The sequence below is a fragment of the Pandoraea communis genome, from assembly GCF_902459745.1.
GTDB classification, from domain to species: domain Bacteria; phylum Pseudomonadota; class Gammaproteobacteria; order Burkholderiales; family Burkholderiaceae; genus Pandoraea; species Pandoraea communis.
In genome coordinates this window covers 57672-288357 of the sequence record NZ_CABPSJ010000007.1, presented here as the reverse complement: position 1 = coordinate 288357, position 230686 = coordinate 57672, and the positions used below count along the sequence as shown (strand labels likewise).

The window sequence follows — 230686 nt, the reverse complement described above, 5'->3', positions numbered from 1 at the left end:
GCGTACGTGCGGCGGCTGGGCGCCGTCATTGACAGTCGATTCACGGGAGGTTTGCCATGTTACGAACCCTGGACGAACTGGAGGGCTGCACCATCCGCGCGACTGACGGTGACGTCGGTCTGGTGAAAGATCTGTACTTCGACGACAAGGCGTGGGTTGTCAGGTACCTCGTCGTGGAAACCGGGACGTGGCTTGCGAACCGGCAGGTATTGATCTCGCCCATTTCGATTGGTCAGAGCGACTGGCTCGACGACATCATTCCGGTCACGATCACCAAAGATCAGGTGAGGCACAGCCCGGACATCGACACGCACAAGCCGGTTTCCCGTCGGCATGAAGCCGACTATCTGGCGTATTACGGGTATCCGGACTACTGGGGCGGCATGGACGCATGGGGAGAAGGGGCATTCCCGGGCGGCCTCGCAAGCGGCAGCCGGTCCGAGCAGGATGCCTTTCGCGCGGCACGAGAAGCGACGCATTCCAATGACGAAATGGTGAACCGGCCGCGACACGATCCGCATCTGCGCAGTGCGGACGCGGTGACCAACTATCACATCCATGCCAGCAATGGGGACATTGGGCACGTCGAAGGCTTGCTCGTGGACGTGCACACATGGGCGCTGCGCTACATCATCGTCAACACCAGCAACTGGTGGATGGGCCATCTGGTGGCCATCCCCGTAAAGGTGATCGAACATATGAACTGGCTGGACGCGACCGTGTCGCTGGCGCTGACGCGCGAAGCGGTGAAAGGCGGGCCGCCCTACGATGCCAAGGCCCGACTCGATCGGCGCCAGGAGATCAGCATCCATCACCATTACGGTCGCGCGGGCTACTGGGACGATCCTCCGGCGCACAAGCGAGACGATATCTAGGGCCGTGGCTCCAAGCTCCCGCATTCAGGTCATCTCGGTACGCCAGCGGACCGAAATCCGCCTTCGCCGACGTTAGATTGAGTGCCAAGGTGACGGCGTCGCCGCCACAAGGAGAGCGTTGGTCATGTCAATTAATGTGTTGCTGATGCCCCTTCTGGCCATCGTGCTGGCGGGGCCGTTTTATCTTGCGTGCAGACAATGCACGTGTCTGAATGTACAGGAGCCCTCGCCATGAATTCCATCACTTCATTTCTGGTACTGGTGCTTCTTCTCGCGGGCGCGGTGGCTGGCGTCTACGTCAGTCCTTACCTGGCGCCGTGCTTTCTCGTCGCTGCCATACTGCTGGGCTCGACGCTGAAGATGGCGAACGCATGGCAGAAGTTCGTGATCCTGCGCGCCGGCAAACTGCAAAGCGTGAAGGGCCCGGGACTGTTCATGATTCTGCCGGTCATCGATAGCGTCACGGCCGTGATCGACGAACGTATTCAAACCACGGCATTCAACGCCGAGCAGGCGCTGACAAAAGACACGGTGCCAGTCAACGTCGACGCGATCATCTTCTGGCACGTCAACGATGCCGAGAAGGCCGCCTTGGCGATCACGGATTACCGGCAAGCGATCGACCGTGTGTCTCAGACATCCTTGCGCGAGATGATCGGCGCGTCGATGTTATCGACCCTGCTTTCTGATCGGAAGGCGTCGGACGAACAACTGCGCGCGGAAATCGGCGCCAAGACCGCTGCATGGGGTATTGCGGTGATGTCGGTGGAGGTGCGCGATGTCGCCATTCCGGTCGCGCTCCAGGACGCCATGTCGAGGCAGGCTCAGGCCGAGCGGGAAAAGCAGGCACGCATGATTCTCGGATCTGCGGAGGCTATCGTTGCGGCGAAATTTGTGGAGGCTGCGGCAATTTACGAAGGGCACCCGCAGGCATTGCAACTGCGCGCCATGAATATCATCTACGAGACAACCAAGGAACGAGGCGCCACCATTCTGATGCCATCGTCGATGGTCGACAGCATGAATCCGGTAGCGATATCGTTTGCCGTGGCCGGCGCCGACCCGGTCAATTCGATGCCAGGCCTGAAGACGGCCGCGTAGTCATCGATTTACCGCATGTGGCGGGGCTCGTCGGCGATCTAGTCGCCCAGGAGTTCCGCCACAGGCTGGAAATGCTCCACATGCTGGGATACGACCTTTACGATGACGATGATCGGGATACTCAGCAGCATGCCGGCGATTCCCCAGAGCCAGCCCCAGAACAGCAGCGAGACGAAGATGGCGGCCGGATTCATTTTGGCGATCTTCCCGGTAATCCACGTGGAGACAAAGGTTCCGACGAGAGCGGCAATCGCGAGAGACGTCCCCGAGACCAGCAGGGCCATCGAGAACGAATGAAATTGCATATACGCGGCCATACCGGTCGCCGCAGCGCTCACCCCCGGCCCGAGGTAGGGCACCACATGTAACAATCCCGCCGCCAGAGCCCATGCCCCCGCGTTATCCAGTCCAATCACGCGAAACGCGACCCAGGTGAGCCCGCCGACCAGCATATTGGTCACGAGCAACATCAGCATGTATTTCTGTATGGAGTCGTTGATGTCGTCGAGAATGCGCACGGTGATTTTCTTCGACGATAGCGACGGCCCCGCCAACCGCACGAGCTTTTGCTTGAATGTGCCTCCGCTGACCAACAGAAAAAATGCCAGCAGGATCACCGTCAGGGCTTGGGCTATCAGTCCCAGAGCGCCCATCGAGCCCATCCACAGAAAGGCGCTCAGCTTGAAAGCGGGCTGATCCAGCACCACATGCGTGACCGGTTGCCTCGGCGGCGAGGACAGGTCCGTGGCCTGGTTGGCCGCTTTCTCGATCGCGCCTGCGGCCGCCTTCATTTTCTGAAGGCTGCCGAATGTGCCGCTGTGCAGGTTATCCAGGACGGTCGAGAATGTCTGTGTGGCGGCAGGCAATTGCCCAATCACTCTATCGATCTGATCGCGCAAGGGATAGCTGCCGGACACGAACACGCCGACGACAGCGAGCATGACGATGATGGCGCCAGCGGAACGTCCGACTCTTAGTTTCCCCAACCCGACGACCAGTGGGTTGAGGGTGTAAGCAAGAAGGACGCCGAGCAGCACCGGGACGACAAATCGTTGCGCCCACTCCAGGGCGAATAGGACGGCGAGCGTCGCCAGAATACCCAATGCCAGGCCGCGCGCGTCCACCGGCATGCGCGGTGCCGACTCGACCGTGGATGCGTCCCTATCGGCGGCGTTCACGCCGCTCGACGGTACGGCCAGAGTGGCGTCCGGTCGTTGCGCGATGGGGGCGCGATGCCTTCCTTTAGGGCCGAAAAGACGGGCCGCGCCCCGGTTGACCCATGTGAATGACCACACAGCGGGCCTCCTGATTCGTAAGAAAATGTGAGCGAGTCCATGGGTTCGATCATTGAAGGAACATGTGGCACGATACGCATTTGCAAGCGTCATTTGCCGTTATGAGCAGAGCAGAATGAAGCCCATCGTGACAAACAGAAGCACTGCATAACTCATGACAATCACCTCGCTTTCTCAGTGAGGCTCACTGATCTCTTCATGCTGTTATCGACGTTGTGCAAACTTTCGCGGGCCAACGGTCAATCTCGAGCTATACGGTTACAGCGGTGCAGCAGGACGGTAGTAGTCGTCAATCTCATCGACCCACGCCTGATCTGCCATGTCGGGCCAATGGTCCGGGTCGAATCCCGGCGCAGCTTCCAGGCGGTGTTTGTCGACATCCAGAACAAAACACTTGTTCTCCGTATCGAGCTTCAATGCCTGCCACGGCACCGCGAACAGCTTTTTCCCCATGCCCAGAAAGCCGCCAAACGACAGTACGGCGTAACTGATCCTGCCGGCCCGAACGTCCAGCATGATTTCCTTGATATCGCCCAGCGCTTCGCCGTGCTCGTTGCACACGCTGTTACCGACGAGCGTATCTGCACCCATCAGGGTGGGGCCGGGCCCGAGCGCGGTACCCGGGCCGGGACGCACCGTTTCTCGCGTCTTGTACATTCCGTACGTATCACGATCTTCGTAGTTCATATGCCTTCTCCACTCAGAGCACCACACCTTTCGGCGTGGCGATTTACTCGTCGGAAAGCTGCACCAGCGCTGCTGTATCGCCCGGTGTAGCCACATTGACAAGCTTGTTTCTCGCACCGCAGCCGGGGCAATCAAAGTAAAAACCGAGGTCGTTGACTTCCGGCGTCATTTCCGGAAAGTCGCTCAACTCGCCGCAGGTTCTGCATGTGAACATCCGTATCTCCCTATCGTCTTGACGACGGTGCTTTACCAGCCGCTCGGGGGCTGACGAACGCGCCCACCACTCAAGGGCCGAGACTGCCGCTCGAACCAATATCGCCGGCATGATGCAAAGGCTAAGGGAGGAAGTCCGCAACGTCTGTCCGATAGCGAACAGTCGTTGATTCGGGGAAAACGTGGAGGAGGGTCCGCCAGCGAACAGACGCGACCTCGGTGCGGAGAGATAAGGGATGTGGTCATCGCCTGCGATTGCTGCTCATCACGGGCTGACCGCGCAAATTGTCGCTGACCCATTCTTGAGAAACGCCATGAAAATCTCCCGCTTTCCCACGCAACTTCACGTCGGGCGCGTTCTTGAAGTCCTGATCGTTGCCGGCCTCGCCGTCATCTGCACGCCCTCGGGCGCCGCCCCTGCCACGGGCAGCCACATGGGTACCCATGACAGGAATATGGCGTCGCGCCCGCCCGTCGAAGCCCGCATTAGCGATCTGCATACGCGGCTGCAAATCACTTCGGCGCAAGAGTCGCTGTGGCAACCCGTCGCGCAGATCATGCGAGACAACGCGACCAGGACACAGTCGTTGCTTAAAGCACGCGCCGATGGCGCAAGCCATATGAGCGCCGTTGACGATTTGCGGTCATACGGTCAAATTGCCGAGGCCCATGCCGACGGTATCAAGACACTGACGCCCGCCTTCGAGGCGCTTTACAACAGCATGTCCGACGTGCAAAAGCGCAATGCCGACCTGATATTCCGCAACGAAGGTCATCACATGGGCCGCAAGGGCTGAGAACGCAGGAGCCAATGATGAAATCCTTACTCACACGAATACAAAGCACGAGCCCCATCCGGAAGATCGGTCTTGCTTTGGTGATGCTGGGCGTGTTTGCACCGTCGGTGCCTCAGGCCCAGCCAGGCTATCGCGATCAGGGGGCGCATCACGATATGCGACAGGGAGACAGGCACGACCGACAACGGGCACCTTACGACCACCGTTACGACAGGCCGCGTCATTACAACGGGTATGGTGACGGCGGGTATGGGACGTATGGCGGGTACGGCGGGTACGCTTACGGCCCGCCGCCCGTGGTATACGCGCCCCCGGTATCGCCGGGCGTCACGCTATTTTTTCCACTCGAGTTTCGATAGCGTGGGAGTGCCCCGGCGGGTCGAGGCCGACCGATCGTGAGGTGCCTGCTTCAGGCGGGCTTTTGGGGGTGGCCCGCTATGATGGCGGCGAGGTTGCGTCGCCCAGCGTCTCATCGACGATGGCTTGCGCCTCGCGCAACAGTTGCAGCAGGTGGCGCTCGCCCTGAAAGCTCTCGCCATAGATCTTATAGGTCGCTTCAGTGCCAGACGGGCGGGCAGCGAACCAGCCATGATCGGTCACCACTTTCAAGCCGCCGATTGGCGCGTCGTTGCCGGGCGCGTGGGTCAGAATCGCATTGATCGGCTCTCCGGCGAGCCGCTTCGATCGCACATTGTCCGTCGACAGGGCCGCGAGCGCAGCCTTCTGTGCAGGTGTCGCACTCGCTTCGCGCCGGGCTTCCACGGGGGAACCCAATGCGTAGGTCAGTGTCTGGTACAGCGCGCCGGGGTCCCGTCCGGTGCGCGCCAACATCTCACCCGCCAGTAGCGCAGGGATCAGACCGTCCTTGTCGGTTGTCCAGACGGTGCCGTCGCGCCGCAAGAAGCCCGTGCCCGCGCTTTCCTCTCCGGCGACCGCCAGTGAACCATCGAGCAGTCCGGCAGCAAACCATTTGAACCCGACGGGAACCTCATACAGACGGCGACCGAGCTTCGACGCCAGACGATCGATCAACTGGCTGCCGACAACGGTCTTGCCAATGCCAGCATCGAGGGGCCAATCGGGACGGTGCTCAAACAAGTACTCGACCGCCACGGCGAAGTAGTGATTGGGGGCAAGCAAGCCCGCGCCTGGCGTCACGATGCCGTGCCGATCATGATCGGTGTCGCAGGCGAAGGCGACGTCGAACGCGTCTTTCTGCGCAATCAAACCCCGCATGGCGTAGGACGACGACGGGTCCATTCGGATTCGGCCGTCCCAATCGGCGGTCATGAAACCGAACGTCGGGTCCACGGTCGTGCGGGTTACCGTCAGATTGAGCCGATACCGATCGGCAATGGCCGGCCAATAGTGAACACCGGCGCCTCCCAGTGGATCGACGCCCATCTGAATGCCGGACGCCCGCAACACGTCCATGTCGATAACGTTGGGCAGGTCTTCGACGTAGGTGTTCAGGAAGTCATAGGGGTGCGTCGTGGAGGCTCGCATGGCCTGCTCGACGCTGATCCTTGGCATCGTCCGCAATCCGCTGCGCATTAGCTCATTGGCTTGCGTCTCGATCCAGGTGGTCACCGCAGACTCCGCCGGCCCGCCGTGCGGCGGGTTGTACTTGATGCCGCCGTTATCGGGAGGATTGTGCGACGGTGTGATGACCACACCGTCGGCGAGCCCCGCCGTACGTCTGCGGTTGTAGGTGACGATGGCATGCGACACGGCGGGGGTTGGCGTGTATTCGCCGCCCGCCGAAATCATCACGTCGAGGCCGTTGCCTGCGAACACTTTCATGACGGTCGCGAAGGCCGGCTCGGACAAGGCGTGCGTGTCGATGCCAACGAACATCGGTCCATCAATGCCCTGCCATTTGCGGTAGCGGCAGATGGCCTGACTGATGGCCAGGATATGCGCTTCGTTGAATGTCGTCAGGAACGACGAGCCGCGATGGCCGGAGGTTCCAAACGATACGCGCTGCGCTGGGATGTCCGGGTCGGGGGTGTTGCAGTAGTAGGCCGTCACCAGCCGCGAGACATTCACCAGCTTGTCCGGCGAGAGCTGCTGTCCGGCGTAGGGGCTAATCGGAGCGATCCCTGCGGCGAGCGTTCTGGATTCGTTCATAACGATTCCCTATGCGGTTTCGCACCGTGACGCATGAGTTGCGCCTTGGCGGCAGTGACGATATGCGCCACGTCGAAACCAAAATGACGCGCCAGCGCCTCACGGGGGGCAGATTTGCCAAAAGTGTGCAACCCGAGAATGGCGCCTTCATGCCCGGCATAGCGCTCCCATCCAAAGGTGGATGCCTCCTCTACGGAAACTCGCGCGATGACCGAGGGTGGCAGAATGTGGTCGCGATAAGCCAGCGACTGGCTCTCGAATATTTCCCATGACGGCATGCTGATCACCCGAGCGAAAATGCCTTCGCGCTTCAGTTCGTCGTACGCCGCAGCGCATAACGCAACTTCGCTGCCCGTGGCCAGCAGCAGCACGTCCGGGACGCCATCTTCGACGTCCAGTTCCTCGCAGGCATCAATCAGGATATAGGCGCCGCGGGCAACCCCGGCAGCACTTGCGTAACGGTCTCGATCAAGAACTGGCACGGCCTGGCGTGTGAGTACGAGGCAGATCGGCCCGCGCTTGCGTTCCATGATGACGCGCCACGCCTCGACCACTTCCCCGGCGTCGGCCGGACGCAGTACGGTCATGCCGGGCATGGCCCTCAGCGAGGCAAGTTGTTCGATTGGCTGGTGCGTCGGCCCGTCTTCCCCCAGGCTGATGGAGTCATGCGTCCAGACCGTGACGAGTGGCAATTCCATCATTGCGCCCAGCCGGAGTGCCGCCCGGCAATAATCGCTGAAGACGAGGAAGCTGGCGACAAACGGCCGTAGCGACGACAGACTCATGCCATTGGCGATCGCACACATGGCATGTTCGCGAACACCAAAATGAAAGTTTCGACCCCGATAGCTGCCGCCGGCCTGCGCGTCGGTACTCTGAAAGTCGCCCACGAGATCGAACGTAAGGCGAGTGAGCGTCGATGGCGACAGATCGGCAGCGCCCCCTAGTAACCAGGGAACACGCTCGGCAATGGCGTTGAGCACTTGCCCCGATGCCGTGCGGGTCGAAAGGCCGGCCGTCGTCGGGCCAAAAGCGGGCAGGGGGGCGTCCCACTCAGGGGGAAGCTCCCGCGCCTGCATCCGCTCCAGCGCATCGGCCAAGTCGGGATATTGGGCTCGGTAGTCCGCAAAGCGTTCGAGCCAACGGGTGTGGGCGTCGCGGCCCCGGCGGCCGAGGCCATCGTGCCAATGTGACGTGACGCCATCGGGCACGTCGAACTGCTTGTCGGGATCACTGCCGAAGTATTCCTTGGCCAGACGTACCTCAGCCGCGCCAAGCGGCTCCCCATGCGCCTCACGCGTGTCTTGCCGATGGGGCGCGCCATAGCCGATATGGCTTTGCACGATGATGAGGGTTGGGGCGTCGTCAGTATCGAGAAAGCCCTGGTACGCCCGCGACAACTGCGTCAGGTCGTTGGCATCGCTCACGCGCTCGACATGCCAGCCATACGAGGCAAAGCGCGCGCCTACGTCTTCGGTGAACGCGAGGCGGGTGGACCCCTCGATGGTGATGTGGTTGTCGTCGTATATCCAGCACAGATTGGCCAGCTTCAGATGACCGGCCAGCGAAGCGGCTTCCGCACCGAGCCCCTCCATCATGTCGCCGTCGCTGCAAAGCACGTAGATGTTGTAGCGGAATAGCGGAAACCCCGGACGGTCGTAGGTCGCGCTCAGCCATTGCCTCGCGATCGCCATGCCCACGCTCGTGGCAATACCTTGCCCAAGCGGACCGGTCGTGGTCTCAACCCCCGTCGTCCACCCATACTCGGGGTGTCCGGTGCAGCGGCTTCCCGGTTGGCGGAACGACTTGAGGTCGTCGATCGTCACGGCCAGTTCGTCGGCTGCATCGTCGCTCTTCACACCGCAAACGTGCAGCAAGCTGTACAGCAGCGCACAGGCATGCCCGTTCGACAAGACAAAGCGATCCCGGCCGGCCCAGTGCGGATGTTCCGGGTCGTATCGCAGGAACCGTTGCCACAAACAATAAACCGTCGGGGCGGCGTCCATCGGCGTGCCTGGATGCCCGGATTGCGCCTTTTGTACCGCGTCTATCGACAAAGTGCGCAGGGTGTTGATGCACAACCGATCAAGATCATCTGACTGCATCTCTGATAACTCCATCGATGTGAGCGACGGTTCGCCGCTGCGCCGGTTGACTCACGAACGCGGTATGACGCCGCAACGCTCACGCCTCGCGAGTCGTCGCCGGCGCTGCAAGGTCCAGGTGGCCGCCAAACGCATGGCGCATGGCCGACAAAAGCTGATCCGCGAAGACGGATTGTCCTCGGGAGTTGAAACGCGCATAGAGTGCCGCGCTCAGCACTGGCGCAGGTACGGCTTCGTCGATCGCTGCCTCGATTGACCAGCGACCTTCTCCGGAGTCTGAAACGTGACCGGCGAACTGTGCCAGCTCAGGATCGGTGCGCAATACCTCCGCCACTTTGCCAAGGAGCCACGAATCGATCACGCTCCCATGTCGCCAGACTTCGGCGATATCGGCCAGATTGAACGTGTACTGGTAATACTCGGGATGAGGTAACGGAGTGACTTCGGCGTCGGCCGCGTGTTGCTGTGCGCCAATATTCGCGCATTTGAGAATATTCATGCCTTCCGAATAGGCGGCCATCATGCCGTACTCGATGCCGTTGTGGATCATCTTCACGAAATGGCCAGCCCCGGAAAGTCCGCAATAGAGATACCCGGACTCTGCCGTGGGGGCGTCGAGATCCATGGTACGGCCGATACCGTCGGGTTTTGGCTTTGCTGCACCGTCTGTCGTGGAAGCCAGCGCGGTAAAGAGCGGTGTGAGGTACACCACGACATCCTCTTCGCCGCCGATCATCAGACAGTAGCCGTGCGCCAGACCGGCGATCCCACCGCTGGTGCCGACGTCGATGAAATGAACGCCTCTGGCGCCCAGTTCGACACTGCGTCGCATATCATCCCGATAGTAGGAGTTGCCGCCATCGATGACGATATCGCCGGGTGCCAGCCGAGGCCAGAGGCCGGCGAGTGCCGCTTCGACTGCGGCTGCGGGCACCATGAGCCACAGGATTCTGGGGGGGTTCAGAAACGACATCATCTGATCGAGCGAGGCGGCCCCCGCTGCGCCTTCCTGCTGCAGTGCAGCGATCGCCGATGGCTGAATATCGTGGACGACACACGAGTGACCGTGGTGCATCAGGCGACGCACCAGATCGGCCCCCATGCGTCCCAATCCAATCATGCCGAGTTGCATGGTCTGCTCCATAGGGGTTGTGAGTGAGGGTGATGCGGAACGCCGCACATCGCCCCTCGACACTAGGGGCGTTTGCCGGGTAGTTCTGTCCACTACCGAACAAAGATCTGTTGCGTCGACATGCGGTTGCGGTGCAAGTCCTGTGCTTTTGACACCGAATGACGCTTGTTCACCGTCCACGTACGGCACCGAACCGACATGCCCTCGTCTGCCGGCTAACGTCCGAATGAGGGGGGAGAAGTCTCCCCCTTACCGATGCGGGGAGCAAATCATGTCTCTAGGAATTGTGGTGATGATTGTCTTGGCGCTTCTGCTGGTAGGAGCGTTTCCAGCCTGGTCGTATAACTCGGGTTGGGGATATGCGCCGAGCGGCGCGGTGGGACTGGTGCTCGCCGTTCTGATTGTTCTGCTCTTGATGGGGCGGCTATGAGACGCGCGACCCAAGGCATGCTCGACGCCGTCAATCGGCGCGCAGGGCAGGTCGCCACGAAGGTGCGCGACACGCGAGCCCCGGTCAAGGGACTCAATTTTTCATCCACTGAGAACGTCAAACACCATGAACAAAGATCAAGTGAAAGGCCGGGTCAAGGAAGCCGCCGGCAAAATCAAAGAGGTCACCGGTAAGGTGGTCGGTAACAAGCGGATGGAGGTCGACGGCAAGATTGAGAAGACCGTCGGCAAAGTCCAGTCAGTCGTGGGTGACGCGCGCCGCGATCTGAAGAAGCAAATATAGCGGATGACCCGCCCCCGTCACAGGGGGCTCACCCGCCGCGCCCGCATTCAGGGCGCGCTTCCTTCTGCCGGAGTCAGGTGCCGGTCGGGCATGCGTTTTCCGGCGATAACCTGCATGAGTTCGGCCCAGGTCTGACGAAACGCCTCGACACCCTCACGCTGCAGGCGTGCGGCGAGTGCGGTAACGTCGATGCCGGCATGCGCAAAATCGGCAAGCACCGGGTCGGCGTTACCCCCGTCCTCGCGCATGACACTGATCAACTCACCCCCCGTGGCAAACGCCAGCAACGTCGCCTCAGGCACGGTGTTTATGGTGTCTGGTGCGGCAAGGGCTTCCACGTAATAGCAGGGCGAGATTTCCCGGCTCTTTGCGCCCGTACTGGCCCACAACAGACGTTGGGGGCTCGCACCGGCGTCGGCCAATTCCCGCCACATCGGATGCGACATGCGATCACGGTAGGCACCGTACGTTTGTTTGGCGACGGCAACCCCAAGACGATTACGCAACCCGAATGGCACCTCGCCAGTGACGGCAGTGTCCCAACGGCTGACGACGAGCGACGCTACAGAGGCAACGCGCAAGTCAAGCCCGGCGTCACGCCGGCGCGCCAGGCCTCGCCAGTACGCGTTTGCAGCCTCGACGTATTGCTCGCGAGAGAAGAGGAGCGTGACGTTGACCGGCACACCGGCAAAGATCGCTTCCTCGACCGCGATCACGCCGGTTGCCGTTCCGGGAATCTTGATGAAGAGATTGGGACAGTGCGCGCTTGCATGAAGGCTCTTGGCCGCCGCCACTGTCCCGACAGCATCCTCTGTAAGCCACGGCGACACTTCGAGCGAGACCCACCCATCGACGCCCTGGGTGCGCTGATGCACCGGCAGGAACAGTTCGGCAGCCTGGGTCAGATCCTCGATCGCCAGCGAGAAGAATAGTGCTTCGTCTGTGAGAGGCGGATCGGCGGACTTGGCAATATCGATATCGTATTCCGGCGTATCGCGGATCGCCTTGAGATAACTACCTGGATTCGACGTCAAACCCGTGATGTCGTATTCGTCCCGATAGCGGGCCAATGTCCCGTCACCAAGCAAGCCTCGTGTGATGCTGTCGAGCCAGAGACTCTGACCGAGTGCCTGTAATTTCAGAGTCGCCTTCATAACACCTCGCCGAATGAGTTTTCGGAGATGGCTATCGATCTCCCAAGGGGCCGATTACGCACTCGGTGCTGTGCTCTGCGCCCGATTCGCCATCGCATGTCGACTCGACGTGCTTTTCGCCACCGATCTCACATTACATGGAGCACCAACGCCAATGCGGTACGTCAGCGTACCAATCCCGCCGGCACGTTCAGGCCTGGACGGCCCGCCATGTCGCGGAAGCAGAACGGTCCTGTCGTCGCCGCAATGCGCGCAATTTCTTCGCCGGCCTGTGCGATACCGGACGGACGCACCGTCTCGCCGGCGAGCAGAGTATTGATGACGTTGGGCCGAGCAAGGGGCATGCACGCCCACTTGAGTTTACGGAGAGGCATATGACACCCGGTCAGGTCAGAGAGCGAATCAGAGCGTTGGAACAGAAATTCTCGCGCATCGAGGACGAGTTCCATCAAGTCGCGAATGCGCGCAATGCGCGTGCATCAACGGCCCCGCCGCCAACGTCGGATATGGAGGAAGGAAATCATGAAAGTTGTTCGAAAGTTGATGTTGATGCTTATGGTCGCTTCGCTAGGCGGCTGCTGGTGGGGGCCTGACCCCGGTTACGATCATGGAGGGTATGGTCATGACCGTTACGATCACGGGGGTTCCGGCCATGACCGTTACGATCGCGATGGCGGCCCGGGTCCGGGGCGAGATCGATAAGTGAAGGGCAAACGCCACTCACCTGAGTGGTCATGAGCAAGGAGGCAAACATGCGACATCTACTGATTGCAGCGACCGTGCTGCTTTGCCCGGTGATATCGGCTCAGGCACAGGTTCAGGTCGGCGTGAGCATCACGTCGCCCGGTGTCAGTATCGGCATCGATTTGCCCGCCTATCCGACGCTGGTACAAGTGCCCGACTATCCGGTCTATTACGCGCCACAACTGGATTCCAACTACTTCTTCTACGAGGGCCAGTACTGGGTGTATCAAGGCGATAACTGGTACACCAGTGCCTGGTACAACGGGCCATGGCAGGTGGTGTTGCCCACGGCCGTGCCCGTGTTTATCCTGCGCATTCCGGTACGCTACTACCGGCGTCCTCCCGACTATTTCAATGGCTGGGCAAGCGATGCGCCGCCCCGCTGGGGACAGCGTTGGGGGCCGCAATGGGAGACACAGCGCCGTGGGTGGGATCAATGGAATCGCCGTGATGCGCCGCGCCCGGCGCCGTTGCCGATGTATCAGCAACAGTACTCGGGCGCCCGATATCCGCACTCGGTTGCGCAACAGAATGCGCTGCGCGCACAACACAATGGTGACCCGTCGCACACGGGCCAGAGTCCCGGTCCCGGTGGACCCCACAACGGCCGCACCGCACCTCAGGCACCGCGTGAGCCGAGAGCGAACGGGCAACCATCAGAGCATATGCAATGGGACCAACAGGACCAACAGGGGCATCAACGGATGCAGCAACCCGAGCCGCCGCGACAATCTCAGATGGGCTTGCAGGCACCGCGCGGCGCCCCGCCACAAGGGCAGCGCGGCCAATCGGCACCGGACCAGCGCGGTCGGGAGGACCGGGGAGGACAGCAAGGGGGGGCGGAGGAGGGAAGAGACGTTGGGCGAGGCGATTCGCGACGTTAAATCCGCCGCTGCGGATGGTTGCCATTCCAGCGGGCCCCGCACAAATGAAATGTCTTTCGACACATTTGTGCGAGGCCCGTATTACCGTTGCCCCGGTTGGCATGCAGACGTCAAATGGCCTGGATATCGGGAAGCAATCGATCGAACTCCCGCTTCACCACCCCATAGCATTCACAAACGCGACTTTCCAGGCCAGCCCTGTCCAGCACTTCGATATGTCCGTGGCTGTAACGTATGAGCCCGGCGGTTTGAAGCTTCAACGCGGCTTCCGTGACGCCCGATCTGCGAACGCCCAACATGTTGGCAATGAGTTCCTGAGTCATCCGCAACTCGTTGGACGGCAAACGATCAAGGCTCAGCAGCAGCCATCGGCATAACTGCTGGTCTATCGAGTGGTGACGATTACACACTGCGGTTTGCGCCATTTGCGTGATCAACGCTTGTGTATAGCGCAAAAGCAATCGCTGCGTCGGACCAGCGCGGTTGAACTCTTCTTTGAGCAACCGGGCGCTCAACCGATAGGCGTACCCGGCGCTTTGCACGATCGCTCGACTCGGCGTGGTTTCGCCGCCCATGAACAGCGCAATGCCGATGACCCCTTCCTTGCCTACGATGGCAATCTCGGCAGAGGACCCATCCTCCATTACGTACAGCAGCGAGACGATGGCGGTAGTGGGGAAATATACGTGATCGAGTCGGTCGCCGGACTCATAGATGACTTTGCCAAGCGGCATCTCGATCAAGGTCAACTCCGGTGCGATTCGTCCCCACTCGGCATCCGGCAGGACGGACAGCAGATCGTTGGCGCTTTTGTTCGGTTGCGCAAGCATGCGTTTTCCCTTTCATGCCCTGAAACCGGACACGTGCGCGTCTGAATCGCTGCGCAATGAATACACTGAGTGAATCGATGGCGCGACCATGATTGAATGAGACTGTGCCGCGTGGCAGGGCTTCCCGACGGTTGCTCCAAGCCGTTGACGTGCATCGGCTTTCGTTTGGATTTTTGGTCGCCACCGTGGAAATGTCAACCATGCGTCGCCCGATGATAATCGGCAACGGGTTCACACGGGGGAAGTATCGCGAGATTCATGGCGCTTGGCCGTCGAGACGATCATCTGCCTGCCTCTTCCCAAACGCGAACTGCCGCTTGTATACACCGCGCTATCCCGCTCGCACGGCCCCGATCCGTTTGCGATTCAGCAGCAGCGGAATGACACCGATGACAATGCCGCCCATACCGACGATATTGGTGACCCGATCGAAGGTCGGGACGCTGTATAGCGCAATGAAGAAAAGGAAAATGCCGCTTGCCGCCGGCCATATGACATGCGTCACGGCAAGCCACGGCCCCTGCGTCAGTACCTTTCGGTAATACCAGCCGCAGGCGAGGCCGGTCAGTCCGAGGTAGAAGCAGATCTGGAAGCCGATGGCGGTAATCGAATCCTGCAGGATGACGTTGATGGTCGGCAGATAGGACGACATCAACAGCAGCGCGAGTCCGGCGATCCAGATGAAAAGGATGGCGATGTGCGGCGTTCGCCATTGTGGATGCAGGCGTGCATAGCGTTCGTGGAGGGCGCCGTCGCGGCTCTTGGCAAAAAGCGTTCTCGTGAACTGCAACATCTGCGTCTCGACCGTCCCCACCGTGCTCAGCAACACCGCAATGATCGCCACGTACCCCCAGGTCGGCCCGAACAGCTTCTCTGCAATGGCGAAGATGATGTTCGTGTTGTAGTGTTGGATCTCGGCATCCGACAGCCCAAGCAGCGTAATGACAATGAAGACAAGGAAAAACGCCATCAGGAATACCATCGACCAGAATGCAGCCTGACCGGGGATGCGGTTGGCGTCCCGCGTTTCCTCGCTGAGGTTCAGCGTCACATCCCAGCCGTAAAAGAAGAAGATCGCCACCAACGCCCCATTGGCGAACAGCTTCGGCGTGAACGCAAAGGGCCAGAACCAGGCCCACGAGAACGGGTGTTGCGGCGCATGCGGGAAGACGAAGAAACTCGCAACGACGATCACGAGCAGGATAACGCCTTCAATGATCGTCATCAGCACCTGGGCGTAGCTGGTGAGTTTGATCCCTTTGACAACCACTGCACTGACAACCGTGAGCCACGCTGCCGCGATCAGTGTCACGTAGTGCACGTTATTCATCATGGGGCGATTAAAGATGAGCAACGTGGCATTCGCCGCCGGAATCATGGCCGACACCATGAATACACAGCACAGCACCAAAAGTGCCCAGCCGGCAAAGAAGCCCAGCGAGCGCCCGAATACCATGCTCACCCACGAATAAGAGGTACCGGCACTCGCCAGCGCACGATTCATGTTAATGAACGCGTAAGCGATGCCAAACATGATGAGCCCGCAAACGAGGATGCTCGCCGGCGACAACGTGCCGGCCGTTCCGATAATGGTGGACGTCGTGATCTCGACGCTATAGGCGGGTGCCGTGCCGGCGATGCCCATGACGACCGACTCGACGATGCCCAGCGAATCGGCATTGAGCTTGGCGGGTTGGTCCATGGGCGCGACTCGTGGTTGACGATCGATGGATCGACTTTTACTCCGTCATGGCGCGGGATTCAAGAACTAGTCGTCCCGACACGGCGGATACTCCATTCCCCAACGGAAATGGCCGCTGCGCAGTAAAACCGGCGCCCCCTGGCAAAGCGCCAGATACCGTCCGGTCATCTTCTCGATCGGTGCCCGATTCGCTCTGAAAGCTGCCATCAGATCATCCGCGTTGCACGATTTCGCACCAAAATGGTCTTCCAGCGCTTCCGCGGAGATGGCACAGACAATCCGCTTCTGATCGCAATCCGCTGTGAACTCGATCGTCATGTCGTCGCCGTTATAGACCGGTGCGATGTGTGGAAACTCGATCTTCATGTTACGGCTCCACGAATGTGTTACCTCGACGCGAGCCGCCGCGTGCTTCTTCAGACGCAGCCGGACGCCTGCCTTCCCGACCCGCCTCGGTATCCAGGCGAGCTTCCTCCATAAACTCCACGACGTGACACGGCCACCCGAGCCGCTCGGCGATGCGCCTGCGCAAACTGTCGGCAGCGGCAGGCTCGCCATGATTGAGGAAGACGTGGCGAACCGGTTTCTGGAACCTTGATAGCCACGCCAGCGTTTCCTCGTAATCGGCATGTGCCGACAACGTGTCGAGTTGAACGACTTCGGCATTGATATGGACATATTCGCCGAAGATTTTCACTTCGCAGCCGCCATTGACCATGGTCGATCCGCGGGTGCCCGGGGCCTGAAAACCGGTAAACAGCACCGTGTTGCGCCAATTGCCGGCCAACGCTTTGAGATGATGCAGGACACGGCCGCCCGTGGCCATGCCGCTACCGGCAATCACGATGAAAGGCATCGAGCGCGTGTCCAGCCATTTGGATTCGTCAACACTCGTGACGAACGTGGCTGCGCCGCACATCTCAGCGCATTCGGCACGGTTCAGACGGTGATCTTTGAGGTGCCCCAAATAGGCGTTCGTGACGTTGATCGCCATGGGACTGTCCAGATACACCGGCACGTCCGGAATGTCTCCTGCCGACTTCAGGCGTGCAATCCAGTAAAGGAGGCTTTGCACACGCCCCACGGCAAACGCCGGGACGATGACGGCACCGCCGCGCTTGAACGTGCGATTCAGAATCTCCGCCAACTGAGCGCCGGGGTCCGTCCTGTCATGCAGACGATCCCCATATGTCGACTCCAGCACCAGGAAATCGGGCGTTTCGGGTATCGCGGGTGGCAACATGATCGGATCGTCCCGGCGCCCGAGGTCGCCGGAGAACAGAATTTTCACGTCGCCAACCACGATCTGCGCCATGGCGGCGCCGAGAATATGACCCGCGTGCAAGAACGTCACCTTTAGCTCGGGCGCGATGGCGAACGGGGTGTCGAAAGGCTGCGGCTTCAGTAAGGCAATGGCGCGATGCGCATCTTCCGTCGTGAATAACGGAAGCGCGGGTCGATGCTTCGACTTTCCGTGGCGATTGAGAAAATCCGCCTGTTCTTCTTCCAGCCGGGCACTGTCGAGCAGCAGGATTTCGCAGAGATCGCGGGTTGCCGACGTGCAATAGACGGGCCCTTTGAATCCGTAGCGTGCCAGCACGGGCAAGTAGCCGCTGTGATCGATATGGGCGTGCGTGAGAACAACGGCATCGAGCCGACTAACGTCGAAGGCCGGTGGCGCCCAGTTTCGCGCCCGAAGGTTCTTGATCCCTTGATAGGCACCGCAATCGATCATTACCTGCTTGCCGCCTGCCGATAGCAAGGTCTTGGAGCCGGTTACCGTGCCGGCCGCCCCCAGAAAGCTCAATTGCATGGACGTACCTCGCGCGAATGTCGGGCGGCGATATGACGCCCGGTATTGCCAGCATAGCTATCTCTACCGGTATCGCGCACCGATGGGATTCGGGACGTTGATGTGTGTCAAGGACCTTGCTCGTGCCATCCCACGCCCGGCCGGGCTGGATATACCGTTGAGTTGCAGCGACAACCATCGGTTGAGCGTCGCGCGTCACGCGTCGGGAAGCCGCCTGGCCGATACGCCGTCATCCGATTCGCAAACTACATTGAGGACGACAAAAATGCCACATCGAATCCTTCTTGCCATGGACGGTAGTGAAACGTCATGGCAAGCACTGCGCGAAGCCATCCGCTTCGCCATGCCCGACGACATTGTCCGAGCGATAAGCGTTATCGATGACCCGTTCGCCCACTACCAGTCCGCGTTTGCGTCGCACATCGATCTCGAGGCGGTCAGGGAAGGCCTGATTGCCGAGACGCAGCTCACATTGGCCGATGCCTACAAGAAGCTTCATGAAGAGGGTCTGCAGGCCGACACTCGCTCCATCGATTTGCGCGCCTGGGGCGGGACGATTGCGGATGCCATCGTCAGGGAGGCGGAACGATGGCATGCCGATCTGCTGATTCTCGGCACGCATGGGCGCCGGGGCATCCGGCGTCTGATGATCGGTAGCGTCGCAGAGCAGGTACTTCGGCAGGCACACCGCCCGGTCATGCTGGTAACCTGCTCGTCGGCCGCATCGTCACAAAGCGCCTCCGCGATGTCTGCGGAGAGCACAAAGGGGTGAAATCATGTTCGAGCGTATATTGGTCGCGATTGACGGTAGTCCCACGGCAGACGAGGCATTCGACTATGCGTTGGCACTTGCCGTCGCCCGCAAAGCCCGGCTGCATGTCTTGTTCGTCGTCGATATTCCCGTCGCCTACGTGGCCGATGCCGATCCATTCCCCTTTATCGAAGCGATGCGGCTGCAAGGAGAAAATATTCGAAAGCTGACCGGCGAGCGCCTCAAAGGGGCCGGCGTCGAGGGCGACGTGGAGATTCGGGAACTCTTGCCGCTTGGGGGAGACGTTCCGCATCAGATCAACCTTGCTGCTGAAGAATGGCATGCCGACGTTATCGTGATCGGCACACATGGGCGGCGAGGTGTAAGACGTCTGGCGCTGGGCAGCGTGGCGGAAAACTGTGTCAGACAGGCAACGCGCCCCGTGATTCTCATTCCGGGCACAAAGACGCAAGCGAATGACGAAGTGCTTTAGGGGGGCAGCGCCGAGGTCCGGCGCAAGCCGATGATGGCATATCGTGCGCTCGTGCGTGTAGAATCGTCGGCGCGATTGTGTGACTTCATGCAAACGCGCATTTCAGGAATGCAATACTTCGGAATAACGGTACGATTCAGGGGCAAAGGCGGGCGCATGACTCGCATCATCGTTGCGGACGATCACACGCTGGTTCGCGCTGGTTTGCAGCGTATTCTCGCCAGCAGTGACGATCTCGAAATCGTTGGAGAGGCCTCGAATGGGGCCGAAGCCATTGCGCTGCTTCAGTCGGCGCCTTGCGACGTGCTGCTGCTTGATTTGTCCATGCCGGGACGCAGCGGCATCGACCTCATTGTTCAGATCAAGGTGCTGTTCCCTCGCTTGGCCATTCTCGTACTCACCATGCACGGCGAAGAGCAGTATGCCGTGAGAGCACTGAAGGCCGGCGCGGCAGGGTACCTGACCAAGGAGAGTGCACCGGCGGAACTGGTGAGCGCAGTCAGGAAGGTCGACAACGGTGGCGTCTACCTGAGCCCGACCATGGCCGAGAGGATTGCGAAAGACCTCGCGACAGCCGTGGCAGACGGCCCAAGTTTTCGGCAACTCTCCGACCGTGAATTCGACGTATTCATGATGCTCGCCCGAGGACTGACGCTAAACGATATCGCGAGCGATTTATGCGTGAGCGTCAAGACTGTCAGCACCTATAAGGCTCGCGTTCTCCAGAAGCTCCAGCTCAAAACCCAGACCGAACTGGTGCATTACGCGATTCGGCACGACTTGTTGCGCGACAGCCTCTAGCCCGTGGATTTGTAGGCCGCGGCCTACACGCCGTGATATCGGCTGACAAGATATCGCGCAAGTCACTGATTTTCTTTCCGGCGCTCATCTTCGATACTGGAGACGTCCAATCTAGACGTTGATCCGCCGGAGGTCACCATGTACATCCCGCTTCGCGAATATCAAGCTGGCCCTGTGTCGAATGCGCATGCCATTCACGTGCATCGGGCTTTCGACGAACCCGCAGGCGCAATCCCGCGATGCAGCACCTGCCTGCTGCGCCAGTTCTGTCTGGCCGAGGGACTGTCCGACGAATCGGCGCGCCGCCTGGATGGCGTCACCCGCGTGCGCCGGACCATCCGCCGGGGGGAGGTGCTGTTTCGTCCTGGTGATGCGCTGGAGCATATATACGCTGTGCGTGCGGGCTCGTTCAAAACGGTCATTACGCATCCGGACGGCAAGGAGCAGGTCACCGGATACCTGTTGGGCGGCGAGATTCTGGGGCTGAGCGCGATTGCGAACGGCAAGTACGTTTCGGAAGCGGTCGCGCTCGAAGATAGCCAGGTTTGCGCAATCAGGTTCTCCGAACTGGAAAGCGTTGCCGCACAGTTCCCTGTCGTGCTGCACCAGTTGCACCGCCTGATTGCCGCGGGCATCGTGCGGGAGCAGAACCAGTTGATGCGATTGGGCATCGCACGCGGCGAAGCAAGGCTGGCCGGCTTCCTGCTCGACGTGTCGGCGCGTCTGGCGGCACGAGGGTATTCTCCAAACGCGTTCCTGCTGCGCATGACGCGGGAAGAAATCGGCAGTTTTCTGGGCCTGCAATTGGAAACCGTCAGCCGAATGCTCTCTCGTATGCAGGCGCAGAATACGCTGCGCGTCAAGCAACGCGAGATCACCCTGATCGACACCAAGCGCCTGAACGATTTGGCGAGCGCGGCCCAATAGACGCAACCGTTCCAGCAGAGGTCCTACATGCGGGCAATGCAGTTTTCACGCGCTGACGGCAGACTCCGGCTCGTGGACATCCCCATGCCCACCCCAGGTCCGACGCAAGTCCTCATACGGGTGAATGTCTGCGGCGTATGCCGTACCGACCTGCATGTCGTCGACGGCGACCTTCCCGACGTTCCCGACGGCATCATCCCGGGCCATGAGATTGTCGGGACGGTCGAGGCCCTGGGAGCGGATGTCCGCGAACTCGCGCTCGGCGATAGGGTCGGGGTGCCGTGGCTCGGCGCCACCTGCGGCTGCTGCCGGTTCTGTCTGAGCGAGCGCGAGAATCTGTGCGCAGCCGCGAAATTTACCGGCTATACCCTCAACGGAGGCTATGCCGAATATGTGGTGGCGCAAGCGCACTTCACTTTCCGGCTGCCCGAGAACTATGACGATGCAACCGCAGCGCCGCTCTTATGCGCGGGTCTGATTGGGTATCGTTCGCTGAGCATGGCGGGCGATGCTCGCCGGCTTGGGATCTATGGCTTCGGCGCGGCAGCCCATCTTATTGCGCAGATCGCCCAGGCCCAAATGCGCGAGGTTTATGCCTTCACTCGACCCGGCGACGAAAAGGGCATGGCGTTTGCGTTATCGCATGGCGCCTGCTGGGCAGGTCCGAGCGATGCGCCTGCACCGCAACAACTCGACGCTGCGATCATTTTTGCGCCGGTCGGCGACCTCGTGCCGCAAGCGCTCGCCGCTGTCGATCGCGGCGGTGTCGTCGTATGCGCGGGTATTCATATGAGCGATATTCCGGCGTTCCCCTACCGATTGATCTGGGGCGAGCGTCAGGTCAGGTCCGTCGCCAACCTCACGAGAGAAGACGGCCTGGCATTTCTATCGCTGGCCGAGCGCGTTCCGCTGCGCGTGGAGACCCACGCGTATCCTCTCGAGCAAGCCAATGCAGCGCTCGACGACTTGCGCCGGGGTGCGTTCTCGGGGGCCGCCGTGCTGCGGATCAGAGCGTCCTAGCCAACAGCTAATCCGACGACGCCTCGGCGGGCGCCGACGTCGGCAACGGAATCACCGTGGTGACGATGGTTCCGCCGTCGGCCGGACTTCGAATATCCAGCGCTCCGCCGAACAGGCGGGCCCGTTCGCGCATGCTGATGAGGCCCAGCGAATCGGGCTTCGGACGTGTTGGCGGCAACCCGCGGCCATTATCGGAAATACGCAGCCGAAAATCCCGATCGCAAGACAGTTCGATCGTCACGGACGTCGCTCTCGCATGTTTCGCCACGTTGTTCAACGCTTCCTGAACGATTCGGAATAACGTCGTCGCCAGCGCCGTAGGGATGGGCGGCAGGCTGTGAGCCCCCGTAACGTCGATAGCCACGCCATAACGGCGCGCAAAGTCCTGGGCAAACCATTCGATAGCGGGACCAAGGCCCAGATCATCGAGCATCGTCGGACGCAGGTCTGCCGCCATCTGGCGAACTGCCGTAATCATGCCGTCGATCGATTGCTCGATTCTGACGATGTCGGCGCTCGCGGGCGTTTTTCCACCCAATGTGATTTTGAGCATGGCAGCGTCCATCTTCAGCGCGGTCAGCCGCTGGCCGATGTCGTCATGCAGCTCTCTTGCGATCCGAAGCTTCTCGTCTTCCCGAACGTCCTGGAGACGAGCCGTCAGTTTTTCAAGCTCATTGCGGGAGGTTTGCAGGGCGTTGGCAATTTTCCGTTGCTCGGTGACGTCACGCAATATGACCGTGTAAAACTTGCCTTCGGCATCGGCACTCTGAGAAATCGAGGCTTCCATCGGAAATTCCTCGCCGTCCGCGCGCAACCCCCACAGCGGCCTGCCGCGTCCCATCAGGCGCTCGGAGACACCCGTCAATCCGAAGCGGGCGATGTGCTGATGGTGCGCATCTCGAAACCGTTCCGGAATGAACCGTGAAAGCGGCTCGCCAATCACTTCCATGGCACTGCACCGGAAGATGCTCTCCGCAGTGGGATTGAAGATCTGAATGCGCTGATGCTCGTCGACAGTGATGATCGCCTCGCGCACGGACTCGATCACGCTGACCAGCCGGCTGTGCGATCGGCGCTTGTCAAGCGCCTCTCGCTCGCCAAGCGCTCGTGCGCGGCGGCGAACGATCAGGGCGAGCGCCCAGGCGAGTAGCGTCCCTACGCTCATGAGAGCGCCGAACGCGAGTACCCAATCTGCGACGCCCGCACCGCGCAATGCCGCAAACTCGCGGGAAGCCGTATACGTGAGGGATAGCGTGGGCTTGCCCGCATACGGCACGCTAGCCTGTGTTTGGTAGTCAACTGGCGGTCGCGGTTCGGCGGGCGCGCTTGGGGAAAGGCTGTCGAAGACGGGGACTGGTTGCCCGGCACCATCGAGAAATGCAATGGTCAGCGTGAGGTCATGGATCAGAGGGCCGATGGCCGCATGAACGAACCGATCGACATTGGCAATGGCGTAGGCGCAGACCGCCGGTTGACGAGTGTCGGACAGGAAAACCAGATAGGAGCGCCCGGTCGACGGATCGGTGTGCGGGAAGACGCGATCCGACGTTTGGAGGTTGCCGGACAACATGATTGAATCGTCCGGCCCGAGCGTGACCTCGTCTCCTATCGAATAGGCGACGGTTTTCTTGATCCTGTTGCCCACACGCTCGCAGCCGGCGAGTGTCGTCAAGCCGGGCAGCCGTTCGGCCAGCCTCATGCTCTGTACGTATGCGCCCCATGTCTGTGCATCCATTGGGGATGTCGTCGCGAGACGATCCGACGCGATGTGTACCGCGTCGCGATACGCCGCCATCGCGGTCGCCAGCTTGTCCGTTGCCGCACGGGCACGCAGGTCGAACCGCGCGTCGACATTGTTCTGCACCGTTGTGCGCACTGCCAGCCAGTTAATCACAGCAAGGGCAACCATGGCCGCGAATAGCGCCGCGAAAATGGCGCCATCGGTTCGCTTCGAGAGGGATCGGAATAGGCCGGGTAGGGTCATTTTGGTCATTAGGTCGCCCGATACAGGTCGGCACGCCGCCGACGACGCCGTCGTTGTATCACCACCAACGCCGACATCCTATCAGAGGCAATCCTTAGGCTCCCCCGGCGTCAACGTGAAGCCGGGCGGACGGCCAATGTTGCGTGCGGTCCGATAAGAGCTTGATCCGTATCAACCGGTGCGGCGGGCACGAGAACTACAGTGCAAGGAGATCGTTTCTCTGGAGAGCCGCCATGACCTACCGGACTTTGCTCGTACACGTGGATAACAGTCGGCAATGCCGAGCACGCCTTGAACTTGCGGTGGACTTCGCTCGCCGGTTACCCGCTCACCTCACGGGTATTTACCTGCCGTTTCGCCCACCGGCGTTTCCCGATGTTACCCGTAGCGCAGGGGCCGGACTACCTCCGCCCCCCGAGCCGGAGAGCGACACCAAACGCCTGGCGCAGGCAGAACAGATGTTTAGAGACATTTGTCAGCGCCAAGGGGTGAGTCCGGAATGGCTGACACCCCAGTACGAGGAGAACAGTGAGATACGAACCCACGCACGCTATGCGGATCTTGTCATCGTCGGCCAGCAAGACCGAAACGATCCCGAGACATCGCCTGCGGTGGGATTCGTCGAGTCAGCCGTCTTGGGGGGTGGACGTCCCGTCCTGATTCTGCCGTACGCCGGAAAATTGCCCAAGGCGTTCAATAACATCTTGCTCGCCTGGGACGGCGGACGAGAAGCCGCGCGTGCAGCGGCGGACGCGATGCCGTTGCTGATGGCCGCGAAAACCGTGCATGTCATGCATGTCGGTCGCGGCGACCGGCCCGATGATCTGGGCCCCATCCCGGGACTCGACATCGGCATGTTCTTCGCGCGTCACGGCGTTAACGTGGAAGTCACGCCAGAGCGCGGCACCACCGACATCAGCATCGCCGAGACGCTGCTCTCTCGCGCGGCGGACATGAGCATCGACCTCATCGTAACGGGCGGCTATGGGCACTCGCGCATGCAGGAATGGGTGCTTGGGGGTGTCACCCGCACGCTACTCGAAACCATGACGGTGCCCGTGCTGATGTCGCACTGACACTACCAAACACGGAGTCACACCATGAAAGCCCTTGTGTTTCACGGTCCGCAGCAAATCGCGCTGGAAGACCGGCCCATCCCGCAGTTGCTGGCGCCAACCGACGCCATCGTCCGCGTTCGCAAGACCACCATATGCGGTACCGATCTGCACATCCTGAAGGGCGACGTGCCGACGGTAGAGCCGGGGCGAATTCTGGGCCACGAGGGCGTCGGGGAGGTTGTCCAGGCCGGAGACGCCGTCACGGCGTTCAAACCCGGTGACCGCGTTCTGATCTCCTGCATTTCGTCTTGCGGGAAATGCGACGCTTGCCGGCGGGGAATGTATTCCCACTGCGCGGCAGGGGGCTGGATTCTTGGCAACCGGATCGACGGCACGCAAGCGGAATATGTCCGCACGCCGCATGCCGATACCAGCCTGTACCACGCGCCTGTCGGCGTTGACGAGGATGCCCTGGTGATGCTGAGCGATATCCTGCCCACCGGGTTCGAATGCGGCGTGCTGAACGGCAAAGTGCAACCCGGCAGCAGCGTGGCCATTGTGGGCGCCGGTCCGATCGGGCTTGCGGCACTGCTGACCGCGCAGTTCTTCACCCCGGCCCAAGTGATCGTCGTCGACCCCGACGTCGCACGTCTGGAGGTAGCGGCGCGACTCGGCGCCACGACCGTGGTGTCGCCCGCCAAGGAAGATGCCGTGGAGGTCATCCGGCGATTGACTGGCGGCCAGGGCGTCGATACGGCCATCGAAGCGGTGGGCGTGCCGGCGACATTCGAGCTTTGCGAGTCGATCGTTGCTGCGGGAGGCGTCATCGCCAACGTCGGCGTGCATGGCCGCAAGGTGGATTTGCACCTCGAATCGTTGTGGGATCGGAACATCAGCATCACGACCCGGCTGGTCGACACCGCCGCCACGCCCATGCTGCTGAAGACCGTGGCATCGGGGCGCCTCACTCCCAGTGTGTTGATTACCCACCATTTCTCGCTTGCCAACATTCTCGACGCGTACCAGACGTTTGGCGACGCGTCCAACACGCATGCGCTGAAAGTCATCATCTCGCCCTGAGGTGGCAAACAAGCGGGAAGGCGATTGTCCGATACGCCTTCCCGCAGCCCTCAGAGAGACTCCGGCAGGCTCTCCAGCAGATCGCGAACCGCGTCGGCCAAGGCCGGCGTGACGTCGATGGCGTTCGAGGCGTGCGGCACGGTATTGCAGGTCAGCACCCGGCTGGCTCCGGCAGAGACGAGGTCATCGACGCTCACACCTTCGAACAGGCCATGCACGGCAATGCATACCGGATTGCCAAACCCGTGGTGAACGAGCGCGCCAATGGTGCCGAGCATGGTTTGCCCGCTCGACAGAATGTCGTCGACGATGACGGCAGTGCGTTTTGCATAAGCAGGGGGGACATGCAATTTGACGCTGACGCGCCGATCCGCCTCGCGGGTCTTATGCGCCACGACGCACGGCGCACCGATGCGTTCGGCGATCTGGGTGACCCACGCTTTGCTTTCATCGTCCGGCCCCACGATCAGGGGATCTCGGACATTCGCAGAAATCCACTCGGCCGTGGCGGCTACGCCATGAGGGGCGCGCACGGGAACGGAATACACGGCCGAGAGCGAGGGCAGGCGATGCAAGTGCGGCTCCATCGTCACCAGACCGTCGATATGGGCGCTGAGCAATCGGCCGAAACAATAGGCCGACACCGATTCGCCAGGGCGGAATCGCGCGTCCTGGCGCAAATAGCACAGGTAGGGCGCGACGAGTATCACGTTGCTCGCCCCAAGGTCGCGGGCAGTGTCCGCCGCAAAAACAAGCGGCAGAATCTTGGCGTCCGGCCGATGCAGCGAACAGACGAGGACGACCGACTTTGCGCTGAGCGGCCCTTCGAGCGAGACGAGTTGTTCGCCGTCCGGGAAGTGGTGCACGCTGAGCCGTTGCAAAGGACTATCGATCGCATCGGCCAGCGATCGCGCCAAGAGTTCGTTTCCCGGTAACGGGTAGACGGCAACATCGTTCATGATTCCCCCACGGCGACGATTGCGGGAAAACGACAGGCGTACTCGTACGCGTAGTCGAGTTCTCCCTGACTTTCGGCGTAAATGGTGAATAGGGGTTGGCCGGAAACCACAGGCTTTCCGATCGATACCTCATAGACGACACCGGCCCGCGCTGCGGCCGGCGCGCCTGCCAGCTTGGCAACCCGAGCCAGGTGCCGGTTGTCCACGGCCATGACGATGCCGCCGTGGTGGGCGGTCACCGGCTTGCTATGCCGGCCGACCAGCGGCTCGCGCATCCCGCCCTGTGCTTCGCAGATTCGCTGAAACTGCTGCCAGGCGAGTCCGCTGGACACAACGGCGCGCGCACAAGCTTCCCCGTCGCCCGGGGGCACTTTCCCTCCCATCTCCAGTAATCTTCCGGCAATTTCCACGCTCTTGTTCAACAGGTCGGCAGGTGCGTAGCTACGACTTTGCAGGACTGACAGGACATCGCGGGCTTCAAGACTGGGGCCAATGCCTCGCCCGACGGGCTGGTCGCCCTGACAGATATAGGTGGAAATATCGAGTCCGAGTGCATGACCAATCGTTTGCAGGCGTTTGGAGAACAGTGCGCTGGCATCTCGGGAGCGAATCTTGGCCGTCAGGCCGACCGGGACATCGATCAGCACGTGCGTCGAGCCTGCGGCCAGCTTCTTCGACAGAATGGAGGCCATCATCTGGGCCTCGCTGTCCAGATCGAGCGGGCGCTCGACCTGAATCAACGTGTCGTCGGCAGGGCTCAGGCCCGCCGCGCCGCCGAACACGACGCAACCGCCGACGGCATTCACAACCCTGCGCATGTCCTCCAGGCCGAGATCGACCGGCGCCATGGTTTCCATGGTATCGGCGGTGCCCGCCGGCGATGTGATCGCCCGTGACGATGTTTTCGGCATCACCAACCCTTGCGACGTCACGATGGCGACGACGATTGGCGTGGTTCGATTTCCCGGCAGCCCGCCAACGCTGTGCTTATCGACAATGCACTCTGCCTGCCAGCGAAGCGTCTTGCCGGTGGCGACCATCGCACGCGTGAGTGAAATGATCTCGTCATCGGAAAGCCGGTTGCCCGTGCAGGTGGTCAAAAACGCGGAAATCTGGATGGGTGAATATCGGCCTGCCGCGATATCGGCCACTACCTCGTCTAGCGCGGCAGGGGTAAAGGCTTCGCCGAACATGCGTCCCCGCACATGACGAAATGACTCGACCGGTGGCATGTGGCGCACCCGCACCCATTCCCCCTCCGCCACATCAAGGGCGAGCAGGGCCGCTTCGCTCAATCCGATCTCGTCGAGTTCCAGCCAATCCCCGGTCACCGTCTGAAGCGTTGCGACGACCACCACGTCGCCGTACTCGAGTTGAAGGCGCGTCTGCGCCGCGAACCCTTCGGAACGGCAGATCTGGCTATCGCGCCGAAGATAGGCGACCGCTTCGCGCAGCGTGTCGACTTGCACGCTGTGCGCGCGCAATCGCCGCCCCGTTAGCGGAGCAGTCGCGCTTTCCCCTGCCGCTTGACCTGCGCGGTGCGGCGCTGGCGAGTTCGCTGGACCGAAAGTCGCCACCTGGGGTGTTTTTTCGATGTCATCCGACACTGTGCATCTCCTTTCGGGGGCGAGGAGGGCGCCTCTTGCGCGTGAGCACCGAGGAAAATTCGAATATGCCCCCGCTTTAGAGCGTAATGCCGCTTCTTTCGCCGCGCGACGAGTGCTCCATGTGAGGTTGACGTGCATCAAACCGCACCTGTCGGCATGCCTTTTCGGTTGCGGCACATTTTCCCAGGTTGAGGAATGTCAAGCCTGATTCCGCCGTAGCGCGCTATTGTCTAGACATTGTCGGCACTCACCTGCCGACGCTACGATTACCCGATGTTGCGCTTGTTTTGGCACTTGCGTCCGGAAACGGCCCCGTGAAGGACGTAAGCAAGTTGGGTTTTTTGCCCGCTTTTGCGGGCTTTCTTTTTTATGCTGCCCCCGGACGACAGCCGTGCGTGGCGATCTTGACGTGGGACAAACGGGGCGAGGTGGGTGTGGCTATGCTGGATTTTGCAGCGCCTCGATGTTGCTCTCGTGGCGTTTCCGACTCTCGGCCGGACTTGGCGCTCACGATCCGGTAACCGCCCGCCATTCTGGAGACGCGATCATGTCCAAAGACCCCAATCCCCCACTTGCCCTGTGGAAGGCGCAGTGGTTTGCGGTACTCGATGCCCACAGAAACTGGATGGAGAGTCTGCAATGCCTGCGCGAAATGCAATTGAAGACCGACGAAGGCCTGCTCCATGCCGACAAGGAATTCGCCAGCGCGATTGAGAGTGCATCGGATTTCAGCGAGATGCTCAATAGTCAACTCGCCTTTATCAACCGTCAGTTGGGGATGCAGAACCTCATATGGCAAGGACTGGTGCAGATGAGTGCACGCATGCCGACGGCGTGGGCCGAACAGTACTACTCGGCAGAAAAGGCGTGGCAACGCGTTTTCTCCGACAGCGCGGCGACGACGAGCGATACGGAATGCCCCGCCAATGGATGGGCAGCTTGGGCCGATATCGCGAGATTGGCCATGCAATCGTTCAACGCAATGTCGACTGAGGACGGTCAAAGCGCGACGCGGCGACTCACCCGTATTGCGGGAGCCAAGGGGTAACGCCTCGCGCGACGTGCCTGCGGCATTGGCAAACGAGGTGGGCCGACGACCAAGAGCTTCGGCGAGGGGGCTGCGCGTACGACAGCAGTCAATTCGGTCGAGCTGGTCAAGATGATTCTCTTTACGGCCACCTTGACGGCGCTCACGGGCTATGGCATCGGGTCGGTCTGGTCACCCTGGTCATCATGGCGGCCAAGCACACGCTGCCCAACTATGCGGCAATCACCACGTTCTGGAATCTCGCCTTCTCTTTTACGATGGTGTTGCTTATCGCGGGGTTTTCCAGCTACGTCGGGATTCGCAAAGTCCTGAAAATCGAGCCCTTCGATATCTTTCGCGGGTAAACTCCGGCAATGACCGGCGCTCGCGCCCTGATGACCCGAGGCATTGACGTTCGTCAATGCGCACCGGCACGGTTGGCCCAAACTGGATAAAGTGCTCGCCGAGTCTCCCGTTTTACGTGATGCTGCACCGCAAAAAACATCAGCCTCATCCGTTGGCCGAAGGAGGTCATCGTGTCCCGATCCAATGAAACCCGGCTTCAGGCTTGGGCAGTCGACGAACACGCGTTCGCCAGGACAGCGACTGCCATAGAAAAACTCAGATTCTGCCTGCAGTACGCGATACTCGCGCCGTCGACGCACAACACGCAGCCGTGGCGCTTCGTCATAAGCGACGACATGCTCCTGCTGTGTGCCGACCGATCGCGGGCGCTACCGGTGAGCGACACTTATGATCGCGAATTGACGATTAGCTGCGGCGCGGCGTTATTTAATCTGCGCGTGGCCCTAAGTCACTTTGGCTGCCCGTATTTGATCCGCGTCATGCCCACTGTTGCCGAGCCTGACGTGCTCGCGAGTCTGCAGATTTCGGACGAGGGATTCGTCGACGCGGACATCGCGACGCTTTTCCCATCCATGGCAAAGCGCGTGACGAACCGCCGCATATTCGACGCGGCGCCGGTTCCCCAGTCCGCCATTGCGTTGCTGCGCGAGGCGGCCGAGGGGGAGGGGGCTCAGTTCGCCGCCATCGCCGACGAGGCGGAGCGTTCGCGCGTGGCAGACCTCATTGACCAGGCGGATCGGGGGCAATTGGGTGACCCTCGCTTTCGCCGGGAGCTTGCGTCGTGGGTCAGTGCGACGCGTCGCGACGACGGCATGGCCAGCTACTCGGCGAGTGCCGGAGGATTGCTCGACTTTGCTTCGCCGATCATCAGTTCCGTCGTTCGCACGTTCGACATCGGCGGGGGCGTGGCGGCCAGTCATCGCCGGCTCGTCGAAGGCTCGCCTTTATTGATATGCCTTGCCACGGCGACCGACGACGCCGAGAGTTGGCTGTTGGTGGGCCAGGCAATGCAGCGCGTGCTGCTGACCCTCACTGCCAACGGGTTGCATGCGTCTTTTCTCAATCAACCCATCGAAGTCGAGTCATTGCGCTGCGCAGTGGGCTCCATGACAGGCACCGGTGACTTTCCTCAATTGCTGCTGCGCGTGGGCCATGGTCCGGAGCAGCCCCATACGCCACGGCGCCCTGTCGAGTCGGTGACAACGTGATACTTCGATATTGCCTTGAGATGCATCGGTGTGCAGACGCACACGAAATCCAATTTGAGTTGCGAGGCCGGAATGGGGGTTGAGCTGCGCGACGAACGCTCATTGACCGTACTCCAGGCACTGCGCAAGCGGCTGCGCGAACACCCGCTTGCGCGGGTGGGACCAGGGCTCATTACAGGCGTTGCCGACGACGATCCGAGCGGCGTCGTGACGTACGCTCAAGCGGGCGCACAGTACGGCTTCAACATGCTCTGGACGATGCCGCTCGCGTTCCCGCTGATGGGTGCCATGCAATTGGTCTGTGCGCGTATCGGCCGAGTGACGGGCAAAGGACTTGCCGAGAACATCGGAACGGCATTTCCCCCCGTGGTTCTGCGGGCCGTGATCGTATTGCTGCTCGTCGCAAACACACTCAACATTGCGGCCGATCTGGCGGCCATGGGGGAAGTCGCCGAGCTGGTCAGTGGCGCGGATCGTCATTGGATGACCATCGCGTTTGCCCTCGGCACATTACTCTTGCAGGTATTTGTGCCGTACCACCGGTATGTCGTATTCCTGAAGTGGCTGACGGTATCCCTGCTGGCGTACGCTGCCGTTCTGATTACGGTGCAGGTGCCGTGGCGTCTGGTCGCGCTGCGCACCGTGTGGCCCGAATTCAGTATCGACGCCTCCAGCGCTGCGGTGGTGGTCGGCGTGTTTGGCACGACCATCAGCCCGTACCTCTTTTTCTGGCAGACATCGGAAGAGGTGGAGGAGATGGAAAGAACCCCCGGCGCGGTGCCGTTGATCAACGACCAGAGCGCCGCACGGGTTGAACTCAGACGAATTGGCTGGGACACCTGGACGGGCATGTTCTATTCGGACATCACGGCTTACTTTGTCATGCTCTCGACGGCCGTCACCCTCCATGCGGCAGGGATTCACAGTATCGAGACGGCAGCCCAGGCCGCCGATACGTTGCGGCCGCTGGCGGGCGATCTGGCGTATGTGCTCTTCAGCGTCGGCATCGTGAGCGTCGGGTTGATTGGCGTGCCCGTGCTGGCGGGCTCCGGCGCGTATGCGCTCTCGGAGGCAATGCACTGGAACGAGGGGCTCGAGCGCACGCCCCGCAGCGCGCTTGGCTTTTACGGAATCATTACGCTCAGCATGCTGGCGGCCACCGCCATTCAGTATTCCCCCATCAACCCGATGAAAGCCCTGTTCTGGAGTGCCGTCATCAATGGGGTGGTGGCGGTTCCGCTGATGGCCGTGGTGCTGCTTCTGGCAACCCGCAAGTCGGTGATGGGAAGGTTTACTGCGAGTTGGCCGATTCTTGCGCTGGGGTGGATCGCCACCGGCGTCATGTGCGCGGCAGCCGTCGTCATGCTGTTTGCGCGCTAAGGGAACACCGCAGCCCCCGAAGCGGCTGCAGTGCGAATCCATCGGACCGGGTCAGTGAGAGAGCAGTACGGGGGTGGTCATGTGCTTGAGCACCGTCCGGGTTGCGCCGCCGAAGACGCGTTCACGCGACGGCCCGTGTCCATAGGCGCCCATGACAAGCAAGTCGGCCTCGTGCTCCTCTGACACCGCGAGCAACTGAACGCCGTCACTTGCTTCGGTATCTTGTCTCACCGATACGGCCTTTGCGCGCAACCCATGGCTCTCCATCAGCCGCACGACGTCGGCGAGCGAAGGGTCGTCGCCGGCCGGCGCGCGGTTGATGCCCACGACGAAAATGTCCTGGGCACGCCCCAGCAGTTGCCAGGCATCGCCAATGGCGCGACGTGCCTCACGCGAGCCGTTCCACGCGACCACGATGCGTCGAATTTCACGCGGCAAGGTGACATTGTGGGGGAGTCCCAGTAGCGGAACGCCCGCCGACACAATGATGTCTCCGATGCCGTCGACACCCAGCGCGGCAACGCCGCCCGGTGCATCGGGCTGGCCGACAACGCAAAGGTCGGTGGCTTTGGCGAAGTTCGACAGAATGGTTGTCGGGGCGCCGAACGGCGCGTGCCAGTCTCCGGTGACATCGTGTTCGGCACAGACTTCCCTGAAAAGATGTTCGGCCGCGTGCAAGGCCGCCTGAGAGCGCCCCTCCGTCTGATAGCGAGTCCCGGACGATTCGGGTTGTCCGGCATGCACGGCGCCAGGCCGATGCGGCAGATAGATGCCGGCGAGGCTGGCATCGTGCTGACGAGCGAGCAGCCCGCTGAAGCGCAACCGCGCGGCACTCGTCGCAGTGTCATCCACATGGACGCAAATTCTCCGTAGGCTCATTTTGTTCCTCCTTGCGTAGGGCACGTAGCCGTTCGCCCTTGACAGCGCAGATTCCCGCACGGGCGTGTTTTTGTTATACGTCTGTAATCACGTCACAGCGGGTGCACTCACGACATCTCGTTGATGCGAATCAATGTCCGGAGAGTCGATGACCGGCGACAGCTCTCTGAAGGGCGTTGTTCGCTGTCGTCGGGACTACGAATGCCGCATTGCGCGACAGGCGCTTCGCCGGGGCGAATTGACGCTGGTCAAGCGACGGCAGGAGAACCCGGCAATACACCGCGCACAGGGCTAAGGTGAAGGCGTATATCGCGGTACGGGCGTCGCCGACGTGTCATATCGCGTGAATCGGCACCACGGCTCGGAGAAACCCCATGAAGACGGATTCCCAATTGCAGCGCGATGTGATGGACGAACTCGCGCGCGACACCAGCATTCATGCCAATGAGATTGGCGTGGAAGTTCAGGACGGCATCGTCACGCTATCAGGCAATGTGGCGAGTTTTCTTGAAAAGTGCGAGGCGGAGCGCGTCGCCGCACGCGTCGCCGGCGCACGCGCGATCGTTGTGTCGTTGGAGGTCTTGCCAACGTCGAAGGACCGGCACACGGACGCCGATATCGCGAAAGCGGCGCTCGCCGTCCTGAAGTGGCACGCCGGGCTGCCGGTGGACAGCATGCACGTCAAGGTGGAGAGCGGCTGGGTCACGATCGAGGGAAGCGTCGAATCCTATACGCAGCGCGTACTCGCTGAAAATGCCGTTCGCACGTTGCGAGGCGTGAGGGGCGTCATCAACGACATCAAGGTGCAGGACAGTCCCCGCCGTTCGGAAGTCGTCGGCCATATTGCCGCGGCGCTGGCTCGACAGGCGCTGCGCGAGGCCCACCACATCGAAATCTCCCTGTTGGGTAACGGCGAAGTGCTCCTGACGGGCAAAGTTCATTCTCTGGCCGAGAAAGAGGCAATCCGAGGCGCAGCCATGACGACGCATGGCGTATGCGCGGTCGTGGACCGGATGACTGTCGAGTGAGCGAGCGGGGCGCTGGCGGCGCCATCGCTGTGAGCCGGAGCGACACATAGGAGGCCCCTGATGAACGCAATACTGGAAGCCGTCATGCTGGACATTCTCGACGGTTGCAGAGAGTTATCGCTCGCCACGCTGATGGCAGACGGGAATACTCAGTCGGACGTCGTGTGTTTCGTTCATCATGGACTCGACATCTACTTCGCCACCGGACGCGACAGCCGCAAGATAGCGAATATCGAGCGCAATGCGCAGGTGTCCTTCTGCCTCTACAAACCCTACACGAAATGGCCCGAAATCAAAGGGCTGTCTGGCCACGCGTTTGCAGAAATTCTGTCGGACGAATCCGCCGAGCGCTCACTCGCAATCCGGCTACTCGACGCACGCTTTCCGGACGCATGGACACGAGTGCCGGAACATGGATCGAGCAGAACAACGGTTGTAAAGCTGGAGTCGTGGGCCATCAAGGTGCTGGATTACAGCCGTGGGTTCGGTCATATCGACATCGTCACGATCCCGTCAAAACGCCACAGAGAATAGCGGCTTCGTCATTGGCCGGCTTACCTCGTAGCGAAGCGCGTGGAGGCAATATGTATCACAACATTATGGTGGCCTTTGATGGCAGCGAGCCATCGAAGACGGCTCTGGTTCATGCGGCAAAGCTCGCCCGGGCGCTGGGGGCGAGCCTGCGCGTTGCCTATGTCGAAGTGGACCCTGCGCTTTACTTCCCGTTGATGGCTGCGGCGCTGCCGTCGGTTGCCGAAGTTCGGAACGTGCAGAGTGCCGAGACGCTGGCCGTGCGGGAAGCGGCGTTGAACCTATTGGCCCGTGAGGGAGTTGCCGCCGGCTTCCTGGCGCTTCCGCTTGTGGACAGCCACATGCATATCGCGGATCGGTTGCTTTCCGAAGCGAAGCGTGTCGGGGCGGATCTCGTGGTTACCGGAACGCATGGCCGCCGGGGGCTCGCTCGCCTCACGCTCGGGAGTGAGGCCAATCGCGTGCTTCAACATGCGGATCTGCCGGTGCTCGTTGTCAAGTCGGCCTGCCCGTAGCGGGCCTGGCAACACCCGACACCCGGTCAGCCCGCCCCATTGACGACCAGCAACGGGCGATCGATCACCCGGGCGACGCGTTCGTTCTCATGTCCGTTGAACCACGAGGACAACCCTTCGCGATCCTGTGCGCCAATGACAACGAGATCGGCCTCCCATTCGCGCGTCTCCCGAACAATCGCTGCCGCCACATCCTCGGTCATGCCTGTGTGCGATAACCGACGCTCAATCGTCGCGTTCGGGGCTTGCGCCGACATGAGTGCCGTGGCTGAATCCAGTGCGCGCTCGCCTCTGGACATGCCGGACGATGGCGATCGCGAAGACTCCTTCAGATCAGACAAGTCCACGCCCCGGCCTTCCACATAGACGGCCAGCAACTGCGCGTGCGCGGGGGCGAACCGCATACCGGTGCGCACCGCATTCATTGAGGCGTCGCTGCCGTCCACTGCGAACAATATCCGGCAAGGCAGATGCAATGACGATTCGATCGCGCGCTCGGGAATCACGAGAATTGCGCGATGTGTGTGTTCTGCGAGAACGCCAGAGACCCGGGTGGTCAACGTGGCAAAGCGCCCATCGGCCGGCTCCGCGCCCACGACGACGAGGTCGGCATTCCATTCATTGGAGACCCTGCCGATACCCGCAGATATGTCCCGATTCCCCAGCGCGCGGCCAAGAAGGCGGTGATGGACCGACGCGCCACTGCGTTGCAATGCCACTTTCGCGCGCTCCAGGGCGAGAAGCTCGTCTTCCTGCAGTTCATTGAACGCCTGGCGCATATCCGCCGGCGTTCGCGAGTGCGGCGTGAGGAAGGCTGCGGGATCCTCGAAAAACCCCAAAACCAGCACCTGAGTTTCGTGCGTGCAAAGGCGCGTCGTGTAGGCAACCGCATTCTGCGACGCGCCGGCGGGATCGACGGCCACAAGGATTCGCCGGAAAGGCTCGCGAATACCATGCGGCGACAACAATTGTGAGACAGGTTCCATGATTGATGCCGCATCTCGGATGCGCCCCTTGGCCACGAACAATTGACAGCATAAGCCCTCGTGGCGCGAGCCCCTTGCGTTCGGTCAATATCCGGCCGCACCTAGGTTCGGCATCCGACCTCTGTCGCCTATGCTAGCCCTTATCCCCACTGGTAATGGACAGGCATACCATGACCGAACCCGTGCTCGACCTCCTGCCTTATGCAACCGCATTGGCTGCCGGCTTGCTGATTGGCGCTGAACGGGAACGGCGCAAAGGCACCACGCGCGAACGCGCCGCTGCGGGCATCCGGACGTTTGCACTGACCTCGGTTCTCGGGGCGGTGGCCATGTCTTCCGGGGGCGTCTGGCTGCTGATCGCCGTCGTTCTCGCGCTTTGCGCACTGTTGACGGCTGCGTATATGCGCCCTCATGACGATCCCGGGATTACCACGGAGATCGGGTTGATCCTGACGCTGCTCCTCGGCGCGACGGCACAGCGCAACCCCGCATTGAGCATTGCGATCGCCGTGGCGGTTGCATGCGTGATGCAGGTGCGTTTTCACTTGCATCACCTCGTCACCCGCATGGTGACGGAAGCGGAACTGCAAGACATGCTCGTGCTTGCAGTGGCAGCGCTTGTGATTCTGCCGATACTTCCCGACCGGGCGATCGACACCTTTTACTCGCTCAATCCTTACACGATCTGGCGATTCACGGTCGTGATGCTGTCGATAGCCGTCATCGGACATTTTGCACAACGAGCGCTCGGGCCCAGCGCCGGGCTTCCAGTCACGGGGTTTGTCTCGGGGTTTGCCTCGAGCATCGCAACGATCAGCGCGATGGGTTCGCACGTCAAGCGTAATCCCGAACTGCTACTCGCTGCCGCAGCGGGCGCCGTGCTCTCCACCATTGCCACGATGATTCAGCTCGGCATCGTGATCGGAACCATCTTCCCGAGCGTTCTGATCGATCTGGCGCTGCCTCTTGGCGCGGGCGCAAGCATGGCGCTAGCGTACGCACTGTGGGCGCTATGGCGGGCGAGCCGGCAGGCAACACCACAAACCGTTCACGTGGGCGGCGGCATCGACATGAGGTCGGCGTTGGTGCTGACGGCGAGCGTGTCGCTCGTCATGCTCGCGTCGGGAGTGCTTTCCCGTTGGTTCGGCAATGCCGGTTTGCTGGCCGTGGCGATGGCGGGCGGCCTCGCGGATGCCCACTCCGTCGCGGCGAGCGTCACCTCGCTGGCGGAGCAGGGGCGGTTAAGCGCTGCCGGCGCAGCGCTGCCAATACTTGCGGGTGCCTCGACGAACGCCTTCTCCAAGGGGGTTGTGGCGCTGCTCTCCGGCGGGCCCCGCTTCGCGAAGATCGTGGTCCCGGGGCTTGTCCTCGTGATGGGCGCGGTCTGGCTAGGTTATGTCTTTTCGCCCGCATACCGATGACCGGGAACGAAGTCCTCTCTTGATGTCAGTCAATCCGCCGATTCGGCCCGCTTATAGATTAGATAACGTGCGAACCGGATCGGAACGAAAACGACCTCTCGTCAGGCGCTGTTCCTTGAGCCTGGACCGCACTTAGGCATTCAACCTTCGGAGTCAGTCATGGCAAACATTACCCGATTCGATCCATTGAGTTTCGATGAGCCCTTTGAGAATCTCATTCGCAATGCGTTTTGGCGTCCCTTGGCGCTGGAAAGCTCCAAGCGCATGCAAATCAAGCTGGACGTCGAAGAAGACGACAAGCAATTTACGGTGCGCGCCGATATGCCTGGTGTCAGCAAGGAAAACATCAAGGTTGCCGTAGACGGAAATCAGGTTTCCATCAGCGCTCATGTGAGCACGGCGACGGAAAAGAAAGATAACGGGAACTTCGTGCACCGCGAGCGCTATGAAGGCGATATGTATCGCAGCTTTACGCTATCGCAAACCGTCGACAAGGACAAAGCCCAAGCGAATTATCGCGATGGCGTTCTCGAACTTGTGCTCCCAAAGCGGACTGACAGCGGTCAACGGGAGTTGACCATTCAGTAAGTCCTTTTTGTTGGGGAAAAGTGTTTGGGGGAGGGGGGCTTTCCCCCCTCACGCGTTCCAATGCCGCTCCGCGCCAGCGATTGTCGACTTTCATTCGACAATGATCGCCTTCCTCCGAAATCGCTTCAGATCGCCTGATTATGCATGCAGTGGCCGAAATATTATTTAAATCGGATCGCGCCACGCCATGCAATAGATCCGCCGATTGGAAGGTTCTCTCTCATCTTTTCGGTTGATTTACGCATCAATACCAGACACGTTACATGGTTAAGGACGTACAGTGAGAGCACGGCGTCGCTGTGGCGCTCGGCGAACGTGTTGGCACAGTATTAGTGCGTGGCTTGCGCTTGACGACTGCCGATCTATAGTTGGCGTATGGGCAGGTGCCCCCGATACGGATTGGTCACGTCATTTCTCTACCGAGTCAAAAACCTCACCACACCGCTTCAATTGCAATTGCTGTTGCAGTTGGCGATCGAGTTGGAGACAAGAAATGACACGCGTCATGATCGCTGACGATCACGCCGTTGTTCGCGACGGCATCAAGCACATCCTGGAAGGGGCCGGCACGTTTGACGTCGTCGGTGAGGCGGCGGACGGCGCTCAAATTCCTTCGTTAGTTCGAGATTGTTCCCCAAACGTGCTGCTACTCGATTTGTCGATGCCGGGCAGGAACGGATTGGAATTGATCCGGATACTGCGGGACGCGCATCCGGGTTTGCGCGTATTGGTATTGACTATGCACTCCGAGGAGCAATACATCGTTCGGGCTTTCCAAGCGGGGGCGGCAGGATATCTGACCAAGGAGAGCGCGGCCGAAGAACTCGTAACAGCACTCGAGCATGTGGCACGCGGCGGCACGTATGTCAGCCATTCGATTGCGGGAAAGTTGGCGTCGAGCTTTCGCACCGATTGCGGCGACGCGCCTCACCGGCGCCTCTCCAGCCGCGAACTGGAGGTCTATCATCGCCTGGTCCGCGGAGAAACGCTCACCGTCATTGCCGATGCTCTGTGTGTGAGTCCCAAAACGATTAGCACCTACAAGATGCGCATCATGGAGAAAATGCAGATATCCGGTGATGTGCAACTTGTGCACTATGCACTTCGCAACCAGATCTTCGAAGAAGGCAAAAGTCCGTGACAATGCGCCGGCACGATCAAGTTTTCAGCGCACACTTGATCGGCTTCCTCGCTGGGCGTGTGCAACGCTTCCCATGACAAGCCATTCTGGCGTGCTGCAATCTACGCGGCCTGACGGCAACGCGCGAACGTGAACGCAATTTGTTCCATGTCATGTCGCGTCTACGTCGTATGTCTATATTGAACTTGATGCCCGCGCCCAGACAGGGCGCGAGCTTGAGTCCACTGTTGGCGTCGACCGGAGCGAAAAATGAATGACATCCCTACGGAACGTATGAATCACCGGCAGACACTGATCCACGATGCGGACGCGCTGTTGGCGGACGTGAAGGCGCTACTGAAAGACCTCGCAGATGAAGCCAATCTCGAGGTCGGCGAAGCCACTCCCGCGCTGAACACTCGGCTTCAGCAACTTACCGCGCGTCTGGACACACTGCGAAAGGCCGGTACGAAAAGCGTTTCGGAGTTGGCGCAGAGCACCGATCACTACGTGCATGACCACCCTTGGCGGAGTGTTCTCGCAGCGGCATCCGTCGCCGCTGCTGCGGCAACGGCGGGCGCCATTGTGGCGCCCATGATTGCCCGGCGCCGGCGTCAGGCCGAAGATACTGAATTGCGCTTGTGAGGGGGAGGGAGAGGATGGCCTCCGTCACAGCGCCGCGATCGACAACACTGATGGCGCCGCACGACGAGAAGGCGCAGCGCGTGCGGACGTTGATGCCTGCTGTAGATTCGCCCCTCGATCAGTTCGCACAGCGGCGTGCGGCGTACCGGTATCGTCACGAGCCGTTGTTCCTGACGGGAAGTGAAAAGTGAGTTTTCGCCGGTGCGATAAGGGCCGGCGGGCACTCACCGTGCTTGTCATCACGCTGATACTGTTGGTGCAACCGGCCGACGTGTACGCGCAATCGTCTTCGCATGACGTCTTGATCCTCGTCTATCATCGCTTTTCGGCGCGCGAGACGGATTCCACTACGGTGCGCCCGCAAACTTTCCTCGCGCAGATCAGTTTCTTCGAGGAGAACGGCTTTCGGATCGTGCCATTGTCCGATGTGCTCGCATGGCATGCTGGCGTGCAGGACAATCTGCCGCCACGCGCGCTCGCCCTGACGGTGGACGACGGCCATCGATCGGTGTATGAGGTGCTGTGGCCGATGCTGAAGGCTCACCCCGTGCCCATCACGCTGTTTATCTACCCGTCTGCCACTTCCAATGCTTCGTACGCGATGAAATGGGACGAATTGCGCACACTGGCGGGGACCGGGTTCTTCGACGTTCAGTCTCACACTTACTGGCACCCGAATTTCAAGACAGAGCGAAAGCGTCTGACGCCAGAGGCATATTCTCGCTTCGCTCACGACCAATTGCACCCGTCCCGTCAGCGGCTCGAGTCGGAATTGAAACACCCCGTCCGCTTGTTGGCATGGCCGTTCGGCATCTACGATCGGCAACTGGAGGATATCGCTCGCGACGAGGGGTACACCAACGGCTTCTCGCTCGATGCGCGGCCAGTCACCCCAAGGGAGAATCCGATGGCGCTGCCTCGGTATCTCATGACGCAGCGCTGCGCCACCGCGTGCCTGCGTGGCATGCTGCGCGACGCACAAAACCATCATGATTAAACGATTGATATTCTGGGGGCCATTGCTGCTGTGGTTTCCCCTGTTGACTTCGGCCTCAGCCGGCAACATTAGCGCGACCGTCATTGACTCATCGACCGGACAGCCGATCGCGGGCGCGACCATCGTCAGTGCAGATCATGTGTGGGTCAGCGCCCGCGACGGATCGTTTCCACAGCCGGAAGCAGAGGGAGATGGTGCCACGGCAATCTCGGTGAAAGCGCCGGGATATGCGAGGGTGGAAGCGTCGATCGTCAGAGGCAAGCCGGTAACGGTCGCCATGCCCCCCAGCTGCCCCAAAGCGGTCTACCTTTCCGCCTACGGCATCGCCAGCCGCACGTTGCGCGACGCTGCGGTTGCCCTCTCCGGGCACACCGCAATCAACGCACTCGTCATCGACATCAAAGGCGATCGCGGCATAGCCCCCTATCGAAGCGCTGCACGCGAGCGCATTGGCGCCCAAGCCCATGTCAGCGCGCACCCCCCCAGGGTGGAAAACCTCCCGGCCTTGCTTAAATCGCTTCATGATCGCGGCCTATATCTCATTGCCCGAATCGTGGTGTTCAAGGACGACCCTTTGGCAGCGGCGCATCCCGAGTGGGCGGTGCGCGACAGCGATGGCAGTGTCTGGCGCGACCGGGAACACCTCAGGTGGATCGATCCGACGATTTCCGCTGCATGGTCGACCCATCTTGATGTGGCAGAGGAAGCCGCGCGCATGGGTTTCGACGAGATTCAATTCGACTATCTCCGATTCCCCGACGCGCCGGGGCTGCAATTTCACGAGGCAAATACGGCCGAACACCGGATCGGCGCCATCACCGGATTCCTTGCCGCTGCCCGCGAGCGGCTTGTCCGATACAACGTCTACGTCTCTGCCGACATCTTTGGCTATGTCTGCTGGAATCTGAACGACACGGACATTGGCCAGCAGTTGGAAACCCTCGGCGACCTCGTCGACTACATTTCCCCGATGTTGTACCCGTCGGGATTTAGCCGGGGACTTCCAGGGTGCGGACGGCCGACGGAACATCCAGGGGAAATCGTGTCTCGCTCATTGGAAGAGGCCATCCGGCGGTCCGGGTTGCCCGGTGTGCGATTCCGGCCCTGGTTACAAGGGTTTCGCGACTACGCTTTCGATCGCCGGGCCTTCGGCGCCACTGAGATTCGAGCACAAATCGAGGCCGCAGAGTCAGCGCAGACCGATGGCTGGATGCTGTGGAATCCGCGGAATCAGTACGATCCGGCCACGCTGCCCCGTTAGTGCCTGATGGCGTGCTCAGGGGCGGCACGATGTCGAATGCGGCACAATTTGATCTACGCCAAATCGCGTTGGTCATCATCGTCTACTGTTGAACATGTAGCGAGTCAGTCTGATGAGCAACAGCATTGTTGCCGTGCGTGCCCCTCGCTCACATGCCGTGTATTCGACGCAAGCCTGCACCAGCATATCCAGGAGTTACACCATGAAAGTCAGAGCCCGGTCAGCCATGGTTCGGCCCGCGAGGTGGGACCACCTTCCCGATGCGCACGTTCCGGACAGCTACAAGCAACCTCATGCGGCGCCCGCATTGGCGACGTGTCCCGTCTGCCATGCGGTTTTCCTGCGCGGGCACTGGCAATGGCGTGTGGCACCACCCGACGCGGCCTCGCTCACATGTTCCGCGTGCCACCGCAGTGCCGATGGTGTACCAGCCGCCCGCATCGCTTTGGAAGGGGAGTTCGAGGCAGCGCATCGCGCGGAGATTCTGGGGCTGGTGCGCAATCGGGCGCAGCGGTTGCATCGGGAGCACCCCATGGAGCGCGTGATGGCCATCACGTCCGATGAGACGGGCACCGCCATCACGACGACCGGCATGCACATCGCGCGGGACATCGGCACCGCGATTCATCATGCCTATGGGGGTAAGATCGACTTCAATTACGGGCACGCAGAAGCAGAACTGCGCGTGCGCTGGCATCGGCCCTGACCCGTGAATGCCCTGCGCCGGATTCGGCGCGCTCCAGCGAGGATTCAGACAATGAACGAAGCTCACCATCCCCCGTACGACATCATACCGGGCACGCCAACGGCGCCTGCCGCGATCGGATCGCCGGCCATCATCGATCTTCCGCCTCCGGACCTCAAGGGGAGCACCCCGTTGATGATTGCACTCGCACGGCGCCAAAGCCTGCGGGAATTCGCGCAGACGTCGCTGTCGCGCCAGCAACTCAGCGACATTCTATGGGCTGCGGACGGCATCAATCGCGCGGACACCGGGGGGCGCACCGCACCGTCTGCGCACGGCGTGAACGAAATCGACGTTTACGCCGCGCTGCCCGAGGGGGTGTACCGGTACGAGCCCGTGTCGCACAAGTTGCGTCTCAAACATGCTGTCGACGCAAGAAATCTCACGGGCTATCAGGACTTTGTCGGCAAAGCGCCGCTCGATCTGGTGTATGTCGTGAATCATGCGCGCGCAGACCAACTCCCGCAGTCACAGCGCGACTCGTTCGCAGGCGTGGCTATCGGCGCCATTGCGCAAAACGTCTCGCTCTATTGCGCGGCGGCCGGACTGGCATGTGTCGTGCGCGGCTGGTTGAATCATCGGTTGCTTGCCAACGCCATGTCGCTGAACGAGGACGAAATCCCGGTGCTTGCCCAAACGATCGGGCACTCGGTCATCTCGCCTTGAATGGCGGCGCGTCAGGCCTTCAGACCTGATTAGGTCACGCCACCCGACTCGCACAGCCGCCGGCCAGCGTCCAGGACATCGTGGCCGTAGGCTGTCTCACCACTCGGCTCGCTGCTCAGGCTTGTGGCGCCGCCAATACAGCATGAGCATGGCGCTCCCCAGCATTCCCCCCAGGTGGGCGAAATGCGCCACACCGTTAAGCGATCCGGAAACGCCCATCGCCAGCTCGGCAACACCATAGAGCGTGGCGAACAGCCAGGCCGGTATGGGGATTGGCGGGATGAGGAGAACGACCGTTCGCCGTGGGAACAGCGCCGCAAACCCGAGCAGCAATCCGAATACCCCGCCTGATGCGCCCACCGTCGGGTATGGCGAGGGAAATATGAACGACGTGACGATCAGTTGCGTGAGCCCCGCGCTAACGACGCTGCCGACATACAGCATCAACAAGCGTGCGGAGCCGAGTTCGCTTTCGATGTCCCGCCCGAAGAGATAGAGGCCCCACATGTTGAATGCGAGATGAACCCATCCAGAGTGAAGCAGGCTATAGGTCAACAATTGCCATACGTGGAATTGCGAGGGCGCGTAGGGCGAAAGGGAGGCGGCTGCCGCAGCCGGTGAAATAGGAGCTAGTGGCCAAAGCGCCAACGCGTTCACGGACGCATCTCCTACAGCGAGTTGGAGCAGGAATGCGACAACATTCACGAGAACGATGAGCTGCGTCATGGCGGTTCTGCCCGACGGTTAATGGAGGGTTTGGGGACAAGCAACGAGTCCCGTGGCCGCGAAGCCACCGTTGAATTCGGGAAGTGTCATCCCGTCGATGACGCGGCGCGCATAGCTGATGGCGCACCGTAATGCGCGGTGCGGGTCTGAATCCAGTCGATCGCTCAATGTGATCTGTATCACAACGGCGTCCTGCGACGGCGTTTCGCGAAAGCCGTCGTTACCCTTCACGCTGATGCTACGCAGGACGGCGACGGGTATGTATCGCCGCTCTCCGCTTGGCACCGTATACCCGCCCAGTCCTGCGAGCTTTGCCTGGGCCTCGATAATGAATTCCTTGTAGTGTTGCCGCAACGAAGACATGGAAACTCCCGTATCAGCTTGAGATATTGAGCGCAGGTCCGACGCAACGACTCGCACGCGCGATGTCTCACATTTATAGACCCATAGGCGGCTTACGCCATGACCCAAGTCAACTCGCACTGCCTCGGACAAGAGTGAGGCAGTACAAATCCCGCTCTCAGGCTTCTTTCCAGCCCGTTGGCGACCTGCATTCGCGCATGAATCGCCCCGTCGCGCTGGATGTCGCATGTAACGGGGCGTTGACTTGCGACAACACAACTTTGCGAATGAATGCCAAGCTTGAACTGTCGATCAGACGGGCGATGCCGTGATTTCCGGATGACGCCGGCCAACACTGAATTCAGGAGAAACGGAATGAAGATCGAAGACATCTATTCGCGTCAGCCGGTACATATTCCATGCTCATGCACATTGCAGGACGCGGCGGTTCAGATGCGCGACAAGCATGTCGGCGCGTTGATCGTCACCGAAGCCACCCCGGTCGGCGCGCGCGCAATCGGCATGTTGACGGATCGCGATATCGCTGTAGACGCGACCGCCTCCGGCCATGATCCCTGCGAAACGGCCGTGGCCGACGTGATGACGCCGGGCCTGATCTCGATTGGCACTCAAGATAGCGTGAGCGACGCGATGCAATCCATGCTCTCACATGGGGTCCGGCGTCTGGCCGTGCTCGATGGCGGCACCTTGGTGGGCGTTGTTTCGCTCGACGACATCCTGGGGGCACTGGCAGAAGACTGGAATATGCTCGCGACACTGATTCGCAACGAACAAGCACGCGAGCGTGCGGGCCATGTGCAGCCTGGGTTGATCGTCTGAGCCTATGCCGAAAGTGCCGCACTGTGTCTGCTAACGTCATCGGTTTGCATCATGCCGTGGGACGCCGATCGCTTTCCGGACTCGATGAAACATCTTTCGCCTCTCGGGCGTCGGAAGGGCATCGAGATCGCCAACGGTTAAACACAGCAAGCCGAGGAGAAGGTCAATGCGTCAATTCTTCGATCGGGCGGACGCCGGGCGTCAGCTAGCCAGGGCGCTGAGTCATTACGCCGGAAAGTTCCCATTGATCCTTGGGGTTCCGCGCGGCGGCGTGCCCATCGCGGCCGTCGTTGCAGATGTGTTGGGCGGTGATCTGGACGTTGTTCTGGTTCGAAAACTGAGAGCGCCGGGAAATCCAGAGCTCGCCATTGGCGCCGTGGACGAAAGCGGACGGACCTTTCTGACGCCATATGCCCGGATGGGAAACGTGGAGAGCGCCTATATCCAGCATGAGCGGGCAGCGCAGCTCGAAACGCTACGGTGGAGACGGGCTTGTCTCACGCCGGGGCGCAGAAGCATTGACGCCCGTGGCCGGGTGGTCATTGTCGTCGATGACGGGGTCGCCACCGGGGCATCCATGATCGCGGCGTTGCAGGCCGTGCGACAGTGTGAGCCGGCGCGTCTGGTGTGCGCCGTGCCCGTCGCCCCCCAAGACGCCGTACATGAGCTTGCCTCGTACGCGGACGAAGTGGTGTGCCTGAACAGCCCCGCCGAATTTGGCGCGGTGGGCGAATTTTATCGGAGCTTTGCCCAGGTTAGCGATGACGAGGTGCTCGCATGCCTGCATGTCGGCTGACTCGATGCGCCGTCAGGTAGCGAGGTTCGGATACAGGCGCGCGCCGACGATCAGCAACACGGCGAACACGGCGATCATGACCCCGAAGCTGGTGGTCAGCGGGTAGTGGCTTACGCCGCCGACGATCATGCCGCTTCGCAGTGTGTCGACCAGGTAGGTCAGCGGATTCATCGCCGCAAGCACCTTCAGCCACGGGGGCATCAGATCCAGTGGATAAATGGCGTTCGAGGCAAAAAACAGCGGCATCGTGAGGACTTGCCCGATTCCCATGAAGCGCTCGCGCGTCTTCACCAGACAGGCGATCACCAAGGAAAACGTGGAAAAAATGCACGCCCCGATACATACGCTGCAAATCACCATGACGATCGCCAATGGCTCAAGCCGAACCGCGACGTGCAACGCGGCGGCAATGAGGTAGACGACCAGTGCCTGAACCAGTGCACGCAGCGTGGCGGCGAGCGCTTTGCCGAATACCAACGCGGTGCGATGCGCGGGCGTGACAAGTAGCTTGTGCACGATGCCGAGATCGCGCTCCCAGATGACGGCGATGCCGTAGAAAATCGAAGAAAAGAGGATGCTCTGCGCTAGAATTCCCGGCGCCATGTAGTCCAGATACCGCAGCTGCCCCGTTGGAATGCCGCGCACGGTACTGAATACCTGACCGAATACCACTAGCCACAACACAGGCTGAATCGCTCGCGAGAGCAGTTCGGTGGGATCACGCCGCAGTTTTCTCACTTCAGCGTCTGCCACGGCAAGACTTTCATATAGCGCGCTGAACATTGGTTACCCCAGTCGTTGAATGGTGCCGCGACTTTCGCGGATGTTTCGATAGCTCCCGCCGTGTTCGATGACCACACCGCTGAAGTGGGCGAAGACGTCGTTCAGATCGGCGTTGGGCCCGAGCGCAGCCTTGAGTTCGCTGGGACGTCCAACCGCCGCCATGCGCCCCTCGTGGAGAATCGCCAGGCGGTCGCAAAGGACGTCGGCTTCTTCCATGTCGTGCGTTGTCATCAGAACGGTGACCTGGTGGTCGGCGCGGAGCTGCTCGAGGCGCTCCCAGACGGTTTTACGTGCGACGGGGTCCAGACCGATCGTCGGCTCATCGAGGAACAGAACTTCCGGGTGATGCAGCGTGGCCTGCGCAATCTCAAGGCGTCGAATCATGCCGCCGGAGTACGTCCGTACGAGGTGATCGGCCGAATTGAGCAAGCCGGCAAACGCAAGTGCCTCATGCACCCGATCGACACGCAACTGCCCGAAAATGCCGTGCAAGCGAGCCGACAGCGTCAGGTTCTCCCGGGCCGTGAGCGCACCGTCGGCGGACAGCAACTGCGGCACATAGCCGATCCGGCGACGCACCTCGACGGGGGACGTCGTCACATCGAAGCCCGCGACTTCGGCGCCTCCAGAGCTTGCACGGAGCAGCGTCGTGAGGATCTTGATCGTTGTGCTTTTGCCTGCACCATTCGGGCCGAGCAAACCGAATATCTGACCTTTGGCCACCGTAAGGGACAGGTCGTCAAGCGCAACGAGATCGCCGAATCGCCTGCAAAGCCGGCGCGTGACGATCGCCGGCGGCTCAGATTGAGGATGCGGGTCGTGAAGGTCATTCATGCAATATCGTCCCTAAACGGAGCCAACTTCAGTAGCAGTCACGGGAGCGCAGGTGCCCAATTATCGTCGGGATCCTAGGTGTGCATAGACGTCGCGCACAGGGGCCTGCCTTTGGGGAAACGCCGTCACGTTCAGGGACGAGGTTTCCGGCAGCCCTTGCAGAGTTTCATGACGCCCGGATAGTCGGGGGCATCCCAGGAAAAGTTCAGGTTCACACCGCCACGTGCGGGCACTTGAACCTTCCGGTATTCCGACATTCGGGGTGTTTGTGCCGAAACCCGGTAGAAACCGGCAGGAAGCCGTACGAAGAGGAACGGCCCCTCGGTCCGAACGGCAAGGACCGTCCGCCCACCGGCATCGGCGATCATGACATCCACGTCCGAAAGATAGTTTCCCGCCTTCGACGCGAACGTCATGCGAAGGTTGTATTTCGAGGCCGCTGCGCGAAACTCTTTGACCTCATCTTCACCTATGCCTCCCGTGATGTACGAGATGCCGGGTTGCTTTTCCGGCTGAGATGCCGGTGCGGCTGACGCTCCACCGGCCATCCATAAGCTGGCGAGCAGGGGCAACATCAAGGAAAAGCGGGCGCACTTGAACATGACTATCCTCCACAGGAGGCCGCCCCCTCGCTAGGGAGCGCGGCCGGAATTGGCGTGGCGGCGAACTGCGGAGTCGTTGCACAGGAAGTGCATACCAATCACTCGGCCGCGCGGTTCGTCCTCACCTCCAGCATGGTCTCTTGGAGGCGGTTGGACGTTGACCGATGTCAAGGGCTTGCGCAGGGGCCGACGGATCAGATATCCGCCGGTTCCACCATGCTGAAGATGCGGCGGGCCGGACCGTCGGGGGAGGCCGCCAATTCCCGTGCTACTCGCCAGAACGTTTCCAGAAACGCCAGCGCCGGGCCTTGCAGCGGCTCATAGCGGCGGGTAATCAGGCATGTCGTGCTTTCGTCGGTAATCGCATCGAAATCGAGTGCGACGAAGCGGTCGCGCATGTCCGGTGTCTCGATCAACGGCCAGGGTACGGCAGTGAGCATGTCGGTCGAGCGCACGATGGCCAGCGCTGCGTTGACGGACCGTGCGAAGTGGCACCGCTGCACGGCCTCGTCGCGCTGGTTTTCCACCAACGCCCGAATGGCCTGCGCCGTGCGCTCCATCGACCGGCTAAGCAGCCAGTCGTAGCCGGCCAGGTCGGCAATCGTGCGGGCGTTCGCCGCAGGATGCCCTGGGCGACAGACCACCGCGAACGAATACGTATAGATCGGCCGGATTTCCAACGCGCGTTCCTGCCCCACGTCAGGGCTCGGGCCGAACGCGAAATCCAACTGGCCGTTGCGTACGGCCGGATAGTCGCCACCGAGGTGTTCGGCGATGTCGAGTTGGACGTCCGGACGTTGTTCCCGGAACGCGCGCACGACGGCCGGAATTACCCCATGCATCAACCAGGGGGTGACAGACATGCGAATCGTGCCCCCGCGTTTGGCGGCCCCTCGCACCACATCTTCGCTCGCTCGGCTCAGTTGTCCGAGGATCAACCGGGCGTGCGAGAGCAGGGAGGTGCCGGAAGGCGTGAGCGCCACACCATCCGCGCGCCGCTCCATCAGCACCACGTCCATCGATTGCTCCAGTTCCCGCAATGCCTTGCTGACAGCGGTCGGTGACCGTCCGAGCCGACTCGCGGCCGTACGCACGCTGCCGTGATCGGCCACGGCCACGAGACATTCGAGTTGATGCAGTTTCAGATCGGAGGACATGATTCGCGCATAGGGGGCAAGGGCATCCAAGGGGCCGGGACCGGGTCGGACGAGTCCGAGCCGTGACATTGAATCATCGACTGGCATGGCATGGGCGTCAACCTGCGGTTGACACGAAAATTTGGCGTTGCCTATCCGATGCAAATCGACGTGGCTACCATGCGTCGAAATTTCATGAGCCGGACATAAACGTTTTACAAACAAGGCCGCCGTCGACGGCCAATAAGGCATACGCATAGGAGCCCAATGAGCCAAACCCCCATCCACGCCATCGCACGCGGCTCGCATCGCCGCACCGCCGGTACCGCTCTGACTGGTGTTGCCGCCGGTACGCTGCTGGCCATCGTCAGCACCGCCGCGCAGGCTGACGTGCAGTTGTATGGCGCCGTCGACAACTACGTCAGCTACGACTCGGGCGGCAAGGGCAGCTCAACGCAGGTCGGCAGCGGCGCGGGCTCGACCTCGCGTTTCGGTTTCACGGGCACGGAAGATCTGGGCGGAGGTCTCGCGTCGGGCTTCCGGCTGGAATCGGGCTTTAACGCCAACAATGGCACGCTGCAATCGACCAATACCCTCTTCAACCGGGAAGCCAACGTGTGGCTGATCTCGCGCCAGTACGGCATGCTCAAGCTCGGCCGTCAGTTCCCGACGATCTTCCCGCTATCGTCGCAGGTCGATCCGTATGCCCTGACCAAGTTGTCGCTGATGGCCAACCTGGCCTATGGCACGTCGGATCTGGGCGGTAACGCGACGGCCATCGATTCGCGCGTGGCCAATGCCGTGAGCTACACCACGCCGGACATGAACGGCTTCTCCGGGCAGGCGCTGTACGGCTTCAGTACGGCCACCGCGAGCGGCGCGCCAGCGCACTACACCGGTTACCTCGCGCAGTACGAAGGCCAGCGCCTATATGCCGGCCTGTCATACAACGTGGTGCGCAACGAACTGTCGCAAGCCACGGACCACTATGGCGCGGGCCTGTCGTACAAGATTGGCGGCACCACGCTGTCGCTGGCCTACAACCGCATCGTGCCGAGCGTCGCATCGGGTCGCATCGCCACCACGTATCTGGTGGGCGCCACCGTGCCCGTCGGCCCGCACGTGTTCAAGCTGTCGGTGCTGGAGCGCTTGATTGCCGGGGGCGGCAACCATGCGTTCGGCGCCCTGGGCGGCTACGACTATCAGTTGTCCAAGCGTACGGCCCTGTACGCGCGCATGGCCTGGATCGACAACGGCGGCGCGTCGGCGCTCACGCTCGATAACGCGCAGACCAGCGCCGGGCGAGACGTGTTCGTGACCGCGCTGGGCGTGACGCACCGCTTCTGATGTTCCGTTGTTCAAGGCGAACGCACCGCGCGTTCGCCTTCTTGTCATTTTTGAATTGGAGACACGATGCCCCACGACACCTCTGAGTACGCCTTTCCGGCGGTGATCGAGGCCGACATCCCGGCCGACATTCTCGAACACGACGCCAGCATGCGTGCGCTGCGTCATCAGATTCACGCGCATCCGGAACTCGCTTACGAAGAGTTTCAGACGAGCGATCTGGTGGCAGACAAGCTCACGGAATGGGGCTATACCGTCTCGCGCGGCATCGGGGGCACCGGTCTGGTCGGCACCCTCAAGGTGGGCGATAGCCCGCGCACCTTGGGCATTCGTGCAGACATGGACGCGCTGCCGATCCTGGAAGCGACCGGCAAGGCTTACGCCAGCCGGCATACCGGCAAAATGCACGCCTGCGGCCACGACGGTCACACGGCAACGCTGCTGGCGGCGGCCCGCCATCTGGCGAAGACGCGCGATTTCGACGGCACGCTGCATCTGATTTTTCAGCCGGCGGAAGAGGGGCTGGCCGGTGCGAAGAAGATGATCGAAGACGGTTTGTTCAAGCGCTTCCCGTGCGACGCCGTGTTCGCGTATCACAATATGCCGGGCTTCCCGGTCGGCAAGATCGGTTTTCGCGCCGGGCCGGCGATGGCGTCCTCGGATACGGTCATCATTCGGGTGCACGGTCGCGGCGGTCACGGTTCGATGCCGAATGCCAGCGTCGATGCGGTGCTGGTGGCATCGCACATCGTGGTGGCGCTCCAATCGATCGTGTCGCGCAACGTCGATCCGCGTCGCATGGCGGTGGTGACAGTCGGCGCGATTCACGGCGGCGACGCGCCCAACGTGATTCCAGACACCGTCGAGCTGCGCCTGTCCGTGCGTGCGCACACGCCGCAGGTGCGAGAGCAGTTGCGCGAGCGCATCGTCGAGTTGGTGAATGCGCAGGCTGCCGTGTTCGGCGCGCGTGCCGAGATCGACTACCGCTGGCGCTATCCGGCGCTGATCAACGACGCCGGGATGACCGAGTTCGCGCGTCAGGTGGCGCTGGACTGGCTGGGCCCGCAGGGCCTGATGGAAGACTTCGAACCGCTCACCGGCAGTGAAGACTTTTCATTCATGTTGGAGAAGTGCGCGGGTAGCTACCTCATCATCGGTAATGGAGAAGGCGAGGGCGGCTGCATGGTGCACAACCCGCATTACGATTTCAACGATGCGCTGCTGCCGATCGGCGCAACGTACTGGACGCGTCTGGTCGAGCGTTTCCTGAGTCTGGAGAACAAGGCATGACGACGCGTCTCGATACTACTGCGGCACAGACCGCGCCGGTCAAGGCGAGCGTGCGTCCGGCGTCGCTCACGAAGAAGATCGTTGCCATTACGGTTGGCAACGGCCTGGAGTTCTTCGATTTCGCCATATACACGTACTTTGCGACCGTGCTTGGCAAGTTGTTTTTCCCCGCAGCCACGCCGTTCACGCAGTTGCTGCTGTCGCTGGCGACGTTCGGTGTGGGCTTCGTGGTGCGTCCGCTGGGCGGCATCGTGATCGGCAGCTATGCCGATCGTCATGGCCGCAAGGCTGCCATGACGCTGACGCTGTGGCTGATGGCTGCAGGCTCGGCGGTTTTCGTGGTGGTGCCGACATATGCGCAGATAGGCATGGCGGCACCGATGTTGCTGATCGCCGGCCGTCTGGTGCAGGGGTTTGCCGTGGGTGGGGAAGTGGGCGCATCCACGTCGATGCTGCTCGAATACGCGAACGCCAACAATCGTGGCCTGTTCGCAAGCTGGCAGTTGTTCAGCCAGGCGTTCTCCACACTGCTTGGTTCGCTGGTGGGGCTGGTGCTGAGCGCGTCGCTGTCGCACGAGCAGTTGCTCGCATGGGGTTGGCGCGTGCCGTTTCTGATCGGTTTGGCGCTGATACCGCTAGGCACCTATATCCGCAAGCATCTGGACGAGACGCATGAAGTCGAGCCAGCCAAACGCGGTGCGCGCAGCCCGGCGGCACAGGTGCTGGGCGAGCATCGCCGTGCGCTGGTACTGGGCATTCTGATGACGGCCGGTGCGACCTCGTCGAACTATATCTCTCTGCACTACTTGACCAACTATGGCGTGGGCGTGCTCAAGCTGTCGTTGTCGAGCGGGCTGTGGGCATCGTTCGTGGCAGGCGGTTTGCAGATGGCTCTGGCTGCGGCCGCCGGTATTGCCAGCGACCGTTGGGGGCGCAAGCGCGTGGTGACGATTGCTCGTGTGGTTCTGCTGGCATCGATCGTGCCGGCATTCGTCTGGCTGACGGCGGCGCCCGATACAGCGCGTCTGCTGGTCGTGGCGGCGGTGCTAACAATTCCGACCGTGTTCATCTCGGTGACGACGGTGACGATGATTACCGAGGTATTCCCGCGTCATATTCGTGCGACGGGTCTGGCGATCGTCTACGGCGTGGGCGTTTCGGTGTTCGGCGGGTTTGCGCAGTTCATCGCGACGTGGCTGATTGCCGCGACCGGCTCCAAGCTGGCCCCGGCGGGCTACGTGATCGTCATCAGCCTGATTTCGCTGGTGGCGGCGCTCAAGAGCCGCGAGATGTCGCGCGTGGCGCTCGACTGATGCGCTCGACCGTTCGACGGCAAGCACTGTAGGTCAAACGGTAACGCCGGCCTTTCCGGGCCGGCGTTGTGCTATCTACTGCAGGAAGCCGGAGGAGGGCGGATCGGACCGAGACCGGCGGCGGCACGCTCGACGATCGCTCATCTCAAGAATGTTAGGTTAGGTCGCGCTCAAACTACCTGTTACACTGTGTGAGTTCGCGAGTCGCCGCAGTCCGGGACATCACCACAACTTGTGTTGTGCGACACACGGTCAGTATCTCCAGCGAAGGCATTTCCACGAAGCGGTGACGAGCAAAACGGTCACCGGCCTGGCGTCTGAATTCGCTTCCCAACTCACCCCCCTTAGGGAACACGCCTTGAAACGCCTCAGCCTTGCGCTCATCGTGGCGTTGCTACGCGTATTTTCCGTACTTCCGTATTCATTTGTCGCCAGACTCGGGATGGTCGTCGGCACGGTCTTGTATGCGCTTCCGAGCCGCCGCAAGCATATCGTCCTCGTGAACCTGCGCCTTTGCTTTCCCGACAAGACCAGCCTCGAGCATCAGAAGCTTGCAAGAACCCACTTCCGACACGTTGTCCGCAGCTATCTCGAGCGGGGCATCCAGTGGTTTGGCAGCGCGCAGTCGATTCAGAATATCGTTCAGCTCGACAGCAAGATCGATCTCGACGACCCGGCCGCTCCGCCCACCATCTTCATGGGTTTTCACTTTGTAGGCATTGAGGTCGGGTGCATGCTCTATTCGACGCACCTTCCCGTTGCGTCGCTTTACACACGTATGTCCAGCGCGGGCCTATGCGATCTGGCGAAGCGGCAACGCGGCCGATTCGGCGCAGAAATGATCGAGCGCGCGACCAGTGCCAAGAAGATCGTGGGATTGCTGCGTTCCGGCAAACCGGTCATGATCGCGGCGGATATGGACCAGGGCGTCGACAACTCCGTTTTTGTCCCGTTCTTCGGGGTCCCCGCCTGCACACTCACGGCCGTTTCGCGTCTGGCCAGACTGGGCCGCGCACGGGTTGTGCCGTTCGTGACGGAGGTGCTCCCGAATTATCAAGGGTACAAGCTGACGATTTTCGATCCGCTCGCACACTTCCCGTCAGGAAACGACGAGGTCGACGCGCGACGCATGAATGCGTTCCTCGAGGAACAGATCGTCAAATTTCCCGAGCAGTACTACTGGGTGCACCGGCGCTTCAAGCACCGGCCATCGGGCGTGGCATCGGTGTATTGACCGCTTCGCCTGATCGATACCAACGAACGTGGCGCATTAATATTTATTAGAAAAATGCTACCGCGCGCTGGATATCGCCATCTTCTCCGCCAACGCTCAATCTGATGTTGGCAAAACACCACAGTCGCTGAGAAGTTACTTAGGAGTATTTACAGCTCGTTCGAAGCTGCCTACACTCCATTCAATTAATGAGAATTAATCTCATTATCAATAAAACCGAATCGTAGCCGAGTGCATGAGGCACTTGAGCCGCTGCATCTTTGCCGGAACACACGTATGTCTACCGCTTTCCAGGCGCGCCAGCGTCTGCGCGTCATTGCCTGCGCCCTGATGGCCACCGGCAGCATGCACCTTGCCCATCCGCCGTTCGCCTGAACTCGACCAGACGGCAGCCCCTGCCTTTAGCTCTTCTTCCTTGCCGGACTGTGCGTCGCCAACACGAGCTGCGCTGTCCGGCAGACAACTATTCTTCTACCAGTAGCGCGTGCCATGTCAGTACAAACGAAGCACTATGATGCAAAACGGCGAAATCACTTCCATGGAGGCGTTAAGGCACCCAAGCCTCACGTCCTTGCCATGGTCCTGGCCACCGCGTTTTCTTCAGGGGTGCTCGCGCAAGCTCCATTGGCGGCCGGTGCCGCACCGGCGGCTGATGGCTCGCCCAGTGACAGTCGACTGGCTGCGACGACGGTAAGTGCATCCGCGTTGAGCGATACGGCGCCAGCATCGGGCGGGCAGATCGCCAGGGGAGGGCGCGTGGGGATACTGGGCGACAAGAGCGCCATGGAGACGCCATTTTCGGTGACCAGCTACACGTCTGAGCGTATCGAAAATCAGCAAGCCGTCACCCTTGCAGAGGTCTTGAACTCGGACCCGTCAGTGCGATTCACCGGCCAAATCGGCGGCGTTACCGACTCCTTCTTTATTCGCGGCTTCCCGATCAACGAGGGGAATTTGTCAGAGGTCGCGTTCGACGGTGTGTATGGGGTGTCGCCGAACTATCACCTCTTTACCGAGTACATCGATCGCGTGGAAATACTGCGCGGCCCTGCCGCCTTGCTGTATGGCATGTCGCCTAACGGTGGCGTGGGAGGGGTGGTCAACATCGTGCCCAAACGAGCGTTGGCGAGGGATCTGACGCGGGTCACCGTGGACTACGCCACCAAGAGTCAAGCCGGCATTGCGGTCGACGTCAGCCGCCGGTTCGGTGACGAACGTCAGTGGGGCATTCGCTTTAATGACTTGCACCGCCAAGGCAGCACCGCACTGGACAATCAGTCCTCGCGTGCCGAAGTCGGCGCGCTGTCACTGGACTATCGCGGCACACGTCTGCGCGCCTCGCTTGACGTGATCGAGCAGTACCAATGGGTCGATGCGCCCACCCGGCCATTTCTCGTCGCCGCCGGGATTCAGGTACCGTCTGCGCCGAGCGGTGCGCGAAACGTGACGCAAAAATGGGGCTGGTGGAAGTCCAACGATATCTCGACACTGGCGCACGTTGAATACGACCTGTCGGATAACGTGACGGTGTTCGCCGATGCGGGCACTGCAAAATCCGACGTGGCGCGCCTTTCGGAACCCACACCGACCATTCTGGACACGTTCGGCAACACTTCGGCGACTCCGCAGAACTGGAAGTTTCAGGTCAACCGCACGACGCTGGATACCGGTGTGCGGGGAACCTTCCATACCGGCGACATCTCGCACGCCGTGACCGTGCAAGCGAACTATTACACCGACCGGGTCGCATCGGGTGCCAACGCCGGCACGGCCTTGCTATCGAATATCTACGCCCCGGTGGATAGGCCGGAGCAGTTCATCCGTGCCCCCACGCGCGTGCCGTTGGGGTCGACCTCTACGCTGTCGGGCGTTGCCCTGGCCGACACGATCGGGCTGTTCGCCGACAGATTGCAATTGACGCTTGGCGTGCGCGGCCAAGAGGTCCGCTCGAACAACTACAACGCTGTCTCCGGCGCCGTTTCGACGGCCTACGACAAGCGTGCCATCACGCCGCTGGCGGGCATTTTGTTCAAGGTAACGGAAGATGTTTCACTTTACGCCAACTATATTGAGGGTTTGAGTAAAGGCGATGTGGCCCCCACCACGGCGAGCAACGCGGGCGAGGTGTTTGCCCCGTACAAGACCAAGCAAAAGGAAGTGGGCGTCAAGGTCGCAATGGGCGGCGTGATTGCAACGCTCGCGGCATTCGAGATCACCAAACCGAGCGGTTCGCTCAGCAACTCCGTGTTTAGCGTCAACAGCGAGCAACGCAATCGCGGTCTGGAACTCACGATGGCGGGCGAGCCATACGCGGGGCTGCGCCTGATCGGTGGCCTCACCTGGCTGAACGCACAGTTGACCAAGACGCCGAATGCAGCAACACAAGGCAAACGCCCCGTCGGCGTGCCCCAGCTCATGGCGAATGCGGGTGTGGAGTGGGACGTGAAGTGGGTACCCGGCATGACACTGACCGGCGCACTGACGTACACCGCCGACGAGTATGTCAACCAGACCAACACCCAATCGGTGCCTTCCTGGACAACCGTCGACTTAGGGGTGCGATATAAGACGAAGCTTGTCGGCAAAAGCACGACGTTCCGCGTTGGTGTGAACAACGTGTTCGATCGTCATTACTGGTCCGGTGTGGCGTCATACGGAACCCTGTCTCTGGGAGCGCCGCGCACACTCTACGCCTCGGCTGCCGTGGACTTCTGATCCGGCTCGTGACGCTGAGTGCTGCCGAAGTCCGATGTCTCTGTCAGGAACCACTACGGCGCGGCCTTGAGCGACTGAGTTGGTACTGGTCGCTGCCGTACCCCGCTGGCCAGGCGGTCAATGACGATGATCGGGATGCTCCGCAGCATGCCGGCAATTCCCCAGAGCCCCCCCCAAAAAATCTTCTTGGCTAGCGATGGTCCCGCCAAATGCACGAGCTTTTGCTTGAACGTGCCGCCACTAACCAGGAGAAAGAACGCCAGCGTCGGGGACAGGTCCGAGGCTTGATTTGCCGCTGTCTCTATCGCGCCCGCTGCCGCTTTCCCACCGCAACTCGGGCGGCTGTCCTTACCGATGCATTCGGGGACACCGGTGATTATTACCCGTGAGCGCTGATTATCGAGACCAGAGAAACGTTTGATGAGCATGGGCGCGACTTGAGACGTTGACGGCATGCTTTTTCATGACGCCCTCGTAACTCGCCGTAACCGTGTAGCGCCCATCCGGAAGCGACGCCAGCATGAACGGTCCATCGGACTGCGTCGTCAGAATCATGTTTCCACGATTATCTGAAATCGTTACGGGGATATCCGAGAGATATTCATTGCCGTTGTTTGCCGTCCTGCCGACAAAGGTCAGAACGAGCGGGTAATTGTGCATGGCATCCTTGATCGCCAGGGATTGCTCCAGTCCGATCCCCCCCGACAGGTACGTCACCGCGCCGGACTGCTGTGTTGGCGGCAAGACTTCCGCCGCCATTGCCACGCCCACGCTCAATGTCAGCCCGAAGGCTGTGCAAAGCCGCAAGATGTATTGATGTTTCATATCGATCTCCCAAGGGGGGCGATTACGACGCATTCGCCGCTATCGGCGACGCCCGATTCTCATTTGCAGGCCGAGCCCTGCACTCGCCATATGGGCGCGTAATTTCTCCGTCGCCATGTGCGATGAGCGATACCGGACGGACGCCTCGTGACGCCGACAGGCAAAACGTTTGAGCCTCGGGAATGAGCGCGCGCTGGAGTCTACGGAGAGGGTTCTGACACCCAGAACGAAAAACTCATGCCCCGTAGTCGTAGGGACGATCGTCCGCCTTCCTCCTCCCACACGCGAACTGCCGCCTGATACAGATCTCGCTCCTGTCTGATCAAAGACAGTCGCGTCTCTCGGATTGCCAGATGCAGCGCAATCATTCGCTTGCTCAAGTGTTTGTGGTCTCTCATGATCATTGTCCGTGCCCGTGATTTTCAGGCCTTGATATGAATGAATTCACGTCCTGAGTTTCCATCACGCTTTTCACGATAGGCAAAACGGCGACGATGGTCGGTACGTGAGCGTACGAAGAGAGAGACTTGCAGGGCACCGGCATCGTGTCTGATATCGAACAGACGCCGAAACCGGCGTTCACAGAGCATGGCAATCACGTCGCGCTCTTCGGCGTGCAACTCCCAGTGGACACCGGTCTCATGGCAGAGCGCAGCGTCATCGACAGCTATCGTGCGATTGTCGAGTATCCGGGGGAGCAAGATCCGACGACGCGTCTCTTGAGAGAGCGTACTTCCAGACTCGCCGCCGTCTCACCGTCCCCATGTGGCGAACATGATGACGACGGCGCTGGCCATTGTGCCCGTGGCCAACCACCCCAGCGCCTTGAGACGCAGGCTTATCGTGAATTTCCCCATGACGTCTGGCCTTGCCGCGATCAACATCACGATCACCATGATCGGGACGGCAATCACACCGTTGATCACGGCGCTCCAGAAAAGCGCTTTGATGGGGTCGATGGGGGTGAAATTCAGGGCGACGCCGAGCAGGATCGCGAGCGTTAATATGGCGTAGAAGCCCCGTGCCTGCATGACTTCGCGCCCTAGGCCAATGCGCCACTGGAAGGCCTCGGCCACCGCGTAGGCAGACGCCCCGGCCAACACAGGCACTGCCAACAAACCGCATCCGATAATGCCAGCGGAAAACAGCAGAAAGGCAAATTCCCCGGCCAGGGGGCGAAGGGCGGCGGCCGCCTGTGTCGAGGTCTGGATATCTCTGACCCCATGCTGATATAGCGTGACTGCCGCCGTCAGTATGATGAAAAAGGCGATCACGTTCGAGAGCGCCATACCGATATAGGTGTCGAGCCTGATGCGTCGCAAAGTTCGCCAAGCCTGCGATGGCGCCTCGATAAGCGGCTCCTGCCCCTGCGTCGCGCGTTGAACTTCGACCTCCTGAGAGGCTTGCCAGAAGAACATGTAAGGGCTGATGGTCGTGCCGAATACCGCGACTATTGCCACGATGTAGCCGATATGGAATGACACGTCAGGCACCACTGTCCGATACAGCACGGCCCCCCACGAAACTTTGACGCTGAAAGCCGTAGCGACATAAGCGAGCAGCGCCAGCGTCAGCGCCTTGAGAATCGGGGCGTAACGCGGAAACGGTATGAAGACCTGCAACGTGAGCGAAACCACGCCGAACGCGACCGCGTACCAGACCGCCGGACCACCGATCAGCAGCTTCAATGCCGCGCCCATCGCACCGACATCCGCTGCGATATTGATCGTATTGGCCACGAGTAAGAGTCCGACGAGGACATACAGGATCCAGGCGGGGTAGTGCTTGCGAACGTTTGCAGCGATACCGTCACCGGTAACGCGTCCGATTTGGGCGCTAACGATCTGAATCCCGATCATGAACGGATACGTGAGCAAAGCCGTCCACAACAAGCCATACCCGAATGCAGCGCCCACCTGCGAGTAGGTGGCAACGCCGCTCGGGTCATCGTCTGCCGCGCCTGTAATCAGGCCGGGACCCAGCTTCTCCCAAAGCGATTGATTCTTATGGAGTGCTATGCGATCTAGAGGCACGATACCCGCCGAGAGAGACTGACCCGTTGTCTGTGTCACGTTAAATAAGTTTGACGATCTCGTCGGTACGCTATCGGACAAGGGCAAAGACGGTCTTTGCCCGGTTTCGGGGGAGGCGGGCGCTACTGGCGCTCGAATAATCGAACTCACTCGCGTTTCGTACGGCAACGAACTAGCTTTGACCCAGTCAAGCAAGCGCGCAGCACGTACTACTACCGTAGCGTCCGATCGCTAAGTCCACCGGCGCGGCTACCGGTCTTCCACTCCCGATCGAGTCGGTAGCGGGTGCTCTTGCTGCGCGACAAATACCCGTCGCGCAGCCTGGACCTCGTCTCGATGCTGCTCCGCCCAATGCAACAACGCGCGTAACTGAGGTTCGAGCGAACGCCCAAGACGTGAAATCTCGTAAGAGACTGCAACGGGGGCGGTGCTCACGACGGTGCGATTGATAAAGCCGTTGTATTCAAGTCGACGTAGGCACTGCGTCAGTGCTTTTTGCGTAACGCCGGGGTTTGCCCGACGTATGGCATTAAACCTCATCGGTCCACCGCAGAGAGAATCGAGAACGAGCAACGTCCACTTCGTGGTGATCTCTTCAAGCACCAAACGATTCAGTTCGAGTTCTTCATGGGATGACGCAGCCATCGGTTGGGATACTCCAGGAAACTTGGTAGCTTTGCGGTGCGTAATTGCATTCAGGTATCAAATGTATACCATAAAGACTCCTTGAAAATGAAGATGTTGAGGGAGTTCTATGGATCGAACAGTGAAGCCGACGGCCCCGAATACCCGGCCCAACAGACCGACAGTGCTCGTATTTGGCGCGACCGGTCAGCAAGGTGGGGCAGTCGCATCGGCCCTTAGTGCCGATGGGTGGTGCGTGAGGGCACTGGTACGCAACAAGGATGGCGACAAGGCCCAGTCGCTGGTCTCGATGGGGGTCGAAATCGTGCAGGGCGACATGGCGGATCGCAATTCGATCAGGCACGCAATGGAGGGCGCGTACGGTGTTTTCAGTGTTCAGCCAAGTTCTGGGCAGGGGGCTGCCTACGGCGTGTCCGACGATCAGGAAGTTGCCTATGGGAAGGCAATCGCCGACGAAGCCATGCGAGCGAAGGTGCAGCATCTTGTCTACAACTCGGTCAACGCGGCCGGGCCCGTGGCAACGGGCATGGGCCACTTCGACAGCAAGTCGGAAATTGAGGCGCACATTCGACAGTTGCCGATACGGAGCACTATTGTGCGTCCCTCGACCTTTATGGAGTTGCTGATGCTGCCGGGGATGGGCCTCGAGGAGGATCAGTTCACGTTCTTTCTTCGCATGAACCAGCCCGGTCAAGTCATTGCGGTCAGCGATATCGGAAAGATCGTTGCGAAAATCTTCGCAGCCCCGGAACGGAATGCGGCGCGAACCATTGAAATCGCTGGCGACACGCTCACGGGGGTAAGTCTGCAGAACAGCTTGAGCCGTGCTGCCGAAGCCCGGATCACCTATCACCGGTTTTCGGACAGCTTGCTCGCGCAGAGTCCCTTCCTTGGGCGCCTTGCCGCACTGTTTGACGATGGACGACTGGCGGGGCGGGCGAACGTTGCCGCTTTGAACCAAGAGTTCGGTACGCTGCTGACTTTCGATGCATGGCTGGCGACACAAGGAAGACCGCTATTCGAAAGCGCGCGAAACGCCAAGAATTCGTCGATAGCCCTGAGATAGCTCCCTTGGCGGCAGTGCGTCTTGATCTCGATATAGCGGATAAATAGCGAGGCCACCCGCAGGGGCTTCAATTCCGCGCAGATCAAGGCGGCGAGTGCGCCGGTCGCAGGTTTCGTCAGCGGCTGTGTCGATACCGGATGGTTGCGGGCGACACCCCCGCCGAGACGAAAATCGGTCGTCCAGTAACAATTCGAAACCTTGATCTTGCGATCGTGACTCGAATTCCCTTGGCCCCTGTGGAACGAAGTTCATATAGTTTCGATAGCGACAACCGGCGTCCGGCCGGGGATGTCGCGTCCGCCCCACGCGGGGCATTCGATCATTCCCTTTGCATAAAGGTGTTACATGGACGTTCAGCAACTGGTTTCCGAGTTTCTCGCCTCCGAGCATGGCAACCAGGCAACGCAGGCCTTGGCGGCCCAAGGAATCAGCGGCGACGACGCACAACAAATGTTGAGTCAGGCGGCCGAAGCTGCTCACAGCAGCGCCGACGAACAAAGCGGCGGCGGTTTGATGGGCGAACACTCGGGGAAGAGTTTCCTGGCAGGGTTTGCGGCGGGTCTGGTGCGCGGCGACGGCTTCTTCAAGTCACTGGAGGACGGCGGGGCAGGGATGCTGACCGGCCGGGTCGCCGAAGCGTTGGCGAGCCGGATGGGCATTGACCCGTCGACGGCTTCGAGCGTCGCAGCCGCTGCTACACCCTATATCTTGGCGTTCATGAAGGAGAAATTCGCTTAAACCCAGCACTGGATCGCGCCGCGAAACCGGAGCGTTCTTTTCTTGCAAGCGGGTTGTTCACAGGGCTGTCTCCGACAGCCCTGTTCCGTTTGAGGTCATCACACGGCTTACCCTTGCAGCATTGCCCGGGTCATCTTCCGGTCCAGCATCGGTGGAATGGCATCGATGTACCGGCGTCCCGCTGCTTCCACCGGCAGGACATCGACTCATCCGCGACCGTCCATAAGAAAAACATCAAAGTGGCTATACAGGATATTTTGGAAAAAAAATAATATTAAGTCCTCTTTGAGTGTGTGAATACGCGGAGCGGACATGCAGTTGAAAGTCAATGGAGATCGTCCTTGGGAGCGCTTGATGCGCCTCGGAGACATCGGCGAGACGGAAAAGGGGGGATCACGCCGACTGGCGTTGTCCGATGTGCTTCGGAATGCGCTCGTGACGGCGACGGGAGGTGCAGCATGACCCATGTCGAATCCCGACTGTCCGAAATGCTGAAGGACCCACTTTGTGCTGCCGTCGACGCCGGGTTCGATGCGCAGGTGGCCTTGTTGGCGGATCTGGTAAAGATCCCCTCCCAGCGCGGCGAGGAATCACAGGCTCAAGCCTTCATGGCAGATGTCTATCGACACCGTGGCTATGACGTCGACTCCTGGAAGATCGATGTTGACGAGATCCGTGCGTTGCCCGGCTTCTCACCGGTCGCGGTCTCCTATGACAATGCGATCAATGTCGTGGGCACGCATCGGAGCCATAGTGGCACAGGGCGCTCACTGATCATGAACGGTCACATCGACGTCGTGCCCGTAGGGCCGACGAATCGCTGGACAAGGGACCCTTACGGCGCCGAGATCGTGAACGGCTGGATGTACGGGCGCGGCGCCGGCGACATGAAGGCCGGATTGCTGGCCTGTGTCGCCGCCATGGATGCGTTGGGTCGCATCGGCTTTCAGCCGGCGGCCGATGTTTTCCTGCAGTCTGTGGTGGAGGAAGAGTGCACCGGCAATGGTGCATTGGCGTGTCTCGCCCGCGGATATCGGGCCGACGCTGCCCTCATTCCGGAACCGCTCGAACCCAAACTGCTGCGTGCACAAGTCGGTCCGATCTGGTTTCAGGTTCAGGTCGAGGGCGATCCGCAGCACGCCTCGGCTGCATTCTCCGGTGGTGGTGCCAACGCGATCGAGAAGGCGATGTACCTCATCGAGTGTCTCAAAACGCTGGAGACCCGATGGAATGACCGCAAGGTGCACCACAAGCACTTCTGTGACCATCCGCACCCCATCCGTTTCAATCTGGGCAAGATCGCCGGTGGTGACTGGCCGTCAAGTGTGCCTGCCTGGTGCAATTTCGACATGCGCGTGGCCGTCTATCCGGGGCAGCGTCTGGCCGACACGCGCGCCGAAATCGAAGCATTCATCGCAGAAGCTGCCGCTGGCGACGACTTCCTTCGCGATCACCCGCCACGCGTCATCTATCACGGCTTTATGGCGGATGGGTACGCATTGGAGAACGCCGAAGACGTGGAGTCGGTGCTTCGCCTGGCACATGAATCGGTGTTCCGTGAGCCGTTGCTCGAACACGCGACGTCCGCAGCGACCGATGCACGGTTCTTCGGTCTGTATGCGGACACGCCGGCCATCGTCTACGGCCCCCGGTGCCGTATGCCTCACGGCTATGACGAAGCCGTCGATCTGGCGTCGCTCAAACAGGTAACCAAGACGCTCGCGCTCTTCATCGCAGGTTGGTGTGGTCTCGAGGAAAAGCGGCAATGAAGCACGAAAATCTCGAATTCATGGCAGATGAAGTACTTAATACGCGAGTAGAAAAATGGAGCCTTGCACAGGTCCGGGAGGTCGCCCGCGACGTATTCGACGTTGACGGCGAGATCACCGCGCTGACTGGCGAGCGCGACCAGAACTTCCAGGTGAAGACGAGCACTGGCGTCGACTACCTGCTCAAGGTGACCCATCCGGCAGAAGCGCGCGAGGTCACGATGTTTCAGACGAAGGTGCAGGGGCGGCTGATGGCGGCCACCAACGCGTTACCGGTGCCGCACATCGTCCGGGCCAAGGATGGACAACTGATCCACTGGCATACGGATCGGACCGGCGCCAGTCACGCCGTGAGACTCATGACGTTCCTGCCGGGCGTGCCGCTCTACAAGGTGGAGCGCAGCACCGCCCAACGTATTGCACTTGGCCGGGCGTTGGCACAGCTCGACATGGCACTGACGGGCTTCGACATCGAACAGCCGTATCAGACGTTCCTGTGGGACACACAACGGGCTGATCAGCTCCGTGGGCTGCTGCCGTTCATCGAGGACGGGGAGCGCCGCAAGCTCGCGCAACGTCTCATGGACCGTTTTGCGCATGAGGTTCGACCGCAATTGGTGCACCTGCGGCGTCAGGTGATTCACAACGACCTGAATGCATACAACGTCATGGTCGACGCGGTGTGCCACGACAAGGTGACCGGCATCCTCGACTTCGGCGATATCGTCATCGGTCCGCTGGTGTTCGACGTGGGCGTCGCTGCAGCCTATCAACTGGCCCCGACCGGCAATCCGCTGATCAGCGCCGGTGAGTTCATTGCCGGGTACCACGCGACCCACCCGCTGACCGACGAGGAAATCGATCTGTTGCCGGACCTGATTGCCACGCGACTGCTGACGACCGTGGCAATTACCGGATGGCGTGCAACGCTGCATCCCGAGAACCGCGAATACATCCTGCGCAACAACCCGCTGTCATGGGATGGTCTGCTGCGCATTTCGACAATGTCGAGAAATGAAACTGCCGGCACGATTCGTCGTGCCATTGAAACGTTTGAGGAGTGCAAGCATGTCAATGGATGAAGCGATGCTCAATGCGTTCGACCCCAGCCAGGTCGAAGGGCTGGACGCCAATGAAAAGAAGATGATCGAGCGTCGCCGCAAACTACTTGGCCCGTCGTACCGCCTGTTCTACGAGCGTCCCGTGCAGTTCGTCAGCGGGAAGGGCGTGCGCCTTTACGACAAGGCCGGCAACGAGTATCTGGATGCATATAACAACGTCGCGTCGGTCGGGCATGCTCACCCCCGTGTGGTTGCCGCGATCGCCGAGCAAGCTGCAACGCTGAACACGCATACCCGTTATCTGCACGACGGCATTCTCAACTATGCAGATCGGCTGCTGGCAACGTTTCCGGCCGAGCTGTCGCAGGTGATGTTCACGTGTACCGGCAGTGAGGCGAATGACTTGGCGTTGCGCGTGGCACGCCGTCACACAGGCGGTTCGGGGATCATCGTCACGAAGCTGGCATATCACGGCGTGACGGCATCTGTTGCGGCAGTCTCGCCCTCGCTCGGCGCTGCTGTTCCGCTGGGGATCGACGTCCGTACCGTGCTGGCACCCGATGCTTATCGCGAACCGAATGGGGACCTGGCGACGGCGCTGGCCGAGCGCGTCCGGGCGGCAGTGGACGATCTGAAGCGTCACGGCATCAGGCCGGCCGCGCTGCTGGTCGACACGATCTTCTCCAGCGATGGCGTGTTCAGCCACCCGATGGGTGTGCTTTCGAAGGCAGTCGATGTGATTCGCAAGGCCGGTGGCGTATTCATCGCGGACGAGGTGCAGGCAGGCTTCGGCCGCACCGGATCTGCCATGTGGGGCTTCCAGCGTCACTCGGTGGTGCCGGATATCGTCACGATGGGCAAGCCCATGGGCAACGGTCACCCGATCGCGGCGATGGTCGTCAAACCTGAAGTGATCAAGGTGTTTGGCGAGGAAGCTCGATACTTCAATACCTTTGGCGGCAATCCGGTATCTTGCGCGGCCGCGATGGCTACGCTCGATGTCCTTCAGTCCGAGGGGCTGCAAGAGAATGCCGCCAAAGCAGGCGAGCGTCTGCGTGCCGGGTTCCGTGCCCTGGCGAAGCAGCACGAAATCATTGGCGACGTCCGCGGTGATGGGCTGTTCATCGGGGTCGAGTTGGTGAAGGATCGCGCCACGAAAGCACCTGCACGCGAAGAAACGAACTGGTTCGTCAATGCCATGCGCGACGAACGCGTTCTGCTCAGCGCGACCGGCCTGCATGGCAACGTATTGAAGATCCGCCCACCGCTGGCTTTTACCCCGGCCGATGCCGACATCTTGCTCGATGCGGCAGCCCGGGTGCTGGCACGCCGCTGACCCGTGGGAGGCCGCCTGCCTATCGGTGGGACGGCTTCGAAGCCATCTCGATGGCCTGGGCAAGCCTCTTCACACCCGGACCGATCGCCTCCATCGACACGCCGCCGAAGCCGAGCACGATCGCGTTTCGGTTCGGCGACGGTGCGTCCGAGACGAGGCGCGGCTTTCCGAGAATCAGCCCCAGACGCGTGGCTTCATCTCGCAAGCGTTGAATCTGGACCTCCTTGCCGAGGCGCCCGAACACGTGCAAGCCCGATTTCGCACTGGAAAGCGTCAGTGCGTCACCGATTTCCTGCTCGATAACGTCACGCATCAACTGCTGCCGGGCAGCGTACTCCACCCGCATGCGCCGGATGTGCTGCGACAGGTGGCCTTCGGAAATGAGGTCTGCAAGTGCGGCTTGCGTGTGGAGTTGGCCAGGGCGATAAATCTCGACACACGCCGCAGAGAAGCTACGGGCCAGATGCTGCGGCACAACCATATAGCTCATGCGCATGCCTGGGAATGTCGCCTTACTGAACGTTCCCATGTAGATGACGTGCCCGTCCGTATCCAACCCCTGAAGGGAAGGCAAGGGCGCGCCGTCATACCGAAACTCGCTGTCGTAGTCATCCTCCAGAATCCAGAGTCCCAGCTTGCGCGCACGCTCCAGAAGCGCCAGACGCCGGCTGAGTGGCATTACGACACCCGTCGGGTATTGATGAGATGGGCTGACTGCTGCTAACCGGGTACGTTTGGACAACTTGCTCGCTCGCAGGTTGGCACCTTGGTCGTCGAGAACGAGCGGATCGACATGCAGCCCTGCGGCGGCAAGCACTGACGGAAATGCCCAGTGACAGGGGTTCTCGACCAGCACGCGATCTCCGACGTCAGTCAACAGGCGCGCGCACAGGTCGATCGACTGGTGCGTTCCCGACGTAATGACGACCTGACTGGGGTCGCAGACGACCGAGCGAGAAATGCCAAGATAGTTGGCAATGGCCTCACGTAACGGCAGATAGCCAGCCCCCTCCATCGCATACCCGGACAACGGCAGATTGGCACGGGCGATGTGTCGCGTTAGCAGCCGCTTCCAGATATGAAAGGGAAACATCGTCGCGTCGGCGACGCCAGGTACGAACGCCCCCGCGTGGTACGGAATGCCGCCAGGGCCTTTGGCCAGCTGCTCTCCGCGCCGGGAAAGCGAGGTCCATGGTTTCGCCGGGGCCGTCTGATCGGGAGCGGTGCGAGGCATCGCCCCTGTCTGCGCCACAAATGTGCCGCTACCGCTCATCGCCGTGAGATACGACTCAGTCACAAGTCGATCGTACGCGAGCGATACGGTGATTCGCGAGATGCCCAACTCCAGCGCCAGCTGGCGAGACGAGGGAATCTTCTGGCCCGGAACGAGTGTGTGATCGAGCACGGCTCGGCGCACGACTTCGTAGATTTGACGCTGCAACGAGTGGACCGAATCGCGCGAAAGGGCGCTCGACAGCAGGTCGGAGAGCAACACTTCTTTCATGGGGAAGTGGACTTAGAACCGGTATTTTGGTGGCTATATAAGTTATAGCCATCGACTGCTATCGTCAACGATAGAAATTCACATTGCCTACGCTTGTGAACCTTTCAAGAGTGCTGGCAACCGGCAGCCCAGCGGCAAACCAACTGATCTGACTGAATAGAAATCAGGGGACGTTAATGAACAAGACAGCAGAGCATCAACCTTTCCGGGCGGCACTTGCCGCATTCTTCGGAACGATGATCGAGTGGTACGACTTTTACTGTTACGGAACCGCCGCAGCCCTTGTGTTTGGCGACGTGTTCTTTGCGACCGGCGATCCATTGATGGGGACGCTTGCGTCCTTGGGGACGTTTGCCGTGGGGTTTGTCGCGCGCCCCTTCGGCGCGCTGATCTTCGGTCACCTGGGCGACAAGATCGGGCGCAAGCGAAGTCTGATCATCACGCTCGTACTGATGGGTGCCGCTACGACGCTCATCGGTTTGATTCCGAGCTACCACTCCATAGGCATCAGTGCCGCCGTCATTCTGGTACTGCTGCGTTTGCTGCAAGGTATTGCCGTTGGCGGCGAGTGGGGCGGGGCGGTGCTGATCGCCAGTGAGCACGCTCCGGAGAAATGGCGAACCATCATTGCTTCGGCTCCCCAGTACGGCAGTCCGGTCGGCCTGATTCTCGCAACACTCATTTTCCGAGTGGTGTCGGGCCTGCCGCAATCCGATTACCTGTCCTGGGGTTGGCGCATTCCGTTCCTGATCAGCGGCATTCTGGTCGTGGTTGCGTTCATCATTCGCCGGAACGTCAACGAGAGTCCCGAGCTTGAACGCCGCAAGGCTGAAGGCAAGATCAGCGACGTCTCCCCGGTGCGCCTGGTGTTCCGCACCCACAAGAAAGCACTGTTCCTCGGCATCGCCTTGTGCATGCTGGGCATCTCGGGCTTTTATTTCATCACGACGCTGATGATCACGTTCACGACGACGTATCTGAAGGTCTCCAAGCCGGATATTCTGGACATCATTGCATGGACCGGGGTGGTTGAACTCTTGAGCTTCCCGATAGGCTCGTACATCGCTCATCGGATCGGCGAGCGCAAGTTCCTGATGTTCATCACGGGTGCCGCGATGCTGTGGGCATTGCCGATGATGCAACTTGTGAGTTCCGGCAACATCGGCAATATCTCGGTCGCAATTCTGGTGGCGACGACGTTCATCGGCGGGTACTACGCGGTGCTGTCTGCCTACCTGCCGCGGGCATTCCCGGTCGAGATGCGCTACACGGGTATTTCGCTGAGCTTCCAGCTCTGCGGTGCGATCTTCGGCGGAACGACGCCACTGATCGGCCTATGGGTGGCCAAGACGTTCGGCGCGCAATGGCTGCCGCTGGGCATCATGTTCCTCGTCATCACCGGTGCAACGTTCCTGGGCGCGGCTTTCCTGCCCAATAAGGAAAGCGTACGTTCGGACGAGATGGGGGCAGGGACTCTGCATTCAGCGTAAATCAGGAAACAGAGGTCTTTGGAGAGCCATCGCTTTCGGCGTGTCGTTAGCGTAGGAGACGCCTTCTAACGGCGGGCGTGGGGTTGCAAACATTCCCCGCGGCGTCTCCTCCCATTAGCGCGTTCTCTGCTTGAGTGTTACCGCTGGGCCAATAGCCACCGACGCGAGATGGAGAATCACCTCCTTCGAGCAGCAATTAGCTGTCCCTGCTGTGAAAATGGCCTTCCCCACGACGTGCCTACCATCGGTCGTGGGCAATTCTTCCACCCCTCCCGGTCTGCCCCCTCTGCATCAAACTACTCCCGGATCCGCGCCGGAAGAAGGGCTGCCGTCCGCTGCCAAATGTTCTAATTTCGAGAACACTAATAAAAAAAAACGGCACATTTCCGTTTTTTTTTGCGTGCTACCTTGGTCATACCCACTGACCTTGAGCCACATCAATGTTCAACTCGAAATTTTCTAAACTCCGGAAGTTTGCTTTTGCCACGGCGTGTGTCGCTGTGCTGATGCACGCGGCATCTGCGGCGCCGCTCAAAAAGGTCTCCATTGCCGTCGGCTCTCAAGTTCTAAACGTCACTTATCCGTGGCTGTTGATGCCAAAGGTCTTGGGCTACTGGCAATCCATGGGGTATGACGTTGACATTGTTGGGCTTTCGGGCTCGACACAGGCTCTGCAACAAATGGCGGCCGGTGGCGTTCAGTTTGCGCAACTGAACTCGACCGACCTAATTCGAGCTAACTCTGACCGAAAGCTGTCTGTCCGAGCCGTCATGAATACAGGGGTGATTGACTGGGGACTCGCCGTCCTTGCGAACGGCCCGATCAAAAGCGTTGCTCAATTGAAGGGCAAGCGCATTGGGATAGTCAGCTTGGCGACGGGCGGACTCCCCCTGATGCAGTCACTGCTGGCTGAGAACGGGCTTGACCCGCAGCATGACGTCGAAGTAATTGCCACGGGAGCCGGAGCGCCCGCGTTGGATGCCCTCAAGAGCGGCCGAGTTCAAGCGCTAATGTTCTGGCAAACCGCAATAACGGGTTTCGAGAATTCAGGGGCCTCACTTCACGTGTTCCGAGACCCGTCGTGGCAAAAATTGCCCGACTTCACGCTCACCACAATGGCGACCACTGTGAAGACGGCCCCCGAAACAGTCATCGCGATAGCCAAAGGCGCGGCGATGGCAATCGAGTTCACAAATGCGAATCCAGAGTGCGTTCGCAAGCTTCAATGGAAGCACTTCCCTAGCACCAAGCCGACCGGCGTCGACGAAGCAACTGCCGCCAGGTGGGACGATGCCCTACTGAAAAGCCAACTCGCAAGCATGAACTCCGCCTTCGTCATGAACGGAGCCAAATATATTGGCGCAACCGATCCGGCGGGGATAGATCGCATGCAGCAATTCATGGTTCGCCAAAAGCTTGTCGGATCAGTTGTAACGCCGACGGACATGGTTGTTGACATCCCGAATTTCGTGGCGCGCGTCAACGATTTTGATCACGAGGCAATTAAGGCCGCAGCCCGCAAGTGCGCATTTTAGGCGAAGGCCTTTGGGGGAGGTGGAAAACACCGTGATTATTACGATTCCGTTGAAGTACTTCGCAACGGTTGCGAGAGTTGGATCATTCCGTGGCGCAGCGGAACAACTGTTCGTTGCTGCGTCTGCGGTGAGTCGGCAAGTCGCGCTGTTGGAAGAAGAGTTGGACACGACTTTGTTCGAGCGTAGTCGCGGGCGCAAAACGCTAAAGCTCACTCCTGCGGGCGAGTCGCTGATGAACTACGTCATAGCGCTGGAAAACGAAAGTCGCCGACTGCGATCGAGCATTCAGTCTCTCAAGGGACTCCAGCGAGGAGAGGTTAAGTTAGGAGCGGTTGAGTCATTTTCGCGCACGTTTCTACCTGGTTTTCTCGCCAGCTTCAACGAGAAATACCCAGGAGTGACATATGCCGTGTCAATTCACGCGACTCGCGATCTGGTGTCCCAGGTTATGGACGACACGCTGGATGCGGCGCTTTGTTTCAACCCGGCGCCAACCGTTGGACTAGAGCATCTCGTCGAGGTTGAGTTGAAGGCCGTATTGCTCGTACCGAAAGGACATCCCCTGTTCGAACGAGACTCGGTTCGCATCACGGACTGCGCGGAGTACGGGTTAGTCTGGCCAGATCAATCCATAACCATCAATCAATTTTTGAGCGATACGTTTGCCAAAGCCAATGTCCGCCCTAGGGTGGTTCTGCGGAGCAACTCTTTTGAATTATTAAAAAATTCAGCCGTCAAGGGGCTTGCCTTGGCGGTGGTGAACGAACCGCTGACTATGAGCACAACGGAGATTGATGATTATCGTTATGTGCCGTTTCTGGAGCGGCAAGTGGCAAACCAAAAGATGACATTAAGTGTACGGCGAGGAAGGAATTTGCCGGGGGCATCGATGGCCTTTATCGATATTTTAAAAACTGCGCTCACCAATAGAGAGGAATTGTGAAATCAGGCGATGGTTTTGGTGGCATTGGTAAGGTTCGCACGGCCTTTGCATTTCACGAAATTAAAAAGACTTTTAAAAGCAAAGATGGTAGTGAAATTGTTGCCTTGAAAGACGTCAATTATCACGCCGAACCAGGTCAACTCGTGTCGGTGGTCGGTCCGAGCGGTTGCGGCAAGAGCACTCTGCTGCGAATTTTGGCCGGCATTGAGCGGGCGACGAGTGGACAAGTGCAAATTGCCGGCCGAGAGAGTGTCGGCCCTTCTAAATTCACCGGCATTGTGTTTCAGGCAGCGGTTCTGCTGCCATGGCGGACGGTTTTGGAGAACGTTCTACTGCCGAGCGAAATTCAGAAAAGGGACCTTGGCGCTGCTCGTCGCTTGGCGCTGGAATACCTGGACCTTGTTGGACTGCGGGGCTTTGCGTCGAAGTATCCCAATGAGCTGTCGGGGGGGATGCAACAGCGGGTTGGAATCGCGCGAGCACTCGTGCATAGCCCAACGCTACTTCTAATGGATGAGCCATTCGGGGCCCTCGATGCAATGACCCGAGAGACAATGAACCTCGAACTTCTACGCATTCGTGAACAAACCGGCGCAGCAATCATGCTAGTGACGCATAGCGTTCCCGAGGCGGTATTTCTTGGTGACAGAGTTGTTGTGATGTCACCTCGGCCAGGCCGAATTACGAAAACCATCGACATTGACCTTCCTCGCCAGAGAGATCTGAAAATGATTAATTCGGAACCCTTTGGCACCTATGTTTCCGACATTAGAGAGCACCTAAATGCCACAGGAGGGATTGATTGATGAATCAAGAAAAGCTCGCCAACAAAAACAATCGCCGGTTGCTATGCTTGATTTTTTTCTTGGCTGTGATCGGAGCGTGGCATTTGGCCGTTCGAGTGGCGGCTCCATCATCGTTGATTTTTCCCGGGCCCGGTGATGTTGTTATGCAATTGTTTTCCCAGATTAACTCCGGAGAGCTAAGCAAGCATCTCGGCGTGACGATGTATGAAATTGTGGCCGGATTCATAATCGGATCGGTTCTTGGCTTCCTCCTCGGGGTGGTAGTCGAAGAAATCGAAATCCTTGAGCTTCTAGTGTACCCATATATCGTTGCATTCCAGACGATGCCCAAGGTTGCGATAGCACCGCTTTTTATCGTTTGGTTTGGCTACGGCGCCACATCAAAGGTTGTTATCACGGCCACTATTGCGTTCTTCCCAGTTCTGGCGAATACGATCGTCGGCCTTAGGTCAATTCCTAAGGATCAGGTGGATTTGATGGTCGCCTACACAGCAAGTCGATGGCAAGTGTTTAAGCTGGCCCGCTTGCCCAATGCACTTCCATATGTCTTCACCGGTTTGGATGTCGGTATTGTGTTGGCTGTTATTGGCGCAATTGTTGGGGAGTTCGTAGGGGCGCAGAGTGGTTTGGGTTATTTAATTCTTCAGAAAAACTTCTCGATGGATACAGCTGGAGTTTTTGCCATTCTTATAGTGCTCTCCATCATTGGTTTGGTACTGCATTGGATAGTGAGAGTAGTGGCAAAGAAAGCGCTCTTCTGGGTAAATATGTCTAGCAATACCACGGGGGCCTAATCGAAGGATAGTTCGTCTGTCATTCTTTCGAGGCTAGGCGCCGGCAACTCCGGCACCTGAGAAACTTCTGGCAAATTAAATGGTGAAGTCAGTGAATTTAAAATCAAAATATTTAGTATTCCAAAATATCGGATCGGCAATTTTTGCGATCGCGTCATTTTTTGGCGTCCAAGGTGCCGCGATGGCGCAGAGCAGCGTTAGTATTTACGGCCTTATTTCGGCAGGGGTAGGGTACACCTCAAATTCCGGCGGACGAAATCTCGTTTCCGTCATTAATGGGCCGGAACAGTTGCCGAGATTTGGCTTCAAGGGGCGGGAAGATCTGGGCGGAGGAACATCTGCAATATTTACGCTCGAGAACGGCTTCTCAATAACGAATGGAACGCTTGGACAGGGAAATCGAATGTTTGGCCGTCAAGCGTGGGTCGGGTTGGCGAACCAGCGATGGGGGACCTTCACCGTTGGTCGTCAGTATGACGACATGAGTCAGACGTTGTATTGGAGTGAATCGGCCGTTCTGTTTTCTGCTTTTGGCACCCGCATCGGCGATACGGATAACATCTTCAACACTCTGCGCTTTAACAACTCCGTCAAGTACAAGTCAGCTGACTACAACGGTCTGTCGCTGTCAGGTACGTACGCATTTTCTAACGCGACCGAGTTTTCTAACAACAGCGGTTTCAGTTTTGGTGTGAGCTATGTTCATGGCCCTCTGAAAGTGGGCTTGGCCATGGCTCAGTACAACCGGCCAGCATCGGCTAGCAATGCTTCTGCGGCGGTCGATAGTTCGTCATACGGATATTCATCGCCGTTCACGACGAGTCTGAACGGAAGTTCCGTTCAGGTGCAGCGAAGCATCGCTTTGGGGGCGACCTACGACTTCGGGTTTTTGGCAGCGACGTTGGGCTATAGCAACGTGTTGTTCGACTACATCGACTCGACGGGCTTGCGTGTGCAGAACGCGGAGTTGACGCTTACGCATCAGATCACTCCGGCATGGCTCGTCGGAGCGGCATATATCTATACCGTCGGAGACTACTCTTCCAACCCCCAGGTCCATTACAACCAGTTGAACATCGGTACGGTTTATTCACTTAGCAAACGAACAGACCTTTTCTTGGTGGGAATCGGACAATGGGCAGGTGGAGCTGCAAAGTATGCCCAAATTTACTCCACGACAGCATCTGCCACGCGCAATCAATTTGCCGTAACCAGCGGAATTCGGGTCAAATTCTGAAAAATCTAAATCTTAGAATTTCGCAGATCAAAAACGATAGTTTTTTGATGTTTCTCTGCCTGTTAGACTTGATTAATAAATAGCAATAATTAGATTGTTCGCACAAGGATGTGACAATCTTTGTTTTTTGAACATTCTGTGAGTTTTACAATATTGTTCGGACTGAATATGACTATCACATCAAAAGAGTCGGCTGGCATACCGGTTCTCGATCTTTCGAATTGGCTGGCTGGCGGAGATCCCCGAAATTTAGTTCGTGAACTCTTTAATGCCTGCACAGGAATTGGCTTCTTTTATGTTGCGGGGCACGGAATTTCTCGAGATGTAGTCGACGGAGTATTCAGCAAAACAAAAGAGTACTTTGATCTTCCGGAAGATCTTCGCATGCAGGATAGGGTTGACGAGCGCTTTCGGCGTGGTTATGTGCCGTATGGCATGAATCGACATCAAGGCTTCGACCCTGACTTGAAGGAGAGTTTTGATTTTGCACTTGATCTGCCGCTAACCGACCCTGACGTCGCCGCTGGGCGCCCGTTGCATGGGCCGAACCGATGGCCGGTGCACTTGCCCACACTTCAACCGGCGGCTGAACGTTTTTATGCGGAAGTCTCGGAGCTAGGTTGCCGTCTGCTTCGTCTGTTTGCGCTCAGTCTCGGTGCTGAGGAAGATTTTTTCCTTCAGTGGTTTAAGAAGCCGATGGTCCAAACACGCCTGTTCCACTATCCGCCGCAAATGATGGACGAGTCGAAGGCGCTGGGTGTCGCGCCGCACACTGACTATGGGATGTTGACGCTCCTTGTGCAGGACCCTATCGGCGGCCTTGAGCTTCAAACTCGAGATGGAGAATGGCTTGCCGCACCGTTTATCGAAGACACCTTCGTGGTGAACATCGGCGACATGTTCAAAGTCTGGTCCAACGACTTATTCGTATCTAATATGCATAGAGTCGTGAACCGTACCGGCAAGGAGCGCTATTCTATTCCCACATTCTTTAACCCTGATTTCGACACTCCGGTTGCGTGTCTGCCTCAGTGCCGAAGCGACGAGAATCCAGCCAAATACCCGCCGATTGCAGCCGGTGAATATCTGGTTAAGCGATTTCGAGAAGTCCAGGGGTACAAGGGGTAGGGCTACGAAAGCGATGCTGGAGAATCCGATGAGATATATCGAAGCGAAGGATTACCGTTCCGTAGCCCCCAGAAAAGTGGCATTTATTGGATTGGGGGTGATGGGGGGGGCAATGGCCGCCCACCTTGTTGCAGCGGGGCACCACGTAGTCGTATACAACCGAACTACGTCGAAAGCCATGGATTGGGTTAAGGCGCACGCTACGTCTGGACGTGCGCGGTTGGAGTTCAGTCCGGCATCGGTCGCACGAGGCGCGGATATTGTTATTGCCTGTGTTGGAAACGACAACGATCTGCGTGAAGTTGCTATTGGCTCTGACGGGGCCTTCGATGCAATGCCCGCAGGGGCTGTGTTCGTGGATCATTCGACAGTTTCGGCAACTGTTTCTCGAGAGCTAGCTCAAGTCGCGCAATCGAGGAATTTCGGTTACGTGGATGCGCCGGTGTCGGGGGGAGAGGTGGGGGCGGTAAAAGGCAAGCTGACCATTATGTGTGGAGGCGAAATCGAGCAGGTCTCGTCAATAGAACCCGTCTTGCGAGCTTATGGTGCGATGGTCACCCGCCTTGGGCCCTGCGGGAGTGGCCAAATTGCGAAGATGGTGAACCAAGTCTGCATCGCGGGGTTGGTCCAGGCGCTAAGCGAGGGCATAGCGCTTGGCGAAAAATCCGGGCTTGACATGCCAGCGGTTCTCGCCGTCCTTGCGGGAGGGGCGGCGCATAGCTGGCAAATGGGAAATCGCGGTGAGACGATGATTGCCAGGAAGTTCGATTTCGGATTTGCGGTCGACCACATGCGGAAAGATCTCATGCTAGCCGGGGAGCACGCGAAAACCGTCGGCGCAAGTCTGCCAGTAGCGAGCCTTGTCGACCAATTTTACGCGGATGTTCAGCGTATGGGTGGGGGCCGCTGGGATACGTCAAGTCTCATTGCCCGTCTTTGATCTGAGCTTGCTCGTTGTAAAGCGCATTTAGCGAGGGTGATGAAATGGGAAATAGGTTGCCTGTGCCGCAGTCCCAAATGGGACTGGGTGAAGGGCGAAGTGCGGTAAAGGTGTGCATCTACGGGCTTGGCGCGATTGGTGGTTGGCTTGCGTACAAGTTGGCCAAGGCGAAGTTGCCGGTAGACGTCACGGCTATCGCGCGAGGAAGAATTCTGGAAGCGGTGGGCGATAGCGGCATATCCGTCCAAGATGACAACCGCTTGTCCACGGCTAATGTAAAGGTTTCGGGGGACCCTGCTCTGCTGGGAGAGCAGGACATCGTGCTTCTCACCATCAAGGGGACCGCGCTGCTCGATGTCTCTGAGCACATTCAGCCACTGATTGGCCCTCATACGCTGGTCGTCAGTTGCATGAACGGTATTCCTTGGTGGTTTTCGCAGGTCGGCCCGTTTGCGCAGAATCCAATTCCACTGCCATCAATTGATCCTGACGGGAGCGTGGCGAAGACGATTCCGCCATCTCAATGCCTGGGAATGCTGGTCCACGCAAGTTGTAGCGTGCTCGGTGCGGGGCTCGTTAGACACCATGCGGGGAATCGGGTGGTGCTTGGGGATCCTTCGGATGCCCATTCGGTTCGCGTGCAAGAGGTGGCATCGCTGCTTTCATCTACCGGACTTGATGTCGTTGTTAGCGACGAGGTACATGCGGAGATCCTTTATAAGTTGTGGGGGAATCTGACGTCGGGACCGATTGCCGTGTTGACGGAGGCAACGCTGGATAGGCAATTAGATTGTCAACTCGTACGCAACTTTTCTCGCCAGGTGATGGACGAAGTTTCTGAAATCGCCAGGCAGCTTGGAATTCCGTTGTCGAGCCTGCCTGAGGAAAAGTTGCGTATGTCTCGTCGTCTGGGTGCCATTACGCCATCGATGCTGCAAGATTCGAAAGCCGGAAAACCCTTAGAGTTAGAGGCTTTTTTTGGCCCTGTCAGAGACCTGGCACGCTTCACTTCCACAGCGACTCCGTTTATCGACGCTTTGGAAGGGCTTCTGAGGCTAACCTCGCGCGCGAACTCTCCTTCTTCCTCAAACACTGGTAAACCCGCTAAGGAAACACGGGGCTCTCGTCGTGTGAGAGAAAAATATTCTCACGGCGTTTAACTTACGCTTGTTGATGGCCGCTCCCGTCCGGAACCGCACTATTTATGTTTTGCACAGCAAGACAGCCAGTAATCGGGAATCGTCGTGCGAACCCGTTTGCGGCGAGGCGGATGCTCGCTACGCTGCTCGTGCACCAGGCGCACTGCGCGTTCCCGGACTTCCGGGGAAAACTTGCTCGATTTCTTGTTCATGGCTCCATTCTCTCAAGAGTTGGAGCCTCCGAGAAATCCGGGGCGATTCAGAGACGATGCGCGGGAAACTCCGCATGGCGGTTTATCAGGGAAATATGCTCGACTAACGTTGGCATGGCTCGTGCCGCCCGGAAGACCCCATCATGGATCGGCGTCTGACTCAAGTACCGCTTCGCGCTGCTGCCACCACATCTTCTGTGCGGTGGATCAAGTGGCTGCTACTCGCCGGTTTTCTGATCCTCCTTGCAATCGCGGCGCAACTTCTTCGGATCGAAATCGAAACCTCGCGGTTGCAGGCGCGCTACCTGTCCGAACTGGGACGTGACATCCACTTTGAAGTTTCCGACGGCCCAAGCGACGCCTCGCGATTCCCGGTAGACGGCGGTCCGTACGACATGCGTCTCGGCTACGCATCGTTGCCCACCTTCGAGCGGCGTCTGGCCGACCGCGGCTTTTCCGTCACGGCGCAGGCGCGCGAATCACCCGTGATGATGTCAATGGCGGACCACGGGCTGTTTCTGCCGTACGAGGAAAAGGATCAGGCCGGACTGCAACTGTTCGATGCAACGGGAATACCACTCTATAGCGCACGCTACCCAGAGCGGATCTACCGCCGCTTCGAGGCAATTCCGCCACTGATCGTCAACGCGTTGCTATTCATCGAGGACCGCAATCTGCTTGACGCAGATCAGCCGAGCCGCAACCCGGCAATCGACTGGGGCCGTTTCAGTCGTGCGCTGTACGACCAGGGCGTGCGCATGTTCGTCAGGAGCCAGCCGAGCCCGGGCGGCAGCACCCTCGCTACCCAAATCGAAAAGTTCCGTCATTCGCCCGGCGGCCGCACCGCGACGCCGCCCGAAAAATTGCGGCAAATCGCGTCTGCATCCGTGCGCGCCTATCTCGGCGGCCCGATGACGCTACCGGCGCGCGAGCAGATCGTCGTCAGCTATCTGAACACGGTGCCGCTTGCCGCGCAGCCCGGCATTGGCGAAATCGCGGGCATCGGCGACGGTCTCGCGCTCTGGTACGGACGCGACTTCGATGACGTGAACCGCCTGCTGTCGGCACCTATGCGCACCGACACACTCGGTGCGCAGGCGGTCGCGTTCAAACAAGCGCTGTCGCTGATCATTGCGCAGCGCGCGCCGTCATATTTCCTGCGCAGGAACAACACCGCACTCGAACAACTGACGAACAGCTATGTGCGGTTGCTTGCGACCAACGGGATCATCTCGACGTCGCTGCGCGATGCCGCACTCATGCTCCATCTTGAACTCAAGCACATGAGTCCGATGCATCCTGAAGCATCGTTTGTCACGCGCAAGGCAGTGACTGCGCTGCGCGCGGATTTGCTCAATACGCTCGGCGTGGCGAGCTTCTACGATCTCGACCGCCTAGACCTCTCCGTACAGGCGACACTTGACGCCCCGGTGCAGCAGGCGGTTAGCGAAAGGCTCGCGCTTGCCACCACCCCCGAAGGGGCGAAGGCGGCAGGCCTGTATGGCTTCGAGATGCTGCGCCCGCATGACGATCCGTCGCGAATCGCCTTCAGCTTCACGCTGTTTGAGCGGAGCGACGGCGCGAATCTAGTGCGCGTGCAGACCGATAGCGTGAACCAGCCGTTCGACGTCAACCAGGGCGCGCGTCTGAATCTCGGTTCGACGGCCAAGCTACGCACACTGATCACGTATCTGCAAATCGTTTCGGAACTGCATGCCCGCTACGCGCCGATGCGCACGGACGATCTGCGCCACGTCAGACCCGACAGGCAGGACGTGCTGACACGCTGGGCGCTCGATTATCTGTCGCACACGCCGGATCGCTCGCTGCGCGCAATGCTCAACGCCGCCGTCGAACGCAAGTATTCCGCGAGCACTGGTGAGACATTTTTTACGGGTGGCGGTGCGCAAACGTTCACCAATTTCGAAGCCACGGATAACGGCAGCATCCTCACCGTGCATCGAGCGTTCCAGCATTCGGTGAATTTGGTGTTCGTGCGCCTGATGCGCGACATCGTGCGCTACGAGATGATCCAGACTGCGGGGCCGTCATCGCAATGGCTCGGCGACCCGGTCGTGCGCGGGAAGTATCTCGTGCGGTTTGCCGATCAGGAAAGCCGCGTCTACGAACATCGCTTCTATGCGAAATACCACGGCATGACGCCCGACGAGGCGCTGGCGACGCTGCTGCGCGACGTGCGCAAGTCGCCGCCGAAGATTGCGACGGTCTTGCGCAGCGTCGCGCCCGACGCATCCGAGACGTGGTTCGACGCGCAGATGCGCGCCACGCTGAAGGGCACGCCAGCGGCGTTGCTAACGCCCGAGGATCTCGCAAAGCTCTACGCGAAGTACGGCATCGACAGATTCAACCTGAACGATCGAGGTTATATCGCAAGCGTGCATCCGCTCGAGCTTTGGACGGTTAACTACCTGCGCGATCATCCGGAGGCGACGGAAGCGGACGTGCAAACCGCCAGCCGCGATGCACGCGTCGCGGCGTACTCGTGGCTTTTCAAAACGCGCTATCACGCGACGCAGGATCGCCGGATCAGGTACATGGTGGAGTTGCAGGCGTATGAAGAAATCGGCGCATCGTGGCGCGCGCTCGGTTATCCCTTTGCGGCGATCACGCCGTCGTATGCAGCGGCGATTGGCGCGTCGGGGGACCGGCCCGCCGCGCTCGCGCAACTGATCGGGGTCGTCGCGAGCGGCGGCATAGCGGTGCCAACCCGAAACCTCACCGCGCTTGACTTCGCGAAGAACACGCCCTACGAGACGCATTTCGCGCCCGCGCCCGGGGGAGGGCAGACGGCGCTGTCGCCCGAGATCGTCGAGGCGGTGCACGGATTGTTGCGCGACGTCGTCCTTGGCGGCACGGCGAAGCGGCTGGCGGAGGGCATGCCGGCCTCGCACGCTCGCGTGCTGGATGTCTACGGCAAGACGGGGACTGGCGATCAGCGCTTCAACGTATTCTCGCGGGGGCGCCGACTGATCGAATCGCGCAAGGTTAATCGGACTGCAACCTTCGTCTTCGGGATCGGCAATCGCTTTTTTGGCGCGCTCACCGCCTATGTGCACGAGCCATATGCGGCACGCTACGACTTTACGAGTGCGATGGCGGTGCAGTTGTTGAAGTCGCTGGCGCCGGTGCTTCAGCCGTTGCTTGACGCGGATGCGTCTCAGGTTTCAAACCGATCTTCCGATAGATCCACGGGGGATGAGGTGGTGGCGGGCACGAGGTCATCGCGACAATAGCCTTCGGCGCCCCACGGTTGAGTTGAATTTCCCGACGCCGACAAGCCGGTGAGCCATAGCACAGCGCCGTCGTGGCCGTAGTGATCGCGACGGTCGGCGGCTGTGAACGCATGTGCGGTTACGCTCAGGTTGTGAGGATTAGATGGCACACTCATGTCAAAGTCTCGCATCACCAGAATCGGCAATGCCGAGTGCCGTCAGCAGCGGCCCCAGTTGCGATGCGTGGCGACGCCAGCGTCCTTTCGACGTTGCGTAAATCGGCTGCCGTACCTGGCTCACGCTCGCCGTGCGCACTACGCGGCGCGTCTTGTGGAAACTGAGACAGGCGTCGTCCCACGGCATATCGACAAAGGCGATCAGGCGCCGCGCTTCGCCTTCCAGATCATCAACCACGTCTTCGTAGTCGACCTCAAGAAAACGTTCCGGCGGCAAGACCTTGCGTAAGCTCTCCATGAACATCTGATAGTCGCGATGGAAAGCCCCCAATTCGTCGAGACGATAGGCAAACATCTGTTCGCCCGCAAAATGCTTGCTGTAACACGACAGGCAGGTATCCACCGGATCGCGCCGGCAATGGATGATGCGCGCACCAGACAGAATTAACGGAATCGCACCGGCATATAGGAAGTTAGCCGGCAACTTGTCGACCACGCGCAGCGCATCGGGAGCCAGGCCGTCGACACGGGAAAGGTAGTCACGACCGACCCGTGCAAAATCTCCTCTGTCCCAGTGCATCAGCGCATCGGGAAATGGTCCTGCGCTTTCGAGAGCGTGGCGCAAGGCGCTCAGCTCTCCGGCGCCGTGAATGTCAGGGTGCGATGCCAGGATCTGCTCCACCAGTGTTGTACCCGAGCGCGGCATTCCAATGATGAACACCGGGCGTTGTGAAGCCGCGCCGGCATCGCCGAATTTGTCCATCAATTCCGACGTAAAGGTCGCTGCGACTTGTCGCATCCAGGCGCTGGTCGCGTCAGCATCATAATTGAACGTCGCTCGTTTGATGCCGTTCCCCTTATGGAGATGGAAAAACGCGCGATCCGAATCGCCGGTATCGAGATATGCTTTGCCAAGCGCGAAATGCAAACTCATCTGATCGGCGATCGTCGGCGGTATCGTTCGCGCGAGCGCCGCTTCCATCGCAACGATATCGCTATCGTCGCCGCGATACGTCTTGGTGTCGGCACGCGCTGCCATCACCCGCACCGAGCCGGGAAACCGCTCAAGCGTGCGCTCAAACGCGGCAATCGCATCCTCCTTGTCACCGGCCTCCATCAACAGCAATGCGCGAGCGACGAGTGCTTCTTCAGCGACCGTTCCCGGTAAAGCTGCCGCGCGATCAAAGGACGCGAGCGCCTCGTCATGCAGCCCTAGCGCTTGCAAGACCTGCCCGAGCACGCTATGCCCGTTCGCGCTGTTGGGGGCGATATTCACTGCCTGGCGCGCGCAGGCGAGCGCGTCGTGAAAGTGATAGTCATGCATCAACAGTTGCGCGCGTGCCGACAACGCCCCCGCATGCTGCGGCGCGAATGCGATAAGGGCATCGACCCAGCGACTGGCGTCGGCACGGCGCATGCGTGACATCTCGATCTGAGCCAGATTGAAGTAGGCATCGGCCAGTTGCGGGTTGATCTCGATGGCTCGCGACGCAGAAGTCATGGCTTCGTCGTAGCGGCCAAGATCGTTCCACAGCAACGCCAGATTGCAGTGCGCTTCAGCATAGTCAGGCCGCAACGCCAGCGCTCTCAGATAGCTGGCCTGTGCTTGCTCCAGCGCTCCCGCGTGTTTTTGCGTATTGGCAAGATTATTGTGCGCTTCAGGGCTATCAGGCAGCAACGACACGACGCGTTTCAGGCACTCCAGAGCTGCGTCAACTTTTCCGCTTTCCTGCAGGATGATGCCTAGATTGTTCCAAGCCGCAACGAGCTGCGGCTCTTGATCCACCGCGCGCCGGGCGGCTTGTTCCGCTTCCGCCAGCAAACCCTTCTGGCGGCACATTTCAGCCAGATTGCTGCAATACGTTGCGGGCGCAACGGGCGACAGACAAGCCTTGCGCAAGTAATCGATGGCCAGATCGAGCAAGCGGTAAGCATGGGCGATCAGTCCCATCAAATGCAGGGCATCTGGTTGCTCTGGCAAGACTTGCAAGACGCGCAGACAGCATTCTTCAGCCTGACGCGCTTGTCCCGCATTCCAATGCGCATAGGCCTCGTTCAGTGCCTCAGGAATGGTGAGCTGTTGAGCAACAGGGTCGTTGTTCTTATTCAAAGATGCTCCACGGCAAAAAGCGAAAAGTAGGGCGTTCTCATCGAAGATGGTTCTCGTCCTGTCTCCCGAATCCTTGAGTTTTCTGGAGAATCAATTGATACTCCCGAAAGTTGAATTGTCCGACATAAGTATTGAAAAATTATCAAAAAAATGGGCCGATCAAAAAAACAACCTCGCTTCACTGCGGGCGACCAGACCTGTCTTGCTCTATCGCTGACCGCCGCATTTGCAACAATGGTTTCCGCTCCGGCAAAAGCGGCCACGGTCACCGGAAGTGCCACTGTCGTGGGCGCGACGACCAACGTGTCCTGGAACGGCAGCGGCACGTTGGTCATCAATAGTGGCGTGCTTGTCACCGGCACTCCAGCGCTCAACGTTAGCACCACGAACGGCATCCTGCAGAACAACGGCACGCTTAGTGGTTCCGCTGCGGTGTCCAATACGGGCTTGATTACTACCCTCAACAACGGGAACGGCACAGTCATTGGCAGTTCAATTACCGGCGCCACAGGCATTGATAACGCCCTAAATGGCACGATCACCACGCTGCACAACTTCTCCGGCAGCAGAATCACTGCCATTACCGGCATCAAGAATAGCGGCACCATCGGTACGCTGACCAATGACAGTGGCGGTTCGATATCCAACGGCGGAACGGGGATCTTCAACTATTCAGGCGGCACGATTGGCACGCTGAGCAATAGCGGTTTGATTAGCCAGGCTGCTTTCGGGATCAACAATAACAACGCCACCATTACCACGCTGCAGAACGCAGGCGGCACCATCAATGGCGTCACCGCGATCCAGAACAATAACAATGGCAGCATCGGCACGCTGACAAACACGGGGTTCATCAATGCCAATAGCGCGGGTATCGCCAACCTCGGCAACAGTAGCATTGCCGTACTCAACAACGGCGGCTTAATTAGCGCCCAGACGGCCATCTCCAACGCCGCTGCGATTGGTACGTTGACCAACACGGGCACCATCAAGGGAACCCAAGCTGCGATCTCCAACATCGGCACCATCGGCGTCATCGCCAACGATGGCGGCGTCATTTCCGGCAAGATAGCCAACACAACGCAACCCTTGAGCCTGACCGGCGGTAGCGGAACAACCTTCGGCACCCTGACCGGCGCCGGTAGCGGAATCGGCGCTGGCAATATCGGCCTGATCACCAATACCGCGTCGAGCCTGACCTTCGGCGCCGGCAATCAGTTGCTCAACGACCATATCAACGTGGGTGGCAACACCGTATTCAATGCGGGCGGCACGCTGCAGGTCAACAACGCGATCACGATCACCGGCAACTACAGCCAGAACGCAGGCGCTACGCTAAACATCGGCGTGGCGGACGGGGCGGTCGCCACCGGCATCGCCAGTGCCGATAGCGGCTACGGCCGGCTGATCGTGTCGGGCGTAGCGACCATCAACGCCGGCGCCAACATCGCGCTGAAAAAACTCAATAGCTATGGCTTTGCGCAGGGACAGCGCTTTGTCGTGGCACAGGCGAGTCACGCCAACACGAATTACAACGCAGGATCGCTTAATTATTCTGCTGACGGCTACACCGGCACATATTCTGGCGCCAGCGTGGTCGATAGCGACGACAACACCAAGACCGATCTTGTCGTCACCCTGGCTGCGCCAACCACTGGCACCAATCCGGGCGGTAACAGCCCTGGCTCAACACCTGGCGGTACCAGCCCCGGCACCAGCCCCGGCACCAGCCCCGGCTCAAATCCGGGCGCGACCAGCCCCATCATGTGGGCAACGACGCCTGATGCCATTTCCGCGTTGTCAGGGTTGTTCCGTTATGGCGGCACTAATGCCGGCATGCTCAACATGTTCAATGCCGCTGCCGCCCTCAATTCCGCAGGCGACGCCAATCGCGCCGGAGCACAATTGAGTCCCGCGTCGATTACCGCTTCGGCCGTCCAATCAGCGCAGACGACAACGCAAGCCGTACTCAATATCACCGCATCCCGCATCGACACGCTACGGACGGCGCAAAGCGCCGGCAGTGGTGTTTCGACCGGTGAATCCGCCAGTGATATTGCGCTTTGGGGACAGGCGTTCGGCGGCCAGGCAAATCAGGGCAATCGCAGTGGCGCCAGCGGGTATCGCGCCAGCTACGGAGGCCTTCTGTTTGGCGCCGACACTGCGCTCAACGATGCATGGCGTGTCGGCGGCGTATTCAACTATGCAGATACGTCGGTCGATGGCCGCGATGACAACACGAGTAGCTCGGCGCGTATCAAGGGGTATGGTCTGACCGGATATGGCGGCTATACGGCGGAACGCTGGTACCTGAATCTCGCCGGCGGCATCGTCTGGCAAAAGTACGACACACATCGCAGCGTCGACTACACGGGCTTCAGCGGCAACGCTGCCGGTCGGTTCAACGGCACTCAATATATTGCGTCGGCGCAGGCGGGCTACCCGATCAAACTGGACGCCGTGACGACCCTCACACCGATCGTCGGCCTGAGCTACAGTCGCATGACGCAGGATGCCTATACGGAAACCGGCGGCGTCGCCGCGTTGCGAGTCAATTCCTCCAACGCCTCGTCCGTAAAGAGCGAACTGGGTGCAAAACTGGCGCGCACATTCACGACTTCGTATGGTGAAATCACGCCGTCGATTCAACTGAGCTGGCGACATGAATATCTCGATACCAGCATACAGTCGGTCGCTAACTTCGCAGCCGACACCAGCGGCGCGACCAGCTTCATGACGCAAGGGGCGCTGGCTAACCGCGATACCGGCGTAATGGTGTTGGGGGTGACGCTGGCAAGGAGCCAGAATCTGACGCTCGCGGCGCGTTATACGCTGGAGGCTTCGCGAGGCTACACAGCACAAACGGCAGATCTGCGGCTACGCTATCAATTCTGACATCGGATGCTGCATCACCTGGAAAAAGCTGCATATGCGGCTTTTTCTTTATCGAGAGATGACTCATGCTCGGCGCCCTGTAATGGGCCGTCAGGCGACGTCTCCCCCGATTTGAGTAGCGCGGCGATTTGGAGTCCAATCACGTAGTCAGGAGATTGGACATGAAGAAGAGATTCACCGACGAGCAAATCATCGTCTTTCTGCGGGAAGCCGAGACGGGAATACCGGTCAAGGAACTATGCCGCCAGCACGGCTTCTCCGAGGCCAGTTACTACCTATGGCGCAGTAAGTTCGGCGGCATGAATGTATCCGACGCGAAGCGGCTGAAGGATCTGGAGGCCGAAAACGCCCGGTTGAAGAAACTGCTGGCGGAATCGCTGCTGGAGAATGAGGTGACGCGCGAGGCGTTGCGAAAAAAGTGGTGAGCGCACCGTCCCGCCGAGAGCTGGTGCGCCATATGACCGATAGTGGTTTGAGCGAACGCCGGGCCCTGCGGGTAATCGGCATGAGCGCAAGCGCCTATCGTTATCAACCATCGCCGGATCGCAATGAGGCCCTGCGAGCGCAGATCGTGGCCTTGGCTCAGCGGCATCGTCGCTATGGCTCGGGCATGATCTATCTGAAGCTGCGGCAGTCAGGCATGACAGTCAACCACAAGCGGGTTGAGCGGCTGTATGCCGAAGAGAAGTTGCAGGTGCGTCGCCGCAAGCGCAAGAAGGTGCCGGTATCGGATCGTCAGCCGCTGGGATGACCGTCGGCTGCGAATCAGGTTTGGTCGATGGATTTTGTGTTCGACCGAACGGCGGAAGGCCGTGTCATCAAGAACCTGACAGTGGTCGATGACGCCACGCATGAGGCTGTGGCCATTGTGCCGGAGCGGGCGATTGGGGGGCTAGCGCTAACGCGAATTCTGGATCGTGTGGCATTGCGCCGTGGTTTGCCGCAAGCGATTCGTACCGATAACGGCAAGGAATTTTGCGGTCGCGCAATGCTGAACTGGGCGCACGAGCGAGGCGTAAAACTGTTCCTGATCGAGCCGGGCAAACCCAACCAGAATGCCGACATCGAATCGTTCAACGGACGCTTCCGGGATGAATGCCTGAACGAACACTGGTTCACCAGCCTGCCGCATGCCAAGGTGGTGATCGAGGCATGGCGACGCGAATATAACGAGGAGCGGCCGAAGAAATCACTGGGCGGATTAACGCCGGCAACCTACGCCCGGAACCTGGCGGAAAAGCAGTTACATTAACCCTCGGACTCTAAAGCTCAGTGCTACTGAAGACGGGGGGACGTCGCACGGAAAGGGGACTGGGATATGGGAGAAGCGAATCGGCGCGGGTCTCGCGCGGAGCGTGTTGCGCTGGCTGAGCATCGCGCTCGGACGGAAGCCGCACATAGAGCGGCGCTTCCCGCATCAGTGCAGGAAGCAATCGATATCGAGGCACGGTGCGGGGTGTTGTTTTCTGGACTTACCACGCCGAGCTCAATCAACGAACAGGTACTGCAATTCGCTCGGACTTTAAGCGCCACAGCACCGAGCTTCCTCGACTGCATGCCTGAAGCGTGGAGCCGTCAAAGCTGTTGCAATATGAATGTCGCCCGCTACGTTGAGGATAACGGAGGCCGGATGGTTTGCGGCTACCGCATCTGGTACAACGAGCCTCTCTACATCGAGGGTGAACGCCATGCAGTTTGGGCCGACGGTGACACGATTAGAGATGTGTCGTTCGTCGACACAGGAGAGACTCGTACTCTATTTGTCCCAGATGAGAAGGCTTTCGATGAAGCTCCTCAGAAGGTTCGACTTGCTTTCAGAGATGAAGATAAGTCTGTTTTGGCTGGATGGGAGGCCATGATGAGTATGGTCCCTGTACAGGTCTGGTCACCGGAGGAATCGTGGGACAGCATGCCAACCTATGAGCAATGGCTGGCAGGCAAGAGGATGCCAAACCTGATTCCGGCTTGGCGCTAGGTCAACAGGTCGGAATAAAACCTGGACGCGCGAATCAGTTCTTCGGATCGCGTTAAACTCACTCCGCCTCTGAGGCTTCAGGCGTGCCGCCATAATTACTGCACATCGGCACCGTGGGTGATGGGTTTTTCGCATAGCCCGCTGAGGTATGGCAATGAAAGTGGTATTTTCTATAACAAACAATAGGGGTAATGATGGCGTCGTTCGTTGAAAATTCTTTGATTCCGGGTGAAAAAGTCGAAGCGCAAGCCACGATCAGTTGGCTGAGTCAGTTTTGGTACTTCGTGTTTGCAGTGCTGTTGCTGATGACTGTTGTTGTGCCGATCTTGTTCATTCTGATTGCGATCATCAACGTCGTTACTACGGAGCTAGCTGTGACGAATAAGAAGGTCATCGGGAAGGCCGGCTTTATCCGACGCGTCTCGATCGATCTGCCGCTTGAGAAACTCGAATCGATCAACATCGAGCAGGGGATTATCGGCCGTATCTTGGGCTACGGTCGGGTGTCTGTGCGCGGCATCGGTGGAAATAACGTCAGCATTCCGTTCGTGAAGCGCCCTATGGATTTTCGGCGCGTTGTCATGGGTTTGATCGACCAAAAGAACACGGCCGCCGCTTAAGCTGTAGTGCCAATGCCACCGGCCGCCACTCCAGTCCATCTCGGTCAGGCGTGGTGGCCGGTGGCATATTCGCTTTTGGCCCAAACGAAATTGCCGCGAAGCTCGGGCTCGCTTGAGATCGGAAAAAATTCTTAAAACGCTAGAGAAGAAAAATGAGAAGAACATTCGGGGGAATCAGCTTACGCAGTTATGCCGTCGTAATGGCCTTGTCCGCAACGCAGTGGCTCACAGCCTGCGGTGCAATGGGACCAGCATACGAGTCGGTGAGGAACGTTCCGGAAGATAAGGGGTTGGTCTACGTTTACCGATACGATCGGTTCACACTTGGTGGCCGTACCGCAAAGTTCTACCTTAATGATGTTCCCGCATTCGATCTGGACCGCAACGGGTATTCGTGGATGACGCTGAGTCCGGGGACGTATCACCTCGAGCAGCGTTGGGGGCAAGCTTGGATGGGCCCCGATATGGATCCGGCGAGAATGATCCTGACCGTGGAGGCTGGAGAGACCGTCTATGTGTCGTTCGACACCAATCGGTGCCCAGCAGAGTACGGCATGATTTGCTTCAGTTGGAAGCTTAAGCGGATGTCCTCCTATGTGGGGCCGCGTGAAATTGCGGACAAGAAGTTCCAGGAGAACTTCGGGTTGACGGAGATCAACGCGAAAGTTCGGCCGGAGTGAGTACGCCAACTGAAAAACGTTTGCCGCACGGGGAATTGATCCCGGCACGTAGAGCTGGCCAGAAAGCAAGGGTGATCACGATGCGTCTCATTGCACTTGTCGTTGGAGTTTCCGGCGCTATCCTCGGGCTGTGGGCGGCGAGGCTTTGGTTTCAGGCTAGTCGGGTCGTGACAAAACCAGTCTGGGGTGCGTGTGAGCCAGGTGAGGCTACGGCATCGCAGGCTGGTTGGATCCTGGGATGCTCAGTGCCGGGGCAGAGTCGGCCAGGCTAAATCAGCGCGCAGCACTGGTAACGGCGCTCGCTGTCGCGCTCTCAACCGGCTCGGGGATTATTGGGCTATTTGCATAGGAAAAATCAGCATGACAAACGAGATTCTTAAACTTTCCCCGTGTCCAAACTGTGGCGAGCGACAACGGATTACGACGGAGCGCCACCCGGGGACGGCGTTTGCGAGATGTGAGGCCCGTAATTACAGAGGTCATGAGATCCTGCCTAGGTTATAATTTAACATAATGTACATTATGCGAATTATAGACACCTAACATGAACTCAAATTCCGGCAGATCTCCGGCCGCTGCCCTGAGCGTCCGAAAGATCTCGATCAAGGCACCGTCGAGGCATATGGGCTTTCCCTCGTATGGCTTTCGATAACCACGATGCGCAGCGGCGTCGCCAGATCATCCGCCGGTTCCTTGACCGCTAACATCTGTCTGGCGACTACCTTGTGCGCCTGTGCGAATTGGCGCGAGGCGCTCCTTCGTTACTTGGCAAAGGTCAGCTGTTTCAGCTTCTTGGAAGCCGTTCCGAACTGACCCAGTTGGTAGACAGCCGCGCCGGCGGGCGAGAACGAAAACACGTCGAAGGGTTCAGCCAACATCTTGTCAAGGTCCGCTTTGGGGGCAACACCCGTCGTAACGTGCGGAGTGAACTTCTCACCGGACGAGTTCGGCGCGAAGGTCGAAACATACGTAATCAAGACTGGATCAATGACAGGATCATCGGGTGTCGTGACGAACGCCGCCGAATCCCCGGTCTCAACCGTGTAAGGAGCCACAGCGGCAAGCAGGTTCGCTTGCAGTTTAAGCAGCGCCGGCGTCGGTTTGGCGAGAATGCCGGCCAAACCGACCTCCCCAGTCGGAATGTAAAAATACTTGAACGCTTCAAGCCGCATAGCCTTCACGTCGGATTGAGCAAGCACCTTGTTGGCAGCCGCATACACTTTGTCGAGATCGGCAGTGCGGACGAAACGCTGAATGACCGTGATATGCGCCCGATGTGTTTCGTCAAGCGCAAAACCTGTCGGAAAAACCTTGCGCAAACGTGCGTTGGTCGCTTCCGCCTTTTTGAGCATTGGTGCATCCGGCTCAAGAAGAATGTCAATCGCGGTTACGCTGTCAGCGCCGGCGGTCTCCCGACTGAACCCAATGCCCGACCACATAATCGTTGTCAGTCCAGCGGCACACACTAAACTGAACAATCGGCGACGACGAAGCATGTTGCTCATCTCGAAACTCCTTGGCTGCTGAATTCTTCTAAGAATTGTCCCTGCATTGCCCTACTCTCTCCGGAGACTGATTTTCTTGAGTCACGCATCGAAGCACGCTCCAGCGCATTGCTGGTGATAACGGCTTCTGACTCGGCCGGCGAGATACTGCCGATGGGGCGATGCAGGCGGCGATGGTGAACCAGTCTACCCACTCGAACGTGATTTTCTCGAGCGGCAGGGTGAGCGCATGTTAGCAGATCCACCGTGCAGCAATGGTGCGCTGCATCCATCGCAGAACTGACCACCGAGTAGAATCTGTTCTAAATATTTCACTCTTCCATTATCGGAGGCGGATGTGCCCGGACTACTTCCCGATGTCGATCACGAGGGACTCCTCGAATATTCGGTCGTGTATACCGATCGATCCGTCAATCACATGTCGCAACGCTTTCAAGGCGTCATGCGCGATATTTCCGATGTCCTGAAAAGGGTTTACAGCGCAAAGTCAGTGGCCATCGTTCCAGGTAGCGGAACTTTCGGCATGGAAGCCGTTGCCCGGCAGTTCGCGACGAACAAGAAATGTCTGGTCATTCGTAATGGCTGGTTCAGCTTCCGCTGGTCGCAGATTTTCGACATGGGCGGCATTCCGTCCGAGTCGATTGTATTGAAAGCACGTCCGGTCGAACCCGGAAGGCAAGCCGCCTATGCACCGGCACCGATCGAAGAGGTCGTCGCGGCGATCAGGGAACACAAGCCGGATCTGGTCTTTGCCCCGCATGTCGAAACCGCCTCCGGAATGATGTTGCCCGACACCTATTTGCGCGCGGTGGCCGACGCGGTTCACGACGTCGGCGGCATGTTTGTCCTCGATTGCATCGCCTCCGGTACAGTCTGGGTCGACATGCAGGCCTGCGGCATCGATGTCCTGATTAGCGCACCGCAAAAAGGATGGAGTGCGTCACCCTGCTGTGCAATGGTCATGCTCAGCTCGCTCGCACGCGAGAGAATCGAGTCCACGACGAGTACCAGCTTCGCTTGCGATCTCCGTCAATGGCTTCAGATCATGGAGGCCTACGAGAAGGGAGGGTTCGCGTATCACGCCACGATGCCGACAGACAGTCTCACGACATTGCGCGACGTCATGAAGGAAACCGAGGCGTACGGCTTCGACAAAGTGCGGGCGGAACAGCTTGCACTCGGGCAGCGCGTTCGCTCGCTGCTGGCTGGCAAGGGCTTCAAGAGCCTGGCGGCCGAAGGGTTCGAGGCGGCCGGCGTCGTGGTCTGCTACACCGATGACGACGGCATACGCTCCGGAAAGAAATTCGCCGATGTCGGCTTGCAGATCGCGGCCGGCGTTCCGCTTCGCGTCGATGAGCCCGCCGATTTCAAGACCTTCCGCATCGGGTTGTTCGGCCTGGACAAACTGCATGACATCGAAGGCGCAGTGAACCGGCTCTCCAAGGCGCTGAACAGCATTTCGTAATGCGCTTTCCCGGCAAATTGGGGGCATGGCGCGCCCCGGCGGAGCGTGGCGGAGGCCTATTGCAGTCACCCTCGCCACGCCCTCACCCTTGAAAATCATGCGACTCGAGATAGACGAAGCCAAGGCACTCGTTCGGCAAGCGGCTCTGGCTGCCGGTGCGAACGAGCAGACCGCCACATCGCTGGCAAATGCCACCGTTGCCGCAGAACGCTCGGGCCACCGATCGATGGGATTTGCGCATTTGCCGGATTATCTGGAGGGCTTCACGTCAGGCCGCATTGCCGGTGCTGTTCAGCCCGACATCCACTTTCCGACGCCCGCGACCATTCGCGTCGACGCAAACGCTGGCATTGCCCAACTTGGCTTCGAGGTTGAAGTCCTGTCGGCAGGCATGACCGGTGCAAATTGGTCTCTGGACACCCCCTCGTTCCAACAAGGCGAACGGTCTCCCGGTGTCGGGCTTGTTCATCGTCGCGATCGATCCGGCTGCCCTCGCCCCCGACCTGCCCGACCGGCTCGCGGCTCAGGCCGAGCGCCTGTGCGATAAGGGCATCTACGTTGCTGGCCGCGGCGAGACGCTCGATCACGTCACCCTCTCCTCCTCCGTGCTTTCCGCTATCGAACGCTACGCCCGCGTCCCAATCGGCACGGCCAGATAATTCCCGGCAAATCCTCACAAAAAGCGTCCGTCCCATTTGCGCATCGAATGGCAAGGCAGACAGGGTTACCAGCAAGTTTCAGGCCGGGCCGGCCCCTTTTCGGTAAACTGCCGGTATTCGGGACACATTGCCTCCCGCCGCTTACTTAGTCTCACATGTCGAATACCCACGAAATCCGTCCTGGCCAGTCCGTCGAACTGCTCAAGGAACTGCATATCCTGACGCGCGACGGCAAGATGAATCAGGACAGCCGCCGCAAGCTCAAGCAGGTCTATCACCTGTTCCAGTTCATTGAGCCCCTGCTGCAGGAAGTCAAGACCGAAAGCGGCCGCGTGACGCTGGCGGACCATGGTGCCGGCAAGTCGTATCTCGGCTTCATCCTCTACGATCTGTTCTTCAAGGCACTGGCCGACAACTCGCACATCTTCGGCATCGAAACACGCGAAGAACTGGTCACGTCGTCTCAAGCGCTGGCCGCACGGTTGGGCTTTCCCGGCATGTCGTTCCTGAACCTGTCTGTCGCGGACTCGATTACGTCACCTGCGCTGCCCGAGACGATCGATGTCGTCACGGCCCTGCACGCCTGCAATACCGCCACCGACGACGCCATTCGCTTCGCGCTGGCCAAGAAGGCACGCCATATCGTGCTGGTGCCTTGCTGTCAGGCCGAAGTGGCGGGCGTGCTGCGCAAGCACAAAGGCAAGCTGCTGGCAGGCAATCCGCTGACGGAAATCTGGCGCCATCCCCTGCATACCCGCGAGTTCGGCAGTCAGGTCACCAACGTGCTGCGCTGCCTGCAACTGGAAGCCCACGGCTACCACGTCACCGTCACCGAGTTGGTGGGCTGGGAGCACTCGATGAAGAACGAGCTGATCATCGCGCAGTACAAGAACCTGCCGCGCCGCCGCCCCGCCGAGCGACTCGAAACGGTGCTCGAATCACTCGGACTGGAAGAGCTGCGCGAGCGCTTTTCCACCGCGCCGATGCCTCAGGCGTAAGGCCGCGCGACGCGCCTGCATCGCCAGCGCAGTACAAGAGGCCGCCCTCTCGGGCGGCTTCTTTCATTTCAACGGCCCTGGGAAGCGGCTAGACACGAGATCGCGTCTGGCCAACGAGTCGAATCGCTCTCGTGCCGAGTGAAGCATATGCAACTTGATCTGCTTGACTTCGGCCTGACTCCGCTTGATATGCGCCTCGATTCTCGCCTGCGCCAGACCCACGTCGCGGGAGTGAATGGCGTCAAGAATCGCGGCGTGCTCTTCGTACGTCGCCACCACACGAGGCGCCTTGGTGAAGGCTAGCCGCCGGATGATTCGGATTCGCTCGGTCACGTCGCGATGGACACACGTCATTTCATGGTTGCCGGATGCCCCTTTCAGCCCGCCCGGAAATTGACCTCGACAAAGCCCTCCTGCTTCAACCGAAACAACGCTTGCCGGACGGGCGTCCGTGAAACGCCCTACCGCTCGCAGACTTCGGCTTCGGTGAAACGGTCGCCCGGGACCGGTCGGAAATCGGCGATATCGCACTTGAGTAGCGCGTAGACATCATCAGCGCGCGAGGTACGCGCCCCCTCCGACCGACTCATCGGGATCGCGCCCGTTCGCCGAATGGACGTCGGCATCGCCTTGAGGGGTGCGCCGCCGGCGCGCAGAACCATTGGGATGTCGCATCGTATTCGTTGAATTGGGGCCCCGCAGGCCTTGACCTGCGGGGACTGAAGCCCGCGCTGGGACAATTATGCGCCCAGCGCGGGGAAGCACGATAGGGGATGGTCAGCGACGGACCTCGCGTTGGAATATCTCGAGACTCTGGCGCTTGGCCTCGACAAAACTCGCCTGCGAGAGCGTCTCCACGGTACGCGGGCGGGCGTCACCGTAGTCGAGAATCTCCGCCACCCGTGTCGGGCGCTTGGTAAGTAGCAGGATCTTGTCGGCCAGATACACCGCTTCCTCGAGGTCATGTGAGACCAGCAGCATCGTGGTGCCGGTCTGCATAAAGACTTCCTGGAGCTTTTCGCGGATGAAGAGCGTCATCTCAAAGTCGAGCGCAGAGAAGGGCTCGTCCAGGAACAGCACTTCGGGACGAGGCGCCAGGGCACGCATGATCGACGCGGTCTGTTGCTGGCCGCCCGAGAGTTCGTACGGATACCGGTTGAGGTCGAACTTGACGTCAAACGATGCCACCAGTTCGGCCATCCGTCTGTCTACCTCGGCCTTGCTTTGACCAGCGAGCAGCAGCGGATAGGCAATGTTGTCGATGGTCCGCATCCAAGGAAATAGCGCCTCGCGATAGTTCTGGAAGACGTACCCTATGCGGGTGTCTTTCAGTGACTTGCCGTCAAACAGGATTTCGCCAAAGTCCACCGGGATCAGGCCCGCGATCATATTGATCAACGTGCTCTTGCCGCAGCCGTTCGGACCGAACACCGAGACGATCTTGCCTTTCGGGATGTCGAGGTCGAAGTTCTCGTACAGAGGCCAGCCCGCGAAAAACTTGGTCAGTCCACGAATGGTGATGTGCGTGCCTGGCGGCCCCGGCCGGAAAGGCGTTGCGGGAACGTCCGCATGGCGTGCAGGGGACAGGATGGTGCTCATGATTACCTTCCACTCCAATGGATAATACGGCGCTCGAACATGAGGAACGCTATGTTGAGCAGGTAGCCAAGCGCGCCCGCGGCAAGGATGGCTGCGTACATGGTCTTGACGTTTAGTACCTGCTGGGCATCGATGATGGCGTGGCCCAGGCCGCTCTCCGAACCAATGAACATTTCGGCCACAATGACGATCACCAGCGCCATCGATACGGCGGAGCGCAGACCGACAAAGCTCGGTTGCAAGCTCTCCCATACCAGCACGTCGCGGAAGATGTGCCAGCGTGAGGCACCCATCACCCGCGCGGCCATCACGCGTTGCTTGCGCGCATTCATGACACCGTAGGCGCTGTTGAACACCACGATCAGCAAGGCGCCGAACGCCGCGATGGCCACCTTGTTGATATCGGAGGTACCGAAGATCAGCAGGAAGAGCGGAATCAGCGCCGACGAGGGGGTGGAGCGAAAGAAGTCGATCAGGAACTCGACACTCCGATAGGCCCGTTCATTGCTTCCTAGCAGCACGCCAAGCGGCATGCCGATGGCGGCAGCAATGGCAAACGCCTGAAGCGTGCGGGCGACCGTCACGGCAAAATCCGCGAGCAGCGCACCACCGGCGAGCCCCGATACGAGCGCCGTCACCGTGTCGGCGGGGCTTGGCAGGAGGATCGGCTTGACCAGATGGAGACGCACCACGAGATCCCAGATGAAGAACAGCACCAGTGGGCCGACGGCGGGAAGGAAACGTTCAAAAATGGACGAGCGGGGAGTTGCGTCCCGCGAGGCCGGTGGTGCCCATGGCTGGCTGGAGGTGCCGGGTCCTGGTGGGGCGTTTTGCGCTGGCGCGGTGTTGGAGCGCTCGGACATGATGATCAGGCCTTGTAGAGCAATGTGTTGACGTCCACCTTGCGCGAAAAGATGCCCTTCTCGGCGAACAGATCATAGAACTTCTGAAAATAGGCCACGTCGGCCGGTTTGAACTCCTCGAAGAAGACGTAGTTCGACATCGGCACCTCGGCAGTCAGTGCGCCTTCGATGGCGGTGTACCCCTTGAGGTGCGGGCGTGCTTCGGCCGGGTTCTGGCGAACCAGATCTACACCGCGCTTGTAGGCCGTCATGTAGGTCTTTGCCACATCCTTGTGCTTCGCGAGGACTTCCACAGTCAGACTTGCGGCGCCGCCATGCCATGGCGCCATTGCGTCGCCGAGGATATAGCGGGCGACAACGCCCGCCTCCAGTGTGCGCGTGGCGCCGTTGAGGCGGCCGATGGTGCCGGTCGGCTCAAGTGAATAGACACCGTCGATCTGCCCCGCAGCGAGCGCTGCAACGTGTTGGCCGATAGGCAACTCGGTGACGTTCATCTTGCCCGCGCCTGCGCGCTCGAGCATCGTCTTGGCCAGGACCACGTTTTGCACGCCGGGGCCACACGCCACACGCTTGCCCTTGAGTTCGGCCACAGACTTGATGGGGCTGTCTTTGGCGACGATGAATTCATCCAGCACGAACTTTGCGTTGGTGGGGTTCGTGCAGAATATCTTCAGAAGCCCGGGTTGGGCGATATCGCCTATCGCGAGCGCTGCCGAGGCCGTGCCGTTGGCGCTGCCGTCGCAGCGACCGGCGAGGATCGCTTCGATCACCTGTTGTGGGCTCGCAAACTTGAGAGGTTCGACCGTAACACCGGCGTCCTTGAAGTACCCCTTATCGAGGGCTGCAAAAAATGGCAGGCCGGAAGCGACGGGCCAGTAGCCGATGCGCAGTTTGGGCGTGCCTTGCGCACGGACGATGGCGGGGGCAGCCAGCGTGGCAGCGCCTGCAACGCCTGCTTTCAGGACGAGACGGCGAGTCAGATGGGGCATGATTGGTTCCTAGTCTGATAGTGATGGGTATTTGAACAAGACGTCTGTCAGTCGGTCGTCGATCGCATGTAAGCGCGCCAGCCGCCATAGGCGCTGACATCTGGCGCGTGCGTGAGTGCGTGGCCCTCGCAGACAAAGCCATGGAGCCAACGACCGTCGGCCAGTTCTATGCTGCCAAGCGCCAAGGGCGGTGGCACCCGCGCGAGGAAACCGCCAACGGCGGCCAGCGGTAGCTGCCACACCTCGACCTCGATCGGCTCGCCGGACTCGCCGATGCTCACCCGACGTAAACCGGGCTTAGGCGGGGTAGTGCCAGCCAGGGCGTGGAGCCGATACGTGGGCGCGGTAGTGGTGGTAGCTTCGAGCGTGGCGCCACAGGATGTCAGCTGGCTGTTCAACGGCATGCCAGACAAATGCGCGCCCACCACGACCAGAGGTAGATGGGTCGCGGGCGATGGCGTGAGCGCCGTGATTGGTACGGGGGGCGGCAGTGGACGGCTTGTCGCGCCCTGGGGCAGGCCAGTGGCGTGGTGAAAACGTTGGCCCAGATCGGCAAGCTGCCAGTCGCTACCAGCCTTGCCGATCAGCGTGATGCCGAAAGGCAGGCCGTCCGGCCGCATGCTCGCAGGCACTGACAGTGCGGCATAGTCGAGCAGGTTGACGAAGTTGGTGTAGTAGCCCAGTTCGCGGTTACGAACCACCGGATCGGCCTGCATCGCTTCGATCGTGCAGTGCGTGGGAGTTGTGGGGACAATCAGCAGGTCGATCGCTGCCCACATGACGCTCGCGCACTGGGCCAGCGATTGCAGCTTGTGTTGGGCATCGTAAACGTCGGCAGCGCCATAGCGGCTGCCAGTTGCGAGGATGGAGCGAACCGGCTCGATGACGGCTTCCGGCGATCGGTCGAAGAAGCCACGCACGGCGGCATAGCGCTCGGCTACCAGGGCACTGTCATAGAGCAATGCGGCGGCTTCAGCCAGCGGTGTATAGTCAATTTCGACGGATTGGCCGCCGAGGGCCTGCAGCGCGGCTACTGCGTCGGAGAAGGCGCGGCGCGCAAGATCGTCATCAAAGAACTCGGGGTCCTTCGGCACGCCAAAGCGAAACGCCGCGGGAAAAGGTGTGCGATCGAGAGACAGGGCACGCGAGTACGGATCCTGGATATCATGGCCTGCGGCGACCTCAAGCACGCGCACGGCCGTTGCCACCGTTGTCGCGAGAATCGACACGCAGTCCACGCTCTGCGCGGCCGGGAATACGCCGTGCGCAGAAATCAATCCTTTGCTCGGTTTCAGACCGACGATGTTGTTGAGGCCCGCAGGAACGCGCCCTGAGCCTGCCGTGTCCGTGCCCAGTGCGAAATCGACTTCACCCATGGCGACAGCCCGGGCCGAACCGGAACTCGATCCGCCACTGACATAGGCGGCATTGAATGCGTTTTGCACGACACCATAGGGTGAGCGTGTACCGTTGAGCCCGCAGGCAAGCTGGTCCAGGTTGGTCTTTCCCGTCAGCGTCGCGCCCGCGTTGAGTAGCCGTTCAATTACCGTCGCGTGCTGGTCCGGGATATAGGCGAATGCCGGGCACGCTGCCGTGGTGGCCACGCCGGCGACGTCAATGTTGTCCTTGGCAGCGAAACTCAGGCCGGCCAGGGGCGCGGAATCCGAGGGAGATAGCGCCACGACCGGTGGCTCGAAACGGGAGATCCACGCGGTGTCATGGTCGGGGAGTTCGGGCATTGCGATTTGTGAGTGCATAGTGCTCCGCATAAATCCAAACTTGGATACAAGATAAAAAGCAAAGAGCGTGCCAACATCGCGGCTCAAGATCCAAGCAAGTGGAAAAATGCGACAATATTTTTATAAATCAAATATTTGAATGACAGTTAACAGTCATCGGGGGCCAGTTCGAGTTGCCATGCTCGTTTGTGGCCACGCGCGATTTCGGGGCAAACAGGAAGGGAGCAGCGTGCTTTGCTTTGGTGCATTGCAGCGCTGCGCCCTTTCATGGTGAGGGGCAATGAATGCTGCTTATGAAGGGGCGGGGTTGAGCTCGGGGCTGTAGATGGGCAGGTAGGACACCTAGGCAAGCGCTTTGTTGGACGCCAGCCGCGCCTTGACCGGCTTGGTGTGATGCACGCACAGGTTGTCCATCACGAGAATGACCTCGCCTCGTTTTCAAGTACAGCGACTCATGCGGCGATCAATCATGTCCCAGACCATAAGGCCATGGCATCGCCAGCGCCGTACCAGAAGCCACCCTCTCGGGCAGCTTCTTTCATTTCAACGGTCTTGGGAAGCGGCTAGACACGAGATCGCGTCTGGCCAACGAGTCGAATCGCTCTCGTGCCGAGTGAAGCATATGCAACGTGATCTGCTGGACTTCGGCCTGACTCTGCTTGATATGTGCCTCGATTCTCGCCTGCGCCAGACCCACGTCTCGGGTGTGAATGGCGTCAAGAATCGCGGCGTGCTCTTCGTACGTCGCCACCACGCGAGGCGCCTTGGTGAAGTCCAGCCGCCGGATGATGCGGATTCGCTCGGTGACATCGAAATGCATCCTGACCATCTCCAGATTTCCGGTCGCCGCAATCAACCCCGCGTGAAATGCTTCATCGAAGGCCGCGACCTTCGCGGGCTCAGACTCGCGCTGCGCCGGCGCCACACACCATATCTCGCGTAACGGCATCAGCGCATCGACGGCGTCCTCGCTGACCAGACGGACGATGGCCGCCGACTCCATCATGATGCGGATTTCATAAAGGTCTTCGAAGTACTTGAAGTCGAATTCACGCACCTGCCAGCCGCTCTTGAAGTGAACTTCGACATAGCCCTCGCGTTGCAGCCAGAACAACGCCTGCCGAACGGGCGTACGGCTGACCTGCATTCGGGTCGCCACGTCGCCCTCGCTGAAGCGGTCTCCCGGCAGCAGACGAAAGTCAAAGATGTCGGCCTTGAGTCTGGCGTAAATCTGGGCGGCCAGCGAACCGGCGCTACTCGCCGGGCCAAGTTCCGGCGAATGCGTGCCGGCCGGTTCGACAACGTCGATAGCGGCAGTCTTCATACCAGCGACACCAGCGGATCTCCCGCACTGATCATCATGCCCGGACGGCAATGGAACGATCCGGCCACGCCGTCATGAGGTGCTGCTATCTGAAATTCCATCTTCATCGCTTCCAGTATTAACAAGGGATCCCCCGCACTGACCTTCTCGCCCTGCTGCGCAAGCAGCTTCCAGACGTTCCCCGTGATATCCGCCGTACGCCTTCTTGTGTACAAGCGTGCGTGGATCGATTCAAGTTTCGTGCCAACGCCCGTGGCCAAAGGCGCCACCTCGGTATTGCGCCGAAAGCGTGCACGACCGGGCGTCGAGCGTGCCATTCCCATGGGGCACGTTTCGCACCAATGCAAGGCCTGCGCACCATTCACAGGCGCCCGCCGATGAAAGTCCCTACCCTCTCAAAGGGTGGCTTGCGTGTCATTCAAATATTCCATATTATTGGAAATATCAAAACCAAAATCTAGAACCTTCGTGCCTGCCGTCTCGCCGCAACCCACCCTCCCTGCCGTGAAGCCCCGGTATTTCGACGCCTGCATTGCATCCCGGCTCGGCATGGCCGACGCGGCACCCGCTCGCATCCTGCTTCTATATGGCTCGCTGCGCGAGCGCTCCTACTCCCGGTTGCTGACCGAGGAAGCGGCGCGACTGCTGGAGCGGATGGGGGCCGAAGTGCGCATCTTCGACCCTCGCGGCCTGCCGATGCCTGATGAAATCGATGGCGACGCGCACCCAAAGGTCAAGGCACTGCGCGAGTTGTCGCTGTGGTCCGAGGGGCAGGTCTGGTGCAGTCCCGAGCGGCACGGAACGATTTCTGCCGTCATGAAGACGCAGATCGATCATCTTCCTCTCTCGATGGGCGGCATCCGTCCGACGCAAGGCCGCACGCTTGCGGTCATGCAGGTCAGCGGCGGTTCTCAATCCTTCAATTCGGTGAATCAGTTACGTCAGCTTGGCCGATGGATGCGGATGTTCACGATCCCGAACCAGTCATCGGTCGCGAAGGCCTTTCAGGAATTCGACGAGGCCGGCCGGATGAAGCCGTCCGCTTATTACGACCGCGTCGTGGATGTGATGGAAGAGTTGATCAAGTTCACATTGTTGCTGCGCGGGAAGAGCGACTATCTGGTCGACCGCTACAGCGAACGCGCCGAGGCCGATACGCCACTCGACGCCGCGACCGACGACTTGTCCGCCATTGCTATCGGCGCAGCGTCAGACGTGAAATCGCGGCAGACAAACCCGGCGACTCAGCACTTCCGAGACGCCGCCGGATTGCACAGCCCGGGCACGCCCTGACAGCAGTTTTCGGTGAGAAAACCGATCAGCGCATTCATCTTGTCGATGGCCGCCGCGTAGTAGATGTACCGCCCTTCCTGTCGGGACGAGATCAAGCCCGCGTTGGCGAGTTCCTTCAGATGGAAAGACAGGGTGGCGTTAGCAAGCCCGAGCGTCTCGGCGATGTTGCCGACGCTAAGCCCTTCGGGGCCGGTGACAACCAGCAACCGGAACACGGCAAGTCGATTGCCTTGTGCCAATGCGGCTAGGGCCTTGACGGCGTCGGTATCGTTCAGGGTGGTTTGCATGTCGTCGATTGCCCCGTGATCAACACGGACTCGTTATTTCGATATTTCTGGAATCTTTGCGCCATGATACAAGCAGATACCGCCAAGCGCCATGTGCTGTTCCTTTGCACACACAACTCGGCCCGCTCTCTCCTCGCCGAAGCCATTCTCAATGACCTGGGTGCAAACCGGTTCGTCGCCTTCAGCGCGGGCAGCCAGCCGTCCGGTCACCCCAACCCTTATGCACTCGAATTGCTGGCGTCGCGCGGAACAGACACGTCGGCGCTTCGCAGCAAGTCGTGGGACGAATTCGCGCAGCCCGGTGCACCGCGTATCGATTTCATCTTCACCGTTTGCGACAACGCGGCCGGCGAGACCTGCCCCATCTGGCCCGGCCATCCGGCCAAAGCCCATTGGGGTGTGCCCGACCCTTCGCAAACGCAGGGAACGCCCGACGGCATTCGCAAAGCGTTTGTCCAGACCTATCTGCAACTTCGCGCGCGCATCGAGTTGTTTCTGGATCTTCCCTTGGAAAAGCTCGACCCGGTTGCGGCACAGCAGCAACTTCAGGAGATCGGCAACCGGCTTCGCGCCAAGGAGGCATGATGACCAGTTCGCTTCCCGACGCCGATCCGTCAACGGCGAGGTCCGAAAAGGCAGCGATCATGGGCGCTTTCGAGCGGTACCTATCCATCTGGGTACTGCTCTGTATGGTCGCCGGGGTGCTCGTCGGACACGTCGCGCCGACCTACATCGGGCTTGTCTCACGGTTCGAAGTCGCTCGCGTCAATATCGTCGTCGCCGTGCTGATATGGGCCATGATCGTCCCGATGCTCGTGAAGATCGATTTCGGCGCCCTGGGCCGTGTCGCCGAACATTGGCGTGGTGTTGGCGTGACCCTTGTGGTGAACTGGCTGGTCAAGCCGTTCTCGATGGCATTGCTGGCGTGGCTGTTCGTGCGCCATTGGTTTGCCGGATGGCTGCCCGCAGCGCAGTTGGACAGCTACATTGCAGGACTGATTCTGCTCGCCGCTGCACCGTGTACGGCGATGGTGTTCGTATGGTCTCAACTGTGCAAGGGCGATGCTTATTTCACGCTCTCGCAAGTCGCGCTGAACGACGCCATCATGGTGGTCGCCTTCGCCCCCATCGTGGCGCTTTTGCTCGGCGTTTCGGCCATCAGCGTGCCGTGGGAAACGTTGCTTGTGTCGGTCGTCGTCTACATCCTCATTCCCGTTGCGATTGCACAAGGCCTGCGCCGCGTACTACTCGGGCACAGCCAGAATGCGCTCGCCAAGGCGGCCTCAGCCGCTTCGCCCTACTCCATGGGCGCCTTGCTTGCCACGCTGGTGCTGCTTTTCGCCTTTCAGGCAGATGTGATGATCGAACAGCCTCTCGTCATCGGACTGCTCGCCATTCCTATCGTCGTACAGGTGACGATCAACGCCGGGCTCGCGTACGCGTTGAATCGAAGACTCGGCGTTGCGCATTGTGTGGCCGGACCGTCGAGCCTGATTGCCGCGAGCAACTTCTTCGAATTGGCGGTCGCCACAGCCATCAGCGTCTTCGGCCTGCGCTCGGGCGCCGCACTCGCCACCGTTGTGGGGGTGCTGGTCGAAGTCCCGTTAATGCTCGTCGTTGTCCGTGTCGTCAATCGAACGAAAGGATGGTACGAGGCTAGAGACGTTTCGTAATGACAGAATCCGCTTATTGCGCCAGAATTTCCCGGCCCACCCGGTTTGGCGGGCGAACGCTCGATGGCGCCGTCCAACTCAGTTGAAGGCTCAAGAAATGTCACATCCGGTCTTCCTCGAGAGTCCGCCCTGGCCACGCATGCCGGAGGGCCGTAAGGGCGAATTGAAGACGTACTTTTCCGCCGATGGCCCCTCGTTGGAGGCAAACGCCCATATCCCGCTCTTCTGGCGCGCATTATTTGCTGCGGACGATATTCACTTCGCCTACGTCATCGACGATTTCGATCCCGACGACGCGGCGCTGGCGCGCGAAGCGTTTCTGAAAACCGCCACGCAAGCCGAAAGGGACGCGAAATATCCCTATCTGGTGACGACAAAAGCGCTCGCGCTCGCACGCACGACCCGGCGGCGCGATCACCTGATCGAACTCGTCGGCGAACGTTTTCGCCCGATCTATGACGCGTTCGTCGACTACATCGCGACGGCCTACGGCCCCTTCATTCTCGTTCGTACCAGCGGACTGCCCGATGTCACAGACGCCACCGAGAGGTTGGTGACGGAGCTTGAGCAGATCACCGCGCTGGATCACGGCACACGCGTACATGCCGACCTGTCGGAAGAAATCGAGCGTCTGAAACGAGCGGCCGACACCGATACCGTCTGGCGGACTACCGGCATGGGTGCCCCCGGCGCCGAAGTCAATCCGTGGCCCAGCCAATCCCTGGTGGAAGCATTTCCCGCCTGTGCGCCACGTGCGCCACGCAATCGATACGCTGCGGCCATATCGCCCGACTCGCAACACCCCGCCGAATCTCATCGCTATCGCGATCCGAACCGGCTCGACAAGGTGCTCGAATGGGTCACGATTTTCGTGTTTGCGGGCGCATTCGTCGGGACATGGGCCGCTACACACGCCATCTGGCAGTCGATGCTCGCGACGGCCATTGCCACGGCGGCGATGGTCTGGCTGCGGGTTCGCGTGCGCCGCGTCGAGTGAGCGCTCGATGCGGCGAGCGTGTGGTCGCAGTGACGCTGGCCGTTCAGCGCATATCAGAGCGTAACCACTTCCAGAATGGCATCGGCGAACGCCTTCGGCGCTTCCTGCGGCAGGTTGTGGCCGACGCCACCACCGATATCGCGATGCAGATACTTCCCGGTGAACTTCTTCGCGTATGCCGCCGGTGCGGGATGCGGGGCGCCATTCGCGTCACCTTCCATCGTGATCGTCGGTACGGAGATGGTCGGCGCGGCGGCCAGACGCTGCTCGAGCGCATCGAAGCGCGACTCGCCTTGCGCCAGCCCCAGACGCCAACGGTAGTTGTGAATCACGATGGCCACGTGATCGGGGTTGTGGAACGCCGCTGCCGAACGCGCATAAGTCGCGTCGTCGAAATGCCACTGCGGCGAAGCAAGCTGCCAGATGAGCTTGTTGAACGCATCGGTGTTGGCCGCGTAGCCTTTCGCGCCACGCTCCGTCGCAAAGTAGTACTGATACCACCATTGCAACTCCGCCGGCGGTGGCAGCGGCTGACGGTTCGCTTCCTGACTGCCGATGAGATAGCCGCTCACGGACACCAACGCCTTTACGCGCTCCGGCCAGATAGCGGCCAGGATGTTCGCCGTTCGCGCGCCCCAGTCGTAGCCGCCAAGAATCGCCTGATCGATCTTCAGCGCGTCCATGAGCGCGATGATGTCGGCGGCCACCACGGCCTGCTGACCGTTACGCGGTGTCGCGGCCGAGAGCAACCGCGTCGTGCCGTAACCGCGCAGATACGGAACGATCACGCGGTAGCCGGCCCCAGCCAGTTGCGGCGCTACGTCGACGTAGCTGTAGATGTCGTACGGCCAGCCGTGCAGCAGAATGACCACCTTGCCGTCCTTCGGCCCGGCCTGCGCATACCCGACGTTCAGGTCGCCCGCCTCGATCTGACGAAGGGTTTCGAACGACGTATATCCGCCAACGGACGGCGATGCGGCATGCGCCAGTGGCGGCAGCCCGAGTTCGGCGAGGGTGACACCCGCGAGCGTGGTGCCAAGAAGGCGACGACGGCGAAGATTGACCGGTTCCGACATGACTGTTGTCCTCTGTGAGTGACGTACCGGCGGATGTACCGGGACGTTGTGCCAAGACGCCAGGGGCCAATTCAATGCCGACCGGACGCTTGCCCACCGTTATATCTGCGCGAGCGCCGTCATTGATGTCTGAATGTATCTGTCCCGAGAAGTGACACATACGGATTCAAAAAACCCTCATCCCGAAGGACGGGCAGCCGCCTGCCCTGCGTTGGTTCCCCCGTCAACACCCGTCGCGCGCGCTCGCGTTGAGGGCCGCGTGATAGCATTCCGGCTTCTCTCGCGCGACAACCGCTCCTGACGCATGTCTTTCACCGCACGCAAACGCCTATTCGCATGGCTCGGCCTCGCCGCCATGTGGCTTGCGATTTGCATGCCCGCCGTCAGTCAGGTGCTAGCCGCACACCGCGCGGAACAAGCACGAATGCTGAACGCCGCGTTTTGTACGGTCGACGGGATGGCGCCCGCGATGGCGCTTGCCCCGACGACACGCGCGCACGACGGCGAAGGGATGCACGGCGCATCCATGTCTCACGGGTCATACGACAATCGGGGCGACGTTTGCGGCTACTGTTCGCTGCTTGCCAATCACCCGCCGCTCGCCATGCCCGCACTCACCGGCGCGGTATCGTTCGCATGGATTGCCCGAGCGGGGCCGGCCGCCCACACGCGCCCGGCCAACGCTCAACTCGCCTACACGCCGCCTGCGCGCGCGCCACCTGCCGCTTCCTGATCTCGCGTTCAGTCCGATGCCTCGCCGCTACCGGTGACGGCGTCGTTCATTACTCGCGCCGCATGTCCGCCGCACTTCACGATGTCGGCCGGCGCGCGCCGCAGCGGCGACACGAGACGGAATCGTTGCCCTATGCAGATCCCCTATTCCCAGACGCCCCGGACGCGCGAAGCGCAATCGGCCACCAGCGCCGGGCAGTACCGAACCCTCTGGCGCTGGCATTTCTACGCGGGGCTGTTCGTCATGCCCTGGCTCATGGTGCTCGCAATCACCGGAACCCTCTACGTCTTTCAGCCCCAAATCGAGCCGTGGCTGTATCACGACCGGATGGTCGTGGCAGCGTCCACGTCCCCCCGGCTGAGCGAACAGGCATTGATGGATCGCGCGGCGGCATCGCTGCCCGCCGGCTCGAAGATCAGTTCCGTCGAAGTCAATCGTGACCCGAAGCGCAGTGCCGAATTCATCTTTCGCCTGTCCAATGGCGAACGGGAAAGTATCTACGTGAACCCGTACACGGGCACGGTGCTTGGCACGCTGAGCGTCGAGCGTCGGCTGATGAAGCAGGCTCGCGCGCTCCACCGATCGCTCATGCTGGGCAAGCCGGGCGAATGGCTCATGGAACTGGCAGGTTGCTGGACGCTGGTTATGCTCGCGACCGGGCTCGCATTGTGGTGGCCACGTGCCGGCGCGACATGGGCGACTGCATTGCGCCCGCGTCTGCCATTGCGTGGACGCGCGCTGCTGCGCAATCTGCACGGTGTGGCCGGCTTCTGGCTGGCGGCCGGCGGACTCGCCTTCGTGCTGACCGGGCTGCCGTGGTCCGGCTCGTGGGGCGCACAGTTCAAGGCGCTGGCGACGAAAGCCGGCATGGGCTCTCCGGCGGGTGCCTGGGGCGAAGCGCTGGTGCGCTCGCAACTCCCGGCCAAGCCGATGAAGATGGATGACCTGCCCATCGCGCAAATTCCGTGGGCGGTCGGCAATACGACGGTCCCCGTTTCCGCGCTACCGCCTGCGTCGAAAACCTCGTCGGCGCCAGGGATGAACGACATGGCGTCAATGACCGGAATGACGCACGGCGATGCCAACGAACACACCGGGCATGAAGGCCACGAAGGCATGGGCAGCATGGGCATGTCGCCCGCCAGCCTGTACGCCCAAGGGGCGTTGCCGGTCGACGACATCATGGCCATTGCGGCACGGCATGGCGTTCAGAGCGGCTACAGCCTTGTCGTGCCGTCGCGCCCGGACGGCGTCTACACCGTGTCCTACTTCCCGGCAGACCCGCGAGACGAACGGACGTTGCACATCGATCAGTACAGCGGCAAGGTCTTGCAGGACATCGACTACACCGCCTACGGCGCCGTTGCGCAAGCGATCTCGTATGGAACCTCGCTGCACATGGGCAAGTACTTCGGCGTTGCCAATCAATGGCTGTGTGCGTTGATTTCCATGGGATTGTTCGCGATGGCCGCCACCGGCGCCGTCATGTGGTGGATGCGTCGCCCCGCCCGTTCGCTCGGCGCACCGTCTCGCCCGCAAGCACGACCGCCCATGCGCGGATGGACGATCGGCATGTTCGCGCTCGGCGGCCTCTTCCCGCTGATGGGGGCCACGATGGTGCTTGTCTGGGCTGGCGACCGCCTTGTCTTCGGACGCCGCACGCGCGGATGACCCGTGCCGCGCATCCGGGCGTTCATGCCGGTGGGAATGCCGTCGGCCGCGCGCCGACATACGCCGCACGCGGTCGAATCAGTTGCGTACTCTCGCGCTGCTCCATTGCATGCGCGATCCAGCCGATGGTGCGGCCCAGTGCAAACAAGCCGAACGCCGCACCTACCGGCAGATTGAGGTGACGCCGCACCGCCACGAGCGCAAAGTCGAGCGACGGACGTTGCCCGACGAGCGCATCGGCGGCGTCGATCATCGTCTGCCAGGCCGGATGCGCAGGCAACACCCGATCAAGCATCGCGCTCGCACGAACATCGCCCGCCGGATACAGGTGGTGTCCGAAGCCCGGCAGCTTTTCGCCGCGAGCGAGCCGCTCGCGCATGCGTGCGGCCACGTCCGTTTCACCGACTTCGTCCCACATCGCTTCATTGCGGGCGGTCGTGCCACCATGACGGCCACCCGTCAGCGCCGACAACCCTGCAATAACCGCCGCACGCAAACTCGCGCCGGTCGACGCGACGCAACGTGCCGTGAAACTCGAAGCGTTCAACTCATGGTCGGCACACAGCACCAGCGCCATGCGGATGAGGTCGGCACCCTCGGCATCTTGCACCTCCCACGCTTGGGCACATTGTTGGTGAATGGGGGCATCGCTGGGTAAGGTGCCCAGCAGACAGGCGGTCATCAGACGCAACAGGGCGGCATTTCCCTGTGCGACGCGTACCGGATCACGCTGCCAGATGGCGGTCGATGCGTCATCGCTCGCCACGGCAAACGTGGGCAACAACGCCTCCTCCGCGCGCCGTGCGCGATAGCGCTCAAGAAGCAGCACCGGCCAATCGCCGAGGTGGCGTTGGCGATCGTCGTCTGCCACGAAGGCCGACGCCTCGTCGCATTGCCACAGCCACGCCGCCGTCGCTTCGACCGACGCCGTTTCGGCCATCGCCAGGGCGTCGCGCCCCCGGTAGTAGCAGCGGCCGTCTTCGATCAACGTAATCGAAGACTCCAACACCGGCATCCCCCAATCCAGTGCCGCCTTGGCCACCTCTTTCGGTTTGCGCCCTCGCGTGCGCTGCGCGGCCAGCCGCTCGACGTCGGCTACCCGATAGCGGCGTTCGCGATGCGTCTTTCCCGGTTCCGCATGCAGCAATCCGCGGCTCACGTAAGCGTAGAGCGTTTGCAGCGACACGCCGAGACGCTCGGCGGCCTGCGTGGCAGTGAAGTAATTCATGGCGTTCGACATGTGTGACCAAGGGGGGATGAACCAACAACTTGATTAAGTTAATCAATATTGACAATAAAATCCATCGGCATAAGCTTCAACGCGCCGGCAGTCTCGCATCGCGACTCAGTGCGATGTCACGTATCGAATCGTTCAAGGACTTCCTATGCACTCCACTGTTTCCGGGCGTGCAGTGCCGCTCGCCGACGCCCCCCATTTCGTCACGTCCTATCTGGACGACATGCGTTTGGCGATCGCTGCACACGCCACCACGTCCCTCGCTGCCCCCGACAACCTGACGATCAGCGGCAGTGGCGCGTTGCCGTGCGCCTTTCCGTATACCGATTTCGCCACGGCAGCCATCGCCAGTGCGACGCTCGCCGTCGCAGGCCTCACGACCGGCACGGCGGGCGATTACGGGCTCGCGGCTCACGCAGCGATACCGGCGGTCAACGTCGACCGGCGACTGGCGTCGTTCTGGTTTCAAACGTCACTGCGTGCGCAGGGATGGTCGTCGCCACCGATGTGGGACCCGATTGCGGGCGACTACCGCACGTCCGATGGCTGGATTCGTCTGCACACCAATGCACCTCATCACCGAGCCGCCGCCCTTGCCGTGCTTGGAGTCGAGGCAGATCGCGACACGGTGGCACGTGAAGTGGCCGGCTGGCAGGCCGATGCCCTGGAGACCGCCGTTGTGGCGCAAGGAGGATGTGCCGCTGCCATGCGCACGATCGCGCAGTGGGACACCCATCCCCAAGGCGAAGCCGTGGCCCGTGAACCCTTATTGCATTGGCAGACGTTCGACGCGGGATCGGCGGCTGGCACACCACGCGACATCGCCGGATGGAAGCCGATGGCGGAACGCCCGCTCAGCGGTATTCGCGTGCTAGATCTCACGCGCATTCTCGCGGGGCCGACGGCAACGCGCTTTCTCGCAGGGTTCGGCGCGCAGGTATTGCGCATCGATCCGCCCGATTGGGACGAGCCCGGCACCGTGCCGGAAGTGGTGCTCGGCAAGCGCTGCGCGCGTCTCGACCTGAGACAAGCCGACGGCCGCGCGGTGCTCGAAACCCTGCTGCGTGAGGCGGACATCGTCGTTCACGGCTATCGCCCCAATGCGCTCGACTCTCTCGGCCTCGGGGCGGCTCGGCGTCGCGAACTCAATCCGATGCTGATCGATGTCTCGCTCGATGCCTACGGTTGGCAAGGCCCCTGGCAGGCAAGACGCGGTTTCGACAGTCTGGTGCAGATGAGCACCGGGATCGCTGACGCAGGGATGCGGGTAACAGGTATGCCGAGGCCGGTGCCGTTGCCGGGGCAAGGCATCGACTACGCCACGGGGTATCTCATGGCGGCAGCGGCAGTTCATGCCCTGGCGCTTCGCCAGACGCAACACGCCGGCAGCACCGTGCGTGCCTCGCTGGCCCGGACCGCGCGTTTGCTCGTGACGCATCGCACGCCCGACCCCGCGCCCTCGCCGCTCGCTGCGGAAACGCCGGACGATCTGTCCGCCCGTATCGAAGATACGTCGTGGGGACCGGTGCGGCGTGTGGCGACGCCAATGTCGATCGCGGGCACGCCTGTCGACTGGGCCCTACCGGCGATGGCGCTGGGCACGGCCACGCCGCGGTGGCCTTGATCGCGGCTTACTCGATGACGTGACGCCGCGCTTGCCGCGCGGCGTTGAGCTGACGCTCCGCCTGACTCAGGAGGGCCGAGACGTTGATCGGCTCGCCGGTCGGCACGCCATTCGCATCGAACGTAACCCCGTTGTCCATTGCAATACCGAAGCTCGCCGTCAACGGCAGGACTTCGCCATTCGGCAAGGTCAATGCCGTGGCTTCGATGCGCCCGCGCAGCAGTTCGGCGAATTGCTGCGCGCGCGAGCCGTCGAGCACGCGAGCGAGGATCACGAAGGCATCCGCACCCAACCGCCCGACCACGTCGCCGGGCTGGGACGTATTCAGGCAGACAGCGCCGACGCGGCACAGCACTTCGTCGCCCACGGCGTGCCCCCAGGTCGCGTTGATCTGTGAAAAGTTGTCGACATCGAACTTGATCAACGCCACCCGCCCCGGCGACGGCATCGCACACAGCGCCCGCGCCTGCCGCTCGAACGCCCGCCAGTTCATCAGGCGCGTCAGCGGATCGGTGTCGGTATACATCTCCAGTTCGCCCGCCAGACGTGCATGCTCGCGACGCAACTGCACCAACTCAATGGTGTTCTGCTTCAAGACGCGCAACGTATCGAACACGGCGCGCACCTGCGGGTGGCGCATCGGCATGCCTTCGTCAGGCAAAGGCGCCTTGAGATCGCCTTGGGCAAGCGCATCGACAAAGCGTGTCGCCTCCTCGAACGGTTGCACCACGCCGCGACGAAAATCGCGCCACGCAAAGTACATCAGGAGCACCAGCGCGACCTCGGCCAGTGCGATGACGATAAGCCACTTGAGCGCACTCGAGCGGCGCGCCTCGACTTGCTGCGCGGCCAAGTTCAGCATGCTGTCACGAAAATCGGTGATCGCACGCATCGTCGGCACATAGTTGCGCGCAAACTCCGCCGTCGTAATCGAGGGCGGCCGAGGCTGACTGGTCAGCGTGCGCACGAGCGCCACGTAATGCAACCCCGTCGCAAAATACTGCGCGTTCAGTGCTTTGAGCGTCTCGGGGCCGAGCTCCGGGGGCGTGACCATCCGCGAGGCGATCATCTCGCGCAGTTGGTCGATGCGGCCGAGCGTTCTCTCGATCGTGCGCTGATCCGCTTCGGTGAGGGTCTCGCCAGTGGTGAGCGTAGCGGTAAAGTCCGAGCCCAGTTGGCCGGCATATTCACGTAAATCCGCTGCCAGACGGGCAAGGATGATGTAGTTCAGCGCACTGGGCGCACCTCGCGAAATCACGTCGATCCGCGACGATGCCACCGGGCTGAAATCCGCGATGACTCGCATCATGCGGTCGACGGCGTCGCGCACGGCTGCGTCGCTGCGCATTTCGCGCGGGCGCTGTACCAACAGATCGACGTTGGCACTGGCTGCGGCGAGATCGAGCCGGGCGCGCTCGACGGCATGCAAACCGCCGGCACATTGATCGCACGCGTCAGAGGAGAGCGCGGAAAGCAACTCCTGCAGACGCGCGTTGGTCGCCTCGCGTGCATTGCGCAGCGCGATGACGGATTCGTTCGGCAGCGGAAGATCGGCGCCCAGCACGGCATTGGCCGGGCCGCGCTCGGCAGACGCTTTCTCCATCGCCTGTAACGTGGCGCGCAGCGCATCCAGCGCAACCGAGGCATCAGCGGCGCCCCGGTAACTTCCCCAGGCCCAGATGAGCAGGCTGCTGCATAGAATAACGACGACCGAGACGACGGAAAGGTTCTGCAACTGCAGGCGGCCGTTGAGCGAGATGGCCGAAAGTAACTTGTGCTTCATTGACAATGGCACCGTCGGCCACACGGTACAGGCTCCTACTGCGACCGCGACGGATGCCACCGTAATGGCAGCACACCGCAGCGCACCACGGACACGTTGTGCCTGGCACAAGGCACATACGCTTTGGCTTCGCTTCGGCGCGGACAGACCGTCCGGGCCAAAGCGGTGCCATTGTCGCACACCGGCTACCCCTTCCGGACCTCGCTCACGGGCTCACAGGTCGATCGCCAACTCGGTGCCCTGCTTGATCGCGCGTTTGGCGTCGAGTTCGGCCGCCACATCTGCCCCGCCAATGACATGCACGCGTGCGCCCGCCGCCTGAAGACCCTCGGCCAATTCCCGCAACGGCTCCTGCCCGGTGCACAAAACAACGTTGTCAACCGGCAACACCATCGGCTTATCGTCGAGGGTGACATGCAGGCCATCGTCGTCGATCCGCCGATACGTCACGCCGGGAATCATTTCCACGCCGCGGTGCTTGAGCGATGTCCGGTGAATCCAGCCCGTGGTCTTGCCCAGCCCGTCGCCCACCTTGGAGGCCTTGCGCTGCATCAGGTACACCTTGCGCGGCGAAGTCTCGGGCACCGGTGCGCGCAGGCCACCCGCATGGGCGTACGCCGGGTCGATACCCCATTCGGCGTAGAACTTCTCGGGCACCAGCGTGGCGCTCTCGCCCGCCTGCGTGAGGAATTCGGCCACATCGAAGCCGATCCCGCCCGCACCGATCACGGCCACGGTTTTTCCCACTGACGCACCATTGCGCAATACATCGATATAGCTGAGCACCTTCGGGTGATCGATGCCGTCGATGGCTGGCGTGCGCGGCACCACACCGGTGGCCAGCACGATATCGTCGTACGCGCCCTCGATCAGCGATGCCACCGAGGCACGCGTATTGAGTCGCACCTTCACCCCCGTCGCTTCCAGTTCGTGACGGAAGTAGCGCAGGGTCTCGACGAACTCTTCCTTGCCCGGAACGCGTTTGGCCATGTTGAACTGACCGCCGATCTCGGTATCGGCCTCGATGAGCGTGACATCATGCCCCCGGCGCGCCGCCATGGTTGCCGCGGCCAGACCGGCCGGACCCGCGCCGACAACGGCCACGCGACGCACGCGTCCTGCCGCCTCGACACGCAGTTCCGTTTCATGACACGCAAGCGGATTGACCAGACAGGACGTGATCTTGCCGCTGAACGTATGGTCGAGGCACGCCTGATTGCAGCCGATGCATGTGTTGATGGCCTCGGCATGCCCGGCGGCGGCCTTGTTCACGAATTCGGGATCGGCCAGCAGCGGACGGGCCATCGACACCATGTCGGCCTCGCCATCGGCAAGAATTCGTTCAGCAACGTCCGGCATGTTGATGCGGTTCGTCGTGATGAGCGGGATGCCGACATGCCCTTTGAGTTTGCCGGTGACCCAGGCGAATGCCGCACGCGGCACGCTGGTCGCAATCGTCGGGATGCGGGCTTCGTGCCAGCCGATACCGGTATTGATGAGCGTTGCGCCAGCGGCCTCGATGGCGCGGGCCAGTTGCACCACCTCGTCGAAGGTGGAGCCGCCTTCGACCAGATCGAGCATCGAGAGCCGGTAGATGATGATGAACTCGCGCCCCACGCGCTGACGCACGCGGCGCACGATCTCCACAGGAAAACGCATGCGGTTCTCGTAACCGCCGCCCCACGTGTCGGTGCGATGGTTGGTTCGGGCCGCGATGAACTCGTTGATGAGATAGCCCTCGGAGCCCATGATCTCGACGCCGTCGTAACCGGCATGCTGCGCCAGCGCGGCACAGTTCACGAAGTCGTCGATGGTTGCCTCGACCTCGGCACTGGTCAATTCGCGCGGTTTGGCGGGCGTAATGGGCGCCTGCAAGGCGCTTGGGGCCACCAGATCGGGATGATAGGCGTAGCGGCCGAAGTGCAGAATCTGCATGGCGATCTTGCCACCAGCGGCATGCACGGCCTGCGTCACCACGCGGTGCTTCTCGGCCTCCTCCTCGGTGCTGAGCTTCGCCCCTCCGGCATAAGGCCGGCCAGCGTCGTTCGGCGCAATACCGCCCGTCACCATCAGCGCCACACCGCCGCGCGCGCGTTCCGCATAAAACGCCGCCATGCGGGCAAAGCCATTGCGCGCTTCTTCAAGCCCAACGTGCATCGAGCCCATCAGCACACGGTTGCGCAACGTCGTAAAACCCAGATTCAGGGGCTGCATCAGGTGGGGATAGCCGCTCATCGTTGTTTCTCTCATCGTTCGGCGCAAGCCGTGGGGTTTCGGGGGACGTTCCGGCAAAGCATAGGACACATCGTTCGCGCGTCTTGGCGTTATGCAACCGGTTGCATAGTTTGTTGGCGATTTTATGCGGGCACCACGAACTATGCAACGGGTTGCATAGTGGAATTAGAGTCCCTAGACTACCGGTCATGCCGCTCGCCCACGCCTTGATGACCTCGCTGCTGGAGAAATCCTCTTCGGGGTATGACCTTGCCCGCCGCTTCGACAAATCGATCGGCTTTTTCTGGCACGCCACGCATCAACAGATCTACCGCGAGCTGGCGCGTATGGAGGCAGCTGGCTGGATCGACTCCATGGCCGCCCCCGATGGGGGACGCACCCGCAAACGTGTTTATCGCGTGCTCGACGCCGGCCGTGACGAACTGCTCGCCTGGGCGGCCACCCCAACGGCGCCCTCCGACCTTCGCGACGACCTCATGGTTCGGCTGCGTGCAGACGCCGCCATCGGGCCGCTCGGTCTGCAACCCGAACTGCGGCGCCGGGCGGCGCTTCACGCGCAAAAGCTTGCGGCCTACCGGGCCATAGAGGCCCGCGATTTTCCGCAGGGCGAAACGCCCACGCGCGACGCCGCGCTGCAACGGCACATCCTCCTGCTGGGGGTGCGCTATGAACAGGGGTGGCTGGACTGGACACGAGACGCGCTGGCCCTGCTGGAACACTGGGACGGCAAGGCTGCCGGAGACGGCACACCGGCCCAAAACGCCGTCTGACGGCCGAACGCCCGACACACGTCGCTCATATCGGCCTGGCGGTCATTTCGTCCCATTTTTTGTCAACGGACCAGGTATGTGGCGCGTTTAACGAAAGAATCGGCGTACGGCTTACCGGCATGCGTCACCGTTTTTCGCCCCACCCTAGGCATTCATGGTGTTTTCTTCCAAGCTCTCCCGGCTTTCCTGGCTGACCGGCCGTGTTCGCACCCTTGCAACGCTGTCCGCGCTGGTCGCCGGTGTCCTCCCGTTTTCCACCGCCCATGCGGGCACCGTGATCGTGCTCGATTCCGGCGCCGCTCAGCTTTCGCTCATCGATCAGGCAACGCACAAGGTTGTTGGCACGATGCCGACGGGCAAAGAGCCGCATCACCTGATGATTACGCCCGACAAGCGCTCTCTGATCGTGGCGAACTCGGTGTCGAACAGTCTGATGTTCCTCGATCCCAACACTGGCAAGCTGCAACGCCAGGTCGCCGACATCGAGGACCCCTACCAACTCGGCTTCTCGCCCGATCGCAAATGGTTCGTGACGGCGGCGCTGCGTCTGGACCGGGTCGACGTCTATCGTTACGACGGTGAAAACGTTGTGGTCGCCAAGCGTATTCCGCTGGCCAAAACGCCCAGCCACATGACGTTCTCGTCCGACAGCAAGACGGTATTCGTCACGCTGCAGGATTCAGGCGAACTTGCGGCCATCGACCTTGCGACGCAAACGATCAAATGGCGCATGCCGGTTGGCAAGACCCCTGCGGGTCTGTGGATGACGCCGGGCGACAAGTACCTGCTGGTCGGCATGACTGGCGAAGACGACGTCGCCGTGGTCGACTGGCGCGCGCAGAAGGTCGTCAAGCGTATCCAGACGGGCCGCGGCGCACACAACTTCCGTTCGCTCTCCGATGGCCGTCACATTGCGGTGAGCAACCGCGTCGAGAGCACGATCAGCATTCTGGATTACGAGTCGCTCACCAAGGTCGCCGACATCACCGGTCTGATGCCGGGGCCGGATGACATGGAATTGTCCGCCGACAAGCGCTATCTTTGGGTGACGTTCCGGTTTGCACGGCACGTTGGCGTGATCGACCTGACGACGCGTCAACTGGTCGACCGCATCACCGTCAACCGGTCGCCGCACGGCATCTTCTTTGCCGACCGAGCCCCCATACTCTCGCCGAATCCGGACTGACAAGGCCACCAGATGATTCAGGAAATCCTCAATTTCGTCGACAGCGGTATCTCCGCCGCACAAACGCTCATCTACGTGGATGTGGTGCAGCCGCTGCTGTTCCATTTCAGCCTGATGGGCTATGCCGACGACATCTATGACGCCCTGTACTGGGTGCTCATCGGCGTCGTGCAGATTGGCGTGACGTACGCGCTGCTGCGCCCGCTTGAGGCGCTGCGCCCGGTCGAACGGTGGCAGGACCGCCGTCAGGTTCGCGCCGACGTGATCTACACCTGGATCGCCAAGCTTGGCATCCTGAATCTCCTGTTCTTTGTGGTGTTGCAACCGGTCTTCAGCGCGTTGCAGAGTCAGATGGTGATTCACGGTCTGCCGAGCATTGATCTCGACGGACTGTACCCGGGCGTGACGGATCAGCCGCTGGTGTCGTTCCTGATGTATCTGATCGTGCTCGACTTTGCCGGCTACTGGTATCACCGCTGGCAGCACCGCTTCGGCGTGTGGTGGGAATTGCACGCGGTGCATCACAGCCAGCAGCAGATGTCGCTGTGGTGCGATGACCGCAACCACTTCCTCGACAACATCATGCAGGCCGGGTTCTTCGCCGCCATTGCGCTCTTCATCGGCGTACAGCCCGCGCAGTACGTCGTGCTCGTGGCCGTGAGCAACTTCCTGCAAAGCGTGCAGCACGTCAACGCTCGCCTGCCGTTCGGCCCGGTACTCGAACGCCTGATCGTGAGCCCGAACTTCCACCGCCGCCATCACGCGATCGGCTACGGACACGAAGGCACCCGCTACGGCTGCAACTTCGGTGTGCTGGTCCCATGGTGGGACATCCTGTTCCGCACGGCGTCGTGGGAACGCGCCGTGGAGCCGACCGGCATTCGCGACCAGCTCCCGGCACCGGAAGGCCGTTCGCGCCGGTATGGCCAGGGCATCGTCGCACAACAGGTGCGCGCATTCGGGCGCATCGCCCGCCGTCTCGCACCTCGCCGTCCGGCGCTTTGACCCCGCCCGAGGCAGCGCCGAACCGTGCCGCTCGGCCCTATCCTGCACGCTCGGGCAACACGATGTAACAGGGGGGACGTCCATCGTCCCCTCGACCCGCCAAGCCCCTTCCAGTCAATAACGTCTCCTTCGATTTTCCGTGTCGCGGCAAGCCTTCACGTGCGTCGGCACCGCGTCCACACGCCCCAAAGCAGGCAACACGCCATAGCTTTCCGCCCCGCTTATACAACGCACGGTTGGCTACGCACCATTGAACTCGCCCGAGTGGCGCGAGTGATTAGAAGTCCTGGGGGCCGGTCTGCTGGTATTCTTCGGCGCTGAACTTGAAAAAATGGGGAGTCGACCGAGGCAGTATGGACGACGCCCCTCTGCCCTGCGCATAGCAGCGCACGGCGTCTGAATTCTGCGGATCATGGAGCAACTGCAATCTCACGCTGGCGACGCGCTCGCCGGCCCTCACTTCGCGTGGTACGTCTATGCGCTGCGCGCGTTTCTCGCCGTCGTCGTGCTGGGAGCGTGCGCCTGGGGGGGCATGGCCCTCGCCTATCGCTGCCCGGGCCCGGTGCTTGTCAGGTATCTCGTCATCGCCCTGTGGGCCGCACTCGGCATCGCGGCGATCGTCGCACTGCTGCGCGTGCAGGCCGGTGTCCCGCTCAGGGGGTGGCCGCTTGGTTTCCTCGTGGCGATGGTGCTTCTGCTCGGCTGGTGGCAGTCGATCAAGCCATCCAACGAACGCGACTGGGCAGCCGATGTCGCCCAATTGCTCGACGCGCAGCAGGACGGCTCGCGCATCACGCTGCACAACGTGCGCAATTTCGAGTGGCGCACCGAGACCGACTTCACCCCTCGCTGGGAGACGCGCGAATACGACCTCGACAAGCTCGTGAGTGCCGATCTCGTGTTGTCCTACTGGATGGGCCCCGCGATCGCCCACACGCTGGTGTCGTTCGGTTTTTCGGATGGCAAGCGCGTTGTGTTCTCCATCGAGATTCGCAAGAAGCGAGGCCAGAAGTTCTCGGCGGTCGGCGGCTTCTTCAAGGACTTCGAGGCCACACTGGTCGCCGCCGACGAGCGCGACATTCTGCGCGTGCGTAGCAACGTGCGTGGCGAAACGGTCTATCTGTACCGCATGAATATCCCGCCCAAACAGTTGCGCGAGGTATTTCTCGGTTATCTGGAACGGGCGCGCGAGCTGCACCGCGAACCGGCCTGGTACAACACGCTCACGAGCAATTGCACGACCATTGTGTTCGAACTGGCACGCATCATCTCGCCGGGGCTTCCCCTCGACTACCGTCTGCTGCTGTCCGGCTATTTCGCGGAATATGCCTACGATCAGGGCGGTCTCACACCGGGATTCACCTATGCGCAACTGTATGAGCACGGCAATTTCGTCGCCCGTGCGCTGGCTGCCGGCGACTCGCCCGACTTCTCGACATTGATCCGCCAAGGCGTGCCCGGCGACGATCCGAAGGTGACGCCATGATGCGCCCGGCAATGTGTGCGTCTGCGCAAGGCGCGTGGCAACGCCGAATCCGGCAAGCGGCAATGCTCGCTGCCGCCGTATGGCTGACGGGCCTGTCGGGCTGCGCGATGGTCGAAGTTCGTTCGCTCGGCCCGGAACAGTACATCGCCATGAAGCGCGGCGACATTCTGTCCACGGGCAAGCTCAGTACATCGACCGACGATGTGATTCGTGTCGCGGGCCTCGATGAAACGATCTGCACCAAGCCATCACTCGACTGTATCGACGCGCTGGGCCGTGCCAAGGAAATTGACGTCGACCGGCGTTTGGCAGCCATGGCCGAGATGTCGATGCAACTCGCCATTGCACAAACGCCCGCCGGCGAAAAACAGTGGAACGACGCCCAGTTCGATCTCTGGCTGCGCACGGCCCGCTATGCGTATGCCTACCTCTTCTATGGGGACCAGCCGTCGAGCGAGCGAGCCTTCGAGGACCGTCAGACACAGGTACGCGACTACTACAACTACGCGGTACAGACATTCTCCGTCGCTCTCTTCCGCCGCGTGCAGCAAACAGGCAAGGACCAAATCGCCGGATGGACACTGCCGGTCGACGTCAGCAGCGTGCGCTTTGCCAACGAGCGAATCCGGCCGCGCGAGGTCTTGCCTGCGTCCACCCTGTCGTTCGCGGGCCTGCGTAGCCCATATCGGCGTGACGGCTTCGGCGCAGAACTGGTCGCCGTGCTCGACGACAAATCGGCCGCAGACGCCCTGTCTTCGGTCGGCCGCACCCCGGCACCGCGTGGCGACGCGTCGACAGGCCCCGATAACGACAACGTCTATTTGCCTTCCGACGAGCAAAGCAGCGGTGCCCGCAACCAGCGCGAGAGCCGCGCATCGCGTGACTTTCGCCGTGCCGTCGATCCCAATGCGGGACCAGTGTTCAGCGAAATGCCATCGCCGTCGCTCACGCTGCTGCTGCGCTTCGACGGCACCTCGCTCGACGAAGTCCTGACCACGCGCGTCGCCACACTCGTCGTCTATGACCCGTACCGGCAGTCGTCTGTCGAGTTGAACGCTCAGACGGTGCCGCTTGCGGGCAACTTCACCGCTGGGTATGGGCTGTGGCTGGCGCGCTCAGGATTTGCAAAGCAATCGTTACTGACGTTGTTCGGCCGTGAGCGGGGGATTGTGCGTCCGCATATCTACCTGATGCAGCCGTTCGATCCGGGGCGCCGCGTCATTCTGATGCTGCACGGGCTGGCAAGCAGTCCGGAGGCCTGGGTGAATCTGGCCAACGAGATTCAGGGCGACGCCACGCTGCGCGAGCGCTTTCAGATCTGGCAGGTGTACTACCCGACGAACTCGCCGATTCTCGTGAATGCGATGGCGATCCGTAACGCCTTCCTAGCCACGCTGAAGCATTTCGATCCGGACAGCCAGTCTGCCGCGTCGCACGATGCCGTGGTCGTCGGTCACAGCATGGGCGGCGTGATCGCCCGGTTGATGGTGTCGAGCGCAGACGACGAGCTGTGGTCGACGTTCCAGAGCGATTACCACCTCGACGAAGATCAGCTTGAACGCGCCCGAAACCGGCTCGATCCGCTGCTCCAGTTCAAACCCGTGCCGCAGTTCGAGCGCGCCATTTTCATCGCCGCGCCGCATCGCGGCACGCCCTTCGCGCGCAACCGGCTGGGACGCTGGATTTCCAACCTCATCAAGCTGCCTGTCACACTACTCTCGGGCCTCGACGACGTGCTGCACTTCGCGACCGGCTCCGAGGACAGCCCATCCGAGGGCACGACGCGTTACGTGCCGAACAGCGTCGATCAGTTGCGGGATAACGATCCGTATGTGGTCGCGGCCGCCGGGCTGAAGATATCGCCGTCAGTGCAATATCACTCGATCATTGCGCGACGTACCCCCACAGGGCCGCTGGACGAATCGAGCGACGGCGTGGTGCCCTATACGAGCGCTCATCTGGCGGGTGCGCAGTCGGAACGTGTGATCGTCGCGGGGCATAGCGTGCAGGAAACGCCGCAAGCGATTCTCGAGATCCGGCGCATCCTGCATGAAGACGTCGACGAACTCGATCCGATCAAACTGCCCGGCCGTGCGGGACCGTTTCAGGCCATCGCCCGGCCACCCCTGGCTATTCCGGCCAAACCGGGGACACCGCAGAAGCCCACGGCCGGGCGCACGACACCGCGTTGAACGCTCTCCCTCGGCTGAAAAAAAGCAACCGGCGAACGAGCACGGCGAGACTGGGCGTTAACGCGCAAGCTGCTGCTGACACAAGCATCACGGCAAACAGATGCGCAATAGCGAAACGAAGCCGGGTCATGCGACTTCCCCATCGGGAAGGGTGTGCAGCAACGGCTTGGCCAAGTGCACGACTTCATACGACAGGATGATTCGTTACGCTCGACGTGACATTCAACAACGACCGCCGGTTCAGGACACGGCGTTGACCTGAATGTAATAAACGCCCCACGGGCAAAGGGTGAACTGCTCCTTGAGCGCCTTGCCCGCGAGCGCCGGAATCTGCGCCGGCTCATAGACTGCCCACAGTGGCCCAAGGCCGCCGAGCGGGAGCGGCTTGTCGTCAAGATGCGTCGCAAGCAAGAACCGATACTCCCGAATCTGCCCGAGCGTGGTGGCAACCACATACCCGTCGATGGCACGCAACAGCACCTGTGTCAGCGGATTGCCAGGCACTCCCGCCTGCGTGAGCACATCGATCAGACGCGGCCCGCGCAGCGTATGCGGCCGTGCGTCGTATTCCAGTGTGGGACGGATCGTCTGCGCCGGCATTCGCGCCAGCATGCCGTAATCGAACGCATACGCGGCGTCGAACTGCACCAGTTGCTTATGGAAAAGCTGGTCAAGTGCCGGATCGACGGGCCCGCGATTGTGCTGCCGGATGGCACCGCTGATCGTGACGAGCGGCGTGGTGGCGAGCGATCCCGCAGCACTCGCCGTCTTGGCAAACACCGGCACCGACGCGCCGAGTGCAGCCGCACCGGCGAGGAATTCTCTTTTTTTCATGGATATTGACGAGGGCGATTGGGCTGGCGGACACATGTGCCGCAGCGTCGCATGAGCGTATCACGACGGCTGCAGACTTCATCACTTGCCTGTCGACCGCCCGTCTTCATGAATGAAATTAACGTTAATCGCAAATAAGACCATTTTCATTCATGAATCGAAGTCTCTATGATCGTTGTCACTGTTTCATTCATCTGGCGGCAAGCGTCATTAGAGAACATGGCAAAGACACATAACCTGGGATTCCCGCGCGTCGGCGCGAAGCGTGAGTTGAAGTTCGGTCAGGAAGCGTACTGGAAGGGACAAACGTCGCGCGACGAGTTGAAAGCGCTCGGCGCCTCGCTGCGTCTGCGTCACTGGCAGGATCAGGCAGCACTGGATCTGGTCCCGGCCGGCGATTTCGCCTACTACGATCAAGTCCTCGACATGAGCTTCACGCTGGGCAACCTGCCCGAGCGCGTGCAGGGTTTCCATGGCGACGGGCTAGACAACTACTTCCGCGTGGCCCGTGGCCGTTCGGCGCAAAGCGCTGAAGCGCACGCCGGCTGCTGCGGCGGTGTAGCTGCCGGTGAGATGACCAAGTGGTTCGATACCAACTACCACTACATCGTCCCGGAGTTCTCAGCGGCAACAGCCTTTTCGCTCGACGCTTCGCGTCTGGTCGAGCAACTCGCCGAAGCCCGCGCTGCCGGCGTGAAAGCCAAGCCGGTCATCATCGGCCCGGTCACGTATCTGTGGCTCGGCAAGGCCAAGGACGACAGCGACAAGCTCACCCTCCTGCCGCGTCTGCTGCCGGTCTACGTGAAGCTGCTCGAAACCCTCGCCGCACAGGGCGTGGAATGGGTGCAGATCGACGAGCCGATCCTCGTCACCGAACTCGGCACCGAATGGCAAAAGGCCTTCGAGACGGCCTACGCCGCCCTCGCCGCCGTGCCGGTCAAACGTCTGCTCGCCACATACTTCGGTGAACTGCAAGACAACCTGCTGCTGGCCTGCCGTCTGCCGGTCGACGGGCTGCATCTGGATGCCGTCAATGCCCAGACGGAAGTCGCGAAGGTCATCGCCGCACTGCCGGCCGACCGCGTAGTGTCGCTGGGCGTAGTCAACGGCCGCAACATCTGGAAAGCGGATCTGGCCGCGGTGCTCGACTGGCTCGAACCGATTGCCAGGACGCTGGGCGATCGCCTGTGGATTGCACCGTCGTGCTCGCTGCTGCACGTGCCGGTCGATCTGGACAACGAGCAGAAGCTCGACGCCGAAATCAAGTCCTGGCTGGCCTTCGCCAAGCAAAAGCTGGCCGAAGTGAACGTGGTGGCCCGTGCCCTCAACGAAGGGCGTGAGGCGGTCGGCGCCGAGTTGGCGGCCAACGCCGCCGCCATCGCCAGCCGCCGTGCGTCGCCGCGCGTGCACAACCCGGCCGTCAAGGCTGCCGTGGCAAAAATCGAAGCCTCGCTGGGCCGCCGTCAGGCCCCGTACGCGGCGCGTGCCGAGAAGCAAGCCGCTGCACTGAACCTGCCGCTCTACCCGACCACGACAATCGGCTCGTTCCCTCAAACCGCCGAAATCCGCACCGCCCGCAGCCAGTTCAAGGCCGGCGAGCTGGATCAGGCCGGTTACGTCGCCGCCATGCAAGCCGAAATCGCTCGCAGCGTGCGTGAACAGGAAGCGCTGGGGCTGGACGTGCTCGTGCACGGCGAAGCCGAGCGCAACGACATGGTCGAATACTTCGGCGAGCAGCTCGAAGGTTACGCCTTCAGCCAGTTCGGTTGGGTGCAATCGTACGGTTCGCGTTGTGTGAAGCCGCCGATCATGTTCGGCGACATCAGCCGTCCGAATGCCATGACCGTCGAGTGGATCAAGTACGCGCAGTCGCTGACCCGCAAACCGATGAAAGGTATGCTGACCGGCCCGGTCACGATCCTGAACTGGTCGTTCGTGCGCGACGATCAACCCCGCTCGGTGTCGTGCTTCCAACTCGCGTTGGCGATTCGCGAAGAAGTGCTGGATCTGGAACGTGCCGGTGTGCGGGTCATTCAGATCGACGAAGCCGCCCTGCGCGAAGGGCTGCCGCTGCGCCGCGCCCAATGGCAGACGTATCTGGACTGGGCTGTCGAGTCGTTTCGTATCACCGCGAACGGCGTGCAGGACGACACGCAGATCCATACGCACATGTGCTATTCGGAGTTCAACGACATCATCGCGGCTATCGCCGGCATGGATGCCGACGTGATCACCATCGAGACCTCGCGCTCCGATATGGAATTGCTCGATGCGTTCGACTCGTTCCAGTACCCGAACGAGATCGGACCGGGTGTGTACGACATTCACTCGCCGAACATTCCGACGCAAGCGCACATCGTGTCGCTCATGCAGAAGGCCGCCGAACGCATTCCGGCCAAGCGTCTGTGGGTCAACCCGGACTGCGGCCTGAAAACGCGTCAGTGGGCCGAAGTCATCCCGGCGCTGCAGAATATGGTCGCCGCCGCGAAAACGCTGCGCGCCCAGTAAGCCTGCGAGCGGCGCGCGGTGCCGACAGGTCCGCCGCCAAGTCATCGTGAAAGTGGATGGGCCGGCAATTGCCGGCCCGTTTGCGTTGCGTCGCCTCATTTGGCTTCACATCCCACGCTCAGGCGCCGCCACTGGTGTCAGCCGACGCCCAAATGGCATCAGGCACCTATTTTTCGCGCCACATGAAAAAACCTTGCTAAGTCGTTGATTCACAGCGGCTTTCCATGGCATAGTCGCGCGGACACACATCGTCGCAAACTAAGTTTCTCCTAAGTTTCGCGCGCTATCGTGCGCCCGTGCCATCCTTTGTGACTGGCAGGGTATTGGGCGGGCGCCTTTGCGGCCACGCCGGAGAACGTTTGGAAAACCATGCGGATATTGCTCGTAGAAGACGACACCATGATTGGCGAGGCCATGATGCAGGCGCTCAAGGACGCCTCGTATGCAGCCGACTGGTGCCGTGACGGCGACGCCGCACTAGCGGCACTCGCCGCTCACGCCTACGACCTCATGCTGCTCGACCTCGGCCTGCCGGGACGAGACGGCTGGGAGGTGCTGCGTGCCCACCGCGGTGCTGGCGGGCGCACACCGATCATCGTCGTGACGGCCCGCGATGGGGCCGAAGACATTATTCAGGGTCTCGATCTCGGGGCGGACGACTTCGTCGTCAAGCCTTTTGAAGTCGGTGAACTACTTGCACGCATGCGCGCGGTGATCCGCAGACAGGCGGGCGTGGCGGTACCGGTGCTGACCAATGGCGCGCTCTCGCTCGATCCCGCCACCCATCAGGCGACCTACGGTGAGAACAGTTGCGTGCTCTCGGCGCGCGAATACGCCCTGCTGCATGCGCTGATGCTGCGCCCCGGCACGATCCTCTCGCGCGATGCGCTGGAACATCGTCTGTACGGCTGGGGCGAAGAGATCGAGAGCAATATGATCGACTTCCTGATCCACTCGATTCGCAAGAAGCTCGGCGCGGACGTCATCCGCAATATCCGTGGCGCAGGCTGGCTGGTGCCGAAGGCATGATGCGCTCGCTTCAGTCCCGGCTGGTGGTTACGCTCTCGGCCTGCGCGCTGGGATTGGCCATCGTCGCGGGCTTCGTTTCCTACTGGGCGGCCTTTCGCGAGGCCTACCGCTTTCAGGACGACCAACTGCTGCAACTCGCTGCACTCGTGGATACGCGCAATCTGGCCGCCGCCGACAGCGCCATGCACGGCCTGCCGATTCAGGATCACGACTACCGCCTCACGGTTCAGCGCCTGGGCGGCACCTTTCCGGTCACGCTGGCGGACGGCTTTCACACGCTCAGCACAGGCGAGCACACATGGCGCGCGTTCGTGCGCACCATTGCCCCGGAACTTCGCATCGTCGTCGCCCAGCCGACGGAAGGCCGCAACGAGATCGCCCGTAACAGCGGGCTACGCACCGCACTGCCCTTCGTCGGCTTCGTACCGCTGTTGATCGGCGCCATCGTCGTGACAGTGCGTCGGGCGTGGCGGCCGGTGCAGCGGCTTGCCGACGAGATCGACACCCGGCGCGATACCGATTTGCATGCCCTCGATACCCAAGGAGCGCCAACGGAAATCGAACCGTTCATCATATCGATCAACCGTTTGCTGGCCAGACTGGCCAAGGCGCTCGACGAGCAGCGCCGGTTCGTCGCCGACGCGGCCCACGAATTGCGCTCGCCCGTGACGGCATTGGTGATTCAATCCGAGAACCTCGATCGGGCGCTCGCCCCGGCAGACCTGGATACCGAAACACGGAATCGCTTCACCAAGCTCAAGAGCGGCTTGCAACGCACGCGCACGCTGATCGAACAGTTGCTGACCCTCGCCAGAGCGCAGAGCGCGCCGACAGTGGCGGCAACGCCGCTCGCGCTGCTGCCCGCCGTGCATGAAGCCCTAGAAGATGTGTTCGTACTGGCCGATCGCAAACAGATCGTGCTCGATCTGGTCGATGCGTCCTCGAGCGTCCCCGGTCGCTCCGGCTTGCGCGTGACGGGATCGAAACGCGATATCGTCACGCTGTTGAGTAATATTGTCGGCAACGCCGTGCGTTATACGCCTGCGGGCGGCACCGTGTCAGTACGCGTGTCGGCCACTGGCGCCGACGTGGCTATCGATGTGATCGACTCGGGCCCAGGGATCGACGCCGACAAGCGCGAGCGAGTGTTCGACGCGTTTTACCGGGCGAGCGAGCAACGCGAATCCCGAGAACATGGCGGCGAAGGCACCGGACTGGGTCTGGCCATCGTCCGGGCGATCGTCGACCGCCTCGGCGGCCAGGTCACCCTGAAGGATGCTAGCCTGACACCGCCACGCGGCCTTCACGTCCGCGTCACGCTGCCCAACCCCGACGCCAGACCTGACACCAGCGCCTGACCGTCCTTCGCCAGATTCATCACTCTCACCCTATTCATCAAGACCGGAAGCCTCGCATTCATGTCCACACGCCCTCAACGTGACGCCGAGTTGGAACCCTGGCCGATCTCTCCCGCCGCCCTGCTGTGGCTGCTTGCCGTGTTCGCCCTGGTTTGGTTTGGCGTATTGAACCTGCGCCATCTGATCCCGAGCGACGAAGGCCGCTACGCCGAGATGGCGCGCGAAATGCTGGCCACAGGCGACTGGGTCACGCCGCGCTACAACGGCTATTTGTACTTCGAGAAACCCCCGCTTCAGACATGGATGAACGCGCTGACGTTCATGATCTTCGGTCTCGGCGACTGGCAGGCACGCCTGTGGACAGCGCTGACCGGTTTCGGCGGCGTGCTGCTCGTCGGGTACACCGGGCGGCGCGTGTTCGGCGCGCGCGCGGGCTTCTTCGCCGCGTTGACGCTGGCAAGCGCCCCGCTGTGGAGCCTGCTCGGTCATTTCAACGTGCTCGACATGGGCCTGTCGTTCATGATGACGCTCGTGCTGTGCTCGCTGCTGCTCGCACAACGTCCCGGCCTGACCGACACGCAAACCCGCAACTGGATGTGGCTGTGCTGGGCAGCGATGGGCCTGTCGATTCTGAGCAAAGGGCTGATCGGCGTGGTGTTGCCCGGTGCCGTGCTCGTGATCTACACGCTGATTTCACGCGACTGGGCATTGTGGAAGCGCCTGCACATCGTGAGCGGGCTGATCGTGCTGCTCGCCGTGACGGTGCCGTGGTTCGCTGCCGTGATGGCACGTAACCCGTCGTTCTTCGATTTCTTTTTCATCAACGAACACTTCAACCGCTTCCTGAAACCGGATCATCATCGCCCCGGCGCACTCTGGTATTTCGTGCCGGTGCTGATTGTCGGTTTCCTGCCGTGGCTGTCGATGATCCCGCGCGCCTTTTCTGCCGTGCGTGCCGTCCCCCGTCAGGCCAACGGCTTCCGGCCGGTGCTGATGACCACGGTCTGGGCCGTCTTCATCTTCTGCTTCTTCTCCCTGTCGCACTCGAAGCTCATTTCGTACGTGCTGCCGATCGTGCCTGCCATCGCGCTACTCATCGGGCTGGGCATTGCGAGCCTCTCGCGCGAGTCGCTGCGCAAGCATCTCATCGTGTCCGCCGCATTGTTCGTCGCGACGATCGTTACCTGCCTGGTCTTCCTGTCGCATCACTCGGATAGCCGTAATCCGGTGGAAGCCTACCGCGCGTTCTCGTACTATCTGTACGCGGCGAGCTTCGTCGGGCTGATCGGCATCGGTATCACCCGCTGGCTGAGCCAGCGCAGCACGAAACAGGCGCTCATCGCGTTTGCAGGCACGTGGCTGGCCTTCACGATGATCGGCGGCACGGGACACGAAGCCTTCGGACGCGCGAGTTCAGGGATCGATCTGGTGCCGGCGGTACGCGCGGAAATGGATCGTCTCGGACCGGACACGCCGTTCTACTCGGTCGGCACGCTCGATCACACGATGCCCTACTACCTGCGTCAGCCCATGACGATGGTGGCGGTGCAGGACGAACTGGAGTTCGGCATCTCGCAAGCGCCGGATAGCTGGATCCCGACGCTCGATAAGTTCGCCGAAGTCTGGGTTGCCGCCCCCAAGGCGCTTGCGCTGGTCGATCCGGAAAAGTTCACGGTGCTCGAAACGCTCGGCCTGCCGATGAAGGTCATCGCCCGCGACGACCGTCGCGTCATCATCGAGAAGCCGACGGCCGGACCGTCTCCCGCCGCCAACTGACGCGGCAGCATCCATGAAAAAACGGCTGGTGGCAATGTCTTGCCCTCAGCCGTTTTTCTTTTCCCGTCAGGGACTTGTACGACTTACTTCGACTTCTTCTTGCCGTCTGCCGGCTTGGCCGGACCGACCGAAACACCCGCTTCGGCGGTCAGCATCAGGAAGGTGAAGGTCTCTTCGAGGTACAGACGAACCGTAGTCGCCGTGTGGTCGAGGTAGCCGATCGAGACGTCCTGACCGATATGCATCTCGTAGTCGCCGCCGCGAGTGGAGAGGATGCAGCCACCGTCGATGGCAGGCGCCCAGATGATCTCGCCGCTCACGATGTGCCCGATGTGCTCGAGAATCGGATAGCCCTGGTCGTTCGCCTCGGTCACCGCCGTGTAGGCGTCGGCGCCCAGCAGCACGCTGTACGGACCGTCGACCCCCTCAAGGCGCAATTGCTCCAGCGCCTTGGCAATGACGGTCGGGTAATCGGCGATGTTGGCAGGCAGCGGTAACACCGGATTCGAGGTGCCTTCGCGCACGCCCGTGATGTGCGCCGCCTTGTAGCCATCGAAAATCGCGCGATCTTCTGCATAGGCCAGCTTGATGGCGGCATCCTTGGCGGGTTGCCAGTCGGAGTCGTTGGCGCCGCGCTCGACATCGTCGATCGCCTCACGCGACAGCTCGAACGGCACACGCAGCGCTACGAGCGGCATCACTTCACGCTGACGAGCCCCCACGCCGTCGAACGGCGCGTCGATCGCCTTCTGATGACCGGTGCCAACACCGGCGAGCGCCAGACCACCCGGTCCCTTGACGTCGACCACACGACGGCCGGCAACCGTACGCTTGAACGTGCGGGCCACCTCTTCTTCGATTTGCGCCCACGCGGCGCTCGAAATGGGGGCCAGTTCGCGATGCAGGTTATTCATGCCTGAGAAACTCCTTTAAGCGATCCGATTTGCAGCGAGCCCTCTGCGGGGGCAGCGCTGGGTGAGGTGAGAGACGATACCGTGGCATCGACAACCGGCGTGGCCGTCGACGTCGCATCGATCAGGGTCTTGATCGCCGCCGCCCCGGCGGCGGCCACCGGCGCCTCGCGCTCGGCGAGCGCTTCGAGCAGCGGTGCCGACGGCACGAAGAACAGTCCGCCGGTCACGGCGCGGCTGTAGTCGAGCAGACGATCGTAGTTACCGGGCGGACGCCCCACAAACATGTTCTCGAGCATCTGCTCGATCGGTGCCGGGGAGCGGGCATAGCCGATGAAGTAGGTGCCGAACTCGGCCGAACCGGGGCGGCCGAACGGCATGTTGTCACGCAGAATCTTGATTTCCTTGCCGTCTTCCTCGAGCGTGGTCAGCGCGCTGTGCGACCAACTGGGCTTCACGCCCTCGTCGAGTTCGACGTCGGAGAGCTTGGTGCGACCGATGATGCGCTCCTGCGCCTCGACCGGCAACGCGTTCCAGCCCGTCATGTCATGCAGATACTTCTGCACGAGCACGTAGCTGCCGCCTGCAAATTCGGGGTCTTCGTCGCCCATCACGGTGAACTCGAGCGCCTCGTCGCCCTCCGGGTTCTCGGTGCCGTCGACGAAGCCGACCATGCTGCGCATGTCGAAATAGCGGAAGCCATGGACCTCGTCGACGACGCTTACGGCGTCGCCCAGCTTACCCAGCATGAGCGTCGCGAGATCGAAGCACAGATCCATCTGCTCGGCGCGGATGTGCAACAGCAGATCGCCGGGCGTGGCCGGGGCATGTCGCTTGCCCGAGCCGAACTCACGGAACGGATGCAGTTCAGCCGGACGCGGGCCGCCGAACAGGCGATCCCATGCGTTGTCGCTGAAGCCGACTACACACGACAAATTGCCGGACGGCACACGCTTGCCGACCGAGCGGGCATAGGCGGCAGCATCGGCGCACCAGTCGCGCACGCGCGCGTGCGCGGCTTCGTCATCCCGCACGGTAGCCACGAGAAAAATAGCGCTTCGGGTAACGGTGCCCGAGACGGGCTGAGGTTCTGGGGGAGACGTCGGACGTTCGGTCATTGCTTTCCTGCGTGGGGCTGAGGTTCTCGACGTCGCTGACCTCAACCTCGGCGGGAACGGCAGGCCATAGGCTATCGGGCGGCGACTTTTGGTGTGTCAACTTTATAACGCAACACGCCGTAATATGCCACTCCCGTCGCCGAACGGGCGAGCAAAGCCTTATACGGTGCGGCTTTGCGGCGAATTTCACCGATTATGGCAATTCCGCCATTTTGGCGTCATTTTGGCGTTGGGCGTGCGCCCCTACCATGGCGGCGTTCCTTCCGATACCAGTACCGCACGGTGGTGCGCGTGCCGGACGGCCCCCTCTCCGTACGCCTGCGATTGCGCCCGAGCGCGTCTGAATCATGTGGATTGTCAACGTTGCGCTCAAGCGGCCATACACGTTCATCGTGATGGCCATTCTGATCCTGCTCGCCACGCCGCTCGCGCTCATGCGCACGCCGGTCGACGTGCTGCCGGAAATCAATATCCCGGTGATCAGCGTCATCTGGACTTACAACGGTCTGTCCGCACAGGACATTGCCGACCGGATGATCTCCGGTAACGAACGCGGGCTGACGACGACCGTCAACAACATCGAGCACATCGAGTCGCAATCGTTGCCGGGCATCGGCATCATCAAGATTTTCCTGCAGCCCACGGCCAACATCCAGACCGCCATCGCTCAGGTCGTTGCGGTCGAACAGGCGCAGGTCAAGCAGATGCCGCCGGGGGCGACGCCGCCGCTCGTCATCAGCTACTCGGCCTCGTCGATCCCGGTGATGCAGCTCGGTCTGTCGAGCCCGAGTCTGTCGGAGCCGGCGCTCAACGACACGGCGCTCAACTTCCTGCGCCCGCAACTGGTCACGATCCCCGGCGCTGCCGTGCCCTATCCGTATGGCGGCAAGACACGACTGATTTCGGTGGATATCGATACGCGTGCCCTGCTCGCCAAGGGATTGACAGCGCAGGACGTCGTCGCCGCCGTCAACGCCCAGAACCTGATCTTGCCGACCGGTACGGCGAAGATCGGCCCGCGCGAGTACACGGTCGACATGAATGGTTCTCCCCCGACGGTCGAGGGGCTGAACAGCATCCCGGTGCGCACTGTCGGCGGCGCCACCACCTATTTGCGTGAAGTCGCACACGTGCGCACGGGCTTCTCGCCGCAGACCAACATCGTGCGTCAGAACGGCCAGCGCGGCGTGCTGATGTCGATCATGAAGACGGGCGACGCCTCCACGCTGTCTGTGGTCGACTCGCTCAAAGCGATACTGCCCGAGGCACGTGCCGCGCTACCGCCGGATCTGCATATCTCGGCGCTGTTCGATCAGTCGGTCTTCGTGAAGGCCGCCGTGCAAGGCGTGATTCACGAGGCGTTGATCGCTGCTGCGCTTACGGCGGCCATGATTTTGCTGTTCCTCGGCAACTGGCGCAGCACCTGCATCATCGCCATCTCGATTCCGCTCTCGATCCTCTCGTCGCTGCTCGCGCTGCATGCGTTGGGCCAGACGATCAACATCATGACGCTCGGCGGGCTGGCGCTCGCGGTGGGTATTCTGGTCGACGACGCGACCGTAACCATCGAGAACATCGAGCGCCATCTGCACATGGGAACCCCGTTGCACGAGGCGATTCTCGACGGCGCAGGCGAAATCGCCGTCCCCGCACTCGTCTCGACGCTGTGTATCTGTATCGTGTTCGTGCCAATGTTCTTCCTGACGGGCGTGGCGCGTTACCTGTTCGTACCGCTCGCCGAGGCGGTCGTGTTCGCGATGCTGGCGTCGTACATCCTCTCGCGCACGCTGGTGCCCACGCTCGCCATGCTGCTCATGGGCCATGCCCATCAGGCCGACCCGAATGCGAAGCCCGGTGCGTTGCGCCGCATCTACCTGCGCTTCGACGCCGGCTTCGAGCGCATGCGCGCCGCCTACATCGTCGTGCTCTCGATGTTGCTCGTACGCCGGCGCGTCTTCGCCACCGGCTTCCTGGCCTTCTGCGTACTGTCGATGGGGCTGGTGTTCGCCCTGGGCGCAGACTTCTTCCCGACAGTGGACGCGGGCGACATCCGCATGCACATGCGCGCGCCCACCGGAACGCGCATCGAGGAAACGGCGCGTCTGGCCGATGAAGTCGAGAAGGTCGTGCGCGAGGTGGTACCCGCCAACGAACTCGAGACGATACTCGACAACCTCGGCCTGCCTTACAGCGGCATCAACCTGTCGTACAGCAATGCCGGCACCATCGGCACGCTCGACGGCGAGATTCAAATCGCACTGAGCCCGGATCATCATCCCAGCGCGAGTTACGTCGACAAACTGCGCGCCGTGCTGCCGCAGCGCTTCCCCGGCGTGGAGTTCTTCTTCCAGCCCGCTGACATCGTCACGCAGATTCTCAACTTTGGCCTGCCTGCCGCTATCGACATCCAGATCAGCGGCAACCAGCAACTGGCGAACTTCGATGTCGCCACGAAGCTGCTCAAACAGGTGCGGCAAGTGCCAGGCACTGTCGACACGCATATCCAGCAACGGGTGAACGCCCCAACGCTGCACCTGAACATGGATCGCACGCGTTTGCAGCAATTGAATCTGAACGCCAACGCGGTCGCCCAGAACGTGCTGATTTCGCTCTCGGGCAGTTCGCAAACGTCGCCGGGCTTCTGGTTCAACAACCAGAACGGCGTGGAGTACAGCCTGTCGGTGCAATCGCCGCAGTACCGCATCAGTTCCATCGACGACCTGCTGCGCCTGCCGGTGGCAGGCACCGCCAACAACGGTCAACCGCAACTGCTTGCCAACTTCGTGAAGGTCGAGCCGAAGCAACAGTTCGCCGTGGTCAGTCACTACAACATCCGCCCGGTGATCGACATCTTCGTGAGCGTGGAAGGCCGGGATCTGGGCAGCGTGGCAGGCGACATCGACAAGCTCGTCGCGCAAGCCCGCAAGGATTTGCCGCGTGGCAGCCAGATCACCGTGCGCGGTCAGGTCAGCACGATGCAAAGCTCCTACCTCGGGCTGGGCGTCGGCGTGGCGATGGCCATCGTGCTGGTCTATCTGCTGATCGTCGTGAACTTCCAGTCGTGGGTCGACCCGCTCATCATTGTGAGCGCCCTGCCCGCCGCACTCGCGGGCATCGTCTGGATGCTCTTCCTCTCCGGTACACGGCTCTCGGTGCCTGCGCTCACGGGGGCCATCATGACGATGGGCGTGGCGACGGCCAACAGCATTCTTGTGGTGGCGTTTGCACGGCAACGTATGGAAGCCGGCATGGCGCCGCTCAAGGCCGCGCTCGAAGCGGGCGCGAGCCGGATTCGTCCGGTGTTGATGACCGCGCTCGCGATGATTATCGGCATGGTGCCGATGGCACTCGGATTGGGCGAAGGCGCCGAGCAGAACGCGCCGCTGGGCCGCGCGGTGATCGGCGGGCTGCTGTTTGCCACGGTCTCGACGCTGTTCTTCGTGCCACTGGTTTTCGCCGGCATCCACACACGGCTCGCGCAGAGACAGGCACGCAGGGCCGAACAGGATGCCACCCGGCGTGAGCGCCCGGCTGGGCATTCGCCGCCCCCCCCCATTCCGAAGGACAACGACGGCGACGGCGGCAATGGCAACGCATGACACGCCGCGACCGGCTTTCCCCCACACCAGATACCAAGTCTTGACGGGTTGAACGACATGACCGAGAAACATCACGCCGAACTGGCCATTCCCGAGCACGATCCCGCCAACGGCCGGCAGTTGCCGCCGCGCCGCGGCGAATTCCGGCGCGCAAAGCTCATGCTGATCGTGGTGGCCGTACTGCTGGTCGCGGGCGCGGCGCGCACGACCCTTTCCAACGCACTCCAACGCCGCGAAGTCGCCAGCGCAACGGCCGAGAATGCCCGGCAGTATGTGAGTGTCGTCATGCCGCAGGTCACCCAAGCGAGCGAAACCCTGCTGCCCGCCACGTTGCGCGGCGCGGTCGAGTCGCCCATCTACGCGCGGGCGACCGGCTATCTGCTGCATCGCTATGTCGACATCGGTGCCCGCGTGAAGCAAGGTCAGTTACTGGCCGATCTCGATACCCCGGAAATCGATCAGGAACTCGCACAGGCCGTTGCGCAGCGCAACCAGATCAGCGCAAGCCTGGGCCTCGCCAAATCGTCGCTCGAACGCTGGCAGCAACTGCGTCAGCGCGACGCCGTCTCTCAGCAAGAACTCGACGAGCGTCAGAGTACCTACACGCAGGGCATCGCCAATCTGGCGGCGGCCGATGCCAATGTCAAACGACTTCAGCAACTCGAATCGTTCAAGCGGATCGTCGCGCCCTTCGACGGCGTGATCACGCAGCGCAATGTCGACGTCGGCGACCTGATCGATGCGGGCAGCGGGAACAGCCGTGCGCTGTTCTCGCTCGCGCAGACGGACCCGCTGCGCGTATACGTTCAGGTGCCGCAGGCTTACGCACAAGGCGTGAACGTGGGGCAGCCCGTCGTGGTGACACAGGCCGAACTGCCCGGCGAGCACTTCCAGGGCAAGATCACGCACGTGTCCGGCGCAATCGACGTGGCAACCCGCTCGCTGCAAATCGAAGCCGCCCTGCCGAATCCAGACGGCAAGCTGCGCCCGGGCGCCTACGTGCAACTGGCGCTGCCCAGCGCCGTACAGGCGCATCTGAGCGTGCCATCCAATGCGCTGCTGTTCCGTGCAGAAGGCCCCCGCGTGGCGGTCGTGGACGATCAGGGCGTCGTTCATCTTCATAAGATCGTCATCGCGCAGGATCTCGGACAGGCGCTGGAACTGGCCGATGGGGTGTCGGCAACCGACCGCGTCATCGTCAACCCGAGCGACTCGATCGACGACGGCGACCATGTGCTGGCCAAGGCTCTCGAGATCAAGGGCGGCGCCAAGGCGGGCGGCAAGCCGCAAGGAGCCCAGTCGTGAACACGTCCGTGCGCAACGCGCGTCTCGGCGCAACGCTGCTCGCCGTCACCGCACTGCTCGGGGCCTGCGCCGTCGGCCCGGACTATCGCCGCCCCGAAGTCTCGACCCCGCCCGGCTGGAAGACCGACGGATACTGGCGGCTCGCGCAACCGTCGCACGCGCCATTGCAGCCCGATTGGTGGAAGGGGTTCCAGGCGCCCGCGCTCGACGCGCTTGAAACGCAGGCGCTCGCACAGAACCAGACACTTGCTGCTGCCGTAGCGCATTACGATCAGGCGCAAGCGACGCTGTCCGGCATCTCGGCCCAACGGCTTCCGGAAGTCGATGCGTCGTTCGGTCTGGCCCGTCAGCGCATCTCGGCAAACCGTCCGGTCACGAGCTACTCGTCGTCCAGCATGTCCACCGTGCAGAACAACGTGCAGGCCGGCCTCGGCGTGAGCTACGACACCGACCTGTTCGGCCGCATCCGCCGTCAGGTCGAAGGCGCACGCGCCTCTGCCGAACAGGCCGCCGACGATCTGGCCAACGCTCGCCTGGTGCTCACGACACAACTCGCCACCGCCTATTTCCAGTTGCGCACCCTCGACGCCGAAATCCGGGTGCTCGATGAATCGGTCACGCTGCAACAAAAGGCACTCGACTACGTGAGCGCACAGCATGATCTCGGCGCCGTTTCGGGTCTGGATGTTCTCCAGCAACAATCGGAACTCGACACCACCCGAGTGCAGGCGCGCCTGCTGCATCAACAACGCGACCAATACGAGCATGCGATTGCCGCGCTCGTCGGGATGCCCGCCCCCGCGTTCTCGGTGCCGGCCGGTGCGTTGTCGGGCACGCTGCCGCCGATTCCGCTCGGCGTGCCGAGCGATATCCTGCAACGCCGTCCGGATGTGGCGTCGGCCGAGCGCGGCATGGCGGCCGCGAATGCACAGATCGGGGTGGCCAAGGCCGCATTCTTCCCCAGTCTGACGCTCAACCCCGGCATTGGCTGGCAAAGCACGGAATTCGCCAACTTGCTGTCTGCGCCGAGTCTGCTGTGGACCGTGGGCACGCTCGCAACGCAAGCGATCTTCGATGGCGGACGGCGTCAAGCCGGCGTCGACTTCGCGAGTGCGGGATACCGTGCCGTGGAAGCAAACTACCGGCAGACGGTGCTCACCGCGTTCCAGCAGGTGCAAGACGGCGTAGCCGGTTTGTCGGTGCTCGACGCGGCCGCGCGCGAATCGCATGCGGCGGTCGTCGACGGCCAGCGGCTCCTGAGTCTGGCCAACGACCGCTATTCGGGGGGACTCACGGCGTACCTGAGTGTCATCACGGCGCAGCAAGGGCTGCTGGCGAGCGAGCGGCAGGACGTTCAGATTCGCGGCCAGCAACTCGTCTTGTCGGTCGCACTGGTGAAGGCGCTGGGCGGCGGCTGGCTACCGCCATCGGACACATCCTCTGACTCGTATAATGCGCAAAGATGAGGTGGCGACATGAAAGTACTGATCGTTGAAGACGAACACAAGGTAGTGGACTATCTGCGCGCCGGGCTGACCGAGCAAGGCTGGGTGGTCGACGTAGCGCTCGATGGCGAGGAAGGCACGCATCTGGCGCTGGAGTTCGACTACGACGTGATCGTGCTCGATGTCATGCTGCCCAAGCGTGACGGTTTCGCCGTGCTCGGCTCGCTGCGCGAGCGCAAGTCGACACCCGTCATCATGCTCACGGCCCGCGATCATGTGAACGACCGCGTGCGCGGCCTGCGCGAGGGCGCAGACGACTATCTGACCAAGCCCTTTTCGTTCATTGAGCTGGTGGAGCGTCTGCACGCCCTCGCCCGCCGCACGCGCGTACAGGAGTCGACGCTGATTTCGGTCGGCGACCTATACGTCGACCTGATCGGCCGCCGGGCCACACGCGACGGTCAGCGGCTCGACCTCACCGCCAAGGAATTTCAGTTGCTCTCGGTGCTTGCTCGCCGGCAGGGCGACATCCTGTCCAAGACCGCCATCACCGAGCTGGTCTGGGACGTCAATTTCGACAGCCACACGAACGTTGTCGAGACCGCCATCAAGCGGCTGCGCGCCAAGCTCGACGGGCCGTTCCATACCAAGCTGCTGCACACGGTGCGCGGCATGGGCTATGTGCTTGAGGTGCGCGAGGCCTGAGCGCCGCGCGTGAGCGTCGTCATGACACATTCGATCTCCCGCCGCCTCGCCGCCATGTTCGCCGTTGTGGCGCTGTCGGTGTTCGCGCTGGTAGGCGCCGCCCTTTACCTGATGCTGCGCGTGCAACTGGAGCGGCATCTGCGCGAGTCGCTCGACGACCGCGCACAGATCGCCCACATCATCGTCTATCACGGCGGCACACCGGAGAAGTGGCAGATTGCTCGCGAAAAACTCAGCGACATGACACCGCGCGACGGCACCACGACCTACGCCGTGACGAGCGACGACCCGAAATACACGTTCGGCACGCCGGTGAGCGGCATGTTCGTCAAACGCCTGTCCAACGGCTACGTGCGGTTAACACCCGACAGCGGCGGCGACGACATGCTGACCACACGCGAAATCCTGCCGCCCTATGGCTCGCGGCCGGCCGTCGCCCTGCAGGTTGCCGCCAGCTATTCGCCGAACGAACGCACGCTGCGCGCCTTCGGCCTGGGCCTCGCGGCGCTCTCCGCCCTCGGCAGTCTTGGCGTGCTGCTGCTTAGCTATTCCGTAACGCGTCTGGGCCTGGCGCCACTCACGCGGCTCACACGAGAAGCCTCCGAAATCAGCCCCGACAACCGATCGCAGCGGCTCGATACACGCTCGTTGCCTGTCGAACTCGACGATTTGACGCACTCGTTCAATGGCGCGCTGGCCCGGCTCGACAGCGCGTATGAGCGGCTGGAGTCGTTCAATGCCGACGTGGCGCACGAGCTGCGTACACCGGTAACCATCCTGATCGGGCAAACGGAGGTGGCGCTCACGCGCGAGCGACCCGTTGAGGATTTGCGCGCGTTACTGCAATCGAATCTGGAAGAGTTGGGCCGCATGCGCACGATCATCAACGACATGCTGTTCCTCTCGCGCGCCGATCAGGGTGAGCGCGCGACAGGGCTCACGGCCGTGTCGCTCTCCAGTGAAGCTGTGCACACGCTGGAGTTTCTGGAGATTCCGCTGGAAGAAGCCCATGCGACGGCCCGTCTGCATGGCAGCGCCGTCGCGCACGTGAACAAGGCGCTGTTCGGGCGCGCGCTGGCCAATCTGGTGATGAACGCCGTCGAGCATTGTGCGTCAGGCGCCAATATCGACGTCCGGATCTCGTCCAAAGCGGATGACGCCCGTCAGGTGAACATCGAAGTCACCAACCCCGGCAGGCCAATTTCGCCCGACGTGCTGCGGCACTTGTTCGATCGCTTCTACCGGGCAGAGCCGTCGCGCACGAACAGCCGCGAGAATCATGGATTGGGGCTGGCCATCGTCAAGGCGATTGCCGAAATGCACGGCGGCACCGTCTGGGCCCGCAGCAAAGATGGACTCAACACATTCGGTTTCTCGGTGTCCACCGGCCGGAAAGCCGGCACACCCCCCTTCGATGCCGAACCGTCTCAGAGCCACGACGGCGCAACGGCACCGTCGTCTTCCTTCGTGCGTCAGACGCCCTGACGCCCTTGAGCCCCGACAACTTGCTGAATGGCTTGGGGCGCGAAAACCGTCAGCGCTTCGCGCGCATACGCCGCCGCGACGGTCATCTGTGCAAGACGTGCACGCAGCTCGAGATTCTCACGCTCGAGATCCTGCACTCGCCGCATGGCGTCTGCAGCATCGGTCACGGCATCGGTGGCCGGATTGTGAGCCCCCGGTATCGTGTGGAACAACGTCAAGGCACTCGCCAGATTCTGTTCAAGCTTCTGTGCCCACGCAGACTGGCCGGCTGACAGCAGTGATCCAAGCGACGGGACGGCCGGCACTTCGTACACCGCCCGGGCACGTACGATGGCTTTCTGCACCGTACTGGCACTCGGGCGACGTGTGACACCCGCCTGCGCAATGAAGCGCAGGTATGTCTGCGCGCCATAAATGCGGTGTGTGACTTTCCATGCCTCTACGAAAAATGCATCGAGAAAGGCGGGATTGTCGTGAGGATGAGCCGCGTCGGCATCCCGCGCAGCCGCGAGCAAGGCAGCGTAGGTTGCATCGTCGAACTTCAAGGCGGAACGTGCCATCGCGATCTCCGGTTGCTTGCCGTATCCGGCGGGCGGCGCGTGCCGACGCGCCATGACTGGCGACGTCGGCAACGCTGCGGTCAAGGCGACAGCGGACGCATCGTGCGTCAGACAATCCCCTTGTTCAACTCAGGGCTTCGGTGCCGGCGCAGGAACCGGCGGCACCCACTTACGCTTGGCAGCCGGATCCTGCGTGACGGCGATCGCAACTGCCTCGGTGTAGTTCACCGTGACGGAATCGCCGACCTTCACGCCTTCGAGCAACTTCGGATCGCTGACAGCAATGTCGACGGTGCGCGACGGTCCACGCAGCGTCACGACATTTGAATTGCGGTCGATACGCTGGACGGTAGCGACGACTTTCAGGTTTCGTGCGGCGTCGGCCGCCGGACGCTGTCCCAGTGCGGCACGATCGGCCGCTTCCGTGACAACCCGGCTGCGAATGCCGTCGCCCGGTGCGACGGAAATGGCCACAGAACGCTCATACGCCACAACTACCTTGTCGCCCTTGCGCATCTGATCGAAGTTGCGCACCTCCGGCCCGACCACTAAAGTCACAGGCTTGCCGTGGTCGTCGGCCACTTGAATAGTGCGGTTCTTGGCGTCGACGCCGAGCAACGTCGTACCGAATTCGACTATGCCACCCTTCACGATCGGCGCCGGTCGCGCCGCATCCTGCGCATGCGCCACCGTACCAAGCGACAACAGTCCGGCAAGAATCATGGCTTGCGTAAGCTTCATGGTGAATCCCTTTGTTATCGACGAATGCGATTCCTGCATCAGGATCGCAATTAGTTAATTATCCAAAGAAACACGTCGGTCCCGACATGGCTCGGTAAAAACCCGAATGTTTCGGGTTGGATAGTAACAAAATATTTCAAATTGCAATGTAATTATGAGTTACATATCAGGCGTCGGCGTCGTCATACACTATTCAAATGCGCCTTGAGAATTTCCTTATGACACCTCTGATTGCCCTATCCATGGGAAAGAAAAGCCGCGTGTCTTGATGTAGATCAACCATTTTCCCGGCTCGACGCTGAAATAGAATCGCCTCATCGCCAAAGGACGACACAAGTTGTTACGAAATTACTCAGGATATTCAAGTAATTCTTAATCCGTTCGGATGAGGCGTATGCAAATCGACGATTTGCATTCCGAATCACTATCCGGCTACCGATGGGACGTGGGTCTGATGGCGTCGGACGCGCCTTCCGGCGCCCTGGGTCGGGCGCGCTTGTAGGCTGGACGGCGAGAACGTTATCCTTGTCGCATGAACCGTCGCATTCTTATCGCCCCCGAAGACATCGAACTCACCGCCATGCGCGCGCAGGGTGCCGGTGGTCAGAACGTCAACAAAGTTTCCAGCGCCATCCATCTCCGCTTCGATGTGATGCGCTCGTCGTTGCCTGACGATGTCAAATTCCGCCTGCTCTCCCGGCCGGATCACCGCATCACTCAGGACGGCATCGTCGTCATCAAGGCACAGCAACATCGGTCACAGGAACTCAACCGGGCCGATGCACTTGCGCGCCTGCAAGCGCTGGTCGATGCTGCAGCCGTCCCGCCTCGCCGCCGCGTTCCGACCCGCCCCACCCTCGGCAGCCAGATGCGCCGCCGGGATGCCAAGCAGGGCCGCTCTCGCGTCAAGGCGTCACGAGGGAAGATCTTCTCCGGTCGCGAAGATTAGAGATAAGTACAATTATCTTTTTTTCACAAAAGCTAATTTTCATTAGCTTTTCATGGAAAATTGCCTGGCGAGATGCTAAGATAAAGCATCATTTTCCGATAAAAGCACATCATTATGAGCTTCATGGAATCGCTGGTGGCGGCACGCAAGGAAGCCGCCATGACGCAAGCGGAGCTGGCCGATCGCGCCGGGCTGTCTCGCATGACGGTACAAAAAATGGAGTCCGGCGCACTCGACCCGCGCATGTCGACCGTGCTGGAAACAGCGCGCGCCCTCGGACTCGAGCCCATGCTCGTGCCGGCCAGTTTGCGGCAGGAAGTCGAGTCGTTTCTTCGCTCCGGCGGTAAATACCTCGCGCAACCCAGCGGTGTTTCCGCCCCGCCCTCCATCGTCGAGACGCTCGCCCGCTAAACCGCCCAGGCCCCCGGATCTCTGTCCATGAACATCAAATATCTGCGCGCCTATCTGCACATGCCCGACGGGACGCGTCGCGCCATCGGCTATCTCTCGCAATACGGTGACATTCTGCGCATGTCGTTCGACGAGGATTACATCGCCGATGCCCGGCGTCCGGTGCTCTCGCTGGCCTATCGCGGCGCCAACGAGGCCGCGACACGGGAGATTCTCGCGTCGCCGCAAGATGCTCGTCTGGTGCGCACCGACGGCCGCTGGCCGGTCTATTTCGAGAATCTGCTGCCGGAAGGCCATAACCGCGAACGCCTCGCCGCCGAGCGCCGTTGCAGCCCGGACGACGAGTTCGAGCTGCTCGCCGCGGCCGGTCACGATTTGATGGGCGCGCTCGAAGTCGAACCCGTGCCGGCACGAGAAGGCGTTCCGGACGTTGTCCACCGCTGGCACACGGCCCTTGGTCTCGAAATGGTGGAGCCGGGTTTCGTCGACACACCGGTGGAAGACGCTGCCTCGCTGCCCGGCGTGGTCACCAAGTTCTCCGCCATTCGTGACGGCCGGCGCTATATCGTCAAACGCCAGGGACGCGCGGGCTCGGTCATTCTCAAGCTGCCGACCACACGTCACCCGGATCTGGTCGAAAACGAATTCACGGGCTATCGGCTATGCGAAGCCCTCGATCTGGATTGCGCGAAGGCAGAGATCATCTCGCGACGCGATGCCGACTTGCCTGAGCAGGTGCCGTTCGAACATATCCTCGCCGTCCCCCGCTTCGACCGTCTGCCCAACGGACGCCGCGTGCACATGGAGGAATTCGCACAAGTGCTGCAATACCCACCGCGCAGCAAGTACGGGCGCGGGCTCGATACCGACTACACGACCATGCTGCGAGTGCTCGACCAACTGTCCGGCGAGCCGGTGCGCGACGTGCGCGAGTTCCTGCGCCGCCTGATCGCTTTCATCCTGCTCGGCAATACCGACGCCCACCTCAAGAACTGGGCGCTGACCTATCCCGACGCCCATACGCCGCAATTGGCGCCGGTGTACGACCCGGTGTGCGTCGCCGCCTTCTTCCTCGATGTCCCCGAATCGCACTACGGGGTGAACCGGGCCATCGACAAAACACTGCGCGCCTTCGACTGGAACGCCCTGGAAGGTTTGCTCCGGGGCGCCGGACTCCTTCGCGTCAGCCGGTTGACGACCATCGCACGGGAGACCGTCCGCGAGGCGCAGGCCAAGTGGCCTGCGCTGCTCGGCGAAGCACCGAAAGCCGTGCGCGCCACCGTGCTTGAACGCCTGAACGGCGGTGTCGCCCTCACAGCCTGAATTCCACCCGCACCTGGCGCGCCTCTCCACAGAAAATATTACCCGGATAATATTGAAATTCGAATAACATCCGGGTAATATTCGCCGGTACCGACATACGCCTATCGCTACCGGAGTCTGCTGTGCTTGCCAATTCCCTTGGATATACCGTCTTTCGCGACATGCGTCGTATCGCGTCGGGCTCGCTCGCCGACGCGGCCATCGCCTATCAGCAGGCGATGATTGCCGACCCGCACGCCTCGGTGCTGATTTTCGACAACCTGACCGGAGACACGCGCGACGTCGATGTGCGCGGCTCGGCCGCCGACATACGGGCGAGATACCCCGCATCGGCCGCAGCCGTCGCTGCATCCGATGTGCCTGCCGTCAAAGGACGAGGCCGCCCCAAGCTTGGCGTCGTGGCGCGTGAAGTCACCTTGTTGCCGCGTCATTGGGATTGGCTGGCCGCGCAGCCTGGCGGCGCATCCGTCGTCTTGCGCAAGCTGGTGGACGAAGCACGCCGCAAGCATGCCGGACGGGATCTGCTGCGCCGCGCACAGGAGCGGGCCTATCACTTCATGTCGACTATTGCAGGTGATCTGCCCGACTTCGAAGAAGCGTCGCGTGCCCTCTTTGCGCAGGATCTCGACGCGCTTGGCGCACGAATTGCCGGTTGGCCCGAAGACGTACGCACGCATTTGCTGCGACTGACATCCACGGACGATCTGGCCGACGACGCCGCATAAGGCAACTATGGGACCGTTTAAGACCCGCTAAACAGGGGCGCGCGCAGCGCCCCGACTCCCTGATTTCCATGCTCACCGGGCGGACCGCCGCACCGGACGGGCACCGCTTTGCCTGTTGCTTTTGCCGCAGCTTCGCATATGCCCCGTTCACAACCCGACCAAGAACTTCACACCATGACGCAACCCACTTCCGCGCCACCCACTCCACCCACTCCACCCGCTCCACCCGCGCCGCCCCGCCCGCTCTGGCGCACATGGCTCATGATTGCCGGGCCGATGATGCTGACCAACGCGCTTCAGTCCATTGCGGGCACCGTCGACGGCATATATCTCGGCCATCTCATCGGCACCGACGCTATCGCTGCGGTCTCGGCATTCTTTCCCGTTTTCTTCTTTCTGCTCGCTGTCGTGATCGGGCTGTCTGCTGGCGCGACGGTGATGATCGGGCAGGCATGGGGCGCGCGGGATCTGATCCGGGTGCGGAACATCGCAGGCACGGCCCTCATGATGATGTTCGTGGCAGGTGTCGTCATCAGCGTGCTCGGCGGTCTGTTCGCCGAGCCGCTCATGCGCGGGCTCGGTACACCCGCGAGCGTGTTCGATGCCGCAACCCTTTACGCGCGCTGGATGCTTGTCGGCATGCCGATCGTGTTCCTGCTCTGGCTGACGACATCCATGAGCCGTGGTACGGGCGACGCCGTCTCACCGCTCTTCACCCTGCTGATTGCCACGTTGCTTTCGCTTGGTTTCACGCCGGCGTTCATCTTTGGCTGGGGACCGTTTCCCCGGCTCGGCGTAGCCAGCGCCGCCGCCTCGACACTGCTCGCATTCAGCATTGCGCTGTTGTGGATGGCGGCCTGCTGGCGTCGTCAAGGACACCCGCTCGCGCCCGATCAAGCGTTGTGGCGTGCCGTTCGCTGGAACCCGGCGCTGGCGCGTGGCATTCTGCGCATCGGCGTCCCGGCTGCTATGCAGATGCTTACGATGGCCATCGCCGAGATGGCATTGCTCGGCATGGTCAATCGCCACGGCGCGAACGCCACGGCAGCCTACGGGGCGGTCACGCAAGTGATGAGCTGGTTGCAGCTTCCCGTGATGACGCTTGGCGTCACCGCATCGATTCTGTGTGCACACGCCATCGGCGCGGGCCGCAGCGAACGCGTCGGCGCCATCGTACGTACCGGCTTTCTCTGCAATCTGGGATTGACGGGGAGTCTGATCGTCCTGGTGTGTCTGGCGGCTCCGACGATCATGCGCGGGTTTCTGACCGACCCGGACGTGCTGACGCTTGCCACCCATCTGCTCTATATCGTGGCCTGGAGCACACTGTTCATGGGGATGACAGCGATCATGGTCGGCGCCATGCGCGCGAGCGGAAAGGTATGGATACCCATGCTTCTGGGCGTTGCCGGACTACTGGGCATCGAAGTGCCCGCTGCATGGGGCTTCGAGCGGATCGCCGGACTCACTGGAATCTGGTGGGCGTATCCGCTCGCGTTCATCGCCATGTGGGCAATGCAGGGCCTGTGTTACCGGGCCTTCCGGCGGGCGTCGTGCCGCGCCCAGAGGAACATCGCCATACCGGCGCAGGACAGCAGAACACCGACCCAACCGGTCGACGTCCAGCCGTAGCCTGCAGAAATCGCCACGCCGCCGAGCCAGGCGCCAGCGGCGTTGGCCATATTGAACGCCGAATGATTGAGCGCCGCCGCTAGTGTCTGCGCTTCCCCTGCAACATCCATCAGTCGAATCTGCAAAGCCGGGCCGATGATGATGATGGTGCCGATGGCAAGCACGTTAATGCCGGCCAGCCACGGGTTCGACGCCGTGAACGTGAACGCCCCGAGCAGGAACGCCGACCAGATCAGCGTGCCGCCGATGGCCCGCATGAGTGAGGCGGCCGCCACCAGACGCGGCCCCACGATGGTGCCTGCCACCATACCAACGCCAAACAGCGCAAGGTAGAACGGCACCCAGGCTTCGGGAACACCGGCCACTTGCATAAGCGTCGGCTTGATATAGCTGAACACCGCGAACATGCCACCGAAGCCGATCGCACCGATACCCAACGTAAGCCACACCTGCGAGTTGCGTAGCGCATTCAATTCGCGCAATGGGCTTGCACCGTGAGGTGCCGGGGCATTCGGCACCCAGCGCCACACCATGACAGCCGTGATCGTACCAATGATGCCGACGAGCACAAACGCCGCACGCCAGCCAAGCCACTGACCAAGACCCGCGGCCAATGGCACACCGAAAAGCGTGGCGAGCGTCAGACCCAGCATGACCTGCCCCACGGCATGCACGCGCCGATGTGGCGGCACGAGCGACGCCCCGACCAGCGCGGCGACACCGAAATAGGTGCCGTGCGGCAAACCGCTCAGGAAACGCAACACAATCAGTGCAATGTAGCTCGGGGCAAGCGCGCTCGCCAGATTACCGATGGCAAACATCGCCATGAGCGCGATCAGAAAGGCGCGACGCGGCAGACGCACGCCAAGCACGGCGAGCAACGGTGCACCGATCACGACACCCAGTGCATAGGTGCTGATCGCATGGCCAGCTTGCGGAATCGTGATGTTCAGACCATGGGCAACATCGGGCAGCAAACCCATGATGACGAACTCGCCCGTTCCGATACCGAAGCCGCCCATGGCAAGCGCCACGAACGAGAGCCAGACGGGAATGGACGACTGAGGCAAGGCTTCGGCAGCCTCAGCAGGCAGGACTTGGGGGGCACTCATCGGAATTCGGAATGACAGCCGGTGCGGGACTGAAGGTATACGCAACGACCAGCGACAAAGGAAAACGGCATCGGGCGCTGCATATTCTGGCGATGTCGATCCATCGAGGCAGCCCCGTTCAAGGATGGCGATTTTACGCCAACCCGATTACTCCTGCAGCGCATGCGCCGCAACGCAACATCATCAAAACCTCACCATTGCGTAAGATTTCACTCGAAACGGCAGTTCGTGCCTTGCGTTGCAATATGTCTGCAACGACAACGCCGGGCGCACCTTTCCAACGCGCCCATAAAAAAACCGGCCCAAGTAGGTGGGCCGGTAATCTACGGTTGCACTCCGGACGCGGGGACCGGCGGCAACTGTACTGGGGGTCGGCGGTGAACGGCGTCTTTCCTGTGCACGGCTGACAATGGATATCGCCTTCGCATCCGCGCCGTTCCCCGAATTGTCGATCAGTGGTGCGACTTCTTCGTGTCCCATTGACCGGACTTTTCATCCTTTTCGTAGGTCTTCTTCACGGCGGCCCAGGCAACTTTGTGTGCAGTCTCTTCCCGCGATTCATGACCACGACGTTCGCCGGGATCGCGGTACTCATCCCAGGCAGAATTGAACGCCTCGAGGTAAATCTCCTGTGCATGCGCCGGCAAGTGATCCTTGACGCTTGCCGGTAGATCGTGAGTCTGACGATAAGGCATGGTGGTGTCTCCTTGCACACGGCCCGCCCGATGTCAGGTGGGAACCGTTGGTAAAACTTCGGTCATACCGGCGGATTGCGCCAGGCACAGCGCCGCCGGCGTCAGATACGCCCCAAGAGCAAAAGTACCAGCACGATTATCACCACCAGTCCGATGCCACCGGACGGGTAGTAGCCCCATCCGCGACTATGCGGCCACGCGGGTATCGCGCCGATCAACAACAGAATCAAAACAATCAACAAGATGGTGCCAAGCATGACTCTCCTCCCTTGCCGATCCGGCCGCTAATCGTGCGAGCACGCCTGAACGGTCATGATCCGCACATTGCCACTTACACCGGCAACGTAAGCGGCAGTTATTCCACTGGAGGGTCCAGTGGTTTGTCAGGCGGGGGGACCGGCGTCGGTTCGTCCTCATCGGGAGGCGGCAACTTCGGCGGCGGTATCCCAGGCGGCTTGCCTGGGTCGTAAGGCTCAGGCAGGTGCGCATACAGGCGAGGAGCCCGCGTCAGCCGGCAGATTTCAATTGGGCTCGGCATGAACGAGGTCTCTCGCGGCTCAATGCCAATACGGGTCGACGGTGTAATACGTATGCACCTGCTCGGCCCAATGCAGGTCGGCCATACTCGGCCAGCAATCTTTGTCGAATCCTGGCGCCTTTCTGAGCGCATCCTTCTCGATGCCCATCATGATGGTCTCCTTCGTCCAGTGACGTCGAGGCGTGAGAACACACGCCCTCGACATGACGAAATCCGAGTTACTTCATTACCTTGATGTCGTCCTTGACGTCGACCACACCGTCAACGCCCTTGACCGTATCCACAATGAGGGTTCGTTGCGCCGACTGCGGTACCGAGCCGGTCAGATGCACCACACCATGACGCGTAGTCACGTGGATCTTGGTCGACGGCACGTCCTTCTTGGCGAGTAGCTCAGCCTTGATCTTGGCGGTAAGCGCCGAATCGTCGATCTTGCGGCCGGCATCGCTCATGACGCCGCTGGCGCTTGCGTTATCGGCGATCTTGATGATCCCGCCCTGATCGAGGGCGTGTGCGGCAAGGCCCGTCGTTGCAAGTGCACCGGCCATGACAAGTTTGAGCAGATTCGATTGTTTCATTGTTGATCTCCCGAGAATTAGCCGTCACATCGGCGGCATTGCCGCCTTGGACATCACCTCTCGCACGCCTCACGTGCGGTGCCCCTGCGACGACCGGGTCATTGGCGACACATCTCCTCGCTGGGAGATGCCCGATCCTGCCTTTTTCGCCAGCCCCCGAAGCGTGTGTCTTTCGACAACACGGGCCGGGTGGTCGGATGTCCCGTACCGCAGTGTTACCTGTCATATCTTGTGACCTTCCTGACTTTCGCCCGGACGGCTCATCGCCTTATCGCGACGCTCGTGTAACCGGTTGTCCACGCCGCTCACACCGGGGACTTTCGAGACGACCGTCTGCACCACATGCTTCATCCAGCGCTCGGGAACATAACCCGTGAGCAACACCAGTCCCGAAGCCACCGTGACGTCGACATGCGATACCTCGAGGTCGCGTGCTTCGGACAACGCCTCGCGGACATCGTTACGAACCGCGACGTCGGCAGACGACGGGCCACGCGAGCGGGCATGGACGGTGGCGTTTGCCGTCTCTTGCGGCCTGCCCCGCACGCCTGCATTCGCGTGACCTTGCTCGTCGCCATCGCGGCCCCGGCTCCCTGTGGCCCACTCGGCCTCGCCTGACATCGTTTTGCCTTCGGTGTCTCGGGGGTTCCGTACCGTCTCAACCCCTTCCGTGCCTTCCGGCCAATCGACCCGCAAAGACTGCGACGGACGCTCCGGGTCAGAGGCACCAAGCCATGCCGGGTCGCTCTGCTTTTGCGCATGCAACGTCTGTGCACCACGGGTGGCCGACTGCCGGGCTGCATGCTTTTGGGCATCCGCATCGCCTTCCGAGGCGGGCGGCGGCTGCGCGCCAATCGTCTCGGCGTCACCGTCTTCATGCGTCAGTGCGTGCTGCTCGTACTGCTCCCCTGTGTCCGCCGTCTGGTCCTGCGACGACTTCCGCGTTGGGGGGATGCGCTTCGCCATGCCAACCTCCTCGACTGCCGTCCGTGCTGTTGCGACTGGCACCGGTCTTGTTGAAATTGATTGTAGATAGCCGGTTTCATCCGGCGAATCGGCGAAATCTGAAAGATGTGTAGGCGGACGCTGGCAAACGGCACAACGTCGATTCGACGTCGATTCTCACGTTAAGAATTCACATGAAAATCAATGCCTTGCAGTGAATTTCGAAAGCAATCTGCGAGGATGAAACGTGGCATCTGCACGAGGATTACGTACATATGCCGCCTAATACATCGGACAATTCCTACGAATTACCCGTTTAGCACCGTGTCGCGGCACCAATGCGGCGCGTGCTCGCCACCGATGCATTGGCGTGCGCCAAAGCCCTCCTCTCAGTCCTCGGAGTGCCTTGGCGGGATGCCCCCCTTCATGCCATGAAATCCGCGGCCATGTCGGCATCGGTGCGAGCTTCGAGCCGCCCGTCGCGGCACGCCTTGCGAAACACCTCGTAATCGCGCTCGACCTGATCGGCGTAATCCGTCGCGTAACGGGTCAACGCCTCACCAAGACGGATGCCCTTGCCCACGTAACCGACCAGCTCCGCGGCGCACCCGCCGGCTTTGGCGTGGGCACGCGCCAGCACCCACCCGCAAAGGCCCGCATATTCCCGGAAACCGTCGGCCCGGAACAGCTCGAACTGCGCGGATATCTTCATATCGCGTAGTTGGCGTCCGTAAATGCAGCGGCCGAACGGGCCGGAACCCCAGCCGAGAAAGGCGTCGGACGCCGCCTGCATGAGTCGCTGGCCTTCGACCACGCGGCGTCCGTCATGCTTGGGCGTGACGTTCCTGAAGAAACGCGAGACGACCGACCTGGACGCCTCCTTGAATTGCAGAAACAGCGGTTGCTCATGGGTATCCATCATGAGCAACACCAGACACCGTGTGCCGACGCTGCCAACGCCCACGACCTTGAACGCCAGATCCTCCTGCGTATAGTTCGCCAGCATACGGGCGCGATCGGGTGACAGCGAATCCACATAGCTCTTGTACACGGGGGCGAACAGCTTGCGCCAGTCGCCCAGCCCAAGCCAGTCGTCTTCCGGACCGAACAGCGTCGTCGCCCCGTGGACGTGGAAGACCGTGGGCGGCGCGTCGCGAATCTGCCAGTGATCGCCGACGTGCTGGGCGAACTTGGGCAACACGTTTTCATGCGTGCGCCCGCTTGCTCGTGCAATGCCGCGTTTGACGCCCTCGCGCACGCGCTCGGTCTGGGCAAGGCCGAGCATGCGCTCGAACGTGACTTGCTCATGCCATAGCGCGATGGTCGGCATGTGAGCGTACTCGTCCAGACGCCGCGCATAGGAGTTCACGGCAGTACGCACCATCTCGACACCCAGGGTGTCGCCAAAGCCGAACTGCCGGGCGGCGAGCACCAGGCTCGCGCATAGACGCTTCAGATCCCACTCCCAGGGGCCGGGTGCGGTCTCGTCGAAATCGTTCAGATCGAAGATCAGCGTGCGCTCCGGCGTGGCGAACCCGCCGAAGTTGGCCAGATGGCAGTCTCCGCAAATCTGCATGGTCAGGCCGGTATTCGGGGTGCCCGCAAGATCGTGCGCCTGCACGATGGCACTGCCCCGGTAGAACGCAAAGGGTGAGGCCAGCATGCGCCCATAGCGCAATGGAACAAGCGCGCCAACGCGCCCATCGCTGCTCGTGCGCAGCAGTTCGATGATGTCCCGATCAGTATTCCCGAGGCGGGCATGACTGCCCCGAGGCGTTTTCTCTCGCAGCTTTCGTCCAACGGCGACACGGGTTTCAAACGGCACCACCGGCACGGGCAGCGTATCGGCATCGAGCGACGGCGTGGAAGCAGAAGACGCAGTGGCACTCACTTTGGACGACGCAGACGCAGGCAACGATTTAGCGGGCATGACCAGCTCCTTGTTCTTGCGATGCAGCAGGTGACACAGACGCCGGTGGACGCTCGCCCGCCGGAGCGCGAGCAGGTGCCGGATACCAGTGTTCCGGAGGGATGGTGAGCGACGAATCCGGTTGCTTTTGGAAGTGCGGCGACATGATCTGAACGCCGTAACGGTTGAAGACGTCCTGAATGTTCTCGTGCAGCGCCGAGAGCGCGGCAAAGTGTGTTGACGGGTCTCGCAACGTGGCGAAGATCTCATACTCGGCGTAGAAGTCCGACAAGGCGCGTTGCAGGACATACGGCGCCGGCTGGGGGGCGACCTGCGGCGTGTGTCCTGCGGCTTCGATCAGCATGGCATGAACCTGCCGCCACGGGGTGTCGTAGCCGATGGTGAGCGTCGTGCTGAGGGCGACGGCTCGCTCGTGGCCCTGCGCCGAGAAATTACGCACCGTCGACGCGACAACCACCGCGTTCGGAATGGTCAGCGACTGCTCCGCCAGATTGACGATCTTCACCGAGAGCGCATCGACGCTCACAACCACACCCGTCGCATCGCCGATCGAAACAAGATCGCCCTTTTTCAGCGCACGACTGTAGATCACGACCATCCCGCTCATCAACTGGTTGACGATACCGCTCGAGCCCAATGTCACCATCAGACCCAGCAACACGGACAGCCCCTTGAAGACGTCGCTCTGTGCACCCGGCATATAAGGATAGGCAAAGGTGATCGCCAGCCCCCACAACACCACGGAGACCACACGCCGCGTGGCCCCGGCCGTCTCGGGATGCATGCCGGGAATGGTCAGACGCCCGCTCTGCACCGCATCGAACACGTTGTTGATGAGGCTTTGCAGCGCGCGTGTCAGCAGAAAGATGACGATGACCGTCATGACCCCCGGGATGGAAGCGGCAACCCCGATCCCGAAACGGTCGACCAGCGTCCACAGAAAGGCCGATAGCCGCCCAGCCATCGGCTGACTGGCCGGGAACTGCATGAGCACGAAAATCAGGTACAGATAGCCGAAGGCCAGTGCCAGACACACGGCGCCGATCTGAACGATCTGATGGACGAGGTGGACCGCCGAGCCGGTCCAGTCGAAAGTGCGCGCAGTGCGCTGCAAAATGCGTTTCTCGAAGGCGCTTTGCAGGCGCACCTCCAGTCGGGTCCGCATACGGCCGATGCTGATCAGGAGCATCGCAAGCACGACCAGGGCGAGCGCGCTGAGGGCAACACCACGCAGGATGGTCGGCCAATGCAGTTGTTCGCGACGGGCAGCGAAGGCCACTTGCAGGCGTTTTTGAGCGTCCTCGGCGGCAGCGTCGAGCGTGCGCGGGTCGCCCGGCGCGAGGTCGTCTGCGGTCATCGCGAAAAGAATCCGGTCCTGAACGCGGAAGGCCACACCTGAGACGCTGCCCAGCGAGGCCCGCAACACGTCGACCGGGGCGTCGAAGGCGCTGGTCGGCAGGCTCTCGAGCACCGACTGCGCCCGCGCCGCACGCACGGCCGGCGTGGCGCCGCCGATGACGCCGCGAAACGTCACGACGGGACGGTCCATGAAGCGCAGTTCGACGCCATCCTGAGCATCGGTGGCAGAAGCGCCACTCTCAGGGGAGACCGCCCCTGACGCGCTACTGCCCCGGCTTGCCGAGTCTGCGCCCCCGGTCGAGGCAGAAGCGGCAGACGTTGCTGCCATCGCCGGAAGCCCCGGCGCCATTGTCATTCCACATACCACCAACACTTGCAACAGCCACATGCGAATGCGCATAGCACAGCTCCAGCGGGCAAATTGACCACCAAGATTGACGCAGTGCGAGGAATTCCGACGGAAATCAGGCAAAATCGAGGGCTGCCGTATTATTCCCCCGCCTGCTCCCTAGTTCGTGCCCTCGATTTCGTGGTCCGAAGGGTCGCCACCGGCACGTTGCACGCGAAACGCCACGAGGGCGCCCATCGCCGAGAACGTTCGCCGGAGCGGGTATGGACGGATTATTCACCATGGCATCAGCACTGTCGAGCATTGGCGCGATGTGCGCGGACATCGGCCGATTCCCGGCTCCCGTCGCATTGGGCGCAGTGCGTTGTCGGAAAAATTCCGACACCACCCTCAACTATTGGCCACCCATGCCGATAACCAGTTAAGCGGGACTTTTCGGTTGGTTTTCATATGTCCAGTTCGTACAGTGGTTGGCTTGTTGCGTTATCGCTTGCGGTTGCAGTGCTCGCGTCGTTCACGGCGCTCGACCTTTCGGGTCGCATCTACCTCCTGACTCACCGTGGCATGCGTCACGCGTGGCTTGCCGTGGGCGCTGCTGCCATGGGTATCGGCATTTGGTCCATGCACTTCATCGGCATGCTTGCCTTGTCGCTGTCGCCCTCGTGGTCGCCACTGACATCGACGACCACCATCCCGCTGGGCTATGACCCCGGCATCACGGCAGGCTCTCTCGGCATTGCCATCGCCATTTCCTGGGCGGCGCTCTGGCTGATTGCCGATGAACGCTGTTCCAGGTGGCGGCTGGGCTGTGCCGGCATCACGCTCGGCCTCGGTATCGCTGCCATGCACTACAGCGGCATGGCAGCGATGAAAATGAATCCTGATATCGAATATGATCCGGGACTCTTTGCGGCGTCGATTCTGATCGCGATTGCCGCAGCCACCGCCGCACTGTGGATCGCCCGGACGCTGCGCGACGGCAGTCTGCGCTATGTCTTGGCCAAGCGAGTCGGTGCCGCCGTCGTCATGGGGGGGGCCATCACGGCGATGCACTTCACCGGCATGGCGGCCGCCAACTTTACGCCGGGCGCCATTTGCGGTGCAGCCGGCGGCGTCAGTTCGCCGTGGCTGGTGACGACCATCAGTCTGTTCACCTTCCTGATTCTCGTCACCACGTTGCTCGTCTCGCGCCTCGACGCCCGCACCAGCTTCCTTGCCAACTCCGTGCTGCAACTGAACACGCAGATCGCCCGCATGGCGACTTACGATGCGTTGACCGATCTGCCCAACCGCCGCGCCCTGCACGACGCAGCAGCCCGCATGCTCATCAACTCGCGTCGCGACCAGCGCCGTTTCGCCGTGCTCTTCATGGATCTGGACGGCTTCAAGACCATCAACGATTCGCTCGGCCACAACGTGGGCGACGACGTCCTTCGCGCCTTCGCCAAGCGCCTTCGCAAGAATGTGAACGGCGACGACCTGGTTGCCCGTCTGGGCGGCGACGAGTTCGTCGTGTTGCTCGGGTCTTTGTCGTCACCGGAGGTTGCAGGACGTGTGGCACAACGTCTGCTCGACGATATGCGCGACGGATTGCGTGTCGGCGACCAATCGCTGCACGTCGTGCCCAGCATTGGCGTGGCCCTCTTCCCGGAAGATGGCGACAGCATCGACATGCTGCTCAAGCATGCCGACACCGCCATGTACGAAGCCAAGCGCGCCGGACGCGGCATCTACCGCTACTTCGAGCCGCGCATGAATGCTGCCGCCCAACGCACCTGGGAAATCCAGCAGGCACTGCACGACGCGCAGAACGAACAATATTTCTCACTGCACTTCCAGCCGAAATACCGCGGCGACACCGAAGCACTGGCTGGCGCCGAAGCGCTGCTGCGTCTGGCGCATCCGACCTTCGGAGACCTGCAACCGGTCGACTTCATACCGGTGGCGGAACGCACCGGCCAGATCGTCCAGATCGGCTATTGGGTCGTGCGCGCCACCTGCCAGCACATCAGGGAATGGGACGCCGCCGGTCTTCCCCCGGTCAAGGTCGCGATCAACCTCTCACCGCGCCAGATGGCGCAGTCGTCGCTGGTGGAGAACATTGTTCAGATCGTGAACGAGGTGGGAATCGCACACGACCGGCTCATGTTCGAAATCACCGAGACGGTGGCAATGTTCGACGCCCAGCACACCATCGACGTGATCCGCGCGTTTCAGGATCACGGCTTCGAAGTGGCGATTGACGATTTCGGCACGGGATATTCGAGTCTCGCGTATTTGCAGCGCTTCCGCGTCAAGCAGTTGAAGATGGACCGATTCTTCACGAACGGGCTCGACACCTGCGGCCACGAAGGCAGCGCCGTCGTGTCGGCGATCATTGCGCTGGCGCACTCGCTCGATATGGACGTGGTGGCCGAGGGCGTCGAGACGGCCTCGCAGCGCGAGGCGCTCAAGACACTCGATTGCGACGAACTGCAAGGTTTCCTGCTTGGCAAACCGCTCACGGGCGATGCGTTCGCCCGGCTGCTTGCGTCATTGCCGGGGGTACCCGACACACCGGCGATGGCCTGAATCGCCTGAGTCACGCGCCCTGTCGTCCGTCACCGCCGCTTCAGCGCCCGGCAGTCTCGGCTGTGGTCTCGACGTCGGCTTCCGGCACGTCTGGCGCAGCGCCCTCGTCAAACGGCTCCCCGGTCGCAAAGGCCGCCGCCCGGGCAAGCCGCTTGCGCATCCCTTCGTTGGCCGCCGGCCCTGCCGTCGGAATGTGACGCTTCGGGTCCAGCCGCACCCCCGTCACCGCGTCGATCACGACCGGTTCGACGACCTCCCCCGTCTCCCGGTCAATCAGCAGAGCCGAAATGCCCTCCGGTGCAAAGTGCCGGTTTCCCCATGCGAGCAACGCCCACAGCACCGGCCGGAAATCTCTGCCGGCATCGGTGAGCACATATTCGAAGCGTGGCGGCCGGTCGCAATATTGCCGTCGCGCCAGCAACCCTTCTTCGACCAACGCGTTCAACCGGCGGGTCAGCATGTTCGGCGCAATATCGAGGCGTCGCTGAAAATCGTCGAAGCGGGTCGTGCCGTAGCCGGCCTCGCGCAGAATCAGAATGCTCCACCACTCGCCCACGCGCTCAAGGCTGCGGGCGATAGGGCATTGCATGTCGCGGAATGTCTTTCGTTGCATAAGGACTCCTCGCGTTCGGAGAGGGCCGACGCTGCCTATTACCATGCAAGTGAGCATAAGCGCGTCGACACCTGCAAGCAAGCCGGCCAGTGTCGCGGCAGCACGATTTCCCACACATGGCGCAAGCACCCAATCAGCACCCCAATAAAAATCAATGACTTACCGATCAATCATCACGCAAATTATCTGAAGTGAATTCTGCTGCCGACGCCTTAATGCGCGTCGGCGCTCGGCGCTTTGGGAGGTGCAACCCGGCGCATCAGGGGCACCATGAGTGTCACGCAAAGAAAGATCAGACCCAATCCACCGTAAATGTCGCCGAACGTGATCGTTTGTGCCTCACGCAGCGTCAACAACCAAAGCTGACGCAGCGCCGCCGTTTGCACATCGAGGGCATCGAGGCCCGCCGCACTCATGCGCGCCCCAACGCCCGCCAGCCACGCCCCGACCGCCGGACTCCCCTCGCCCATGCGCTCGGCCAGCCGGAAGAAATGCAGATTCGTCCGGTCGTTCAGCACGGTCGTGCACACCGCGATGCCGATGGCACCGCCGAGATTTCGCATCAGATTAAACAGGCCCGACGCCAGACGCAGCCGTGCGGGCGGAAGACTCCCCAATGTCAGCGTGACGATTGGAGCGACGGCGAACTGCTGCGCCGCACCGCGCAATGCCTGCGGCAACATGAGTTGCCAAGTGCCCCAGTCGTGGGTAATCGGTGCGAACTGCCACATCGACAAGGCGAAGCCCCCTAGCCCGAGCATCATCAGTACGCGCAAATCGATGCGATTGGCCAATGCCGCGTAGATCGGGATCGACATCAGTTGGAACACGCCCGTCGAAAAGACGGCCATACCGATCTCGAACGCCGAAAATCCGCGCACTCGTCCGAGAAATAGTGGCGTGAGATAGATCGTCGCGAAGATACCGATGCCGGTCGCGAACGAGAAGAAGCAGCCTAACGCGAAGTTGCGCTCTTTCAGTGCCCGGAGATCCACGATGGGCCTTGCGAACGTGAGACTGCGCCAGAGGAACGCGATCATGCAGAGCCCGGCGAGCCATGCCGTCGTGCGAATCGTGCTGTCGCCGAACCAATCCCAGCGCGGCCCTTCTTCCAGTGTGTACTCGAGGCAGCCGAGACTGACTGCCATGAGAACGATGCCCAGATAGTCCGCACCGCGCAGCAGCGACCAGTCGGCACGGTCGATGCGCACCAGCAGCGGCACCGTGACCGTCACGAAAATGCCCGGCACGAGGTTGACGAAGAACAGCCAGTGCCACGAGTAGTTATCGGTAATCCATCCGCCAATGGTCGGCCCCAGGGTCGGCGCGAGCGACGACAGGCCACCGACCACTGCGGCGGCCAGCACACGTTGCGGCCCGGTGAAAAAGGCGAAGGCCGTCGTGAATACCAGCGGAATCATCGAACCGCCAAGGAATCCCTGCAACGCGCGAAACGCGATCATGCTCTGGATGTTCCACGCCGCACCGCACAGCAGGCTGGCCACCGTAAAGCCCGCCGCAGACGCCGCGAAGATCCAGCGGGTCGACATCACTCGCGAGAGCCAGCCCGAGAGCGGAATCACGATGATCTCGGCAATCAGGTAGCTCGTCTGGACCCACGCCGTTTCATCGGCACCGGCCGACAGCCCGCCACCAATGTCTCTTAGCGACGCCGACACGATCTGAATATCGAGCAATGCGATGAACATGCCGACCACCATCGTCGCGAAGGCGATGACCTTCGCTTGCGTCGACATGGCGTCGGCAGAGTAGCCATCGCCAGGCGCGGGCAGCGCGCCGGTCGTTCGCTCATCGTTGGCGGAATGGGCTGGCCTCGCACCGCCCGCCTCGCCCGCAGGCAGCGGCTGCACCGCCCCCGTTTGCGCGGCGCTCATCGCGCGGCAACCTTTGCCGCCCCGGGCGCGGAAGACGTGTCGCTACCGTCGCCACGCGCATCGACTTCCGCCGTCACCGACAGTCCGGGACGCAACGTGCCCAGGCGGCCATCGGCGGCGTCGAGTTGCACCCGAACCGGCACACGCTGGACGATCTTGGTGAAGTTGCCCGTGGCGTTCTCTGGTGGTAACACGCTGAACTGCGCCCCGGTAGCCGGCGCGAGGCTCGCCACTCGCCCATGAAATACCCGGCCCGGCAATACGTCAGCTTCGATCTTCACCGGCATGCCGGCGCGCAGATGCGCGACCTGCCCTTCCTTGAAGTTCGCATCGACCCACAGACCATGCGCGGGCACGATGGCGAGCAACTGCGTGCCCGCCTGCGCATAAGCCCCGGTCCGCGCACGCCGGTTGCCGACGGTGCCATCCACCGGCGCCCGCAACACCGTGTCTTCGAGGTTGAGCCTGGCAATATCGCGCTCGGCCACTGCCTGTGCCAGCGCGGCTTGCGCCTGCTGCTTCTGCGTGGCGATGACGTCGAGCTGACGCTCTGCCGCCACGGCCCCCGCCTCGGCACGATCGCGGTTCGCCGCGATCTGCTTGTAATCCGCGTCCGCCCTCTGCGCGCTTTGCACCGACACGGCCGACTTGGCGACCAGGTCCTGATAACGCACCTGATCGTCGTGCGCGCGACGCGCATCCGCAGCCACCGCCACCACGCTGGCACGCGCTTGCGCGATGACCGCCGTCTGCAACCGGGCAGTGGCGTCCAGATTGGCCAGCAGCGCCTGCTGCGCTGCGACCGCACCTTCGGCCTTCGCCAGCGCCGCGCGGTAGTCGCGATCGTCGAGACGCACCAGCACATCGCCAGCGTGCACCGACTGATTGTCGGTCACCAGGACTTGCGCGATGTACCCGGGCACCTTCGGCCCGAGCACCGTGACGTCGCCGCCGACGTACGCGTCGTCCGTCGACTCAAGATAGCGCGCTGTCGTCCACCAGTAGGTGCCATAACCCAATGCCGCGAGCGCCACGACGACCAACGCGCCGCGCACGGCAAGGCGTCGCGAAAACGCGCGCTTCTCGGAATGGCCGCCCGTCTGGCTGGCGTTCTGGGCGGGAGTGCTCGGGGATGTCATCGGTCGATCCTTCTTCGCTCTAGGGGGAGTAATGAGACGCGCAACGAGGGGTTGCTTTCATAATGTAAGTAAGTATAGAGTTGCGACTATCAACTTGCAAGTTACCAATTAAATTCCATGAACTCCCCTCTGCTGACGATGCCCGGAATCATCTCCCCGATCCTGCGCCATGCCTTGCTGGCGCTATGTGTCAGCGCCCTGGCGGGCTGCGCCGTCGGCCCCGACTATGTGACGCCGAAGGCCGATTTGCCGGGACATTTCGCGGGCAGCGACTGGTTAGCGCAACGCGACGCCGCGCATCACGCCGCAGTCGGCGACGCCGCCGAGGCCGTGCGACTCGATAAGTGGTGGACAAGCTTTCAAGACCCGGTGCTGACCCGCATCGTCGAGCAGGCATTGGCGCAGAATCTCGATCTGCAGGCTGCGGTAGCGCGCGTGGCGCAAGCCCGGGCGCAGGCCCGCGCGGCGGGAGCGCAGCGATTGCCGTCGCTGACACTGAACGGCAGCGTCACGCGCGAGCATCAATCGCTGGAGAGTCCACTAGGCGCGGTGGCGCGCACGGTACCCGGCTACAACCGCAACTTCACGGACTACGACATTGGGGCAGGAGCGAGTTGGGAGCTGGATCTATTTGGCGGATTACAACGCTCGGCACAGGCAGCGGGCGCTTTGGCGCAAGCCACACAGGCGCAACAGGATGGTGTTCGTGTGAGCATCGTCGCGGAAGCGGCCGATGCGTATTTCCGGGTGCGGGCGGCACAGCGGCGGTTGGCGATCGCCCAGGACCAGATCGAGACCGACGCCCGGCTGATGGAGATCGTCCGTCTGCGCTTCAAGGATGGTCTGGCAACGGCCCGCGAAGTGGCGCAGTCCGAGGCCCTGCTCGCACAGGTACGCACCACATTGCCGCCGCTGCGTATCGAGCGCGAGACACAACTCAATCGACTCGATGTGCTGATGGGCGCCGCCCCCGGCACCTATGCGCGCCGCATGAGCGCCACCACGCAGGACGACGATCTGAAAGCCCGGCCGCTGACGATCCCCGCCATCGGCGACGCAAGCGCACCGGCCGATCTGCTGCGTCGCCGCCCCGACGTTATCGCAGCCGAACGGCGACTGGCTGCGTCGAACGAACGCATCGGTGCTTCGCTGGCGGAGTATTACCCCAAGCTGTCGCTGTCAGGCGTGTTGGGCTTCGAAACGCTGGCTGGCGGACGCGTGCCGAGTGTGGCAACGTTCCAGCCGCTGGCCGCGCTGGGATTGCGCTGGCGATTGTTCGACTTCGGCCGGATCGATGCCGAGGTTGCACAGGCACGCGGCGCGAACGCGCAAGCGCTTGCGGAATATCGTCTGTCGATGCTGCGCGCGACGGAGGATGTGGAAAACGCGATCGTCACGCTTGTCGAACTTGAGCAGCAACGCAAGGATCTGGCGAGCGCCGTTGACGCACAGACGCGCGCCCGCGACAGCGCCCAAGAGGCCTACACCGGCGGCGCCGTCAGCCTCTACGAAGTGCTCGACGCGGACCGCCAGCTATTGTCGGTGCGCGAGGCCGACGCGCTCGCGCAGGCCGACAACGCCCGCGCCGCCGTCGCCACCTTCCGCGCATTGGGCGGTGGATGGCAATCGGATAGCCCAGCGTTGGCGCTGACGAGGTGAGAGAGAAGCACGGTCGACGCGCTGAATTCGTGCGAGGGTCAATACCAGCGTGACGGGGAAGTCCGGCCTTCCGTCCGAACCGCTCATGTACGCCGTGGCCGGCGCAACACCGAGGTCGCCGGCATGGCGGCGCTGCTCACGCGACGTTTGCGGCCGGGCGGCGTAGCTCGGCCGGCGACGCCGCCGGGCGCAGGCGGCGCAGGCGGCGCAGCCAGCATTGCCTGATAAGTCGCCGCCAGTGACTCTTGCGCAGCAACTTGCTCCCGCAACCGCGCAATCACGGCATCCTGCAACGACTTGGCCGCACGCATCTCGTGCTGCGCTTCGCTCATCGCCGCCAACCCCGCCTCCGCCTCCTGCAACTGACGTTGCGATTGCTTGCGCTCCTGCTGCAACGATTTGATGGACTCGCGAGCAGCATCAAGCTCAAGCATCAAACGATGCTCGTTCGCCTCCGCTCGCTCCCCAAGTTTGGTGCGCTCCGCATCCCAATTGGCGCGGTGTGCGGCGTGCTCGTCCTGAAGCGCTTGCACTGCGTCTCGGGCCGAAGCCACGGCCTGTCGAGACGCGACGGCATCCGCTTGCGCATCGATCAGCAACGTCTCCGCGCGGCGCGCCTGCGCCTGGGCTTCGTCTCTTGCCTGACGCGCATCGGCGGCCGCCGTTTCCGCCGACGCAATCCGCTCGTGGAGTACGGCGCGCGCCTGCTCCAATGCTTCGCGATCCGCTGCCAACTCGGCCTCACGCGCGTCCAGCACTGCGCGACGACTCGCGGTTTCTTCCGCCAATGCCACACGCCCTTCCTGTAGGGCCAGCCCCCACAAATCGAGCGCCGCACGCGCCACCGGCTCCGGCATCGTCACGCCCTCAGGCAATCCTGCGACCGCATTGGCGCCACCCTGCAAGCGCGCGCCCAATCCGGCGAACCAGCCGTCGAGATACGGGCTGACGGTATTCGGCGACCCTCGGCCCAATTGCTGACGAATGCGCTCGATCGTCGGACGCTGCCCGGCCATCAACAACGCATCGGCCGCCATCCAGACGTCTTGCTCGGAGATCCCGCGCCCACCCTGTCGAGGCAACGCCGAGGGCATGGGGGATTTCGGTGTTTGGGACATAGTCATCGCGAAGCACTCCTGAAGATCGACGGCATTGCCAAATAACCCACGATAATGGAAGATTATCGGTGGTTATTTATTAATAATGTTATATTTAATACATATTACATATTAAATCATATGTCAGGCAGAAAAATTACATTTAACCGCACGCCATCCCCCGATTTGGCGTTTGGCACGGTGGCACAAAGCCGCTCCGCCTCTGCGTTGCCGGCGCCTCTGGATCCGGGAGCGCTAGATGCCGATGCGCGTGAAGCTGCGCAAGCGCTCGCCCGGGAAGGCGATTCAGCTAATACGCGCCAAAGTTATCAATCGGCCATGCGCTACTGGATGGGCTGGTATCGGCTGCGTTATGGGCAGGCGCTTGTCACGCCCTTGCCGCCGGCTGTCGTCGTGCAGTTCGTCGTCGATCACGCCCAGCACCAAGGTAAACATGGCCTCAGAACCGAGATGCCGGACGCCGTCGATGCCGCGCTGGTCGCGCAAGGTCTCAAAGCTCGCCGGGGGCCGCCCGCACTCGCCACACTGCTCCATCGGCTGAGCGTCATCGCCAAGCTGCATACGTCGCGGGAATTGCCGAATCCGTGTGGCGATCCGGCGGTACGCGAACTGCTCGCGAAAACGCGTCGTGCCTATGCGAAGCGCGGCGTCCGGACGGCGAAAAAAGAAGCGCTGACGCGCGAGCCGTTGCGTGCGCTGCTAGCGACTTGCGACGACTCGCTGCGCGGCAAACGCGATCGGGCGCTGTTGCTGTTTGCCTGGGCCAGCGGAGGCCGCCGACGCTCCGAAGTCGTACGCGCGACGTGCGAGAACGTCCGGCGCACCGGCCCGGAGCATTACGTCTATACACTCAGCTGGTCGAAAACGAACCAGCAAGGCGTCGACCTCCCCGAAAATGAAAAACCGGTCGTGGGCGCTGCGGCCGTGGCGTTGACGGATTGGCTGACGTCGGCGGGCATTGCAACCGGTCCGATCTTCCGTCGAGTGCGACGAGGCGGACACGTCGGCAAGCCTCTTTCCGAGGCCGCAGTGCGCGATATCGTGCGTGAGCGCTGCGCACTCGCCAACCTTGAGGGCGACTTCTCCGCTCACTCGTTACGTGCCGGTTTCGTAACCGAAGCGGCAATTCAACAGGTGCCATTGGCCGAGACCATGACAATGACGGGACACACGAGCGTGGCGACCGTCATCGGCTACTTCCGGCGGGCGGATATGCTGCGCTCGCGCGCCGCCGATCTGATGGGAGACAACGGGGCTCATATGACCGGCGACAGCCCCGTTGAGCCAGTCTGACGCCGCACATCTGAAACACCTGACGAGATGCCCCCTGTCAATTTCAGGGGCTGCCGACATAAAGATGCATTTAAGTGGTATCTTTTATGCGATCAAGCGTATGCCATAGTGAACATAGTGCTGCTGTGACCTTCGCTCTTCCCCCACCGAACCCCTTCCAAGGTGCAGATCGTCATGCCTAGCTCCACCGCTTCCCGATTTCGCAATCGCGCACTTATCGAGCGACTCGGCTTGCTGACACCGATCGTTCAGGCGCCGATGGCTGGCACATCCACGCCAGCGCTCGCCGCTGCCGTTTCCAACGCTGGCGGCCTCGGCTCGATCGGCGTTGCGGCGATGAATGCCGAGGCGGCACGCAAGTCGATCCACGACACGCGCGCCCTGACCCGTAAGCCGTTCAACGTCAACGTGTTCTGTCACGCGCCCGCCAAGCTCGACACCACGCGCGACGCTGCCTGGCTCGCCTACCTCGCGCCGGAGTTCGCCCGCTTCGACGCCAAGCCGCCCGCCACGTTGAGCGAGATCTACACGAGCTTTGTCGCCGAAGACGCCATGTTCGCCATGCTGCTCGAAGAGCGCCCGGCGGTCGTCAGTTTCCATTTCGGGCTGCCGTCGCAGGAGAAGATCGACGCGCTGCACGCGGCCGGGATCACGCTGTTCGCTTCGGCGACGAACCTCGCGGAAGCCCGTGCCATCGAGGCAGCCGGTGTCGACGCCATCGTGGCGCAGGGTTACGAGGCCGGCGGCCACCGTGGCCGCTTCGAAGATCTGGGCGACCGCGTGCCGACCGACGACGAGCAACTGGGCACGCTGGCGCTCGTGCGCCTGATCGTCACCCACACGTCGGTGCCGGTCGTCGCCGCGGGCGGCATCATGGACGGCGCAGGCATTGCGGCAGTTCTTGCTCTGGGTGCGCAGGCCGCGCAACTTGGCACAGCCTTTGTCGCCTGCCCGGAATCCTCGGCCGATGCGGCGTATCGAGAGCGGTTGACCGGCGCGCATCCGCCGCGTACCGCGCTGATTCGCGCGATCTCGGGACGTCCGGCACGCGGGTTCGTGAACCGTCTGTATGCGCTGGAGCAAACGGCCGGGCGCCCCGACCTGCCCGCCTATCCCGTGACGTATGACGCGGGCAAGGCCATCAACGCCGCCGCCAAGGCCAAGGGCAACAACGAATACGCCGCGCAATGGGCCGGTCAGGCCGCGCCGCTTGCCCGCGCCATGCCTGCCGCCGAACTCGTGGGCGTGCTGCGTGCAGAACTGCATGAGACGTTAGACGCGCTGCGCGATCTGGCCGCTACGTTCTGATCGAGGCGCCGTCCATGACATCGACAACTCACATCACCCGGCGTCTCGGTATGTCCACGCCGATCATTCAGGCGCCGATGGCCGTGGCATCGACGCCCGCACTGGTCGCGGCGGTATCCAACGCAGGCGGCCTCGGGTCACTTGCCGTCGGCAATATGGATGCCGAGGCAGCACGCGAAGTCATTCGCCAGACGCGCGCACTGACGGACCGCCCCTTCAACGTGAACGTCTTCACCCACGTACCGCCGCAGGCCGATGCCGCCCGCGACGCGGCGTGGCTCGAGTACCTCGCGCCGGCGTTCGCTCGCTTCGATGCCAAGCCACCTGCCTCGTTGCGCGAAATCTATCTGAGCTTCGTTGACGATGTGGCGATGTACGAGATGTTTCTCGAAACGCGCCCGGCGGTCGTCAGTTTTCATTTCGGGCTGCCATCACAAGCATGGATCGACGCACTGAAGGCCGTCGGCATCGTGTTGTTCGCGTCCGCGACCAACGAGGCGGAAGCCACTGCCATCGAGGCGGCCGGCATCGACGCGATCGTGGCGCAGGGCTGGGAAGCCGGCGGACATCGCGGGCGCTTCAACGACGAAGGCGATCGTCAGCCGAGCGAGGATGAACAACTGGGCACCTTCGCACTGGTGCGGCGGCTGGTCGCCCGCACCTCGCTGCCGGTCATCGCGGCGGGCGGCATCATGGACGGCGCGGGCATTGCGACAGTCCTGGCCCTGGGCGCGCAGGCCGCGCAAATGGGCACCGCCTTCGTGCCATGTCCGGAGTCTGGCGCCGACGCCGCCCACCGCGAAGCGCTACTGAGCGGACAACCGCCGCGCACCGCGCTCATTCGCGCGATTTCCGGACGTCCGGCACGCGGTCTGGCAAATCACTTCTGGGCATTGGAGCAAGTGCCCGGCCGCCCTGCCATCCCCGACTATCCGATGACGTACGACGCCGGCAAGTCGCTCAACGCCGCCGCGAAGGCGCACAAGGAAAGTGGCTATGCGGCGCAATGGGCCGGTCAGGCGGCACCGCTTGCCCGCAGCCTCCCGGCGGCGCAATTGATCGACGTCCTCACACGAGAGACCCGTGAGGCCATCGCCGCCGCAACTGCCTTCGCGCAGTGAGCGCGCCGCAACACGGACGATGCGCCGCCTGTCGATGGTGAAAGGCAAGACTCATGGCCGCAACGTGGTCGACGTGAGTCGCTGACCTCGCCCAAGATTGCCTCTCGGAAAACACAACGGGCAGCCATACAGGCTGCCCGTTGCCGTTAACGCGCCTTGACGCGAGATCAGTGACTGCCGCCCAGATAGGCTGCGCGCACCTTGTCGTCGTTGCGCAGGCTGCCGGCCGGCCCGTGTACGGAAATGTTGCCGTTCTCCAGCACGTAACCATAATCGGCGACTGCCAGCGCGGCCGCGGCAAACTGCTCCACGAGCAGCATCGTCACGCCTTCCGATTTCAGATTGCCGATGATGCGAAAGACTTCGTCGACCAGAATCGGCGCCAGCCCCATCGATGGCTCGTCGAGCAGCACGATGTCCGGGCGGAGCATGATCGCACGGGCCATCGCGAGCATTTGCTGTTCGCCGCCCGAGAGCGTGCCCGCCAACTGATTGCGCCGCTCCTTGAGACGCGGGAAGAGATCCAGCGCGCGCTCCAGATCGGCGGCCACATCGCCGCGCGGGCGGCTGCCCGTCAGGCGAGGGAAAGCGCCGAGCCGAAGGTTGTCCGTGACCGACATGGTGGCGAACACGCGCCGGCCTTCGGGGGAATGCGCCAGCCCCAGCTTGGCGATGCGATGCGAGTCGAGCCCGTCGATACGCTTCTCGCCCAGCGTGATTTCACCGGCGGTCGGCTTGATCATGCCCGACACCGCACGCATGGTCGTCGTCTTGCCTGCGCCGTTCGATCCGATGAGCGTGACGACCTGGCCGCTCGGCACATCGATGTCGATGCCGTGCAGCACCTGCACTTTGCCGTAGCCGGCTTGCAGATTACGAATGGAAAGCATAGTGGTTCCGTTTATCCGTCGTGGCCGCGGTGCGCACGCCGGGGCTTCCCCCGCCGTGCGCCCCGTGCGCGAATGTCGTCAGTGCGTCGTCGTGGCGCCGCCCAGATACGCCTCGATCACCTTCGGATCGGCCTGAATCTGCGCCGGCAGCCCCTCGGCGATCTTCTGGCCGAAATCAAGCACCGATACCGTCTGGCATGTGCTCATCACCACGTCCATGTGGTGTTCGATCAGAATGACCGTGATGCCGTGATCCCGAATCTTGCGAATGATTGCGAGCAATTCACGAATGTCGGGAGCCGTGAGACCGGCGGCCGGTTCGTCGAGCAACAGCAGACGCGGGTCGAGCGCCAGCGCTCGGGCAATTTCCAGCAAACGCTGTTTGCCGTACGGCAGGTTGCGCGCCTCTTCGTCGGCGAGCGACGACAGACCCACGAAGTCGAGCAGCCGCATCGCACGCGCACGCGCGCCGTCCTCTTCCCGCTTGTAACGCGGCAGACGCAGCGAGACATCGACCAGCGTCGAGCCGAACGTGTGATGCAGACCCACCAGCACGTTTTCGAGCGCCGTCATCTCCCCGAAAAGCTGCACGTTCTGGAAGGTGCGCGCCACGCCGGAAAGCGCAATGTCCGAAGACGTCCTGCCGGCGAGCGACTGTCCGGCAAACTCGATGCTGCCGGCCGTCGGCACGTAGATGCCCGTCAGCACGTTCATCATCGTGCTCTTGCCCGAGCCGTTCGGGCCAATCAGCCCGTGAATCGTGCCGCGCTTGACGGTCAGATCCACCTGATTGAGCGCCTTCAGGCCATCGAACTGCATAAGCAACTGTCGCACCTTGAGCAGCTCGTCCGGGCCACTGCCTGCGGCCGCCAGCACCGGATCGGTATCGCTTGCGGCGGCCTCGTCGACCTGCGTGGCCGAGACGGTCAGCGTGCGGCGGCGATGCAGAACGCGCGAGCGCAGGAAGCCGACGATGCCGTCCGGCAGGTAGTACACGACGAACAAGATCATCAGACCGAAGATCGTCAGACGCCAGTCCGTGATGCTGTCGCGCCACCAGGTCACGCCTGCGAGTGCAATCGTGCCGACGATCGGCACGGCCGCCTTGGCAAGCGAGGTGCGTCCGCGTGCAATGGCGCTCACCGCCACGACCGTGGTCACCGCTGCGATGATCGTGGCGACGATGCGGAAGATACTGATGTCGTCGAGCAACTGCGGCAGCAACACGATGATCGCCGCGCCCAGCAGCGAACCGCTGCGCGTCTTGCGTCCGCCCATGATGACGGCCAGCAGGAACAGAATCGTCAGCTCGAAGTTGTACGTGTTCGGCGAGATGTACTGCTCGGAATACGCATAGAGACTGCCCGCGAGACCGGCAAAACCGGCGCTGATCACGAACGCATACACCTTGTAGCGATACACCGAAACGCCCATACAGTCCGACGCCACCGGTGAATCGCGCAGCGCTTCGAAGGCGCGCCCGAGGTGCGACTTCAGAATCCGGTGCGCCACGAGCATGCTCAACAGCAGCAAGACGGCGACGAGCCAGTAGTACTCGACCTCGTCGATCGGATGACCGCCGATGACCGGCTTCGTGAGCTTGATGCCGAGTGGCCCCGCCGTGAGGAAGTCCATCTCGTTGATGAGAATCTGGATGATGGTGCCGAAAGCCAGCGTCACCATGGCCAGATACGGACCGATCACGCGCAGCGCGGGTAGCGCGAGAACTGCGCCGAACGCCGCCGTGACGAGAATCGCGGCGGGAAGCGCCAGCCAGAGCGACAGCCCCAGCTTGGCGAAGAACACCCCCGCCACGTAGGCGCCGATGCCGAACAGGCCTGCGTGACCGAGCGACACCTGTCCGGTGTAACCCACGACGATGTCCAGCCCGAAGAGCAGGATCGCGTAGATCATGATCGTCTCGATCATGTGGATGTAATACGGATTGCCGACGGCCATCGGAAAACCGAACAGCGCGGCGATGCCCACGATTGCCGCCAGCTTCGCGGTCACGCCCAGGCCGCCGAGATCGCCGGCCCTGCGGGCGGTAGAGGTCTGTGCGGTCATGGTCACACCTTCTTGATGGCGGTCTTGCCGAACAGGCCCGCCGGCTTCACGGCAAGCACGAGCAGCAACAGCACGAGACCCGGCACGTCTTTGTAGCCGGTCGAAATGTAGAACGCGGTCGTCGTCTCGGCCACGCCCAGGATCACACCGCCCACGAGCACGCCCATGCCGCTCGACAACCCGCCGATGATCGCCACGGCGAAGGCTTTGAGCCCGAGCACAGCACCCATCGTGGCGCCGGTAAGCGTCAACGGCGCCACGAGCACGCCTGCGAAGGCTGCCGCCATGGACGACAACGCATACGAGAAGGTAATCACCAGACTGGTGTTGATGCCCATGAGTCCGGCGGCGTCGCGGTCGTTGGCCGTGGCCACGACGGCTTTGCCGTAGATCGTGCGGCGGTTGAAGAATTCGACAGCGGCCATCATGAGCAGCGCGCCCGCCACGACAAGCAGTTCCATCGGCAGCACGTTAGCCCCCATCAGGCTGATGGGCGACTCAGGCAGCGGCGACGGGAATTTCAGGTCGTCGCGTCCCCAGACGTTTTCCGCGACGTTACGGAAGATGATGCCCAACGCAATGGTGGACATGATCCAGCCGAACTCCGATTTGATCCGCAAGGCGGGCTTCACGCCGATACGTTCGACGAAGGCGCCCTGCACGAGACCGAACAGGCACACGATGGGGATCATCAGCCAATAGTTCAGACCGAGGGTGTCGACCAGGGTCAGGCCGACCAGTGCGCCAAGCATCAGCGCTTCGCCTTGGCCGAAGTTCAGGGTGCCGGACGTCGCGAACGTCAGTTGGTAACCGAAGGCGATCACGGCGTAGATCATCCCCAGCGCGATACCGCTGTAGATGAGTTGAATCAGGATGGTCATGCGGTCCTCTCTCGCGAGTGCGAGCCTACGAGCGATGCACGGGAGGCATTCGATGCGGGTGGCCTCGCGCCGGTCCCGAGTGCCGGCGTCTGGCCCAGGTGTGGCGACGGCGCGCGTGCTGTGCCCGGACACCCCGTTGCCGGGGGCCGGGGCACCAGCGACGCACGCCGTCGTTCACCTGTCATGGCTGCAAAACGCAACCGGAATGCTGCGTTGGGAGGCAGCGCGGCTTACTTCGCAGGTGCCTTTTCGCGCACCTTGCTGCCGGCCTTCAGATCCGCGTCGTAGCCGTACACGACACGGCCGCCCTTCACTTCGCCGATCACAGGAATGTTGGCGGTGATGGCGTCGTGATCGTCATGCGTGAACGGGTGCTCGTAAGTCGTGACCACGCCTTCCACCGGCGTCTTCAGGTCTTCGAGTGCTGCACGCACCTTCGGGCCGTCCGTGCTGCCGGCCTGCTTGATGGCCGCGGCCAGCAGGTAGATCGAGTCGTAGCCCTGCGCTGCAGAGACCGCCGAGTCGATGCGATTGTTCTTCGGCTTGAACATGGCCAGATAGGCGTCGATGAACGCCTTGCGCTTGGGCGTATTCGGTTCCTGAATGAACGTCTGCGGCATACGGGCGCCCTCGCCGTTCGCGCCCGAGTTGTCGATGTAGTTCGCCATCGCGAGCGTCCAGCTACCGACGATCGGCAGCTTCCAGCCGAGCTTGCCCATGCCGTTGGCAATCTGCGCCAGTTCCGGGCCGATACCGTACGTGAGGATTACGTCCGCGCCGGCTTGCTTGGCCTTGAGCAACTGGGCCGTCATGTCGACGTCCTTGATGTTGAACTTCTCGACAGCGACCGGCGTAATGCCCTTCGCCTTGAGTGCCTTTTCCAGGTCCTCGCGGCCGAGCTGGCCATAGTTCGTCGAGTCCGCGAGAATCGCAGGCTTCTTGAAGCCGCGACGCGTGATGGCTTCTTCCACGATCATCGGCGCCTGAATACTATCCTTGGCCGAGTTGCGGAAGACATAGTTGTCGGGATACTGGGGCGGTTTGAACTGTTCGGTAATGACCGTGCCCGTGGCCACGTTATTGAACACCGGAATCTTGGCGTCCTGGTAGAAACGCTGCGAAGCGAGTGCCACACCGGTGTTGATGTAGCCGACGGTGGCAACCACCTTTTCCTTATTGATGAGTTCCTGCGCCACTTGCACGCCGCGTTCGTTCTTGGCTTCTTCGTCGCGCTCGACCAGCAAGATCTGACGGCCCAGCACACCGCCCGACTTGTTGATTTCCGACGCCGCGAGACGCACGCCATCACGCATGGAAACGCCCATCGACGATGAGCCGCCGGTGAATGGGCCAGACACGCCAATCTTGATCGGATCGGCCGCAACGGCCATCGAGGCGGACAGGGCGAACGCGACAGCGCCGGCCATGAGCTTGAATCGGAATTGCATAAGGGTCTCCTTCGGTGCGATGCGTTTCGATATGACGCTTTTGTGCTGCGATTTCCTGATGCCGCAGGCCCTGCCGTGGAATGCGCGAATCACGAGTTGTCTCTCTCCCGCCGCATCGCCCCGGTCTTGTAATTCGTGTCAGGGCGATACCGTAAAGCACGCTTCGAACGACTAACCTAGCGCGCCGATTATGTGATCGCTGAGTTTCGCCCGCAAAGGCGGGAATACCCCTACGGGGGCGCGGGTTTGCGCCCCGTTATCGCCATTTGACGCGGGTTTTCAAGGGGTTTTGCGGCGCGCGCCATGTATGGCGCGTGTCGGGACATCGGCACGGAGTGCGAAAGAGTTCGACTCGGGAGACAGGTCGTAAGGCAGATGTAAGCGACGGCGATTAGTCGCCCGGCGCAACCACTTCGCGTGTGCCGTTCCGCCCCATCGGGCTGACCAGTCCAGCGGCCTCCATCTGCTCGATGAGGCGTGCTGCGCGGTTGTAGCCGATGCGCAATTGCCGTTGCACCGCCGAGATCGACGCCCGGCGCGAGTTCAGCACGAATGCCGCCGCCTCGTCGTAGAGCGGGTCGGCTTCGGCATCGCCTGCCGACTCGCCGAACAGGTCGGCCGAGGCCGCATCGCCCGGGTCACCCGCGAGAATCGTTTCGTCATATTCGGGCTCGCCGTACTGCTGCCAGTGCTGGACGACACGGTGCACCTCGTCGTCGGCGACGAACGCGCCGTGCACGCGCTGCGGATAGCCCGTGCCCGGCGGCAGGAACAGCATATCGCCCTGCCCCAACAACGATTCCGCCCCCATCTGGTCGAGAATCGTGCGCGAATCGATCTTCGACGACACCTGAAACGCGACACGCGTCGGAATGTTCGCTTTGATGAGGCCCGTAATGACGTCGACCGAAGGCCGCTGGGTGGCGAGAATCAGATGAATTCCCGCCGCACGCGCCTTCTGCGCAAGCCGGGCGATCAGCTCTTCGATCTTCTTGCCCGCAACCATCATGAGATCCGCCAACTCGTCGATAACCACCACGATGAACGGCAGACGGTCCAGCGGCTCCGGTGCGTCGGGGGTCAGCGAGAACGGATTGCTGACCTTCTTGCCCGCCGCTTGGGCGGCGTCGATTTTCTCGTTGTAGCCGGCCAGATTGCGCACGCCGAGTGCGGACATCAGGCGGTAGCGCTTTTCCATCTCGCCAACGCACCAATTCAGGGCATGCGCAGCCTGCTTCATGTCGGTGACGACCGGGGCGAGCAAATGCGGAATGCCGCCATAGACGGACAGCTCCAGCATCTTCGGGTCGATCATGATGAGCCGCACGTCGTCCGGCGTCGCCTTGTAGAGCAGCGACAGAATCATCGCGTTGACGGCCACCGATTTGCCCGAGCCGGTCGTGCCCGCCACCAGCAGGTGCGGTGCGCGTGCCAGGTCGGCCACGACGGGCTCGCCCGTGATGTCCTTGCCCATGGCAAGCGCAAGGGACGAGCGATGCGTGTCGAACACCGGGGCCGTCAGGATCTCCGACAGGCGAATCATTTGCCGCCGCGCGTTCGGCAGTTCCAGCCCCATGCAGGTCTTGCCCGGAATCGTTTCGACCACCCGGATCGAACTCACGCCCAGCGCACGCGCCAGATCCTTCATGAGACCGACCACCTGCGCGCCGCGCACCCCCACCGCCGGTTCGACTTCGAAGCGCGTGATCACCGGCCCCGCCGATGCGCCAACGACCGTCACCGGCACCTTGAATTCGGCCAGCCGCTGCTCGATCAACTGCCCCACTGCGGCGAGTGCCTCGTCGGAGACGACGTTGGCGACGTCCTGCGCAGTCGCTGGCGACAAAAGATCGAGCGATGGCAGATCGTAATCGATGGCAATGCGCGGGGCCGGCAATGCGTACGGCGTATCGGCCGAGAAGCTGGCGGCTGGCGGCTCAACCGGACGCGTCACGGCGAACGGCGCCGATGCTGCGAACGTCGGGATGGCAGGCACGGCGACGACGGGAGATACGGATGCCGTCGGTGCGAGAGATGCTGCATCGTCGTGCGCTTGTAACGCCTCGTCAGTGCGCGCCCAAGTGCCATCGGCACGCAAGACGTAATGGGGTTTCGACGACGGTTCCAGCGTCTGCGCAGTGGCCGGTGCATCGACGGGCAGAGAGGCTTCCGCCTGATCTGCCGACACCTCGGACGGCTCGGCGACCGGCGCATTGAGCAACGCATGGATCGGCGCATCGGGCACATCGGGCACATCGGGCACTTCGACACTCGCCAGAACATCTGCAAAAATAAATGGGCGCGGTGATGCGGCAGCCACCGAGGCAGGCATCGAGATCGGCTCGACGAGTGCCGCACCGGTCGTGTCCGCGAGCCGTGCCGCCGGTTGCAGTTCGTCCGCGATATCCCGTGCAGGCTGTGCCTCGGCAATGGCGACGGGAGCCTCGGCAGGTGCGCTGGCGTCCGTCGCTTCGTCCGCGACGCGATTATCGCTCACGGCGGCACCTTCCTGATGATCGGCAGCGGTCGCAGGCATCACCGGTGCCGGCGTGGGGACATTCACCGCATCGGGCGAATCGGAAGCGGACCATTGACGTAAATCGCGCAGCAAGGCTTGCGCCTCGTCGCGCAACGCCGCGAGGGCAGCGATGCGCGCCTGCTCAGCAGCGCGCGCCGCCTCTTGCTGCGCGAGCATTTCCGGCGTCGGACCGGCCGGCAACACTTCCTCAGGCGCGACGTCAACGTCTTTTGCCGACAGATCGACGGGCGAGAATTCAGAGAGTCCGGCGGACAGCGGTGTCGCCGCATCGCTCGCAGACCACAGCGCGGCGCCACGGATCATCGGCGCGTCGGGACTTGCAGCATCGCCCGGCGGCGCGGCAGACGGTGCTGGCGACGTAGGTGCCGCAGGCGGGCTCATCGGTGCGGCAGCGTCGGCAGAGGTGCGATTGACGGCGGACACGTTAGCCCCCTTCGAGGCCGGCACGACAGGTGGAGCGCCACGCGGTGGAATATCTTCGAGCCCGAGTTGCGGCTTGCGGAAGGGGCTATGCACAATCGTGCCGCGCAAATGCGCCGGTGCCATGCCCACGGGACGGCGATAGCCCGTCGCGCCGGGAATCGACGTCGAGTGCAGCGGATCGAGGGGCGCAGCCGACGATGCAGATGTCACCGGAGCCCTGGATGGCATGGGTGCGGGTCGCGGACCCGCCTGCGATGTCCCGCGCGTCTCACGGGACGGCAGGCCCGGCTCGGCACGTACGAACTCGGTCATGCGCAGCGTATCGCCACGGCTCGGACCGGACGCGTAAGCGCCGCGCGGCAAGACAGGGCGTACCCCAGCCGCCGCACTCCCCGCCGTAGTGGCGGCCACCGTCGCGGCGGTGCCCGCACCTGCACGCCCCACCGAAGTGCCCTTGCCTGCCGGACGACCTCCCGCGCCACTCGCAAACGAGGGCTCCGTGCGCGGTGCACCGCGTGCCGTCAACGGCGGCGGTTGCATGGCATCGAGACGTGCACGTTCCTCGTCCGAGAGCTTCCAGCGCGGTTGCGCCGCGAGACCACGGCGACGCGGCACTGGTTCTTCCGTCAGGCTGCCGACGTTGTGATGCCCTTGCCCAAGCGTGGGCGTGAAGCGCTCGCCGCGTTCGCTCGTGTCGAACGACATCTGTGACAGCCCCCTCGCAGGCTCACGTCCGCCGCCGTCGAAGCGCGATTCGTAGGTGGGCTCGTCAGCATCGTCATCGGCAGGTTTGCCGCGCGAAAACATCCCCCACCAGGTGGTTCCGAAGACCAGCGGAAGCGAAAAGAGGAGAACGACGCCTGCGACGGCCATCGCAAGCGTGCCGCCCAGCGCGACGTGCAGCGCGTGAGAGAGGGATTGGCCGACGCTGCCGCCGGCAGTGATGTTGTCACCCGTCAGCGCGGCAAGCGTGGCGCTCGACACCATCGCGAGCGGCACGCCGAGCAACATACGGAGTGTGCCGGGGCCGAAGATTCGTATCTCACCGCCAAGCAGACCCCGTACGCCAGGCCAGCACAATGCCAGTAACCAAAACGTCGACAGTCCGAACCAGCCAAACCCCATAATCGCTCATGCTTCAGGAAAACCCGGAGTGCGATTGTAGCAGGTAGACCACCGTGTGGCGGGCCTGCCGGCAGGGTCTTTCGCTCCCGGGCGGCGAATCAGGCGTGGCCGTGCGTGCCCGTCGGACGTGGCGCCAGCGACGCCTCGACGACAAGGCTCCCAACAGAGGCTGCCTGCTCGGCGTTGTCCGGCACGACGAGGCTCAGGTTTCGGCGGCGAAGCGAACGCCAGTCGACCTTCTCGAAGATATCGTCGCCCAGCGCGCTGGCGCGCGACAGGTTCTCGACACGCACACCGCGTGCCCGCAAAACCTCGGCCGCATGACGGAACGACGGCTCGATCAGGCTGGCAAACTCGGCATCCAGCCGCGTCGGTGCACGGGTCTGCATCGTCTCGTAAAAGCGCGGTGTCTGCGAAGCGGCACGCAAATCCACACCATGAAGGTACATCTGGGTAAAGCCTAGCCAGGTGGCGACCTGAAGCGCCAAATACGCCACGGTGCCGCCATGGAAAAACCCGTTATCGATGTCGAAGCTGAATCCCATCCGGCTGTTTGCCCCCAGAAATGCAGCGCTGGCGGCGACTCGCGGGTTCGCTCGCAATGCCTCGGGCGTGCTGGCGGCTTCCATTGCGCGCTTGAAGATGTCGTCCACGAGGTAGAACCGGCAGCCGAAAGCCGACATCGGGAACATCTCCAGCAAACGCGCGAGTACCACCGGCGTGACGAACAACACCAGATCGTGCGCCACGATACGACGCGCCAGATCCGGGCGCTGGCGCACGAAACCGGCGTCGAGAATGCAATAGAAGTTGAATTTGACCGGCGCGGCGTTGGCCAGCGCAATGGCGCCGTTCACACCCATGACGTGATGCATCGGCAGCGCGTCGTAATCGATGTCCGCGACCGAAGGCCCGCTGGCGACGATGTGGCAAGGCAACCGGCGCAGGCGCTGCAATTCGGTGCGCCGGGCAAGCGGCACATGACGTCCGCGCCAGGTAAAGCGTTCGATGACACCCATGGCGTCGCGCTCGACACCTGCATGCGGCCACAGCCGTTCGTTGTGCCGCCACGTCGCCGTATGGCTGTGACGGTACACGAGTTTGAGAAGCGTCGAAATCATTGTCGTTGTTCTGGTTAGGCTATCTGATTGCGCCGAGCGCACCTTGTGGATACGTGCGGCCCTAACCCCGTTCATGTCGCGTGTCTGTCCTTACCGAGCGCCGGCGAGCTATATCGAACTCCGCGATTTTCCCCAAGACGCGGAAACGACCCACCGGCGAATGGAGGCATGGCTCCATCACGTCGACAAACCAATTCTGCCACCTCGGCTTCGCCAAGGACAGCATTTATTCCAATTGGAATTCTTACGTCGAGTTACGTCTCGATGACGCAAAAAAAGAAAGTGCCTGACGTCGAAACGCCCTATTCATGCGGGTTTCGAGCGCATCGCGCACGGGAAGACAGGGGATGAAACGAAGTCCGGCGAGAAACGAAGCATTGTGGCAAATGCAGACAATGCACAGCCCCGATCGTCGATTGATGTGGCTTTTGCCGGGTCGTTGGCATGCCGCCGTGAACCCGGCCGGCGGTTCAGTGCAGTGCCGAACGACCGCTTGGGGGCGAGTAAAAGGCCTGCCCCAAGTCGACCAGCAACGACGCCAATTGAGGATCACGAACAAAACTTGCCGCGGAATCGGCGGCGAGAATCGCTTCGGGGGTCTGCGGGCGGGCAATCAGGAAACCCTGCACATAATCGACGCCGAGTTCGGACAGCGCTTCGAGCGTCGCGGCATCCTCCACCCACTCCGCCACGCTGCGAATTCCCAGATTCTTCGCCAGCGCCACAATCGCTTCGACGATCGCCAGATTGGCCGGGTGCGCCGCCATGCTCTTGACGAAGGCCCCGTCGATCTTGATCGCATCGACGGCGAGATCTTTCAGATAGGAAAACGAACTGAACCCCGCGCCGAAATCGTCGAGCGCAATGCGCCCGCCCAATTGATGAATCCTGTCGACAAAACGGCGCGTATTGTCGAGATCGTGAAGCGCGACGGTTTCCGTGATTTCGATACACAGCAAACCGACGGCGCGCTCGTGGGCCGCCAGCGTCGCAAAGATATCCCGCACGAAATGCTCATCGTTGAGCGATGCCCCCGAGAGATTCACACACACGAACCGTGTCTTCGAGAGCTGCTCGCGATGCTGATCGATCCAGGTAAGCGTGTTCGTGAGCACCCATTTGTCGATCATGCCGATACTGCCGTTCTCCTCGGCCGCACCGATGATGCGCGAGGCCGGCACGATATTGCCGTCCGAATCCCGCATGCGCACCAGCACCTCGAAGTTGAGCGACTCGCCGGGCGACGCCATCTCCATGATCGGTTGCATTTCGAGGAACAGCGTGTTGGGCGTGAGTCCGGCATCGAGTGCGTCGATGAGCCGCAACTCGGCCAACCGCTCGCGGAATGCCGCAGCGCCGCGCTCATAGACGACCAGTTCGCGGCGGCCCTTCTTCGCTTCGCGGCAGGCGCGGTCGGCGGACGAAATCGCGTCCGGCACCCGCATGTCGGCCGTCAGCTCGATCACCCCGGCCGACGCACGTACCTGAAATGCGCGATCCCCGATCTGGTAAGGCTCACCGGAAATCGCGTCGACCAGCCGGCGCGCCACTGCGGCGGCTTCCTTGATCGTTGCATCGCGAAAGACAACGATGAACTCGTCGCCACCGGTGCGTCCCACGCTCTGATCCGCCGACAGCCGCGCGCGCATGCGATCGCATGCCTGACGCAGCACTTCATCCCCCGCCGCGTGACCGAACAGGTCGTTGACGAGCTTGAAGCGGTCGAGATCCAGATACGCCAGCGCTGCCGGCCGCGCATCGGACAACGTCCGGATCGCCTCGGCGAGCGACTTCTCGATACCACGCCGGTTCGATACCCCCGTAAGCGGGTCGTTCTCCGCCAGATAACGGAGTTGCTCCATCGTGCGAGCCCGCTCGGTGATGTCCTGAAGCGAGCCTTCGATTCGTCCGCTGGCGAAGATCGCCTTCACGAGGTAGCGGCTCGTGCGGCCATCGTCGCGCGGCAGCGAGAGGATTTCGAGTTCCGATTCTTCGCTGTGCTGGGCGACGTCGAGCAGCATGCGCCATGTGTTCTGGCCGAAGAACTGATCCCACCGGAACGCCCGCCCTTCGGTGTTGGGAATGCCCAGCATCGTGTGCAACGCGGCGTTCCCCCGAACGAAAACGCCCTGATCGTTGAGCGTGAAAAGGCCGACAGGCGTCACATCGTAGGCATTGCGAAGTTCAGCCTGCGCTTCGAGTTTGCCCTGATGCTCCACCCGCATCTGCTCGGCAATCGCCAGCGCCGCCATGAGGCTCGAAAACAGCGCCGCCGTCACACTGTTCAGTGCGGACGACAACGCACGCGCATTGAACGCGGCGGCGATCACTTCGGAAAACGTGGCAAATAGAACGATAGCCAACGAGGCGCTATACCAGATGGCGACGCGCGAGCGCGTCAGCACGAGAATGCGAGCGAGCAGCACCAGGACGATTCCGATGCCCAGCGCAGCGACCATCCAGAGCACCGGGATGAAGTGCGCATACGGCAAGGCAATCGCTGCACAGCACAGCACCACACCGGCCCATTGCAGCACCATCACCATCCATCGGAAGCCGACAAGGCGCAGTTCCCGCTTGAATAGCTGAGTGAAAAGCGAATAGGTGAGCACGTAGTAAATGGCGAATGTCGCTTTGCGCACCAGGGCGTCCCAGTCGGTCGGAATGGCGCGTTCCAGCCACTGTGTGTCCGCGCCGAGCGAGTTCGCCGCGAGCCGCAGATTACCGACCAACCATGCTGCAAAGAGCACATAAAGCCATTCTTTATTGATGATGGCGGTGACCAGCACGAATGCCGAGAGCGTGAGCAGGCCGCCCTCGAGCAGGCCATTGCTGCGGTGGAACTCCCTTTCGGAGATGCGCAATTGAGACGCCGGCCAGGCAACCAGCGAAAGATGAGCCGGCCCCGAGAACGTGCCCTCGCAAAGGAGCGTCACGGGCGCGACGAGATGCCCGAGGTCGATGGCAAAGCCCGCCTTCGACACCTGGATCGCCCCGCTGACCCCGCTTCGATCCGCGCGGCCGATGGCCGCTGCGTCGGGATTGCGCCAACAGGCAAGCGTTTGCGCATGACGCGAAGGGAATTCGAGGACGGTGTTCTGCTCGTCGCCCACCTCCGGCACGGTTACACGAAACCAGACCGGCGCCTCGGACAGATGTGTACTGAATTGCTGAACGACCGGCGCACGCTCGAGCGAGCCCTGCACCAGCGGCGGACCGAACGTTGCGGGAACATCCCCCTGCGCCTGGAAGCTCAACGGCGTAGCGCCGCGCACGGCGTACTGGCTCTCCTGGAACATCAGCACGATGCCCGAGAGCAACATGATTGCCGCAGGAACGGCGTACAGGGAAATACTGCGAAAAAGTTCGTCGACTCGCGCAGTAACGCGCCAACGGCGCCGCGTGCCAGTGAGTTCGGCCAATTCATCGCCGAAATCGTTCTTGGTGCGGCCGTGATCGTCACGCTCGTTGCCGAGTTCCCCCGCCATATGACTCTTGTGCCCTTATCTCGTTGGTCGCCCCCGCCTTGATTTCCGGACAAGGCGTGCATTTCGGCTCACCTTGCCGGCCGGGCCGGCCCTGTCCCGTGCGGCCGGTGTTCCGGCCCGCACGGTCAGGTGTCTCTCGCCCGTCCTGCGCGTTACCGCCGTCGCCGCAAAAATCGCTGCCTGCGCACGACGGGATAACGTTAGTTCGAATAACGGCATTACACCGTCAGGCTAAAGCCTGATGCTACGCATCGTACCTCGTCGGCACCAAAAGATAAATCCCGCAGATGCGCGTCAATACTGGCTTCACCCGGCAGTGCACCCCGTATATCCCCCTCATCGCCCGGCCCCCCCAGCCGCAAGTCCGGGTGATGTGTCAGGCACATGTAGGCAAACAGCGGATGCCCCGCCGCCTGCCAGCGCGTGCGGGCCTGCGCCACGTCCAGCGCCAGCACGCGATGCCCGATGCCGCCCACGTGCGCCATCGGAATCAGGTCTTGCCCCGGAAACACGTCGACGAACATCAGTGCTTCGTACTGCCGATGCAATGGCGGCCGCGCCGTAATCACCATCCAGTCGATGTTGGAGAGCACGCAATACTGGTAGAACGCCTTGAACAGCGCCGTCTTGACAACGCGCCCTACCGGCCCGGCCACCACGCCGAGACGTGTCGCCTCAGCCAGCGCCGCGTTGCCCAACCACGACGGCAATGGCGCCGAGTCCTCCAGATGCAGCGTCTGATAACGGTTGGTCTGAATGCGCATCGTTCCAAGCACAGCGCCGTCGAGCCTTGCGCGGGCCACGAGCACGATGGAGCCCGGCTCGCGATCGCTGGCCTCCGGCTCGCTCAATGTGGCAGCGAGTTCGGGGAGATGACGTCCGTACGCGGCCTGACGCATGGCCGCCGCGTCGCGTAATGTCGCTTCGTCCCCCGCGATGGTGACGATGAAGGGCAGTCGCTCTTCACGCATCGCACTGAGATCGGAAACCGGCGAGCGCGCGGCGGCCGGCGGCGGCGTGCGAACATTACCGGCCGGCCGGTCGGTTCCGGCGATGGAAAGGACATCTGAAGCTTGTGAAAGATCAAACATGATTGACACTCCTTAAGGTCAAAAAAAGGCTGGTGCCACGCTCGGGCAATCTCCCCGATGCATCGCACCATTCCTTTCTTGATCCGCCGAGGCGAAGTGTCAAGTGCTTATTTCTCTTGGCTTTTTGCGGTTTCCTAAGCGTCTCGCGCCCACCCGGCCTCCCGTTGCGCCAACCACCCAGGGAACCCTCGTCACACCGTATAGAACCACCCCTCCCCCGTTTGACCGGCCAGTTGCTGCGGCATGGGTGTCACCTATTTACTACAGTTGCCGCATTAAGAGAGACTCTGGCAAAATACTAAACGTGTTTACTATCTGATACCGCCGGAGCCGCTCAATCGCTGCGCCGGCTTTTTTTGGCTACGACATGTCGAAGATCGATTGGTCGTCCCGTTTCGGCACGCTGGTGCATGACGTCGCGCGCGTTCACTCGCGCCTGTTCGACCGGCGCGCTCGCGGGAACTTCGATCTCACCCGGGCGCAATGCCGCGTGCTGGTGATGCTGCATCGCTATGGCGTGCAGACGCAGGCAGAACTGGCCGAACGCATGGAGTTGACGCCGATGGCACTCGTCAGACTGCTGGACCGGCTCGGGGAAAAGGGCCTCGTACGTCGCGAGCGCGACCCGAACGACAAACGCGCGCACCTGCTTTACCTGACAGAGGCTTCGGAGGCGAAGATCGACACGATCGTCGCGTTCGCCAATGTGGCGGAGCGCGAGGCGCTGGCCGACCTCACACCGGCCGAGCGTGCCGAGTTGTCGCGATTGCTGGGCAAGGTGCTGACGAACCTCACGCGTGCCGAAGCCGAATGTCCGGCCCCGGCGCGCCATTCCGAGGAGGCCGAGCCGGAGTAAGCCGCAGGGTGCAGGAGGCCACGCGTGCGAAGACAGCCCCCTTCGCATCGTCATAACGACAAAAACAACGATCGACCAGAGGAATTACCGTGTCATCCCCGCAAAAGGCTGACGATCCGGGCAAGCACCGCGCGCTCGTCAGTGTGTCTGTCATGCTCGCGACGGTCTTGCAGACCCTCGACAGCACCATTGCCAACGTGGCCCTGCCTCATATGCAGGGTAGTCTTTCGGCCTCGCAGGACTCGATTACGTGGGTGCTGACGTCCTATATCGTGGCGGCCGCCATCGCGACGCCGCTCACCGGCACGCTTTGCGCCCGCTTCGGACGCCGGCGTGTCTTCCTGTGGTCGGTCGCGGGCTTCACGATTGCTTCGGCCCTGTGCGGCATGGCGCAATCGCTCACAGAGATCGTGGCGGCGCGTCTGTTCCAGGGAATTTGCGGCGCGGCGCTTGTGCCGCTTTCGCAGGCGACCATGCTCGACATCAACCCGCCGCACAAGCACGGCTCGGCGATGGCGATCTTCGGCATGGGCGTGATGGTCGGGCCGATTCTTGGACCGTCGCTCGGCGGCTGGCTTACAGACAGCTATAACTGGCGCTGGGTGTTTTACATCAACCTGCCCATCGGCCTGATCGCCTTCCTTGGCATTGCCGCCTATCTGAAAGAGCCGCCGGAGCAGAAAGCCGGTAAGTTCGATGTGCTGGGCTTCGTCACCCTGAGTCTGGCCATCGGCCTGTTGCAATTGCTGCTTGACCGGGGCGAGCAACAGGATTGGCTGAACGCCACGGAAATCTGGCTGGAGATGCTCGGCGCCATCGTCTGCTTCGCGTACTTCATCGTCCACACATGGACGGCCGGCGAGCATTCGTTCTTCGACCGGGCATTGCTGCGCGACCGGAATTTCAACACGGGCGTTATCTATATCTTCGTGGTCGGCATCATCCTTTACGCCACGCGCGCTTTGCTACCGCCGATGCTGCAAAGCCTGTTCGGCTACCCCGCGATTCTCACCGGGCTGGTCACCGCGCCCTCCGGCGCAGGCACCATGGCCGCCATGCTGATCGTCGGACGGATGGTCGGCAAGGTCGACGTTCGCTATCTGCTCGGCTTCGGCTTCGCGCTGACCGCCTATTCGCTGTATCTGATGGCCGGGTACTCGCTCACGCTGCGTCCGTCGGATATCGTCTGGCCAGGGGTCATTCAGGGTTTCGGGCTTGGCTTCGTCTTCGTGCCGCTTACCACGGTCACGTTCGCCACACTGCCTGGCACGCTGCGCGCCGACGGCGCGGCCATTTACAGCCTCTCACGCAATATCGGCAGCAGTATCGGCATCTCGGTCGTACAGACGCTGCTCACGCAGAACACACAGGTCAATCACGCCTCGCTCTCCGAGTACATCACACCGTTCACGCAAGGCGTCGAGAGTTATGCGCAGACGTATGGCGCGGCGGCGATGGCCGCGCTCAACGCCGAAGTCACCCGGCAAGCCGCGATGATCGCCTATCTGAACGATTTCAGACTCATGATGGCGCTCACGCTCGTCGTCATGCCACTGCTGCTCTTCATCCGCGTGAAGAAGAAGACGCCCGGCGAAGTAGAGGAGATGGTGCACGTGGCGGCCGACTGATCCTCTATGACGTCTACGGCGCTACGGCTTGACGCGGCGCGCTGGCGCCGCTTGCTTGCCCGGTTGGCGTGGCTTACGAGGCTTGCGTGGCTTCGGCTCTACCCCGATGCGAGGGTCCCCGGCGAGGACGCGCGCCGTCAGATGCCGCGCGACGGATTCGAACTCGGCCTCGCTTTGCGGCAAATACAGCCACTTCCCCAACACCGGGTGCGGGCGCAACACCGGCATTTCGCCCATCAGAGACGCGTGGTGCTCGCGCGACGTGCAAACGAGCAGTCCGTCCCACGGGGCGTCGCGATCAATGACGGCCAGGCATTGCACGCCGTGCACGTAGGCGACATCGGCACCGAACATTTTCCGGGGAATAAATGTTTCGTCGTTCTCCAAGGGTTCAAAAATCCAAAGCAGTGAATTGCTGATAGTCGACGGCACAGTGTTGAATTCTCGCTAAATACAATAACTAAACGCTTCGCGAAAACCATTCTGTTCGCGAAATACATGGCGAGCCCGCATTACCTGCCAAATGCTGTCGCCCATTGAACATATCGTTGTTCGAATTCCTGGAAATTCGTGAAAAACGTCTGGCCATGGGCGTCATGGCATTCAGGCGTCGTTACGTTTCAAAAAAACAACATCGAAAATAATATAGCAATGCTCTCAATTGTGTTTTTTAGAAAGCCATTCTAATTTAGCGCCACGGGGATTACCAATCGTCACGGGAGTGTGCCATGCACGCCTCACCGCTCAAGATTGCGTCTCGCCCAGTTCCGATTCATCGCTGCCCGCTTCCTTTGCGGCCGCTGATTCTAGCGGTCTCGCTTTGCGTGCCTGGACTCGCTAAAGCGGCGTGCGACAACACGGCGCCTACCAGTGGTACGACCGTCACTTGCACCGGCAACGACACGAGCGTCACCGCACAGACGGGCAGCACCAACGTGAGTGTGAACGTGACCGGCGGCAGCAATGTTTCGCTGACGCGGACGCTGCCGAACACCGCCACCCTCTCCGTCGACACTTCCAGCACGATCACCAATGCCGGCACCGTCAATCTGACGGGCTCCACGGCGACCGGCCGCGGCGCGGCCATGCTCGGCACCGGCAATGGCAACACCCTCGTGAATACGTCCACAGGGGTGATTACCACCACCGGCGGACAAAACGACGGCATGGCGATCAACGGCAACAATGGCTCGCTGACCAATAACGGCACCATCACGGTGTCCGGCCCCAGCGCTTATGGCATGACGGCCGCGTGGGGGCAAGCGTCGGGGTTGGGCTTGAGCAACACGTTCGTGAACACTGGCACGGTCACCGCCAACGGTTCGGGCAGCCGCGCGATCAGCGTCGTCGGCGGACAAAGCACGGTAACGAACTCAGGCACGCTGATCACGACTGGCGGCGTGGCGTCGAACCGTTCGTTCACCGTCTTCATGCAAGGCAACAACAACAACCTCGTTAACAGCGGCTACATCGAGGCGCGCGGCGTGAACAGCGACGCCGTCGTGTCGAACACCGCCCAGGGGTTCGTCTCGTCCATCGTGAATCAGGCGGGCGGGCAGATCATCAGCCGGCAGGGCTTCGGTGTTCGCACCGTCAATGGCACGATCTCCATCACCAATGCCGGCCTGATCCAGAGCGACGCGGGCACTGCCATCGCCATGAACCCGGCAGCACGCGCCAACACGCTCACCCTGCAAACCGGTTCGCAAATCATCGGCACGGCGGATGGCGGTGCAAGCGCAGTCAGCCGGTTGATCCTGCAAGGCACCGGTACGGCGAGCAACGCTTTCGTCAACTTCGGTACGCTGCTCGCGCAGGGAGACAACTGGACGTGGAGCGGCAGCGGCAGCTTCACGTCCGCGCAGCTCCAGAGCGGCATCCTCAATCTGACAGGCACCCTCGGCGGCGCAACAACGTCCATCGCTGCCAGCGCAACGCTGGCCGGCACGGGCACCCTCACGGGCGATGTCACCAATCAGGGAACGATTCATCCGGGCGATGGGGCGGGCAACGCAACGCTGACACTCGTTGGCAACTACACGGGCCAGAACGGAACGCTCGCCATCGACACGGTGCTGGGCGGCGACAATTCGCGCGTGGCACCGCTCACGATCACCGGCGGCGCGATAAGCGGCAACACCACCATCGCCGTGAACAATCTGGCCGGGCTCGGCGGATTGACCACCGGAAACGGCATCCCGATGGTGCTGGCCACGGGCGGTGCGACGTCGAGCGCATCGGCCTTCACGCTCAGGGGCCCCGTCAGTGCAGGCGCCTACTCGTATTACCTGTACAAAGGCGGCACGGCGCCGGGCAGCGAGCAGAGCTGGTACCTGCGCTCGACGGTGCCTGCCAGCACGACGGTCGCCACCGTCGACCCGGTCACCGGCGCAACGGTCACAACGATCGAGGCGCCGGTCGCAGCCGCAGGCAGCCCCGCCGTGGCGCCGCCGGGTAGCGACCCGGTGCCGATCTACCGCATTGAAGTCCCCGTGTATTCGGTCATGCCGGAACTGGCGCGCACCGCCGGTTTCGCTCAACTGGGGACGTTCCACGAACGGCAGGGACAACAAGGATTGCTCAGCGAGCGCGGTTGGCTGACCGACGGTTGGGTGCGTATCTGGGGACAAACGGAACAACTGCGCAGCAAAGGCGACGTAACACCGCAGTTCGACGGCAATATCGGCGGCGTGCAACTCGGGCACGATGTCTTCGCCGGTCGCTCCGATAGCGGGCACAGCGATCACGTCGGCATTCTGGGCGGCTGGACCCGCGCGTCGGGCGATGTGCAGGGCCTCGCGCTCGGCGTGCGCGATACGCAAGCCGGATCGCTCGGACTCGATATGTATAGCGCCGGCGTCTACTGGACCCACGTGATGCCCGGTGGCGCGTACACCGATGCGGTGGTGCTCGCGTCGGCGTTGCAATATCAGACGCGACCCGCCAGCGGCCTGAACCGCGACGTGAATGGCAAGGGGCTGTCTGCCTCGCTCGAGACCGGATGGCCCATTCCCCTCACCTCGACGCTAGCCCTTGAGCCACAGGCGCAGATCATCTGGCAACACCAGTCGATCAACGACCTCAACGACGGCATTTCCAGCGTGACGTTCGGCAACACCAACAGTTGGCTCGCACGCCTTGGCGCCCGTCTGGAGGGCAACTACGACGGCGCGCGCGGCCTGCTGCGTCCTTATCTGCTGTTCAATCTGCTGCACGCCTTCGGCAGCGATGGCCGTGTCGTCTTCGGCGGCGCAACGCCAATCGTGACGAGTGCGAACAGCACTTCGGCGCAGTTCGGCATCGGCGTGGCGGGACGCTTCAACAAGTCCGCCAGCGTGTACGCGACGCTCGCCTATCTCACACAGCTCGACAGCACGCGTCAGCAGAGTGTCTCCGCGACGCTCGGGCTGCGCTGGACCTGGTAAGCGTCAGCCCGCCTGGCGCTTGCCGCAAACGCCATTGGCTTTTGCGCTCACCTATCAATCGAAAACCGTCAGATTTCAAACAATGAAACATCGTATTTGACGGACTATCGAATTTCGACTTTCGCCCCTCGACGTTCGCACCCGTGCGTGATGCGGCAAAGAGGCGCTCCAGATATGGCGGCCGCCGCAGAATCCGCGGGCTGACAAGACATCCGGGCGCAGCGCGAAGCCTTACCGGACGAAGCAGGTCAGGGCGAGATCGCCTCGCGATCTTTTGCGGCCTGATATCGCCCCTTCAATTGCCTCCCTCGTCCTGCACCTTTGCAAAAGAAAGACACCAACATTCGATAACTCGCGGAGCCACAATGACGATGTGCAATACCTCAATGAAGCAATCACTTCTGTGTCTCGCGGCCGGGGGGCTGCTGGCTTGTATGTCGACGGCAAATGCACAAACGACAGTCGAAGAAGCGAACAAGAGCAACAATCCGCTCAATCTTGCGCCAGCGTTCAACATCCAGAACTTTTACGCGCCGTCGATCTTCGGAACCAATACGCACACGAACGACTTTATCTTGCGCCCGACGATACCTTTCGGACCGAACCGCTTCGTGCCTGTGCCGCAGATCTTTCGCGCGACGGTGCCGATCAGTACGCGCCCCGATCCGGCGGGCGGCTACCAGACCGGACTCGGTGACATCAACCTGTTCGACATCTTCCTGCTGGACGCAGGCGGGGGGACGCAATTCGGCGTCGGCCCGTTGCTGACGATACCAACGGCGACAGACAAATCCCTGGGGACGGGGAAATGGCAGGCAGGTCTTGCCGCCGTCGGCGTGCATTCGAACAAGTCCGGCGTGTTCGGTGCGCTGGTCCAGTGGCAGCACTCGTTCGCCGGTCAGGGAGATCGTCCGACGGTGGAGTCGCTTACGGCCCAGCCTTTCATCATCTACAACCTGACGGACGGCTGGTATCTGCGCTCCACTGCGACCTGGTCCTTCGATCTGCAACGCGGCAACTACTACATTCCCCTGGGGCTGGGTGCCGGCAAGACGTGGAAGATCGGTACCACGATCGTCAACGCGTTCCTCGAACCGCAATACTCGGTGGTGCACTCTGGCAGCGTGCCCAGATGGCAGATCCTGGGAGGTGTGAGCTTCACGTTCGGCCACTAACGGCATGTGGGCCCGCGCCGCGAACGCGAACGCCGGCCCGATGGTCGAAAGTGCGTCACCCGCCTGCCGCGGCGCGCAATGCCTGCACTTCGGCGCGAGAATCTGTGGCTGGCATGGCCGTCTCCGGCGTGTATCGCACGCAGCGATTCCGGCCAGCCGCCTTGGCCTGATAGAGCGCGCGATCTGCCCGCTGCACCAGCGACGACAATTCCCCGCGTGAGCGCTCGTCGCAGGCGATCCCGATACTCACGGTCGCAGCGACCGTTTCGCCCTGCACCATGCGGCCGGCTCGCTCGAAGGCTTCCCGCACACGTTCGGCGATCGTCTGAGCCTCGGGCGCGCCCACGCCAGGCAGGAATAGCGCGAACTCCTCGCCGCCGTAGCGTCCGAAAATATCGTCCGAGCGCAGTTGTTGCGACGCCGTGCGGGCGAACAGCAACAGCACCGTGTCGCCAAACGGATGCCCGTACGTATCGTTGATGCGTTTGAAGTGATCCAGATCGAGCAGCAGCAAGGCCACCGGCGCGCGTGCCGCGCTATGCCGGCGCATCTGCTCGCGCGCAAGGCGCGTGAACTCAAGGCGGTTGAACGCCTGCGTCAGACCATCGCGCGTGGCGGCGCGGTGCAGTGCGATTTCCGAGCGCTCCTTGCCCAGCGAGACCATCAGGAAGCTCGCCACCACGATCAGCACAAGCATTTCCGTCGTCGACACCTGCGGGCCGAACCACATCAGAAACTGCGGATCGCCCGGACCGAGCCACACCAGCGCCACCGCGCGCACCGCATAGAAAGATCCGTGCAACACGGCAACCACCGCCAACACGATGCTGCTCGGCAGCCGTAATCCCGAGGCCTGCCAGAACTCCTTCGCCGCCATCAGGCTGTAGAACGCCAGCAGGGAGAAGAACAGCACACCGCCGCTCCAGGCATCGAGCGGTCGGGCAAACAACCATGTCCCCCACAACAGCACCGCCGGACCGCCGAACACCGTAACCCATTGCACGCTGCGCGCATAGAAACGTCGCGCACCGCTCCACACCATCGCGAACGCGAGCGTCGCCACAGCATTGCCCAGCGGATAGAGCACCGCGAGCCGGGGGCTTCGTGCAGCAAGCAAATAGAGAATGGGCGAGAACGTCGCGAGCAGGAAAGCCAGACTCCACCAGCGCGGAGACTCGGCTTCGTCGCGACGCAAAGCGTCGAGCATGAACAGGATGCCTGTCGCAATGCTCAACAGGAAAGTCACGAACTGTAATGTCGGCAGATCCAGCGTCGGCAATGACAAACCAAGAGCCATGGCTCCGTCTCCCGTACGCGCCACAAATCCTCGGGCATGACTGCCCGGAACGCGATGCGCAATTTGAAGTACGGGGGAATGAAACCGGTCTGAGAGATCAACGGTTCGATATTCGGGTTGGAAAGTCTGGCAGCGGCTTGCGCACCGTATGCGGCGCACCGTCTGGCCGCCCCGGTTCGGCCATCGGTTTCTCAGAGAGATATCCGGCACATCGTGCCTGATCACGCGTCGTCCCTACGGCACTGTGGGTTGCGTGCCGCTACGCGCGATGCCGGAATTCCCGGAACTCAGCCTTGCTCCATACCCATGGGGCGGGATTTTAGCACGCCATTTTGAGAGGGCAACCGGCCGTCTGGCCGACCACCTGCCGGCGCGCCCGCTTCTATTACATTTCCTGTCGACGCCGCGCCGACAACGCGCCCGCCGTCTGAATCACGAGATCGGCAAAGCGCCGCTCGTCGCGCTCGGCATTCCAGCGCACGCGGGGCACCGCAATGTTGATCGCCCCGATGGCCCTGCCGTCCTGATTCACTACGGCAGCCGCCGTCGAAATGTCGCCCATGAAGAACTCGTCTTCCGTATGCGAATACCCCTGCTTGCGAATGCGTGCGAGCCGCTCCTTGATTCTGCGCGGCTGCGTCAGGGTGACGGGGGTGAACTGTACGAGATTGGTGCGCGCCAGAATGTCGTCGATCTCGGCATCGTCGAGCGTGGCGAGCATCGCCAGCCCCGGCGCCGTGCAATACGCAGGCAGGCGCGAACCGACAATGACGTTCGCGTTGAATACGCTGCGGCTCACGATACGCAGAACGAAAACGATGTCCGTATCCAGCCGCACCGTCAGGTTCGTGGCCTCTTCCGTCTCTGCCGCCAATTGCTGAAGATAGGGCGCTGCGCGGCTCACCAGTTCGTTCGAGACGAGATAGTGATACGTGAAGTCCAGCAGCTTCGGCGAGAGTTCGTACTTCTTGCTCTGCGGGTCTTTGAGCAGATAGCCCAGCGCCGACAGCGTAAAGGTGAAGCGCTGCGCCGCACTAATGTCCAGGCCCGTGGCCACGGCAATTTCGGAGAGCGAAAGATGGCGCTTCGAGCCGTCGAACGCAGTCAGCACCTTCATCGCCTTTTCGACGGACTGAACGTAGAGTGTGGAGTCGGCTGACGGTGTGCTCGCGGCAGCCGGCGTTTCGGAGGCGCCGGCCGCTTTCGCGCGGGTGCGGGGAGTTTTGGTGGTGGCCACGATCGTTATGGAATGGGGCAGGCAGAGGGCGATTATCTCATAAAAATAACTTTATATCTTATACCGATAACCGATGAGTCACCGTCGTTGCCTCATCGACGGCACCGCTACCCTGCCCCGCCCCATCACTTTGTCGCCGTCGTCTCCCACGCATCGCGGGTATCGCGTGAGAGCAGATGCTTGCGAATGCGCTCCGACGGCGTGGTTTCGAAGTGCGCGGTCTCGCGATAGTAGCGTGGCCGCTGGTAGCTGGCGAGTTTATCGGCAGCCCATTGCGAGAGCACCGTCCAGTCGACGGCCTGAGCGTCGCGGAACTGCACGTACAGCATGACATCCTGCTCGCCGATGTCGCTCGCGATACCGATGGCGGCACATGCGGCCACCGCCGGATGCCGCGCGAACACACGCTCGATCTCCCAGGCAGATACGTTCTCGCCGCGTACCCGCATGCTGTCCGTGCGACGGCCGATGAAGACCAGACTGCCGTCAGCACTGCGGCGTGCGCTGTCCCCCGTGAAGAGCTTGCCGTCGCGCAATGCCTTCGACGTGGCTTCGGGATTGTCGAGATAGCCCGGTAAAAATGCCCCTTCCACCTCGCTCGACAGGACGATTTCCCCCGGTTCACCGTCCGCCACCGGCCGTCCCTCGTCGTCGAGCAGTTCCAGCGTCAGCCACGGCAAGGCATGGCCGATGGAACCCGGCATGTCCGCGTCGTTGAGCGTGGCGAAGCTCGAACACTCCGTCATACCGTAGCACTCGCGCAACGTGCATTGCAGACGCGCTTGCGTCGCCTGCCATGCGCTGGCAGACACGCCCGCGCCCCATGCCACGCGCAGGGAATTCTGCGCCGGCTGTGCTTCGCGCGGCAGTTGCATGAGGATATCGAGGATACCGCCGAGGTAATGCAGATGCGTTGCCTGCGCGGCCGCACATTGCTGCCAGAAGCGGCTTGCGGAGAATCGCTCCACGACATGCATCTCGACATCGGCGAGAAACGGCAGCAACAACATTTGTGCGCCGCCGATGTGGCACAACGGCTCCCACAGGAACAGCCGGTCGCCATCGCGAACCTCTGCGACGCGCAGCGCGGCCTCACTGGCGATGCGCATCATGCGGTGCGTGAACAGCACGCCCTTGGGCGCGCCCGTCGTGCCCGACGTGTAGATGATGCACAGCACCGACGCGGGTGTGACGTGTGCAGCCACCGGTCTGGCACCGGCATAAGCGGCGGCTTGTGCGGTCACCTCGGCCAGCAGGCGGCGCACAACGCGCGTCCCGTGATGATCCGGCTGCTGTGCGGCAAGCGCCACACCGGCGTCCAGCACCTCGGCGAAGGCCGGTTCCGCGATGAGCAGCTTCGGCTTGGCATGGCCGAGCAGATATTCGATCCCATCGCCCTTCAGACGCGTATTGACCGGCACCCACACCAGCCCGGACAGCATGAGCGCGTAGATCAGCGCCACCTGCGCCGCGCTGTTGCCCAGCATGACGGCGACCCGGTCGCCCGGTACGAGGCCCTGCGCCGCGAACCACGCCTGAAAGGCACCGACGCGTGCTGCCATCTGCGCACGGCCGATGGCTTCGCCCTCGAACACAACGACGGGTTTGGCCGATGCTCCCTGAAGGCCCGCCATCAGCAGCGGCACGACATCGAGCCGGTCGCCCTCGGCCCGCTGGGGAAAGTACCGCGTATATGGATGCGACGGCGAAGGATGTGAAGACGACTGCGCATTCACCGGCGCAACTCGGGCAACGTTGGACATGGACATACGGAAATCCGCGGATATCAATAGCTCTTGCGTTTGAAGATCGAAGACAGCCAGACGATGAACACCATCAGGAACACCAGCGAGGTCGCGACAGCCGCCAGCGTCGGCGTGACGGCCAACTGGATGTCGTCCCACATCTGCTTGGGCAGCGTGGTGTTGATACCGCCAGAGACGAAGATGGCAATCGTCAGGTCGTCGAACGACACGATGAAAGCAAACAGGAAGGCCGAGCCCAGACTTGCGGCCATCAGCGGCAGCAACACGGTGCGCACGCGCGTGAAGGCCGAGGCGCCGAGCATCTTGGCGGCATCGTCAAGTCGCCAGTCGAAGCGCTTGAAGCTCGCCGACAGCGTGACCACGACATACGGGATCGCGAGCACGGTATGGCCGATGACCAGGCCAGCGTTGGTGCCCGCCAGTTCCCAGCGCGCAAACAGATACAGCAGACCGACGGCTACCACGATGCGCGGCACGATCAGCGGCGCGATGAACACGGCGAACAACGGCTTGCGCCAGCGCGACGGCAACCGCACAAGCGCCAGACTTGCACCGAAACCGAGAACCAGTGCCAGAGCCGCAGTGGCAAAGCCCACCCCGAGCGAGCGCAACAGCGCTGCCTGCCACACGCTCGATTCGAGGAACGCCACGAACCATTTCATCGTGAAGAGCTCAGGCGGAAATGCCACGAACGACTGCTTGGTGAAGGCCAGCGGCACCACGAAGGCGATCGGCAGCACCAGGGCAAGCACGACCGCCCACGTATAGGTCTTCAGGCCAAACCCGCCCTCCGCGCGCTCGCGCCCCCACGACAGCTTGCCCGCGAGGCGTCCGATGGCGATGAGCGCGGACAGCATGCGCCCGCCCGACCCTGCGCGGCGCTCCGGCGCCTCGCCGGCCAGCGACGACAACCCCACGACCCGGTCGTACACGTAGAACACGACAATCGAGCACAGCAGCAGCACGCTCGAGAGCGCGCCGGCGAAACGCAGGTCGAACAGTTCCAGCACGGATGAGATGACGAGTTGCGCGACCATCGACTCACGCGGCGAACCCAGCAGCGCAGGTACGATGAAGAAGCCCAGGCTTGAGATGAAGACCAGTAATCCGGCCGCAGCGGCCCCTGCCCCCGACAGCGGCAGAAAAACGGTGAAAAAGCCGGTCGCGCGGTCGGCCCCGAGGGTCTGCGCCGCCTGCACGAGTTGCATGTTGATGCCGCGCATGATCGGCAGCATGGTCATGACCGCGAGCGGCAGCATGGCGTGCACCATGCCGATCAGCACACCGGTGAGCGACGGCGCCAGTGTGCTCGTGCTGTCGATCAGACCGAGATGCGTCGCCACGACCGTCAGCAAACCCGTCTTGGAGAGCAGCAGCATCCACGCATACGTCTTGACGAGATAACTCGTCCAGAACGGCAGCACGATCCACAGCAACCAGCGCTCGCGCGAGCGCGCCGGCAGACGCGCCAACAGGTACGCCACCGGATAGCCGAGCAAGACGGAGAGTGCTGCTGTGAGAAAAGCGATCCAGAATGTCGAGGCCAGCACTTTGACGTACACGGCCGAATGCGTCATACGGGCAAACTGCGCGACCGAGAGCACGCCGTCGCCATCGTACAGGCCGCCTTGCAGAATCTCGACGACCGGCACGATGAAGAACACTGCGAGGAACAGTAACGCGGGCAAGGCCGGCAGCCACCGGGCCAGATGCTGCGGCCAGGCAATACGGGGCCCCGCCTGAGGCAGGCGTTGAACAAGCCACATGGCAAATACTCCTGAAGCGGATGACTTGGGCGTCGGGTAAAAGACTCAGCGCGTGAGCAACGTCGCGCGGCCGTGATCCCACGCCAGACCTACGCGCTCGCCGACACTCGGCGTAAGATCGCGCGGGCAGCGCACGGTGAAGTCGGCACCATCATCGCGCTCGGCCCCCTGCCCCAGCGACACGATCGCGCGCGTGTCCGCCCCCAGGAACACGACTTCGCGTATCGTGCCGGCGAGCGCGCCGTCTTCGGGCGAGGTCAGCCGCGCCGCTTCCGGACGCACCAGCAGACTGGCGGCCCCCGCTGCCGGCAGGTCCGGACCCGGGCCGACGGGTACCAGACGGTCGCCCACACGCAAGGCAACGCGGCCGTCGGCCACACGTTCGACCACGCCGTCGAGCAAGTTGGAATGACCGAGGAAATCCGCCGCAAAGCGTGTCGCCGGACGGTCGTACAACTGTGCCGGAGTGCCGATCTGCTCGATACGTGCCTGATTCATCAGACAGATCCGGTCGGACAGCGTGAGCGCCTCGTCCTGATCGTGGGTGACGTAGATGAATGTCGCCCCCAATTCCTGATGCAGACGCCGGATCTCCATCTGCATGTGTTCGCGCAGCTTTTTGTCGAGCGCGCCAAGCGGCTCGTCGAGCAGGATGATCGAGGGACGGAAGGCGAAGCAGCGCGCAAGCGCGATGCGCTGCTGCTGCCCGCCCGACAACTCCGACGGCAGACGCTGCGCAAAGGCCTGCATCTTGACCATCGCCAATGCGGCGTCCACGGCCGGCGCCAGCTCGGCGCGCGGCAGTTTGCGCATGCGCAACCCGTATGCCACGTTGTCCCAGACGGTCATGTGCGGAAAGAGCGCGTAACTCTGGAACACCATCCCGATGCCGCGTTTGCCCGGCGCGTCGTGCGTGGCGTCGCGCCCGTCGATGAGAAGTTGCCCGGCGCTGGGCTCGACCAGCCCCGAAATCATCTGCAACAGCGTGGTCTTGCCCGAGCCCGACGGCCCGAGCAATGTGAGAAATTCTCCTGCCGCGACCCGAAGGTCGGTCGGCAGAAGCGCGGGGGTCTCGCGGTACGTCTTGGCAAGACCGATGGTTTCCAGTTTGGTACTCATGTTCGTCTCATCCGGCTCCGATGCCTCTCGCCCCTTACGACAACAGCCACGCGTTGAAACGCTCGGTGGCCTTCGTGCGGTTCTCGGCCCACCACTGCGGACTCGGCAGACGCATCCCCTTCAAATTGGCCGGTGCCGTCGGCAACAGCAGTGCGCGATCCTTCTGGATGGCGTCGAACGCCTTGAGGTTGGTCGGGCCATACGCGAGATCCTGCGTAATGAGCGACTGACGGGCCGGATCGCCGCAGAACCGCACGAACTGCTTGGCGAACTCGGCGCGCGGTGTGCCCTTCGGAATCCCCCACCCTTCGATGGAATACAGCCCCTGATTCCAGACGATCTTCACCGGTGCCTTGTTGTCGATGGCGGCCTGCGCGCGGCCGTTCCACGTCGACATCATGTCGACGTCGCCGCTCTGAATCGCCTGCATGGCTTGTGCGCCGGACGTCCACCACAGATTGATGTGCGGCTTGATCTTGTCGAGCGACTTGAACGCACGGTCGAGATCGAGCGGATACAGCTTATCGATGGGCACGCCGTCGGCCATGAGCGCTTGTTCCAACGTGTCGAGCGGGCTGCGGCGCAGCGAGCGGCGGCCAGGGAAGCGCTTCACGTCCCAGAAGTCTGCCCACGTCTGCGGCGCTTCTTTCTGGAACTTGTCGGTGCGATAGGCCAGCACGGTCGAATACACGTCGACGCCCAGCCAGTCGGCCGTCACCGCCTCGGGCATGATGCCGGGGAAGTCGCCGGCCTTCATGCCGATGGGCTCGAGAAAGCCTTTCGACTCGAGATAGGGAATATCGGCCGAGAGTGTGAGCGTCGTCACATCCCACACGTAGTTCTTGGTCTGCACCATGGCCGCGAACTGCGCCACCGGCTGCGACTCGCGCGCCACACTCACGACCTTGATGCCAGTGGCCTTCTCGAACGGGTCGTAGAACGCACGGCGGTAGGCTACGGTGTATGGCCCCCCCGGATCGGAGACGATCAATTGGCGTGCCTGTGCGTACGCCGTACGCGATGCAGCCAACGGCAAGGCGCTTGCCAGCGCGGCAGTACCGGCCATTTGCATGAGGCGGCGACGGGACGGGTTTTGCGGGTCGTGCGAGTGAGACATGGAAAACTCCGCTAGCGTGTGGACAGACGCAACGCGCATGTCCTGTGATGTTCACCACCCGGCAGCAATGCGCGCGAGGCCGGGCGGCGGTACGTCGTTCGACGGCGACCGGTATCGCTCAGGCCTTTGCCGCCTCGGCCTTGGCAGCGCGCTTGGCAAAGAACGCGGCCATCATGCGCGCCGGCTCTCCCGATTCGTACGATTCGCGCTGAATGCGCATGCCGGCTTCGATGGCGTCCTGGAACGTGCCTTCGGTCATCTCGCGAAAACGTTGCTTGTCCAGACGCATGGCCACCGGCGGCTTCTCGGCCAGATCGGACGCAATCTCCAGCGCCTTCTCGAACACCTTCTCTTCCGGCACGAGGTGATGGATCAGCCCCAGACGATGGCACTCTTCGGCTTCCATCAAGCGGCCCGTGAGCGTGAGTTCGATAGTGCGCGACAGGCCCAGCATGTGATTCATGATCCACGGACCGGTCGTGCTCGCGATCCCGGCATTGATCTCCGGCTGGCCCATGCGCACGCCGGGGTGGCCGACACGAATGTCGCCCAGCAGCGACACCTGGAAGGCCGAACCGGCCGCCGTGCCGTTCAGCGCCATGACCAACGGCTTCTTCAGGCTGCGGATCACGTCGTAGTAATGTTCCCAGCCCTTGATCCACTCGATGGCGGTGTCGCCGTCGAAGTGCTTCGCTTCGGCCAGATCCTGCCCGGCCGAGAAGGCGCGGCCTGCGCCGGTCATGATCACGGCTGCCACGGACTCGTCGGCATTGAAGCGCTCGAGCGCTTCGATGATCAGTTCGCGCATGGCGATGGTCCAGGCGTTGAGCGCCTGCGGGCGGTTCAACGTAATCACCGCAACGCGGCCGATCTGCGTGAAGAGAACTTCCTGTTCCGTTTGCTTTGCTGTCTCGCTCATTTGAACTCCAGGGACACCGACGCGTGAGATCACGCGTGCATTGAGAGGGCGACAAGCCGACTATCGCATTTTTCATAAACAGTTATTTCAGTGCAATAACTGTTATTTGAAAGAAATATAGTGATTTCAAAAAAATGACGCAAGCCGAATCGACTCGGGGTTTACCTCAGGCGGTTGCACCTCTCGATTTGGGGAGCGAAGGCGAAAAAAAAGGCAGTCCATGAGGACTGCCTGTCTTGCTTGTTGATGCCTGAGTGCGTTGGCGTGGTGCCGGAGGTGATGCGCTCGGCGTGAGTGGCGGCTTGCCCGCTCAGCGAGTTTCCTTCTGCCTGCGCATGCGCCGGATCGCCTGCAATTGCGCCACGGCCTCGGTCAGTTCGGCCTGCGCCTTGGCGTAATCGATATCGCTCGCCTGCGTCTCGAGCAGCGCCTTGGCTTCCTCGCGGGCTCGCTGAGCGCGAGCCTCGTCAAGGCTTTCGGCACGTATGGCGGTATCGGCCAGAACCGTTACCCGATCGGGCTGAATCTCCACGAAGCCGCCCGCGATGTACAAAAACGTATCCGTGCCGTCACCCGCTTCGATTCTGACGGTACCGGGGCGCACCGCCGTGAGCAACGGCGTGTGTCCGGGAAGTACGCCCAGCTCGCCCGATGTTCCGGGCACCGCGACAAAGCGCGCCTCACCCGAAAATATCGCCCGCTCGGTGCTTACCACGTCGACCTTGAGTAATGCCATGCCTTTCATTTCTCCCTGCAATGCCACAGGCATCGCCCAATTCCAAGCTTCTTCGTATTGCCATCGTCGCACAAAGGGAACATTGCAGATATACGGCCCCTGTTCGCCCCGGCTTACAACGTACGCGGCGCAGGGACGTCAAGCTCCGCAGCCATCTTCATCAACGACTCCCAAATCTGGGGCGTCAGTTCGATGCGATCATGATGCTTCTTGCGGTTCTGCGCCTCATACTCGCCCGGATACTGCACCCGGTCGAAGCCCGGTTGCGGCGGGCACGACGTCAGATAGTCGATGAACGCCTCGACCTCATGCGAGCGCCATGTCGCCGAAAAATCGACCTGAGGATTGAGCACGATCGCAAACATATTGTTCGTCGCCACACCGGCACGCGGGTGTTCCGGCTGAATCGTGCCACCGCCCGAAAGCACACCGGCAAGCAATTCCGTCACAACCCCCAACGCGTAGCCCTTGTGGCCGCCGAACGGCAGCAGTGCCCCGAACGGCTCGGTAAAGAGTGTGTTCGGATCGGTCGACGGGTTCCCGTAGCCATCGATCAGCGAGCCTGGCGGCGCCTGCTTGCCTTCGGCTGCCAGCACACGCGCCTTGTTGATCGCCATGGCGCTGGTGGCCATGTCCACCACGAGCGGCGGGCGGTTGTTCGGCAACGGTCCGGCAAAACACAGCGGGTTGGTCGTCAGGCGCGGCTCGCGGCCACCGTACGGGGCCACCATCGGCATGCGGTTCGTCACGTTGGTGAACGCCATGAAGATCAGCCCCTGATGGGCCACCATCTCGCCATACTGCCCCATCCGGCCCAGATGGTGGCTGTTGCGCAGCGTGAGGATGCACACGCCCTTGTCGAAGGCGCGCGCAATGGCATGCTCGACCACGAACTTGCCCACGTGCTGACCGAACCCGCCATTGCCTTCATACAGCAGCAGATTGCCGTGATCGGTGAGCACGGTCGGGCGTCCGTTCGGGTTGACCTGTCCGTCTTCGAGCACCTTGCGGTACGTCGGCAGAATCGAGAGCCCGTGGCTCGCATAACCGACACGGTCCGACTCGACCAGATGATGCGCGACGTCAAGCGCAATATCGTCGGGCACGCCTTGGGCGAGCAGCAGTTGCTTGCCGAAGTCGATGGCGTCCCTCAAGGGAATTCGCATATTGAATCCTTGTTCGGTCTGCGCGGCTTAGAGCCAGCCCAACCAGCGCCAGTACGTCGCGGCGAAGAGCAACAGTAGCGCATACCCCACGAGAGTGATCACGATACCGACTCTCGCGAACTGCTTTGCCGTGAAGGTGTCGGTACCCAGACACACCATGTTCTGCGGCGCATTGATCGGCAGGATGAAACCGAAGCTCACCGTGAAACCGAGCAACATGGCGATACCCAGCCGGTTAAAGTCACCCGGCAACGTTTGCAGCACGGCGATCAGAATCGGCAGCATGGCCGAGGTGAGCGCGGTGGCGCTGGCGAAGCCCAGGTGAATCAGGATCAGGAATGCCGCCAGAATCGCGAAGACCCACAGTGTCGGGAGCGAATCAAGGCCGGTTGCGGCGACCACATGATTGCCCAGCCATTGGCCGGCCTGCGTCGTCAGCAGCGCGGTACCGAGACTGATACCCACACCGAACACGATCACCGTGCCCCAGGGAATACGCGACTGCACATCTTTCCAGGTCATTACGCCGAAGCGCGGCAGCATCAGCACCACCAGGCCGACGTAGGTCACCGACGTGGTGTCGAAGTGATGCAGCTTGCCCTCCGTCGCCCAGAACAGCAACAGGCCGATCGACACGGCGAGCAGACGCTTCTGCGCGCTCGTCATCGGCCCCATTTCACGCAGTTGCGCTTCCACGGCTTCCTTGCCGCCAGCGATGGCGTCGGCTTCGGGCGGCATCATCTTGAGCACGAGCACCACGAGGATCACCGACATGATGACGGCCCACGGCGCACCCGCGACCAGCCACTCGGCCCACGTAATCCGATCGCCGAGCATCTTGTCCATGAAGCCCACGGTCAGCAGGTTCTGTGCAGCCGCTGTCTGAATACCGACGTTCCAGATGCTTGTCGCCTGCGCCACGATGATCATGATCCCGGCCGCGATGTTCGAGCGCTTATCGACACCGAAGGCGGCGATCACGCCCATCATGATCGGCACCACGCAGGCACTGCGAGCCGTGGCGCTCGGCACCACGAGCGAGAGCAGGATCGTCACGGCGATCGCACCAACCATCACGCGGCGTGTGCTGGTGCCGATCTTCGAGAGCGTGACGAGTGCGATGCGCCGGTCGAGTCCGGTCAGCGTCATGGCTGCGGCAATGAACAATGCGCCGGCCACGAGCGCAAGCGCCGAATTCGAAAAGCCGGCAAGCGCCATGCTGATGGCGTTCGATGTGCCGTACTCGACACTGGGGTTCTGCACCGTGGGCGCGGTCCCCACGAGGAAGGCCATCAACGAAGTGATGATGATGGCACTCGCTTCGTACGACACCGCTTCGCTAATCCACACCACCACGGCGAAGGCAAGAATTGCCAGCATGCGGTGACCCGCGACCGGCAGATCGTTGGGCATGGGAACCAGGAGCACGGCGATCATGACGATCACGCCGACCATCAATCCGATGGGAAACGCTTTCTTCTGGGGAGGACTTTGCACAGAGACTTCGGGCGTGCTCATTAGAGGGCTCCAGAACGGAATGGCATGCCAGCAGTCGGCATGTCTTGCGGCAATGCCACGCTTGAACTGCGGGTTAATCCTAACCGCATTGATCTTGGCGAGGCAAGCGCGAGAGAAAGGTTCATGCGGCGGGCGACGTGTCCGAGATGCAGAGCGGACGCGGGCTTCGCCGGCATGAGGGATAGCGTATGACGACGGTTCCGGCACACACGATGCATCGGAAGACGATCAACGTCGAGGTGAGTCGGGCATGCGCTTCGAATGGGTCGCGCGAGACGTGCAAGCGTGTCCCGCCGCAATGCCCATCGGCTTAGAAATGCAGTCCGAAGTATTCGGGAGACCCGGCGAAGAGCTGAGCGCTCAGCACAGGGTTGGAGAGCGCGCGATGCCAGACGGTTTGATACAGCCCCGTCAGCCCGGCACGAGGCCCGGTGACCAAGCCTTCCGCCCCCTTCGTCAACCCGGCATTGCCGAGCGTGCCGCCCAGGGTCTGACCGCTCACGATGATCGGATCGGACGCCCAGGCGCCCGCCTGAGCGAACACGTCGTTCCACGGCGCCGGTGCCACGCCGGCAAGCGCCGGTGGCGGTGAACCCGGCGGCAGGAAAGCCGGCGCTAGGGCCGCACGCTTCGCGCGCGCGGCCCGCGACGGCCGGGTGCCATGCCGGGTGCTGGCGGTTGCGGCCTTCTCGCTTGCCACCGCGCCCGAATAACTCGCGGTGCCCGGCGGACTCGCGGCATGTGCCGATGCCGCTATCCAGAAGCCACACAACCATGCCAACGCCATCGTGGCGCCCATGAGGCGAGAGAGCGACTTTGTCATGACATCCTCTTATGCCGGCGGTGAATCCCGCCTGTATTGGCAGAGTCAGAGCAAATTTCGCGCCACAAGCGATAACCGTTTGATTCTTATGCACTTCCATTCCCACCATTCGCGTAATGCCAAGACAATCCCGATGAAGTGTTTCATTTCAGAAACATCCGGCAGCCGCGATTGCTTCTTCGGCGAAACGTCTGCGACACCTCGTGGGTCAGCCGCCACGCGCACCGTTCAAGCATTGATCGACTTTCGATGCCTTCGATTGTCGTCCCGCGCTTCACCCGGCGCATTGATGCGAATCAATGGAAATGCACGACCGTACGAAAACCCGGATTGACGGGCGATGCGCCGTATGCCGAATTGGCACAGGATGGTGGCTGAAACTGGCTCGGATGCGTCTGAAAGCGCGGGGGACACGCCGACGTCATGCACGGGTCTCTGGCACAATCGCTCAACGCGAGAAGCGATGGCCGTCGCGACGCTGTCCGAATCATTCCGGCAGCGCGATGTGCCGCATGACAAATAGGAGTTAGCAATGCCCCAGTTCGATGTGGATCTTTTCGTGATCGGTGCCGGCTCCGGCGGTGTGCGTGCCGCGCGCGTCGCGGCGCAGTATGGCGCACGCGTGAAGGTGGCCGAGGAGTTTCGCGTCGGTGGCACCTGCGTGATTCGCGGGTGCGTCCCGAAAAAGCTGCTCGTCTATGCGAGCCGCTTCGCCGATGAGTTCGAAGATGCAGCAGGTTTCGGATGGCAAGTGCCGCCACCCAAGTTCGACTGGAAGACACTCATCGCACGCAAAGACAGCGAGATCGCCCGGCTCGAGGGCATCTACCGCACCAACCTCGAACGCGCGGGTGCCGAACTGATCGCGGCGCGTGCCGTGGTTGAAGGGCCGCACACGGTTGTGCTGCCCGCGACAGGCGAGCGCATCACCGCCCGCCACATTCTGATTGCCACGGGCGGTAAACCGGCAGATCAGCCCCATTTCATCGGTCGCGAGCATGCCATCTCGTCGAACGAAGTGTTTCATCTCGCGTCGCTCCCCGAGCGCGTCACGATCATCGGCGGCGGCTACATCGCTCTGGAGTTCGCAGGGGTATTTGCCGGACTCGGCTCGAAAGTCACGCTCGTGCATCGCGGCCCGCATCTGTTGCGCGGCTTTGACGAAGAGGTACGCACCGCCCTCGAAGCCGCCTATCGCGAGCGCGGCATCGAGGTGCTGCTGGAGCGCAAAGTGGAACGCGCGGACAAGGTGCAGGACCGCTTACGCATCACGCTGTCCGACGGAAGTACACACGAAGCCGACGTGCTGTTGAGCGCAGCCGGACGTGTGCCATACACGCAGGGCCTCGGCCTTGCCGCAAGCGGCGTGGCGCTCGACGACAAGGGTGCCGTGATCGTCGATGAATTCTCTCGCACCAATGTGCCGTCGATCTTTGCCGTGGGGGACGTGACCGACCGCGTCAATCTCACGCCGATGGCCATTCGCGAAGGTCAGGCGTTCGCCGACACGGTGTTCGGCGAGCGCACGACGCGCGTCGACCACAAGCTGATTCCGACGGCCGTGTTCAGTACGCCCGAGATCGGTGTCGTGGGCCTGACCGAAAGCGACGCGCGCGCGCAGTATTCACAGCTCAAGGTCTACAAGGCGTCGTTCCGTCCGCTCAAGGCGACGTTATCCGGCCGTCAGGAGAAGATTCTGATGAAGCTGCTTGTGGACGGCGCGACCGACAAAATCGTCGGCGCGCACATGGTGGGCGATCACGCGGGCGAGCAGGTGCAGTTGCTCGGCGTGGCGTTATCGATGGGCGCAACGAAGGCCGACTTCGACCGCACACTCGCGGTGCACCCCACGGCCGCAGAAGAGTGGGTGACGATGAGAACACCGGTGGCGTAATCGGCGGCTATCGGCGGCTGATTGACTGCCGATGTCCTCTCGCAACGTTCACGCCGATCCGGCGGTTCATCTATTCAGATTGACTGGCGGTTCGCTGTGCGCTGGCATCGCGACAATACCGGACAGGCGTGATGGCCCGTCCGGCCTCACCTCAGAGACTCTGATACCAGACGCCGAAGATCGCGACGGGCGTGAGAACGAGCAGTAGCGCGCGCCACACGGGTACAAACCACTGCCCGCGTGTGCCCTCAAGTACGGTGCGTGCCGACGGCCAGATGCACGCACCGACAAAGAGCGCCACACACAATCCACCCGCCGGCATCAGCAGATTGACGGTCACGTAATCCATCAGATCGAAGATCGTCCGGTCGAAGAGCCGCACATCCGACCACACGCCGAAAGACAGCGCGGCAGGTGCGCCAAAGAGAAATGTCGTCACCAGCACGGCCACCACGGCCGGCCCGCGACGCCATTGGTATTCATCGATGAGAAACGCTGTGACCGGCTCGAACAGCGAGACTGCCGACGTCAGCGCTGCGAACAGCAACAACAGGAAGAAGGCCACCGCCACGAGATGACCGAACGGCATCTGCGCGAATATCGCGGGCATCGTGATGAAGGTCAGCCCCGGCCCGGCGTTGGGCGCCACACCGAAGGCGAACACGGCGGGCAGAATCATCAGCCCGGCGAGAAAGCAGGCAAGCGTGGCGAGCGTTGCTACCCAGACGGCTGAGCCGGCCAGCTTCGCGTCCTTGGGCAGGTATGAGCCATAGACCACGATCATGCCGGCACCGAGCGACAGCGAGAAGAACGCCAGCCCCAACGCTTCAAGCAAGGTACTGCCCGAAATGACGGAGAAGTCTGGCGTGAGAAACCACGCGACACCGGCCATGGCCCCCGGCAGAGTAAGCGCGCGCGCAATGACCAGCAGCATCAGCAGGAACAGCGCAGGCATGAGCCACTTGCCGGCGCGCTCGATGCCCTTCTGCACCCCTGCGGCAACGATGATGCACGTCAGCCCCAGAAACACCCCCATGCTCACAAGTGACGCGGCCGGGTCCGCGATGAACGCGGAGAATTCGCTGACCAGACGTTCCGTGTCGACGGCCAGTACGTCACCCGTGATCGCCCGCTTCAGATACGCTACCGTCCAGCCGCCGACCACAACGTAAAACGACAGAATCGCAAAGGCGTTGAATGTGGCGATGCGCCCGACCCACGCCCAACGGCGTCCGCCCAGCTCACGCAATGCCGTCGTCACAGACTTGCCCGTCAACCGGCCGATAGTCATCTCGGCAAGCAACAGGGCAACGCCAAGCGTCAGCACGCAGCCGAGATACAGGACAAGAAACGCACCGCCACCGTGCGCGCCCACCACGTAAGGAAACTTCCAGACGGCGCCGAGCCCCACGGCGGAACCCGACGCCGCCAGAACGAACCCCAACCGGGAGCCCCAGGTGGCACGGCCAGCGGCAACGGACGCATCGGGCACCGCCGGCGAGGCAGCGGGTGGTGCTGAGGGTGAAATGGGCGAATGGGACACGTATCTCCTCCGGAAGAGGCCGCGCGCGTCCCGCGCAACGACGTCCGCAGGAGCGACACGACACTTGTGATGGCATGGCGTCAGCCAGATTACTGGCGCAGCACAGCATCGCCTTCCCAGCAATAGAGGGCACCTGCGCCAGCATGTGAGGCCATAAGGGTGGCCGGAGAGTCTACGCGGGAAAAGGTGCCCGTCGCTTTAGGAAAGCACCCAAAAAACCGAGGTGGCACCGGGGATGGCCATCCCCGGCAGCCGCAATGTCAGTGGCCGAGCGCCACTTCGCCGGCCGATGCCGAGCGCGTGCCCGGCGTTGGCGGATTGCTCTCACCGCGATACGCAAACACCACGGAGAACTTCGTGGTATCGCCCTCGTTACGGCCAGCGGCATGGAACAGGCCGCTGTGGAACAGCACGACATCGCCTTGTGCCAGTTCCACCTGTTGGCCACGGGCAACGAGCGGTTGATTGTCCGGCTCGTCGGGACGCAGGAAGTCGAGCGAATCGAGTTGGTGCGGCTTGAGTTGCTCGCGATGCGAGCCCGGGATGAAACGCAACGCGCCATTGCTACGGGTTTCCGGCCCAAGCGCAAGCCACACGGAAATCAGCGAATTCTGCAGGAACGACCAGTAACGGATATCGCGATGCCAGCCGGTGGCGGTGCCGAAGTGCGGGTGCTTGGTCATCACGCAATTGTGATGCGCCAGCGTGAGCACCACGTCCTCCCCGAAGATCTGCGCGAGCGACTCGACGAGATCGGGGCGGGTTGCCCAACGGCGCAGCGCCTCGCCACGGTCGTAAGCCTTGAGCAGACGACGGACGGTCTGACCACCCTCCGCGTCACGCGACTCCGGCGCTCCTTCGTAACCCACATCGGCTTCGAACTCCAGCGGCGGCGTTGCTGCCGCCAACTGCGCTCGCGCATCGGCCAGAATCGCCTCGCAGTCGGCCTGCGCCACATAGCGCGGAAGGATCAGATAACCGTCGTTACGGAAGGTTTCGAGTTGCGATGCGGTAAGCGCCATGATGGTCGGCGAAGCGGGCAGAAAACTGAATGTTGAGGGAGATTCGGTAACGTTACAGGGTAAATCGGTAGGGACTGGAGCGATATTGGCAGGACATTGTTGTCACGGCAACAGCACTCAGGCGGCGCGTTTGCGTCGTCGTGGCGGCAATTCGGCGGTGGAATTGTGTTCGAGCTTGGGCTCAGGCTGCTGCACGTCGGTACCGGGCAATGACGCTTGCGGATTCCCTGCGGGGCGCGGCGTATCGACCACACTGCGCAAACGATCGAGTTCGCGCGTGAGCTTCGCCAATTGGTACTCGAGCTGGCAATTACGGCGGTACAACGTGCGCATTTTTTGGCTGAGCGCCTGCGTCTGTGTCCAGTATTCCGGATACATGACGAAACGCCCATCGGGGCGCTCGACGACGCCAAGCCCGCTCTGCCCCATCACATCGATGGTTTCCAGCGCGTAGCGTCGAACTTTTTTTACCGTACCTGCCGCCATTTATTTCCTACAGTCCCAGCCTGAGAGAGTCAGGCGCGGCATTTTGCCACGAATTCGCCCCGGCCGGGCGTCAAACCCATGCCGAGGCGGAGATTTATTTTCGGCCGGCGGCCCCATCAGACGGGGCTGTGCGGCGAACAGACCGGATTGGTACACAATCCACCGGCATTGCGCCGCAAACCTACCGCAACCCTACCGGGAACATTACGGTTTCGGCGTCTTGCCGGTATCGATCGACGCAGGGGCACGCTTCGGTTTGTCGACTCCGATGGAAACAGGGTCGCTCGCCGGAAAGGTCTCTTCGAGTGCCTCGTCGAGGTCGTGCTCCACTGCGTCCTCCTTGAGAGGAGGCTGTGGGCTGGGCTTGCGCGTGCGGGTATCGTTCATCGAGTCCTCCGCTAGTGTGAGGCCGCGCGAGTGCGCGACCGTTTCTTCTACTATACCGCGAGCTGCGTACGCTCGCGTCGCACAGGCCTCAGCTTGATGGAACTAGTTTGATGGCATCAGCCGTTCGCGATGACGGGTTAGCGCATCACGCAGGAGCGAGTGCATCCCCGCGGCGGCGGGCGTGTCGGCCAGCGCCAGAATCTGGGTACGCATGCGCGGGTCCCAGAACTTGTGCAGATGCGTGGCGACTTCGCCCAGCGCTTCCTCCCGATCAGGCAACGATTCGAAGAAGTCTGCGATGCGATTGGCCATGCGCACGAGGTTGTTACCGTCCATCAGATGTCTCCCGCTCCATCGTTGCCGTCAGACACCGGCGTCGAGCGCCGCCCCGCCCGTGTAGATGACACACTGCTCCCCCCGCACGAAACCCACCAGCGCGACACCTGCGGCCTGCGCCGTTCGCACCGCGAGCGCTGTGGCCGCAGAGACTGCCGCAACCATCGGAATGCCGACCTGCGCGGCCTTTTGTACGATTTCGACGCTCGCACGACTCGTCATCAACAAAAATCCGCTATCGAACGCCTGTCCGTCGCGCGCGAGTGCGCCAATCAATTTGTCGAGCGCGTTGTGCCGGCCGACGTCTTCGCGCAGGCAAAGCACCTCGCCTTGCGGCGAACACCAGGCCGCGCCGTGCACCGCGCCGGTCACCCCGTTCAACGGCTGATGCTGCGCCAGTCCGGCATAGGCTGCGGCCAGCGCGGCATGCGACACGCGCAACGCCGGGCCCGCCGCCGGCAACGGCCGCAGCACCTGATCCAGGCTTTCCGTGCCGCACAGCCCGCATCCGGTACGGCCCGTGAGATTACGGCGACGCTCCTTGAGCCCGGCGAACGCCCGCGACGAGACTTCGAGATGCGCGGTAATCCCCAACGGCGTCGCCGTCACGTCAACGCCATAGCACTCGCGCCGGTCGTTCAGAATGCCCTCGGACAGGGCAAAACCCAGCGCAAAGTCTTCGATATCGGCCGGGGTCGCGAGCATCACGACATGGGAGATACCGTTGAACTCCAGCGCAACCGGCACCTCGTCGGCCAACTCGTCGCTCGCCTGCTGCCATGTGCCCCGGCGAAAACGCCGCACGGCGAACGTCGCGTGCGGCGTCAGCGCCTGCGGATCGATCGCAGCGGGCGCCACGTTGCAGACCGGTGCGGCAATGGCTGGTGCGTCTTCGTCGCGCAATTCGCGGGCGGACTGTCTGTCGTCACGCTCACCTAAAGGGTTGGACATCGTCAAACGCTGGCTCCACTTCAATTCACTGATCGCCGTCTACTTCGCCGGTATCGGCTCGGAGGACGTGCGGGCCGCATCGAGCAGTTCGAGCTGCGTGCGGTTGAACGTCGAATAACTGGCTTGCCATGCCGAAGGCTGCGCCACAGGCAGCACCTGCACGGCCGTCACCTTGTACTCGGGACAATTGGTCGCCCAGTCGGAATTGTCGGTCGTGATGACGTTCGCCCCCGACTCGGGGAAATGGAACGTCGTATACACCACGCCCGGCTGCATACGCTCACTGAGCACCGCGCGCAACACCGTCTCGCCCGCCCGGCTGCGAATACCGACCCAGTCTCGATCCTTGATGCCCCGCTCCTGCGCGTCGTGCGGATGGATTTCGAGCCGGTCTTCATCGTGCCAGTGAACGTTGTGCGTACGGCGTGTCTGCGCGCCAACATTGTATTGCGAGAGGATACGCCCCGTGGTGAGCAGCAGCGGATAACGCGGCGTGACCTTTTCGTCGGTCGGCACATAGCGCGTCATGATGAAGCGCCCCTTCCCACGCACGAATGTGTCGACGTGCATGATCGGCGTGCCGTCCGGGGCGTCGTCGTTGCACGGCCATTGCAGGCTGCCCGCGTCGTCCAGACGTGCGTAGCTCACCCCATGGAACGTCGGCGTGAGCCGGGCGATCTCGTCCATGATCTGCGACGGATGCGAGTACGGCATCTCGTAGCCCAGCCGCTTCGCGAGCGCAATCGTCACTTCCCAGTCGGCCATGCCCGGCAGCGGCGCCATGACACGGCGCACGCGCGAGATGCGGCGCTCGGCGTTCGTGAACGTCCCGTCCTTTTCGAGGAACGTCGTGCCGGGCAGCAGAACATGCGCGTACTTGGCGGTCTCGTTCAGGAAGATGTCCTGCACGACGATGCACTCCATCGCCTCCATGGCCGCCGCAACGTGCTGAGTGTTCGGGTCGGACTGCACGATGTCCTCGCCCTGGCAATACAGCCCCTTGAAGCTGCCGTGAATCGCGGCGTCGAACATGTTGGGGATGCGCAGCCCCGGCTCGGCCTGCAGCGTGACACCCCACGCGGCCTCGAACTGCTCGCGCACCAACGTATCGGAGACGTGCCGATAGCCGGGCAACTCGTGGGGGAACGACCCCATGTCGCACGACCCCTGCACATTGTTCTGCCCGCGCAACGGGTTCACGCCCACGCCCTCACGCCCGACGTTACCCGTGGCCATCGCCAGATTCGCAATGCCCATGACGGTGGTCGACCCTTGCGCGTGCTCGGTTACCCCCAGTCCGTAATAAATCGCCGCATTGCCGCCCGTGGCGTACAACCGGGCTGCGCCGCGAATCTGCTCGGCAGGCACGCCGGTGACGACCGACACCGCCTCGGGCGAATTCTCCGGCAGCGCCACGAAATCGCGCCACTGCGCGAACGCCCGGTCCTCGCATCGCTCGGCGATGAATGCGTCGGCCAGAAGCCCCTCGGTCACGATGACATGGGCGAGTGCATTCACCATGGCGACATTGGTCCCTGGACGCAATGGCAAGTGATATGCCGCCTTCACATGCGGCCCGTCGACGATATCGATGCGGCGCGGATCGATCACGATCAGCTTCGCCCCCTCGCGCACCCGGCGCTTGAGCCGCGACGCAAAGACCGGATGGCCGTCGGTCGGGTTGGCGCCCATCACCAGAATGACGTCGGCGTGCTCGATCGATTTGAACGTCTGCGTGCCGGCAGACTCGCCAAGCGTCTGCTTCAGGCCGTAGCCCGTTGGCGAGTGACACACCCGCGCACAGGTGTCGACGTTGTTATTGCCGAACGCTGCGCGCACGAGCTTCTGCACGAGATACGTTTCCTCGTTCGTGCAACGCGACGAGGTGATGCCGCCGATGGCATCGCGCCCGTACTTCGCCTGAATCCGCCGGAACTCCGAGGCCGCGTAGTCCAGCGCCTCGTCCCACGACACTTCGCGCCACGGGTCCGTGATCTTGCTGCGGATCATCGGCTTGGTGATGCGCTCCTTGTGCGTGGCATATCCCCAGGCAAAGCGCCCCTTCACGCAGGCATGCCCTTCGTTGGCCAGACCGTCCTTGTAGGGCGTCATGCGCACGACTTCCCCGCCCTTCATTTCCGCCTTGAACGCACAGCCGACGCCGCAGTACGCACATGTCGTCACCACCGCGTGCTCGGGCTGCCCCATCTCGATGACGCTTTTTTCCTGCAGCGTGGCCGTCGGGCAGGCCGCCACGCAGGCGCCGCACGACACGCACTCCGAATCCATGAACGGCTGGTCCTGCCCGGCCGAGATGCGCGCCTCGAAACCGCGGCCGGAGATCGTCAGCGCAAAGGTGCCCTGCGTTTCCTCGCACGCCCTCACACAGCGATTGCAGACGATGCATTTCGACGGGTCATACGTGAAATACGGATTCGACTCGTCCTTTGCGCTCTGGATGTGGTTCTCGCCATCGAAGCCGTAGCGCACCTCGCGCAGCCCGGTCACGCCCGCCATGTCCTGCAACTCGCAATCGCCGTTGGCCGCACAGGTCAGGCAGTCGAGCGGGTGATCGGAGATGTAAAGCTCCATCACGTTGCGACGCAGATCCTGCAACTTGGGCGACTGCGTACGCACCTTCATGCCCGGCTCGACGGGTGTCGTGCACGAGGCAGGAAACCCGCGCCGCCCCTCGATCTCGACGAGACACAACCGGCAGGACCCGAAGGGCTCGAGCGAATCCGTCGCGCATAGCTTGGGGATGTTGACGTCGTTACCCGCGGCGGCACGCATGATCGATGTGCCGGCCGGTACGGTCACGGTCTGGCCGTCGATCTCGAGCGTGACATCCACCTCGCTTTCGCGCCGTGGCGTGCCCATATCCGGACCGTGGCCCGGCGTGACTTGTGCGTTCGGATGGATCATAGATTGTCCTCCCTGCCCGGCGCTCGCGCGTCAGGCAGCTTCGGCGCCCCCGGCGCCATCGGGCAGACCGAAGTCCGCCGGGAAATGTTCGAGCGCGGAGCGCACCGGATACGGCGTCATGCCGCCCATCGCACACAGCGAGCCCGCCACCATCGTGTCGCAGAGATCGTGCAGCAATTGCACCTGCCGCACGGACGCATCCCCACGCCGGATACGCTCGATGACTTCGACACCGCGCGTCGACCCGATACGGCACGGTGTGCACTTGCCGCATGACTCGTGTGCGCAGAATTGCATCGCGTAACTCGCCAGCGCCGCCAGGTCTGCGGTGTCGTCGTGAACGACCACGCCACCGTGACCGACGACTGCGCCCAGCGCGGCATATGCCTCGTAATCCATCGGCACGTCCCACTGTGCGCTCGGCAGATAGGCCCCCAGCGGGCCACCGACCTGAATGGCCTTAGCGGGACGCCCGCTCGCCGTGCCGCCGCCAAAGTCGTCGAGCAGTGTGCGCAACGTCACACCGAACGCAAGTTCCACGAGTCCGCCGCGACGGATGTTGCCCGCGAGTTGCACCGGCAGCGTGCCTTGCGAGCGGCCCATGCCGAACTCGCGATAGACCGCAGCGCCGTGCGCAAAGATGAACGGCACGCTCGCCAGCGTAATCACGTTGTTGATGAGTGTCGGCTGCCCGAAGAGCCCGGCAAGCGCCGGGATCGGCGGCTTCGCCCGCACTACGCCGCGCTTGCCCTCGAGGCTTTCGAGCAACGCCGTCTCCTCGCCGCAGATGTAGGCCCCGGCGGCCTTGGCGACACGCAACTCGCATGCCCGTCCGGAACCCAGCACATTCGTGCCGAGCCAGCCTTCCCGGCGCGCCACGGCAATGGCGGCCTCAAGCGTCGCGATCGCATGCGGGTATTCGCTGCGCACGTAGACGATGCCCTCGCTCGCCCCTACGGACAGTGCGGCGATGAGCATCCCCTCGATGAGCACAAAGGGATCGCTCTCCATGATGAGCCGGTCGGCAAACGTGCCCGAGTCGCCTTCATCGGCGTTGCAGACGACGTATTTGCAGGCCGATTGCGCGCGGCTGACGGTGCGCCACTTGATGCCTGCCGGAAAAGCCGCGCCGCCGCGACCGCGCAGTCCCGAGTCGAGCACGGTCTGACACGCGGCCTCGGCATCCTGCGCGAGACAGGCGCGTAAGCCCGCCAGACCACCGTGCGCCTCATAGTCCGCAGGATCGAGCGGATCGGTCACGCCTACGCGTGCGAACGTCAGGCGCTGCTGGCGCGCGAGATACGGAATCTTATCCACCAGCCCGACACAGGAGGGCATTGACGCTTCCCAACTGCCGTCGGGGTTTTCGGTGGAAGGTTCTCGCCCGGCGTCTTGCGTGGCGCACGCAGGCCACCCGCTATCGAACAGCGCAGCGACCTGCGCCGCCTGCACGTTGCTATAACCCACGCGCCCGGCAGGTGTCTCCACTTCAACGAGCGGCTCGAGCCAGAACAACCCGCGCGAGCCGTTGCGAACCATCTCGACGGCAACGCCTCGCCGGACGGCTTCCGTTGCCACGGCAGCCGCGAGCCGATCCGCGCCTAACGCGAGCGCAGCGGAGTCGCGCGGAATGAAAATGCGATACGGAGCGCGCTTCGAAGACTCAGACATGACGACCCTCCCGGCGCTCCGGCACCAAGGCCAGCAAAGCGTCGAACCGCGCCGGACTCACGCGCGCATGCAGGTCGCCGTTGATCGTCACCGCCGGAGACAACGCGCATTGCCCCAGGCAATACACCGACTCGACGCCAACGCCGTGACACGGCTCACCATCGATACGCGCGCCCGTACTCGCCTCGGCATGGGCAACGAGCGCTTCTCCGCCGCGGCTGCGGCACGCTTCCGCACGGCAAATCTGCACCACGGTGGGTGGTGGCGGCGCACTGCGGAAATGGTGATAGAAAGTGATGACGCCATGGACTTCGGCGCGGGAAAGATTCAGGGCGTCGGCAATCGCCGGCACGTGCGCCGGGTCGACATAGCCGTCGCGGTCCTGCAAAGCATGCAGCAGCGGCAACAACTCGTGTGCGCGGCCGGCGTGGCGAGCCAGCAACGGCGCAAGCGCTGCATGAGGTGTGGGCACCATCTCGAATGTCTCCTGAGGCAAAACGGCGTCTCATATGTTCTAAATTGCATATGATGACCACACGTTTCTGGGGGCTCGGTATCTAGGACATTAGTGCAAATGCCCCGCGCCAACAAGCCTCGTGGAAACACCGATGGTTCAGTTTCGCGTTATTCGCTGCACAGCAACATGCCGCTCGGCCTAGAGCCGCACCGGCCGGGCGTCTGCCGCTGCCGATCGTCGCGCATTACATATGCAAATAAATGCATATAAATCATCCCAGCGAAGGGAACGCCTCGGCCAGCGGCGTGACACGCCCCGTTGCCGCCTCGCTGTAACCGGGAATGGCATGAACCGTCTGCCGGTACTCCCCGCTTTGCAGAATCTCCAGCAATCCTTGCAGATGTGGAGAATCGCTGCCGCTTTCCGGGAACATCAGGCAGTAGCGTTCGGTCAGGATCGGCAGGAAGTCGAGCCCGAACTGACTCGCTGCGGCTTCGATGGCCAGCCCTGCGTCGGCGCGCCCGCTCGCGATGTAGGCGGCCACGGCGGCGTGAGTGAACTCGATGTTCTCTGCCCCCGCGATGGCGGAAGGATCGATGCCTTCGCGCGCGAGCAGGAGATCGAAGATGATGCGCGTGCCCGACCCGCGCTCCCGGTTGGCGAACCGTGCGCCGGTACGAGGCAAGTCGGCCAGCGAGTGGATGCCGAGCGGGTTGCCTCGCGCGACGATCAGCCCGAGGCGGCGAGACGCGACATCGGCCACCCGGTACGACTTGCCCTTGAGCAACGGGCCATAGTGATCGAGCACAGGCTCCGCGAGCGCGCCGATCGGCACATGAAAGCTCGCGACCTCGCATTCGTGCTTCGCCAGCGCGGCAATGGCTTCGATACTGCCGCGATAGCTCACGTCGATGGGCAGGCCGGCACGCCCCGCGAAGTCGACCAGCGCAGCGACAGCCAATCCGTGACTCGCGAAAAGCCGGAGTTGATCGCTCTCCTGTAACAGCAGATCGTCAAGCTCGGTCTGCAACTCCGACGCCATTGTCTCCAGCAGCGGCCCCAGGCGTGCCTGCAAACGCTTTTGCCCCCACAGAAGCCGTTGCGCGAGCGGTGTCAACACCGCGCCACGTCCGCGTGCCATGGTCAGCAGCGGTGCACCCATGAGCGACTCGACTTCCTTCACGTGGCCCCAAGCCCCTCGGTACGACTGCCCGAGCACTTGGCTGGCCGCCTGCAAGTTGCCGTGCGCCTGCACTTCCGTGAGCAGCGACAACACCTTGTCGAGCGGGAAATCGTTGCCGTCATGGCGAAAACGGAGTTGCGGGGCAATGGAGATTCGCTTCATTGACTCACCTTATATGCTATTCATTGCATAAATCCATCTATGCAAAATCCTGATAAGATGCCTGAAAACGTCGAATTAACAGGGGATTTCGCATCGACATCCTTACGGGACAATCGCTACGAAGTACCTGAATTATGCATTAATTTGCCTATTTTACGTTAATGTTTGTCCTTGGCCGAGGCGTTCCCTTCATGTCGACGCACCGTGCCAGCCACCCATGCCCGAACCCGCGTCATGCCTGCCCCGAAAATAGCTCCATACGATCGTCCCGCTGGTGGTTGGGGCGCGCTCAAGAACGTCGCCATCCAACTCGTCACTCAAGGCATTCCCCTCAAGGGCGCCCGAACGCTGCTCAGCGCGAACCAGCCCAGCGGCTTCGACTGTCCAGGCTGTGCGTGGCCGGACCGCGAGCACGCCTCGACGTTCGAGTTCTGTGAAAACGGGGCCAAGGCGGTGGCCGCCGAGGCCACCAATCGACGTGTCACCCCCGCGTTTTTTGCCGAGCATAGCGTGACCGGCCTGCTCGCCCTCGACGACTACACACTCGAAGGTTATGGCCGCCTCACGCATCCCATGCGTTACGACGCCGCCACGGACCACTACATGCCCATCGCGTGGGACGACGCCTTCGCAATGATCGGCGAACACCTGCGCGCCCTGCCCGATCCCGATCAGGCAGCGTTCTATACCTCGGGGCGCACGAGCAACGAAGCCGCGTTTCTCTATCAACTCTTCGTTCGCCAGTACGGCACGAACAATTTCCCCGACTGCTCGAACATGTGCCACGAGCCAACGAGCGTAGGCTTGCCTCCGGTCGTGGGATTGGGCAAGGGCACGGTCACGCTCGAAGACTTCGAACTGGCCGATACGCTGCTGCTGTTCGGCCAGAACCCCGGCACCAATCACCCGCGAATGCTTGGCGAACTGCGCGAGGCCGCCCGGCGCGGCGCCACCATCGTGTCGGTCAATCTGCTGCACGAACGCGGGCTGGAGCGCTTCGCCGACCCGCAAAGTCCTGCCGAGATGCTGAGCATGGGAGGCACCGCGATCAGCGGCCATTACGTCACACCCGCGAGCGGTGGCGATTTTGCGTTCGTGAAAGGCGTCATCAAGCATGTGCTGGAGCGCGACAGCGAAGCACGCGCCATTGGCGAGCCCCCCTTGCTCGACGATGCCTTCATCGCCGAACACACGCATGGTTTCGAAGATTTCGCGGCCGACGCGCGAGCCGAGCGCTGGGACGATCTCGAGCGCGCGTCCGGCGTCTCACAAGCGCAGATGTGCCAGATTGCCGACGTCTATCTACGTGGCGAGCGCGTTATCGCGACCTGGGGCATGGGCATCACCCAGCACAAGCAAGCCGTGGCGACGATTCAGATGATCGTCAACCTGATGCTTCTGCGCGGCAACATCGGGCGCCCGGGCGCGGGCCTGTGTCCCGTGCGTGGCCACAGCAATGTGCAAGGCGACCGCACCGTCGGCATCAATGAAAAACCATCGGACGCATTCCTCGACCGGCTCGGCAAGGTGTTCGATTTCGCGCCGCCGCAACGCGAAGGGCTCGGTGTCGTCGACACGATCTCGGCCATGCTCGACGGACGCATCAAAGTTTTCATCGGCATGGGCGGCAACTTCGCGATGGCCACGCCCGACACGCCGCGCACCTGGGAAGGCCTGCGCCAGTGCGACCTGACCGTGCATGTGGCAACCAAACTCAACCGCAGCCATCTCGTTCATGGCCGCGACGCCCTGATTCTGCCGTGCCTGGGTCGCACCGAAATCGACATGCAGAACGGCATCGTGCAAGGCGTGACAGTCGAAGATTCGATGAGCATGGTGCATCTGTCGTATGGCATCAATGCCCCGGCCTCGGAGCATCTGCGCTCGGAGCCGGCTATCGTGGCGGGGATGGCGCAGGCAACGATGGGCCGCGCCCTCGCCGGCCACGGCGACTGGCACTGGTACGTGCAAGACTACGATCGCATTCGCGACGCCATCGCAGCAACCTTCGACGACTTCGCGGATTTCAACCGTCGCGTGCGGCATCCGGGCGGGTTCCGGCTGGCCGTACCGCCTTCGGAACGTCAGTGGCTGACCGCCAACGGACGCGCCAACTTCACCACACATACGCTGCCGCTCGAGTTGCCGATCGACGCGGCCCGCCGCCAGGCGGGCGCGCGCGGTGCCGACGTGCTGCAACTCGCGACGATTCGCTCGCACGATCAATACAACACCACGATTTACGGCCTGAACGACCGGTATCGCGGCGTGTTCGGACAACGCCGCGTGGTCTTCGCGAACATCGAGGATCTGGATGCCCAAGGCTTGCGCGCAGGCGAACGCGTCGATGTCGTGGGCGTCTGGAATGACGGCATTGCGCGGCGTGCCGACGACTTCCTGCTGGTCGCCTACGACATTCCACGCGGCTGTATCGCGGCCTACTACCCCGAGACCAACGGACTGGTGCCGCTCGATGCCGTCGCCGACGGTGCAGGCACCCCCACGTCGAAGTCGATTCCGGTGCTGCTGGAGCGCCGTCATGGTGGATGAGGCCGCCGGCGTCGACGCCAGCCTCGCGCAGGCCGAGCAGGATCTGGCGCGCTTGCTCGCGACGTTGGCCGACGGCCGCCGCGAAGGCCGCGAGTCGTTGTCGCTGGCACGCCTTGCGAAGCGCAGCGCGTTGCCCATGAGCACGCTGCTGCGTTATCTCGGTGTGCTCACCAGCGCCGGCTGGATCTCGCTCGAAGACGGCGAGCGGGGACTGCGGCTTGTACGCCTCACCGACGCTGGCATCACGCAATGCGACAGCCTGAGGTGAACCACCGGAAAAGCCACGGAAGTCAGGCGCTGCAACACGACTGACATATTTCCATCCCGACACACGACGTACACTCTCCGCCACCGCGCCTGGCCATACCCTATTTGCGTATGCTGTCGTCCAGCGCACGGCCCTAACGTCACGGAGACCCCATGGAGAATGTCGTTGCGCGTCCGGCAGAGATCGACACCGCCACGTCCGCCGCTGTTTCTGTTGCTCCTGAATCACTTGAACTTCCCCTCTTCCTTGCCACTGAGACGAATGCGTCTCCCGCCTTGTGGCGTCATGCCCGCCCGTCGCGATGGAATCCGTGGCTCATCGGTCTGACAGGGCTCACCGGCCTCTGGCAATGGCTGGGACTAGGCTGGGCGCTGCGCCACTGGGGAGAGATCGCCGCATGGTCGCTGGTTCCCGTGCTGCTGCTCACCCCGATGCACTGGGGCCTGATTCACGAATCGATCCACGGCCAGTTGCGCCTGAAGGCTCGCGCTAACGAGCGCACCGGCCGCGCGCTCTCTGCACTGCTCGGGTTGCCGTTCGAGATCATGCGCTTCGGACATCTGATGCATCATCGCTTCACGCGTCAGCCCTTCGACCGCCCGGATATTTCGACACTGTCCGACACCGCGCCGCTGCCCCTTCGCGCACAAAAGTGGCTCGGCTATCAGTCGCGGCTGTTGGGGGGAATGTGGCTCACGGAAGTCTTTGCCCCCGTCATCGCGTGGCTGCCCGTACGGCGTTTGCCCGCACTCGCCGTGAGCGCCCTTGGCGGCGATCCGGAAGATGACGACGTGCGCCGCCGCGTCATCATGTTTGCCTCCGATCCGGTTCGTCGCCGTCGCATTCGACGCGACTTTCTTGTTTTGCTCGTCGCTCTGGCGGTGGCCCTATGGGCATACGGACCCTGGTGGCCCGTGTTTCTGGCGACGTTTGCCGCGCGCGGCGTCTGGCTGTCGATCGCAGACAACTTGCCGCACTACGGTGTGGCGATAGACGAGCTGGCGCGCGCACGCAATTTCCGGGCCCCGGTGTCGGGCCGCGCGCTGCTGCTCAACCAGCACCTGCATCGCGTGCATCACCAGTACCCGACCGCCCCCTGGCACTTGCTGCCGGAAATCGACGCCGCCCAACCCACCGGCGGGCCTGTGATTCCGTACTGGCGCGCCGTCTTTCGTCAATTTGCGGGGCCACTGCCGGCCGGCACGCTTGCCACAGGCGCAGCAGACACACATTGAGCCCAGGCACCTCGCTCACACACCGCCAATACCCTCCCGCCAGACAACGGCGCGCTGCGCGCCGTTGTCTCGTTGCCACGTAACACGCCAACGCTCAACGCCGTCAACTCAGATCATTTTGGGATTTTTCCGAATCATGATATAAATGCGAATCGTTTTCGTTAACGTTCGCATCTTCACGCAAATAAGTGAGGCGACCGAAACGTCCTGCGGGAACCGTTCGTGGATTTGCTTCGCTAGCCGCGTCGCCGCCAAGGGCGGCGTTTTTGCTTGCTGAGCCTGATTATTTTTGATTCCCAAGCATGTTGATTGCATTGGCCATTGCACTGGCATGGCTGGCAGGTGGTGCCAGCTATCTCACATCGGAACACCAGCGCTTGCGAGTGTGTCGTCTGCCGGCGCAACCCGCGCGAGGGCTGTCGGTCGCCGCGGCCATCGCATGCCTCGTGTGCTGGTGGCTGGCCGCCGGTCCGTCGGCGGGCATCGCAGCGGCTTTCATGTCGCTTTGCTTCGGCCTGCTCTTCTGGCCGTACGCGGCTGGCGGCTGGCACTGGCTGCGCGGAGACACCCATGTGGAGTAGAACCTTCGCGGGCCTCGTGCTCGGATGCTTCGCCGCGATGGCGTTATGTGGCGCCATCGCCTACATGACGCCCGCCGGCTGGCAGACCGCGATCATCCCGGTCATCGCCCTCTTCCCGCTCGTGTGGCTCGGCCTGTTTGCCGTTGTCTACGCAAGCCGCACCGCCACACGCGCGTGGGTTGGCCTTGGCGCCACGACCGCCGTCGCCTGGGCCGCGCTGCTGCTGGCGCGCGCTGTTTGGTAAGGAGCTCCGGATGCGTGCCCAAACCCTGCGTCAATACCTCAGTGTCCATACCTGGGCCGGTATCGTTGCCGGCTTCGCGCTGTTCATCGCCATGCTCGGCGGCGCCCTGACCGTGTTTCACCACGAGATCGAACGTTGGGAGCAACCGGCTACGCGTCATGCGCCGCTCTCGCTCGCGCAGACGGAACAGCTCGCCGAGCGCGTTCGCGCGAAATTCCCGGCCGCGCGCGAGCAGATGGGTGTGGTACTGCCCAATCACTCCCCCACCCCGTTCGCCTACTGGCAGGAGCCGAACGGCGAATGGATGCAGGCACGCCTGAGCCCGAACGCCGCAAGCGCTGCCTATGCCGCATCATCGCTGGTCATTGGCGACGCGCGCCCCGGTCTGTCGAGCACGATCAACGCGTTGCATTACTCGCTGTCTATCCCGACGTATGGCCTGTACCTGATGGGCGTGGTGGCGCTGTTCTACGGCATGGCGCTCATCTCCGGCGTCATCGTGCACTTGCCGCGCATGACGCGCGACATCTTCGCGCTGCGGCCGGGGCGCAACCTCAAACGATTTTGGCAGGACGCCCACAACGCCATCGGCGTGCTGAGTCTGCCGTTTCACATCGTCTTCGCCCTCACGGGTACGCTGTTGTGTCTGAGCCTGCCGCTGATGATGGCGTTCAACGTGGTGACGTTCGAAAGCAAGTTGATGTCGCAAATCCCGCAAGTCACGGGTTCCGTGCCCGCCAGGATTGCCCCGGTCGACGGCAAGCCGCTCGACTTGCAGACAGTGCTCGCGCGGGCCGAACAGGCAGCGCCCGGCATGGAGACGACCGCCGTGGCATGGACGGGTTACGGCAAGCCGAATGCGGTGGCCGAAGTCTACGGCGAGGCCAAGGATTCTCTGGGCGTTTTCGCCGCCGTGGCCGTGCGCCTGAACGACGGGGAAATCGTCGGCCAGCACAGTCCGGGGGTGCGGGATACGAACCACGCCGTGATGAGCATGATCTACGGCGCGCACTTCGGCAACTTCGCGGGTGACGCCGTGCGCTGGGTGTACTTCGTGCTCGGGTTGATGGGCGCCGTGCTGGTCTATAGCGGCAACCTGCTCTGGCTCGAATCGCGTCGCAAACGCAACGCCGCCACTCAGCCCACTCATTTGCGCTGGATGGCCAAGGCCACGGCCGGCGTATTCCTGGGGACTTGTCTGGGCATCGCTGCGGCCTTCGTCGGTGCGGTTGTCGCCCCCGGCACGACGGCGCTCTCGATCTTCGTCGCCACGCTCGCCGCCTCTGCCATTTTCGCTGCGCTCACGGTGCCGGCCGTGGCAGCCACGGGACTGCTCGTGGCCACTGCGCTCGTCTGCCTCGCCGTCCCGGTCGCCGATGCCACGCTCACGTCCGACAATCTCGCGCGCTCGCTGGCCTCGGGCGACTGGGTGCTTGCTGGTGTCGATCTGGTCGCCATCGTCTGTGCGGCAATCTTCGCGCTGTTCGCCCGCGCAACGTGGCGGCGCGCCCGTCGTGGCGATCCGAACAGCGTCTGGGCGCGACCTGCTGCGACCAGAGGGCAGACGTCACGCGACAGTGGCACGGCTCGCATACCGGAGCGCACTGCCGTTGCCAGTCAAGGCACCACCAACATAACGACAACGCTGCCCGAGCGGCCGGACCCGGCGCGAACCTGACGGCGCGTGCATGAGCAAGTTCACGCACTCCACACAAGACGATCAATTTCGAGACGTACCCGTCGGCACACGACGCATCACAAATTTGGAGATTCACACCGATGTTGCATCACCGCCCGCTCGCAGGGCGCGGTTTCGCTCGCACACGCACCGCGCATGATCTGACGTTCCCCCACGCTTCACCGCTCTCGCCCTCCTCGGTGTCACGCGCCGTGGCTGGTGTGTTCGCGATTTGTGCCGCGTCGCTGACGCTGGCTTCTGGCAGCGTCTACGCCCAGCAAGCATCGCAACCGTCCGACCCGCAACCGGCGGCGAATGCCTCGCAAGGCACTGCCGTGCTGCCCGCCACCACCGTATCGGCCGGCCGCGACGATGACATCAAGGTCGAGCGAGTGTCGAGCGGTGCGCTGGGCACACGGCGCGCGGTGGACACGCCGTTCTCGGTGGTTGCCGTCAACAGCGAGCAGATCAAGAACCAGATGGCCCAGACCGCGACTGACGCGTTCAAGTACGATCCGGCCGTCACCACGCTTTCGGAAAACAAGCGCAACGAGAACTCGTATTTCGCCGTGCGCGGCATGCGCGTGGACATGCTCGACGGCACCAAGGTCGACGGTCAGAACTTCGTCTCGTGGCAGGCAGACATTCCGCTCGAGCCGTTCGAACAAGTGGAACTGCTCAAGGGCCTGTCTGGCTTCATGTATGGCTTCGGCGCGCCCGGCGGGATCGTGAATTACGTGCTCAAGCGGCCGACGGACGAACCGCTGCGTCAATTCTCGGTCGGCTATGAAGCCAGCAATGTGTGGAGCGAAAAGCTCGACCTCGGCGGACGCTTCGGTCCCGACAATCGCTTCGGCTATCGCCTGAACATCGTGAACGAGGAAGGCAACACCGCCGAGCCGAACAACCACGTGCGTCGCAAGACGATCTCGCTTGCCACGGACTGGCGCATCACGCCGGACCTCACATGGACGGCAGACGTGGCGTATTGGAAGCGCCAGACGACCGGCACGCTGTTCGGCATGAACTTCGCCGGTGCGGGGGCAGTCCCCGACGCGAACAAGGTCGCCCGCAATGTGGCCCAGCCGTTCACCTATTACGAAACCGATTCGCTGACGGCAGGCACGTCGCTCGACTATCGCATCAACGATCAGTGGAAGGCAAACTTCAAATATCGCTTCGCACGCCTGAATCGTCTTAACGGCGACAGCTTCCTCTCCGTGCTCAACGCTGCGGGCGACTATGCCGACACGCAATACAAGTGGAAGACGGCCTATTACTACCAGGCTTGGGACGCCATGATGCAGGGCAAGTTCACCACCGGTCCGCTCAAGCATGACGTGGTGTTCGGCGTGGCGTATCAGAGCCAGGTCAAGCTCAACGACAATGGCGATGGGGGTAACGGCATTTCGCTCGGCACGAGCAACATTTACAACCCGTCGCTGCTGCCGAATCAGGACTTCGGCCTGAACTACCAGCCGTACCGCAGCGAGAAGATCTCGCAGCGTGCGATCTATGCCAGCGACACGATTGGCATCACCTCGCGTATCTCGTTGCTGGCCGGCCTGCGCTACACCCAGTTCAACGACGATCTGTACGACATCTCAGGGCAGACTGGCGCGTCCTACCGCGCGAAACCCGTCTCGCCGACGGTCGCGCTCATGTACAAGACCGACAACGATTCGACCGCGTACGTCAGCTACGTCGAGTCGCTGGAGCCGGGGGGCTCGGCGAGCATCACGAACGTCAACTTCCCGCAGACCTTCGGGCCGCTCACCAGCAAACAGTACGAGGTGGGCTGGAAAGCGGACAAGCAGACGTGGGGGGCGAATCTCGCGCTGTTCCGCGTCGAGCGCGGCTATGGCTACACCAATCAGGCGAACTACTACGTGCAGGACGGCACGCAACGCTTCCAGGGGCTGGATGCCAGCGGTTGGGTGCGTCTCGCCCGCGACTGGCGCGTGATGGGCGGCGTGCTGCTGCTCAACACGAAGGCCGTGGACGTTGACGACCCGAGCGTGGCGGGCAAGCGCATCTTTGCCGCGCCGCGCTACGTCGTGACAGGACGTGTCGAGTACGACACCCCGTTCGTGCGCGGCCTGACGCTCGCGGCCGGCGTCAAGGTCACGGGCGAGCAGGAGGTCGATGCCGCCAACACGTTGTCGATTCCCGCGTACACCACGATCGACCTGTCGGCCAGGTACGCCACGCGAATCGCCGGCAAGTCAGTCGTGCTGCGCGCCGCCATCAACAACCTGACGGATAAGCACTACTGGACGACGACGTACAACGGCTTCGTGCTGCCGGGTTCCACCCGTACCTTCCTCGCCAGCGCCACGATGGACTTCTGATCGGCATCTGCGCCGGACACGCACACGACGATCAGCGTGGCCGGCATCCCGATCAATTTCAACGATTTCATTGATGTGTTGCGTCGACCGGCCGAGTCCACAACCCCAAGCGGTCATCGAACCCGCTCGAATGCAGCCACATCAGGGCATTGTTGGTTTTGACGGCGCCGTTGTGTCTGCGCCGTGCCATCTGTGAAGATGGCCGATCACTGCTGAGGTATATCTAAGACGTACGGCGAGGCGATATCCCGGTAAATGCTGGCGATACGATGGAAAGCCTCCTTAGGCTCCCACGGCGGGATTTCCTGCCCCTTGGGATTATCTTTCGGATAGGTCCTGACCAGAGAAAAACTCATCATGTCCAAGTCTCGCGCTCCCTTCGCATGGGGAAAGGTCGGAAACGAGAACACATAGATGAACACGCCATCGATGCCAGCACCAGTGAGAAGGTTAAGCTGCTCCTCGACGTAGTTCGCCTGCTCGCGTTCACTGCGTGTGGGAACGATGCCGGCGGTAAATATCCCTGTCCCATCGGGATTTACCCCTTTTAGGCGCATAAAGCCGCCGGCGCCAAGCTTGCCTGCGCCCTCATAAGCACAGGAACCGACTTCCATCACTACTAGCGGCTTGCTTAGACGATAGCGGTCCAGCGCCCCCACATACTCCTTTGTCGATTCGTTGCTGCGGTAGTGGTCGATCCCAACGATGTCAAACAGACTCCAGTCCACCATTTCCCACATCCCGGCTGAATAGGTGACCCTCCCTTTGAATTCCTTGCGTACACCTACGACGATTTGCTTGAGAGCTTCGTTTAGCTTGGCTGCTTGAACGCGCAATGCTTCGCTCTCGTTCGCCTGAGCTGCAGTACCCCGTTCTATGAGGCCCTGTATTCGCTCGGTGACGGTAGAGCCTTTGAAGATACCTTCGTTAAACAGACTCATTTCGCAGCCGGCGACGAAGACGATATCTGCTCCTTCAATTCTTATTTGCTCAGCTGCACGCGCAGCTTGCTCAAAATAGGCGGGCAGCTCAACGATCGGCACGTTCATCTTCCATGGGTTGAAGAAGACGGTCAGTCCGGCAGCATGCGCGATGCGCGATGCTGCGACTAGACGTTCAATTTCCTCTCCCTCGATACGAATAGCATTGGCGTGCAATTCGGTTGCGATGGAGTTGATATCGTAAGCGACCAGTTCGGGATCAAAATGCTCTACTGAGTATGGGTTATCGGCCGTGAATTTCAATCCCACGTCATAGACGACGCCGCGATACTTCATATTGCCCGCTCCTTCCTGTGATGTGTATGCTGCGACACGGGGAACGCCCCCTACGTACGTATTCCGCCTCTGCGTTCCGCACGTTTACTTAACCGTGCGGTGCGTGCATTGTAGAGCACTGGTGTCGCCCTCTGGGCGATTCACACCACCTCATCGTCGACGCGCAGAGCGTCCTGCTCGCGGTCATCCTGACAGGGGCGAATCGCCTCGACATTACCCAGATCGACACGCTGGCCGAGACCATTCCACACATTGGGTCGACGTCACCGACCGAATGATCGATGTGATCGAAGAAGGATTCGACGCAGTGATCCGCGCGGGTGAGCCGACGGACTCTCGCCTCACCGCCCGGTAACTCGGGGAGTTCCGATCACACTTTGTTAGACCTGTCGGCCAGGTGCGCCACGCGAATCGCCGGCAAGTCAGTCGTGCTGCGCGCCGCCATCAACAACCTGACGGATAAGCACTACTGGACGACGACGTACAACGGCTTCGTGCTGCCGGGTTCCACCCGTACCTTCCTCGCCAGCGCCACGATGGACTTCTGATCGGCATCTGCGCCGGACACGCACACGCGCTGACGCCCTCGCGTCAGCGCGATCCCGGCAGCCGCTACCGTTGCACTGCCGGGAACCCGCGAAGTCTGGCCATCCATACGACAATCAGCGTGGCCGTCAGCAACGCAAGCAATGCCGGCGAAAACGCGGCCACGCCGAGTCGATCGAGCAAGACACCACCCACGATGCCACCCCCGGCAATCGCCATGTTCCAGACCGTCACCAACATCGACTGCGCCACGTCAGCCGCATCTGCCGCCGCGTTGGCGATCGCCGTCTGAAACAGCGTTGCCGCGCCACCGAACGCGAGACCCCATACGGCCACCAATGCGTACACCACGACCGGGGTATCGCCTCTCATACCGAGTGCCAGCGCAGACAGACCAAACAGCGCCGTGCTGGCAAGCGTGAGTGCGCGCAGATGGCGATCGATCAGGGCACCAACGATCCAGATGCCGATCAACGACATGGCGCCGAACACCAGCAACACGGCGTCGATACGCTGTGCCATGTTCGCTCGCGCCAGAAACGGCGCGATATAGGTGTAGAGGATGTTGTGCGCGAGCACGAAAGCCAATACGACGAACAACACCGGACGGACGCCCGGCACAATGAAGACGCCCGCCAGCGACAATCGCTTGCCTGCGGGTTGTCCGTCAAAATCGGGCACCTTCACGCGCATCCACACCGCGAGCGCCAGTGCCAGCAAGCTCATGATGCCGAAGCACATCCGCCACCCCGTCCAGTGCTCAAGGAATGTGCCGGCCGGCACACCGAGCGAGAGCGCCAGCGGCGTTCCGACCATGGCGACGGCGATGGCGCGTCCCTTTTGATTTTCAGGCACCAGGCGTGCCGCGTATCCTGCCAACAGCGCCCACAGCAGTCCGGACGACACGCCTGCCAGAAAGCGCGCCGCCATCGTCAACCCATAGCTCGGCGACAGCGCGGTCACCCCGTTGGCGATCGCGAAGCCGATCATGACGCTCAACAGCAGCGTACGCCGTCGCACTCCCTGCGTCATCACGGTCAACGGAATGGCCGCCACCAGTGCTCCGATGGCGTAAATCGAGATCGTCTGACCGACCCATGCCTCCGAGACGACGAGACCTTGTGCCATTTGCGGCAGCAAGCCAGCGGGCAACACTTCCGTCAGGAGGGTGACGAATGCCGCCATGGAAAGCGACAGTAACGAAGTCAACGGTAGGCGCTCTTGCGCTCGGGCGTTCATCGTTGCACCTCGATCGCCTCGTAGACGGCATCGCGAAGATCGGTCACCAGGCGACCGGACATGCCTTCCAGTGCAGTGTTCGTGAACGCCACCACACTGAGTTCGCGTACGGGATCGACGAACCACGAATGCCCGTAGGTTCCCCCCATGCGCCAGGTGCCGACCGATTCGGGCGACTGCGCTTCGGCGGGGTCTTTCAGGATCGTAATGCCGAGGCCGAATCCTCGCCCTGGCCAAAATGGCATCGGCAACCCGCCGATCTGATCGGTGGCGAACTCGCGCACGAGCGATTCGGGCAACAGCGGTGCGCCGCCTTTACGCAGCGTTTCCAGCAATCGCAAGAAATCCCCTGCGGAGCCCACCATACCGGCGCCGCCTGAAGGATAGGCATCGGCGTTCAGCGCACGCCCCGGTGACAACCGGAAACCGGCAGTCCCGTCGACGAACGGCACGAAGTCAGGCTCCACCAGACGCCGCGGCACGGGACTGCCGTCGGCATAGGCAGTCGTCAGACGGCGCGCGTCCACGGCAGCAAATGACGTATCGCGCATGCCAAGCGGCGCCGTCACCAGTTCCTCGACGGCCTTATCCAGCGGCAACCCCGTGACGGCTTCAATGACGGCGCCAAGCACGTCCGTCGCTATCGAGTATCTCCACTCGGTGCCGGGCGGATACAGCAACGGCACGCTGGCAATACGCCGAATGTTCTCGAGTAGACTCGTGCGGCTGTCGTCCATGCCGTCGGAGACGCCCGCACGCGCATAGGTGCCATCCGGCACCTGAAAGAACCCATAGGTCAGCCCCGCCGTATGCGTCATCAGATGACGAATCGTCAGCCGCGAGATCGTCCCGTCGGCCAGCATGGGCGAGAACTCGGGCAACCATCGCGTGACCTCGTCGCAGAGCTGTAACCGCCCCTGTGCGATCAAAACCAGCGCGGCGGTGGTGACGATTGGCTTGGTCACGGACGCCAAGCGAAAGAGCGCATCGAGCGCCATCGGCACAGCCTGTTCGCGGTCGGCAAAACCCGCCGCTTCTTGATGGATCAGTTCGCCATTGCGGGCCACCAGCACCACAGCACCCACCAATCGCCCGTCGTCAAGCGCGTCGGCGACGGCGGCCTGAATCGGCGCGACCTGAGGCGTGGGCATCGCCTCTGCGGGTGCCGGAAATGCAGAGATCGTCATAGGAAAGTCCTTTCATTCGTTAACCGTCCCACACGATAGAAAGTCCGCAATTAAAGAAAAAGTGGGCTAGAGTTCCCTTTTATACGGATATTTATGTCCGCAATCACACGGTAATCAGGAGTGAACGTGGAAAGCCTGAGCGGTTTCGTGGTTTTCGTGCAGGTGGCGGAGACACGCAGCTTTGTCGCTGCCGGCCGCCTGCTGGGCATCTCGGCATCGGCGGTCGGCAAAAGCGTGGTGAGGCTGGAAGAGAAGCTGGGCGTGCGTCTGTTTCATCGCAGCACACGCAGCGTGACGCTGACCGCCGAGGGTGCGCTATTTCTGGAGCGCAGCCGTCGTATTCTCGCGGAGATCGAAGCAGCGGAACTGGAGCTATCGCAGGCCAGCACGGCACCGCGCGGACGGCTGCGCGTGAGCTTGCCGATGGTCAGCGCCCTGGTCCTGCCAGTGCTCGGCGACTTCATGCGCCACTACCCGGAGATCGAGCTGGATCTGGACTTTACCGACCGAATGGTTGATGTGATCGAAGAAGGATTCGACGCGGTGGTCCGCACGGGGGAGCCGATGGACTCTCGCCTCACCGCCCGGCGGCTCGGGGAGTTCCGATCACACCTCGTTGCTTCACCTGCGTATCTGGCAAGGCGCGGCACACCGATGGTTCCGGCCGATCTGCAACAACACACCTGCCTGCACTACCGTTTCCCCAACAGCGGCAAACTGGAACCGTGGACGCTGCGGCAAATCCCCGGTGAGCCGGAGCCGCCCATTCCCACCTCCATG

General features: G+C 61.9%; 198 protein-coding genes and 4 pseudogenes (1 of these 202 running past the window's edge). 109 read left to right on the top strand and 93 right to left on the bottom strand.

Translation table 11 applies throughout. From position 1 onward, the window contains the following. The first annotated feature begins 56 nt into the window (after window positions 1–56). Window positions 57–875 (top strand): PRC-barrel domain-containing protein, encoded by an 819-nt coding sequence (locus tag PCO31110_RS22865; protein ID WP_150691465.1) that lies wholly within the window; start codon window positions 57–59, stop codon window positions 873–875. 231 nt (window positions 876–1106) lie between these two features. Further along, window positions 1107–1976, top strand: coding sequence for a slipin family protein (locus tag PCO31110_RS22860; protein WP_150691464.1), 870 nt, complete (start codon window positions 1107–1109; stop codon window positions 1974–1976). Window positions 1977–2014: 38 nt separating this feature from the next. Here PCO31110_RS22860 and PCO31110_RS22855 read toward each other — a convergent pair whose 3' ends face one another. From PCO31110_RS22855 to PCO31110_RS26195, 3 genes are all read right to left on the bottom strand, one after another. Next, the gene (locus PCO31110_RS22855) at window positions 2015–3271 is read right to left on the bottom strand and encodes an AI-2E family transporter (RefSeq protein ID WP_246189945.1); all 1257 of its coding nucleotides are present in this window, start codon (window positions 3269–3271) and stop codon (window positions 2015–2017) included. 258 nt (window positions 3272–3529) lie between these two features. Then, on the bottom strand, window positions 3530–3958 hold the full coding sequence (locus PCO31110_RS22850; RefSeq protein WP_150691463.1) for a PRC-barrel domain-containing protein: 429 nt from the start codon (window positions 3956–3958) through the stop codon (window positions 3530–3532). A gap of 43 nt (window positions 3959–4001) precedes the next feature. Next, window positions 4002–4127 carry a hypothetical protein gene (locus PCO31110_RS26195; protein WP_281350647.1) on the bottom strand — a complete coding sequence of 42 codons (126 nt, stop codon included), beginning with the start codon at window positions 4125–4127 and terminating at the stop codon, window positions 4002–4004. A gap of 358 nt (window positions 4128–4485) precedes the next feature. Between PCO31110_RS26195 and PCO31110_RS22845 the strand changes: the two genes are divergently transcribed. After that, window positions 4486–4968, top strand: coding sequence for a Spy/CpxP family protein refolding chaperone (locus PCO31110_RS22845; RefSeq protein WP_246189944.1), 483 nt, complete (start codon window positions 4486–4488; stop codon window positions 4966–4968). A 435-nt stretch (window positions 4969–5403) separates the two neighbouring features. Here the strand turns inward: PCO31110_RS22845 and pgm are convergent, their stop codons facing one another. The 3 genes from pgm to gnd form a co-directional block, all read right to left on the bottom strand. Then, a complete protein-coding gene (gene pgm / locus PCO31110_RS22840; RefSeq protein WP_150691462.1) occupies window positions 5404–7098 on the bottom strand; it encodes a phosphoglucomutase (alpha-D-glucose-1,6-bisphosphate-dependent) in 1695 nt (564 codons plus the stop codon). After that, on the bottom strand, window positions 7095–9203 hold the full coding sequence (tkt, locus tag PCO31110_RS22835) for a transketolase (protein ID WP_150691461.1): 2109 nt from the start codon (window positions 9201–9203) through the stop codon (window positions 7095–7097). Before tkt ends, pgm begins: the two co-directional genes overlap by 4 nt. Window positions 9204–9282: 79 nt before the next feature. Then, window positions 9283–10335: a phosphogluconate dehydrogenase (NAD(+)-dependent, decarboxylating) gene (gnd, locus tag PCO31110_RS22830; RefSeq protein WP_150691460.1), complete on the bottom strand. Its 1053-nt coding sequence runs from the start codon at window positions 10333–10335 to the stop codon at window positions 9283–9285. Window positions 10336–10606: 271 nt separating this feature from the next. On the opposite strand from gnd, the gene PCO31110_RS22825 reads away from it, so the two are divergent. Beyond that, a complete protein-coding gene (locus tag PCO31110_RS22825) occupies window positions 10607–10765 on the top strand; it encodes a DUF3309 family protein (protein ID WP_150691459.1) in 159 nt (52 codons plus the stop codon). A gap of 126 nt (window positions 10766–10891) precedes the next feature. Next, on the top strand, window positions 10892–11068 hold the full coding sequence (locus PCO31110_RS22820) for a CsbD family protein (RefSeq protein WP_150691458.1): 177 nt from the start codon (window positions 10892–10894) through the stop codon (window positions 11066–11068). Between the two features lie 47 nt (window positions 11069–11115). Here the strand turns inward: PCO31110_RS22820 and tal are convergent, their stop codons facing one another. Together tal and PCO31110_RS22810 are read right to left on the bottom strand one after the other, a co-directional pair. After that, entirely contained in the window at window positions 11116–12222 is a 1107-nt protein-coding gene (tal, locus tag PCO31110_RS22815; RefSeq protein ID WP_150691457.1) for a transaldolase, read from the bottom strand. Between the two features lie 164 nt (window positions 12223–12386). Then, window positions 12387–12566, bottom strand: coding sequence for a hypothetical protein (locus PCO31110_RS22810; RefSeq protein WP_150691456.1), 180 nt, complete (start codon window positions 12564–12566; stop codon window positions 12387–12389). A gap of 30 nt (window positions 12567–12596) precedes the next feature. On the opposite strand from PCO31110_RS22810, the gene PCO31110_RS22805 reads away from it, so the two are divergent. Together PCO31110_RS22805 and PCO31110_RS22800 are read left to right on the top strand one after the other, a co-directional pair. Beyond that, the gene (locus PCO31110_RS22805; RefSeq protein ID WP_150691455.1) at window positions 12597–12815 is read left to right on the top strand and encodes a hypothetical protein; all 219 of its coding nucleotides are present in this window, start codon (window positions 12597–12599) and stop codon (window positions 12813–12815) included. A 159-nt stretch (window positions 12816–12974) separates the two neighbouring features. Then, window positions 12975–13850, top strand: coding sequence for a polyadenylate binding domain-containing protein (locus tag PCO31110_RS22800; protein WP_150691454.1), 876 nt, complete (start codon window positions 12975–12977; stop codon window positions 13848–13850). A 110-nt stretch (window positions 13851–13960) separates the two neighbouring features. Here the strand turns inward: PCO31110_RS22800 and PCO31110_RS22795 are convergent, their stop codons facing one another. From PCO31110_RS22795 to PCO31110_RS22780, 4 genes are all read right to left on the bottom strand, one after another. After that, window positions 13961–14680 (bottom strand): Crp/Fnr family transcriptional regulator, encoded by a 720-nt coding sequence (locus PCO31110_RS22795; RefSeq protein WP_150691453.1) that lies wholly within the window; start codon window positions 14678–14680, stop codon window positions 13961–13963. 331 nt (window positions 14681–15011) lie between these two features. Next, window positions 15012–16382, bottom strand: a complete 1371-nt coding sequence (locus PCO31110_RS22790; protein ID WP_150691452.1) for an APC family permease — start codon at window positions 16380–16382, stop codon at window positions 15012–15014. Window positions 16383–16448: 66 nt separating this feature from the next. Then, a complete protein-coding gene (locus PCO31110_RS22785; protein WP_010804193.1) occupies window positions 16449–16748 on the bottom strand; it encodes a DUF1488 family protein in 300 nt (99 codons plus the stop codon). A gap of 1 nt (window position 16749) precedes the next feature. Beyond that, a complete protein-coding gene (locus PCO31110_RS22780; protein ID WP_150691451.1) occupies window positions 16750–18195 on the bottom strand; it encodes an MBL fold metallo-hydrolase RNA specificity domain-containing protein in 1446 nt (481 codons plus the stop codon). Here PCO31110_RS22780 and PCO31110_RS25800 point away from each other — a divergent pair. From PCO31110_RS25800 to PCO31110_RS22755, 5 genes are all read left to right on the top strand, one after another. Continuing rightward, a complete protein-coding gene (locus PCO31110_RS25800) occupies window positions 18194–18967 on the top strand; it encodes a universal stress protein (protein WP_081636268.1) in 774 nt (257 codons plus the stop codon). The genes PCO31110_RS22780 and PCO31110_RS25800 overlap by 2 nt on opposite strands. 4 nt (window positions 18968–18971) lie before the next feature. Beyond that, a complete protein-coding gene (locus PCO31110_RS22770) occupies window positions 18972–19439 on the top strand; it encodes a universal stress protein (RefSeq protein ID WP_010804196.1) in 468 nt (155 codons plus the stop codon). Window positions 19440–19595: 156 nt separating this feature from the next. Further along, window positions 19596–20240 carry a response regulator gene (locus tag PCO31110_RS22765; protein ID WP_036662826.1) on the top strand — a complete coding sequence of 215 codons (645 nt, stop codon included), beginning with the start codon at window positions 19596–19598 and terminating at the stop codon, window positions 20238–20240. Between the two features lie 138 nt (window positions 20241–20378). After that, window positions 20379–21167, top strand: a complete 789-nt coding sequence (locus PCO31110_RS22760) for a cyclic nucleotide-binding domain-containing protein (protein WP_010804198.1) — start codon at window positions 20379–20381, stop codon at window positions 21165–21167. Between the two features lie 27 nt (window positions 21168–21194). After that, window positions 21195–22187, top strand: a complete 993-nt coding sequence (locus PCO31110_RS22755) for a zinc-dependent alcohol dehydrogenase family protein (protein ID WP_150691450.1) — start codon at window positions 21195–21197, stop codon at window positions 22185–22187. A gap of 7 nt (window positions 22188–22194) precedes the next feature. On the opposite strand, the gene PCO31110_RS22750 is transcribed toward PCO31110_RS22755, so the two are convergent. Next, complete coding sequence (locus tag PCO31110_RS22750; RefSeq protein WP_174979712.1) at window positions 22195–24096, bottom strand: PAS domain-containing sensor histidine kinase; 1902 nt, start codon at window positions 24094–24096, stop codon at window positions 22195–22197. A 308-nt stretch (window positions 24097–24404) separates the two neighbouring features. Here PCO31110_RS22750 and PCO31110_RS22745 point away from each other — a divergent pair, with 308 nt between their 5' ends. Both PCO31110_RS22745 and PCO31110_RS22740 read left to right on the top strand, forming a co-directional pair. Continuing rightward, on the top strand, window positions 24405–25247 hold the full coding sequence (locus PCO31110_RS22745) for a universal stress protein (RefSeq protein WP_150691448.1): 843 nt from the start codon (window positions 24405–24407) through the stop codon (window positions 25245–25247). Between the two features lie 24 nt (window positions 25248–25271). Next, complete coding sequence (locus PCO31110_RS22740) at window positions 25272–26309, top strand: zinc-dependent alcohol dehydrogenase family protein (RefSeq protein WP_150691447.1); 1038 nt, start codon at window positions 25272–25274, stop codon at window positions 26307–26309. A gap of 50 nt (window positions 26310–26359) precedes the next feature. On the opposite strand, the gene PCO31110_RS22735 is transcribed toward PCO31110_RS22740, so the two are convergent. Beyond that, window positions 26360–27268 carry a ribose-phosphate diphosphokinase gene (locus PCO31110_RS22735; protein WP_150691446.1) on the bottom strand — a complete coding sequence of 303 codons (909 nt, stop codon included), beginning with the start codon at window positions 27266–27268 and terminating at the stop codon, window positions 26360–26362. Further along, window positions 27265–29013 (bottom strand): thymidine phosphorylase family protein, encoded by a 1749-nt coding sequence (locus tag PCO31110_RS22730; protein ID WP_246189943.1) that lies wholly within the window; start codon window positions 29011–29013, stop codon window positions 27265–27267. The genes PCO31110_RS22735 and PCO31110_RS22730 overlap by 4 nt, the downstream gene beginning before the upstream one ends. A 409-nt stretch (window positions 29014–29422) precedes the next feature. Here PCO31110_RS22730 and PCO31110_RS22725 point away from each other — a divergent pair, with 409 nt between their 5' ends. From PCO31110_RS22725 to PCO31110_RS22710, 4 genes are all read left to right on the top strand, one after another. Continuing rightward, complete coding sequence (locus tag PCO31110_RS22725) at window positions 29423–29923, top strand: hypothetical protein (protein WP_150691445.1); 501 nt, start codon at window positions 29423–29425, stop codon at window positions 29921–29923. A gap of 185 nt (window positions 29924–30108) precedes the next feature. Further along, complete coding sequence (locus tag PCO31110_RS26310) at window positions 30109–30267, top strand: hypothetical protein (RefSeq protein WP_370855850.1); 159 nt, start codon at window positions 30109–30111, stop codon at window positions 30265–30267. A gap of 171 nt (window positions 30268–30438) precedes the next feature. Next, window positions 30439–31476, top strand: coding sequence for an Acg family FMN-binding oxidoreductase (locus PCO31110_RS22715; protein WP_036662833.1), 1038 nt, complete (start codon window positions 30439–30441; stop codon window positions 31474–31476). Window positions 31477–31548: 72 nt separating this feature from the next. Next, complete coding sequence (locus PCO31110_RS22710; protein WP_150691444.1) at window positions 31549–32856, top strand: NRAMP family divalent metal transporter; 1308 nt, start codon at window positions 31549–31551, stop codon at window positions 32854–32856. Window positions 32857–32907: 51 nt separating this feature from the next. Here PCO31110_RS22710 and PCO31110_RS22705 read toward each other — a convergent pair whose 3' ends face one another. Continuing rightward, window positions 32908–33735 (bottom strand): universal stress protein, encoded by an 828-nt coding sequence (locus PCO31110_RS22705; RefSeq protein WP_036662836.1) that lies wholly within the window; start codon window positions 33733–33735, stop codon window positions 32908–32910. Between the two features lie 374 nt (window positions 33736–34109). On the opposite strand from PCO31110_RS22705, the gene PCO31110_RS22700 reads away from it, so the two are divergent. Genes PCO31110_RS22700 through PCO31110_RS25795 form a run of 3 tightly spaced genes read left to right on the top strand, consistent with a single transcriptional unit; the run spans window position 34110 to window position 35809 of the window. Beyond that, window positions 34110–34763, top strand: coding sequence for a BON domain-containing protein (locus PCO31110_RS22700; protein ID WP_010804214.1), 654 nt, complete (start codon window positions 34110–34112; stop codon window positions 34761–34763). A gap of 60 nt (window positions 34764–34823) precedes the next feature. Further along, window positions 34824–35297, top strand: coding sequence for a pyridoxamine 5'-phosphate oxidase family protein (locus PCO31110_RS22695; RefSeq protein WP_150691443.1), 474 nt, complete (start codon window positions 34824–34826; stop codon window positions 35295–35297). 50 nt (window positions 35298–35347) lie between these two features. After that, window positions 35348–35809: a universal stress protein gene (locus tag PCO31110_RS25795; protein ID WP_010804216.1), complete on the top strand. Its 462-nt coding sequence runs from the start codon at window positions 35348–35350 to the stop codon at window positions 35807–35809. A gap of 26 nt (window positions 35810–35835) precedes the next feature. Here the strand turns inward: PCO31110_RS25795 and PCO31110_RS22685 are convergent, their stop codons facing one another. Further along, the gene (locus PCO31110_RS22685; protein ID WP_150691442.1) at window positions 35836–36795 is read right to left on the bottom strand and encodes a universal stress protein; all 960 of its coding nucleotides are present in this window, start codon (window positions 36793–36795) and stop codon (window positions 35836–35838) included. Between the two features lie 170 nt (window positions 36796–36965). On the opposite strand from PCO31110_RS22685, the gene PCO31110_RS22680 reads away from it, so the two are divergent. From PCO31110_RS22680 to PCO31110_RS22645, 9 genes are all read left to right on the top strand, one after another. Further along, window positions 36966–38216, top strand: coding sequence for an MgtC/SapB family protein (locus PCO31110_RS22680; RefSeq protein WP_010804218.1), 1251 nt, complete (start codon window positions 36966–36968; stop codon window positions 38214–38216). A gap of 159 nt (window positions 38217–38375) precedes the next feature. After that, window positions 38376–38804, top strand: a complete 429-nt coding sequence (locus PCO31110_RS22675) for an Hsp20/alpha crystallin family protein (RefSeq protein ID WP_010804219.1) — start codon at window positions 38376–38378, stop codon at window positions 38802–38804. 493 nt (window positions 38805–39297) lie between these two features. Next, on the top strand, window positions 39298–39945 hold the full coding sequence (locus tag PCO31110_RS22670) for a response regulator (RefSeq protein WP_010804220.1): 648 nt from the start codon (window positions 39298–39300) through the stop codon (window positions 39943–39945). Between the two features lie 249 nt (window positions 39946–40194). Further along, the gene (locus PCO31110_RS22665; RefSeq protein WP_036662838.1) at window positions 40195–40569 is read left to right on the top strand and encodes an ElaB/YgaM/YqjD family protein; all 375 of its coding nucleotides are present in this window, start codon (window positions 40195–40197) and stop codon (window positions 40567–40569) included. A gap of 14 nt (window positions 40570–40583) precedes the next feature. After that, window positions 40584–40760, top strand: a complete 177-nt coding sequence (locus PCO31110_RS25790; RefSeq protein ID WP_168162914.1) for a hypothetical protein — start codon at window positions 40584–40586, stop codon at window positions 40758–40760. Continuing rightward, window positions 40757–41566: a polysaccharide deacetylase family protein gene (locus tag PCO31110_RS22660; RefSeq protein WP_246189942.1), complete on the top strand. Its 810-nt coding sequence runs from the start codon at window positions 40757–40759 to the stop codon at window positions 41564–41566. Before PCO31110_RS25790 ends, PCO31110_RS22660 begins: the two co-directional genes overlap by 4 nt. Then, the gene (locus PCO31110_RS22655) at window positions 41559–42827 is read left to right on the top strand and encodes a putative glycoside hydrolase (RefSeq protein WP_150691441.1); all 1269 of its coding nucleotides are present in this window, start codon (window positions 41559–41561) and stop codon (window positions 42825–42827) included. Before PCO31110_RS22660 ends, PCO31110_RS22655 begins: the two co-directional genes overlap by 8 nt. Window positions 42828–43029: 202 nt before the next feature. Then, complete coding sequence (locus PCO31110_RS22650; RefSeq protein ID WP_036662840.1) at window positions 43030–43533, top strand: BCAM0308 family protein; 504 nt, start codon at window positions 43030–43032, stop codon at window positions 43531–43533. A gap of 51 nt (window positions 43534–43584) precedes the next feature. After that, the gene (locus PCO31110_RS22645) at window positions 43585–44238 is read left to right on the top strand and encodes a nitroreductase family protein (RefSeq protein ID WP_150691440.1); all 654 of its coding nucleotides are present in this window, start codon (window positions 43585–43587) and stop codon (window positions 44236–44238) included. A 96-nt stretch (window positions 44239–44334) separates the two neighbouring features. On the opposite strand, the gene PCO31110_RS22640 is transcribed toward PCO31110_RS22645, so the two are convergent. Both PCO31110_RS22640 and PCO31110_RS22635 read right to left on the bottom strand, forming a co-directional pair. After that, a complete protein-coding gene (locus PCO31110_RS22640) occupies window positions 44335–44964 on the bottom strand; it encodes a rhomboid family intramembrane serine protease (protein ID WP_150691439.1) in 630 nt (209 codons plus the stop codon). A gap of 18 nt (window positions 44965–44982) precedes the next feature. Then, window positions 44983–45327: a hypothetical protein gene (locus PCO31110_RS22635; RefSeq protein ID WP_150691438.1), complete on the bottom strand. Its 345-nt coding sequence runs from the start codon at window positions 45325–45327 to the stop codon at window positions 44983–44985. Between the two features lie 354 nt (window positions 45328–45681). Here PCO31110_RS22635 and PCO31110_RS22630 point away from each other — a divergent pair, with 354 nt between their 5' ends. After that, complete coding sequence (locus PCO31110_RS22630; protein WP_010804228.1) at window positions 45682–46146, top strand: CBS domain-containing protein; 465 nt, start codon at window positions 45682–45684, stop codon at window positions 46144–46146. 166 nt (window positions 46147–46312) lie between these two features. Then, complete coding sequence (locus PCO31110_RS22625) at window positions 46313–46942, top strand: phosphoribosyltransferase (protein WP_150691437.1); 630 nt, start codon at window positions 46313–46315, stop codon at window positions 46940–46942. A 12-nt stretch (window positions 46943–46954) separates the two neighbouring features. Here the strand turns inward: PCO31110_RS22625 and PCO31110_RS22620 are convergent, their stop codons facing one another. The 4 genes from PCO31110_RS22620 to PCO31110_RS22605 all read right to left on the bottom strand — a co-directional run bounded on the left by PCO31110_RS22620 (window position 46955) and on the right by PCO31110_RS22605 (window position 50318). Continuing rightward, a complete protein-coding gene (locus PCO31110_RS22620; RefSeq protein WP_246189941.1) occupies window positions 46955–47695 on the bottom strand; it encodes an ABC transporter permease in 741 nt (246 codons plus the stop codon). A 33-nt stretch (window positions 47696–47728) separates the two neighbouring features. Next, window positions 47729–48559: an ATP-binding cassette domain-containing protein gene (locus tag PCO31110_RS22615; protein ID WP_150691436.1), complete on the bottom strand. Its 831-nt coding sequence runs from the start codon at window positions 48557–48559 to the stop codon at window positions 47729–47731. 131 nt (window positions 48560–48690) lie between these two features. Beyond that, on the bottom strand, window positions 48691–49161 hold the full coding sequence (locus PCO31110_RS22610; protein ID WP_010804232.1) for a carboxypeptidase-like regulatory domain-containing protein: 471 nt from the start codon (window positions 49159–49161) through the stop codon (window positions 48691–48693). Window positions 49162–49355: 194 nt separating this feature from the next. Then, window positions 49356–50318 carry a LysR family transcriptional regulator gene (locus PCO31110_RS22605; protein ID WP_174979709.1) on the bottom strand — a complete coding sequence of 321 codons (963 nt, stop codon included), beginning with the start codon at window positions 50316–50318 and terminating at the stop codon, window positions 49356–49358. A gap of 246 nt (window positions 50319–50564) precedes the next feature. On the opposite strand from PCO31110_RS22605, the gene PCO31110_RS22600 reads away from it, so the two are divergent. The 5 genes from PCO31110_RS22600 (at window position 50565) to PCO31110_RS22580 (ending at window position 58196) form a co-directional block, all read left to right on the top strand. Then, window positions 50565–51644: a porin gene (locus tag PCO31110_RS22600; protein WP_010804234.1), complete on the top strand. Its 1080-nt coding sequence runs from the start codon at window positions 50565–50567 to the stop codon at window positions 51642–51644. A gap of 66 nt (window positions 51645–51710) precedes the next feature. Then, window positions 51711–52934 carry a M20 aminoacylase family protein gene (locus PCO31110_RS22595; RefSeq protein ID WP_150691434.1) on the top strand — a complete coding sequence of 408 codons (1224 nt, stop codon included), beginning with the start codon at window positions 51711–51713 and terminating at the stop codon, window positions 52932–52934. Then, a complete protein-coding gene (locus PCO31110_RS22590; protein ID WP_150691433.1) occupies window positions 52931–54247 on the top strand; it encodes an MFS transporter in 1317 nt (438 codons plus the stop codon). The genes PCO31110_RS22595 and PCO31110_RS22590 overlap by 4 nt, the downstream gene beginning before the upstream one ends. Before the next feature lie 358 nt (window positions 54248–54605). Then, entirely contained in the window at window positions 54606–55481 is an 876-nt protein-coding gene (locus PCO31110_RS22585; protein ID WP_150691432.1) for a lipid A biosynthesis lauroyl acyltransferase, read from the top strand. Between the two features lie 576 nt (window positions 55482–56057). Next, a complete protein-coding gene (locus PCO31110_RS22580) occupies window positions 56058–58196 on the top strand; it encodes a TonB-dependent receptor (RefSeq protein WP_246189940.1) in 2139 nt (712 codons plus the stop codon). Between the two features lie 53 nt (window positions 58197–58249). Here PCO31110_RS22580 and PCO31110_RS22575 read toward each other — a convergent pair whose 3' ends face one another. The 5 genes from PCO31110_RS22575 to PCO31110_RS22560 form a co-directional block, all read right to left on the bottom strand. Continuing rightward, window positions 58250–58624 (bottom strand): hypothetical protein, encoded by a 375-nt coding sequence (locus PCO31110_RS22575; protein ID WP_150691430.1) that lies wholly within the window; start codon window positions 58622–58624, stop codon window positions 58250–58252. Beyond that, a complete protein-coding gene (locus tag PCO31110_RS22570; protein WP_150691429.1) occupies window positions 58593–59021 on the bottom strand; it encodes a carboxypeptidase-like regulatory domain-containing protein in 429 nt (142 codons plus the stop codon). The genes PCO31110_RS22575 and PCO31110_RS22570 overlap by 32 nt, the downstream gene beginning before the upstream one ends. Window positions 59022–59443: 422 nt before the next feature. Further along, complete coding sequence (locus PCO31110_RS25785; protein ID WP_174979707.1) at window positions 59444–59620, bottom strand: hypothetical protein; 177 nt, start codon at window positions 59618–59620, stop codon at window positions 59444–59446. 153 nt (window positions 59621–59773) lie between these two features. Then, on the bottom strand, window positions 59774–61054 hold the full coding sequence (locus tag PCO31110_RS22565) for an NRAMP family divalent metal transporter (protein ID WP_150691428.1): 1281 nt from the start codon (window positions 61052–61054) through the stop codon (window positions 59774–59776). A 249-nt stretch (window positions 61055–61303) separates the two neighbouring features. Continuing rightward, window positions 61304–61699, bottom strand: coding sequence for a winged helix-turn-helix transcriptional regulator (locus PCO31110_RS22560; protein ID WP_010804241.1), 396 nt, complete (start codon window positions 61697–61699; stop codon window positions 61304–61306). Window positions 61700–61862: 163 nt separating this feature from the next. Between PCO31110_RS22560 and PCO31110_RS22555 the strand changes: the two genes are divergently transcribed. The 5 genes from PCO31110_RS22555 to PCO31110_RS22535 all read left to right on the top strand — a co-directional run bounded on the left by PCO31110_RS22555 (window position 61863) and on the right by PCO31110_RS22535 (window position 67669). Further along, window positions 61863–62765: an NmrA/HSCARG family protein gene (locus PCO31110_RS22555; protein WP_217427296.1), complete on the top strand. Its 903-nt coding sequence runs from the start codon at window positions 61863–61865 to the stop codon at window positions 62763–62765. 345 nt (window positions 62766–63110) lie between these two features. Then, the gene (locus PCO31110_RS22550; protein ID WP_010804243.1) at window positions 63111–63503 is read left to right on the top strand and encodes a hypothetical protein; all 393 of its coding nucleotides are present in this window, start codon (window positions 63111–63113) and stop codon (window positions 63501–63503) included. Between the two features lie 458 nt (window positions 63504–63961). Beyond that, window positions 63962–65272 (top strand): ArgE/DapE family deacylase, encoded by a 1311-nt coding sequence (locus PCO31110_RS22545; RefSeq protein ID WP_217427295.1) that lies wholly within the window; start codon window positions 63962–63964, stop codon window positions 65270–65272. After that, window positions 65269–66354 (top strand): phosphotransferase, encoded by a 1086-nt coding sequence (locus PCO31110_RS22540; RefSeq protein ID WP_150691426.1) that lies wholly within the window; start codon window positions 65269–65271, stop codon window positions 66352–66354. The genes PCO31110_RS22545 and PCO31110_RS22540 overlap by 4 nt, the downstream gene beginning before the upstream one ends. Continuing rightward, window positions 66341–67669 carry an aspartate aminotransferase family protein gene (locus PCO31110_RS22535; protein ID WP_150691425.1) on the top strand — a complete coding sequence of 443 codons (1329 nt, stop codon included), beginning with the start codon at window positions 66341–66343 and terminating at the stop codon, window positions 67667–67669. Before PCO31110_RS22540 ends, PCO31110_RS22535 begins: the two co-directional genes overlap by 14 nt. A gap of 19 nt (window positions 67670–67688) precedes the next feature. Here the strand turns inward: PCO31110_RS22535 and pdxR are convergent, their stop codons facing one another. Then, the gene (gene pdxR / locus PCO31110_RS22530; RefSeq protein ID WP_150691424.1) at window positions 67689–69173 is read right to left on the bottom strand and encodes a MocR-like pyridoxine biosynthesis transcription factor PdxR; all 1485 of its coding nucleotides are present in this window, start codon (window positions 69171–69173) and stop codon (window positions 67689–67691) included. Between the two features lie 176 nt (window positions 69174–69349). On the opposite strand from pdxR, the gene PCO31110_RS22525 reads away from it, so the two are divergent. The 10 genes from PCO31110_RS22525 to PCO31110_RS22480 all read left to right on the top strand — a co-directional run bounded on the left by PCO31110_RS22525 (window position 69350) and on the right by PCO31110_RS22480 (window position 82651). Further along, a complete protein-coding gene (locus tag PCO31110_RS22525; protein WP_150691423.1) occupies window positions 69350–70663 on the top strand; it encodes an MFS transporter in 1314 nt (437 codons plus the stop codon). Window positions 70664–71103: 440 nt separating this feature from the next. Beyond that, window positions 71104–72198 (top strand): ABC transporter substrate-binding protein, encoded by a 1095-nt coding sequence (locus tag PCO31110_RS22520; RefSeq protein WP_010804250.1) that lies wholly within the window; start codon window positions 71104–71106, stop codon window positions 72196–72198. Between the two features lie 31 nt (window positions 72199–72229). Then, a complete protein-coding gene (locus PCO31110_RS22515; RefSeq protein ID WP_174979704.1) occupies window positions 72230–73141 on the top strand; it encodes a LysR family transcriptional regulator in 912 nt (303 codons plus the stop codon). Then, window positions 73138–73947 carry an ABC transporter ATP-binding protein gene (locus PCO31110_RS22510; RefSeq protein WP_246189939.1) on the top strand — a complete coding sequence of 270 codons (810 nt, stop codon included), beginning with the start codon at window positions 73138–73140 and terminating at the stop codon, window positions 73945–73947. The genes PCO31110_RS22515 and PCO31110_RS22510 overlap by 4 nt, the downstream gene beginning before the upstream one ends. Beyond that, window positions 73947–74741, top strand: a complete 795-nt coding sequence (locus PCO31110_RS22505; protein WP_150691421.1) for an ABC transporter permease — start codon at window positions 73947–73949, stop codon at window positions 74739–74741. Before PCO31110_RS22510 ends, PCO31110_RS22505 begins: the two co-directional genes overlap by 1 nt. 79 nt (window positions 74742–74820) lie before the next feature. Further along, window positions 74821–75978 carry a porin gene (locus PCO31110_RS22500; RefSeq protein WP_081636272.1) on the top strand — a complete coding sequence of 386 codons (1158 nt, stop codon included), beginning with the start codon at window positions 74821–74823 and terminating at the stop codon, window positions 75976–75978. Between the two features lie 168 nt (window positions 75979–76146). Next, window positions 76147–77106: an isopenicillin N synthase family dioxygenase gene (locus PCO31110_RS22495; RefSeq protein WP_036662848.1), complete on the top strand. Its 960-nt coding sequence runs from the start codon at window positions 76147–76149 to the stop codon at window positions 77104–77106. Window positions 77107–77134: 28 nt separating this feature from the next. Further along, window positions 77135–78046, top strand: coding sequence for an NAD(P)-dependent oxidoreductase (locus PCO31110_RS22490; protein WP_036662850.1), 912 nt, complete (start codon window positions 77135–77137; stop codon window positions 78044–78046). 77 nt (window positions 78047–78123) lie between these two features. Next, the gene (locus tag PCO31110_RS22485) at window positions 78124–79206 is read left to right on the top strand and encodes a ketopantoate reductase family protein (RefSeq protein ID WP_010804257.1); all 1083 of its coding nucleotides are present in this window, start codon (window positions 78124–78126) and stop codon (window positions 79204–79206) included. Between the two features lie 334 nt (window positions 79207–79540). After that, the gene (locus tag PCO31110_RS22480) at window positions 79541–82651 is read left to right on the top strand and encodes a transglycosylase domain-containing protein (RefSeq protein ID WP_150691420.1); all 3111 of its coding nucleotides are present in this window, start codon (window positions 79541–79543) and stop codon (window positions 82649–82651) included. A 156-nt stretch (window positions 82652–82807) separates the two neighbouring features. On the opposite strand, the gene PCO31110_RS22475 is transcribed toward PCO31110_RS22480, so the two are convergent. After that, window positions 82808–84916, bottom strand: a complete 2109-nt coding sequence (locus PCO31110_RS22475) for a tetratricopeptide repeat-containing sulfotransferase family protein (protein WP_150691419.1) — start codon at window positions 84914–84916, stop codon at window positions 82808–82810. Window positions 84917–85066: 150 nt separating this feature from the next. On the opposite strand from PCO31110_RS22475, the gene PCO31110_RS22470 reads away from it, so the two are divergent. The 5 genes and pseudogenes from PCO31110_RS22470 (at window position 85067) to PCO31110_RS22450 (ending at window position 91086) form a co-directional block, all read left to right on the top strand. Continuing rightward, on the top strand, window positions 85067–87811 hold the full coding sequence (locus PCO31110_RS22470) for an autotransporter outer membrane beta-barrel domain-containing protein (protein ID WP_246189938.1): 2745 nt from the start codon (window positions 85067–85069) through the stop codon (window positions 87809–87811). Between the two features lie 161 nt (window positions 87812–87972). Beyond that, window positions 87973–89063: pseudogene (locus PCO31110_RS22465) on the top strand (IS3 family transposase). A gap of 66 nt (window positions 89064–89129) precedes the next feature. After that, window positions 89130–89786 (top strand): hypothetical protein, encoded by a 657-nt coding sequence (locus PCO31110_RS22460; RefSeq protein WP_150691418.1) that lies wholly within the window; start codon window positions 89130–89132, stop codon window positions 89784–89786. A gap of 191 nt (window positions 89787–89977) precedes the next feature. Beyond that, on the top strand, window positions 89978–90406 hold the full coding sequence (locus PCO31110_RS22455; RefSeq protein WP_217427294.1) for a PH domain-containing protein: 429 nt from the start codon (window positions 89978–89980) through the stop codon (window positions 90404–90406). Between the two features lie 152 nt (window positions 90407–90558). Beyond that, window positions 90559–91086, top strand: a complete 528-nt coding sequence (locus PCO31110_RS22450; protein WP_150691417.1) for a DUF2846 domain-containing protein — start codon at window positions 90559–90561, stop codon at window positions 91084–91086. Window positions 91087–91847: 761 nt separating this feature from the next. On the opposite strand, the gene PCO31110_RS22445 is transcribed toward PCO31110_RS22450, so the two are convergent. Continuing rightward, complete coding sequence (locus PCO31110_RS22445) at window positions 91848–92591, bottom strand: 2'-5' RNA ligase family protein (protein ID WP_010807920.1); 744 nt, start codon at window positions 92589–92591, stop codon at window positions 91848–91850. Between the two features lie 337 nt (window positions 92592–92928). Here PCO31110_RS22445 and PCO31110_RS22440 point away from each other — a divergent pair, with 337 nt between their 5' ends. From PCO31110_RS22440 to PCO31110_RS22430, 4 genes are all read left to right on the top strand, one after another. Then, window positions 92929–94056: an aminotransferase class V-fold PLP-dependent enzyme gene (locus tag PCO31110_RS22440; protein ID WP_150691416.1), complete on the top strand. Its 1128-nt coding sequence runs from the start codon at window positions 92929–92931 to the stop codon at window positions 94054–94056. Between the two features lie 25 nt (window positions 94057–94081). Then, window positions 94082–94603, top strand: coding sequence for an Ldh family oxidoreductase (locus PCO31110_RS26305; RefSeq protein ID WP_370855849.1), 522 nt, complete (start codon window positions 94082–94084; stop codon window positions 94601–94603). Then, window positions 94518–94715, top strand: coding sequence for a hypothetical protein (locus PCO31110_RS25925; RefSeq protein WP_217427299.1), 198 nt, complete (start codon window positions 94518–94520; stop codon window positions 94713–94715). The genes PCO31110_RS26305 and PCO31110_RS25925 overlap by 86 nt, the downstream gene beginning before the upstream one ends. A 155-nt stretch (window positions 94716–94870) precedes the next feature. After that, entirely contained in the window at window positions 94871–95713 is an 843-nt protein-coding gene (locus PCO31110_RS22430) for a class I SAM-dependent methyltransferase (RefSeq protein WP_010807917.1), read from the top strand. A gap of 63 nt (window positions 95714–95776) precedes the next feature. Here the strand turns inward: PCO31110_RS22430 and PCO31110_RS22425 are convergent. The 7 genes and pseudogenes from PCO31110_RS22425 to PCO31110_RS22395 all read right to left on the bottom strand — a co-directional run bounded on the left by PCO31110_RS22425 (window position 95777) and on the right by PCO31110_RS22395 (window position 102544). Beyond that, window positions 95777–96303 (bottom strand): annotated as a pseudogene (locus PCO31110_RS22425) (GntR family transcriptional regulator). A 187-nt stretch (window positions 96304–96490) separates the two neighbouring features. Continuing rightward, window positions 96491–97312, bottom strand: a complete 822-nt coding sequence (locus PCO31110_RS22420) for an ABC transporter ATP-binding protein (protein WP_010807914.1) — start codon at window positions 97310–97312, stop codon at window positions 96491–96493. Between the two features lie 2 nt (window positions 97313–97314). Next, window positions 97315–98175 (bottom strand): ABC transporter permease, encoded by an 861-nt coding sequence (locus PCO31110_RS22415; RefSeq protein WP_036661252.1) that lies wholly within the window; start codon window positions 98173–98175, stop codon window positions 97315–97317. A gap of 5 nt (window positions 98176–98180) precedes the next feature. Continuing rightward, a complete protein-coding gene (locus PCO31110_RS22410; RefSeq protein ID WP_010807912.1) occupies window positions 98181–99164 on the bottom strand; it encodes an ABC transporter substrate-binding protein in 984 nt (327 codons plus the stop codon). A 47-nt stretch (window positions 99165–99211) separates the two neighbouring features. Continuing rightward, window positions 99212–100903 (bottom strand): allophanate hydrolase, encoded by a 1692-nt coding sequence (gene atzF / locus PCO31110_RS22405; protein WP_010807911.1) that lies wholly within the window; start codon window positions 100901–100903, stop codon window positions 99212–99214. Window positions 100904–101441: 538 nt separating this feature from the next. Further along, window positions 101442–102227, bottom strand: coding sequence for a GntR family transcriptional regulator (locus PCO31110_RS22400; RefSeq protein ID WP_150691415.1), 786 nt, complete (start codon window positions 102225–102227; stop codon window positions 101442–101444). Further along, complete coding sequence (locus PCO31110_RS22395; protein WP_210399990.1) at window positions 102224–102544, bottom strand: acyl-CoA carboxylase biotin carboxyl carrier protein subunit; 321 nt, start codon at window positions 102542–102544, stop codon at window positions 102224–102226. Before PCO31110_RS22395 ends, PCO31110_RS22400 begins: the two co-directional genes overlap by 4 nt. Before the next feature lie 232 nt (window positions 102545–102776). Between PCO31110_RS22395 and arsH the strand changes: the two genes are divergently transcribed. Then, window positions 102777–103520, top strand: coding sequence for an arsenical resistance protein ArsH (arsH, locus tag PCO31110_RS22390; protein WP_246189953.1), 744 nt, complete (start codon window positions 102777–102779; stop codon window positions 103518–103520). On the opposite strand, the gene PCO31110_RS22385 is transcribed toward arsH, so the two are convergent. Then, the gene (locus PCO31110_RS22385; RefSeq protein WP_174979722.1) at window positions 103472–103795 is read right to left on the bottom strand and encodes an ArsR/SmtB family transcription factor; all 324 of its coding nucleotides are present in this window, start codon (window positions 103793–103795) and stop codon (window positions 103472–103474) included. The two genes, arsH and PCO31110_RS22385, sit on opposite strands and share 49 nt — an antisense overlap. 75 nt (window positions 103796–103870) lie before the next feature. On the opposite strand from PCO31110_RS22385, the gene PCO31110_RS22380 reads away from it, so the two are divergent. From PCO31110_RS22380 to PCO31110_RS22370, 3 genes are all read left to right on the top strand, one after another. Then, window positions 103871–104392 (top strand): arsenate reductase ArsC, encoded by a 522-nt coding sequence (locus PCO31110_RS22380; protein ID WP_150691414.1) that lies wholly within the window; start codon window positions 103871–103873, stop codon window positions 104390–104392. Next, on the top strand, window positions 104392–105480 hold the full coding sequence (gene arsB, locus PCO31110_RS22375) for an ACR3 family arsenite efflux transporter (RefSeq protein WP_150691413.1): 1089 nt from the start codon (window positions 104392–104394) through the stop codon (window positions 105478–105480). Before PCO31110_RS22380 ends, arsB begins: the two co-directional genes overlap by 1 nt. Window positions 105481–105577: 97 nt before the next feature. Beyond that, window positions 105578–106477 (top strand): hypothetical protein, encoded by a 900-nt coding sequence (locus PCO31110_RS22370; RefSeq protein WP_150691412.1) that lies wholly within the window; start codon window positions 105578–105580, stop codon window positions 106475–106477. A 53-nt stretch (window positions 106478–106530) separates the two neighbouring features. Here PCO31110_RS22370 and PCO31110_RS22365 read toward each other — a convergent pair whose 3' ends face one another. Further along, window positions 106531–107553 carry an alpha/beta fold hydrolase gene (locus tag PCO31110_RS22365; protein ID WP_150691411.1) on the bottom strand — a complete coding sequence of 341 codons (1023 nt, stop codon included), beginning with the start codon at window positions 107551–107553 and terminating at the stop codon, window positions 106531–106533. 304 nt (window positions 107554–107857) lie between these two features. Here PCO31110_RS22365 and PCO31110_RS22360 point away from each other — a divergent pair, with 304 nt between their 5' ends. Together PCO31110_RS22360 and PCO31110_RS22355 are read left to right on the top strand one after the other, a co-directional pair. Next, entirely contained in the window at window positions 107858–108286 is a 429-nt protein-coding gene (locus PCO31110_RS22360) for a DUF2946 family protein (protein ID WP_010807902.1), read from the top strand. 132 nt (window positions 108287–108418) lie between these two features. Beyond that, a complete protein-coding gene (locus tag PCO31110_RS22355; protein WP_150691410.1) occupies window positions 108419–109957 on the top strand; it encodes a PepSY-associated TM helix domain-containing protein in 1539 nt (512 codons plus the stop codon). Between the two features lie 22 nt (window positions 109958–109979). On the opposite strand, the gene PCO31110_RS22350 is transcribed toward PCO31110_RS22355, so the two are convergent. Next, window positions 109980–111185, bottom strand: a complete 1206-nt coding sequence (locus PCO31110_RS22350) for a citrate synthase family protein (RefSeq protein ID WP_150691409.1) — start codon at window positions 111183–111185, stop codon at window positions 109980–109982. A gap of 232 nt (window positions 111186–111417) precedes the next feature. Here PCO31110_RS22350 and PCO31110_RS22345 point away from each other — a divergent pair, with 232 nt between their 5' ends. Then, window positions 111418–112818, top strand: coding sequence for a CoA transferase (locus tag PCO31110_RS22345; RefSeq protein ID WP_150691484.1), 1401 nt, complete (start codon window positions 111418–111420; stop codon window positions 112816–112818). A gap of 7 nt (window positions 112819–112825) precedes the next feature. On the opposite strand, the gene PCO31110_RS22340 is transcribed toward PCO31110_RS22345, so the two are convergent. Then, window positions 112826–114601, bottom strand: a complete 1776-nt coding sequence (locus PCO31110_RS22340) for a GGDEF domain-containing protein (RefSeq protein WP_051126116.1) — start codon at window positions 114599–114601, stop codon at window positions 112826–112828. A gap of 213 nt (window positions 114602–114814) precedes the next feature. Continuing rightward, the gene (locus PCO31110_RS22335; protein WP_010807897.1) at window positions 114815–116836 is read right to left on the bottom strand and encodes an NADPH-dependent 2,4-dienoyl-CoA reductase; all 2022 of its coding nucleotides are present in this window, start codon (window positions 116834–116836) and stop codon (window positions 114815–114817) included. 188 nt (window positions 116837–117024) lie between these two features. On the opposite strand from PCO31110_RS22335, the gene PCO31110_RS22330 reads away from it, so the two are divergent. The 5 genes from PCO31110_RS22330 (at window position 117025) to PCO31110_RS22310 (ending at window position 123475) form a co-directional block, all read left to right on the top strand. After that, a complete protein-coding gene (locus PCO31110_RS22330; protein ID WP_150691408.1) occupies window positions 117025–117606 on the top strand; it encodes a PadR family transcriptional regulator in 582 nt (193 codons plus the stop codon). Window positions 117607–117760: 154 nt separating this feature from the next. Next, the gene (locus PCO31110_RS22325) at window positions 117761–118792 is read left to right on the top strand and encodes a YVTN family beta-propeller repeat protein (RefSeq protein WP_010807895.1); all 1032 of its coding nucleotides are present in this window, start codon (window positions 117761–117763) and stop codon (window positions 118790–118792) included. Between the two features lie 12 nt (window positions 118793–118804). After that, a complete protein-coding gene (locus PCO31110_RS22320) occupies window positions 118805–119797 on the top strand; it encodes a sterol desaturase family protein (RefSeq protein ID WP_150691407.1) in 993 nt (330 codons plus the stop codon). Window positions 119798–120209: 412 nt separating this feature from the next. Beyond that, complete coding sequence (locus PCO31110_RS22315; RefSeq protein ID WP_150691406.1) at window positions 120210–121283, top strand: Lnb N-terminal periplasmic domain-containing protein; 1074 nt, start codon at window positions 120210–120212, stop codon at window positions 121281–121283. Further along, window positions 121280–123475: an esterase/lipase family protein gene (locus PCO31110_RS22310; protein WP_246189937.1), complete on the top strand. Its 2196-nt coding sequence runs from the start codon at window positions 121280–121282 to the stop codon at window positions 123473–123475. The genes PCO31110_RS22315 and PCO31110_RS22310 overlap by 4 nt, the downstream gene beginning before the upstream one ends. Before the next feature lie 240 nt (window positions 123476–123715). Here PCO31110_RS22310 and PCO31110_RS22305 read toward each other — a convergent pair whose 3' ends face one another. After that, entirely contained in the window at window positions 123716–124309 is a 594-nt protein-coding gene (locus PCO31110_RS22305) for a molybdopterin-dependent oxidoreductase (RefSeq protein ID WP_150691405.1), read from the bottom strand. A 219-nt stretch (window positions 124310–124528) separates the two neighbouring features. Between PCO31110_RS22305 and metE the strand changes: the two genes are divergently transcribed. The 4 genes from metE (at window position 124529) to PCO31110_RS22285 (ending at window position 130980) form a co-directional block, all read left to right on the top strand. Further along, on the top strand, window positions 124529–126817 hold the full coding sequence (gene metE / locus PCO31110_RS22300; protein WP_150691404.1) for a 5-methyltetrahydropteroyltriglutamate--homocysteine S-methyltransferase: 2289 nt from the start codon (window positions 124529–124531) through the stop codon (window positions 126815–126817). A gap of 369 nt (window positions 126818–127186) precedes the next feature. Next, the gene (locus PCO31110_RS22295; protein ID WP_010807889.1) at window positions 127187–127846 is read left to right on the top strand and encodes a response regulator transcription factor; all 660 of its coding nucleotides are present in this window, start codon (window positions 127187–127189) and stop codon (window positions 127844–127846) included. Then, window positions 127843–129204: a sensor histidine kinase gene (locus PCO31110_RS22290; RefSeq protein ID WP_150691403.1), complete on the top strand. Its 1362-nt coding sequence runs from the start codon at window positions 127843–127845 to the stop codon at window positions 129202–129204. The genes PCO31110_RS22295 and PCO31110_RS22290 overlap by 4 nt, the downstream gene beginning before the upstream one ends. Window positions 129205–129264: 60 nt before the next feature. After that, the gene (locus PCO31110_RS22285; RefSeq protein ID WP_150691402.1) at window positions 129265–130980 is read left to right on the top strand and encodes a glycosyltransferase family 39 protein; all 1716 of its coding nucleotides are present in this window, start codon (window positions 129265–129267) and stop codon (window positions 130978–130980) included. Between the two features lie 83 nt (window positions 130981–131063). On the opposite strand, the gene PCO31110_RS22280 is transcribed toward PCO31110_RS22285, so the two are convergent. Together PCO31110_RS22280 and PCO31110_RS22275 are read right to left on the bottom strand one after the other, a co-directional pair. Beyond that, window positions 131064–131894 carry a family 1 encapsulin nanocompartment shell protein gene (locus tag PCO31110_RS22280; protein ID WP_010807886.1) on the bottom strand — a complete coding sequence of 277 codons (831 nt, stop codon included), beginning with the start codon at window positions 131892–131894 and terminating at the stop codon, window positions 131064–131066. Then, window positions 131891–133009: a Dyp-type peroxidase gene (locus PCO31110_RS22275; RefSeq protein ID WP_150691401.1), complete on the bottom strand. Its 1119-nt coding sequence runs from the start codon at window positions 133007–133009 to the stop codon at window positions 131891–131893. The genes PCO31110_RS22280 and PCO31110_RS22275 overlap by 4 nt, the downstream gene beginning before the upstream one ends. 347 nt (window positions 133010–133356) lie before the next feature. On the opposite strand from PCO31110_RS22275, the gene PCO31110_RS22270 reads away from it, so the two are divergent. The 5 genes from PCO31110_RS22270 to PCO31110_RS22250 are packed head-to-tail and all read left to right on the top strand — an operon-like array spanning window position 133357 to window position 141548. After that, window positions 133357–136608 (top strand): efflux RND transporter permease subunit, encoded by a 3252-nt coding sequence (locus tag PCO31110_RS22270; RefSeq protein WP_246189936.1) that lies wholly within the window; start codon window positions 133357–133359, stop codon window positions 136606–136608. A 57-nt stretch (window positions 136609–136665) separates the two neighbouring features. Then, window positions 136666–137913 carry an efflux RND transporter periplasmic adaptor subunit gene (locus tag PCO31110_RS22265; protein ID WP_150691400.1) on the top strand — a complete coding sequence of 416 codons (1248 nt, stop codon included), beginning with the start codon at window positions 136666–136668 and terminating at the stop codon, window positions 137911–137913. Beyond that, the gene (locus PCO31110_RS22260; RefSeq protein ID WP_246189935.1) at window positions 137910–139379 is read left to right on the top strand and encodes an efflux transporter outer membrane subunit; all 1470 of its coding nucleotides are present in this window, start codon (window positions 137910–137912) and stop codon (window positions 139377–139379) included. The genes PCO31110_RS22265 and PCO31110_RS22260 overlap by 4 nt, the downstream gene beginning before the upstream one ends. A gap of 9 nt (window positions 139380–139388) precedes the next feature. Next, on the top strand, window positions 139389–140063 hold the full coding sequence (locus tag PCO31110_RS22255) for a heavy metal response regulator transcription factor (RefSeq protein WP_150584897.1): 675 nt from the start codon (window positions 139389–139391) through the stop codon (window positions 140061–140063). A gap of 21 nt (window positions 140064–140084) precedes the next feature. Further along, window positions 140085–141548, top strand: a complete 1464-nt coding sequence (locus PCO31110_RS22250; RefSeq protein ID WP_010807880.1) for a heavy metal sensor histidine kinase — start codon at window positions 140085–140087, stop codon at window positions 141546–141548. Here the strand turns inward: PCO31110_RS22250 and PCO31110_RS22245 are convergent. Next, the gene (locus PCO31110_RS22245; protein WP_150691399.1) at window positions 141536–142108 is read right to left on the bottom strand and encodes a hypothetical protein; all 573 of its coding nucleotides are present in this window, start codon (window positions 142106–142108) and stop codon (window positions 141536–141538) included. The genes PCO31110_RS22250 and PCO31110_RS22245 overlap by 13 nt on opposite strands. 129 nt (window positions 142109–142237) lie before the next feature. After that, a complete protein-coding gene (locus PCO31110_RS22240) occupies window positions 142238–142849 on the bottom strand; it encodes a copper-binding protein (RefSeq protein WP_144265692.1) in 612 nt (203 codons plus the stop codon). 532 nt (window positions 142850–143381) lie between these two features. Here PCO31110_RS22240 and arfB point away from each other — a divergent pair. The 5 genes from arfB to PCO31110_RS22215 all read left to right on the top strand — a co-directional run bounded on the left by arfB (window position 143382) and on the right by PCO31110_RS22215 (window position 147889). After that, complete coding sequence (gene arfB, locus PCO31110_RS22235; RefSeq protein ID WP_010807877.1) at window positions 143382–143798, top strand: alternative ribosome rescue aminoacyl-tRNA hydrolase ArfB; 417 nt, start codon at window positions 143382–143384, stop codon at window positions 143796–143798. A gap of 114 nt (window positions 143799–143912) precedes the next feature. After that, complete coding sequence (locus tag PCO31110_RS22230) at window positions 143913–144209, top strand: helix-turn-helix transcriptional regulator (RefSeq protein ID WP_010807876.1); 297 nt, start codon at window positions 143913–143915, stop codon at window positions 144207–144209. Between the two features lie 21 nt (window positions 144210–144230). After that, window positions 144231–145532, top strand: coding sequence for a type II toxin-antitoxin system HipA family toxin (locus tag PCO31110_RS22225; protein ID WP_036661244.1), 1302 nt, complete (start codon window positions 144231–144233; stop codon window positions 145530–145532). 122 nt (window positions 145533–145654) lie between these two features. Then, entirely contained in the window at window positions 145655–146257 is a 603-nt protein-coding gene (locus PCO31110_RS22220) for a DUF2239 family protein (protein WP_281350644.1), read from the top strand. 174 nt (window positions 146258–146431) lie between these two features. Further along, window positions 146432–147889, top strand: coding sequence for an MATE family efflux transporter (locus tag PCO31110_RS22215; protein WP_217427292.1), 1458 nt, complete (start codon window positions 146432–146434; stop codon window positions 147887–147889). Here the strand turns inward: PCO31110_RS22215 and PCO31110_RS22210 are convergent. Beyond that, window positions 147787–149001 (bottom strand): MFS transporter, encoded by a 1215-nt coding sequence (locus tag PCO31110_RS22210; RefSeq protein WP_150691398.1) that lies wholly within the window; start codon window positions 148999–149001, stop codon window positions 147787–147789. The genes PCO31110_RS22215 and PCO31110_RS22210 overlap by 103 nt on opposite strands. An 11-nt stretch (window positions 149002–149012) precedes the next feature. On the opposite strand from PCO31110_RS22210, the gene PCO31110_RS22205 reads away from it, so the two are divergent. After that, complete coding sequence (locus PCO31110_RS22205) at window positions 149013–149408, top strand: hypothetical protein (protein ID WP_150691397.1); 396 nt, start codon at window positions 149013–149015, stop codon at window positions 149406–149408. A gap of 45 nt (window positions 149409–149453) precedes the next feature. On the opposite strand, the gene PCO31110_RS22200 is transcribed toward PCO31110_RS22205, so the two are convergent. The 7 genes from PCO31110_RS22200 to PCO31110_RS22175 form a co-directional block, all read right to left on the bottom strand. Then, the gene (locus tag PCO31110_RS22200) at window positions 149454–149696 is read right to left on the bottom strand and encodes a ChaB family protein (protein ID WP_010807871.1); all 243 of its coding nucleotides are present in this window, start codon (window positions 149694–149696) and stop codon (window positions 149454–149456) included. Window positions 149697–149797: 101 nt separating this feature from the next. Then, window positions 149798–149953: a DUF3309 family protein gene (locus tag PCO31110_RS22195; protein ID WP_010807870.1), complete on the bottom strand. Its 156-nt coding sequence runs from the start codon at window positions 149951–149953 to the stop codon at window positions 149798–149800. Window positions 149954–150253: 300 nt separating this feature from the next. Next, window positions 150254–150385 carry a hypothetical protein gene (locus tag PCO31110_RS26190; protein ID WP_010807869.1) on the bottom strand — a complete coding sequence of 44 codons (132 nt, stop codon included), beginning with the start codon at window positions 150383–150385 and terminating at the stop codon, window positions 150254–150256. Between the two features lie 67 nt (window positions 150386–150452). Further along, window positions 150453–150812, bottom strand: a complete 360-nt coding sequence (locus PCO31110_RS22190; protein WP_010807868.1) for a BON domain-containing protein — start codon at window positions 150810–150812, stop codon at window positions 150453–150455. 222 nt (window positions 150813–151034) lie between these two features. Further along, window positions 151035–151778 (bottom strand): BON domain-containing protein, encoded by a 744-nt coding sequence (locus PCO31110_RS22185; protein WP_010807867.1) that lies wholly within the window; start codon window positions 151776–151778, stop codon window positions 151035–151037. Window positions 151779–152181: 403 nt separating this feature from the next. After that, window positions 152182–153687, bottom strand: a complete 1506-nt coding sequence (locus tag PCO31110_RS22180) for a DUF2252 domain-containing protein (RefSeq protein ID WP_150691396.1) — start codon at window positions 153685–153687, stop codon at window positions 152182–152184. Then, window positions 153677–155446 (bottom strand): mechanosensitive ion channel family protein, encoded by a 1770-nt coding sequence (locus PCO31110_RS22175; RefSeq protein ID WP_081636137.1) that lies wholly within the window; start codon window positions 155444–155446, stop codon window positions 153677–153679. Before PCO31110_RS22175 ends, PCO31110_RS22180 begins: the two co-directional genes overlap by 11 nt. Window positions 155447–155845: 399 nt before the next feature. On the opposite strand from PCO31110_RS22175, the gene PCO31110_RS22170 reads away from it, so the two are divergent. Then, window positions 155846–157966: a putative bifunctional diguanylate cyclase/phosphodiesterase gene (locus PCO31110_RS22170; protein ID WP_010807864.1), complete on the top strand. Its 2121-nt coding sequence runs from the start codon at window positions 155846–155848 to the stop codon at window positions 157964–157966. Window positions 157967–158006: 40 nt separating this feature from the next. Here the strand turns inward: PCO31110_RS22170 and PCO31110_RS22165 are convergent, their stop codons facing one another. The 3 genes from PCO31110_RS22165 to PCO31110_RS22155 all read right to left on the bottom strand — a co-directional run bounded on the left by PCO31110_RS22165 (window position 158007) and on the right by PCO31110_RS22155 (window position 161613). After that, window positions 158007–158579: a winged helix-turn-helix transcriptional regulator gene (locus PCO31110_RS22165; RefSeq protein WP_150691395.1), complete on the bottom strand. Its 573-nt coding sequence runs from the start codon at window positions 158577–158579 to the stop codon at window positions 158007–158009. Window positions 158580–158791: 212 nt separating this feature from the next. Further along, window positions 158792–160336, bottom strand: a complete 1545-nt coding sequence (locus PCO31110_RS22160) for a DHA2 family efflux MFS transporter permease subunit (protein ID WP_174979717.1) — start codon at window positions 160334–160336, stop codon at window positions 158792–158794. A gap of 134 nt (window positions 160337–160470) precedes the next feature. Then, window positions 160471–161613, bottom strand: a complete 1143-nt coding sequence (locus tag PCO31110_RS22155) for an HlyD family secretion protein (protein WP_150691393.1) — start codon at window positions 161611–161613, stop codon at window positions 160471–160473. A 117-nt stretch (window positions 161614–161730) separates the two neighbouring features. On the opposite strand from PCO31110_RS22155, the gene PCO31110_RS22150 reads away from it, so the two are divergent. Beyond that, entirely contained in the window at window positions 161731–163272 is a 1542-nt protein-coding gene (locus tag PCO31110_RS22150) for an efflux transporter outer membrane subunit (protein WP_370855848.1), read from the top strand. A gap of 83 nt (window positions 163273–163355) precedes the next feature. Here PCO31110_RS22150 and PCO31110_RS22145 read toward each other — a convergent pair whose 3' ends face one another. Further along, window positions 163356–164396: a DNA-binding protein gene (locus PCO31110_RS22145; protein ID WP_081636136.1), complete on the bottom strand. Its 1041-nt coding sequence runs from the start codon at window positions 164394–164396 to the stop codon at window positions 163356–163358. Between the two features lie 312 nt (window positions 164397–164708). Between PCO31110_RS22145 and PCO31110_RS22140 the strand changes: the two genes are divergently transcribed. The 3 genes from PCO31110_RS22140 to PCO31110_RS22130 all read left to right on the top strand — a co-directional run bounded on the left by PCO31110_RS22140 (window position 164709) and on the right by PCO31110_RS22130 (window position 168112). After that, entirely contained in the window at window positions 164709–165683 is a 975-nt protein-coding gene (locus tag PCO31110_RS22140) for a site-specific integrase (protein ID WP_246189934.1), read from the top strand. Window positions 165684–165857: 174 nt separating this feature from the next. Next, window positions 165858–166991, top strand: a complete 1134-nt coding sequence (locus PCO31110_RS22135) for an NAD(P)H-dependent flavin oxidoreductase (RefSeq protein ID WP_036661328.1) — start codon at window positions 165858–165860, stop codon at window positions 166989–166991. A gap of 14 nt (window positions 166992–167005) precedes the next feature. Beyond that, complete coding sequence (locus PCO31110_RS22130) at window positions 167006–168112, top strand: NAD(P)H-dependent flavin oxidoreductase (protein WP_150691392.1); 1107 nt, start codon at window positions 167006–167008, stop codon at window positions 168110–168112. Between the two features lie 167 nt (window positions 168113–168279). On the opposite strand, the gene PCO31110_RS22125 is transcribed toward PCO31110_RS22130, so the two are convergent. The 8 genes from PCO31110_RS22125 to PCO31110_RS22090 form a co-directional block, all read right to left on the bottom strand. Next, window positions 168280–169002, bottom strand: a complete 723-nt coding sequence (locus tag PCO31110_RS22125) for an ABC transporter ATP-binding protein (RefSeq protein ID WP_010807855.1) — start codon at window positions 169000–169002, stop codon at window positions 168280–168282. A gap of 78 nt (window positions 169003–169080) precedes the next feature. Next, window positions 169081–170961, bottom strand: a complete 1881-nt coding sequence (locus PCO31110_RS22120; RefSeq protein WP_051126121.1) for a branched-chain amino acid ABC transporter ATP-binding protein/permease — start codon at window positions 170959–170961, stop codon at window positions 169081–169083. A gap of 110 nt (window positions 170962–171071) precedes the next feature. Then, window positions 171072–171950, bottom strand: a complete 879-nt coding sequence (locus PCO31110_RS22115; protein WP_010807853.1) for a branched-chain amino acid ABC transporter permease — start codon at window positions 171948–171950, stop codon at window positions 171072–171074. A gap of 230 nt (window positions 171951–172180) precedes the next feature. Next, entirely contained in the window at window positions 172181–173398 is a 1218-nt protein-coding gene (locus PCO31110_RS22110) for an ABC transporter substrate-binding protein (RefSeq protein ID WP_010807852.1), read from the bottom strand. A gap of 391 nt (window positions 173399–173789) precedes the next feature. Continuing rightward, window positions 173790–177485, bottom strand: coding sequence for a DNA translocase FtsK (locus PCO31110_RS22105; protein WP_150691391.1), 3696 nt, complete (start codon window positions 177483–177485; stop codon window positions 173790–173792). Between the two features lie 98 nt (window positions 177486–177583). Next, window positions 177584–178606, bottom strand: coding sequence for a WaaZ-like lipopolysaccharide core biosynthesis protein (locus tag PCO31110_RS22100; RefSeq protein WP_150691390.1), 1023 nt, complete (start codon window positions 178604–178606; stop codon window positions 177584–177586). 470 nt (window positions 178607–179076) lie between these two features. After that, window positions 179077–182094, bottom strand: coding sequence for a putative bifunctional diguanylate cyclase/phosphodiesterase (locus PCO31110_RS22095; protein ID WP_010807849.1), 3018 nt, complete (start codon window positions 182092–182094; stop codon window positions 179077–179079). A gap of 218 nt (window positions 182095–182312) precedes the next feature. After that, the gene (locus PCO31110_RS22090) at window positions 182313–183185 is read right to left on the bottom strand and encodes an N-acyl amino acid synthase FeeM domain-containing protein (RefSeq protein ID WP_174979702.1); all 873 of its coding nucleotides are present in this window, start codon (window positions 183183–183185) and stop codon (window positions 182313–182315) included. A gap of 367 nt (window positions 183186–183552) precedes the next feature. On the opposite strand from PCO31110_RS22090, the gene PCO31110_RS22085 reads away from it, so the two are divergent. Further along, window positions 183553–184041, top strand: coding sequence for a MarR family winged helix-turn-helix transcriptional regulator (locus PCO31110_RS22085; RefSeq protein ID WP_010807847.1), 489 nt, complete (start codon window positions 183553–183555; stop codon window positions 184039–184041). An 83-nt stretch (window positions 184042–184124) separates the two neighbouring features. Continuing rightward, complete coding sequence (locus tag PCO31110_RS22080) at window positions 184125–185669, top strand: MDR family MFS transporter (protein ID WP_036661240.1); 1545 nt, start codon at window positions 184125–184127, stop codon at window positions 185667–185669. A gap of 21 nt (window positions 185670–185690) precedes the next feature. Here the strand turns inward: PCO31110_RS22080 and PCO31110_RS22075 are convergent, their stop codons facing one another. Then, complete coding sequence (locus PCO31110_RS22075; RefSeq protein ID WP_051126113.1) at window positions 185691–186101, bottom strand: hypothetical protein; 411 nt, start codon at window positions 186099–186101, stop codon at window positions 185691–185693. 392 nt (window positions 186102–186493) lie between these two features. Here PCO31110_RS22075 and PCO31110_RS22070 point away from each other — a divergent pair, with 392 nt between their 5' ends. Then, a complete protein-coding gene (locus PCO31110_RS22070; RefSeq protein WP_246189933.1) occupies window positions 186494–189094 on the top strand; it encodes an autotransporter family protein in 2601 nt (866 codons plus the stop codon). Between the two features lie 386 nt (window positions 189095–189480). Continuing rightward, complete coding sequence (locus tag PCO31110_RS22065) at window positions 189481–190269, top strand: hypothetical protein (protein ID WP_010807843.1); 789 nt, start codon at window positions 189481–189483, stop codon at window positions 190267–190269. A gap of 55 nt (window positions 190270–190324) precedes the next feature. Here the strand turns inward: PCO31110_RS22065 and PCO31110_RS22060 are convergent, their stop codons facing one another. The 11 genes from PCO31110_RS22060 to PCO31110_RS22010 all read right to left on the bottom strand — a co-directional run bounded on the left by PCO31110_RS22060 (window position 190325) and on the right by PCO31110_RS22010 (window position 203733). Further along, window positions 190325–191566, bottom strand: a complete 1242-nt coding sequence (locus PCO31110_RS22060) for a GGDEF domain-containing protein (protein ID WP_010807842.1) — start codon at window positions 191564–191566, stop codon at window positions 190325–190327. Window positions 191567–191951: 385 nt separating this feature from the next. Next, window positions 191952–192803 carry an IclR family transcriptional regulator gene (locus PCO31110_RS22055; RefSeq protein WP_144265690.1) on the bottom strand — a complete coding sequence of 284 codons (852 nt, stop codon included), beginning with the start codon at window positions 192801–192803 and terminating at the stop codon, window positions 191952–191954. A gap of 125 nt (window positions 192804–192928) precedes the next feature. Next, on the bottom strand, window positions 192929–194572 hold the full coding sequence (locus PCO31110_RS22050; protein WP_010807840.1) for an AMP-binding protein: 1644 nt from the start codon (window positions 194570–194572) through the stop codon (window positions 192929–192931). A 17-nt stretch (window positions 194573–194589) separates the two neighbouring features. Then, a complete protein-coding gene (locus tag PCO31110_RS22045; RefSeq protein ID WP_150691389.1) occupies window positions 194590–196335 on the bottom strand; it encodes an ABC transporter permease subunit in 1746 nt (581 codons plus the stop codon). A gap of 45 nt (window positions 196336–196380) precedes the next feature. Continuing rightward, on the bottom strand, window positions 196381–197454 hold the full coding sequence (locus PCO31110_RS22040) for an ABC transporter ATP-binding protein (protein WP_010807838.1): 1074 nt from the start codon (window positions 197452–197454) through the stop codon (window positions 196381–196383). Between the two features lie 34 nt (window positions 197455–197488). Next, a complete protein-coding gene (locus PCO31110_RS22035) occupies window positions 197489–198571 on the bottom strand; it encodes an ABC transporter substrate-binding protein (protein ID WP_010807837.1) in 1083 nt (360 codons plus the stop codon). 118 nt (window positions 198572–198689) lie between these two features. Beyond that, window positions 198690–199490 carry an enoyl-CoA hydratase/isomerase family protein gene (locus PCO31110_RS22030; protein ID WP_010807836.1) on the bottom strand — a complete coding sequence of 267 codons (801 nt, stop codon included), beginning with the start codon at window positions 199488–199490 and terminating at the stop codon, window positions 198690–198692. 310 nt (window positions 199491–199800) lie between these two features. After that, on the bottom strand, window positions 199801–200226 hold the full coding sequence (locus PCO31110_RS22025) for a F0F1 ATP synthase subunit epsilon (protein ID WP_010807835.1): 426 nt from the start codon (window positions 200224–200226) through the stop codon (window positions 199801–199803). 113 nt (window positions 200227–200339) lie between these two features. Further along, window positions 200340–201392 (bottom strand): Ldh family oxidoreductase, encoded by a 1053-nt coding sequence (locus tag PCO31110_RS22020; RefSeq protein WP_010807834.1) that lies wholly within the window; start codon window positions 201390–201392, stop codon window positions 200340–200342. 27 nt (window positions 201393–201419) lie between these two features. Further along, window positions 201420–202910, bottom strand: coding sequence for a DASS family sodium-coupled anion symporter (locus PCO31110_RS22015; protein WP_010807833.1), 1491 nt, complete (start codon window positions 202908–202910; stop codon window positions 201420–201422). A 310-nt stretch (window positions 202911–203220) separates the two neighbouring features. Then, window positions 203221–203733: a hypothetical protein gene (locus tag PCO31110_RS22010; RefSeq protein ID WP_150691388.1), complete on the bottom strand. Its 513-nt coding sequence runs from the start codon at window positions 203731–203733 to the stop codon at window positions 203221–203223. 532 nt (window positions 203734–204265) lie between these two features. On the opposite strand from PCO31110_RS22010, the gene gor reads away from it, so the two are divergent. Next, window positions 204266–205627 (top strand): glutathione-disulfide reductase, encoded by a 1362-nt coding sequence (gene gor / locus PCO31110_RS22005; RefSeq protein WP_150691387.1) that lies wholly within the window; start codon window positions 204266–204268, stop codon window positions 205625–205627. A gap of 151 nt (window positions 205628–205778) precedes the next feature. On the opposite strand, the gene PCO31110_RS22000 is transcribed toward gor, so the two are convergent. The 10 genes from PCO31110_RS22000 to PCO31110_RS21955 form a co-directional block, all read right to left on the bottom strand. Then, window positions 205779–207170 carry a sodium-dependent transporter gene (locus PCO31110_RS22000; protein WP_150691386.1) on the bottom strand — a complete coding sequence of 464 codons (1392 nt, stop codon included), beginning with the start codon at window positions 207168–207170 and terminating at the stop codon, window positions 205779–205781. A 260-nt stretch (window positions 207171–207430) separates the two neighbouring features. Then, the gene (locus PCO31110_RS21995; RefSeq protein ID WP_150691385.1) at window positions 207431–208192 is read right to left on the bottom strand and encodes a phytanoyl-CoA dioxygenase family protein; all 762 of its coding nucleotides are present in this window, start codon (window positions 208190–208192) and stop codon (window positions 207431–207433) included. A gap of 117 nt (window positions 208193–208309) precedes the next feature. Next, complete coding sequence (locus PCO31110_RS21990; RefSeq protein WP_150691384.1) at window positions 208310–208678, bottom strand: hypothetical protein; 369 nt, start codon at window positions 208676–208678, stop codon at window positions 208310–208312. Between the two features lie 204 nt (window positions 208679–208882). Further along, window positions 208883–209065 (bottom strand): hypothetical protein, encoded by a 183-nt coding sequence (locus PCO31110_RS21985; RefSeq protein ID WP_010807827.1) that lies wholly within the window; start codon window positions 209063–209065, stop codon window positions 208883–208885. 102 nt (window positions 209066–209167) lie between these two features. Beyond that, on the bottom strand, window positions 209168–209401 hold the full coding sequence (locus PCO31110_RS21980; protein WP_010807826.1) for a formate dehydrogenase subunit delta: 234 nt from the start codon (window positions 209399–209401) through the stop codon (window positions 209168–209170). A 27-nt stretch (window positions 209402–209428) separates the two neighbouring features. Next, entirely contained in the window at window positions 209429–210358 is a 930-nt protein-coding gene (gene fdhD, locus PCO31110_RS21975; RefSeq protein ID WP_246189932.1) for a formate dehydrogenase accessory sulfurtransferase FdhD, read from the bottom strand. Window positions 210359–210391: 33 nt separating this feature from the next. Beyond that, window positions 210392–213277: a formate dehydrogenase subunit alpha gene (gene fdhF, locus PCO31110_RS21970; protein WP_010807824.1), complete on the bottom strand. Its 2886-nt coding sequence runs from the start codon at window positions 213275–213277 to the stop codon at window positions 210392–210394. Window positions 213278–213307: 30 nt separating this feature from the next. Continuing rightward, a complete protein-coding gene (locus tag PCO31110_RS21965; protein WP_150691383.1) occupies window positions 213308–214948 on the bottom strand; it encodes a formate dehydrogenase beta subunit in 1641 nt (546 codons plus the stop codon). After that, the gene (locus PCO31110_RS21960) at window positions 214941–215423 is read right to left on the bottom strand and encodes an NAD(P)H-dependent oxidoreductase subunit E (RefSeq protein ID WP_150691382.1); all 483 of its coding nucleotides are present in this window, start codon (window positions 215421–215423) and stop codon (window positions 214941–214943) included. The genes PCO31110_RS21965 and PCO31110_RS21960 overlap by 8 nt, the downstream gene beginning before the upstream one ends. A gap of 253 nt (window positions 215424–215676) precedes the next feature. Beyond that, window positions 215677–216750 carry a substrate-binding domain-containing protein gene (locus PCO31110_RS21955; RefSeq protein WP_150691381.1) on the bottom strand — a complete coding sequence of 358 codons (1074 nt, stop codon included), beginning with the start codon at window positions 216748–216750 and terminating at the stop codon, window positions 215677–215679. A gap of 234 nt (window positions 216751–216984) precedes the next feature. Between PCO31110_RS21955 and PCO31110_RS21950 the strand changes: the two genes are divergently transcribed. From PCO31110_RS21950 to PCO31110_RS21920, 7 genes are all read left to right on the top strand, one after another. After that, window positions 216985–219300 (top strand): FdhF/YdeP family oxidoreductase, encoded by a 2316-nt coding sequence (locus PCO31110_RS21950; protein ID WP_150691380.1) that lies wholly within the window; start codon window positions 216985–216987, stop codon window positions 219298–219300. Beyond that, entirely contained in the window at window positions 219290–219568 is a 279-nt protein-coding gene (locus PCO31110_RS21945) for a helix-turn-helix domain-containing protein (protein WP_010807819.1), read from the top strand. The genes PCO31110_RS21950 and PCO31110_RS21945 overlap by 11 nt, the downstream gene beginning before the upstream one ends. A gap of 152 nt (window positions 219569–219720) precedes the next feature. After that, a complete protein-coding gene (locus PCO31110_RS21940; protein WP_150691378.1) occupies window positions 219721–220803 on the top strand; it encodes a fatty acid desaturase family protein in 1083 nt (360 codons plus the stop codon). Between the two features lie 302 nt (window positions 220804–221105). Further along, window positions 221106–221384 carry a hypothetical protein gene (locus tag PCO31110_RS21935; protein ID WP_010807817.1) on the top strand — a complete coding sequence of 93 codons (279 nt, stop codon included), beginning with the start codon at window positions 221106–221108 and terminating at the stop codon, window positions 221382–221384. Then, window positions 221374–221628, top strand: coding sequence for a hypothetical protein (locus PCO31110_RS21930; RefSeq protein ID WP_010807816.1), 255 nt, complete (start codon window positions 221374–221376; stop codon window positions 221626–221628). The genes PCO31110_RS21935 and PCO31110_RS21930 overlap by 11 nt, the downstream gene beginning before the upstream one ends. Before the next feature lie 10 nt (window positions 221629–221638). Beyond that, the gene (locus tag PCO31110_RS21925) at window positions 221639–223306 is read left to right on the top strand and encodes a PepSY-associated TM helix domain-containing protein (protein ID WP_150691377.1); all 1668 of its coding nucleotides are present in this window, start codon (window positions 221639–221641) and stop codon (window positions 223304–223306) included. A 101-nt stretch (window positions 223307–223407) separates the two neighbouring features. Continuing rightward, window positions 223408–225657: a TonB-dependent siderophore receptor gene (locus tag PCO31110_RS21920; RefSeq protein WP_150691376.1), complete on the top strand. Its 2250-nt coding sequence runs from the start codon at window positions 223408–223410 to the stop codon at window positions 225655–225657. A gap of 206 nt (window positions 225658–225863) precedes the next feature. On the opposite strand, the gene PCO31110_RS21915 is transcribed toward PCO31110_RS21920, so the two are convergent. Further along, a complete protein-coding gene (locus PCO31110_RS21915; protein WP_150691375.1) occupies window positions 225864–226934 on the bottom strand; it encodes a glycoside hydrolase family 113 protein in 1071 nt (356 codons plus the stop codon). Between the two features lie 134 nt (window positions 226935–227068). Between PCO31110_RS21915 and PCO31110_RS26130 the strand changes: the two are divergent. The 3 genes and pseudogenes from PCO31110_RS26130 to PCO31110_RS21905 form a co-directional block, all read left to right on the top strand. After that, window positions 227069–227188: pseudogene (locus tag PCO31110_RS26130) on the top strand (IS5/IS1182 family transposase); the annotation flags it as partial. Window positions 227189–227190: 2 nt separating this feature from the next. Continuing rightward, window positions 227191–227286 (top strand): annotated as a pseudogene (locus PCO31110_RS26125) (LysR family transcriptional regulator); the annotation flags it as partial. Window positions 227287–227311: 25 nt separating this feature from the next. Beyond that, on the top strand, window positions 227312–227482 hold the full coding sequence (locus PCO31110_RS21905) for a TonB-dependent receptor (protein WP_174979699.1): 171 nt from the start codon (window positions 227312–227314) through the stop codon (window positions 227480–227482). Between the two features lie 64 nt (window positions 227483–227546). On the opposite strand, the gene PCO31110_RS21900 is transcribed toward PCO31110_RS21905, so the two are convergent. Both PCO31110_RS21900 and PCO31110_RS21895 read right to left on the bottom strand, forming a co-directional pair. Further along, entirely contained in the window at window positions 227547–228719 is a 1173-nt protein-coding gene (locus PCO31110_RS21900; protein WP_150691373.1) for an MFS transporter, read from the bottom strand. Further along, a complete protein-coding gene (locus tag PCO31110_RS21895; protein WP_150691372.1) occupies window positions 228716–229906 on the bottom strand; it encodes a serine hydrolase domain-containing protein in 1191 nt (396 codons plus the stop codon). The genes PCO31110_RS21900 and PCO31110_RS21895 overlap by 4 nt, the downstream gene beginning before the upstream one ends. 126 nt (window positions 229907–230032) lie before the next feature. Between PCO31110_RS21895 and PCO31110_RS21890 the strand changes: the two genes are divergently transcribed. Next, on the top strand, window positions 230033–230686 hold the 5' portion of the coding sequence (locus tag PCO31110_RS21890) for a LysR family transcriptional regulator (protein WP_150691371.1). The gene runs 243 nt beyond the window's last position; only the first 654 of its 897 coding nucleotides appear in the window; it begins with the start codon at window positions 230033–230035; its stop codon lies off the right edge, out of view.

Bases quoted from the DNA above. Each gene is read 5' to 3' on its own strand.
- PCO31110_RS22865 (WP_150691465.1), top strand. From the start codon at position 57: ATGTTACGAACCCTGGACGAACTGGAGGGCTGCACCATCCGCGCGACT.
- PCO31110_RS22860 (WP_150691464.1), top strand. From the start codon at position 1,107: ATGAATTCCATCACTTCATTTCTGGTACTGGTGCTTCTTCTCGCGGGC.
- PCO31110_RS22850 (WP_150691463.1), bottom strand. From the start codon at position 3,958: ATGAACTACGAAGATCGTGATACGTACGGAATGTACAAGACGCGAGAA.
- PCO31110_RS26195 (WP_281350647.1), bottom strand. From the start codon at position 4,127: ATGACGCCGGAAGTCAACGACCTCGGTTTTTACTTTGATTGCCCCGGC.
- PCO31110_RS22845 (WP_246189944.1), top strand. From the start codon at position 4,486: ATGAAAATCTCCCGCTTTCCCACGCAACTTCACGTCGGGCGCGTTCTT.
- pgm (WP_150691462.1), bottom strand. From the start codon at position 7,098: ATGAACGAATCCAGAACGCTCGCCGCAGGGATCGCTCCGATTAGCCCC.
- tkt (WP_150691461.1), bottom strand. From the start codon at position 9,203: ATGCAGTCAGATGATCTTGATCGGTTGTGCATCAACACCCTGCGCACT.
- gnd (WP_150691460.1), bottom strand. From the start codon at position 10,335: ATGCAACTCGGCATGATTGGATTGGGACGCATGGGGGCCGATCTGGTG.
- PCO31110_RS22825 (WP_150691459.1), top strand. From the start codon at position 10,607: ATGTCTCTAGGAATTGTGGTGATGATTGTCTTGGCGCTTCTGCTGGTA.
- PCO31110_RS22820 (WP_150691458.1), top strand. From the start codon at position 10,892: ATGAACAAAGATCAAGTGAAAGGCCGGGTCAAGGAAGCCGCCGGCAAA.
- tal (WP_150691457.1), bottom strand. From the start codon at position 12,222: ATGAAGGCGACTCTGAAATTACAGGCACTCGGTCAGAGTCTCTGGCTC.
- PCO31110_RS22810 (WP_150691456.1), bottom strand. From the start codon at position 12,566: ATGCCCCTTGCTCGGCCCAACGTCATCAATACTCTGCTCGCCGGCGAG.
- PCO31110_RS22805 (WP_150691455.1), top strand. From the start codon at position 12,597: ATGACACCCGGTCAGGTCAGAGAGCGAATCAGAGCGTTGGAACAGAAA.
- PCO31110_RS22800 (WP_150691454.1), top strand. From the start codon at position 12,975: ATGCGACATCTACTGATTGCAGCGACCGTGCTGCTTTGCCCGGTGATA.
- PCO31110_RS22795 (WP_150691453.1), bottom strand. From the start codon at position 14,680: ATGCTTGCGCAACCGAACAAAAGCGCCAACGATCTGCTGTCCGTCCTG.
- PCO31110_RS22790 (WP_150691452.1), bottom strand. From the start codon at position 16,382: ATGGACCAACCCGCCAAGCTCAATGCCGATTCGCTGGGCATCGTCGAG.
- PCO31110_RS22785 (WP_010804193.1), bottom strand. From the start codon at position 16,748: ATGAAGATCGAGTTTCCACACATCGCACCGGTCTATAACGGCGACGAC.
- PCO31110_RS25800 (WP_081636268.1), top strand. From the start codon at position 18,194: ATGGACGTACCTCGCGCGAATGTCGGGCGGCGATATGACGCCCGGTAT.
- PCO31110_RS22780 (WP_150691451.1), bottom strand. From the start codon at position 18,195: ATGCAATTGAGCTTTCTGGGGGCGGCCGGCACGGTAACCGGCTCCAAG.
- PCO31110_RS22770 (WP_010804196.1), top strand. From the start codon at position 18,972: ATGTTCGAGCGTATATTGGTCGCGATTGACGGTAGTCCCACGGCAGAC.
- PCO31110_RS22765 (WP_036662826.1), top strand. From the start codon at position 19,596: ATGACTCGCATCATCGTTGCGGACGATCACACGCTGGTTCGCGCTGGT.
- PCO31110_RS22760 (WP_010804198.1), top strand. From the start codon at position 20,379: ATGTACATCCCGCTTCGCGAATATCAAGCTGGCCCTGTGTCGAATGCG.
- PCO31110_RS22755 (WP_150691450.1), top strand. From the start codon at position 21,195: ATGCGGGCAATGCAGTTTTCACGCGCTGACGGCAGACTCCGGCTCGTG.
- PCO31110_RS22750 (WP_174979712.1), bottom strand. From the start codon at position 24,096: ATGGTTGCCCTTGCTGTGATTAACTGGCTGGCAGTGCGCACAACGGTG.
- PCO31110_RS22745 (WP_150691448.1), top strand. From the start codon at position 24,405: ATGACCTACCGGACTTTGCTCGTACACGTGGATAACAGTCGGCAATGC.
- PCO31110_RS22740 (WP_150691447.1), top strand. From the start codon at position 25,272: ATGAAAGCCCTTGTGTTTCACGGTCCGCAGCAAATCGCGCTGGAAGAC.
- PCO31110_RS22735 (WP_150691446.1), bottom strand. From the start codon at position 27,268: ATGAACGATGTTGCCGTCTACCCGTTACCGGGAAACGAACTCTTGGCG.
- PCO31110_RS22730 (WP_246189943.1), bottom strand. From the start codon at position 29,013: ATGCACGTCAACCTCACATGGAGCACTCGTCGCGCGGCGAAAGAAGCG.
- PCO31110_RS22725 (WP_150691445.1), top strand. From the start codon at position 29,423: ATGTCCAAAGACCCCAATCCCCCACTTGCCCTGTGGAAGGCGCAGTGG.
- PCO31110_RS26310 (WP_370855850.1), top strand. From the start codon at position 30,109: ATGGCGGCCAAGCACACGCTGCCCAACTATGCGGCAATCACCACGTTC.
- PCO31110_RS22710 (WP_150691444.1), top strand. From the start codon at position 31,549: ATGGGGGTTGAGCTGCGCGACGAACGCTCATTGACCGTACTCCAGGCA.
- PCO31110_RS22705 (WP_036662836.1), bottom strand. From the start codon at position 33,735: ATGAGCCTACGGAGAATTTGCGTCCATGTGGATGACACTGCGACGAGT.
- PCO31110_RS22700 (WP_010804214.1), top strand. From the start codon at position 34,110: ATGAAGACGGATTCCCAATTGCAGCGCGATGTGATGGACGAACTCGCG.
- PCO31110_RS22695 (WP_150691443.1), top strand. From the start codon at position 34,824: ATGAACGCAATACTGGAAGCCGTCATGCTGGACATTCTCGACGGTTGC.
- PCO31110_RS25795 (WP_010804216.1), top strand. From the start codon at position 35,348: ATGTATCACAACATTATGGTGGCCTTTGATGGCAGCGAGCCATCGAAG.
- PCO31110_RS22685 (WP_150691442.1), bottom strand. From the start codon at position 36,795: ATGGAACCTGTCTCACAATTGTTGTCGCCGCATGGTATTCGCGAGCCT.
- PCO31110_RS22680 (WP_010804218.1), top strand. From the start codon at position 36,966: ATGACCGAACCCGTGCTCGACCTCCTGCCTTATGCAACCGCATTGGCT.
- PCO31110_RS22675 (WP_010804219.1), top strand. From the start codon at position 38,376: ATGGCAAACATTACCCGATTCGATCCATTGAGTTTCGATGAGCCCTTT.
- PCO31110_RS22670 (WP_010804220.1), top strand. From the start codon at position 39,298: ATGACACGCGTCATGATCGCTGACGATCACGCCGTTGTTCGCGACGGC.
- PCO31110_RS22665 (WP_036662838.1), top strand. From the start codon at position 40,195: ATGAATGACATCCCTACGGAACGTATGAATCACCGGCAGACACTGATC.
- PCO31110_RS25790 (WP_168162914.1), top strand. From the start codon at position 40,584: ATGGCCTCCGTCACAGCGCCGCGATCGACAACACTGATGGCGCCGCAC.
- PCO31110_RS22655 (WP_150691441.1), top strand. From the start codon at position 41,559: ATGATTAAACGATTGATATTCTGGGGGCCATTGCTGCTGTGGTTTCCC.
- PCO31110_RS22650 (WP_036662840.1), top strand. From the start codon at position 43,030: ATGAAAGTCAGAGCCCGGTCAGCCATGGTTCGGCCCGCGAGGTGGGAC.
- PCO31110_RS22645 (WP_150691440.1), top strand. From the start codon at position 43,585: ATGAACGAAGCTCACCATCCCCCGTACGACATCATACCGGGCACGCCA.
- PCO31110_RS22640 (WP_150691439.1), bottom strand. From the start codon at position 44,964: ATGACGCAGCTCATCGTTCTCGTGAATGTTGTCGCATTCCTGCTCCAA.
- PCO31110_RS22635 (WP_150691438.1), bottom strand. From the start codon at position 45,327: ATGTCTTCGTTGCGGCAACACTACAAGGAATTCATTATCGAGGCCCAG.
- PCO31110_RS22630 (WP_010804228.1), top strand. From the start codon at position 45,682: ATGAAGATCGAAGACATCTATTCGCGTCAGCCGGTACATATTCCATGC.
- PCO31110_RS22625 (WP_150691437.1), top strand. From the start codon at position 46,313: ATGCGTCAATTCTTCGATCGGGCGGACGCCGGGCGTCAGCTAGCCAGG.
- PCO31110_RS22615 (WP_150691436.1), bottom strand. From the start codon at position 48,559: ATGAATGACCTTCACGACCCGCATCCTCAATCTGAGCCGCCGGCGATC.
- PCO31110_RS22610 (WP_010804232.1), bottom strand. From the start codon at position 49,161: ATGTTCAAGTGCGCCCGCTTTTCCTTGATGTTGCCCCTGCTCGCCAGC.
- PCO31110_RS22605 (WP_174979709.1), bottom strand. From the start codon at position 50,318: ATGTCCTCCGATCTGAAACTGCATCAACTCGAATGTCTCGTGGCCGTG.
- PCO31110_RS22600 (WP_010804234.1), top strand. From the start codon at position 50,565: ATGAGCCAAACCCCCATCCACGCCATCGCACGCGGCTCGCATCGCCGC.
- PCO31110_RS22595 (WP_150691434.1), top strand. From the start codon at position 51,711: ATGCCCCACGACACCTCTGAGTACGCCTTTCCGGCGGTGATCGAGGCC.
- PCO31110_RS22590 (WP_150691433.1), top strand. From the start codon at position 52,931: ATGACGACGCGTCTCGATACTACTGCGGCACAGACCGCGCCGGTCAAG.
- PCO31110_RS22580 (WP_246189940.1), top strand. From the start codon at position 56,058: ATGGTCCTGGCCACCGCGTTTTCTTCAGGGGTGCTCGCGCAAGCTCCA.
- PCO31110_RS22575 (WP_150691430.1), bottom strand. From the start codon at position 58,624: ATGCTCATCAAACGTTTCTCTGGTCTCGATAATCAGCGCTCACGGGTA.
- PCO31110_RS22570 (WP_150691429.1), bottom strand. From the start codon at position 59,021: ATGAAACATCAATACATCTTGCGGCTTTGCACAGCCTTCGGGCTGACA.
- PCO31110_RS22560 (WP_010804241.1), bottom strand. From the start codon at position 61,699: ATGGCTGCGTCATCCCATGAAGAACTCGAACTGAATCGTTTGGTGCTT.
- PCO31110_RS22550 (WP_010804243.1), top strand. From the start codon at position 63,111: ATGGACGTTCAGCAACTGGTTTCCGAGTTTCTCGCCTCCGAGCATGGC.
- PCO31110_RS22545 (WP_217427295.1), top strand. From the start codon at position 63,962: ATGACCCATGTCGAATCCCGACTGTCCGAAATGCTGAAGGACCCACTT.
- PCO31110_RS22540 (WP_150691426.1), top strand. From the start codon at position 65,269: ATGAAGCACGAAAATCTCGAATTCATGGCAGATGAAGTACTTAATACG.
- PCO31110_RS22535 (WP_150691425.1), top strand. From the start codon at position 66,341: ATGTCAATGGATGAAGCGATGCTCAATGCGTTCGACCCCAGCCAGGTC.
- pdxR (WP_150691424.1), bottom strand. From the start codon at position 69,173: ATGAAAGAAGTGTTGCTCTCCGACCTGCTGTCGAGCGCCCTTTCGCGC.
- PCO31110_RS22525 (WP_150691423.1), top strand. From the start codon at position 69,350: ATGAACAAGACAGCAGAGCATCAACCTTTCCGGGCGGCACTTGCCGCA.
- PCO31110_RS22520 (WP_010804250.1), top strand. From the start codon at position 71,104: ATGTTCAACTCGAAATTTTCTAAACTCCGGAAGTTTGCTTTTGCCACG.
- PCO31110_RS22505 (WP_150691421.1), top strand. From the start codon at position 73,947: ATGAATCAAGAAAAGCTCGCCAACAAAAACAATCGCCGGTTGCTATGC.
- PCO31110_RS22500 (WP_081636272.1), top strand. From the start codon at position 74,821: ATGGTGAAGTCAGTGAATTTAAAATCAAAATATTTAGTATTCCAAAAT.
- PCO31110_RS22495 (WP_036662848.1), top strand. From the start codon at position 76,147: ATGACTATCACATCAAAAGAGTCGGCTGGCATACCGGTTCTCGATCTT.
- PCO31110_RS22490 (WP_036662850.1), top strand. From the start codon at position 77,135: ATGAGATATATCGAAGCGAAGGATTACCGTTCCGTAGCCCCCAGAAAA.
- PCO31110_RS22485 (WP_010804257.1), top strand. From the start codon at position 78,124: ATGGGACTGGGTGAAGGGCGAAGTGCGGTAAAGGTGTGCATCTACGGG.
- PCO31110_RS22480 (WP_150691420.1), top strand. From the start codon at position 79,541: ATGGATCGGCGTCTGACTCAAGTACCGCTTCGCGCTGCTGCCACCACA.
- PCO31110_RS22470 (WP_246189938.1), top strand. From the start codon at position 85,067: ATGGGCCGATCAAAAAAACAACCTCGCTTCACTGCGGGCGACCAGACC.
- PCO31110_RS22460 (WP_150691418.1), top strand. From the start codon at position 89,130: ATGGGAGAAGCGAATCGGCGCGGGTCTCGCGCGGAGCGTGTTGCGCTG.
- PCO31110_RS22455 (WP_217427294.1), top strand. From the start codon at position 89,978: ATGATGGCGTCGTTCGTTGAAAATTCTTTGATTCCGGGTGAAAAAGTC.
- PCO31110_RS22450 (WP_150691417.1), top strand. From the start codon at position 90,559: ATGAGAAGAACATTCGGGGGAATCAGCTTACGCAGTTATGCCGTCGTA.
- PCO31110_RS22445 (WP_010807920.1), bottom strand. From the start codon at position 92,591: ATGAGCAACATGCTTCGTCGTCGCCGATTGTTCAGTTTAGTGTGTGCC.
- PCO31110_RS26305 (WP_370855849.1), top strand. From the start codon at position 94,082: ATGGCGCGCCCCGGCGGAGCGTGGCGGAGGCCTATTGCAGTCACCCTC.
- PCO31110_RS22430 (WP_010807917.1), top strand. From the start codon at position 94,871: ATGTCGAATACCCACGAAATCCGTCCTGGCCAGTCCGTCGAACTGCTC.
- PCO31110_RS22420 (WP_010807914.1), bottom strand. From the start codon at position 97,312: ATGAGCACCATCCTGTCCCCTGCACGCCATGCGGACGTTCCCGCAACG.
- PCO31110_RS22415 (WP_036661252.1), bottom strand. From the start codon at position 98,175: ATGTCCGAGCGCTCCAACACCGCGCCAGCGCAAAACGCCCCACCAGGA.
- PCO31110_RS22410 (WP_010807912.1), bottom strand. From the start codon at position 99,164: ATGCCCCATCTGACTCGCCGTCTCGTCCTGAAAGCAGGCGTTGCAGGC.
- atzF (WP_010807911.1), bottom strand. From the start codon at position 100,903: ATGCCCGAACTCCCCGACCATGACACCGCGTGGATCTCCCGTTTCGAG.
- PCO31110_RS22400 (WP_150691415.1), bottom strand. From the start codon at position 102,227: ATGAAGACTGCCGCTATCGACGTTGTCGAACCGGCCGGCACGCATTCG.
- PCO31110_RS22395 (WP_210399990.1), bottom strand. From the start codon at position 102,544: ATGGCACGCTCGACGCCCGGTCGTGCACGCTTTCGGCGCAATACCGAG.
- arsH (WP_246189953.1), top strand. From the start codon at position 102,777: ATGGCCGACGCGGCACCCGCTCGCATCCTGCTTCTATATGGCTCGCTG.
- PCO31110_RS22380 (WP_150691414.1), top strand. From the start codon at position 103,871: ATGATACAAGCAGATACCGCCAAGCGCCATGTGCTGTTCCTTTGCACA.
- arsB (WP_150691413.1), top strand. From the start codon at position 104,392: ATGACCAGTTCGCTTCCCGACGCCGATCCGTCAACGGCGAGGTCCGAA.
- PCO31110_RS22370 (WP_150691412.1), top strand. From the start codon at position 105,578: ATGTCACATCCGGTCTTCCTCGAGAGTCCGCCCTGGCCACGCATGCCG.
- PCO31110_RS22365 (WP_150691411.1), bottom strand. From the start codon at position 107,553: ATGTCGGAACCGGTCAATCTTCGCCGTCGTCGCCTTCTTGGCACCACG.
- PCO31110_RS22360 (WP_010807902.1), top strand. From the start codon at position 107,858: ATGTCTTTCACCGCACGCAAACGCCTATTCGCATGGCTCGGCCTCGCC.
- PCO31110_RS22355 (WP_150691410.1), top strand. From the start codon at position 108,419: ATGCAGATCCCCTATTCCCAGACGCCCCGGACGCGCGAAGCGCAATCG.
- PCO31110_RS22350 (WP_150691409.1), bottom strand. From the start codon at position 111,185: ATGAATTACTTCACTGCCACGCAGGCCGCCGAGCGTCTCGGCGTGTCG.
- PCO31110_RS22345 (WP_150691484.1), top strand. From the start codon at position 111,418: ATGCGTTTGGCGATCGCTGCACACGCCACCACGTCCCTCGCTGCCCCC.
- PCO31110_RS22340 (WP_051126116.1), bottom strand. From the start codon at position 114,601: ATGAAGCACAAGTTACTTTCGGCCATCTCGCTCAACGGCCGCCTGCAG.
- PCO31110_RS22335 (WP_010807897.1), bottom strand. From the start codon at position 116,836: ATGAGCGGCTATCCCCACCTGATGCAGCCCCTGAATCTGGGTTTTACG.
- PCO31110_RS22330 (WP_150691408.1), top strand. From the start codon at position 117,025: ATGCCGCTCGCCCACGCCTTGATGACCTCGCTGCTGGAGAAATCCTCT.
- PCO31110_RS22325 (WP_010807895.1), top strand. From the start codon at position 117,761: ATGGTGTTTTCTTCCAAGCTCTCCCGGCTTTCCTGGCTGACCGGCCGT.
- PCO31110_RS22320 (WP_150691407.1), top strand. From the start codon at position 118,805: ATGATTCAGGAAATCCTCAATTTCGTCGACAGCGGTATCTCCGCCGCA.
- PCO31110_RS22315 (WP_150691406.1), top strand. From the start codon at position 120,210: ATGGAGCAACTGCAATCTCACGCTGGCGACGCGCTCGCCGGCCCTCAC.
- PCO31110_RS22310 (WP_246189937.1), top strand. From the start codon at position 121,280: ATGATGCGCCCGGCAATGTGTGCGTCTGCGCAAGGCGCGTGGCAACGC.
- PCO31110_RS22305 (WP_150691405.1), bottom strand. From the start codon at position 124,309: ATGAAAAAAAGAGAATTCCTCGCCGGTGCGGCTGCACTCGGCGCGTCG.
- metE (WP_150691404.1), top strand. From the start codon at position 124,529: ATGGCAAAGACACATAACCTGGGATTCCCGCGCGTCGGCGCGAAGCGT.
- PCO31110_RS22295 (WP_010807889.1), top strand. From the start codon at position 127,187: ATGCGGATATTGCTCGTAGAAGACGACACCATGATTGGCGAGGCCATG.
- PCO31110_RS22290 (WP_150691403.1), top strand. From the start codon at position 127,843: ATGATGCGCTCGCTTCAGTCCCGGCTGGTGGTTACGCTCTCGGCCTGC.
- PCO31110_RS22285 (WP_150691402.1), top strand. From the start codon at position 129,265: ATGTCCACACGCCCTCAACGTGACGCCGAGTTGGAACCCTGGCCGATC.
- PCO31110_RS22280 (WP_010807886.1), bottom strand. From the start codon at position 131,894: ATGAATAACCTGCATCGCGAACTGGCCCCCATTTCGAGCGCCGCGTGG.
- PCO31110_RS22275 (WP_150691401.1), bottom strand. From the start codon at position 133,009: ATGACCGAACGTCCGACGTCTCCCCCAGAACCTCAGCCCGTCTCGGGC.
- PCO31110_RS22270 (WP_246189936.1), top strand. From the start codon at position 133,357: ATGTGGATTGTCAACGTTGCGCTCAAGCGGCCATACACGTTCATCGTG.
- PCO31110_RS22265 (WP_150691400.1), top strand. From the start codon at position 136,666: ATGACCGAGAAACATCACGCCGAACTGGCCATTCCCGAGCACGATCCC.
- PCO31110_RS22255 (WP_150584897.1), top strand. From the start codon at position 139,389: ATGAAAGTACTGATCGTTGAAGACGAACACAAGGTAGTGGACTATCTG.
- PCO31110_RS22250 (WP_010807880.1), top strand. From the start codon at position 140,085: ATGACACATTCGATCTCCCGCCGCCTCGCCGCCATGTTCGCCGTTGTG.
- PCO31110_RS22245 (WP_150691399.1), bottom strand. From the start codon at position 142,108: ATGGCACGTTCCGCCTTGAAGTTCGACGATGCAACCTACGCTGCCTTG.
- PCO31110_RS22240 (WP_144265692.1), bottom strand. From the start codon at position 142,849: ATGAAGCTTACGCAAGCCATGATTCTTGCCGGACTGTTGTCGCTTGGT.
- arfB (WP_010807877.1), top strand. From the start codon at position 143,382: ATGAACCGTCGCATTCTTATCGCCCCCGAAGACATCGAACTCACCGCC.
- PCO31110_RS22230 (WP_010807876.1), top strand. From the start codon at position 143,913: ATGAGCTTCATGGAATCGCTGGTGGCGGCACGCAAGGAAGCCGCCATG.
- PCO31110_RS22215 (WP_217427292.1), top strand. From the start codon at position 146,432: ATGACGCAACCCACTTCCGCGCCACCCACTCCACCCACTCCACCCGCT.
- PCO31110_RS22210 (WP_150691398.1), bottom strand. From the start codon at position 149,001: ATGAGTGCCCCCCAAGTCCTGCCTGCTGAGGCTGCCGAAGCCTTGCCT.
- PCO31110_RS22205 (WP_150691397.1), top strand. From the start codon at position 149,013: ATGACAGCCGGTGCGGGACTGAAGGTATACGCAACGACCAGCGACAAA.
- PCO31110_RS22200 (WP_010807871.1), bottom strand. From the start codon at position 149,696: ATGCCTTATCGTCAGACTCACGATCTACCGGCAAGCGTCAAGGATCAC.
- PCO31110_RS22195 (WP_010807870.1), bottom strand. From the start codon at position 149,953: ATGCTTGGCACCATCTTGTTGATTGTTTTGATTCTGTTGTTGATCGGC.
- PCO31110_RS26190 (WP_010807869.1), bottom strand. From the start codon at position 150,385: ATGATGGGCATCGAGAAGGATGCGCTCAGAAAGGCGCCAGGATTCGAC.
- PCO31110_RS22190 (WP_010807868.1), bottom strand. From the start codon at position 150,812: ATGAAACAATCGAATCTGCTCAAACTTGTCATGGCCGGTGCACTTGCA.
- PCO31110_RS22185 (WP_010807867.1), bottom strand. From the start codon at position 151,778: ATGGCGAAGCGCATCCCCCCAACGCGGAAGTCGTCGCAGGACCAGACG.
- PCO31110_RS22180 (WP_150691396.1), bottom strand. From the start codon at position 153,687: ATGCCCGCTAAATCGTTGCCTGCGTCTGCGTCGTCCAAAGTGAGTGCC.
- PCO31110_RS22175 (WP_081636137.1), bottom strand. From the start codon at position 155,446: ATGCGCATTCGCATGTGGCTGTTGCAAGTGTTGGTGGTATGTGGAATG.
- PCO31110_RS22170 (WP_010807864.1), top strand. From the start codon at position 155,846: ATGTCCAGTTCGTACAGTGGTTGGCTTGTTGCGTTATCGCTTGCGGTT.
- PCO31110_RS22165 (WP_150691395.1), bottom strand. From the start codon at position 158,579: ATGCAACGAAAGACATTCCGCGACATGCAATGCCCTATCGCCCGCAGC.
- PCO31110_RS22160 (WP_174979717.1), bottom strand. From the start codon at position 160,336: ATGTCGACGCAAGCGAAGGTCATCGCCTTCGCGACGATGGTGGTCGGC.
- PCO31110_RS22155 (WP_150691393.1), bottom strand. From the start codon at position 161,613: ATGACATCCCCGAGCACTCCCGCCCAGAACGCCAGCCAGACGGGCGGC.
- PCO31110_RS22150 (WP_370855848.1), top strand. From the start codon at position 161,731: ATGAACTCCCCTCTGCTGACGATGCCCGGAATCATCTCCCCGATCCTG.
- PCO31110_RS22145 (WP_081636136.1), bottom strand. From the start codon at position 164,396: ATGACTATGTCCCAAACACCGAAATCCCCCATGCCCTCGGCGTTGCCT.
- PCO31110_RS22140 (WP_246189934.1), top strand. From the start codon at position 164,709: ATGCGCTACTGGATGGGCTGGTATCGGCTGCGTTATGGGCAGGCGCTT.
- PCO31110_RS22135 (WP_036661328.1), top strand. From the start codon at position 165,858: ATGCCTAGCTCCACCGCTTCCCGATTTCGCAATCGCGCACTTATCGAG.
- PCO31110_RS22130 (WP_150691392.1), top strand. From the start codon at position 167,006: ATGACATCGACAACTCACATCACCCGGCGTCTCGGTATGTCCACGCCG.
- PCO31110_RS22125 (WP_010807855.1), bottom strand. From the start codon at position 169,002: ATGCTTTCCATTCGTAATCTGCAAGCCGGCTACGGCAAAGTGCAGGTG.
- PCO31110_RS22120 (WP_051126121.1), bottom strand. From the start codon at position 170,961: ATGGCCGTCGGCAATCCGTATTACATCCACATGATCGAGACGATCATG.
- PCO31110_RS22115 (WP_010807853.1), bottom strand. From the start codon at position 171,950: ATGACCATCCTGATTCAACTCATCTACAGCGGTATCGCGCTGGGGATG.
- PCO31110_RS22110 (WP_010807852.1), bottom strand. From the start codon at position 173,398: ATGCAATTCCGATTCAAGCTCATGGCCGGCGCTGTCGCGTTCGCCCTG.
- PCO31110_RS22105 (WP_150691391.1), bottom strand. From the start codon at position 177,485: ATGGGGTTTGGCTGGTTCGGACTGTCGACGTTTTGGTTACTGGCATTG.
- PCO31110_RS22100 (WP_150691390.1), bottom strand. From the start codon at position 178,606: ATGATTTCGACGCTTCTCAAACTCGTGTACCGTCACAGCCATACGGCG.
- PCO31110_RS22095 (WP_010807849.1), bottom strand. From the start codon at position 182,094: ATGGCGGGGGAACTCGGCAACGAGCGTGACGATCACGGCCGCACCAAG.
- PCO31110_RS22090 (WP_174979702.1), bottom strand. From the start codon at position 183,185: ATGTTTGATCTTTCACAAGCTTCAGATGTCCTTTCCATCGCCGGAACC.
- PCO31110_RS22085 (WP_010807847.1), top strand. From the start codon at position 183,553: ATGTCGAAGATCGATTGGTCGTCCCGTTTCGGCACGCTGGTGCATGAC.
- PCO31110_RS22065 (WP_010807843.1), top strand. From the start codon at position 189,481: ATGAAGCAATCACTTCTGTGTCTCGCGGCCGGGGGGCTGCTGGCTTGT.
- PCO31110_RS22060 (WP_010807842.1), bottom strand. From the start codon at position 191,566: ATGGCTCTTGGTTTGTCATTGCCGACGCTGGATCTGCCGACATTACAG.
- PCO31110_RS22050 (WP_010807840.1), bottom strand. From the start codon at position 194,572: ATGTCCATGTCCAACGTTGCCCGAGTTGCGCCGGTGAATGCGCAGTCG.
- PCO31110_RS22045 (WP_150691389.1), bottom strand. From the start codon at position 196,335: ATGTGGCTTGTTCAACGCCTGCCTCAGGCGGGGCCCCGTATTGCCTGG.
- PCO31110_RS22040 (WP_010807838.1), bottom strand. From the start codon at position 197,454: ATGAGTACCAAACTGGAAACCATCGGTCTTGCCAAGACGTACCGCGAG.
- PCO31110_RS22035 (WP_010807837.1), bottom strand. From the start codon at position 198,571: ATGTCTCACTCGCACGACCCGCAAAACCCGTCCCGTCGCCGCCTCATG.
- PCO31110_RS22030 (WP_010807836.1), bottom strand. From the start codon at position 199,490: ATGAGCGAGACAGCAAAGCAAACGGAACAGGAAGTTCTCTTCACGCAG.
- PCO31110_RS22025 (WP_010807835.1), bottom strand. From the start codon at position 200,226: ATGGCATTACTCAAGGTCGACGTGGTAAGCACCGAGCGGGCGATATTT.
- PCO31110_RS22020 (WP_010807834.1), bottom strand. From the start codon at position 201,392: ATGCGAATTCCCTTGAGGGACGCCATCGACTTCGGCAAGCAACTGCTG.
- PCO31110_RS22015 (WP_010807833.1), bottom strand. From the start codon at position 202,910: ATGAGCACGCCCGAAGTCTCTGTGCAAAGTCCTCCCCAGAAGAAAGCG.
- PCO31110_RS22010 (WP_150691388.1), bottom strand. From the start codon at position 203,733: ATGACAAAGTCGCTCTCTCGCCTCATGGGCGCCACGATGGCGTTGGCA.
- gor (WP_150691387.1), top strand. From the start codon at position 204,266: ATGCCCCAGTTCGATGTGGATCTTTTCGTGATCGGTGCCGGCTCCGGC.
- PCO31110_RS21995 (WP_150691385.1), bottom strand. From the start codon at position 208,192: ATGGCGCTTACCGCATCGCAACTCGAAACCTTCCGTAACGACGGTTAT.
- PCO31110_RS21990 (WP_150691384.1), bottom strand. From the start codon at position 208,678: ATGGCGGCAGGTACGGTAAAAAAAGTTCGACGCTACGCGCTGGAAACC.
- PCO31110_RS21985 (WP_010807827.1), bottom strand. From the start codon at position 209,065: ATGAACGATACCCGCACGCGCAAGCCCAGCCCACAGCCTCCTCTCAAG.
- PCO31110_RS21980 (WP_010807826.1), bottom strand. From the start codon at position 209,401: ATGGACGGTAACAACCTCGTGCGCATGGCCAATCGCATCGCAGACTTC.
- fdhF (WP_010807824.1), bottom strand. From the start codon at position 213,277: ATGATCCATCCGAACGCACAAGTCACGCCGGGCCACGGTCCGGATATG.
- PCO31110_RS21965 (WP_150691383.1), bottom strand. From the start codon at position 214,948: ATGTCTGAGTCTTCGAAGCGCGCTCCGTATCGCATTTTCATTCCGCGC.
- PCO31110_RS21960 (WP_150691382.1), bottom strand. From the start codon at position 215,423: ATGGTGCCCACACCTCATGCAGCGCTTGCGCCGTTGCTGGCTCGCCAC.
- PCO31110_RS21955 (WP_150691381.1), bottom strand. From the start codon at position 216,750: ATGAAGCGAATCTCCATTGCCCCGCAACTCCGTTTTCGCCATGACGGC.
- PCO31110_RS21950 (WP_150691380.1), top strand. From the start codon at position 216,985: ATGCCTGCCCCGAAAATAGCTCCATACGATCGTCCCGCTGGTGGTTGG.
- PCO31110_RS21945 (WP_010807819.1), top strand. From the start codon at position 219,290: ATGGTGGATGAGGCCGCCGGCGTCGACGCCAGCCTCGCGCAGGCCGAG.
- PCO31110_RS21940 (WP_150691378.1), top strand. From the start codon at position 219,721: ATGGAGAATGTCGTTGCGCGTCCGGCAGAGATCGACACCGCCACGTCC.
- PCO31110_RS21935 (WP_010807817.1), top strand. From the start codon at position 221,106: ATGTTGATTGCATTGGCCATTGCACTGGCATGGCTGGCAGGTGGTGCC.
- PCO31110_RS21930 (WP_010807816.1), top strand. From the start codon at position 221,374: ATGTGGAGTAGAACCTTCGCGGGCCTCGTGCTCGGATGCTTCGCCGCG.
- PCO31110_RS21925 (WP_150691377.1), top strand. From the start codon at position 221,639: ATGCGTGCCCAAACCCTGCGTCAATACCTCAGTGTCCATACCTGGGCC.
- PCO31110_RS21920 (WP_150691376.1), top strand. From the start codon at position 223,408: ATGTTGCATCACCGCCCGCTCGCAGGGCGCGGTTTCGCTCGCACACGC.
- PCO31110_RS21915 (WP_150691375.1), bottom strand. From the start codon at position 226,934: ATGAAGTATCGCGGCGTCGTCTATGACGTGGGATTGAAATTCACGGCC.
- PCO31110_RS21900 (WP_150691373.1), bottom strand. From the start codon at position 228,719: ATGAACGCCCGAGCGCAAGAGCGCCTACCGTTGACTTCGTTACTGTCG.
- PCO31110_RS21895 (WP_150691372.1), bottom strand. From the start codon at position 229,906: ATGACGATCTCTGCATTTCCGGCACCCGCAGAGGCGATGCCCACGCCT.